This window comes from Eilatimonas milleporae (assembly GCF_003688555.1).
GTDB lineage: Bacteria > Pseudomonadota > Alphaproteobacteria > Sphingomonadales > Kordiimonadaceae > Eilatimonas > Eilatimonas milleporae.
Window position 1 is genome coordinate 115,344 of sequence record NZ_REFR01000011.1, and the last position, 230,686, is coordinate 346,029.

At 61.8% G+C, this 230,686-nt stretch carries 199 protein-coding genes, 1 other RNA gene and 3 pseudogenes (2 of these 203 only partly in view); 117 read left to right on the forward strand and 86 right to left on the reverse strand.

Features of this window, described 5'->3' with window-relative positions:
* Positions 1 to 360 carry the 3' end of a thiolase family protein gene (locus BXY39_RS08730; RefSeq protein ID WP_121938492.1) on the forward strand. It extends 897 nt beyond the left edge of the window, so the window shows 360 of its 1,257 coding nt (coding positions 898-1,257); the start codon falls outside the window, past its left edge; it ends in the stop codon at positions 358 to 360.
* A 108-nt stretch (positions 361 to 468) separates the two neighbouring features.
* On the opposite strand, the gene BXY39_RS08735 is transcribed toward BXY39_RS08730, so the two are convergent.
* Positions 469 to 2,076 carry a virginiamycin B lyase family protein gene (locus BXY39_RS08735; protein WP_170163722.1) on the reverse strand — a complete coding sequence of 536 codons (1,608 nt, stop codon included), beginning with the start codon at positions 2,074 to 2,076 and terminating at the stop codon, positions 469 to 471.
* Between the two features lie 13 nt (positions 2,077 to 2,089).
* A complete protein-coding gene (locus tag BXY39_RS08740) occupies positions 2,090 to 3,766 on the reverse strand; it encodes a virginiamycin B lyase family protein (protein WP_121938494.1) in 1,677 nt (558 codons plus the stop codon).
* Between the two features lie 289 nt (positions 3,767 to 4,055).
* On the opposite strand from BXY39_RS08740, the gene BXY39_RS08745 reads away from it, so the two are divergent.
* The 3 genes and pseudogenes from BXY39_RS08745 to BXY39_RS08755 all read left to right on the forward strand — a co-directional run bounded on the left by BXY39_RS08745 (position 4,056) and on the right by BXY39_RS08755 (position 6,292).
* The gene (locus BXY39_RS08745) at positions 4,056 to 4,724 is read left to right on the forward strand and encodes a TetR/AcrR family transcriptional regulator (RefSeq protein ID WP_211332153.1); all 669 of its coding nucleotides are present in this window, start codon (positions 4,056 to 4,058) and stop codon (positions 4,722 to 4,724) included.
* A gap of 106 nt (positions 4,725 to 4,830) precedes the next feature.
* A pseudogene (locus BXY39_RS08750) lies at positions 4,831 to 5,765 on the forward strand (aldo/keto reductase).
* The gene (locus BXY39_RS08755; protein WP_121938495.1) at positions 5,765 to 6,292 is read left to right on the forward strand and encodes a DUF6064 family protein; all 528 of its coding nucleotides are present in this window, start codon (positions 5,765 to 5,767) and stop codon (positions 6,290 to 6,292) included. The pseudogene BXY39_RS08750 and the gene BXY39_RS08755 overlap by 1 nt, the downstream one beginning before the upstream one ends.
* A 189-nt stretch (positions 6,293 to 6,481) precedes the next feature.
* Here the strand turns inward: BXY39_RS08755 and BXY39_RS08760 are convergent, their stop codons facing one another.
* Together BXY39_RS08760 and BXY39_RS08765 are read right to left on the reverse strand one after the other, a co-directional pair.
* Entirely contained in the window at positions 6,482 to 7,924 is a 1,443-nt protein-coding gene (locus BXY39_RS08760) for a dihydrolipoyl dehydrogenase (RefSeq protein WP_121938496.1), read from the reverse strand.
* A gap of 40 nt (positions 7,925 to 7,964) precedes the next feature.
* Positions 7,965 to 8,429 carry an Lrp/AsnC family transcriptional regulator gene (locus tag BXY39_RS08765; RefSeq protein ID WP_121938497.1) on the reverse strand — a complete coding sequence of 155 codons (465 nt, stop codon included), beginning with the start codon at positions 8,427 to 8,429 and terminating at the stop codon, positions 7,965 to 7,967.
* 144 nt (positions 8,430 to 8,573) lie between these two features.
* On the opposite strand from BXY39_RS08765, the gene BXY39_RS08770 reads away from it, so the two are divergent.
* The 4 genes from BXY39_RS08770 to BXY39_RS08785 all read left to right on the forward strand — a co-directional run bounded on the left by BXY39_RS08770 (position 8,574) and on the right by BXY39_RS08785 (position 16,087).
* Positions 8,574 to 9,809 (forward strand): methionine gamma-lyase, encoded by a 1,236-nt coding sequence (locus BXY39_RS08770; protein WP_211332156.1) that lies wholly within the window; start codon positions 8,574 to 8,576, stop codon positions 9,807 to 9,809.
* A 141-nt stretch (positions 9,810 to 9,950) separates the two neighbouring features.
* Positions 9,951 to 12,338 (forward strand): transketolase, encoded by a 2,388-nt coding sequence (locus tag BXY39_RS08775; RefSeq protein WP_121938498.1) that lies wholly within the window; start codon positions 9,951 to 9,953, stop codon positions 12,336 to 12,338.
* Positions 12,339 to 12,411: 73 nt separating this feature from the next.
* Entirely contained in the window at positions 12,412 to 14,349 is a 1,938-nt protein-coding gene (locus tag BXY39_RS08780) for a TonB-dependent receptor (protein ID WP_170163723.1), read from the forward strand.
* A 193-nt stretch (positions 14,350 to 14,542) separates the two neighbouring features.
* The gene (locus BXY39_RS08785; RefSeq protein WP_170163724.1) at positions 14,543 to 16,087 is read left to right on the forward strand and encodes a methyl-accepting chemotaxis protein; all 1,545 of its coding nucleotides are present in this window, start codon (positions 14,543 to 14,545) and stop codon (positions 16,085 to 16,087) included.
* Between the two features lie 27 nt (positions 16,088 to 16,114).
* On the opposite strand, the pseudogene BXY39_RS08790 reads toward BXY39_RS08785, so the two are convergent.
* From BXY39_RS08790 to BXY39_RS08815, 6 genes and pseudogenes are all read right to left on the reverse strand, one after another.
* A pseudogene (locus BXY39_RS08790) lies at positions 16,115 to 16,903 on the reverse strand (heme ABC transporter ATP-binding protein); the annotation flags it as partial.
* Between the two features lie 59 nt (positions 16,904 to 16,962).
* A complete protein-coding gene (locus BXY39_RS08795; RefSeq protein ID WP_121938502.1) occupies positions 16,963 to 18,108 on the reverse strand; it encodes a FecCD family ABC transporter permease in 1,146 nt (381 codons plus the stop codon).
* A gap of 4 nt (positions 18,109 to 18,112) precedes the next feature.
* Positions 18,113 to 18,997: a heme/hemin ABC transporter substrate-binding protein gene (locus BXY39_RS08800; RefSeq protein WP_170163725.1), complete on the reverse strand. Its 885-nt coding sequence runs from the start codon at positions 18,995 to 18,997 to the stop codon at positions 18,113 to 18,115.
* Between the two features lie 14 nt (positions 18,998 to 19,011).
* Complete coding sequence (locus BXY39_RS08805) at positions 19,012 to 20,079, reverse strand: hemin-degrading factor (protein WP_121938504.1); 1,068 nt, start codon at positions 20,077 to 20,079, stop codon at positions 19,012 to 19,014.
* Between the two features lie 28 nt (positions 20,080 to 20,107).
* A complete protein-coding gene (gene hemP / locus BXY39_RS08810) occupies positions 20,108 to 20,281 on the reverse strand; it encodes a hemin uptake protein HemP (RefSeq protein ID WP_121938950.1) in 174 nt (57 codons plus the stop codon).
* A gap of 74 nt (positions 20,282 to 20,355) precedes the next feature.
* Positions 20,356 to 22,482, reverse strand: coding sequence for a TonB-dependent hemoglobin/transferrin/lactoferrin family receptor (locus BXY39_RS08815; RefSeq protein ID WP_147453523.1), 2,127 nt, complete (start codon positions 22,480 to 22,482; stop codon positions 20,356 to 20,358).
* A 319-nt stretch (positions 22,483 to 22,801) separates the two neighbouring features.
* Here BXY39_RS08815 and BXY39_RS08825 point away from each other — a divergent pair, with 319 nt between their 5' ends.
* Positions 22,802 to 23,395 (forward strand): DUF2953 domain-containing protein, encoded by a 594-nt coding sequence (locus tag BXY39_RS08825; protein ID WP_121938507.1) that lies wholly within the window; start codon positions 22,802 to 22,804, stop codon positions 23,393 to 23,395.
* A 13-nt stretch (positions 23,396 to 23,408) separates the two neighbouring features.
* Here the strand turns inward: BXY39_RS08825 and pdeM are convergent, their stop codons facing one another.
* Both pdeM and BXY39_RS08835 read right to left on the reverse strand, forming a co-directional pair.
* Positions 23,409 to 24,116 (reverse strand): ligase-associated DNA damage response endonuclease PdeM, encoded by a 708-nt coding sequence (pdeM, locus tag BXY39_RS08830; RefSeq protein ID WP_170163726.1) that lies wholly within the window; start codon positions 24,114 to 24,116, stop codon positions 23,409 to 23,411.
* Entirely contained in the window at positions 24,100 to 26,481 is a 2,382-nt protein-coding gene (locus tag BXY39_RS08835; RefSeq protein WP_121938509.1) for a ligase-associated DNA damage response DEXH box helicase, read from the reverse strand. Before BXY39_RS08835 ends, pdeM begins: the two co-directional genes overlap by 17 nt.
* A 93-nt stretch (positions 26,482 to 26,574) precedes the next feature.
* On the opposite strand from BXY39_RS08835, the gene BXY39_RS08840 reads away from it, so the two are divergent.
* The 3 genes from BXY39_RS08840 to glpK are packed head-to-tail and all read left to right on the forward strand — an operon-like array spanning position 26,575 to position 30,758.
* A complete protein-coding gene (locus BXY39_RS08840; RefSeq protein WP_121938510.1) occupies positions 26,575 to 27,597 on the forward strand; it encodes a ligase-associated DNA damage response exonuclease in 1,023 nt (340 codons plus the stop codon).
* Positions 27,594 to 29,207 carry a cisplatin damage response ATP-dependent DNA ligase gene (locus BXY39_RS08845; RefSeq protein WP_121938511.1) on the forward strand — a complete coding sequence of 538 codons (1,614 nt, stop codon included), beginning with the start codon at positions 27,594 to 27,596 and terminating at the stop codon, positions 29,205 to 29,207. The genes BXY39_RS08840 and BXY39_RS08845 overlap by 4 nt, the downstream gene beginning before the upstream one ends.
* A 54-nt stretch (positions 29,208 to 29,261) precedes the next feature.
* Positions 29,262 to 30,758, forward strand: coding sequence for a glycerol kinase GlpK (gene glpK, locus BXY39_RS08850; RefSeq protein WP_121938512.1), 1,497 nt, complete (start codon positions 29,262 to 29,264; stop codon positions 30,756 to 30,758).
* 36 nt (positions 30,759 to 30,794) lie between these two features.
* Here the strand turns inward: glpK and BXY39_RS08855 are convergent, their stop codons facing one another.
* From BXY39_RS08855 to egtB, 6 genes are all read right to left on the reverse strand, one after another.
* Positions 30,795 to 31,403, reverse strand: coding sequence for a pyridoxamine 5'-phosphate oxidase family protein (locus tag BXY39_RS08855; RefSeq protein WP_121938513.1), 609 nt, complete (start codon positions 31,401 to 31,403; stop codon positions 30,795 to 30,797).
* Between the two features lie 13 nt (positions 31,404 to 31,416).
* Positions 31,417 to 31,878, reverse strand: coding sequence for a nuclear transport factor 2 family protein (locus tag BXY39_RS08860; protein ID WP_245999022.1), 462 nt, complete (start codon positions 31,876 to 31,878; stop codon positions 31,417 to 31,419).
* An 86-nt stretch (positions 31,879 to 31,964) separates the two neighbouring features.
* Positions 31,965 to 32,513, reverse strand: a complete 549-nt coding sequence (locus tag BXY39_RS08865; RefSeq protein WP_121938515.1) for a carboxymuconolactone decarboxylase family protein — start codon at positions 32,511 to 32,513, stop codon at positions 31,965 to 31,967.
* Between the two features lie 236 nt (positions 32,514 to 32,749).
* The gene (locus tag BXY39_RS08870) at positions 32,750 to 33,160 is read right to left on the reverse strand and encodes an energy transducer TonB (protein WP_170163727.1); all 411 of its coding nucleotides are present in this window, start codon (positions 33,158 to 33,160) and stop codon (positions 32,750 to 32,752) included.
* Positions 33,161 to 33,598: 438 nt separating this feature from the next.
* A complete protein-coding gene (gene egtD / locus BXY39_RS08875) occupies positions 33,599 to 34,525 on the reverse strand; it encodes an L-histidine N(alpha)-methyltransferase (RefSeq protein WP_121938517.1) in 927 nt (308 codons plus the stop codon).
* A 38-nt stretch (positions 34,526 to 34,563) separates the two neighbouring features.
* Positions 34,564 to 35,910: an ergothioneine biosynthesis protein EgtB gene (gene egtB, locus BXY39_RS08880; protein WP_211332157.1), complete on the reverse strand. Its 1,347-nt coding sequence runs from the start codon at positions 35,908 to 35,910 to the stop codon at positions 34,564 to 34,566.
* 277 nt (positions 35,911 to 36,187) lie between these two features.
* Here egtB and BXY39_RS08885 point away from each other — a divergent pair, with 277 nt between their 5' ends.
* Positions 36,188 to 37,126, forward strand: a complete 939-nt coding sequence (locus tag BXY39_RS08885; protein ID WP_170163728.1) for a LysR family transcriptional regulator — start codon at positions 36,188 to 36,190, stop codon at positions 37,124 to 37,126.
* On the opposite strand, the gene BXY39_RS08890 is transcribed toward BXY39_RS08885, so the two are convergent.
* Positions 37,109 to 37,783 (reverse strand): DNA-3-methyladenine glycosylase I, encoded by a 675-nt coding sequence (locus BXY39_RS08890; RefSeq protein WP_121938519.1) that lies wholly within the window; start codon positions 37,781 to 37,783, stop codon positions 37,109 to 37,111. The two genes, BXY39_RS08885 and BXY39_RS08890, sit on opposite strands and share 18 nt — an antisense overlap.
* A 157-nt stretch (positions 37,784 to 37,940) precedes the next feature.
* Between BXY39_RS08890 and BXY39_RS08895 the strand changes: the two genes are divergently transcribed.
* Positions 37,941 to 39,038 carry a M23 family metallopeptidase gene (locus BXY39_RS08895; RefSeq protein ID WP_211332158.1) on the forward strand — a complete coding sequence of 366 codons (1,098 nt, stop codon included), beginning with the start codon at positions 37,941 to 37,943 and terminating at the stop codon, positions 39,036 to 39,038.
* A 110-nt stretch (positions 39,039 to 39,148) separates the two neighbouring features.
* Here BXY39_RS08895 and BXY39_RS08900 read toward each other — a convergent pair whose 3' ends face one another.
* The 3 genes from BXY39_RS08900 to BXY39_RS08910 all read right to left on the reverse strand — a co-directional run bounded on the left by BXY39_RS08900 (position 39,149) and on the right by BXY39_RS08910 (position 42,914).
* A complete protein-coding gene (locus tag BXY39_RS08900; protein ID WP_170163729.1) occupies positions 39,149 to 41,470 on the reverse strand; it encodes an esterase-like activity of phytase family protein in 2,322 nt (773 codons plus the stop codon).
* A 187-nt stretch (positions 41,471 to 41,657) separates the two neighbouring features.
* Positions 41,658 to 42,170, reverse strand: coding sequence for a DUF3429 domain-containing protein (locus BXY39_RS08905; protein ID WP_121938521.1), 513 nt, complete (start codon positions 42,168 to 42,170; stop codon positions 41,658 to 41,660).
* Between the two features lie 15 nt (positions 42,171 to 42,185).
* Positions 42,186 to 42,914 (reverse strand): TetR/AcrR family transcriptional regulator, encoded by a 729-nt coding sequence (locus tag BXY39_RS08910; protein WP_121938522.1) that lies wholly within the window; start codon positions 42,912 to 42,914, stop codon positions 42,186 to 42,188.
* A gap of 267 nt (positions 42,915 to 43,181) precedes the next feature.
* Here BXY39_RS08910 and BXY39_RS08915 point away from each other — a divergent pair, with 267 nt between their 5' ends.
* From BXY39_RS08915 to BXY39_RS08940, 6 genes are all read left to right on the forward strand, one after another.
* The gene (locus BXY39_RS08915; protein ID WP_170163730.1) at positions 43,182 to 44,489 is read left to right on the forward strand and encodes an efflux RND transporter periplasmic adaptor subunit; all 1,308 of its coding nucleotides are present in this window, start codon (positions 43,182 to 43,184) and stop codon (positions 44,487 to 44,489) included.
* Between the two features lie 10 nt (positions 44,490 to 44,499).
* Entirely contained in the window at positions 44,500 to 47,682 is a 3,183-nt protein-coding gene (locus BXY39_RS08920) for an efflux RND transporter permease subunit (protein WP_121938524.1), read from the forward strand.
* Between the two features lie 241 nt (positions 47,683 to 47,923).
* The gene (gene zwf, locus BXY39_RS08925) at positions 47,924 to 49,396 is read left to right on the forward strand and encodes a glucose-6-phosphate dehydrogenase (RefSeq protein ID WP_121938525.1); all 1,473 of its coding nucleotides are present in this window, start codon (positions 47,924 to 47,926) and stop codon (positions 49,394 to 49,396) included.
* Positions 49,397 to 49,447: 51 nt separating this feature from the next.
* Entirely contained in the window at positions 49,448 to 50,158 is a 711-nt protein-coding gene (gene pgl, locus BXY39_RS08930; RefSeq protein WP_121938526.1) for a 6-phosphogluconolactonase, read from the forward strand.
* A 45-nt stretch (positions 50,159 to 50,203) separates the two neighbouring features.
* A complete protein-coding gene (gene edd / locus BXY39_RS08935; protein WP_121938527.1) occupies positions 50,204 to 52,039 on the forward strand; it encodes a phosphogluconate dehydratase in 1,836 nt (611 codons plus the stop codon).
* A gap of 117 nt (positions 52,040 to 52,156) precedes the next feature.
* Positions 52,157 to 52,780, forward strand: a complete 624-nt coding sequence (locus BXY39_RS08940) for a bifunctional 4-hydroxy-2-oxoglutarate aldolase/2-dehydro-3-deoxy-phosphogluconate aldolase (protein WP_121938953.1) — start codon at positions 52,157 to 52,159, stop codon at positions 52,778 to 52,780.
* Between the two features lie 127 nt (positions 52,781 to 52,907).
* On the opposite strand, the gene BXY39_RS08945 is transcribed toward BXY39_RS08940, so the two are convergent.
* Together BXY39_RS08945 and BXY39_RS08950 are read right to left on the reverse strand one after the other, a co-directional pair.
* Positions 52,908 to 53,120 (reverse strand): DUF1842 domain-containing protein, encoded by a 213-nt coding sequence (locus BXY39_RS08945; RefSeq protein ID WP_170163731.1) that lies wholly within the window; start codon positions 53,118 to 53,120, stop codon positions 52,908 to 52,910.
* A 7-nt stretch (positions 53,121 to 53,127) separates the two neighbouring features.
* Entirely contained in the window at positions 53,128 to 53,331 is a 204-nt protein-coding gene (locus BXY39_RS08950) for a DUF1842 domain-containing protein (RefSeq protein WP_121938529.1), read from the reverse strand.
* A gap of 491 nt (positions 53,332 to 53,822) precedes the next feature.
* On the opposite strand from BXY39_RS08950, the gene BXY39_RS08955 reads away from it, so the two are divergent.
* From BXY39_RS08955 to BXY39_RS08970, 4 genes are all read left to right on the forward strand, one after another.
* Positions 53,823 to 55,061 carry an MFS transporter gene (locus BXY39_RS08955; RefSeq protein ID WP_121938530.1) on the forward strand — a complete coding sequence of 413 codons (1,239 nt, stop codon included), beginning with the start codon at positions 53,823 to 53,825 and terminating at the stop codon, positions 55,059 to 55,061.
* Positions 55,062 to 55,220: 159 nt separating this feature from the next.
* On the forward strand, positions 55,221 to 55,799 hold the full coding sequence (locus BXY39_RS08960) for a hypothetical protein (protein WP_121938531.1): 579 nt from the start codon (positions 55,221 to 55,223) through the stop codon (positions 55,797 to 55,799).
* Positions 55,799 to 57,295: a sodium:solute symporter family transporter gene (locus BXY39_RS08965; RefSeq protein ID WP_121938532.1), complete on the forward strand. Its 1,497-nt coding sequence runs from the start codon at positions 55,799 to 55,801 to the stop codon at positions 57,293 to 57,295. The genes BXY39_RS08960 and BXY39_RS08965 overlap by 1 nt, the downstream gene beginning before the upstream one ends.
* Before the next feature lie 115 nt (positions 57,296 to 57,410).
* A complete protein-coding gene (locus BXY39_RS08970) occupies positions 57,411 to 58,865 on the forward strand; it encodes a cryptochrome/photolyase family protein (protein WP_121938533.1) in 1,455 nt (484 codons plus the stop codon).
* Between the two features lie 29 nt (positions 58,866 to 58,894).
* Here BXY39_RS08970 and BXY39_RS08975 read toward each other — a convergent pair whose 3' ends face one another.
* Both BXY39_RS08975 and BXY39_RS08980 read right to left on the reverse strand, forming a co-directional pair.
* A complete protein-coding gene (locus BXY39_RS08975; RefSeq protein WP_425458908.1) occupies positions 58,895 to 60,037 on the reverse strand; it encodes a CaiB/BaiF CoA transferase family protein in 1,143 nt (380 codons plus the stop codon).
* 9 nt (positions 60,038 to 60,046) lie between these two features.
* A complete protein-coding gene (locus BXY39_RS08980; RefSeq protein ID WP_121938535.1) occupies positions 60,047 to 60,820 on the reverse strand; it encodes an SDR family NAD(P)-dependent oxidoreductase in 774 nt (257 codons plus the stop codon).
* A 283-nt stretch (positions 60,821 to 61,103) separates the two neighbouring features.
* Here BXY39_RS08980 and gor point away from each other — a divergent pair, with 283 nt between their 5' ends.
* The 4 genes from gor (at position 61,104) to BXY39_RS09000 (ending at position 66,829) form a co-directional block, all read left to right on the forward strand.
* Positions 61,104 to 62,489 carry a glutathione-disulfide reductase gene (gene gor, locus BXY39_RS08985; RefSeq protein ID WP_121938536.1) on the forward strand — a complete coding sequence of 462 codons (1,386 nt, stop codon included), beginning with the start codon at positions 61,104 to 61,106 and terminating at the stop codon, positions 62,487 to 62,489.
* 214 nt (positions 62,490 to 62,703) lie between these two features.
* Positions 62,704 to 64,584, forward strand: a complete 1,881-nt coding sequence (locus BXY39_RS08990) for a 2-oxoacid:acceptor oxidoreductase subunit alpha (protein WP_121938537.1) — start codon at positions 62,704 to 62,706, stop codon at positions 64,582 to 64,584.
* A gap of 15 nt (positions 64,585 to 64,599) precedes the next feature.
* On the forward strand, positions 64,600 to 65,640 hold the full coding sequence (locus BXY39_RS08995; RefSeq protein ID WP_121938538.1) for a 2-oxoacid:ferredoxin oxidoreductase subunit beta: 1,041 nt from the start codon (positions 64,600 to 64,602) through the stop codon (positions 65,638 to 65,640).
* 295 nt (positions 65,641 to 65,935) lie between these two features.
* Entirely contained in the window at positions 65,936 to 66,829 is an 894-nt protein-coding gene (locus BXY39_RS09000) for a hypothetical protein (protein WP_121938539.1), read from the forward strand.
* Here the strand turns inward: BXY39_RS09000 and BXY39_RS09005 are convergent.
* Positions 66,819 to 67,883 (reverse strand): S66 peptidase family protein, encoded by a 1,065-nt coding sequence (locus tag BXY39_RS09005; RefSeq protein ID WP_170163732.1) that lies wholly within the window; start codon positions 67,881 to 67,883, stop codon positions 66,819 to 66,821. The two genes, BXY39_RS09000 and BXY39_RS09005, sit on opposite strands and share 11 nt — an antisense overlap.
* A 58-nt stretch (positions 67,884 to 67,941) precedes the next feature.
* On the opposite strand from BXY39_RS09005, the gene BXY39_RS09010 reads away from it, so the two are divergent.
* From BXY39_RS09010 to BXY39_RS09020, 3 genes are all read left to right on the forward strand, one after another.
* Entirely contained in the window at positions 67,942 to 69,615 is a 1,674-nt protein-coding gene (locus BXY39_RS09010; RefSeq protein WP_147453524.1) for an endonuclease/exonuclease/phosphatase family protein, read from the forward strand.
* Positions 69,616 to 69,636: 21 nt separating this feature from the next.
* Positions 69,637 to 72,111 carry an efflux RND transporter permease subunit gene (locus tag BXY39_RS09015; protein ID WP_147453525.1) on the forward strand — a complete coding sequence of 825 codons (2,475 nt, stop codon included), beginning with the start codon at positions 69,637 to 69,639 and terminating at the stop codon, positions 72,109 to 72,111.
* Between the two features lie 69 nt (positions 72,112 to 72,180).
* Positions 72,181 to 72,924, forward strand: a complete 744-nt coding sequence (locus BXY39_RS09020; RefSeq protein ID WP_121938543.1) for a phosphocholine cytidylyltransferase family protein — start codon at positions 72,181 to 72,183, stop codon at positions 72,922 to 72,924.
* 33 nt (positions 72,925 to 72,957) lie between these two features.
* On the opposite strand, the gene BXY39_RS09025 is transcribed toward BXY39_RS09020, so the two are convergent.
* From BXY39_RS09025 to BXY39_RS09035, 3 genes are all read right to left on the reverse strand, one after another.
* Positions 72,958 to 74,463, reverse strand: a complete 1,506-nt coding sequence (locus tag BXY39_RS09025; protein WP_121938544.1) for a lipopolysaccharide biosynthesis protein — start codon at positions 74,461 to 74,463, stop codon at positions 72,958 to 72,960.
* Positions 74,464 to 74,466: 3 nt separating this feature from the next.
* Complete coding sequence (locus BXY39_RS09030) at positions 74,467 to 75,501, reverse strand: CDP-alcohol phosphatidyltransferase family protein (protein ID WP_121938545.1); 1,035 nt, start codon at positions 75,499 to 75,501, stop codon at positions 74,467 to 74,469.
* Positions 75,502 to 75,641: 140 nt separating this feature from the next.
* Positions 75,642 to 76,859 carry an inositol-3-phosphate synthase gene (locus tag BXY39_RS09035; RefSeq protein WP_121938546.1) on the reverse strand — a complete coding sequence of 406 codons (1,218 nt, stop codon included), beginning with the start codon at positions 76,857 to 76,859 and terminating at the stop codon, positions 75,642 to 75,644.
* A gap of 169 nt (positions 76,860 to 77,028) precedes the next feature.
* Here BXY39_RS09035 and BXY39_RS09040 point away from each other — a divergent pair, with 169 nt between their 5' ends.
* The 3 genes from BXY39_RS09040 to BXY39_RS09050 all read left to right on the forward strand — a co-directional run bounded on the left by BXY39_RS09040 (position 77,029) and on the right by BXY39_RS09050 (position 81,451).
* Positions 77,029 to 77,562, forward strand: coding sequence for an RNA polymerase sigma factor (locus tag BXY39_RS09040; protein ID WP_211332159.1), 534 nt, complete (start codon positions 77,029 to 77,031; stop codon positions 77,560 to 77,562).
* A 106-nt stretch (positions 77,563 to 77,668) separates the two neighbouring features.
* Positions 77,669 to 78,883, forward strand: a complete 1,215-nt coding sequence (locus tag BXY39_RS09045; RefSeq protein ID WP_121938548.1) for a FecR family protein — start codon at positions 77,669 to 77,671, stop codon at positions 78,881 to 78,883.
* Between the two features lie 18 nt (positions 78,884 to 78,901).
* Positions 78,902 to 81,451: a TonB-dependent receptor gene (locus BXY39_RS09050; protein ID WP_121938549.1), complete on the forward strand. Its 2,550-nt coding sequence runs from the start codon at positions 78,902 to 78,904 to the stop codon at positions 81,449 to 81,451.
* A 12-nt stretch (positions 81,452 to 81,463) separates the two neighbouring features.
* Here the strand turns inward: BXY39_RS09050 and BXY39_RS09055 are convergent, their stop codons facing one another.
* Entirely contained in the window at positions 81,464 to 82,639 is a 1,176-nt protein-coding gene (locus BXY39_RS09055; protein WP_121938550.1) for a hypothetical protein, read from the reverse strand.
* A 295-nt stretch (positions 82,640 to 82,934) separates the two neighbouring features.
* Complete coding sequence (gene rimO / locus BXY39_RS09060) at positions 82,935 to 84,305, reverse strand: 30S ribosomal protein S12 methylthiotransferase RimO (RefSeq protein WP_121938551.1); 1,371 nt, start codon at positions 84,303 to 84,305, stop codon at positions 82,935 to 82,937.
* A 309-nt stretch (positions 84,306 to 84,614) separates the two neighbouring features.
* Between rimO and BXY39_RS09065 the strand changes: the two genes are divergently transcribed.
* The 9 genes and pseudogenes from BXY39_RS09065 to ccoS all read left to right on the forward strand — a co-directional run.
* Positions 84,615 to 86,042 (forward strand): pyridoxal phosphate-dependent decarboxylase family protein, encoded by a 1,428-nt coding sequence (locus BXY39_RS09065; RefSeq protein ID WP_121938552.1) that lies wholly within the window; start codon positions 84,615 to 84,617, stop codon positions 86,040 to 86,042.
* Positions 86,043 to 86,608: 566 nt separating this feature from the next.
* Entirely contained in the window at positions 86,609 to 88,264 is a 1,656-nt protein-coding gene (gene ccoN / locus BXY39_RS09070; RefSeq protein ID WP_121938553.1) for a cytochrome-c oxidase, cbb3-type subunit I, read from the forward strand.
* A 15-nt stretch (positions 88,265 to 88,279) separates the two neighbouring features.
* Positions 88,280 to 89,011, forward strand: coding sequence for a cytochrome-c oxidase, cbb3-type subunit II (gene ccoO, locus BXY39_RS09075; protein ID WP_121938554.1), 732 nt, complete (start codon positions 88,280 to 88,282; stop codon positions 89,009 to 89,011).
* A gap of 10 nt (positions 89,012 to 89,021) precedes the next feature.
* Positions 89,022 to 89,210 carry a cbb3-type cytochrome c oxidase subunit 3 gene (locus tag BXY39_RS09080; protein ID WP_211332160.1) on the forward strand — a complete coding sequence of 63 codons (189 nt, stop codon included), beginning with the start codon at positions 89,022 to 89,024 and terminating at the stop codon, positions 89,208 to 89,210.
* On the forward strand, positions 89,207 to 90,139 hold the full coding sequence (gene ccoP, locus BXY39_RS09085) for a cytochrome-c oxidase, cbb3-type subunit III (protein ID WP_121938555.1): 933 nt from the start codon (positions 89,207 to 89,209) through the stop codon (positions 90,137 to 90,139). Before BXY39_RS09080 ends, ccoP begins: the two co-directional genes overlap by 4 nt.
* A gap of 50 nt (positions 90,140 to 90,189) precedes the next feature.
* The gene (gene ccoG, locus BXY39_RS09090) at positions 90,190 to 91,839 is read left to right on the forward strand and encodes a cytochrome c oxidase accessory protein CcoG (RefSeq protein ID WP_211332161.1); all 1,650 of its coding nucleotides are present in this window, start codon (positions 90,190 to 90,192) and stop codon (positions 91,837 to 91,839) included.
* Positions 91,840 to 91,880: 41 nt separating this feature from the next.
* Positions 91,881 to 92,483: a FixH family protein gene (locus tag BXY39_RS09095; protein ID WP_170163733.1), complete on the forward strand. Its 603-nt coding sequence runs from the start codon at positions 91,881 to 91,883 to the stop codon at positions 92,481 to 92,483.
* Positions 92,484 to 92,606: 123 nt separating this feature from the next.
* Positions 92,607 to 94,892, forward strand: coding sequence for a heavy metal translocating P-type ATPase (locus BXY39_RS09100; RefSeq protein ID WP_211332162.1), 2,286 nt, complete (start codon positions 92,607 to 92,609; stop codon positions 94,890 to 94,892).
* Positions 94,889 to 95,035, forward strand: a pseudogene (gene ccoS, locus BXY39_RS20015) (cbb3-type cytochrome oxidase assembly protein CcoS); the annotation flags it as partial. The gene BXY39_RS09100 and the pseudogene ccoS, both read left to right, overlap by 4 nt.
* Before the next feature lie 123 nt (positions 95,036 to 95,158).
* Here the strand turns inward: ccoS and BXY39_RS09110 are convergent.
* The gene (locus BXY39_RS09110) at positions 95,159 to 96,307 is read right to left on the reverse strand and encodes a hypothetical protein (RefSeq protein WP_121938558.1); all 1,149 of its coding nucleotides are present in this window, start codon (positions 96,305 to 96,307) and stop codon (positions 95,159 to 95,161) included.
* A gap of 365 nt (positions 96,308 to 96,672) precedes the next feature.
* On the opposite strand from BXY39_RS09110, the gene BXY39_RS19155 reads away from it, so the two are divergent.
* Positions 96,673 to 96,933 (forward strand): hypothetical protein, encoded by a 261-nt coding sequence (locus tag BXY39_RS19155; RefSeq protein ID WP_211332163.1) that lies wholly within the window; start codon positions 96,673 to 96,675, stop codon positions 96,931 to 96,933.
* An 86-nt stretch (positions 96,934 to 97,019) separates the two neighbouring features.
* Here the strand turns inward: BXY39_RS19155 and BXY39_RS09120 are convergent, their stop codons facing one another.
* From BXY39_RS09120 to BXY39_RS09165, 11 genes are all read right to left on the reverse strand, one after another.
* The gene (locus BXY39_RS09120) at positions 97,020 to 97,541 is read right to left on the reverse strand and encodes a hypothetical protein (protein ID WP_147453527.1); all 522 of its coding nucleotides are present in this window, start codon (positions 97,539 to 97,541) and stop codon (positions 97,020 to 97,022) included.
* 8 nt (positions 97,542 to 97,549) lie between these two features.
* Positions 97,550 to 98,050: a hypothetical protein gene (locus BXY39_RS19160; RefSeq protein ID WP_147453528.1), complete on the reverse strand. Its 501-nt coding sequence runs from the start codon at positions 98,048 to 98,050 to the stop codon at positions 97,550 to 97,552.
* A gap of 600 nt (positions 98,051 to 98,650) precedes the next feature.
* Positions 98,651 to 99,088 carry a hypothetical protein gene (locus BXY39_RS19165; RefSeq protein ID WP_147453529.1) on the reverse strand — a complete coding sequence of 146 codons (438 nt, stop codon included), beginning with the start codon at positions 99,086 to 99,088 and terminating at the stop codon, positions 98,651 to 98,653.
* Positions 99,057 to 100,133, reverse strand: coding sequence for a peptidase domain-containing ABC transporter (locus BXY39_RS09130; protein ID WP_147453530.1), 1,077 nt, complete (start codon positions 100,131 to 100,133; stop codon positions 99,057 to 99,059). Before BXY39_RS09130 ends, BXY39_RS19165 begins: the two co-directional genes overlap by 32 nt.
* The gene (locus BXY39_RS09135) at positions 100,114 to 101,253 is read right to left on the reverse strand and encodes a peptidase domain-containing ABC transporter (RefSeq protein WP_121938563.1); all 1,140 of its coding nucleotides are present in this window, start codon (positions 101,251 to 101,253) and stop codon (positions 100,114 to 100,116) included. The genes BXY39_RS09130 and BXY39_RS09135 overlap by 20 nt, the downstream gene beginning before the upstream one ends.
* Positions 101,254 to 102,495 (reverse strand): HlyD family secretion protein, encoded by a 1,242-nt coding sequence (locus BXY39_RS09140; protein WP_147453531.1) that lies wholly within the window; start codon positions 102,493 to 102,495, stop codon positions 101,254 to 101,256. It lies immediately after the preceding gene.
* Between the two features lie 268 nt (positions 102,496 to 102,763).
* Positions 102,764 to 103,597, reverse strand: a complete 834-nt coding sequence (locus BXY39_RS09145; protein ID WP_121938565.1) for a DUF2189 domain-containing protein — start codon at positions 103,595 to 103,597, stop codon at positions 102,764 to 102,766.
* Between the two features lie 289 nt (positions 103,598 to 103,886).
* Positions 103,887 to 104,870, reverse strand: coding sequence for a signal recognition particle-docking protein FtsY (gene ftsY / locus BXY39_RS09150; protein WP_121938566.1), 984 nt, complete (start codon positions 104,868 to 104,870; stop codon positions 103,887 to 103,889).
* Entirely contained in the window at positions 104,867 to 106,273 is a 1,407-nt protein-coding gene (gene mtaB, locus BXY39_RS09155; RefSeq protein ID WP_425458909.1) for a tRNA (N(6)-L-threonylcarbamoyladenosine(37)-C(2))-methylthiotransferase MtaB, read from the reverse strand. The genes ftsY and mtaB overlap by 4 nt, the downstream gene beginning before the upstream one ends.
* Positions 106,274 to 106,353: 80 nt before the next feature.
* The gene (gene dapF / locus BXY39_RS09160; RefSeq protein WP_245999023.1) at positions 106,354 to 107,187 is read right to left on the reverse strand and encodes a diaminopimelate epimerase; all 834 of its coding nucleotides are present in this window, start codon (positions 107,185 to 107,187) and stop codon (positions 106,354 to 106,356) included.
* A 166-nt stretch (positions 107,188 to 107,353) separates the two neighbouring features.
* Positions 107,354 to 108,976 (reverse strand): SLC13 family permease, encoded by a 1,623-nt coding sequence (locus BXY39_RS09165; protein ID WP_121938567.1) that lies wholly within the window; start codon positions 108,974 to 108,976, stop codon positions 107,354 to 107,356.
* Positions 108,977 to 109,127: 151 nt separating this feature from the next.
* Here BXY39_RS09165 and BXY39_RS09170 point away from each other — a divergent pair, with 151 nt between their 5' ends.
* Entirely contained in the window at positions 109,128 to 111,437 is a 2,310-nt protein-coding gene (locus tag BXY39_RS09170; RefSeq protein ID WP_121938568.1) for a hybrid sensor histidine kinase/response regulator, read from the forward strand.
* Between the two features lie 66 nt (positions 111,438 to 111,503).
* Here the strand turns inward: BXY39_RS09170 and BXY39_RS09175 are convergent, their stop codons facing one another.
* Positions 111,504 to 113,138, reverse strand: coding sequence for an MFS transporter (locus BXY39_RS09175; RefSeq protein ID WP_121938569.1), 1,635 nt, complete (start codon positions 113,136 to 113,138; stop codon positions 111,504 to 111,506).
* 487 nt (positions 113,139 to 113,625) lie between these two features.
* On the opposite strand from BXY39_RS09175, the gene ffh reads away from it, so the two are divergent.
* The 9 genes from ffh (at position 113,626) to BXY39_RS09220 (ending at position 122,116) form a co-directional block, all read left to right on the forward strand.
* The gene (gene ffh / locus BXY39_RS09180) at positions 113,626 to 115,053 is read left to right on the forward strand and encodes a signal recognition particle protein (RefSeq protein ID WP_121938959.1); all 1,428 of its coding nucleotides are present in this window, start codon (positions 113,626 to 113,628) and stop codon (positions 115,051 to 115,053) included.
* A gap of 106 nt (positions 115,054 to 115,159) precedes the next feature.
* Positions 115,160 to 115,564: a 30S ribosomal protein S16 gene (gene rpsP, locus BXY39_RS20020; protein WP_121938570.1), complete on the forward strand. Its 405-nt coding sequence runs from the start codon at positions 115,160 to 115,162 to the stop codon at positions 115,562 to 115,564.
* Between the two features lie 134 nt (positions 115,565 to 115,698).
* Positions 115,699 to 116,301, forward strand: a complete 603-nt coding sequence (rimM, locus tag BXY39_RS09190) for a ribosome maturation factor RimM (RefSeq protein ID WP_121938571.1) — start codon at positions 115,699 to 115,701, stop codon at positions 116,299 to 116,301.
* Positions 116,302 to 116,442: 141 nt separating this feature from the next.
* A complete protein-coding gene (gene trmD / locus BXY39_RS09195) occupies positions 116,443 to 117,186 on the forward strand; it encodes a tRNA (guanosine(37)-N1)-methyltransferase TrmD (RefSeq protein ID WP_245999024.1) in 744 nt (247 codons plus the stop codon).
* A 5-nt stretch (positions 117,187 to 117,191) separates the two neighbouring features.
* A complete protein-coding gene (gene rplS / locus BXY39_RS09200; RefSeq protein WP_121938961.1) occupies positions 117,192 to 117,569 on the forward strand; it encodes a 50S ribosomal protein L19 in 378 nt (125 codons plus the stop codon).
* Positions 117,570 to 117,772: 203 nt separating this feature from the next.
* Positions 117,773 to 119,248, forward strand: a complete 1,476-nt coding sequence (gene leuC / locus BXY39_RS09205; RefSeq protein WP_121938572.1) for a 3-isopropylmalate dehydratase large subunit — start codon at positions 117,773 to 117,775, stop codon at positions 119,246 to 119,248.
* Between the two features lie 3 nt (positions 119,249 to 119,251).
* Positions 119,252 to 119,896 (forward strand): 3-isopropylmalate dehydratase small subunit, encoded by a 645-nt coding sequence (leuD, locus tag BXY39_RS09210; RefSeq protein ID WP_121938573.1) that lies wholly within the window; start codon positions 119,252 to 119,254, stop codon positions 119,894 to 119,896.
* A gap of 55 nt (positions 119,897 to 119,951) precedes the next feature.
* Positions 119,952 to 121,049: a 3-isopropylmalate dehydrogenase gene (gene leuB / locus BXY39_RS09215; protein WP_121938574.1), complete on the forward strand. Its 1,098-nt coding sequence runs from the start codon at positions 119,952 to 119,954 to the stop codon at positions 121,047 to 121,049.
* 44 nt (positions 121,050 to 121,093) lie between these two features.
* Positions 121,094 to 122,116, forward strand: coding sequence for an aspartate-semialdehyde dehydrogenase (locus tag BXY39_RS09220; protein ID WP_121938575.1), 1,023 nt, complete (start codon positions 121,094 to 121,096; stop codon positions 122,114 to 122,116).
* A gap of 129 nt (positions 122,117 to 122,245) precedes the next feature.
* On the opposite strand, the gene BXY39_RS09225 is transcribed toward BXY39_RS09220, so the two are convergent.
* Positions 122,246 to 123,157 (reverse strand): sensor histidine kinase, encoded by a 912-nt coding sequence (locus tag BXY39_RS09225; RefSeq protein WP_121938576.1) that lies wholly within the window; start codon positions 123,155 to 123,157, stop codon positions 122,246 to 122,248.
* A 262-nt stretch (positions 123,158 to 123,419) separates the two neighbouring features.
* On the opposite strand from BXY39_RS09225, the gene BXY39_RS09235 reads away from it, so the two are divergent.
* The 7 genes from BXY39_RS09235 to BXY39_RS09265 all read left to right on the forward strand — a co-directional run bounded on the left by BXY39_RS09235 (position 123,420) and on the right by BXY39_RS09265 (position 129,773).
* The gene (locus tag BXY39_RS09235) at positions 123,420 to 124,319 is read left to right on the forward strand and encodes an HpcH/HpaI aldolase/citrate lyase family protein (protein WP_121938578.1); all 900 of its coding nucleotides are present in this window, start codon (positions 123,420 to 123,422) and stop codon (positions 124,317 to 124,319) included.
* 187 nt (positions 124,320 to 124,506) lie between these two features.
* Positions 124,507 to 124,917: a succinate dehydrogenase, cytochrome b556 subunit gene (gene sdhC / locus BXY39_RS09240; RefSeq protein WP_121938579.1), complete on the forward strand. Its 411-nt coding sequence runs from the start codon at positions 124,507 to 124,509 to the stop codon at positions 124,915 to 124,917.
* 4 nt (positions 124,918 to 124,921) lie between these two features.
* The gene (gene sdhD / locus BXY39_RS09245; protein ID WP_121938580.1) at positions 124,922 to 125,305 is read left to right on the forward strand and encodes a succinate dehydrogenase, hydrophobic membrane anchor protein; all 384 of its coding nucleotides are present in this window, start codon (positions 124,922 to 124,924) and stop codon (positions 125,303 to 125,305) included.
* A gap of 4 nt (positions 125,306 to 125,309) precedes the next feature.
* Positions 125,310 to 127,109: a succinate dehydrogenase flavoprotein subunit gene (gene sdhA, locus BXY39_RS09250; RefSeq protein ID WP_170163734.1), complete on the forward strand. Its 1,800-nt coding sequence runs from the start codon at positions 125,310 to 125,312 to the stop codon at positions 127,107 to 127,109.
* A gap of 23 nt (positions 127,110 to 127,132) precedes the next feature.
* Positions 127,133 to 127,909, forward strand: a complete 777-nt coding sequence (locus BXY39_RS09255; protein WP_121938581.1) for a succinate dehydrogenase iron-sulfur subunit — start codon at positions 127,133 to 127,135, stop codon at positions 127,907 to 127,909.
* A gap of 81 nt (positions 127,910 to 127,990) precedes the next feature.
* Positions 127,991 to 128,815: an ABC transporter substrate-binding protein gene (locus BXY39_RS09260; protein ID WP_121938582.1), complete on the forward strand. Its 825-nt coding sequence runs from the start codon at positions 127,991 to 127,993 to the stop codon at positions 128,813 to 128,815.
* 151 nt (positions 128,816 to 128,966) lie between these two features.
* Entirely contained in the window at positions 128,967 to 129,773 is an 807-nt protein-coding gene (locus BXY39_RS09265) for a substrate-binding periplasmic protein (RefSeq protein WP_147453532.1), read from the forward strand.
* Between the two features lie 27 nt (positions 129,774 to 129,800).
* Here BXY39_RS09265 and BXY39_RS09270 read toward each other — a convergent pair whose 3' ends face one another.
* Positions 129,801 to 130,613: a tyrosine-protein phosphatase gene (locus tag BXY39_RS09270; RefSeq protein ID WP_170163735.1), complete on the reverse strand. Its 813-nt coding sequence runs from the start codon at positions 130,611 to 130,613 to the stop codon at positions 129,801 to 129,803.
* Positions 130,610 to 131,167 carry a hypothetical protein gene (locus tag BXY39_RS09275; protein ID WP_121938585.1) on the reverse strand — a complete coding sequence of 186 codons (558 nt, stop codon included), beginning with the start codon at positions 131,165 to 131,167 and terminating at the stop codon, positions 130,610 to 130,612. Before BXY39_RS09275 ends, BXY39_RS09270 begins: the two co-directional genes overlap by 4 nt.
* Before the next feature lie 329 nt (positions 131,168 to 131,496).
* On the opposite strand from BXY39_RS09275, the gene zapE reads away from it, so the two are divergent.
* The 10 genes from zapE (at position 131,497) to BXY39_RS09320 (ending at position 145,320) form a co-directional block, all read left to right on the forward strand.
* A complete protein-coding gene (gene zapE / locus BXY39_RS09280; protein ID WP_245999026.1) occupies positions 131,497 to 132,837 on the forward strand; it encodes a cell division protein ZapE in 1,341 nt (446 codons plus the stop codon).
* Positions 132,838 to 132,938: 101 nt separating this feature from the next.
* The gene (locus BXY39_RS19170) at positions 132,939 to 133,196 is read left to right on the forward strand and encodes a hypothetical protein (RefSeq protein ID WP_147453533.1); all 258 of its coding nucleotides are present in this window, start codon (positions 132,939 to 132,941) and stop codon (positions 133,194 to 133,196) included.
* A gap of 282 nt (positions 133,197 to 133,478) precedes the next feature.
* Positions 133,479 to 135,296 (forward strand): PAS domain S-box protein, encoded by a 1,818-nt coding sequence (locus BXY39_RS09285; RefSeq protein WP_170163789.1) that lies wholly within the window; start codon positions 133,479 to 133,481, stop codon positions 135,294 to 135,296.
* Positions 135,297 to 135,632: 336 nt separating this feature from the next.
* Positions 135,633 to 136,595 (forward strand): malate dehydrogenase, encoded by a 963-nt coding sequence (gene mdh, locus BXY39_RS09290; protein ID WP_121938586.1) that lies wholly within the window; start codon positions 135,633 to 135,635, stop codon positions 136,593 to 136,595.
* A 51-nt stretch (positions 136,596 to 136,646) separates the two neighbouring features.
* On the forward strand, positions 136,647 to 137,816 hold the full coding sequence (gene sucC, locus BXY39_RS09295) for an ADP-forming succinate--CoA ligase subunit beta (RefSeq protein WP_121938587.1): 1,170 nt from the start codon (positions 136,647 to 136,649) through the stop codon (positions 137,814 to 137,816).
* Positions 137,817 to 138,692 carry a succinate--CoA ligase subunit alpha gene (sucD, locus tag BXY39_RS09300; protein WP_121938588.1) on the forward strand — a complete coding sequence of 292 codons (876 nt, stop codon included), beginning with the start codon at positions 137,817 to 137,819 and terminating at the stop codon, positions 138,690 to 138,692.
* Between the two features lie 104 nt (positions 138,693 to 138,796).
* Positions 138,797 to 141,691: a 2-oxoglutarate dehydrogenase E1 component gene (locus BXY39_RS09305; RefSeq protein WP_245999028.1), complete on the forward strand. Its 2,895-nt coding sequence runs from the start codon at positions 138,797 to 138,799 to the stop codon at positions 141,689 to 141,691.
* Between the two features lie 99 nt (positions 141,692 to 141,790).
* Entirely contained in the window at positions 141,791 to 143,080 is a 1,290-nt protein-coding gene (gene odhB, locus BXY39_RS09310) for a 2-oxoglutarate dehydrogenase complex dihydrolipoyllysine-residue succinyltransferase (RefSeq protein ID WP_121938590.1), read from the forward strand.
* 42 nt (positions 143,081 to 143,122) lie between these two features.
* The gene (gene lpdA, locus BXY39_RS09315) at positions 143,123 to 144,529 is read left to right on the forward strand and encodes a dihydrolipoyl dehydrogenase (protein WP_121938591.1); all 1,407 of its coding nucleotides are present in this window, start codon (positions 143,123 to 143,125) and stop codon (positions 144,527 to 144,529) included.
* Between the two features lie 251 nt (positions 144,530 to 144,780).
* Positions 144,781 to 145,320: a response regulator gene (locus BXY39_RS09320; RefSeq protein ID WP_121938592.1), complete on the forward strand. Its 540-nt coding sequence runs from the start codon at positions 144,781 to 144,783 to the stop codon at positions 145,318 to 145,320.
* Between the two features lie 351 nt (positions 145,321 to 145,671).
* Here BXY39_RS09320 and BXY39_RS09325 read toward each other — a convergent pair whose 3' ends face one another.
* The 3 genes from BXY39_RS09325 to BXY39_RS09335 form a co-directional block, all read right to left on the reverse strand.
* Positions 145,672 to 145,995, reverse strand: coding sequence for a hypothetical protein (locus BXY39_RS09325; protein WP_121938593.1), 324 nt, complete (start codon positions 145,993 to 145,995; stop codon positions 145,672 to 145,674).
* Between the two features lie 164 nt (positions 145,996 to 146,159).
* Positions 146,160 to 147,230 carry a tyrosine recombinase XerC gene (locus BXY39_RS09330; protein WP_281270009.1) on the reverse strand — a complete coding sequence of 357 codons (1,071 nt, stop codon included), beginning with the start codon at positions 147,228 to 147,230 and terminating at the stop codon, positions 146,160 to 146,162.
* Positions 147,231 to 147,265: 35 nt separating this feature from the next.
* Positions 147,266 to 147,955 (reverse strand): COQ9 family protein, encoded by a 690-nt coding sequence (locus BXY39_RS09335; protein ID WP_121938594.1) that lies wholly within the window; start codon positions 147,953 to 147,955, stop codon positions 147,266 to 147,268.
* A gap of 398 nt (positions 147,956 to 148,353) precedes the next feature.
* On the opposite strand from BXY39_RS09335, the gene rpsU reads away from it, so the two are divergent.
* Positions 148,354 to 148,569, forward strand: a complete 216-nt coding sequence (gene rpsU / locus BXY39_RS09340) for a 30S ribosomal protein S21 (protein ID WP_121938595.1) — start codon at positions 148,354 to 148,356, stop codon at positions 148,567 to 148,569.
* Positions 148,570 to 148,730: 161 nt separating this feature from the next.
* Here the strand turns inward: rpsU and BXY39_RS09345 are convergent, their stop codons facing one another.
* From BXY39_RS09345 to BXY39_RS09360, 4 genes are all read right to left on the reverse strand, one after another.
* Entirely contained in the window at positions 148,731 to 149,564 is an 834-nt protein-coding gene (locus tag BXY39_RS09345; protein WP_147453534.1) for a class I SAM-dependent methyltransferase, read from the reverse strand.
* 96 nt (positions 149,565 to 149,660) lie between these two features.
* Positions 149,661 to 150,371, reverse strand: coding sequence for an FkbM family methyltransferase (locus BXY39_RS09350; protein WP_121938597.1), 711 nt, complete (start codon positions 150,369 to 150,371; stop codon positions 149,661 to 149,663).
* A 75-nt stretch (positions 150,372 to 150,446) separates the two neighbouring features.
* The gene (amaB, locus tag BXY39_RS09355) at positions 150,447 to 151,961 is read right to left on the reverse strand and encodes an L-piperidine-6-carboxylate dehydrogenase (protein WP_121938598.1); all 1,515 of its coding nucleotides are present in this window, start codon (positions 151,959 to 151,961) and stop codon (positions 150,447 to 150,449) included.
* A 191-nt stretch (positions 151,962 to 152,152) separates the two neighbouring features.
* Positions 152,153 to 153,358, reverse strand: coding sequence for a saccharopine dehydrogenase family protein (locus tag BXY39_RS09360; protein WP_121938966.1), 1,206 nt, complete (start codon positions 153,356 to 153,358; stop codon positions 152,153 to 152,155).
* A 179-nt stretch (positions 153,359 to 153,537) separates the two neighbouring features.
* On the opposite strand from BXY39_RS09360, the gene BXY39_RS09365 reads away from it, so the two are divergent.
* From BXY39_RS09365 to BXY39_RS09375, 3 genes are all read left to right on the forward strand, one after another.
* Positions 153,538 to 153,969 carry an Lrp/AsnC family transcriptional regulator gene (locus BXY39_RS09365; RefSeq protein WP_121938599.1) on the forward strand — a complete coding sequence of 144 codons (432 nt, stop codon included), beginning with the start codon at positions 153,538 to 153,540 and terminating at the stop codon, positions 153,967 to 153,969.
* Between the two features lie 130 nt (positions 153,970 to 154,099).
* On the forward strand, positions 154,100 to 155,026 hold the full coding sequence (locus BXY39_RS09370) for an MBL fold metallo-hydrolase (RefSeq protein WP_121938600.1): 927 nt from the start codon (positions 154,100 to 154,102) through the stop codon (positions 155,024 to 155,026).
* A gap of 257 nt (positions 155,027 to 155,283) precedes the next feature.
* Entirely contained in the window at positions 155,284 to 156,249 is a 966-nt protein-coding gene (locus BXY39_RS09375; protein ID WP_170163736.1) for a DUF2336 domain-containing protein, read from the forward strand.
* Positions 156,250 to 156,376: 127 nt separating this feature from the next.
* Here BXY39_RS09375 and BXY39_RS09380 read toward each other — a convergent pair whose 3' ends face one another.
* The 3 genes from BXY39_RS09380 to BXY39_RS09390 form a co-directional block, all read right to left on the reverse strand.
* Complete coding sequence (locus BXY39_RS09380) at positions 156,377 to 156,844, reverse strand: hypothetical protein (RefSeq protein ID WP_147453535.1); 468 nt, start codon at positions 156,842 to 156,844, stop codon at positions 156,377 to 156,379.
* A 172-nt stretch (positions 156,845 to 157,016) separates the two neighbouring features.
* Positions 157,017 to 158,207, reverse strand: coding sequence for a D-alanine--D-alanine ligase (locus tag BXY39_RS09385; protein ID WP_121938603.1), 1,191 nt, complete (start codon positions 158,205 to 158,207; stop codon positions 157,017 to 157,019).
* Positions 158,197 to 158,814: a DedA family protein gene (locus tag BXY39_RS09390; protein WP_121938604.1), complete on the reverse strand. Its 618-nt coding sequence runs from the start codon at positions 158,812 to 158,814 to the stop codon at positions 158,197 to 158,199. The genes BXY39_RS09385 and BXY39_RS09390 overlap by 11 nt, the downstream gene beginning before the upstream one ends.
* A gap of 253 nt (positions 158,815 to 159,067) precedes the next feature.
* On the opposite strand from BXY39_RS09390, the gene BXY39_RS09400 reads away from it, so the two are divergent.
* On the forward strand, positions 159,068 to 159,595 hold the full coding sequence (locus BXY39_RS09400) for an arsenate reductase ArsC (RefSeq protein WP_121938606.1): 528 nt from the start codon (positions 159,068 to 159,070) through the stop codon (positions 159,593 to 159,595).
* A 71-nt stretch (positions 159,596 to 159,666) separates the two neighbouring features.
* On the opposite strand, the gene BXY39_RS09405 is transcribed toward BXY39_RS09400, so the two are convergent.
* Complete coding sequence (locus tag BXY39_RS09405) at positions 159,667 to 160,791, reverse strand: M14 family metallopeptidase (RefSeq protein WP_121938967.1); 1,125 nt, start codon at positions 160,789 to 160,791, stop codon at positions 159,667 to 159,669.
* A 611-nt stretch (positions 160,792 to 161,402) separates the two neighbouring features.
* Here BXY39_RS09405 and ykgO point away from each other — a divergent pair.
* Together ykgO and BXY39_RS09415 are read left to right on the forward strand one after the other, a co-directional pair.
* Positions 161,403 to 161,528 (forward strand): type B 50S ribosomal protein L36, encoded by a 126-nt coding sequence (ykgO, locus tag BXY39_RS09410; RefSeq protein ID WP_121938607.1) that lies wholly within the window; start codon positions 161,403 to 161,405, stop codon positions 161,526 to 161,528.
* A 231-nt stretch (positions 161,529 to 161,759) separates the two neighbouring features.
* Positions 161,760 to 162,371, forward strand: a complete 612-nt coding sequence (locus BXY39_RS09415; protein ID WP_121938968.1) for an HAD family hydrolase — start codon at positions 161,760 to 161,762, stop codon at positions 162,369 to 162,371.
* Between the two features lie 86 nt (positions 162,372 to 162,457).
* Here BXY39_RS09415 and pyk read toward each other — a convergent pair whose 3' ends face one another.
* Positions 162,458 to 163,918: a pyruvate kinase gene (gene pyk, locus BXY39_RS09420; RefSeq protein WP_121938608.1), complete on the reverse strand. Its 1,461-nt coding sequence runs from the start codon at positions 163,916 to 163,918 to the stop codon at positions 162,458 to 162,460.
* A 376-nt stretch (positions 163,919 to 164,294) separates the two neighbouring features.
* On the opposite strand from pyk, the gene BXY39_RS09425 reads away from it, so the two are divergent.
* From BXY39_RS09425 to BXY39_RS09435, 3 genes are all read left to right on the forward strand, one after another.
* Positions 164,295 to 165,032, forward strand: a complete 738-nt coding sequence (locus BXY39_RS09425; RefSeq protein WP_211332166.1) for an N-formylglutamate amidohydrolase — start codon at positions 164,295 to 164,297, stop codon at positions 165,030 to 165,032.
* 104 nt (positions 165,033 to 165,136) lie between these two features.
* Entirely contained in the window at positions 165,137 to 165,451 is a 315-nt protein-coding gene (locus BXY39_RS09430; protein ID WP_211332167.1) for a DUF1244 domain-containing protein, read from the forward strand.
* A 115-nt stretch (positions 165,452 to 165,566) separates the two neighbouring features.
* Positions 165,567 to 165,884: a DUF2312 domain-containing protein gene (locus tag BXY39_RS09435; protein ID WP_121938609.1), complete on the forward strand. Its 318-nt coding sequence runs from the start codon at positions 165,567 to 165,569 to the stop codon at positions 165,882 to 165,884.
* Positions 165,885 to 166,131: 247 nt separating this feature from the next.
* Here the strand turns inward: BXY39_RS09435 and BXY39_RS09440 are convergent, their stop codons facing one another.
* The 5 genes from BXY39_RS09440 to BXY39_RS09460 all read right to left on the reverse strand — a co-directional run bounded on the left by BXY39_RS09440 (position 166,132) and on the right by BXY39_RS09460 (position 175,488).
* Positions 166,132 to 171,294 (reverse strand): DUF3320 domain-containing protein, encoded by a 5,163-nt coding sequence (locus BXY39_RS09440; RefSeq protein WP_121938610.1) that lies wholly within the window; start codon positions 171,292 to 171,294, stop codon positions 166,132 to 166,134.
* A complete protein-coding gene (locus BXY39_RS09445; protein WP_121938611.1) occupies positions 171,270 to 172,082 on the reverse strand; it encodes a hypothetical protein in 813 nt (270 codons plus the stop codon). The genes BXY39_RS09440 and BXY39_RS09445 overlap by 25 nt, the downstream gene beginning before the upstream one ends.
* Positions 172,083 to 172,426: 344 nt before the next feature.
* Entirely contained in the window at positions 172,427 to 173,050 is a 624-nt protein-coding gene (locus BXY39_RS09450; RefSeq protein WP_121938612.1) for an SRPBCC family protein, read from the reverse strand.
* 96 nt (positions 173,051 to 173,146) lie between these two features.
* Positions 173,147 to 174,001, reverse strand: coding sequence for a glutamate racemase (locus BXY39_RS09455; protein WP_121938613.1), 855 nt, complete (start codon positions 173,999 to 174,001; stop codon positions 173,147 to 173,149).
* Positions 173,998 to 175,488: a sigma-54-dependent transcriptional regulator gene (locus BXY39_RS09460; RefSeq protein WP_245999029.1), complete on the reverse strand. Its 1,491-nt coding sequence runs from the start codon at positions 175,486 to 175,488 to the stop codon at positions 173,998 to 174,000. The genes BXY39_RS09455 and BXY39_RS09460 overlap by 4 nt, the downstream gene beginning before the upstream one ends.
* A gap of 416 nt (positions 175,489 to 175,904) precedes the next feature.
* On the opposite strand from BXY39_RS09460, the gene BXY39_RS09465 reads away from it, so the two are divergent.
* From BXY39_RS09465 to BXY39_RS09480, 4 genes are all read left to right on the forward strand, one after another.
* Positions 175,905 to 177,056, forward strand: a complete 1,152-nt coding sequence (locus BXY39_RS09465) for a Re/Si-specific NAD(P)(+) transhydrogenase subunit alpha (RefSeq protein ID WP_211332168.1) — start codon at positions 175,905 to 175,907, stop codon at positions 177,054 to 177,056.
* Positions 177,049 to 177,345: an NAD(P) transhydrogenase subunit alpha part 2 gene (locus BXY39_RS09470; protein WP_211332169.1), complete on the forward strand. Its 297-nt coding sequence runs from the start codon at positions 177,049 to 177,051 to the stop codon at positions 177,343 to 177,345. Before BXY39_RS09465 ends, BXY39_RS09470 begins: the two co-directional genes overlap by 8 nt.
* Positions 177,346 to 177,355: 10 nt before the next feature.
* Positions 177,356 to 178,771, forward strand: a complete 1,416-nt coding sequence (locus tag BXY39_RS09475) for an NAD(P)(+) transhydrogenase (Re/Si-specific) subunit beta (protein WP_121938616.1) — start codon at positions 177,356 to 177,358, stop codon at positions 178,769 to 178,771.
* 130 nt (positions 178,772 to 178,901) lie between these two features.
* Entirely contained in the window at positions 178,902 to 179,192 is a 291-nt protein-coding gene (locus BXY39_RS09480; RefSeq protein ID WP_121938617.1) for a hypothetical protein, read from the forward strand.
* A 66-nt stretch (positions 179,193 to 179,258) separates the two neighbouring features.
* On the opposite strand, the gene BXY39_RS09485 is transcribed toward BXY39_RS09480, so the two are convergent.
* Both BXY39_RS09485 and BXY39_RS09490 read right to left on the reverse strand, forming a co-directional pair.
* On the reverse strand, positions 179,259 to 180,350 hold the full coding sequence (locus BXY39_RS09485; protein ID WP_121938618.1) for a glycosyltransferase family protein: 1,092 nt from the start codon (positions 180,348 to 180,350) through the stop codon (positions 179,259 to 179,261).
* A gap of 44 nt (positions 180,351 to 180,394) precedes the next feature.
* Complete coding sequence (locus BXY39_RS09490; protein ID WP_121938619.1) at positions 180,395 to 181,192, reverse strand: DUF1295 domain-containing protein; 798 nt, start codon at positions 181,190 to 181,192, stop codon at positions 180,395 to 180,397.
* Positions 181,193 to 181,481: 289 nt separating this feature from the next.
* Here BXY39_RS09490 and BXY39_RS09495 point away from each other — a divergent pair, with 289 nt between their 5' ends.
* The 6 genes from BXY39_RS09495 to BXY39_RS09520 all read left to right on the forward strand — a co-directional run bounded on the left by BXY39_RS09495 (position 181,482) and on the right by BXY39_RS09520 (position 190,032).
* Positions 181,482 to 182,018, forward strand: a complete 537-nt coding sequence (locus BXY39_RS09495) for a hypothetical protein (protein WP_121938620.1) — start codon at positions 181,482 to 181,484, stop codon at positions 182,016 to 182,018.
* A 310-nt stretch (positions 182,019 to 182,328) separates the two neighbouring features.
* Positions 182,329 to 182,943, forward strand: a complete 615-nt coding sequence (locus BXY39_RS09500; protein WP_121938621.1) for a hypothetical protein — start codon at positions 182,329 to 182,331, stop codon at positions 182,941 to 182,943.
* A 302-nt stretch (positions 182,944 to 183,245) separates the two neighbouring features.
* Positions 183,246 to 186,359, forward strand: coding sequence for an efflux RND transporter permease subunit (locus BXY39_RS09505; RefSeq protein ID WP_121938622.1), 3,114 nt, complete (start codon positions 183,246 to 183,248; stop codon positions 186,357 to 186,359).
* Positions 186,360 to 186,423: 64 nt separating this feature from the next.
* Entirely contained in the window at positions 186,424 to 187,560 is a 1,137-nt protein-coding gene (locus tag BXY39_RS09510) for an efflux RND transporter periplasmic adaptor subunit (protein WP_121938623.1), read from the forward strand.
* A gap of 82 nt (positions 187,561 to 187,642) precedes the next feature.
* Positions 187,643 to 189,106, forward strand: a complete 1,464-nt coding sequence (locus BXY39_RS09515) for a sensor histidine kinase (RefSeq protein WP_121938624.1) — start codon at positions 187,643 to 187,645, stop codon at positions 189,104 to 189,106.
* 101 nt (positions 189,107 to 189,207) lie between these two features.
* Positions 189,208 to 190,032: a LytR/AlgR family response regulator transcription factor gene (locus BXY39_RS09520; RefSeq protein ID WP_121938972.1), complete on the forward strand. Its 825-nt coding sequence runs from the start codon at positions 189,208 to 189,210 to the stop codon at positions 190,030 to 190,032.
* Positions 190,033 to 190,108: 76 nt separating this feature from the next.
* On the opposite strand, the gene BXY39_RS09525 is transcribed toward BXY39_RS09520, so the two are convergent.
* The 5 genes from BXY39_RS09525 to BXY39_RS09545 all read right to left on the reverse strand — a co-directional run bounded on the left by BXY39_RS09525 (position 190,109) and on the right by BXY39_RS09545 (position 192,563).
* Positions 190,109 to 190,924 carry a TIGR00282 family metallophosphoesterase gene (locus BXY39_RS09525; RefSeq protein WP_121938625.1) on the reverse strand — a complete coding sequence of 272 codons (816 nt, stop codon included), beginning with the start codon at positions 190,922 to 190,924 and terminating at the stop codon, positions 190,109 to 190,111.
* Positions 190,925 to 190,956: 32 nt separating this feature from the next.
* Positions 190,957 to 191,574 (reverse strand): 5-formyltetrahydrofolate cyclo-ligase, encoded by a 618-nt coding sequence (locus BXY39_RS09530; RefSeq protein ID WP_211332170.1) that lies wholly within the window; start codon positions 191,572 to 191,574, stop codon positions 190,957 to 190,959.
* Between the two features lie 58 nt (positions 191,575 to 191,632).
* Positions 191,633 to 191,792, reverse strand: a non-coding RNA gene (ssrS, locus tag BXY39_RS09535) — 6S RNA.
* Between the two features lie 10 nt (positions 191,793 to 191,802).
* Entirely contained in the window at positions 191,803 to 192,120 is a 318-nt protein-coding gene (locus BXY39_RS09540; protein ID WP_121938626.1) for a cell division protein ZapA, read from the reverse strand.
* Positions 192,121 to 192,122: 2 nt separating this feature from the next.
* Positions 192,123 to 192,563, reverse strand: a complete 441-nt coding sequence (locus tag BXY39_RS09545) for a hypothetical protein (protein ID WP_121938627.1) — start codon at positions 192,561 to 192,563, stop codon at positions 192,123 to 192,125.
* A 311-nt stretch (positions 192,564 to 192,874) separates the two neighbouring features.
* Between BXY39_RS09545 and tkt the strand changes: the two genes are divergently transcribed.
* The 5 genes from tkt (at position 192,875) to thiE (ending at position 198,977) form a co-directional block, all read left to right on the forward strand.
* Positions 192,875 to 194,899 carry a transketolase gene (gene tkt / locus BXY39_RS09555; protein WP_121938629.1) on the forward strand — a complete coding sequence of 675 codons (2,025 nt, stop codon included), beginning with the start codon at positions 192,875 to 192,877 and terminating at the stop codon, positions 194,897 to 194,899.
* A 109-nt stretch (positions 194,900 to 195,008) separates the two neighbouring features.
* Positions 195,009 to 196,016, forward strand: a complete 1,008-nt coding sequence (gene gap, locus BXY39_RS09560) for a type I glyceraldehyde-3-phosphate dehydrogenase (RefSeq protein ID WP_121938630.1) — start codon at positions 195,009 to 195,011, stop codon at positions 196,014 to 196,016.
* Positions 196,017 to 196,102: 86 nt separating this feature from the next.
* On the forward strand, positions 196,103 to 197,293 hold the full coding sequence (locus BXY39_RS09565; protein ID WP_121938631.1) for a phosphoglycerate kinase: 1,191 nt from the start codon (positions 196,103 to 196,105) through the stop codon (positions 197,291 to 197,293).
* A gap of 86 nt (positions 197,294 to 197,379) precedes the next feature.
* On the forward strand, positions 197,380 to 198,300 hold the full coding sequence (locus BXY39_RS09570) for a class I fructose-bisphosphate aldolase (protein WP_121938632.1): 921 nt from the start codon (positions 197,380 to 197,382) through the stop codon (positions 198,298 to 198,300).
* A gap of 5 nt (positions 198,301 to 198,305) precedes the next feature.
* On the forward strand, positions 198,306 to 198,977 hold the full coding sequence (thiE, locus tag BXY39_RS09575; RefSeq protein ID WP_245999030.1) for a thiamine phosphate synthase: 672 nt from the start codon (positions 198,306 to 198,308) through the stop codon (positions 198,975 to 198,977).
* 11 nt (positions 198,978 to 198,988) lie between these two features.
* Here thiE and ada read toward each other — a convergent pair whose 3' ends face one another.
* Positions 198,989 to 200,068, reverse strand: a complete 1,080-nt coding sequence (gene ada, locus BXY39_RS09580) for a bifunctional DNA-binding transcriptional regulator/O6-methylguanine-DNA methyltransferase Ada (protein WP_121938633.1) — start codon at positions 200,066 to 200,068, stop codon at positions 198,989 to 198,991.
* 184 nt (positions 200,069 to 200,252) lie between these two features.
* Here ada and BXY39_RS09585 point away from each other — a divergent pair, with 184 nt between their 5' ends.
* The 6 genes from BXY39_RS09585 (at position 200,253) to BXY39_RS09610 (ending at position 206,332) form a co-directional block, all read left to right on the forward strand.
* On the forward strand, positions 200,253 to 200,900 hold the full coding sequence (locus BXY39_RS09585; protein ID WP_121938634.1) for a hypothetical protein: 648 nt from the start codon (positions 200,253 to 200,255) through the stop codon (positions 200,898 to 200,900).
* A 145-nt stretch (positions 200,901 to 201,045) separates the two neighbouring features.
* Positions 201,046 to 201,609 (forward strand): elongation factor P, encoded by a 564-nt coding sequence (gene efp / locus BXY39_RS09590; protein ID WP_121938635.1) that lies wholly within the window; start codon positions 201,046 to 201,048, stop codon positions 201,607 to 201,609.
* A gap of 87 nt (positions 201,610 to 201,696) precedes the next feature.
* Entirely contained in the window at positions 201,697 to 202,509 is an 813-nt protein-coding gene (locus BXY39_RS09595) for an inositol monophosphatase family protein (protein ID WP_121938636.1), read from the forward strand.
* A 359-nt stretch (positions 202,510 to 202,868) separates the two neighbouring features.
* Positions 202,869 to 204,176 (forward strand): flagellar motor protein MotA, encoded by a 1,308-nt coding sequence (locus tag BXY39_RS09600; protein WP_121938637.1) that lies wholly within the window; start codon positions 202,869 to 202,871, stop codon positions 204,174 to 204,176.
* Entirely contained in the window at positions 204,173 to 205,267 is a 1,095-nt protein-coding gene (locus BXY39_RS09605) for a peptidoglycan -binding protein (RefSeq protein WP_121938638.1), read from the forward strand. The genes BXY39_RS09600 and BXY39_RS09605 overlap by 4 nt, the downstream gene beginning before the upstream one ends.
* A 9-nt stretch (positions 205,268 to 205,276) precedes the next feature.
* The gene (locus BXY39_RS09610) at positions 205,277 to 206,332 is read left to right on the forward strand and encodes a serine hydrolase domain-containing protein (protein WP_121938639.1); all 1,056 of its coding nucleotides are present in this window, start codon (positions 205,277 to 205,279) and stop codon (positions 206,330 to 206,332) included.
* Here BXY39_RS09610 and BXY39_RS09615 read toward each other — a convergent pair.
* Positions 206,329 to 208,110, reverse strand: coding sequence for an ABC transporter transmembrane domain-containing protein (locus tag BXY39_RS09615; protein WP_121938640.1), 1,782 nt, complete (start codon positions 208,108 to 208,110; stop codon positions 206,329 to 206,331). The genes BXY39_RS09610 and BXY39_RS09615 overlap by 4 nt on opposite strands.
* 290 nt (positions 208,111 to 208,400) lie before the next feature.
* Here BXY39_RS09615 and rpmE point away from each other — a divergent pair, with 290 nt between their 5' ends.
* Positions 208,401 to 208,625 carry a 50S ribosomal protein L31 gene (gene rpmE / locus BXY39_RS09620; protein ID WP_121938641.1) on the forward strand — a complete coding sequence of 75 codons (225 nt, stop codon included), beginning with the start codon at positions 208,401 to 208,403 and terminating at the stop codon, positions 208,623 to 208,625.
* Positions 208,626 to 208,845: 220 nt separating this feature from the next.
* A complete protein-coding gene (locus BXY39_RS09625; protein WP_121938642.1) occupies positions 208,846 to 209,307 on the forward strand; it encodes an Hsp20 family protein in 462 nt (153 codons plus the stop codon).
* A gap of 256 nt (positions 209,308 to 209,563) precedes the next feature.
* On the opposite strand, the gene BXY39_RS09630 is transcribed toward BXY39_RS09625, so the two are convergent.
* On the reverse strand, positions 209,564 to 209,767 hold the full coding sequence (locus tag BXY39_RS09630; RefSeq protein ID WP_121938643.1) for a DUF1192 domain-containing protein: 204 nt from the start codon (positions 209,765 to 209,767) through the stop codon (positions 209,564 to 209,566).
* 130 nt (positions 209,768 to 209,897) lie between these two features.
* Here BXY39_RS09630 and BXY39_RS09635 point away from each other — a divergent pair, with 130 nt between their 5' ends.
* Both BXY39_RS09635 and BXY39_RS09640 read left to right on the forward strand, forming a co-directional pair.
* On the forward strand, positions 209,898 to 210,878 hold the full coding sequence (locus BXY39_RS09635) for an NAD(P)H-quinone oxidoreductase (protein ID WP_121938644.1): 981 nt from the start codon (positions 209,898 to 209,900) through the stop codon (positions 210,876 to 210,878).
* Between the two features lie 268 nt (positions 210,879 to 211,146).
* Positions 211,147 to 211,830 carry a DUF1013 domain-containing protein gene (locus BXY39_RS09640; RefSeq protein WP_121938645.1) on the forward strand — a complete coding sequence of 228 codons (684 nt, stop codon included), beginning with the start codon at positions 211,147 to 211,149 and terminating at the stop codon, positions 211,828 to 211,830.
* A 140-nt stretch (positions 211,831 to 211,970) separates the two neighbouring features.
* On the opposite strand, the gene BXY39_RS09645 is transcribed toward BXY39_RS09640, so the two are convergent.
* On the reverse strand, positions 211,971 to 212,141 hold the full coding sequence (locus tag BXY39_RS09645; RefSeq protein WP_121938646.1) for a YdcH family protein: 171 nt from the start codon (positions 212,139 to 212,141) through the stop codon (positions 211,971 to 211,973).
* A gap of 184 nt (positions 212,142 to 212,325) precedes the next feature.
* Here BXY39_RS09645 and BXY39_RS09650 point away from each other — a divergent pair, with 184 nt between their 5' ends.
* Complete coding sequence (locus BXY39_RS09650) at positions 212,326 to 212,901, forward strand: UbiX family flavin prenyltransferase (RefSeq protein WP_121938647.1); 576 nt, start codon at positions 212,326 to 212,328, stop codon at positions 212,899 to 212,901.
* A 54-nt stretch (positions 212,902 to 212,955) separates the two neighbouring features.
* Here BXY39_RS09650 and BXY39_RS09655 read toward each other — a convergent pair whose 3' ends face one another.
* Positions 212,956 to 213,465 (reverse strand): TIGR02444 family protein, encoded by a 510-nt coding sequence (locus tag BXY39_RS09655; RefSeq protein WP_121938648.1) that lies wholly within the window; start codon positions 213,463 to 213,465, stop codon positions 212,956 to 212,958.
* A gap of 71 nt (positions 213,466 to 213,536) precedes the next feature.
* Here BXY39_RS09655 and BXY39_RS09660 point away from each other — a divergent pair, with 71 nt between their 5' ends.
* Positions 213,537 to 213,734, forward strand: coding sequence for a DUF465 domain-containing protein (locus BXY39_RS09660; RefSeq protein ID WP_121938975.1), 198 nt, complete (start codon positions 213,537 to 213,539; stop codon positions 213,732 to 213,734).
* A gap of 166 nt (positions 213,735 to 213,900) precedes the next feature.
* On the opposite strand, the gene BXY39_RS19925 is transcribed toward BXY39_RS09660, so the two are convergent.
* The gene (locus BXY39_RS19925) at positions 213,901 to 214,647 is read right to left on the reverse strand and encodes a GGDEF domain-containing protein (protein ID WP_121938649.1); all 747 of its coding nucleotides are present in this window, start codon (positions 214,645 to 214,647) and stop codon (positions 213,901 to 213,903) included.
* A gap of 197 nt (positions 214,648 to 214,844) precedes the next feature.
* Between BXY39_RS19925 and purE the strand changes: the two genes are divergently transcribed.
* Positions 214,845 to 215,354, forward strand: a complete 510-nt coding sequence (gene purE / locus BXY39_RS09670; protein ID WP_121938650.1) for a 5-(carboxyamino)imidazole ribonucleotide mutase — start codon at positions 214,845 to 214,847, stop codon at positions 215,352 to 215,354.
* A 4-nt stretch (positions 215,355 to 215,358) separates the two neighbouring features.
* Positions 215,359 to 216,471 carry a 5-(carboxyamino)imidazole ribonucleotide synthase gene (locus tag BXY39_RS09675; protein WP_245999032.1) on the forward strand — a complete coding sequence of 371 codons (1,113 nt, stop codon included), beginning with the start codon at positions 215,359 to 215,361 and terminating at the stop codon, positions 216,469 to 216,471.
* Between the two features lie 58 nt (positions 216,472 to 216,529).
* Here BXY39_RS09675 and BXY39_RS09680 read toward each other — a convergent pair whose 3' ends face one another.
* Both BXY39_RS09680 and fsa read right to left on the reverse strand, forming a co-directional pair.
* A complete protein-coding gene (locus tag BXY39_RS09680; RefSeq protein WP_121938652.1) occupies positions 216,530 to 217,195 on the reverse strand; it encodes a class I SAM-dependent methyltransferase in 666 nt (221 codons plus the stop codon).
* Between the two features lie 45 nt (positions 217,196 to 217,240).
* Positions 217,241 to 217,894 carry a fructose-6-phosphate aldolase gene (gene fsa, locus BXY39_RS09685; RefSeq protein ID WP_121938653.1) on the reverse strand — a complete coding sequence of 218 codons (654 nt, stop codon included), beginning with the start codon at positions 217,892 to 217,894 and terminating at the stop codon, positions 217,241 to 217,243.
* A gap of 259 nt (positions 217,895 to 218,153) precedes the next feature.
* On the opposite strand from fsa, the gene BXY39_RS09690 reads away from it, so the two are divergent.
* The 7 genes from BXY39_RS09690 to BXY39_RS09720 all read left to right on the forward strand — a co-directional run bounded on the left by BXY39_RS09690 (position 218,154) and on the right by BXY39_RS09720 (position 226,530).
* Positions 218,154 to 218,939, forward strand: coding sequence for a TSUP family transporter (locus tag BXY39_RS09690; RefSeq protein ID WP_121938654.1), 786 nt, complete (start codon positions 218,154 to 218,156; stop codon positions 218,937 to 218,939).
* A gap of 45 nt (positions 218,940 to 218,984) precedes the next feature.
* Complete coding sequence (locus BXY39_RS09695; protein WP_245999033.1) at positions 218,985 to 221,237, forward strand: primosomal protein N'; 2,253 nt, start codon at positions 218,985 to 218,987, stop codon at positions 221,235 to 221,237.
* A gap of 355 nt (positions 221,238 to 221,592) precedes the next feature.
* On the forward strand, positions 221,593 to 222,153 hold the full coding sequence (locus tag BXY39_RS09700; protein WP_121938977.1) for a F0F1 ATP synthase subunit delta: 561 nt from the start codon (positions 221,593 to 221,595) through the stop codon (positions 222,151 to 222,153).
* Positions 222,153 to 223,685: a F0F1 ATP synthase subunit alpha gene (gene atpA, locus BXY39_RS09705; protein ID WP_121938655.1), complete on the forward strand. Its 1,533-nt coding sequence runs from the start codon at positions 222,153 to 222,155 to the stop codon at positions 223,683 to 223,685. Before BXY39_RS09700 ends, atpA begins: the two co-directional genes overlap by 1 nt.
* A gap of 52 nt (positions 223,686 to 223,737) precedes the next feature.
* Positions 223,738 to 224,634 (forward strand): F0F1 ATP synthase subunit gamma, encoded by an 897-nt coding sequence (locus tag BXY39_RS09710; RefSeq protein WP_121938656.1) that lies wholly within the window; start codon positions 223,738 to 223,740, stop codon positions 224,632 to 224,634.
* 21 nt (positions 224,635 to 224,655) lie between these two features.
* On the forward strand, positions 224,656 to 226,080 hold the full coding sequence (atpD, locus tag BXY39_RS09715; RefSeq protein WP_121938657.1) for a F0F1 ATP synthase subunit beta: 1,425 nt from the start codon (positions 224,656 to 224,658) through the stop codon (positions 226,078 to 226,080).
* Between the two features lie 45 nt (positions 226,081 to 226,125).
* Positions 226,126 to 226,530, forward strand: coding sequence for a F0F1 ATP synthase subunit epsilon (locus tag BXY39_RS09720; RefSeq protein ID WP_121938658.1), 405 nt, complete (start codon positions 226,126 to 226,128; stop codon positions 226,528 to 226,530).
* Between the two features lie 56 nt (positions 226,531 to 226,586).
* On the opposite strand, the gene BXY39_RS09725 is transcribed toward BXY39_RS09720, so the two are convergent.
* The 6 genes from BXY39_RS09725 to BXY39_RS09750 all read right to left on the reverse strand — a co-directional run.
* A complete protein-coding gene (locus tag BXY39_RS09725) occupies positions 226,587 to 227,180 on the reverse strand; it encodes a phage tail protein (protein WP_121938659.1) in 594 nt (197 codons plus the stop codon).
* A 23-nt stretch (positions 227,181 to 227,203) separates the two neighbouring features.
* Positions 227,204 to 227,821 carry a phage tail protein gene (locus BXY39_RS09730; RefSeq protein ID WP_121938660.1) on the reverse strand — a complete coding sequence of 206 codons (618 nt, stop codon included), beginning with the start codon at positions 227,819 to 227,821 and terminating at the stop codon, positions 227,204 to 227,206.
* 19 nt (positions 227,822 to 227,840) lie between these two features.
* Positions 227,841 to 228,455, reverse strand: coding sequence for a phage tail protein (locus tag BXY39_RS09735; protein ID WP_121938661.1), 615 nt, complete (start codon positions 228,453 to 228,455; stop codon positions 227,841 to 227,843).
* A gap of 215 nt (positions 228,456 to 228,670) precedes the next feature.
* Entirely contained in the window at positions 228,671 to 229,279 is a 609-nt protein-coding gene (locus BXY39_RS09740; protein ID WP_170163737.1) for a PAS domain-containing protein, read from the reverse strand.
* Positions 229,280 to 229,343: 64 nt separating this feature from the next.
* Positions 229,344 to 229,877 carry an RNA pyrophosphohydrolase gene (locus tag BXY39_RS09745; RefSeq protein WP_121938663.1) on the reverse strand — a complete coding sequence of 178 codons (534 nt, stop codon included), beginning with the start codon at positions 229,875 to 229,877 and terminating at the stop codon, positions 229,344 to 229,346.
* 5 nt (positions 229,878 to 229,882) lie between these two features.
* Positions 229,883 to 230,686, reverse strand: the 3' portion of a protein-coding gene (locus BXY39_RS09750) for a divergent polysaccharide deacetylase family protein (RefSeq protein WP_121938664.1). It continues 468 nt past the right edge of the window; only the last 804 of its 1,272 coding nucleotides appear in the window; its start codon lies beyond the right edge, outside the window — the gene reads right to left on this strand; the stop codon is at positions 229,883 to 229,885.

A 230,686-nucleotide genomic window follows, 5' to 3' on the forward strand; every position in this document is an offset into this window, starting at 1 on the left:
ACCCCCGGTCATATCGATGTTGCCGAGGTCCATGACGCCACCGCTTTCTGCGAACTCTATCAGGCGGAAATGCTGCGATTCTGCGGTGAGGGGGAGGGTGGCCCCTTTGTCGAAAGCGGTGCCGCCAGTGTCGGCGGAACGTTGCCGATCAACACGTCCGGCGGCTTGGTGTCCAAGGGGCATCCTGTCGGTGCCACTGGCCTGTCCATGATCTATGAACTGGTCAGCCAGCTTCGCGGCGAGACGGAAGAAGGCCGCCGTGTCCCCGGCGCCGAATGGGCGCTTGCCGAAAACGGCGGCGGTGTCATGGGCTTCGATGAAGCCGCCTGCGCCGTCACCATCCTGCACCGGGATCGATAGCCGCGATTCCCCGGCTGTGGGCTCTGAGTGTTGTGTCAGCGGATGCCGGTACAGGCATCGCCTGGCTTCATGCCCGCGTTATTCATGATCGCTTAGGCGGCCTGCCTCTTAAGGGACGCGCAGCCTGACCAATTTCGGGGTCACCGCCGGCAGAGAGGAATAAGCCGTCCATACATCCCCGTTTCCGGGATCGATTGCGATATGGCGGGTATAGGCGGGCTCCGTGGGAAAGGGATAGTCCACCGCCTGCCCGGTATCGGAGTCGACCGCGATCAGGCTGGATGAAAGCGATCCGGTGACCCACACGCGCCCGGTGCGCTGGTCGATTTCTATGTCGTACGGTCCGCTGGTTGCCAGTCCCAGATCGAAACGCGTGATCTCCAGTGTCTCGGGGTCGGTGCGGGCAATGAAGCCGGTGTTGAATTCCGGCGTCCACAGTGCGCCATCGGGTGCGATGGCCGGGCGGCGGGGGCCGCTGTTGGCCACCGGCAGGGTGATCAGGCGGCTTTCGCCACTGGCGATATCGTGGGCCACCAGTGTGTTGGCGGCCAGTTGCGTGCTCCAGACCCGCCCCTGCGGATCGATTTGCAGACCGTATGGCAGGGGCAGCCCTTCTTCCACGGGCAGATTGGCGCTGGCCACATTGAAAATATCCACCTTACCCGTTGTGGTCCGTAATCGGCCGATCCGTTCCGGCTTTGAGAAATAGTCGTTGACCCATATGTCGCCGTGCGCGTCGATATCCAGACTGTGCGGGTACATGCCGACTGGATAGGTTTCCGTCGTGCCGGTCGCGGGATCCAGCTTGACAAGGCTCTGCGTTCCGCCAAGGACGATCCACAGCATGCCGGCGGTATCGAATTCAAGGGCGCGGACCTGTCCCCATGTCTCGCTGCTGTCATTGACATCGAAACTGTCATACGCACCGGTTTCCGGATCGAACGCCCAGATTTTGTCATAGAAGAATGCGGTGATCCAGATTCGCCCATCCGGGCCGACGACAAGGTCGTGCGGCAGGGAGCCCTCCATCGGCAGGTCGTATTCGGTGATGACGGCGCCGGTCACTGCCGCCGCGTCCACGGGGCGCTCCTGCGGCAGTGTGGCGATGGTCTCCGCCGTCAGATGGCCGGCCAGCCAGCCGGCATAATCCTCATCGATAAAATCGGGCGGGATCAGGGAATATTCGTCGATCCCCCGCATCAGTGCCAGCGCGTCCATCCACCGTGCCTTGTCACGCACAACACCGTCCTGGATGACTCGCGCGGCGGAGATTTCATGGCAGGATGCGCAGTTGACGATGAATTCCTTGCGGCGGTCGCTGTCCGGTAACAGGGCCAGCCACCAGGCACTTGGCAGGTGTGCCAGAGGATCCTGCTTCGGCTGCACGGTCAGCCTGTACGGTCCGCCTTCTTTCACCGGCGCGGCGGTGCTTGTTCGGCCTGTTGTATGCGCCAACAGCGTGACCGCACCGTCCGCCGATATGGGCAGTGTGAAAGCGCCCGCACCGTCTGAAAAGACCGTGTGGCGAACGCCGGAACTTTCCGTCGCCGTGACCCAGGCGCCGGCGACACCGGCGCCATCGGTATCCGTCACCTGACCTGTGATAATGCTCGTTCCGCTATCGTCGGTATCCGGCCGTTGGCCCTGATCCCTTTCCTGGCTGCACGCGGCCAGCAGCAGAATGGCGGTAAACCCGAATAAGAAGGCACGGTTCATGCGGTTTGCTTCCTCATTCCTGATGCCATGCCGGCCGGGCGATCCGGACCATGACGCCGAAATCCCGTTTCGCGTGCGGCGTCGGGTAGCTTGACAGCGCTGTCCATACGGCGCCGCGTCCATGGTCCACCGATATCATCCGGGCATAGGACAGGGGTGACGGCAGGCGTATGATATCAAACCGCTCCGTTTCGGGATCGAAAAGATACAGGGAATTGGCGCCGTTTCCTGCGACCCATACCTTGTCATGGCCGGCATCATACCGCACGGCATAGGGAAAGGTATCACTGTCCGGCAGGGTATAATCCTTGGTATCTCCCGTCCGTGTATCATAGCGCATCAGGGTGCCGGTGCCCGACAGGGGAATCCACAGCCGGTCGTCATCGTCTATATGCATGCGGTGAGGGCCGCTGTCGGAAACGGGCAGCGCCCATTCCTTGAAGTCTCCGGTGTCCGGCTGCAGATAGCCCATCAGGTTTTCGGAATATTTCGTGAACCAGATACGCCCCGTGCTGTCCAGTGCGATACCGTATGGCCGACCTTCGGCGCCGCCCAGCTTGTATTCCTGGACCGCGCCTGTGACGGGGTTCAGGCTGGCCACCGTGTTGTTGCCGAACTGGCTGAGCCACAGCCGCCCGGCCGCATCGGTTTTGATCAGGCCCCGGCTGTCATAGGCGAAGGAATGCGTTAATGCCCCTTCGGCGAAGCCGCCGAAGACCTGGAATTCACCTGTGCGCGGGTCGAAGCGCGCCACTTCCGCCGTCAGTTGAAAGGTCAGCCACAAATAGCCGTCCGTGTCGAAATGCAGTGTGTGCGTGCCCGCGCCCGTGCGCGGGATATCCCAGGTGGTCAGATCGCCGCTTTCCGGATCGACGCGGATCAGCTGGTCATTGATATAATCGCCCACCCATGCGGCGCCGGTTGCCGGTTCGACCGCCATGTCATGGGCCCAGCTTGCACTGTCGCCGACGGCATATTCCGTTATGACCACATCGCTCAGCAGACCGTCCCGCGCGGCCAGCAGGTCGGTATCCTCCGCCGTGCGGCCAAAGCCGTGATCGGCCAGCCAGTCGGCCATCTCGGCATCGTCGAAGTCAACGATGACGCTGTATATATCGTTCTGCTCGCGCATCTGCGCCATGATCGCCCGCCAGTCCTCTGCCGTTTCGGGGCTGCGTGCCCGTTCTGAACCCATATCGTGGCAGATTGTGCACCCGCTGATGAATTGGCGCTTCAGCCGTCCGTCCGGCAACCGGCCCAGCCATGCCGTGCCGGCGATGCGGATCGGGTCTGTCGCCCCCGGGGTCATCAGCAGTGAGCCGAGCGACACCGCACCGGATACATCGACAATTTGGCTTATTGTCGCGGCGCCGTACCGCCAAGCGTGCAATTCGTACCGGCCATCGGCCAGTGTGGGGACACGAAACCGTCCGGCGGTATCGCTGATGACCGTTTTACTGAGGTTTCTGTCCAGGGATTTGAGTGTGACGAAACTGTGGCCGACGGGCCGCCCGTCTGCAAAGGCCAATTGCCCCTGCAAGGCAGGTTGGTCGTCCGCCTCTGTTTGTGAGACGCCGCCAGTCTTGTCTTGAATGCTCTCAGGGTCGGGTGCTGTCTCCGTCCGGTCGCCGCAGGCTGCCATAAGCCCAGCGGCCACGATGACGGACAGCCATGACGCTGTCTGTCGCATGGTTCGGTCCCCTGCTTGCCCGGCTGGCGGTGGTCGGTACGTTCGATAACTGTACCATGGCCGCTGGCTTGCCTTTCGGCGCACAGTGCCAGCCTTGTTCCCATCTCCTCGGACATGCTATCGGCGTCATGTTAAAAAAACAAGTGTTTGTTATTTATGTCTGCGATGCACCCTGATATGTATCGGATAAACCTTTTCGCGCAAAAGAGACCGCGATCCGGGCACCGGTCGTATGGTTCCATTTGGCCGGAATATGCTCTAGACAGGAATGACAGTACAGAGACACGAAATGGTTAAAGATAACGCCCACAATGACAAAAAGCGGCAAAAGGACAGCCGCATGGACGCCGCCGGCGACGGGACACGCGTGCAGGCCCCGTCGGGAACCGGGCGGGGTGGCCCCAGCCGTCGTCAGGATTTGCTGTTGGCGGCGGCCAAGCTTTTTACCCGCAAGGGATATGCGGGAACGTCTGTGCGTGATATCGCGCGCGCTGCCGGCATGCTTCCAGGGTCCATTTATTATCATTTCCCGTCCAAGGAGGCGCTGCTGGTCGCCGTCCACCATCAGGGAGTGGAGCTCTTTCGCTCGGCGGTGGAAGAGGCCCTGGCCAAAGCCCCGGCGGACCCGTGGCTCCGCTTCGAGGGTGCATGCGAAGCCCATATGCAGGCGCTCCTTGAAGGCAGCGAATATACCCAGGTCGTCACACCGGAATTTTCCAATAAGCTGAGCGCGAAGGTCCGCACCAAAATGATTGCCGACCGGGATGAGTATGAGGCGATCTTCATCGAGTTGATCGGGGCGCTGCCGGTGACGGGAACGGTTGACCGGACACTTTTCCGCCTGATGTTGTTCGGCAGTCTGAACTGGTCGATACACTGGTACCGACCCGGTGGTCACAGTCCCCGCCAGATCGCCCGCTATTTCGTGCATTTCCTGCGCAAGGGGATTGACGGGTAAGGGCGGTGATGCCGCTTTCGGCGATGCCCTAATCCTTTGATCTGTTGGCTCTCTCGCGCCCATTCGCTAGTCTGGTACCAGTGCCAACCCGGTGGGAGACGCCGCAATGTCGCTCCTGAAACCGTCCACGCGACGCAGGGTGCTGGCGGGCCTTGCCGCCGGTGCCGGCCTGTTTTTGCCCGGCATGGCGTTCCGCATCGCTGCCGATGACGTCGCCCCGGTTTCCAAACGCATTCCTGCGTCGGGCGAGGGGCTGCCCCCTGTCGGGCTCGGCAGCTGGACACCTTCAATGTCGGCAATGACGCTGCCGCGCTTCGGGCCAGCAGTGATGTGATGCGTGCATTTTTTGTGGCCGGCGGGCGCCTCATCGATTCTTCGCCCATGTATGGATCGTCCCAGAAAACCATCGGCCATGGTCTGGCGGCTCTGAACGGGTCAGTGGATATCTTTTCCGCCGACAAGGTCTGGACCTCGTCCGGGCGCGGCGGCCCCGAACAGATTGACCGGTCGCGCGTCAATTGGGGCGTGCCGCAGTTCGATCTCCTGCAGGTCCATAATCTTCTGTCATGGCAGGCGCATCTGCCGGCCCTGTTCGCCATGAAGGCCGAAGGACGCCTGCGTTATGTCGGGATCAACACGTCACATGGACGCCGGCATGATGAGGTGGCGCGCATTCTGGAAAGTCAGCCGGTCGATTTCCTGCAACTGACATACAATGCCGTTGGCCGGTCAGCCGAACGGCGGCTTTTGCCCCTGGCCGGTGAACGCGGTGTGGCGGTGATCGTCAACCGTCCCTATCGGGGCGGGTCGCTTATCCGCAGGGCAAAGCGGGCGGCCCTGCCGCCTTTCGCCGCTGAGGCCGAGTGCGCGACCTGGGCCGATTTTTTGCTGAAATTCATCATATCCCATCCGGCGGTCACCTGTGCCATTCCGGCAACGACCAGCGTCGCCCATGTGCGGGAAAACATGGGCGCCTGCCGTGGGTCTTTACCGGATGCGGCCACACGCCGCCGTATGGCAGCATATATCGAGGCACTTTGATGTCGGACTGGTGGACGTACAGCCTGTCTGATTTTTTACTGTTTTCTCCGTCCACATATTTCAGGCTTTTCGCATTGTACAATGCCGCCATATGGCCGGCCCATCTGCTGGCCGTGGCCCTGGGCGCGGGGATGCTGGCCGTTCTGGCCCGGCCTGCGGCACGTTGGCAGGTCCGGTTGGTCTGCGTCCTGCTGGCGCTGGTGTGGCTTTGGGTTGCCTGGGGGTATTTGCTGACGCGCTATGCCACGATCAATTGGGCCGCATCCTACTTGGCCGTGACCTTCGTCGTGCAGGCCGGGCTTTTTCTGGTCATGGGCATGATGGTGCGCCAGGGCGGTTTTGTACACTCCGCCACAGGACGCCGGCGTCTTGGCCTGGGGCTCGTCGGCTTCGCGCTGTTTGTGTACCCCTTCATCCCTCTTATGACGGGACGGTCGATTTCCCAGGCAGAGGTCTTCGCCATCGCCCCCGACCCCACTGTTTTGGCGACACTCGGAATGGTGTTGATGGAGCCGCGCACGCATTGAGGGCTTTTCGTCATTCCCTGCCTGTGGTGCGGTCTCAGCGGTTTGACCCTGTGGGTCATGGCGGCACCCGGTTTCTGGATCATGCCGGTGGCCGCCTGTCTGGCTTGTGGTGCCGCCACTCTGTATACGCGGCAGCGTCCCGCCGGCAATACGCTGGCGGGCGGGCAACGGTCTTGAAACCGGTTTTGTTCAGGCCCCGGGGCCGCAATCGATGCAGCGCGGTATCGGCACCGGTCCGATCTTGAGCTGCCGGTTCAGGATGCGCAGCGCGGTCCGCAGTCCCTCCTCTATCACGGGATGATAATAGGGCATCTCCAGCATGTCGGGCACCCGCAGGTCCTGTTGCACTGACCAGGCCAGCAGATGCGCCAGATGTTCGGCCCGTGGCGCGATCATTTCCGCGCCGAGAAAACGGCCCGTTCCATGCTCGCCGTAAACCTTCAAAAGTCCTTTGTGCTTGTTGATGACCCGGCTGCGTCCCTGATCCTCAAAGCAAACCTCTCCGACCGCGAAATCAATGCCCGATTTCTCAATATCCCTGTAGGACTGCCCGACCGTGGCGATTTGTGGATCCGAGAACATCACACCGATGGGCGCCCGACGCCTTTCGCAGCGGACATCGGGGTGGCGCCCGGCATTCTCACCGGCGATGCGCCCTTCATCCGCCGCTTCATGCAGCAGGGGGATATGGTTCGAGGCGTCGCCGGCCAGGAAGATATGGCTGTCGCCGCACTGTGCCGAATAGGGATCGTGCAGCGGAATGCCCCGCGCATCCAGGCTCAGACCGGATTTTTCAATGTCCAGCCTGTCCACATTGGGGCGGCGTCCGGTCGCGGCCAGCAGATAGTCGAACTCTTCGCTCACTGTTTTGCCGCCGGCATCCTCATAGTGGACCGTGACGGTGTCACCGGTGTTGGCAATATCCGTCACCGTTGCATCGGGTAGGAAATCCAGCTCGTCCATGAAGGTCTTCGCCGCATAGTCGCGGACTTCCGGGTCCGTCAGCGGGCCGATGGACCCGCTTCTTCCGAACAGCCGAACCCTGACGCCCAGTCGGTGCAGGGCCTGGCCCAGTTCCAGGCCGATGATGCCGCCGCCGAACACGGCCACCGATCCCGGTAAATCCTCCCAGTCGAAGACGTCGTCATTGATGATCAGCCGATCACCGGCCTTTTCGAAAATGGCGGGATATGCCGGCCGCGACCCAGCCGCGATGACGATACGCTCCGCATGGACAATCAAATCATCCCCCACCTGCAGACGGTGGCTGTCCAGGAAACGGGCCTGTCCGCGCAGGCGATGACGGGCATCGAAACCGTCCACCGTTTCAATGACGAAGCCGACGAACCGGTCCTGTTCCGAGCGGACGCGCGCCATCACCTGTCGACCGTCCACATGCACTGGGCCTCCGGCGTGAACACCGAAGGCAGGGGCATCGCCGACAGCGTGCGCGGCTTCGGCCGCCGCAATCAGCAGTTTGGACGGCATGCAGCCGACGCGGGCGCAGGTGGTGCCGTATGCACCGCCTTCGATCAGGGCGATGCTGTCCGTATACTCGCGTGCTCTGCGGTATGCAGCCATACCGGCAGTCCCGGTGCCGATGATGGCGATGTCGACGTGGCGGGTGTCCATGATTGTGTGTCCTTTTGCTGTGCCCGGAACATGACGGGATTTATGACGCCGGGTGGATGGGCAGGCGCCGGCTGTCCTTGATCACACCGAAGGCGAAACTGGTCTCGATTGCACCGATGCCGGGAATGGCATGCAGTTTGTCCCGCATGAAGCGCTCGTAGCTTTGCAGGTTTTCAGTGACGATATTGAGAAGATAGTCGCTGTCCCCCGTCATCAGGTGGCAGCTTAGCACCTCGTCCATGCCGAGAATACGGTCCTCGAACGCCCGCACCGTATCGCCGTCATGACGCGCCAGCCTGATCTGGACGAACACGGTCAGCGGCAGGCCGACCTTTTCCGGCGATACGATCGCCGTATAGCGTGCGATCACGCCGTCTTTCTCCAGGGCGCGCACCCGGCGCAGACATGGTGACGGGCTGAGCCCCACCCGATCTGCCAGGTCCTGATTGCTCAGACGGCCATCTTCTTGCAGTGCTGATAGAATACGCAGGTCAATGCTATCCATTAATGCCTCTTGATTGGCAGATTCTGCTAATTTTATGTCCGTATCAGGTGGTAATGGCAAGCACCTTGCGGCTGTTCCGGCGTATAATGAAGGCCGCAGACCATCCGTATGTTTCCCAAAAATGTTTTACGGAGTTGACAGGATATGCCCCATAAACACAGCCGCACCCACGGGACCCAGGATATGGGCTTTGCCACCAATGCCATTCATTTCGGCTATAACCCGGCCGAAGAACACGGCGCGCTGACGCCTCCGGTGCATATGACGTCAACCTTCGCCTTTGAAACGGCGGAACAGGGCGGAGCACTGTTTGCCGGCGAGGGTGAAGGCCACGTCTATACGCGGATTTCAAACCCCACGCTGGACCTTCTGGAACGGCGTGTCGCGGCACTGGAAGGCGCCGGGGCCGCCGTTGCCACCGCGTCCGGCATGGGGGCGATCACCAGTGTATTGTGGACATTTCTCTCCGCGGGCGACGAGATCATCGTCGATAAGACGCTCTATGGGTGTACCTTTGCCTTTATGCGTCACGGGCTTAGCCGTTTCGATGTCACCGTGCGCCATGTGGACCTCAGCGACCCGGCCAATCTGTCAGCGGCCATGACCGATAGAACTCGTATTGTCTATTTTGAAACGCCCGCAAATCCGAATATGCGGCTTGTCGATATTGCCGCAGTGGCCCGGATCGCCCATGAGGGCGGGGCCAAAGTCGTCATCGACAACACATATGCCACACCCTATGCCACCCGGCCGGTCACGCTTGGGGCCGACATTGTCGTGCACTCGGCCACGAAATATCTGGGCGGTCACGGCGACCTGGTGGCGGGTCTTGCCGTCGGCAGCGCCGAGGATATGCAGGCCGTGCGTCTGGTCGGTCTGAAGGATATGACGGGTGCGGTCATGGCGCCGTTGACGGCGATGCTGATCCTGCGCGGCCTGAAAACACTGGGTCTGAGGATGCAGCGTCATTCCGACAGCGCCGCGACGGTGGCCAGGGCGCTGGAGGCGCACCCTGGCGTGACCCATGTCCATTACCCGGGTTTGAAAAGCAGCCCCCAGCATATCTTGGCCTGCCGGCAGATGCGCGTATTCGGGGGAATGGTCGCCTTTGAAGTGACCGGCGGCATGGATGCCGGCATTGCTCTGATGAACCGTCTGCGCCTGATAAAGCGGGCCGTCAGCCTTGGCGATGCCGAAACGCTGGTTCAACATCCCGCCAGTATGACGCACTCCACCTATACGGCCGAGGAACGTCATGCCCACGGCATCCAAGACGGCCTCATCCGTCTGTCCGTTGGTCTGGAGGAGCCCGAAGATATTCGGGCCGATCTGCTTTCCGCTCTTGACGCAGGCGCCAGCACCGTTACCAAAGCGGCTTGAGGGTCTGGTGCCGGACCTCGCGGCGGCTGTCTTTCTGCCCTAGGATAGGCGATTGTTCCCGCATTGGGAGGCAGTTGCCTAGCCGCCGCGCCGGTGCGGTACGCCGTGTGGTACGTCTGCCGGGACGGGAGTGGAAAACGCATGCCTATGACGAATGAGGACATTCTGCGCGATATTGAGCGGAAGATTTTGTGGCTCAGTTGCTGGACGGTTCACAATGCCAACCATCTGCGCGACAATCCGGACGGATTGAAGGTCGGCGGGCACCAGGCGTCCTGTGCCTCCATGGTTTCTCTTATGACGGCGCTTTATTTTTCCGTGTTGAAACCGGAAGATCGCATTGCCGTCAAACCGCATGCCTCGCCCGTTTTCCACGCCATACAATATCTCTTCGGTCATCAGATCCGCGAAAAGCTTGAAGCGTTTCGCGGTTTCGGCGGCGCCCAGTCCTATCCCAGTCGTACCAAGGATGTGGACGATGTGGATTTTTCCACAGGCTCCGTCGGACTTGGTGTCGCGATCACGGCGTTTTCCAGCCTCATCCAGGATTATATCCGGGCCAAACCTTGGGCCGATAGTACGCGGCGCGAAGGGCGTATGATCGCTCTCGTGGGCGATGCCGAACTTGACGAAGGCAATGTGTTCGAATGCCTTCAAGAAGGGTGGAAGCAGGGTCTGCGTAACACATGGTGGATAATCGACTATAACCGGCAAAGTCTTGACGGTGTGGTGCGCGAAGGTCTCTATGATCGGCTGGAAGGGGTGTTCAAGGCGTTCGGCTGGGATGTGGTGACCCTGAAATATGGCGCCCTGCAACGGGCCGCATTCGCCGAGCCGGGTGGCGACCGTCTGAAAAACTGGATCGATACCTGTCCCAATTCCCTCTATTCCGCGCTCACCTATCAGGGCGGTGCGGCATGGCGTAAAAGGCTGATGGACGATATCGGCGATCAGGGTGCGGTCAGCGCCTTGATCGACAGCCGTTCGGACAGTCAGTTGGCCGAGCTGATGGTCAATCTGGGCGGCCACTGTCTGGAAACCCTTTCCGATGCTTTCAGCGGGATTGACCATGACCGCCCGGTCGCGTTTATCGCCTATACCATCAAGGGGTGGGGCACGCCGCTTGCGGGACACAAGGACAATCATTCCGGCCTGATGACGGTGAAGCAGATGGCAGCTTTCCGGTCCGATATGGGTGTGCGCGAGGGGCATGAATGGGACCGGTTTGAAGGACTGGCGGCCGACAGGAACAGAGTTGAGGATTTTCTTGCCCGTGTGCCCTTCAATGCCCGTGGCCGCCGGCGTCTGTCGGCGGATGCTTTGCCGGTGCCCGAATTGACACCCCTATCCGACAAATCGATCTCCACACAGGCCGCGTTCGGCAAATATCTCGACCAACTGGCCAAGGGCACAAGCCCGCTGGCCGAACGGGTCGTGACAACCTCCCCGGATGTGACCGTGTCCACCAATCTGGGACCATGGGTCAACCGCCGCCACCTCTTCTCGCGGGAAGAGATTGCGGATACATTCCGTGAGGAAAGGGTGCCGTCCGCCCAGAAATGGCAGTTCCGGCCCGATGGTCAGCATATCGAACTGGGCATCGCGGAAATGAATCTCTTTCTGCTGTTGGGGGCTGCCGGCCTGTCCCACCAGATATTCGGCGAACGGCTGTTGCCTGTCGGCACGCTCTATGACCCGTTCATATCGCGTGGTCTGGATGCCCTGAATTATGCCTGCTATCAGGACGCCCGGTTTCTTCTGGCGGCCACGCCGGCCGGTGTGACGCTGGCGCCCGAGGGTGGCGCCCACCAGTCGGTCGCCACGCCGCTGATCGGGATGAGCCAGGACGGCCTCGCCTCCTTCGAGCCCGCTTTTACCGATGAACTGGCAGCTATCATGGAGTGGTCCTTCGATTTCATGCAGCGGGACGGCGCCGCCGACCCGCATCCGCGTACCTGGTTGCCGGACGGCAAGGGCGGGGCGGTTTATCTGCGGCTGACGACCCGCGCGCTGGAGCAGCCCGCCCGGGTCATGACCTCGGCGCTGCGGCAGGATATTCTCGACGGGGCCTATTGGATGCGGCCTCCGGGTGCCAATGCGGATCTGGTCATCGTTTATCAGGGGACCGTTGCGACCGAGGCCATTGAAGCGGCCGGACGGATCGGCGGCGACCGCCGCGATATCGGCGTTCTCGCCGTGACCTCCGCCGACAGGCTGGCGGCCGGATTTCAGGCCGTGCGCCGGGCACGGATGACGGGGGTGGACGGCGGCGCCTGTCATATTGACCGCCTGTTGCAGCGCGTGCCGCCGCACGCCACGCTGATCACCGTCATCGACGGCCATCCCGCCAGCCTGTCCTGGCTCGGCGGTGTGCGCGGTCACCGCGTGGTGCCGCTCGGCGTTGAACATTTCGGCCAGACCGGTCGCATCGACGACCTTTACCGGCATCACGGGATTGACGCGGACGCCATCGTCCGTGCGGCGGAAATGCTGACCCCCGGACGCCCGATCCGTCTCGCGGCCGTATAAGATCATGGCCTGTGTAAAGCGTTTTGCCGCGTTTTGCGGCCTTCATGCTGTCGTGTGGACCTTGCTGTTGCCCATGGCTATGGCGGCGACGGATGGTGCACAGGACGATGACATCGTGACCGTTGCCGTCCGTGGAACACCGGCTGAGGGACTGTCGCCCCTCGGCACCCGTGCTCCCATTGACAGCGCAGCGGTCGAGGCCCGCGCGCCCGTCAGCGTGGCCGATCTTGCCATACTGGCGCCGTCCGCTCATGTCCGGACCAATTCGCGCGGCGAAACCCTGCTTTTCCTGCGCGGGTCGGGGGAGCGGGAAACCGCTGTTTTTCTCGACGGCGCTCCACTCAACGTCCCTTGGGACAATCGTGTCGATCTGTCGGCGCTGCCGGCGTCCATTGTGGCCGGTGGGGCCGTTGTCGGCGGTCCGGTCTCCACGCGGTTCGGGGCGCGGGCAACCGGTGGGGCACTGGTTCTGTCCACCGGCGCCAGTGCCGAGCGTACCGGCGGACAGGCCAGCCTGATCGGCGGCAGCGAGGATCTGGTGCAGCTTGACGGTCTGGCTGGTTTCAATATCGGTCGCGGTCATCTGCTGCTGGCGGCCGGCTATGTGGACCATGACGGTCAGCCGCTGGCTGATGATATGCGTCTGCCGTTTTCCCAAAGTGCCGACGGTCCACGCACCAATACGGACCTGTCCATGATGCATGGATTTATCCGGTATGAAATGGATATGGGTGCCATGACCGTGCGCGCCAGCCTCCTGCATGTGGATAGCGAGCAGGGCGTTGCCCCTGAAAGCGACCGCGATCCGGAAATCGCCAATGTCCGTTTCTGGCGCTACCCGGACAACCGGTACACCATGGGCATCGTCCTCGTGGAAGGGCCCGTGGTCGACAGTGTCCGGTTCAGCGCCACGGCCTGGCATCAGGTTTTCGATCAGACCATAGACAGTTTTGAAAGTGCGGATTTCCTGACGGTTGAGGACAGACAGGAAGACGACAACAGCACCTGGGGCCTGCGTTCCATGCTGGATGTGGACATCGGGCGCAGCATCCTGCGCATGACCGTGACCGGCCATGTCTCGACCCATCGCCAGCGCGAAGGAACCCTGGATGAGATCGCGTCCTTGGACCGGGAGGTGTTCCGCGAGCGCCTTGTCAGCGGTGCCGTGGACTGGCAGCGGCCGCTCAGTGAAAAGCTGGATGTCTCATTGTCGGCCGGGTTTGACTGGTTTGCCGCCCTTGAGACCGCGGGCCGGACGGACACGGGTGATTTTTTTGACTATTCGCTCGGCGCCGGGTTGAATTACGACCTGGGCGATGGCTGGACGTTGGGACTGGCCGCCGGCCGCAAGGCCCGTCAGCCGACGCTGAGGGAACTGTTCGGCACCGCGCTCAACCGGTTTCTGGAAAACCCCATGCTGACCCCCGAGCGGACCTGGTTGGCCGAAACGACCCTCGAATGGACGGATGGCCCCTCTGCGGTCAGGGTGACGCCCTATGCCAGGATAACGGACAACGCGCTTGACCAGCGCACTGTGCGGCAGTTGGACGGGCCGTCCCTGCGTCAACGCATCAACACGCCGGGGTTCCGTCTCTACGGTCTGGAAATGGAAGGCCGCAGCCGTGTCGCCCCCGGTCTGGACCTCAGCGTGCGTCTGACGGTTCAACATGCCCGGCCGCGGGGCGAAACGCCGGTAAATCGCATTGCCGAACGGCCCTCTGTGATCGGTGCCTTCAATGCCGATTACCGGCACCCGAGCGGCTTCGGCGCCCGGGCTGAGGTAGAACATATCGGCCGGGCCTGGTCGGAAGATGCCGACGGTTTGCTTCAGCCTCTCGGACGGCTCACACGTGTCAATCTGACGGTGGATTATCGCTTTGCGTTGACCCCGGGCACTCAGGGGGAATTGTATCTGCGTGCCGACAATCTGGGCGATGCCTTTTTCGAGCCCCAGCGCGGACTGCCGGCGCCGGGACGCTGGTTGCGGGCCGGTGCCAGAATACGATTTTAAGAAGTGCGACGGCGGTTCTGAGAAAACGTCAAGTTTATATTTCGCATGTTGCGACACTTCTGAATTGATATTCAGTAACGGACTCCAGGGTCTGTATTTCCACAAGTTAATGCATGGTATTATTTCCTCGGGAAGTTATAAAACGGGGAAAATAATGTTTGAAAGACTTCAGTCCCGCACAGACAGGGCAAAGATGTCCGTGAAAGAAGATGGGGGCTCAATGGACCGGCTTGTCGAAGCACTGGCCGGCCCGGCTTTTCTGTGTCGCCCTGAAACCGGAATGATCATTCATCTCAACGGGGCGTGCCGCGCCCTCCTTATGGACAAGGCATCCCTGTCCTTTGGCGGAGACGGCAGCCTTTCCATCGATATTTTCGACAATGGCAAGGGCAATGCCGCCACCCTGGTCGAAAAGGCGGCTGGCGGCACTCCGGGCAGTGCGACCATGGAAGGGGCGCTGGGCGTGGTCCAGCTGACCGCACGGCAGGTCAGGGATACAGGCACCCGTGACAGCATGGTCCTTCTTGAATGTTGGCCAGCCAGCCTGTCCAGGCGCGCCGGAGAACGCCCGCGCAGCGGCATCAGCGCCGGCGCATTGCAGACCATGGTCGATAAAATGCCCATCAACGCCATGATGTGCGATCCGAAATCGCTCGAACTGATCTACATGAACGAGATGAGCAAAAAGACACTGAAGGAGTTGGAGGCGCATCTGCCGGTCTCGGCCGATAATCTCATCGGCCAGTGCATTGACGTGTTTCACAAAAATCCGTCCCATCAGCGCCGTATCCTGGGGGACCCTTCAAACCTGCCTTTTACCGCCAAGATCAAGCTGGGTCCGGAAATTCTGAAATTGGACATCACCGCGATTTTGGATGATGAAGACGCATATGTCGGGGCCTTGGCCACATGGGCGGTTGTGACCAAGACCGAGCAGGCTGCAGCGATGGTGACTGAAAAATCCCAATTGCTTGAGGGGGAGGCATCGTCCGCGGCAGCCGCGGCCGAGCAGATGTCGTCGGCGGCCGATGAAACCCTGCATCTGGCCAGCATGGTGGCCGCGGCGGCGGAAGAGGCCATGGCCAATGTACAGACGGTCGCGGCAGCGACCGAGGAACTGTCGGTCACCGGCAGTGATATTGCCAGTCAGGCTACCCAGGCCTCCGACGTGGCGTCCTCGGCGGCTGACCGGGCCGACCGGGCGGCTGAGGAAGTCTCGGCCCTGCAAAGCGCGTCCGACCGGATCGGCCGGGTTCTGTCCCTGATTTCGGAAATCTCTCACCGGACTCGCCTTTTGGCCCTGAACGCCACCATCGAGGCAACGCGTGCCGGTGAATCCGGAAAAGGCTTTGCCGTCGTCGCCCATGAGATCAAGGCATTGGCCAATCAGACAGGATCTGCGGTTGACGATATCAGTCACGAAATCGAAACCGTGCAGGGTGAAGTCGGCAACACGGTCACTGCCATCGGCGATATTCGTCAGCGGATTGCCGAGGTTGACACGATTGCCTCCGCCATCGCATCACATGTGGGCGACCAAACCACGGCCACGTCCGAAATCGCCGCTAACAGTCAGGAAGCTGCGACCGGCACCATGGAGGTTTCTAAACATATCCAGTCGGTCCGCACCTCAGTGGAACGGGCCAATGAAAGCGTATCATCCTTGAAAGGAACGACGGAAACGCTGAACGATCTATCTTCCATATTGCGCAGTGAAATCGCCGTTTTATTGAACTAGGGCGCAAGTCTATTCCGCCGCGGATGGTCACGGTGCCGGCGGGCCGTCCATCCGCGGGGCGATGACAGGATACCCCTCCGGCCCGCGCAGGATGACCGCGTCAAGACCCCAGACGGCCTGCAAGGCATCAGGTGTCAGAACCTGTACCGGTGTCCCCCGACTGAAGATGCGGCCCCCGCGCATCAGCACGATTTCATCGGCCATGGCCGCCGCCAGGTTCAGGTCATGCAGAATGACCAGCACGCCTGTGCCGTTTGCGGCAAGCCTGTGCAGGATTGCCCGTAGGGCAATCTGATACGCGGGATCAAGCGCGCTTGTCGGTTCATCGAGAAGAAGGCAGCGTGTCTCGCTTGCCGTGCCGTTTTCCGCGTCGTTCCCCGCATCGAAGCGGGGGGCGCCCTGGTCTGTGTCGGCCCAGATTTGTGCCAGCACCCGTGCCAGATGAACCCGCTGCCTTTCACCCCCCGACAGCCGGGAGATGCTTGCGCTTGCCAGATGCAGCGTGCCCGTGCGGTGTAGCGCTTGGGCGGCGATGTCGCGGGCTTTCGGTGCCGTCGGGCTTTCCCCGTGGGGCAAGCGACCCAGCAGAACGATATCCATCGCTGAAAAGTCGAACGGTATATGGGTTTCCTGCATCAGAACGGCGCGCCGGCGCGCCAGGCTTTCGCGATGCCATTCCGACAGGGACCGGCCATGGAAGGCCACGGTGCCGCTATCGGGCCGGATATCGCCGCTCAGGACTTTCATCAGGGTCGACTTTCCCGCGCCATTGGGGCCGAGCAGTGCGGTGACGCGTCCCGGCGTGACCGTCAGCGAGGCCGTGTCGACCAAGTGTCGCCGGCCGCGGGTGATGCAGATATCCGTTGCCGTCAGGGTCATCGGGAGCCCCCGCCATTTGTCGACCTGCGGCGCAGGATCAGCCACAGGAAGAAGGGGCCGCCCAGCGCGCTGGTGACCAGACCGATGGGCAGTTCAGCGGGCGCCACCGACAGGCGCGCGGCCAGGTCGGCGCCCAGAACCAGGGCCGATCCGAGCAGGGCCGAGGCCGGCAGCACAAAGCGGTGATCGGCGCTGCCGATCTGCCGCACAAGATGCGGCACCATAAGGCCGACAAAGCTGATAATCCCGGTCACCGCGACCGATGCGCCGACGGCCAGTGCCGACGCGATCACCCCGAACGCCGTCAGCCGTCCGGTGTCGATCCCGATGTGGGCAGCGCCGTCCCGCCCCAATTGGTAGGCATTCAGGCCCGGAGCCAGCCGGACAAGCCACAGCACGCTGGGGACGACCAGAAAAATGGCGGGAAGCGCACGTTCCCATGTAATGCTGCCCAGCCCGCCCATCATCCAGAATGTCAGCAGTCTCAGTTCCGCCTCGTCGCTGACATACTGCATCGCCCCTATGGCAGCCACGGTAATGGCATTCAGGGCGATGCCGACCAGAAGCATGGTGGCAACGGGGTCTCCGTTTGAAAAACGGCTGACGGTGAAGAGGAAAAGCGTCGCCGCGAGACCGCCGCTGAAGGCGGCGACCGGCAGGGCATAGGATGTGATATTGATATCGCCCAGCAGGATCGTGCTGCCGCCAAAAACGATGACACTGACGGCCGCCAGGGCCGCCCCACCCGATACGCCTACAAGGCCTGGTTCTGCAAGCGGATTGCGGAACAGGCCTTGTAGAACCGCGCCGGCTACGCCCAGGCCAGCCCCGACCACCAGCCCGATGGCCACGCGCGGCAGGCGGATTTGAGACAGAATCATGATGTCCGCATCCGTCACGGAACCGCCCGCGTTAACACCCACCATCCGGGCCACGGCGCCCAGTATCTGCCACAGGCTCAGCGCATAGGCCCCCGCCGCGATATTGGCCAGCGCCATGACGGCGGTAAGAGCGCCCAGTGTCCACAGAATGGCCGTTCCGGATGGTTGTTTGGGCAGGGCGATGCGCACATCCCGTTGATCGGGGCGGCCTTGTGCCGTCACACCGTGCGCCGCGACCGGAGATGTCAGGGGGGCGGTCATGCGATCAGCGGCCCTTTTTACCGCTGCCGTGAATGTCCCGGGCCAGTTGCTTCAGGGCCGCCGGTGTGCGCGGGCCGAAGCCAAGGGTGGATAGGCCGTCGATGGCCACAAGACGCCCGTTCGCCCCTGCCGGTGTCAGGGCGATCTGCGGCAGCGCAAGCACGGCCTGCGGTCCACCGGCTTGCGGTATGACATGATCCATCATCAGGATCACGTCAGGCCTTGCCGCAATGGCGGCCTCGGTCGAAAGGGGTTTGTAGCCGGTGACATTCTCAATGGCGTTTTTACCCCCGATCAGATCGATCACGGCGGCGGCATCGGTATCATCGCCGGCGGCAACCGGCGTACCGCCCGAAACGCTCAACAGGAACAGGATTTTGGGCCGGTCCGTCTCTGGCGGAATCATCTGTGACAGGGCCGTCATATCCGCTTTGATCCCGGCGGCCAGTCCTGCGCCGCTGTCACCGAGACCAAGCGCGGAGGCCACAGCCAGCAGACGCTGTGCGATGGCATCCGCCGAACCGCCTCGCGGCATGCGTATCACGCACACGCCGGCAGCCGATACCTGTTCCAGCACCACATCGGGCCCGGCATCGGGTTCCGCCAGAATAAGGTCGGGCTTGAGAGACAAAACCCCCTCGCTCGCCAGACGTCTGTAATAGCCGACATCGGGCAGGCCGGCGGCATCCGGATGGGTCGATGTGGTATCGCGACCGACCATCCGGTTGCCCGCACCCAGCGCCAGTATGCTTTCCGTCACTGCGCCGCCGAGGGCGACGACCCGTCTGCCGGCGGATTGACAGTTGACCGTATCGTCGGCAAGGGCAGGCAAAAAGGCTGTCTGGGTATAAGCCCAGACAGCCAGCAGTATCGCACTCAAACGGATCATGCGCCGTTTTCCTTTCAGCCGTCCAGCCTGTCCAGGCCGGCAACCAGGTCGCGCCATCCCTCCAGTTCCGGCACACCGGGCTTGCGTTCGCCGAACATGTAGAGGATCTCGCGGCCCTGCGTGTCGAACAGTTCGATCGAGGTCACGATGCCGTCCCGCGTCGGTTTGCGGACAACCCAGGCCTCTACCGCTGCGCTATCTTCCAGGTGCAGGTTGAAGCCGCGGTCGAGAATATTCAGCCAGCCGTTGGCGCGCACCACCCGCTCTATCGGGTCCGTATGGATCTGAATGCAGCCCCGGTTGCCGACAAAGATCATGATCGGCAGTTTTGCGGTCGCCGCTTCCGTCAATGCGGTTTCAAACGCTGCCACCGGGATACGGTATGCCATGTCCTCGCCCACCAGGCGGAAGGCCTGCTGGCGCCCGACTTCGAAATCCCGAAGCAGTTCGATAAAGTCATGGGTGTCCTTCAGGGCTGCCCAGTGCGCGTGCAGGCCCTCCCGGTCGATGTCGCCGTCTGGACGATCGGCCTTTTTCGGGGGATGCGGAATAGCCGAAAAGTCGGGTGACTGATCGGAACTTGTGAAACGGTCTACAAGGGCGTCATATGCTTCCACATCGCTGCCGTCGCGCATATAGACCTTGTGAACCGCGGTTCCGTCGATATCGAAAAACTGGATGCTGCGGCGGGCGCCCTGTTTCGTCTCTTCGCTTACCGCGAAACAATGGTGCCAGTGGCTTAGAAAAAGCCGCAGGTCGATATCGCGGTTGACCACAAGACCATGTCCCGGACCGATGGAGATATTGGCGAATTTACCGACTTTTTCGTGCACGGCATGATCGCCGCGCGTGATACACAGAATTTCACCCAGTTTCGGGAACTGCTTTATGATATCGCCCCAGTCCGCATCCAGACGAGTCGCGGTGTGTCCGATGCCTGTCGCGACAAGAGCCGCTTCGCTGACGCCCATATCGGCGGCCGCGTTTCGGATCCGCACGGTCGGGTTGTCCGCCCTGTACGTATCATAGCGTGCCTTCAGCTTTGCGGCATCGCCGGTTTTAATGTTTTCTTGCACACCCATCTCTCTCTCCTTATCCGGTTGCGCGTGATTATTTGGTCAGGATCAGTTTGCCCTGGCTGGTCAGGCGCAGGCGGTACTCACCGCCCGCGTGCTCAATGATGATTTCACGGTTGCCCTTTAGCAGGTCGCTGCTTGTCAAACGCCGCATCGGGGTCACGGCGTGCCGGGTGCCCCCGCTTGGGGACAATGTCTGTGTGGTCATGGCGCCATCCTTTTTCGTCATCTCTTGGCCGTGTGAATTCGTGTTTCGTCTCTGTCTCGCTACAGTCCGGCCCCCTACAATCCGAAACGGTGACTGAGCATTACGCGCAGGCTACGTCCGGGCTGGCGAATGACTGTCGGGTGAAAGGAAAAAGTCTCATCGAACAGATTGTCGATTCCGAGACTGATGTTCAGTCCCTTTAAGGCCCCTTCAAGCGGACTCCAGTTCGCGAAAATGTCCACTGTCTCGAAACCGGCGGTCGTCGTGCTGCCTTCAGGCACATCATTCTGGTCGGCGGCAACCGTCAGCCTGCCGCCCGCCTGCAGGCCGAGTTCCGGCCATTTGCCGATCAACTGGGTCGTGAGGCTGTCCTGCGGCATGGACCCCAGCCCTTCGCCGGTGTCCCGGTTTTCACCGTCGACGGTAAAGCCCGCCACCGAGAAGAAAACATAGTCGCTTTCGTAACGCAGTTCGGCCTCGATCCCTTCGATGCGGGCCATTGCACTGTCATTCCGGGTCGTGCCGAAGAATGTGGTCGGCCCGAACGGCGGGGTGAAGACGGGCGGGATCGCCGGATCGACAAAGGTGACGACCTGATCGACGAAATCATCCACGTCGGAGCGGAAAACGGTTGCGCTGAAATCAAAGGCATCGCCTGCGATAATCAAATCCGATTGCCGGAAACGGGCCCCCAGTTCCCAGCTTTCCGCCCGTTCAGGCGCCAGATTTGGCGAGGGTACGAAATTATTCACCACCAGTGTGCCCGGCCCGAGACCGTTCGGCACGGCGAAATGGGTGCCGTCATTGAACAGTTCGGTCAGCGATGGCGTACGGAAGGCTTCCGAATAGCTGCCCCACAGATAAATCCATTCGGCAGGCGCAAATCCGACAGCGACGCGCGGCGTGATTTCATCCTCGTCGCGGGATTGGCTGTCGTCGCCGGCCTGTACGTCGAAACTGTCCCAGCGCAGTCCGGGGATGATGGACAGCATGTCGCCGATTTCGATCTCCGCCTGCGCATAACCGGCCAGAAAATCCAGCTCGGCATCGGGGAATGTGGTCCGCACGCCCCCGTTTCGCGTTCCGCTTTGGCTGTCGCGGAAATATTCCACCCCGTATGTCAGGGCGACCGAGGCCTTTTCACCGGCATTGAAACGGGATGTGTTGTGAACATCGAACCCGTAGCTTTCAAAATCGGATTCGTCGTTGCGACCATCGATAAAACGGTCTTCGCTCACGTCGATCGATGTGTAAAAGGCCACCGCCTCCAGATTGACGGCGCGGTTGTTCGGGTCCGAATATGTGTATTTGCCCCGCAGATTCCGCTCACTGGTTTCGCGGTCCACCACGGTTGTCGGTGTGGAAACGGCGTTGGCGTTGGTCGGGTTTTCCCCTTCATTGTCGAAGAGGCTGGCGATGAGCTCGAACCGGTGATGCTCGCCCGGCTCGAAACCCAGCTTGACCAGACCGTTCAACAGCTGGTCTTCCGTGTCGAGAATGGTCTCACCCGACCCGTCTTCCAGATCATTGAACACTTCGCGGTAGATCAGGGTGCCGGCGGCGTCGAAAGCACCGCTTCGACCGAACAGGCTGGCGGATGTCAGCAGTTCGTCTCCGTTGGACTGATAGGCCGTTTTTACGCGGCCGCCCAGGGTTTCCCCATCCTGCAAAAGATCTTTCGCACCCTTTGTCTCCAGCGAAATGACACCGCCCAAGGCCCCGCTGCCATACAGCGCCGATGCGCTGCCGCGCACGACTTCGATGCGTTTCACCAGATCCTGATCGACGAAAAAGCGGCCTCTGTGCGCCAGGTCGAAATTCTGTCTGGCGCCGTCCAGGCGGATCACCACCTGTGTGTCGGAAAAGCCCCGGATGTTCGGCTCTTCGGCAATCCGGCGTGCACCGCCCTGGATGGCCACGCCGGGCAGCCCTTCGAAAACGTCCGCGTAGGTCAGGGGCTGAAAGCGGGTCACACTTGCCGTATCGATCACTGAAACGGCGGATGGCGTCGTAAACACCGGGCGTTCCGTCCGTGTGGCGGAAATCGTGACTTCCTCGACGATGTCGCCGTCATACCCGCCATCGGCGGCTTCTTCAAAGGCATGGACCTGCGATCCGGCGGCAACGGGTGAAAGAAGTGTCGTTCCAAGCGTCATGGCCCGGATCGCGGAAATTGGTAACAGTTTGATCGGTATCGTCACAAGTCACTCCAACAAAACGCACGCATCCCCACGCGGGAGAAGGAATACTGCGCCTGGCTGGCAGCACCTGGAGGCACAAGCGGCTGGCTGGGCACGGCCCCTGGGGAGAGAGTTTGAGAACCAGGGGGTTATGCTCTGATAATGATAACGACTCTTAAAAGCAAGATAAAAAGACACCCCGACCGGATTGGCACCCTGACAAAGCCGATTGTCATAGCTTGATCCGTATCAACATCCCGGTGCTTTGAACGTGTTCCTCTAGGACCGGACAGCATGGCGGCCCAGGGCGACAGGGGGAAGCGACGGGAAGGAACGGTATGTGTCTGCCATTATAATTCTTTTGGGCTTGGCGGGATTGCTTTCTGCGGCGCTCGCGGTGCCCCTGCGTTTAAAGGCGACCGGTCATCTGGGACAGGACAGCGAGTTCCATGTGCACTGGCTGGGGCTCCGGCGGACGTTTAAAAGGCAGTTTGATCTTCGCGATGATTCTGGACCGTCCTGCGAATCCTGCCGGATGCGGCGCCAGATCAGACGTGAACAGATCATGACGCGCATCGCCCGTATTGCTCAGACGAAGGGGTTTGTCCGGCGGACCAGCGCCTGGGTGCGCGATTTGCTGTCCAATTGCGATGCTGCCAGCGCCGAGGGTCGCCTTATCGTCGGGTTCTCCGATCCGGCCCTGACCAGCATTCTGGTGGCTGTCGTCGCGACCCTGCCGTCTTTTACCCGCCATAAAATGGACCTTGAGATCGAACCGGACTTTTCCGGGGCGCGTTTCACCGGTTGGTACGATGTGGCGGTCACCGTGCGTCCCATCAACGCTATGATGCCGACATTTCGATATGTTTTTTCCGAACCGACGCGCAAGGCGATCCGGCGCGGTTTTGTAAAGCGTGCCAGTCCGGCCGAATAAAGGCCGGTTTTTGTCAGGGCGCGGATGCCGGCATGGCCGGTTTGACCAGTTTGTGGCCCGGCACGCTGACAAGGCGGTCCCGGGTGACGATATGGGCCCGCCATTCCCCTTGCATCAAGATTTCTATTGCGGGATCCCGCACATCGAGACCGCCTGTATATGTGCCGAAAGCCGGCAGAATCAGGCGATTGCCATCCTCGACAAAGCATTTGCGTCTGACCGTTGTGCCCCGGTGGGTCAGTCTGGCGACCGGATGGTGGTGCCCGGCGATCTGTTCATGTCCTTCAGGGTCCAGTTCGTGCAGAAATGTCAGGCCGTTTTTTTGCCATTGGTGGCATGCGGTGACACTGGGCAGTGTGGTGGGACCGTCATGGTTGCCGCGCACCCATATGATCTCGGCCAGATCCGTCAACTGTTCCCACAGGGCAGTTGCCGCCGTGCTCAGCCTGGATGGTCCCCGGCTGTCATGCAGTGTGTCGCCCAAAAGCAGAATACGCCGGTATCCAAGTGCACCGGCAAGGGTGACGAGGCGTTCCAGTGTATCCTCACTGTCATATGGGGGCAGCAATTGTCCTGTCGGGGCAAAGCTCGAGCCTTTTTCCAGGTGCAGGTCGGCAACGGCCAGAAGGCTTTCTTCAGGCCACAGAAGGGCGCCTGCGGGATGCAGCTCCAGGTCAGTGCCGGCAAACGGCAGACACAGGGTTTCAGCCGACGGTGTCAAGCGCGGCCTCCTCCAGCAGGGATCGCTCGAAATCTGCCAGCACGGTTTCGCCCATCTCGTCACGCGGTATGGTCTCGCGGTTGATTTCCAGCAGAAGCGGTACGGCAAGCGGTGATACCCTGTCCAGACGACGATGGTCGATCCGGCCCTGAATGCGTACCAGCATGTCCTGCAAGCGTTCAAGGTCGATCAACCCGCCGCCGGCATCGGCCCGCGCGGCCTTGAGCAGAATGTGGTCGGGTTCATAACGGCGCAGAACGTCGTAAATCAGGTCCGCGTTGAAGGTGACCTGCTTGCCGGTTTTGCGCGCCCCCGGCATCTGGCGGTCGATCAGTCCGGCAATCACGGCCACCTCCCGGAACAGGCGTTTGAGCAGCGGGGTCTCCTCCAGCCAGTCCTGAAGGTCGTCAACCATAAGATCTGCGGCAAACAGCTGGTCGGCATCGTCCACCGGTTCCAGCGACCAGACGGCAACGGCGTAATCCGTGGCGACGAAGCCGAGCGGTTTCAGGGCGAAACGCTGCATGCGCCGCAACAGCAGAAATCCCAGTGTGTGGTGGGCGTTGCGCCCTTCAAAACCATATGCCACCAGATGATGACGACCTGCGCGCGGAAAGGTTTCCACCAGCAGGCCGTCACGGCTGGGCAGGGCGGACCGTTCCCCCTGCAGGTGCAGCCACTCGGCCACCGGGGCCGGAAAACGCCGCCAGTCCCCGGGGCGGTTCAGCATGTGTCTGACCAGGGTGGACAAATGCGTGGTCAGCGGCAGTTTGCCGCCGGCATAGGAGGGAATCTTTGCCTCCCCGTCGGTGCTGCGCCTGGCCTGTACGGCCCCGTCCCGCAGTCCCTCAAAGCGCAGCACCTGTCCGCCGAACAGAAATGTGTCGCCCGCCGACAGGCCCTGGATGAAATAGTCCTCAATCTGTCCAAGGGTGCGTTTGCCGATTTTCACCTTCAGCATCGGCGCTTCGACAATGGTGCCGATATTCATGGCGTAGCGCTGCCGGTGACGGTTGTCGCGCACCCGGTAGCGTCCATCGTCCAGCGTCTCCAATCGCCCATATCGGTCATAGGTTTTCAGGGCATACCCGCCATTCACCATGAAATGCAGTGCCCCGTCGAAATCTTCGCGTCTCAGGTCCCGATAAGGCCAGGCCCGCCGGACTTCATCAAACAGGTCGTCCGCCTCGAACGGCCCCATGCAGCCACGTCCGAGAATGTGTTGTGCCAGAACATCGAGCCCGCCGGCCCTGGGTGCGGGGCCGTCCAGTGTTTGCCCGTCGATGGCCTGGCAGGCGGCCATGCATTCCAGATACTCAAAGCGGTTGGCGGGCACCAGGATGGCCCGGCTGGGTGTGTCCAGCCTGTGATTGGAGCGCCCGATACGTTGCAGCAGGCGGCTTGCCCCTTTGGGAGCGCCGATTTGTACCACCAGATCCACGGCTGCCCAGTCCAGTCCCAGATCCAGCGATGATGTGGCAATCACGCAGTCCAGTCCGCCTGAAGCCATGGCCTCTTCGACCCGACGGCGCTGGTCCCGTTCCAGCGACCCGTGATGCAGCGCGATGCGCAGGCGGTCGTCATTGAGGTCCCACAATTCCCGGAAAACCAGTTCAGCCTGCGCCCGTGTATTGACGAAAACGATGGCAAGACGGGCTTCCTTCAGTTCCGCATACACATCGCCCAGGGCATAACGGGCCATGTGACCCGACCAGGGCATGCGGTCCCGGCCGATCAGGATACGGACCTTGGGGCGCAGTGCCGCAGGCGCGGTGACGATGGTTGCATCCTCCCGGCAGGCATAGGCCGCGGCGGTTTCCGGGCCGTCCAGTGTGGCTGATAGGGCAATCCGTCGCGCCTGTGGTGCCAGACGTGTCAGCCGCGCCAGTCCCAGTGACAGAAGGTCGCCGCGTTTGCTGTGCATCACCGCATGAAGCTCGTCAATCACCACATGGCGCAGGCCTGCGAAGGTGCGCGGTGCTTCCTCATGCGACAGCAATAGGGCCAGGGACTCCGGCGTGGTCAGCAATATATGCGGCGGTTTTCGCTTCTGTCTTTGTTTTTTGGACTGAGGCGTGTCGCCCGTACGGGTCTCATGGGTGATCGGCAGGCCCATGGCGTCAACCGGTCGCGACAGGTTCCGGTGCACATCCACCGCCAGTGCCTTCAGAGGGGACACATACAGCGTGTGCAGTGTGCTGCCGTCAGTGGGCGGCATTTCGTACATGTCCACCAGGCTAGGCAGAAATCCGGCCAGCGTCTTGCCGGCCCCTGTGGGTGCGGTCAGAAGAACGTCCCGTCCGGCGCGGGCTGCCACCAATGTGTCGATCTGATGTATATGCCAGGCCCAGCCGTTTCCGGCCATCCATGCGGTCAGGGGGTGGTCGGCCAGACAGCCGGGGAGAGACGACGGGGACGGGACTGGAAGCGGCGGTGTTTTTGCCCTATTTGCCGATCTATGCCGATTGTTGACCATACGCTTTTTCTTGCCTCCGTCGGAGTTTATATCGACCCCGACCGGCCTGTCGGCAAGGCGATAATCACACATGGCCATGCCGACCATGCCAGGGCCGGACATGGAAGTGTACTGGCAACCCCCGAAACCATTGCCATTATGCAGGCGCGCTACGGTGCCGATTGCGCGCGCAGTTTCCAGCCGCTGCCTTACGGGGAGTATCTGGCCCTTGGAGACATGACCCTCAGTCTTCATCCCGCCGGTCATATTCTGGGCAGCGCACAGGTGCTCCTGGAGCATAAAGGCCGGCGAATTGTTGTCACCGGGGATTACAAAACCGTACCGGATGCGACTTGCGCGGCTTTTGAATGCGTGCCGTGCGACCTGTTGATCACCGAGGCCACGTTTGCCCTGCCGGTCTTCCGGCATCCGCCGCCCGCCCGTGAAATAGATCGCCTGATTGATTCCCTGAAAACCGAGGCGGGGCGGACGCATCTTGTCGGCGCCTACGCCCTCGGTAAGGCGCAGCGCGTCATCGCCCTGCTGCGGGCGCAAGGGTATGACAGGCCGATCTATTTGCACGGCGCTATGGACCGTCTGTGCGGTCTCTATCAGGCGCACGGGGTCGCCCTTGGCAGTCTGCGGCCTGTCGCGGACACGCCAGCGCGCGATCTTGCAGGTGAAATCGTCATCGCCCCGCCGTCGTCTTTGGCTGATCGCTGGTCACGCCGCTTTGGCGATCCGCTCAGGGTCATGGCATCCGGCTGGATGCAGGTGAAACAGCGTGCCAAACAGCGCGGCGTGGAATTGCCGCTTGTTCTGTCGGACCATGCGGACTGGGATGAACTGACCGCGACGATTGAGGCAACCGGTGCGAACGAGGTCTGGGTGACGCATGGGCGTGAGGACGCGCTCATTCATTACTGTGGCACCAGGGGCTTGAAGGCAGCCGCGCTGGCTCTGGCCGGCCGGGACGAGGACGGTGGTGACGGCCACTCGCCGACAGGAGCGGCCGCAGGGACATGATGGCCTTTGCATCATTGCTGGAACGGCTGTTGCTGACACCGTCGCGCAACCGCAAGATTGTGCTTATGATGCGTTATTTCCGCCATACGCCGGACCCGGATCGCGGCATTGCCTTGGCGGCGCTGACCGGTGCCCTGCGGCTGCGTCACGTCAAACCCGCTTTCATCCGTGACGTGGTCATGGACCGCATTGATCCGGTTTTGTGGGCGCCGTCCTATGATTATGTGGGCGATATGGCGGAAACGGTGTCTTTGATCTGGCCCGGCAGCGGCGGTGAGGACTTACCAGGGCTGGCGGATCTGGTTGAGACCCTGGATGCCATGCCGAAAGACCGTCTGGCCGGCTATCTGTCCGGCCTTCTGGACAGGGCTGAGCCGAAGGCGCGCTGGGCTCTGATCAAGCTGGCGACGGGGGGCTTGCGTGTCGGGGTGTCCGCACGGTTGGCGAAAACCGCGCTCGCGGAGGCCGGCGGCCTCAACCTTCAGGATGTCGAGGAAGTCTGGCACGGGGTGGACCCGCCCTATACGAACCTCTTCGCATGGATGGATGGGCGCGCACCAAGGCCGCGGGTGGCATTTTCACGGATATTTCACCCCATGATGCTTGCCAACCCGCTGGATGACGATAGGGACTTCTCGTCCCTGGACCCGGATGATTATGTGGCGGAATGGAAATGGGACGGTGTGCGGGTGCAGATTGTCGGTGATGGGGCCGAGACCCGCCTGTTTTCACGCACCGGTGAGGATATCTCCCATACCTTTCCCGATCTTGTCTCGGCCGTCAGTGGGGTTGGTGTTCTCGACGGCGAATTGTTGGTGGGGGTGCCTGGCGATCCGTTGCCGTTCAACCGCTTGCAGCAAAGGTTGAACCGTAAGACCGTCATCCGCAAGCACCTGACCACGCTTCCGGCTTTTGTCATGCTGTACGACATGCTGTTCGACGGCGACCTGGATATACGGGACCGCCCGCTGGACATCCGCCGGAAGATGCTGGAACACTGGCTGGACCGTCATGGCGACGACAGGCTCTGCCTGTCGGTCCGTATTCCCTTTACCTCATGGACGGAACTGGAAGATATACGTCGGCACGGTGCTGATGAACGCGGCCATGAGGGGGTGATGATCAAACATCGGTCCTCCCTTTATGTGCCGGGCCGCCCCAGAGGGCCCTGGTTCAAATGGAAGCGCGACCCCAAACTGGTGGATGCGGTGCTGATGTATGCCCAGCGCGGGCACGGGAAACGGTCTTCCTTTTATTCCGATTTCACCTTTGGTTTGTGGCGTGAGGGGTCGGTCGTCCCCATTGGTAAAGCGTATTTCGGCTTCACCGACGCCGAGCTGCGCCAGCTGGATGCCTGGGTACGCAAACATACGATCAACCGGTTCGGCCCCGTGCGCGAGGTGGCAAAGGGTCTGGTGCTGGAAGTGGCATTTGACAGTGTGCATACCAGTCCGCGCCATAAATCCGGGGTTGCCCTGCGGTTTCCGCGCATCAGCCGCATCCGCTGGGACAAGCCCGTCGCCGAGGCCGACAGCCTGAACGCGCTGGACCCCTTTCTTGACGACGCGGGCTCGCCGCGTACCGTGCCGGCAAAATCGGGGCTTGCATAAACATCCTCCCCCTTGCCAGTTTTACGGACTGTATCGCTATGGGGAGGCGTGATCATGGACACCGGTTATCTGCTGTCACTGGACCAGGGCACCACCAGCACACGGGCGCTCGCGGTTTCACCGGATCAGACGGTTCTCGCCAGTGCACAGAAACCCCTGGAACAGCATTATCCACACAGCGGTTGGGTTGAGCACGACGCGGAAGACATCTGGCAAGCGGTCGTTCATGTCCTGTCCGATGTGGTCTCCTGCATGGCGGACAGGGGCTTGAAGCCGTTGGCCCTGGGCATTACCAATCAGCGCGAGACCACCATATTGTGGGAACGCGGGACGGGGACGCCGCTGGCCCGCGCCATTGTCTGGCAAGACCGGCGCACCGCACCCATATGTGTACGGCTGGGCCGTGACAAAGGGGTGGAAGCCACCGTTACCCGTAAAACCGGATTGGTGTTGGATCCTTATTTCAGCGCGACGAAACTGGCCTGGCTGCTCGATGATGAAGCCGGTCCGGGCCTGCGCGCCTCGGCAGAGCGGGGCGATCTTTGCTTCGGCACGGTGGAAAGCTATCTCGCCTATCGTCTGACCGGTGGCGGGGCTCATGTCTCCGATGCGGCCAATGCATCCCGGACCATGTTGCTCGACATTCGCGATGTCGACTGGTCGGATGATTTGCTGCGTCTGTTCGGGATCCCGTGTTCCATTCTGCCGGATGTGGTCGATAACACGGAAACGGTGGGCGTCATCGCGGACGGCCTGCCGGCTGCCGGTACGCCGATTGCCGGGCTTATCGGGGATCAGCAGGCAGCCGCCATCGGGCAGGGCTGCATTCATCCCGGTATGATCAAAAGTACATACGGCACCGGCTGTTTTGTCCTGCAGAATACGGGCGATGATCTGCTGTACAGCCAGCATAAACTGCTGTCGACCATTGCCTATAAAACGCCCGGTGGCGTTGCCTATGCCATGGAAGGCAGTATCTTCAATGCCGGCACGGTGGTGCAGTGGTTCCGCGATCAGATAGGTCTGATCGCGAGCGCGCAGGACAGCGAGGACATGGTCGCAGCCCTTGACGGGACCGGTGGTGTTTATATGGTGCCGGCCTTCACAGGGCTGGGCGCACCACACTGGGATCCGGATGCACGCGGTCTGATCACCGGTCTCAGCCGTGCGACCACGGCAGCGGAAATCGTGCGTGCCGGCCTTGAATCCGTTGTATATCAGACCGCTGACTTGTTCGACCTTCTACAGCGCGACGGCACACCCAGGCCCGAAACCGTGCGCATTGACGGTGGCATGGCCGCCAACGGCTGGTTCGCCCGGTTTCTGGCGGATATATGCGATGTCCCGGTTGAACGCCCGGCCTCGATCGAGACCACGGCGCTGGGGGCTGCACTGGCCGCCGGTGTCGGTATCGGCCTGTGGCCCGATCTGGCGGCGGCGACGGCCGGCTGGCGCCAGGAGGCCGCCTTCAGCCCGGCCATGTCGTCCGAAAAACGCGGCCATCTTCTGGCGGGGTGGCAGGCGGCACTGAGGCAATGCCTTGCCAGATAGAACTGTGGGGCGGTCAGATACCTATATGCCTGTTATTCAGTCCCTGCCCCGCCGTTTTGCGAGCCTGGCTTCCAGATCCGCGATACGAGCGTCTCGTTCTGCCAGGGCATGAACCACGTCTTCGGCCTCGAAGCGTTGCGGGATGTGCTGTGGGCAGTTGGCATCCCAGGCGGCGATATGAAACAGCATCGCCTGCTCCGGCCGTGCCCTGTAGTTTTCCGGCATCAGCCGGCCAACAAGCGCCGGGTCGTTTTCCACCACGCGCGCTTCCCCCCAGATCTTAACCCGCTTCCGCTTGGTATAATCGATCAGAAACAGATGTGCTTTCGGATTGTCCGACAGATTGCCCTGTGAAATGAACTGGCGGTTGCCGGTGAAATCGGCGAAGGCCAGCGTCCGTGGGTCGAGAACCTTAAGGAACCCCGGCGGGCCGCCGCGATGCTGGATATAGGGGGACCCGCTGCTTGAGACCGTTGCCATGAAGATGCTGCGCTGTTCGTTGATAAACGCGGCAAGATCCGGTGTGATCTCCGTCCGCCAGCCGCCTTTGTCCTCCATGCGCTGGTAGGCATCGCGTGACCCTTTGCGTGTCTGGATGGCTTTGACCGTGAGGGTAAAAGCGATATCCGATGATATATCAGCCATAACGGTACGCCCCTTATAGACCAAGCTTGCTCAGACCGGGGTGATCGTCAGGGCGGCGGCCCTGCGGCCAGTGGAACAAACGCTCATCATCGCGGATTGGCAGATCGTTGATGCTGGCGATCCGCCGCCGCATCAGGCCGCTGCGGTCAAACTCCCAGTTCTCGTTGCCATAGGCCCGGAACCAGTCCCCGGCATCGTTGCGGAATTCATAGGCAAACCGGACGGCGATACGGTTGTCCGTATGGGCCCACAGTTCCTTGATCAGGCGGTATTCATGCTCGCGTGTCCATTTGCGTGTGAGAAAGGCTTCGATTGCGGTCCGTCCCTTGAAAAACTCCGATCGGTTTCGCCAGATACTGTCCTCGGTATAGGCCAGCGCCACCCGGGCGGGATCGCGGCTGTTCCAGCCATCCTCTGCGGCGCGGACCTTCTGGCTGGCGGTCTCGGTCGTGAACGGGGGCAGGGGCGGACGCATGGGGCTTTCCTTCATCTGGTGTGTGACGAATTCTGATAGGGTTCCGCAGGCCCCGGCAGGGAGTGACCGGGGCCTGCACCCAGGGGTCAGGCGGCCAGTGTTGCCGCTGCCGGGAAGTCGATGTCGGTGTCCAGAATCTCATTCACGTAATTGGTCAGCGTATTGAGGGCCACATGGACGATGATTTCGACAATTTCGGCATCGCTGTAACCGGCTGTCCGGACCCGGTCCACGGCATGATTGTCAAGCCGACCCCGCTTACGGGCAATCTCGGCTGCAAAACGGACGGCCGCATCGGCTTTGGCATCGGTCGATCCGCCCTTGCGGTTGGCGGCGATCTCCGCGCTTGTCAGTTTGGCGACGTTTGTGCCCAGATAGGTATGCGCGGCAAGGCAGTATTCGCAGCCGTTGATCTCGGCAACCGCCAGCGCGATCCGCTCGCGTGTTGCAGGGGCCAGCCGGCCTTTGCCGAGGGCTCCGTTCAGGCCAAGATAACCTTCAAGCGCCGATGGGCTGTTGGCAATAATGCGAAACAGGTTCGGCACGCTGCCAAGGGATTTCTGAACGCCGTCCAGCAGGGCTTGGGATGCCGCCGGTGCGTCGCTGGTCGTGGCAGGGGTAGGGATGCGTGACATATCGATCTTCCTTTCCAGATATGGCCGGCAGGGGTGCCGGCTGTGTTGATGAGGAAGATAAAGCGTTCCTTAAAAAGAAAGAATGTCTTATGTATAAAATATATAATTCCATTATATAGAATAGCAATTTTATGTCGGGCATGCCGGTAGCGGCCAATATAAAAGGCCGCCCCGGTTAAGAGGCGGCCTTGACGTTAGATATGCGGAAATGTTGCCGGGTCATCAGGCCAAACTTATCAGGCCAGCGTCCAGTTGATTTCAGCGATAAAGGTGAAGTGGGACATGTCGAAACCGGACGGCATGGCCGGCAGGTTTTGCAGTTTTTTCTCATAGGCCTGGATAGCCCGGTCCAGGGCCTTGTGCGCAGGCGCGTCCAGGACCGCCACATGGACGACCCTGCCACCTTTTTCCATGGTCACCTGGATCCGCCCTGTGCCTTCCACATTCTCCATCTTGGCGCTGCGGGGATAGACATGCAGCTTGGTGAGGGCGGCGCGGGCCTTCTGTTGCCATGCGCTTAGCGCAGCCTGATCGATTCCGGAAACCTCGGCGGCAGCCATCAATTCGCCGACGGTATCGGCTTTGACGGCAGCGGGGGCCGCGATCAGCAAAACGGCCGTAAATAGAAAAACGAAAATTTTGTTCATGACAGTCTCTCCTGCGCGGTTCCGGATATCGGTAACCCTGTCAGAATTCCTCGAATACACATGTCCGCCCACAGGTATTTCAGGCAGGCTTGCAGGCAGGACGCGCGAACGCATATCCGTGGATTGTTAAGGAAATTTGAAAATCTGCCATGCATTTGCTGCGGCGCAGTATTGCCTGAAATGCAGGAATTGCCGGGCATTGCCGCGCCGCACATGACACGGGCCGCAGAAAGTTGACTTTTCGGTCAGAAATCAGATGGTTAAGAAGTATCTCAAAGGTTTGCGTACTCGTCTGCGCCGGAGCCTGCCTCTTCGAACAGGCCCCGGAATTTATTTTTTCGTACCTGTATGTGAGCTTACCACTGGACGCTCCGCGACCATGAAAGAGGGGGGTGCAGGTTCTGTCCGTGGGGTGATTCCCGCTCCTGCCGAACCGATCTATTCAGCCTCGAACAATTGCACGGAAAACAGCTTTCCATCGTCCATCCACATACCTGTCCGCCGCCAACCGGCACGCCCGGCCAGCGTGGCAAATCCTTCAGGGGTGTATTTGTGGCTGTCCTCGGTGTGAACCATCTCACCCGCGGCGAACTGGATGAGGGTGCCGCCGATGCGCACTGTCTGGTTGGTTTGGCTGACCAGGTACATCTCGATACAGGCACGGTCTTCATTATAAACGGCGCGGTGACGGAAGGCTTCCGGTTTGAAGTCCCCGCACAGTTCACGGTTGATCCGCACCAGCAGGTTCAGGTTGAAAGCCGCGGTCACCCCTTTGGCATCATCATAGGCGGCTTCCAGTATATGTGTGTCCTTGACCAGGTCGACGCCAATCAGCAGTCGGGCATTCGGTCCCAGATTGCTGCGGATATGCCGCAGGAAAGTCTCGGCCTCCGGCTTGTCGAAATTGCCGATGGTCGATCCGGGGAAAAAGCACAAAACCGGTGGCAGGCACTGTGGCGGCAGCGTCCACACATCGTTGAAATCGGCATGAAGGGGCACAACCGGCAGGTGGGGAAAGGCCTGCCGCAGGCGTCCGGCGGCGTCTTCCAGGGTGGCTTCGTCAATATCCAGGGGGACGTAGCAGCGTGGGTCTTCCAATGCTGCCAGCAGGGCTCCCGTTTTTTCACTGGTGCCGCTACCAAGCTCCAGCACGCTTGCGCCCGGGCCAATCCGGACCGCCATATCAGGCAACGCAGTCTTGAGGATGCTGCGTTCCGTGCGTGTGGGGTAATACTCATCCAGGCGGGTTATGTCATCGAAATAACCCGACCCGGTCTCATCATACAGGAAGCGGCATGGAATGGCTTTGCGGCTTTGGCCTAGGCCGTCAAGCACGGCTTGGCGAAAATCATCTGTCAGGGTCATAAATCCGGATTTTTCTGGGGATTTGGAGCAGGCGGGGTTCAAAGATCTTTTGCCAGACGCAGGCCCGAAAATTGCCAGCGCTGGTGGGGGTAGAAAAAATTGCGGTAGGACGCGCGGATATGGCTGCGGGGTGTTGCGCATGACCCGCCTTTCAGGACGAACTGGCCGCACATGAATTTGCCATTATATTCTTCCGCCGCACCCTGCAGCGGTTTGAAACCGGGATAGGCGCAATAAGAACTTTGCGTCCATTCCCAGACATCGCCGAACATCTGACGCGGCCCCTGATGCTGCCTGTCCGCTGCCGCCCGTAGGGCGTCGGGGCGCATGGTTCCGCTTTCCAGAAAATTGGCCGTCTTCACGGCATTGCCGGACAGACGCATGGCTGCCATTTCCCATTCCGCCTCGCGGGGTAGGCGGGCGCCGGCCCATTGGGCATAGGCTGCGGCCTCGAAATAACTGATGTGGCTGACAGGGGCGGACCGGTCGACAGGCAGCAGACCGCCAAGCGTCATGGCCTTCCACACACCCTCGCATTGCCGCCAATAGATAGGATGACGCCAGTTTTCCTGCTGGACCAGGGCCCAGCCATCGGCCAGCCACAGAAGCGGATTGTCATAGCCGCCATCCTCGATGAACCGTATCCAGTCGCCGCCAGTGACGGGACGGTCCGCCAGCGAAAAGGGGGCCAGATGCACACTGTGGCGCGGGCGTTCATTGTCATAGGTAAAGCCGTCGGACGCGGCTCCGATCTCGCACAAACCGCCTTCATACTCATGCCAAACGACGGCAGACTGGTCTGTCCGGGCCGGTTCGTGACTGTGCCCAGGCTTAATCATGCGATAGACCGGGGACAGCGGATTTTGCGCAAACAGATGCAAAAGATCGGTCAGCAGCAATTCCTGATGCTGTTGTTCGTGATGCATCCCCAACTCGATCAGGTCGACAGTCTCACTGTTTGGGAGTCGGGTCGAAAACAGCTTGCCGAGCGCGGCGTCCACATGCGCGCGGTAGGCACGAATTTCGTCTAGGCTGGGCCGCGTCAGCATGCCGCGCCTGTCGCGTGGGTGGCGATCGCCGATCCGCTCATAATAGGAATTGAACAGATATCCGTATGTATCGTCGAACGGCCGGTACCCCTTTAAAAAAGGAACCAGGATCAGCGTTTCGAAAAACCATGTCGTATGTGCCAGATGCCATTTTGCCGGGCTGGCATCCGTCATGGACTGCACCGTGGCGTCGGCGTCGGACAGTCCTTTTACCAGCGACAATGTGCGGTCGCGCACCGCGAACAGACTTTCTTCCAGGTAATACGGGTCATCCTGCGGCAGAATGTCGGGGGGAACCTGACGTGCCGTCTGGGGGCTGGCGGTGGCGCGTGACAACGGGACCTCCCTTTTGTCCTTGCTATTCCTGTCCAGCGTCGATCCTGCCTGGGAACATGGGTGTCGGATCGTACGTAAACCGGAGCGATACTGGGTTTTCGTTCCGGTTTACTCGCATCGGTCGGCGGTTTGGTTTCACAAACCTGCAATTGCTTTGGTCAAAGCCTAGGCGGTGCCTCCGTGAATATAAACAGTGCAAAAATGTATTAGCCTGGTGCAGAATTGCACCAACACTGCTGACATATACTGGCGCTGATCCATGGCAGGGAGCGTTTGCATGAACTGGAACGATATCCGCATTTTTCTCGCACTCGCCCGCACGGGGGCCGTGCGGGCGGCAGGGCACCGCCTGGGCATCAGCCATTCCACCGTGCTCCGGCGCCTCGAAGCGCTCGAAGCGGATTTGGGCGTGCGCCTGTTTGACCGGACACCGGAAGGGTATGTTCTGACCGCGGCCGGCCGCGATGTTTTAAGTGAGGCAAAGACGGTTGCCGATCATATGGGTGCGATCGAGCGCCAACTCGTCGGCCGGGATGACCGTCTGGAAGGGGATATCAAGGTCACCATGCCGGACGGTTTGGCGCTTCATCTGCTGATGGAACCACTGACCCGCTTCATGGAAGACCATCCGGCCATCAACATTGAAATCGATCTGACGTATGATGCGCTGGATCTGTCACGGCGTGAGGCGGATGTGGCCCTTAGATTCCTGCGTGCGGGCAAATTGCCTCCGCCGCATCTCGTTGGCCGCAAGGCGGCGGAGGTCCACAGCTGTATATATGCCTGTTCCGGCTACCAAGATCGTGCAGGGCGGGACGGCATGCGCTGGATCGGCTGGCAGGATGATGAGCCCTATCCCCCATGGGTACAGGAAAGCGCCTTTCCCGATATACCGGTGCGCGGGCGGCTGAACAATCTCATGCTTCAGCGGGCGGCGGCCGAAGCTGGCCTTGGCCTTGCCTATTTGCCCTGCTTTGTCGGCGATCCCTCGCCTTTGCTGTGCAGGATGGTTCCTGACAGTACGCACAGTTTCGATTTGTGGGTCTTGTGTCACCCGGATTTGCGCGAAGCCCGTCGCCATCGTCTGTTTCGGGGTCATATTCACAAAAGTCTGCGCCCCCATATCGACCTTTTGGAAGGCCGCCTGCCATATGGATCGAAACCGGAGGCGGACGGTGTGCAGGGGCCCGGGCCTGTGTCAGCCGTCCGTGCTTAAAGCGAGAATGCGCGACAGTTCGGTCAGAGAACGGCCCGTTTCCGTCATCCAGATGTTGAAGGCATTCTGGACGGCAGCCATCGCCTTTTGCGACGATGGCGCCTTGTCCACAATGCCGGCCGCCACCAGCGCGGCGATGACATCGCGGAACAGGATATATCCGTCAACGCCGACGCGGCGTAGAAAATACTGTCCGCTTGTGCCGCCGAGGCGGCTGGCCTGTTTTTTCAGCAGTAAAAGCAGATTTGCGTAGTCTTCAGGCGGGCAGGCGGCAAAGAAGGCACCGGCGCTGCCATGTTTTTCAGCCAGACCTTCCAGGAAAATCGCGTTATCCCGCACACTGATGATCTTGGCGGCGTTTCTGACGATGCGCGTATCGCGCAAAAGTCCGTCCATATCCTCGTCCGACATAAAGGCCCAGCGTGTGGGGTTGAATTCTTCAAACGCCGCCTCAAAACCGTCCCATTTTCGCTCAATCACTTTCCAACTGAAACCGGCTTGAAAAACACTGCGCGTCATATCCGCCAGCCAGCGGTCGTCAGGAATGGCCGCTAGGCTTTTCGGCGATTTCGGTCTGGCAAGCAGGGTTTCCACTTCTTGCGGGCCACCCTTGCGCTTGCAAGCTGCGTCATAAATCGGTGCGAATGATGCGACCATACCGCTCTCCTTTCGATGCGGGCCTATAATATGCTTCATCGCCGGATCGCGCAGCCCCGCATATGGGTGAAAACTGCACACCGGTGGTGCGATTTTGTGCCGGGGTTCAGACGGCCAGGGATAGGGAAACGGACGGATGACAGGAAAATATTTACTGATGGGAAGTGCCTTGATTGCGGCTTTCGCTGGCTGGGCGGACAGTGTGGCACAGCAGGCGGATCCGCTTGCGGGGGCACCGGTTCTGGAACGGCCGATCGACTGTCTTGCCTCTCCCGGAGGGCGGTGCTGGATACAAACCTTCATGGATCACGATCTCGAAGACGGGGTTTCCGACAGTTATTGCGGCAGCCGTACCGACAATCGCTCCAACCGCTTCGGTCAGGCTCATCAGGGCCTTGATATCGGGCCGTTGGACTGGGCGGCGTGGGACACCGACATCCGGGTTCTGGCTGCTGCGGCCGGAACCGTGCGCGGGACCCGTGACGGACTGGCCGATGCCCAGGTGACGAAAGACGGCCGGGACGCGCTGGAGCCCCAGGCCTGCGGCAACGGCGTGCGTATTGATCATGGTGGCGGCTGGCAGACCATGTATTGCCACCTGAAACAGGGATCTGTCAGCGTCAGCCAGGGCCAGCGGGTCGAGGCGGGACAGCCGCTGGGTCTTGTGGGCTCCTCCGGACTGTCATCCTTCCCGCATCTGCATTTTCAGGTCATGCGGCAGGAAGGGACGGATGACCCCGCGACACGCCGGCTCATTCCCTACGACCCCTATACGGGGGCTGCCCTGACCGAGCCCTGTGTTGTGCGTCGCCGGCCTTTGTGGAGTGCGGCGGCACTGCGTGATCTGCCCTATACCCATTTGCATATCATAAAGTTCGGCTTTGCCGGTCAGGCCCCGAATTTTCAGAATCTGCTGAAGGACCTTCGGCCCATGGACAGCTTCACGCCTAAGGAGGGGCAGCCTCTTTATGCCTTTGCCTACACGGCGGGCACGGCACCGGGCGACACTATCAAACTACATGTCGAGGACGGGCGCGGCCGGACGCTTCTGTCTGGGACGCTGCCTCTCAAAAAACGCGCCGGGCGTCACTGGGCGGCGGCCGATGTGACACAGGGCCGGAGTTTCAAACGTCTGAAAACTGCTGAAGGAGCATGGCCGGACGGGCCCTACCGTTTGGTCGTGTCGGTCGTGGACAGCAGCCGTGACGGCGTTGAAGAAGCCTCAACACTGCTTGAACTGAACCCCGCGCCCTGATGGGGACGGTTTGGCAACAAACAAAAGGTCTCAGTCGGTAAAAGACCTTTGACTGCAAAGGCCGGGGCCTCAAGGCCCCGGCCGGGTAGTGCCGAGAAAATTTCCCGCGCTCAGTCGATGGGCGGGAAAAGATTCGGGAAAATGAAAAGCTGCGTCTCGCCGTTGGAATCGTCCACACCGTCATTGTCATTGACGACATAGGCGCTGCCGTCCGCCGATACAGCGAGACCTTCGATTTTTTCCAGGGGAACGCCGCCAATGGCCTCGAAATCCCCGGCATCGATCAAATCCCGCACGACGGTTTTCACCACCACATCGAAATCCGGTGTCTGCTCGGCAGTGAAGGTGTCGGCCTTGAATTCAATACCCGTGGTCGAGAAGCGCGTGATCAGCTTGATGCGTGCATCCTGATTGCCCTGATTGTCACGTTCCAGAACGGCAAAGTCGCCATTGCCCAGATACGCCAAACCGCTCAGGCCGACCCAGCCGCCATTTGGGCTTGTCGGTGTCTCGATCGGATAATAGGCAAAGGTCCAGCCTTCACCGTCGACCCAGCGGCCAATGCGGACATTGCCGTCCGGGTCGCCCGTCCATTCGCGCTGGAAAACGACATAAACGGCTTCAACCGTGCCCTGTCCCGGTATGGTTTCCTGGACGGCAGCAACGCCTTCAAATCCGTTGCCGATGGCCTTGGCACGCACGGCTTCCGGCAGTGTCACGCGCCGCATGATCTGACCCAGATTGTCGGCGAGGATAAGCTCGTTCTGGCGCGTATCGCCATTGCCCTCGGATGCGATCCAAAGTCCGGCGGAGCCGCCGATGAAGATTTCGCCGGTTTGAATGGCGATGCCCTCGGGGTCGATGCCAACCGGCTGACCGTTTTCCGTCAGCGGAATTTTCTGCTGAATGGCCATGCGGCCACCGATCATCCGCCATTTATAAATGCTGCTTTGGCTGAAAAAGCTGTCATCGACGCTGTAGCCGGTCACCAGATCGGTGCGCTCCGTATCGATGGTCAGCCCGGACAGTGCCGCCCAGGTAATGGGTACACCGCCTGCGCTTAAGGAAACGACGGCGGGGTACTGTTCCCGGGTCTGTGCCTGCAATTGATAGATGCTGAGGGTGGAGCGGAATTTGTCTTCCCGCACATCATCCTCACTGGCGGAGACAAACAGACCGCGCTCGGGAATGGCGATCATGCCTTCGGGTGCCAGACCCGTCGGCAGAACCTGACGATACCGGGCCTGACCCATGGCGGTGACGTCATAAACGCCGACCACGCTTGATCGCTCCGACCCAACGAACAGGATGGTCTCGCCATTGAAAACGCCAACATCGACATTTTCCGGCTCATTGCCCTTGTTTTCCGAGCGTCCTTCCGGATAGTGGCCGATCCGTGCGGTCAGGCGGTCCAGTCCGGCCTTGGATTCGCTGACAACGTTGCCCATGCGGTCAAAAATGGTGAAACCGCGGCTACCGCCGTCCAGATCACCCTCATCGGCCGTCACCATGAAATCGTTGCCGATCCAGGCGATGCCGTCGGGTTCGCGGGGGACATCATCCAGCGCGCCGGTCAGGGTGATCACATCCTCCTCGGCCACGTCGATGCGACGCAGGTTGGTCGTCCCGGCGCTGAAATCGCCGACAATGTTACCCGTCGCCAGGTCGACAAGAATGATGTGATTGTTTTCCTGCAGGGTGACAGCTGCCGTGTTGTCGGCTGAGATATCGACATATTCGGGCTCGGGGTCATCCGGAAACAGGTCGGCGATGCCGGCAAGGTCGATGGTGCGGATACTCCAGTCGGCCACGGCATCGGCGATGTCCACAATCACCAGACTGCCGCCCGGTGCCTGTGGCGGACGTCCGTCACCCAGATCCTCGTCGCGCTCGTTTTCAATGGCGATGGCGGCATACTGGCCGTCTGCCGATACCGCGACTGCGTCCGGCTGACCACCCAGGTCAATGGTGCGCACAACTGAACGGGCCGTGATATCGATGACTTCCAGGACACCGGACGGATTGACGAAATCCGGGCTGGTGTTAACGGCGGCCAGTGCGAAATTGCCGATCACGCCGACCGATGTGGGCTCTCCACTCAAGGCCACGATTCCGTCCGCCTGCGGCGAGGCGGGGTCGGTAATGTCGACAAAACCGATCGCTTCCTGTTCGCCATCCGTGTAAAGCAGCACGGTGCCGTTTTCGGCGGCGGTGACGATTTCTGAAACGGTTTCCTGATCGATGGATGCATTCAGATGCACCGGGAATGACGCAATCCGGTTGAAACTGAAACTGCCGCGGTCCGGGCTGACGGGCTGCGCGTAGGCCGCGGGCAGGGCCAGGCCCATTGTCAGCCCTAATGTCAACCCAAGGCCTGTGACGGCCGTGGCCGCGCGGGCTGCATGTCGCAGCCGCTGGAAAATAGTGTTCATGATGTCCCCCTCATCAACAATGAAGAATTTGTTAAAGTTGAAAGACCCTAGCGGCGGCATGTGGCAGCGAGATTGAACTATTGTTTCAGATTTTGGTCATCATGGTTGTATGCGGCTTGCCCCGACGGTTGGAGCGCCGCCCTGACCTGCGCCGACCGAATGCAGAGAGATTTCAGGCGCAGGCCGCTCAGTAGGCGGCCAACAGGGACACCAGCAGGCATAGGACAACGGCGGTTGTCAGGTGCAGGCGCATGGCGCCGAACCAGTCGGGCAGATGGCCGTCCCGTGTCAGGCTGCGGTCATGTACCAGGGCCATGACAAAACTGACCGCCAGGACGAGTGTGCCAACCGCCACAGGCAGCAGAACCGCGATCCAGCCCAGCAGGGACGGGATGATGCTGTAAAGATAAAGACTGTGTGCGCCTGCTTTCGGGCTGTCCGGCAGGCGCAAACCGATTCCCCATATGATCCCGCCGATAAAGGACAGGATCACGGCGCCATAGGCGATCAGTGCCGTCCTTAAGGGTGCCGTCGTCCCCTCCGGCATGGCGAAAAGGGCAAAGGTCAACGCGGCAAAGGGGATAATGCCGGCATATCCGAGAAGTCTGGCCGTTGCCGTCCCTTCCGGCTCGTCTTCGGGGTCAGTGTCCGCATCGCGGCCGGTCTGAGGGGGGGCAGTGTCTGGCGTGCCATTCGTCATCGGGGAAGATCTTCGTCAGTTGTTTGGTCCGGGACCGGTGTCGTCATCCCCATCATCACCTCTACCGTCCTGTGAGGCAAGATAGCCTGCCAGAAAATGACGGGTGCTGTCCCTGACCAGCCTGTCCGTGTCCGTATCGGGTGCCAGATGGTCGAAATTCTTGTCGATGACCAGACTGGCCGTGCCGTGCACGATGGTCCAAAGCGGCAGCGCAAGGGTCAGCGGGTCTTCTTCGGCGCGCCCGTTCACCTCCAGGAAATCGTCGACATTTTCAAGCAATATGCCGAAACAGGCCTCCCCCGCTTTTTGCGCCGGGCTTTTGTCATCCTCCGCGCCGGTGGTCTGTCGTGACGGGACGTGATGGCCTGTGGGACTGTCCTCGCGGTGGTCGAACATCAGGCGTGACAGGTTGGGGGTTCCGGCGACAAACTGCACATAGGCCTGACCCATGGCGACCCACGAAGCAACCGACCCTTTGGCATGGGACTGGCAGGCCGCGCGCAGTTTTTCCGACAGTGTCTGAAATCCTTTTTCCGCCACCGCATCCAAAAGGTCGGCCCGGTCCGTAAAATGGCGATAGGGCGCGGCAACACTGACCCCGGCAAGCTTGGATGCGTCTTTCAGGGTAAAGCCTTCGGGGCCGCGCTCCTCGATCAGACGTTCCGCCGCGGCGATAAGGGATTCCCGAAGGGCGCCATGATGATAGCCGGCTTTGCCGGTTCGTTTTTTTACTGTTGTGATCATGACTTATCACTAACACAAAACCGGATGATGATTCTATTGAAAAGTTAATCCGAATAACATATGTTATCGTAAATAACATAAGCCTGTGCGGTGAAACCGGGGACGGCCTGAAAGGGCAAAGGGCAGACAGGGTATGTTCGGGACAGATCAGACCAGACGATCCGGGCCAAAAAAGGCCGGCCTGGAAAGATGGACAACAATACGGACCAGAAGACCCACCCGGAAGGCGCAGGCGGACAGCCCGGGTCAAGGACAGCGAGACATCATATGACCGAGCCGACATTTCAGCAGACATCCGCTTCTGTTTCCCCGCCGCGTGCGGCGATACCGGGCGGCAAAGGTAGCCGGGGTGGCCAGGGTGGACAGAACGGCGGCTATCCGGGCGGACTGCGCGCCCGGATCCTGACCGTTCTGCCTATTCTCGCCATCGCCGGGGCTATTTTTCTGGCCAGTACGTTTTTGCACTGGCGGGCGGCGGCCACTGCGCCGTCGGGGGCCGAACCAATGCCCGTTCAGGCTGAAACAGTCGTCTGGCAGGATAGTTTCAGGGTGGCCGAACGCTTCGCCGGCCAGCTTGAGCCCCGTCAGCGCACCGCGCTCGCCTTCGAGCGGCCGGGCCTGATCACCCGTGTGACGGTGGAGGAAGGGGACCGCGTTGCCGCCGGTGATGTGATCGCCCGGCTGGACACCCAGCTTCTCGACGCCGCGCTGGAACGGACCGAGGCGCAAATCGCCCGCATCACGGCGGATCTTGAACTGGCGCGGCTGACAGCCGCGCGGCAGCGCGATCTGGCGGATCAGGGGCACAGTTCGCAGCAGCGCTATGACGAGGCCCGTCTGGCGGTCTCGTCCCTGCAGGCGCAATTGGCCGAACTGGAAGCCGCCGCTCGCTCTACCCGGATCGATCTGGACAAATCGGTTCTCACCGCCCCCTTTGACGGCATGGTCGCCGCGCGTTATCTTGACGACGGCGCGGTGCTGAATGCGGGAACGGCGGTGATCGACCTGCTGGAGACCGGGCTGGCCCATGTGCGGATCGGTTTGTCCAGCAGTGCGGCCCGCGCGCTTGCGGGCGGTGCCGAGCCGCGTCTCAGCGTCGGGGGCCGTCCGTTGGCGGCCAGGCTGATCAGCATCCGGCCCGACATCGATCCGGCGACCCGCACGCGCGACGCATTGTTCGAGGCGGTGTTGCCGTCCATGGAGACACCCGGAGAGGCATCGGGCACCGGTGGGTTTGATCGCGTTGCCTTTGGCGAGATCGCCGACCTGATCCTCATGCGTCGGGAAGAAAAGCGGGGAATCTGGCTGCCCGTTACCGCCCTGAAGGAAGGGGGCAAGGGGGTCTGGACGGTCTTCGTCGTGGATCCGCGCGCCGAGACGCCCGTCGTCGCGGTCGAGGCTGTCGAAATCCTCCACACCGATGGAAACCGCGTGTATGTGCGCGGCACCATTCCCGACAATATGGCGGTTATCCCTGAGGGCTTGCAGCGGGTGACGCCGGGCCAGCAGGTGCGCCTGTTGCCTGCGCAGCGGTCCGTGGCCACCCATACCGGCCAACCCGGCACCGACCGATAGGGAGACGGACATGACCACCCTGTTTTACCGTGAATGGCGGGTGTTCGCCCTGGCCGTCGGGATAATCGTCGTGACCGGCCTGACCGCCATCAGCACCATCGGGCGTCAGGAAGATCCGACCATCACCAATCTGTACGCCACCGTCCTCACACCCTATCCGGGGGCAAGCCCCGCCCGTGTCGAATCTCTCGTCACGGAAAAGATCGAGGAAGAGCTGAAAGAGATCAAGGAGATCGAGGAGATCACCTCCACCTCGCGCGAGGGGATTTCCGTCGTCGGGGTGGAACTGTCGAAATTCCTCACCGACAGCGAGATCGAGACCGCCTGGTCGGAAATCCGCGATGCCCTGTCCGACGCGGCCGTCCAGTTTCCCCCCGGTGTGCCGGAGCCGGAATTCGACAATGACCGCGCGGGTGCCTTCACGGTCATCAGTGCCCTGGTACCGGCCGAGGGCGCGCCATACAATCCGGCGATCCTGCGCCGGTACGGCGAGCAGTTGCAGGACCGCATGCGGCAATTGCCCGGCGCCGATCAGGTGCGCGACTTCGGCTTCCGCGAGGAAGAGGTCGGCGTGATCATCGACCCCCGCCGTCTGAGCCAGCTCGGCCTGATGCCGGAACAGGTATCCGCCGCCATTCTGGCCGCCGACGCCAAGGTCAGGGCCGGGCAACTGCGCGGCGGCGACACCAACCTCCTGATCGAGGTTGCTGGCGAGATTGAAACCGTCGGTCGGGTCGCTGAAATTCCCGTCGGCGCCGGGCCGGACGGCGCCATCGTGCGCGTCGGTGACGTGGCCTCGATCGAACGGGGTGTCCGCGAACCGGCGGAAAGTCTGGCATTCACCAATGGCGTACCCGCGGTGCTCATCGGCACCGAAATGAGCGAGGGCCGGCAGGTCGACAGTTGGATGACCATGGTCCGCGAGGAATTGGCCGATTTTGAGCGGATTTTGCCCTCCGGCATCGAACACCGGCTTCTGTTCGATCAAAGCGAATACACCATCGACCGGCTTAGCACCCTGATCAGCAATCTTCTGATCGGGTCGGGGCTGGTCATTCTGGTTCTGTTTTTCACCCTTGGCTGGCGCGGCGCGGTGATCGTCGCCTGCATCCTGCCGTTGACCACGCTTTTCTCGCTGACGGTGTTGCAATATCTCGGCTTGCCGATCCACCAGATGTCCGTTGCCGGCCTGATCGTGGCGCTGGGCCTGCTGGTCGATGCCGCCATCGTCATGACGGACGATATCCGCCGCCGCCTTCTGCACGGCGAGCCGCGTCTGAAATCGGTCGAGCACGGGGTCCGCCGCCTCGCCGCGCCCTTGCTCGCCTCGACCGTCACCACCATTCTGGCCTTTGTCCCGATGGCGGTCCTGCCGGGCCCGGCGGGCGACTTCGTCGGTTCCATCGCCCTTGCGGTGATTGTGATGCTGACTGCCTCTTTCCTGCTGGCGCTGACGGTGACGCCGGCGCTGGCCGGCTGGATGCTGCCCGGAACCGAAGCTCATGAAAGCGATATCTGGCTGAACCGCGGTGTGCGCGCCGGCCGGCTCGGCGATCTGTTCGCCAAAAGCCTGGACTGGGCGCTGACCCACCGCAAGACGGCGCTGTTCGCCGCCGTCGCCCTGCCGTTGACCGGTTTTCTGTCCTTCGGTAGCCTGACGGCGCAGTTTTTCCCCGGTATCGACCGCGACCAGTTTTACGTTCAGGTCCGCTTGGACGGCACCGCCAGCATCGAGCGCACGCGCGCCGCCGCCATGAAAGCCGGTGATATTATTGCCGGCGATCCCAATGTCACCGCCGTGCACTGGGTGATCGGCGAAAGCGCGCCGTCCTTCTACTACAACATGCAGATGAACCAGGACGGCGTTTCCGCTTTCGCCGAGGCGCTGGTGACCACCGACGACAAATGGATCACACGCGATGTCATCCCGCGCCTTCAGGCCCGTCTTGACGCCGCCCTGCCGGGTGCCCAGGTTCTGGTGCGCGGTCTGGTCCAGGGGCCGCCCGTCGACGCGCCGGTCGAAGTGCGGGTGTCCGGCCCCAACCTGGAACAGCTGCGTGTCATCGGCGACGAACTGCGCGCCCGGATGGCCAACACCGCCTTCATCACTCACACCAAGGCGGATCTGTCCGGCGGCGATCCCAAGGTGGTTTTTGATCTGGACGAGGACAAGGTGCGCCAGGCCGGGCTCAGCCTGACCGATGTGGCGGCGTTTCTCGAGGCTTCGCTCGAAGGGGCGACCGGCGGCAGCCTGATCGAGGCGACCGAGGAACTGCCCGTGCGCGTGCGTGTGGGCAGCGACTGGCGCGGTGCGCTCGACGCCATTCGCGCCCTCGACATGCCCGTGCCCTCAGGGGCCGGCACCGCCGCCACTGGGGTTGCCGTGCGCAGCGCCTACCGCTCCATCCCGCTTGCCGGCCTCGGCACCCTGCGGATGGAACCGTCGGAAAGCCCCATCAGCCGCCGCGACGGCGAGCGGGAAAATAACATCCAGGGCTATATCCCTTACGATGTCCTGCCTGAGGAGGCGCTGACCGTTTTCCAGGAAAATCTCACGGCCGCGCCCATCGCCCTGCCGGCTGGCTACCGCATTTCCTATGGCGGTGACAGCGATGCCCGCTCTGAAACCGTGGGCAATCTGGTGGCCTCCCTCGGTCTCATTGCCGTGCTGACGGTCGCCACCATCGTGCTGACCTTCAACAGCTTTTCGCTCTCGCTCATCACCGGGCTCGTCGCCATACTGTCCATGGGCATGAGCCTTCTGGCGCTGGAGATTTTCAATTATCCCTTCGGCATTCAGGCCCTGATCGGCGTTATCGGGTCGATCGGCGTGTCCATCAATGCCGCCATCATCATCATGACCGGTCTGCAGAAAAATGCCGGCGCCATGGCGGGCGACCCGGCCAGTGTGCGCGACGTCGTGGTGGAAAGCAGCCGCCACATTGTCTCCACCACCACCACCACATTCGGCGGGTTCCTGCCGTTGATCATCGAGGGCGGTGGTTTTTGGCCCCCCTTCGCCATGTCCATTGCCGGCGGGGTGCTGTTGTCGACCATCGTCTCCTTCTATTTCACGCCGCCCGCCTTTCTCGCCATGCTGGGCAGGAAAAAAGCCAGCCTTGCCATGGTCTCCGGCGGTATGGCCGGCGGTCACGGGTCCCGCGATATCATCCGACCGGCGGCCGCGGAATAGGCGGTGGCCGGCGCCGCCGGTCTCCGGCTTGTCTCCCCTGTCATGGTATATTCTCCGTCATGCCACGCTCTCTGTCATGCCACGCTTTCCGTCATGTCAGGGGAGGCACCTCTGCCACGACAGGGTACGTTATGTCAGGTGGATGTCACGGGACTGAAACTTGACTATCCGGTCAGCGGCCCCCAGCTTTTCCTTGTCATTCCTCACCGTGATCCGGGTATGATGAAAAGCGGGGCCGGTTATGAAGATATCGTTCGATCTGGTGATTTTCGGCGGCACGGGCGATTTGTCCCGCCGCAAGCTGCTGCCTGCCCTGTTCGCCGGGGTTCAGGCCGGCCATATCGCCCCTAATACCCGGTTTTTTCTGACATCGCGCCAGGCCAGGCCGCTGGCGGCGGATGACGATGCCGCCGGCTGGCTGGCCGGTGTTTTCCGCGACAACCCGCCGGCGTGCGACTATTCGCCCGCGTGTCTCGCCCGTTTCGCCGCCATGGTGCGCTTTGTCCCGCTGGAGCCGAGCGGCACGGGCGAGGACTGGGCCGCATTGGCCGGGACCCTGGACACGGACGGGGAGCGGACCCTTGTGCATTTTCTTGCCGTGCCCCCGGCGCTTTTCACCGATGTCTGCGCCGGACTTGGCCGTCACGGCCTGAACGGGAGCCGCGCCCGTCTGGTTCTGGAAAAGCCGCTCGGCCACGATCTTGCTTCGGCCCGTGCCATCAACGACGATGTGGCGCGTGTCTTCGACGAGGGACAGGTTTTCCGCATCGACCATTATCTCGGCAAGGAGGCGGTGCAGAACCTTCTTGCCCTGCGGTTTTCCAACCTTCTGTTCGAAGAGGTGTGGAACAATCACAGCATCGACCATATCCAGATCACCATCGCCGAGGATCACGGCGTCAGGGGCCGGGGCGGCTTTTACGAGGGCACCGGTGCCCTGCGCGACATGGTGCAGAACCATCTGTTGCAGCTGCTCTGCCTTGTCGCCATGGAACCGCCCGCCCAAATGGACGCCGCCGGCATCCGCGAGGAAAAGCTGAAGGTGCTGAAATCCCTTCAGCCGCTGGACGGGACCCTGATCGACACCCAGGTGGTGCGCGGCCAGTACGGCGCCGGCGCCAGCGGCGGCGAGGCCGTGCCCGCTTACGCCGCCGATCTGGGGCTGGACGGTGAAAGCCCGACGGAAACCTTCGTTGCCCTGAAAACCCATATTGAAAACTGGCGCTGGGCCGGCGTGCCTTTTTATCTGCGCACCGGCAAACGTCTGCCGGCCCGTTTCGCCGAAATCGCTATCCAGTTCAAATGCGTGCCCCATGCCGCACTGCCCAGCTGGAAGTGCAGGGTCAATCCCAACCGGTTCATCATCCGCCTGCAGCCCGAGGACCATCTGGCCCTGCGCATGATGATCAAGGATCATGCTTCCACCGATGAGGGCCTGCGCGAAGTTGAATTGAATTTGGACGTGGCCTCGCGCGATGATGTGCCGCGTCTGGGTCCCTATCTGCGCCTGATCATGGATGCGGCAAAAGGGGACCAGCGCCTGTTTGTTCACCGGGCCGAGGTTGAACATGCCTGGGCCTGGATCGATCGGATCATTGCCCACTGGCAGTCGGGCGGCAACGCACTGAAGCCTTATGCCGCCGGCACCTGGGGCCCGTATGAGGCGCATGATCTGTTGAAACGGGACGGCCGCGACTGGTTCGCGGATATCTAACCGGGGCCGCCGGCAAGGGTGGCCGACCGGCGACGGAGAGAGGGAAGCGGTATGGCAAAAGCGGTCTGGCACGGGTTTGACACCCGCGCGGACATGGTCCGGGCGCTGGCGGACAAAACCGGCACCGCGCTTGAGGCGGCTGTCGCCGCGCGCGGCGTGGCAAGCTGGGCGGTGTCCGGCGGGTCGACGCCGAAGCCGCTGTTCGCCGCCCTTGCCGCCGCGCCCCTGCCGTGGCCGCACATCCAGGTTGCCCTGGTGGATGAGCGCTGGGTACCGCGCAGCCACCCCAGCAGCAACGAGGCCCTCGTCTGGTCCGACCTGTTGCGCGGCGCGGCGTCCGGTGCGCCCTTCCAGGCGATGAAGACCGCGCACGGCGACCCCTTCACCGCCGCGCCCGCCGTCAACGCCCATTACAGCGCGCTGCCGCTGCCGTTCGACATGGTGCTTCTGGGGCTGGGGCCGGACGGGCACACCGCCTCGCTTTTCCCGGCCGCCGCCGGGCTGGAAGCCGCGCTCGACCCCGCGGGCGTGGCCCTGTGCGCGCCCATCCGTGCCGTCCAGAGCAACGTCACCGGCCAGGAAACCCTGCGGATGACACTGACACTGACGGCACTGAAAACCGCGCGTGCCGTCACACTGATGATCACCGGTCCGGACAAGAAGGCCGTGTTGCAACGGGCGCTGGACACCGACACACATCTGCCGGTCGCCCGCGTCGTCAGGGGGCTGGATACCGATGTACAGATTTACTGGGCGCCCTGAGCCGACCGGCCGGCGCCGCCCTGTTGAGAGCCAAGGAGCCCTGTCATGCCCCATCCCCGCTTGTTAGAGGTGACCGCCCGCATCGCCGGACGCTCGGCCGCCAGCCGCCGGGCCTATCTCGATAAAATCAACCGCATGCGGGACGCCGGCCCGTCCCGCCCGACTGTTTCCTGCGGCAATCTTGCCCACGCCGTCGCCGCCTGCCCCGACGATGAAAAGAAAAAACTGACCGAAGGCGCGGTTGCCAATATCGCCATTGTCAGCGCCTATAACGATATGCTCAGCGCGCATCAGCCCTATCACGCCATGCTCGACCATGTGAAAGGCGCTGTGGTCGACGCCGGCGGTGTCGCCCAGATGGCGGGCGGTGTGCCCGCCATGTGCGACGGCGTCACCCAGGGGCAGCCGGGGATGGAGCTGTCCCTGTTTTCCCGTGATGTCATCGCCATGGCGACCGCCGTCGCCCTCAGCCACAATGTTTTTGACGGCGGTCTTCTGTTCGGTGTGTGCGACAAGATTGTGCCCGGCCTTTTCATCGGGGCGCTCAGCTTCGGCCATCTGCCCTTTGTCTTCGTGCCCGCCGGTCCCATGCCCACCGGCATTTCCAACAGTGAAAAGCAGCGCGTGCGCCAGGACTTCGCCGCCGGCAGGGTCGGCCGCAAGGAACTGTTGGAAAGCGAGTCCCGCGCCTATCACAGCCCCGGCACCTGCACATTCTACGGCACCGCCAACTCCAACCAGATGATGCTGGAAATGATGGGGCTGCAAATGCCGGGCGGCAGCTTCGTCAATCCGGGCGACGGCCTGCGTCCGCCCCTCAACGTGGCGGCGGCTGAGGCCGTCGTCGCACTGTCGGCGAAACAGGGCCGGGACAAGATCGGCCTTGGCCACATGGTCGATGAGAAGGCCGTGGTCAACGGCATTGTCGGTCTTCTCGCCACCGGCGGGTCCACCAATCATACCATTCATATTGTTGCCATCGCGGCCGCCGCCGGTATCCGGGTAACATGGGACGATTTTGCCGACCTGTCCGATCTGGTTCCCTTGATCGCCCGCGTCTATCCCAATGGTGTCGCCGATGTGAACGCCTTCCACGCGGCCGGCGGCATTCCCTTTGTCATGCGGGAACTGCTGGCGGCCGGCTTTCTCCACGACGATGTCCGCACCGTCACCGGCCATGACCGGCTTGGCGCCTTCAACGCCATGCCCGCCGGCGGGGACGACGGTATGGTCTGGCAGGCCCCCCCGAAAGCGGCGTCGGATGACACCATTCTCCGTCCCGTATCCAACCCCTTCCAGCCCCTTGGCGGTCTGAAAATGCTCAAGGGCAATCTGGGCGAAGGCGTCATCAAGATTTCCGCCGTCAAACCTGATCACCGCGTCATCGAGGCCCCGGCCATCGTCTTTGAGGATCAGCAGGACATGCTCGATGCCTATAAGGCGGGGGATTTGGAAAAGGACTTTGTCGCCGTGATCCGCTTTCAGGGACCGAAGGCGAACGGGATGCCGGAACTGCACAAACTGACGCCGACACTGGGCGTGCTGTTGGACAAGGGGTTCCGGGTCGCGCTGGTCACCGACGGGCGCATGTCGGGCGCCAGCGGCAAGGTGCCCGCCGCCATTCACATGACGCCCGAGGCGGCCGAGGGCGGCCCGCTGGCGAAAGTCCGCACCGGCGACACCGTCCGTCTGGATGCGCTGACGGGCGACCTGACGCTGCTGGTGGATGACGCCGAACTGGCGGCCCGTACACCTGCTGCGCGTCCGGACGCGGATGTCACCATCGGACGCGATCTTTTCGCCACCTTCCGCACCATTGTCAGCGGGGCGTCCGCCGGCGGGACCGTTTTTTCCTTCCCACATATGGAAGACACACAGTAAAAAACCATGCGCGGACGGTCGTCAGCCGTGCGGTCCCCGGCTGGGGTTGCGGCCGGGTCCGTGGCCGGGCGTCCGGATCGCATTTCGCTTTCGGGTCGGATTTTTCAGGGGCTGGCAATGAAAATCGACGATATTCTGAAGGTGTCACCGGTCATTCCGGTGCTGTCCTTTCGTGCTGTGGACGAAGCGGTGTCGGTCTGCCGCTGCCTGTATGAGGAAGGGCTGAAAGTCCTTGAAATCACCCTCCGCCATCCGGCGGCGGTGGACTGCATTCGTGCCGTCAGGGCCGACCTGCCTGACGATACCATTGTCGGGGCCGGCACCATTCTTGACTCCGACCGCGCGTGGGAGGCTCACAATGCCGGCGCCACCTTCGGCGTCAGCCCGGGCTTGACCAAAACCCTCGGCGATACGGTCAAGGCCATGGACTGGCCCTTTCTGCCCGGTATCGCCACCCTGTCGGAAGCCATGATGGCCAAGGAACACGGCTTTACCGCGCTGAAATTTTTCCCGGCCGAAATCTCGGGCGGCATCGGCTTTCTCAAGGCCGTCGGCTCGGTCCTGCCGGAGTTGACCTTTTGCCCCACGGGCGGGGTTACGGGCGCCACCGCCGCCAGTTATCTGGCCTTGAAAAATGTCGCCGCCGTCGGCGGCTCCTGGCTGACCGAGCGCAACAAGGCCGGTGAGATTGACCCCGCCATCGTTCGCACCAAGGCCGCCGCCGCTGTCGCCCATTTCTGATGCTGTCCTGGCCCACCCCTGGCCCCACAGTCCCGGCGATTGAAAAAGGGCGAAGCCTGACACCTCGCCCTTTCCATTTCCCCGCAAGTTTCCGGGGAAGATGACATGTCCTGGGGACAGCCGCGTTTTAACCGATGGCTTTGATGGACTGTTGCACGTGCTGCCAGACGCCGTTGGGGTCGATATATTCATAGCGGGCCGTGCCTTCGGACCAATCGGTCTTCAGAACGATGATCGCGGTGAAATTATGAAACGGGATCTGCCCGTCTTCATCCTGCGGGTTGAGGATAATCGGATACCCGGTCAGGTCGATGCGGATCGCGGACTCTGAAGGCGGCATGACCGCCTCATAAAAACACCCCTGAAACATGCGACACGGCCACCACGGGGTCCTGCAGGGCCTGTGAAACCGTGGCACGCCCGGTCACCTCTCTGGTCGGGGTGTAAACCGTCAAATTCAGGTCGAGGGTCGATGCCCCCGGCATGTCCGGGTCAGTACGCAGATCAAGCGGGAAAAGGCCCGCGCGTGTTGCTGTGGCTGGAGCGCCCATTGGTTCATCCTTTCTCTTGCAGGTTTAATTGGAATCATAAAATATCTTATAGGATGTATTTTGAAATACGCTATAAGTCGCTATTGGGGCATTTATACCCATTTAAAAGCGTAATTTGATAATTATTAAACTTAATAATTGTATTTAGATTTATAAAAACACCATCCTCGCGGGTGCAGGATGCTGGAAACCGTGCTGACCTGTGCGACTGCTTGAAGAATCGCCGGGAGATTCGCTCAAGGAATTGCCGGGGAAATTGTGCGGGAAAGCGTCGGGGCGGCTCTGGACTGTCCGGTACGGTCCGGAGATTGCGCCTTGGTTGTGGCCAGTCGGTTGTGGCCAGGCGCTTGTGGTCAGGCGGGTATGATCTGGCGCCTGCGTCCTTGTCTGGCAAAACCGGTTCGGTTGCGCTATGTGCCGGGGGTATGCCCGTCCGGCGTGCGCGACTCGCGGCTCAAAGCGCCGATTTGCAAGAATAAGGACGTTCCATCATGTCAGTGGGGTCATCCGCCACGCCTTCCCGTTTCGGCGCCATTCTGGCCTGTGCCCTTGTCGGCGCGGGCACGGTGCTTGGCCTGTCGGGGATCGACCTTGTGCTGCCGGCCATTCCGCAATTGCCGGAAATTCTCGGCGGGGAGGCGGCGGCGGCACAGCTTGTCATCGCGGCCTTTGTCGCCGGAACGGCGGGCGGTCTGCTGCTGTTCGGTGCATTGGGTGGGCGTTATGGCCGCCGCTATGCCCTCGTGGCGGCGCTGGCGGCCTATGCCGCCCTGTCCTTTCTGGCCGCCCGGGCCGAGACGATGCCGTCCCTTATCATTCTGCGCTTTTTTCAGGGGGTGGCCGCCTCCGCGCCTGCGGTGTTCGCGCCTGGTATCATCCGCACCCTGTTCGACGAGATCGGCGCCACAAAGGCGCTCGGCGTCCTTGCCAGTGTGGAATCCCTGGTGCCCGCCGGCGCGCCCGTTGTCGGCGTGTGGCTGCTGACCCTTGGCGACTGGACACTGTCCTTCACCATCACGGCGGTTCTGGCCGCGTTGTTGGCTGTGTCCTTTATCTTCGCCGGTCGGGTTTTGCCGCCGGACACCGGCAGCGGTGCCGGCGGCAGCTATGCGCGATTACTCGGCTCGTCGGTCTATATGCGTTATGCTCTCACACAGGCGCTGGTGTTGGGCGGTCTTCTCGTGTTCGTCTTCGGGGCGCCCGCCGTCATTGTGCGCACCATGGGCGGCAGTCTGCAGGACTTCATCGTCATGCAGGTGTCCGGTGTCACCTGTTTCATTGTCGCTTCCAACGTGACCGGCTGGCTGGTGGGCCGTTTCGGCGCGGAGCGGCTGATCCTTACCGGAACGACGATGGCGCTGCTTTCGGCGCTGGCCCTCCTGTCTTATGCCGTCGCCGGCGGCAAGGATCCGGGCTGGCTGCCGTATTTATTCGTGCCGATGAATGTGGGGCTGGGCTTGCGCGGGCCCCCAGGCTTTCTGCGGGCCATCATTGCCGGTGGCGGCGATGACCACCGCGCCGCTTCCCTCATGATTCTGGCCATCACCGGGGTGTCGGCAGGAGGAACCGCCCTGTTCGCTCCCTTTATCGAAAGCGGGCTTCTCGCCCTCAGCCTTGCGGCGACGGCAATCCAGGGTCTGGCCGTTCTTTTGCTGCTGGTCCTGCCGCCTTTGCAGGCCGTGCCGAAGACAGGACCAGGAAATGGTCCAAAGGATGCTGTGGGCGATTAGCCCCAACCCGGCCCCGCACCGCGTCATGGGACAAGCAGTACGCCGCCCAAAGTGCCATGCGGGCAGGCAGGACGGCTCTTGCCTTGGCGCCGCAACCTGCCTATCGTAAAAATCAACACCTGTTGAATTTCGTCGTGCGCGAAGGGGAGGGGGAGCCCCATGTCCGAAACCGGTGCCGCGCGCCCTGGGTGGCGTGAGGATTTGCCCATATATGCCATTCTGTTGCTGTTGCTGGTCATCGCGGCCAGTGTGCTTTATGCCGTCAGCCTGTCGCGGCCGGACAATGCCGCCGGCATGCCCCACCCCGATTTGCCGGGCATGATGGTCGGCGGCGACGGCGCGGCGCGCTGGGCGCCCATCGCCGGGGCTGTTTATGTCTTTCACACCGCCTTCATGATCCTGGGCGGTCTGCTTTTTTATCTGGGGGTGCCGGTCCACCGGCGCGGCTGGCGCATCACACTTGTGCTCGCTGCCGTCACCGCCGTCATGTTGCTTGTCACCCACGCCCTGCATCAGAGTTATACGCTCTTTCTCGAAACCGGACTGACGGTTTTCATGGGCGGCTTTCCGGCCCCGGCCTTTCTGGCGCTGTTCGCCACATGGGGGGCCTATGTGTTGTACGACATTCTGTTCGTTGTCGCCTTCCGGCATGTTTTTTTGAACGCGGAGGATGAAGCCGCCTTCAACGCCCTGGCGGCGGAGATGAAAGCCCTGCGCGAAAATGGGGCGGCCGGCTGATGGAAGACTATCGCCAGGCCGTCATTCTCGGCTCCGTCGCCTTTTATATGATACTGTGTATCGGTGTCGGCCTGTGGGCCATGCGGCGCACGCATTCGGCCGGGGACTTTTTTGTCGCCGGGCGCGGTCTGGGTCCGCTGGTGGTCAGTCTGGCGGTGTTTTCCAGCACGCTGTCCGGCTTTGGTTTTGTCGGCGGGCCCGGTCTTGTCTATGCCGGCGGTCTGTCGTCCCTGTGGATGGCGGTGGTCTCGGCCCTCGGTTTCGGTCTTGGCTTTTACCTGATCTCAAAGCGCATCCGCATGATCGCCGAGGTGCGGGACACCTTTTCCCTGCCTGATGTGATCGCCGCGCGCTTCGGCGGCCGGGCGGCGCGCGGCCTGACGGCGCTGACCATCCTGCTCGGCGTGCTCGGCTACATGGCGACGCAGATCCTGGCCATGGCGACGGTGCTCAACATCATCCTGTCCGAGACCGAAACCCTCGCCTGGGTCGGCATCACCGGCAGCGTCGTCATTTCCACCGCCGTGCTGCTGTTTTACAGTGTCACGGGCGGCATCATCGCCAGCGTCTACACCGATCTGGTGCAGGGATTGATCATGTCCTTTGCCGGGGTGCTGGTCGTCATCACGGCGGCGGGTATTTTCGACAGCGGTTTTTCCGGGGTCAGCCATACCCTGCTTGTCACCGATGCCGAGGCGATCATGCCCTTCGGCACGCTGGGGGCGTTCGCCTCGCTCGGCTGGGCGTTTCTCTTCGGTCTCGGTCTCGCCGGTCAGCCCCACGTGGTGACCAAGATGATGATGAACCGGAACCTCGGTGATAACCGGCTGACCCTGCCGATGACCATTGTCGGCTATGCCTTTGCCGCCATGCTGTGGATTTCCATCGGCATGGTCATGCGTGCCCTTGTCATCGGCGACGTTGCCCTACCGCTGGCCTTCGCGGATGAGGCCGCGCCCCGTTTTCTCCAGGACTATGCCCACCCGCTTCTGGCCGGTGTGGTGTTTGCCGGGTTGTTCGCCGCCATCATGTCCACCGCCGACAGCTTCCTCAATATCGGCGCTGCGGCGATCACCCATGATCTGCCGCGCGCACTCAAGGGCCGTTCGCTGGACCGGGAGCTCTACTGGGCGCGGGTCACCACGGTGGTCTTGTGTGTGTTCTCCGCCGCGTTCGCGCTGTTTTCCCATTACGTCAACGACACGCTGATCGGTATTCTCGGCGCCTTCGGCTGGGGCACCTTTGCCGCCGCGCTGGCACCGGTTCTGATATTCGGCCTCAACTGGAAGGGGGCCAGCCCGCGCGCGGCTGTCTTCTCGATCCTGTTCAGCCTTGTCTTCAACCTGGTCTTTCAGGTCTTCCAGATCAAATTGCCCTATGCCATGAGCCCCGGTTTCATCGTCCTTCTGGCATCGATGATCCTGTTTATCGTCATTTCGCTTGCCGACGGGCGGCGCCCCCTGCCACGGGACATTGACCGCATTCTGGAACTGTAGCCGGTCATCCGCCATCGGCCCGTCTGCGTAGGCTAAAGGGACACGCACCGCCGAAATATGTATGCATCATACATATTTCGGCTCTCTCTATTATGCTCCCGTGAAAAGGCCCTTTATGTCCTCCTGCCTGTTACTGATCACCGATACCACGCTGCGTCTCGCCGACCATCCCGCCCTTGTCCGCGCCGGCGAAAGCGGCGCGCCGGTTATTCCGCTTTATGTTCACGACGATGACGGCGGCGATGATTGGACCCTGGGCGGCGCGGCGCGCTGGTGGCTGGGCCGGTCGCTGGCCGTCTTTCAGGATGCCCTTGAAGGGATCGGCAGCCGTCTGATCATCCGCAAAGGCGATGCGGCAGCCGAAGTGGCGGCCCTGGCGGCGGAAACGGGGGCGGAAACCCTGTTTCTCACCCGGTCCTACGACAGGCACGGCCGTGCCCGCGAGGCCGCGCTGAAACGGATGGCGGCGGCAGAGGGGCTGACGCTGAAACGCTATGGCGGTCATCTGCTGTTTGAACCGGACACCATTGCCACGCAAAAGGGCGATCCCTACACCGTCTTTTCCCCCTTCTGGCGCGCCTGCCTGAAGGAAAAGCCGCCGAAGCCGCCGCTCGACGCACCGAAAGCGCTTGCTGGCCCCGTGACGTGGCCCGACAGCCTCACGGTCGCGGACTTGGACCTCGCGCCGAAGCCGGTGGACTGGGCCGCCGGCCTGCGCGGGACATGGACGCCGGGCGAGGGCGGGGCGCTCGCCAGGGCCGATGCCTTCATCGTGGACAGTCTCGCCAGCTATAAAAAGCACCGCGATCGGCCCGATCTGGCGCACACTTCCGCCCTGTCACCCCATATCCGCTTTGGCGAGATCAGCACCCGCACCCTGTGGCACCGCGCCCAGGAAGCCATGCTGCGTAATGAAAGTCTGGAAGCCAGCGCCGAGCATTTCACCCGCGAGCTCGGCTGGCGCGAATTCAGCTATCATCTGCTGTATCATTTTCCCGATCTGGCGGACGCCCCGCTCAGGACGAATTTTACCGCCTTCCCGTGGCGGCAGGGCCAAAGTGCCGAACTGACGGCATGGCAGAAGGGCCGCACCGGTTTCCCCATTATCGACGCGGGCATGCGCCAGCTTTGGCGGACCGGCTGGATGCACAACCGCGTGCGTATGATCGTCGCGTCCTTTCTGGTCAAGGAACTGCTGTGGCACTGGCGCGACGGTGAGGCATGGTTCTGGGACACGCTGGTGGATGCGGACCCGGCCTCCAACGCCGCAAGCTGGCAGTGGGCGGCTGGCTGCGGCGCCGACGCCGCGCCCTATTTCCGCATCTTCAACCCCATTCTTCAGGGGGAAAAGTTTGACCCCGAAGGGGCATATGTCCGTACCTACGTACCGGAACTGGCGCACATGCCGCCTGAATTCATTCACAAACCGTGGGAGGCGCCGGCACTGGTGCTCAGTGCGGCAGGCGTTACACTGGGTGACACCTACCCCGCGCCCATGGTGGACAGGAAGCAGGCGCGCGACCGCGCCCTCAAGGCCTTTGAAGAGGTGAAAACCGCCCAGACGGCCTGAAAGATACGCGGATTAGACTCATAATATGTTTAGGCGACCGTGCCGCTTTCGCGCAGGGACGCGATCTCGGCCTCCGATCGGCCCAGGTCCGTCAATATGGCGTCGGTATCGCCGCCCGGCTTTACCGGACCGCGGGAAATAACCCCCGGCGTTTCGGAGAATTTCGGCGCCGGTGCCGGCTGGGTCACGCCGTCCACCTCCGTGAAACTGCCGCGTGCCGCATTGTGCGGATGGTCGGCGGCCTCCCAGAAGGGCAGCACGGGCGCGAAGCAGGCGTCCGTTCCCTCCAGCAGGGTGCACCAGTCGGCCTGTGTTTTCGTTTTGAACACGCCGGCAAGCTCCGTGCGCAGTTCCGGCCAGCGCGCTGTGTCCATATGGGCGGACAGCCAGTCGGGGTTCAGGCCCGCCTTGTCGATGAACAGCTGCATGAAGGGTGGCTCGATCGCACCAAGGCTGACATGATGTCCGTCCGCCGTCTCGAAGGTGCCGTAGAAATGCGCACCGCCGTCCAGCATGTTGACCCCACGTGCCTCCGCCCACAGGCCGCTGGCTTTCAGCGAATGGAACAGCGTCATCAGAAGGCTCGCCCCCTCTACCATGGACACGTCCACCACCTGGCCCTTGCCGGTGGTGCGGGCATTCAGGATACCGGCCATCAGGCCGAACGCCATCATCAGGCTGCCGCCCGCATAATCGCCGACAAGGTTCAGGGGCGGCACCGGCGGCGCGTCCTTCGGTCCCATGGCGTGCAGCGCACCGGACAGGGCGATATAGTTGATGTCGTGGCCTGCCGCCTGGGCCAGCGGGCCGTCCTGTCCCCAGCCGGTCAGACGTCCGTAGACCAGACGCGGGTTGATCGCCAGCAGATCGTCGGGACCGACGCCCAGCTTTTCCGTCACACCGGGCCGGTAGCCTTCGAAAAAGCCGTCACTGTTGCGGATCAGGTCCTGCACGATGGCCCGGCCTTGCGGCTGTTTCAGATCGACGGCGATGGCCCGCTTGCCCCGCCGCGCCAGATCCACCGGCAGGGTGGGCGAGGCACTGCCCCGCCCCATACGGTCCACCGCGATAACCTCCGCGCCCATATCGGCCAGCAGCATGCCGGCAAACGGGCCGGGCCCGATGCCGACAAGCTCAATGATTTTAACGCCCGCAAGCGGCCCGCTCATCAGGCCCAACCCTTATTTCGGCGCCATGCGCGCTGCGGCATCCATGCGGATGGTTTCCCCGTTGATATAGGCATTGTCGACGATATGGCCGACCAGCTTGGCATATTCCGCCGGCTTGCCCAGACGTTTGGGAAATTGCACCTGTGTTTTCAGGCTTTCGACGGCGGGCTCGGGCAGCCCGTCGAACAGCGGCGTGTGGATAAAGCCCGGCGCGATGGTGGCCACCCGGATGCCCTGACGCGCCAGCTCGCGCGCCGCCGGCAGAGTCAGCCCGACAATACCGCCCTTGGACGCGGAATAGGCGGCCTGTCCGATCTGCCCTTCATAGGCCGCGACCGAGGCGGTGTTGACGATGACGCCGCGCTCGCCGTCCTCGCCCACCGGATCGTTCTTCGCCATTGCTTCGGCGGCGTGCGCCAGCACGGTGAAACTGCCGATCAGGTTGATGGTGACGATTTTGTGAAAATGGTCGAGCGGCATGACATTGCTGTCCCGGTCGAGGATTTTCTGCGGCGGGCCGATGCCGGCGCAGTTCACCGCCACATCCAGGCCGCCATAATGGTCGACCGCCGTTTTCACCGCCGCCTTGACGGAGGCTTCGTCCGTCACGTCGGTTTTGATGTAAAGGGCGGTGTCGCCCAGTTCGCTGGCCAGCGCTTCACCCTTTTCGTCATTGAGATCGACGATGACGACCTTTCCGCCATGACCGGCGAAAAAGCGGATGGTGGCTTCGCCAAGACCGGAGGCTCCACCCGTCACAAGCACCCGGCGACCGTGAATATCCATCGAAAACTCTCCTGAAAAGACAAATGAAAATGTGGGATGACACTAGGAAAGCCTGCCGGGGCTGGCAAGACGGGAAACGGGACTTTCCGCCGCGCCGAACACAAAAAATCAAGCCAAAGTGATAGGGGCTTCCTGCCGCGCACCCTTGCGCACCGCCCGCACCGCCCCCTATATCCCCCTCATCTACCGGATGTGGCGCGGTGTCCGACGACACCGCCTGCATGGGCGCCTGGGGTATCCTTGGCGCTGTGTCACCGACCATTAAGGGCATGGAGTACAGAAAATGACGAATGCGACCGTAACGCCGTCCAACGCGGGAGATGAGACCGGTGCGGACTATGATTATGATCTGTTCGTCATCGGCGCGGGTTCCGGCGGTGTGCGCGCCAGCCGCATCGCCGCCGGTTTCGGTGCCCGCGTTGCCGTGGCCGAGGAATACCGCGTCGGCGGCACCTGCGTGATCCGTGGCTGCGTACCGAAAAAACTGTTCGTCTATGCCTCCCATTTTTCCGAGGATTTTGAAAGCGCCGCCGGCTTCGGCTGGACGGCGGACAAACCGCGCTTCGACTGGCCGACGCTGATCGCCAACAAGGACCGCGAGATTGATCGCCTGAACGGCCTGTTTATCCAGACCCTGCAAAATGCCGGGGTCGACATTATCGACGGGCGCGCCACCGTTGCCGGCCCGCACGCGGTCGAGGTCGCCGGGCGGCGCATCACCGCGCGCTACATCCTTCTGGCCACCGGCGGCTGGCCGTCCATGCCCGATATCCCCGGCATCGAACATGCCATCACCTCGAACGAGGCCTTTCATCTGGAAAACTTGCCGCAACGAATCGTCGTGGTTGGCGGCGGTTATATCGCGGTCGAGTTTGCCGGAATTTTCAACGGTCTCGGCGTCGAGGTCACGCAGCTGTATAGGGGCGAGCAGATTTTGCGCGGTTTCGACCGTGACCTGCGCGACCGTCTGGCCCATGAGATGCGCGGCAAGGGCATTGACCTGCGCACCGAAACATGTGTGACGACGATTGAGAAAACCGACACCGGCGTCCGCCTGCACCTGACGGACGACGGCACCCTGGATGCGGGCGCTGTCATGTATGCCACCGGGCGCACGCCCAAGATTGACGGCCTCGGTCTGGAGACGGCCGGCGTGGACCTGGATGCCAATGGCGGCGTCAAGGTGGATGCCTACGGCAAAACCAGCGCCGACAGCATCTATGCCGTTGGCGACATCACCAATCGCATGCACCTGACCCCCGTCGCCATCAAGGAAGGGCATGCCTTTGCGCTGACCGTCTTTGGCGGACGGCCCACATCGCCCGAATATGATGCCGTGCCTACAGCCGTGTTCAGCCAGCCCGCCATCGGCACCGTCGGCCTGACCGAGGAAGAGGCGCGTGCGCAGTATGGTGACATCGCCGTCTTTACCTCCGACTTCCGGCCGATGGTACACACGCTGGGCGGCCTGTCCGAGCGCAGCTTCATCAAACTGGTCGTGGACAGGGCAACCGACCGCGTGCTGGGTGCGCATATGGTGGGCATGGACGCCGCCGAGATCATTCAGGGCGTGGCCATTGCCGTCAAGGCGGGCCTGACAAAGGCCGATTTTGACGCCGCCGTGGCCGTGCATCCGTCGAGCGCTGAGGAATTTGTTCTTCTTAGATAGTTTTTGGTAGAATTATTTATCATTTTATACGTCTCTATCTTCTCTGATTAGAAAAAATATATCGTATGCTGACCATGTATACGGTAAGCATGGCACATCGTGGCCTCTCCACTATATTATGGGGCAGGGTTGAAAACGCATGGCCGGGCTGACCACGCGCAAGGATGCGGCGGTACGGTAAAATGAAGCAGCGGACTTTAGGGAACGTCGAGGAATGTCAGTAGTCATACAAGCTCCCGCTGACGGCGGAGGGGATGTTCAAATTCTGGAATCCGCGGTGGTCCGCTTCGCCGGGGACAGCGGCGACGGCATGCAGTTGACGGGCAGCCAGTTCACCACATCGACCGCGCTGGCGGGCAGCGATCTCGCGACCTTCCCCGACTTTCCGGCGGAAATCCGCGCCCCCGCCGGCACCACATTCGGCGTGTCGGCCTTTCAGATCAATTTCGGTGCGAAGAATATCCGGACGGTGGGCGACCGCCCCGATGTGCTGGTCGCCATGAACCCGGCGGCGCTCAAGGTCAATCTGGACACGCTGCGCCCCGGCGGTCTTCTCGTCGTGGACAGCGGCAGTTTCACCAAACGCAACCTGCAAAAAGCCGGGTATGAGGCAAACCCGCTTGAAGACGACAGTCTGCACGACTATCAGCTCATTGATCTGGATATTTCCAAGCTGACGCTCGAATCGGTCAAGCCGTTCGGTCTTGGCAACAAGGATGCCCTGCGCTGCAAGAACATGTGGACGCTTGGGCTGGTGCTGTGGATGTTCAGCCGCAAGCGTCAGCCGGTCGTTGACTGGCTCAACAAAAAGTTCGCCAAACTGCCCGATGTGGCCGGCGCCAATGTGGCCGCGCTCAACGCGGGCCATGCCTTCGGCGAGACGGCGGAACTGTCCGCCACCGTCAAACGCTATCAGATCGGCGCCGCCCATGCCGCGCCCGGTCTCTACCGCACGGTGACGGGCAGTCAGGCCCTGTCCTGGGGTATTGTCGCGGGCGGCGAGCTGGCGGGCCTGGACATCGTGCTTGGCTCCTACCCTATTACGCCGGCGTCGCCCATTCTGCATACGCTGTCGGGCCTCAAGGATCTCGGCGTTGTCACCTTTCAGGCCGAGGATGAAATCGCCGCCATCGGTGCTGCCATCGGCGCCTCTTACGGCGGCGCGCTCGGCGTCACCAGTTCCTCCGGCCCCGGTATCGCTTTGAAGACCGAGGCTCTCGGCCTTGCCATTTCCACCGAACTGCCGGTGGTGGTGATCAACAGTCAGCGCGGCGGCCCGTCCACCGGCCTGCCCACCAAGACCGAACAGTCCGATCTGTATCAGGCCGTCTATGGCCGCAATGGCGACGCGCCCATCCCGGTGATCGCCACCCGCAGTCCGGGCGACTGCTTCGACGTGGCGATCGAGGCCTGTCGCCTCGCCGTCAAATATATGACGCCGGTGATGCTGCTGACCGACGGTTTCATTGCCAATGCGGCCGAACCCTGGGCCATTCCGGACGTGGATGCGCTGGAACCCTTCAAGGTCGCCTTTGCCGAAGCCCCGGCGGACGGCGCGGATTTCAATCCTTTCCTGCGCGATGCCGACACGCTGGCCCGCAACTGGGCCGTACCCGGCACCCCCGGCACGGAACACCGCATCGGCGGTCTGGAGAAAAGCTTCGACACCGGGCATATTTCCTATGACCCGGAAAACCACCAGAAAATGACCGACACCCGCATGGACAAGATCGCCGGCATCGCCCGCGATATTCCGGCGCAGACGCTGGAGCAGGGCACGCAGGACGACACGCTGGTCGTTGTCGGCTGGGGCTCCACCTTCGGCCCGATCGCCGAGGCCGTGCGCATCGCCCGCGAGGACGGGTTGAAGGTGGCGCATCTGCATCTGCGTTATCTCAACCCTTTCCCGGCCAATCTCGGGGACCTGCTTCGGCGGTTCCCGAAGGTTCTGGTGCCGGAAATGAACGCCGGCCAGTTAAAGACGGTGTTGCGGGATACGTTCCTGATCGACGCGCGGCCCTTGAACAAGGTTTCGGGCCAGCCTTTCAGGATCGAAGAATTATTGACGGCCATCCGCGCCGAAGTCAGCGCCTAAGGGAAGGCACACACGATGAATGAAATGACAGCCCCGCCGACTGCCGCAGACGCCGTCAAACTGACGGCCAAGGATTTCGCCACCGACCAGGAGGTGCGCTGGTGCCCCGGTTGCGGCGACTATGCCATTCTGAAATGCATGCAGCGCACCCTGCCGGATCTGGGTGTGACCCGTGAAAACACCGTTTTCGTCTCCGGCATCGGCTGCTCCAGCCGCTTCCCCTATTATATGAATACATACGGCTTCCACACCATCCATGGCCGCGCCCCCGCCGTTGCCACGGGGCTGAAGCTGGCCAATCCGGACTTGGATGTGTGGGTGGTCACCGGCGACGGCGACGGCCTGTCCATTGGCGGCAACCATCTGCTGCACGCGCTGCGCCGCGATGTGGATTTGAATATCCTGTTGTTCAACAACAAGATTTACGGCCTGACCAAGGGGCAGTATTCACCCACCTCCGACATCGGCACCCGCTCGCCGTCGACCCCGCAGGGCTCCATCGACCCGACGGTCAACCCGATTTCTTTTGCGCTTGGCGCCAATGCGCGCTTTGCCGCCCGCACGGTGGACACGGCGCAAAAACACATGCCCGAGGTTTTCACCCGTGCCCACGGGTTCAAGGGGGCGTCTTTTGTCGAAATCCTGCAAAACTGCATCGTCTATAACGATGCCGCGTGGAAATCGGTGACGGAGAAAAACGTCGTCGCCGACCGGCAGCTTCTGCTGAAGCATGGCGAGAAAATGCTGTTCGGCGCCAATGGCGACAAGGGTATCCGCTTCAACACCGCCACCTTCGCGCTTGAGGTCGTCACCATCGGCACGGACGACATCACGGCCGACGATGTGCTGACCCATGACGAAACCAATCTGCAACTGGCGCGGATGCTGGCCGAACTGGGCTCAAACCCGGATGAGCCCATGGCCATGGGCGTGCTCTACGCCGCGCCTGCGGACACCACCTATGAAGCCGCCGTTCTGGCCGATGCCCGCGCCCAGCGCGGCAAGCGTACGCTGAAGGATGTTCTTTTCAGCGGCCAGACGTGGGAAGTCGCCTGATCTTTCCCAGCGGCTGCCCGGTTCGTGGACATGGTTCGTGGACACTCGAACTCGTTGACGGTTTGACATCGTTGATGCCCTGACACGTTGCGGCATCGGTGCCGGGCTGCTTGCCCGGCGCCATCCGCCCTTTGTGCCATAGACTGCCCATACAGACCCCGAACAAGGCTCGATACAGGCCTGTATACGGCCAATCAGTGTCATCAATCCTTCATCGCCCGGTATAAGGCGATGCGCTATACTCTCCCTGATTGTATCCGGAAGTCGCCATCATCACAAAAGGGGAGTCGCCATCATGTCCAGACCAGCCCGCGCCGTCTATGCCGAGGGGTGCATGTATCCGCACGCCGCCAACCCGCAACCGGTGCCCACCACCATATCCCAGGTGCAGCAATCCGGTTTTCAGTCACTGATCCTGGGCCTGTTTCACATTGGCCGCGATTACGACATCCAGCCCGCCCAGATCATGGGCGACCTTTATTACAATGACACGCTTGTCTTTTCCAAAGGGCAGTATGTGGGCGATGCGTCCTGGCCCGGTCAGATCGGCACCGTTATCGGTGGCACGGTCGACCGGGTGTGCGCGTCCATCGGCGGCGGCTATCCGGTCATGGATTTCCAGACCATCCGGAAAATCTACGCCGACAATAACAACTCCTTCGACGGCACCAATCTGATGGCCAATTTCAAAGCCTTGCGCCAGACACTGCCCGCCATCAGCGTCATCGATATGGACTGCGAGGACACCTATGACCGGCCGTCCTTCGTCGCTTTCTGCCGCATGCTGATTGGCATGGGTTTCGACATCACCTTCTGCCCCTATACCAACCAGTCCTTCTGGGTCGATTGCCTGGCGGACCTGAACACCGGCAATCCCGGCGCGGTGGCATGGTGGAACCTGCAATGCTATGACGGCGGCGCCCAGAACCGCGACCCGCAAACCTTTCAGGGCTGGGCCACCGCCATCACCCAGGCCATTCCCGGCTTCGATACCGATGCCTTCATCATGGCCGGCGACTGGACCAATGACAGCCCGGACGCGGTCAAGGCCCTGATGCAAAAGCTGGAAGGCGAACCCGCCTTTGGCGGCGGTTTCCTGTGGACGCTGGATGCCATGCTGTCCGGCGGCGAAACGCTGATCGCGGCTTACGCCCAAGCCATACCGGAAGGGGTCGCCCTCACCGTTTGACGGCGGCTGCCGTCAGGCTCAGCGTGCGGGCGTCGGCGTCCAGCCGCGCCCGTGCGCCGATGGGCAGGGTCAACTGGTCCGTCCTGTGCCCCGCCATCAGGCCCAGATATGCGGGTTTGCCGGCGCGGCGCACATGGTCGCGCAGGATGTCGCTCAGCGCGAAGGCACCAAAACCGTCCCCGTCCGGTCCCACATCCGTGAACCCGCCGAACACGATGCCCGCCACCCGGTCCAGCACACCGGCCTGACCCAGCGTGGTCAGCATCCGGTCCACCCGGTAGATCGCCTCGCCGATATCCTCCAGAAACAGGATCGCCCCGGCCATGTCCGGCATGTAGGGCGTGCCGACAAGCGCCGTCAGCACCGTCAGATTGCCGCCCGCCAGCCATCCCTCCGCCGTGCCGCCGGCGATGGTTTGCAGTCGGCCCCGGTGGCGGGCCAGCGTCCCGCCCGTGTGCGGCGGATGGGCAAACGGCCCGGACCCGCCGGCGAACAGTAGCCGCCGTGCCGCGTTGACGCTGAACGATGTCCACTCGGACGTGGCGTTCGGCCCGTGAAAGGTGACAAGCCCGGTTTTGCCCGTCACTGCATTCAACAGCGCGGTCACGTCCGAAAACCCCATTAGGATTTTCGGGTTCTGCCGGATGATGTCGAAATCCAGATGGGGCAGGGTGCGCGCCGCGCCCCACCCGCCCGACAGGGCCACCACCGCCTTGACCGCCGGGTCGGTGAAGGCCGCCATGATGTCGGCGGCGCGGGCCGCGTCCGTGCCCGCGAAATAGCCGTGCCGGTCCAGCACATGGTCGCCGACGGACACATCCAGTCCCAGGCCGGCCATGTTCTCCCGCGCGATCTCGATGCGCACATCCTCGTAAATGACGCCGGCCGGCGCGATCAGCCGCACCCGGTCGCCGGGTTTCAGGCTCTGCGGCAACAGGGCCGGTCTATCCTGCCCTTGTTGTACCCCTTGTCCCTGCTGTGCCCATACAGCTGTCGGCAGCAGGGTGGCGGCCGATGTGGCCCCGATCAGGCTCAGAAACTGGCGTCTGTCCATGGCGGTCATCCCCTAAACGGCTCTGTCTTGCCACAGGTGGCACGGACCTCTCAAGCCCGTGTCGCTCAGGCTCCTGAATAAAGGGCGTCAAACACTGGAGGCAATGGCCGCGCGGGTCCGTTATCCGGGCGATACCGTCATGGGATTGAAGACGATGCGCTTTGCCTTTGCCATGGTCCTGATGCTGTTTTTCATGGGGTGCGATGCTCCTGTCCGGGCCGGGGACAGGGTCTTCACGCTCAGGGTTTTGACATTGAATCTCAATGCGCTGCCGGCCCCTCTCGGGGCGGGAACGGCCCCCCTGATGGACCGCATCGCCGCCATCCTGCGGGAACGCAGGGGCCGCGATGACCATCCTCATATCGTCCTGCTGCAGGAAGCCTTCAATGAATCGGCACTCACTGTTGTGGAGAACAGTGGCTATCCCTTCCGCCTGCGCGGCCCCGGTGCCGGGGACCGTGACCCGGCACCGGGCGACATGGCCCCCCCGCTGCCGTCCCTGTTCGGTTTTGCCGCGCTCGGTATTCCCAAACTGGTGGGCAGCGGCCTCTATATTCTGTCCGATTTTCCCGTCGAACGGTCGGCGGCCGCGCTCTTTGGCAACGGCGCCTGCGCCGGGTTCGACTGTCTCGCCAACAAAGCGGCGCTGTGGGCACGGGTCAGGCTGCCGGATATGGCGGTGCCGGTGGATATCGTCACCACGCATATGAACTCGGACAGAAGCGCCGGCGTGTCGCTGGCCGCGCGCACCAATGTCCATTTTCAGCAGGCGCGCATTCTCGCGCGGTTCCTGCGGCGTATCTCCGGCGACGGCGCCCCGCTGATCATCGCGGGCGACGTCAACACGAAATTCGCCCCCCGCCGCGCCTTCTTCCGCCATTCGGTCATGGCCATCGACAGCAGCGAGGCCTGTCTGATGCGGTCCGGAGACTGTCACATCGGACAGCGGACAGCGATGCCGGACATTCTCGACCAGACCAATGACAAACACTATTTCCTGCCGGGTGTCGGCATACCCGTGCGCCCGGTTTTCGTGACCCGCAATTTTACCGAAACGGTGCGTGGCCGGCCGTTGAGCGACCATGCCGGTTTTGAAGTCCATTACCGTATCGGTGGGCGCCCCGAGAATGGACCCGAGAGCGCACTTGAGAACGAACCCGAGAGCCTTCCGGATGCGTCCTCCGACAGTCTCTCTGATGCTCTGGCCGCCCATGGTGCTCATGGGGCTGTGGACGCCGATGATGCGCAGGTAGCCGCTGCGCCAGCCCACGGCATGTCGCGCCGTTGTCACGGCGAGACCGGTCCCCAGGCGTTTTTCACCCTGCAGGGCCTGAAACGGCATGGCGGCCGGCTCAAGGTTTCACTCTATGGTGGCCGCAGGCAGGATTTCCTGTTGGAAGCCCCGGCGGCCACAATGATGCGGGATATGCCGTCCCCGCCGCTGGCCTGCATATCCCTGCCCGGATCAGGGCCGTTTGCCCTGTCCGTGCATCACGACCGCGATGCGGACGGGGATTTTGACACGCCTGGCGACGGCTTCGGGTTTGTCAACGTACCGGTGGCGCCGTGGCATCCGCGTGACCCGGTGCATGTCGCCTCGCATGTCCGGTCCGGTCCTCTTGGCGTGGCCGTGACCATGGCATATGGCGATTTTGGTGGCGCGGTACCCGGTGACGGCGCGCATTTTGATGATCCTTTCGGCGGTGCGACCCCCGCCGCCGGATATCGCTGACGCGAAGGACCTGTGTTGATCGTGACGGACGCTGTAAAAAAAGCCGCGCGCCTGACGGTCACACGCAAATGGGCTATCCTCGGCCTTGCCATGCTGCTTGTGGTCGCGGCGGTCCTGGCCGCCCGGGGCTTAAGCATCTCGACGAAACTGGAAGCCCTGATGCCCGAAGACGCCGTCAGCGTCCGGACCCTCGGCGCCGTGATGGAAAAGGCCGGCAGTTTCGCCTCCATCCAGGTGGTGATGGAAGGGGACGACACCCGCCGGATCGAAGAGGCCCTGTTCATACTGGAGGCGGTGACAAGGCGCCTGCCGTGGAGCGAAAGTGTCCAGTATTTCGAGGATATCGCGGTGCTGGAACGGCACAAGCTGTTGCAGCTCAGCGTGCCGCAACTGGAAAAACTGGAAACCCGGCTGGAACGTGAAATGCTGGCCGCAACCGCGCGCGAGTTTCAGCATAAGACCGGCATTCCCCTCAACATCCATCTCTCCGGCGCCGGTATCAGCGTATCCAGTGCCGCCTCCGGCGATGACAATACCGGCGATACTGGCGACACCGTCGATGCCAACTGGCGTGACAGCCTGTTGCAGCCCGTCCGGACGGAAAAACGTTTCACATCCGACGACGGCCGCTCCCACGCCCTCGTGATCTGGCCCAAACCCGGATATGAAGGCCTGGCCGAGGCGAAAAAAATGGTCGCCGACATCGCCGCCATCATCGCCGCCCTGGAACTGAACGACCCCGGCATCGGCCTGCGCGTCGGCATCGCCGGGCGTATCCGCAACAAGGTGGCCCAGTTTGACGCCGTCATCCGCGATGTGACGGTCGGACTGGGCAGCTCGGTGACATTGATCATTCTGCTGCTGATCGTCGGGTTCCGTAGCCTGATCGCCGTGCCGGTCATTCTGCTGCCGCTTGTCATCGGCATCACATGGACCATCGGCCTCACGGCGCTTGTCGTCGGCGGGCTGAACCTCGTGACGATTTTTCTGGCTCTGATCCTGTTCGGGTTGGGGGTCGATTTCGGGATTCACAATTTCAGCCGCTATGCCGAGGCCCGTGCAGCCGGCCTGCCGCACATGCGCGCCATTGAACTGATCGTCACCCAGACGGGCGCCGCCTCGCTGGTCGCGGGGATGACCACGGCCGCCGGTTTTTTCGCCCTGCTATTGACCGAGTTCCGCGCCTTCCGCGAATTCGGTTTCATTGCCGGCAGCGGCATCCTGTTGACTTTTCTGGCCATGTACACGGTTTTCCCGGCCCTGTTGTCGGTGGTGGAAAAACGGGTGACTTGGGCGCGCACCACCGGTCAGACTGTAGTGTCCAGCCCCGTTTCCAACCCCAGGCGTCCGCCGTTTTTCTTCCACCGTCCCTATGCCACCCTTGCCGCCTTCCTGCCCATGATACTGGTGGCCGTTTTCTCGGCGCCGCAGCTTTCCTTTGAAAAGGATTTCAAGAATATCCAGGCCCCGCGCTCGCCGGACCATCAATGGGCGACCGCGCGTTCCAAATCCATTTTCAAGGGCGGTCATGATCGGGCGGTGCTGGTTGTCGATACCCTGGACGAGGTCGAGGCGATCGAGGCCTATTTCGAGGCCTACGCCAAGCAGGACACGGCAAGCCCGACAATCGCCGGGGTGACAAGCATCCGCAACTTCGTCCCCGACAAGGCGGAACAGGCCGACCGTCTGGCGGTCATCAACAGGATGTGGGACACACTGGACAAGGGCACGCCCATCCCCGAAGCCCTGGCCGACAAAACCGACTATCTCAGGATCGGCATGCTGGAAACCGCTGACCTGCCCCAGGGCCTGCAACGCGTGTTCCTCGGCGGTGGCGACGATCCGGGCTATCTGATGTATATCTTCAATGCGGTCTCCATGGACGATGCCGATCTCGCCCGGCAGTTTTATGACGATGCCGCCGCCTTCACCGTTGGCGGCAGAACCTATTATCCCGCCTCCGAGGCCTTTGTCTTTGTTGAAATGCTGGCATTGATGAAGGCGGACGCGGCCCGGGCCGTCGGTCTGGTCGGCGGCGTGACCGCGCTGATCATCCTGTGTTTCGCGCGGTCCGTCGTCGCGGCGGCCGTCATCCTGCTGCCCACCGCTGCCGGGCTGCTGTTCACCCTGGCACTGATGGCGGCCACCGGCCTGCCGCTGTCCATCATCAATATGGTGATCCTGCCGTCGCTGGTCGGGATCGCCGTTGACAACGGCATCCATATTTTCAGGCGCTTTCAGGAAAGCGGCGGGGCCGTCATGGATGTGATGGCGACAACGGGCCGCGCCGCCACGGTCACCACATTGACGACCCTGATCGGTTTCGGCGGTCTGGTGACGGCCTCCATGGGCGGTCTGCGCTCCATGGGGGTGCTGGCGCTGATCGGGTTCAGCGTCTGCCTGCTGTTGACATGGACGCTTCTGCCTGCCCTGCTGCTGCTTTTCCGGCGGCGGCTGACGGGTGCGCCCCACCGGGAAGGCACGGTCCCGTCGTGAGCGCTTTGGCCCAAAATTGCAGACTTACAGAAACCATAGGCTGATGAAATTTAAGGGGATGATCCGGGAATGAAGGACATATTGATCGTGGCGGCCGGCATGGGGACCCGGTTGCGGGGGCAGGGCGCGCTGAAGCCGCTGGTGGATCTCTGCGGACGGCCGCTGATCGAACATGCGCTCAGTGCCGCCTTCGCCGCCGGGATTGACCGCGCGACGGTGGTTGTCGGCTACCGCGCCGACAGTCTGCGCGCCTATCTCCGCGACTTGTCGGCGCGGCGGGGCTGGGCCATCGCGACGGTCGACAATCCCGATTACCGTCAGCCCAACGGCCTGTCGGTGCTCAAGGCGAAAGGCCGGCTTGCCGGGCCGTTCTGCCTTGCCATGTGCGACCATCTGGTCGAGCCCCGGCTCTATACCCGCCTGATCGCCGCCGCACGCAAGGACGACGAAGTGGCGCTGGCGCTCGACCGCCGCCTCGACAATCCGTTTGTCGATCTGGACGATGTCACCCGCGTGTGCACGGGCGGCCGACACATTGTCGATATCGGCAAGGGCATCGCCACGTTCAACGCCTTCGACACCGGGGTGTTCGCCGCCGGCCCGGCACTGTTCGAGGCCCTGGAAAAAAGCGCCCGCGACACCGGCGATATGTCCATTTCCGGCGGGATGAAGGTTCTGGCGGCACAGCACAGGGCCATCGGCGTCGATGTGGGCGACAGTTTCTGGATCGATGTGGACAGCCCCGACATGCATGCCCGTGCCGCCGCGTGGCTGGCGGACCGGCCGGCGGCCATGGACGCGCACCCGGCCTGACCGCCGCCTGCCTTCCCCATTACCCCGGTCCGGTTACGGCCGCCCGGACGCGGGGGCTTTCAAACGCCGCAGGATGTGCCTGTCCTCAGGGGTCAGGGCCAGCAGCCGCGCCAGTCCCAGAAACAGGACGATGGCCAGCAGGATCACGGCGCCGGATACATCGCCCCGCTCCAGCACCGGCAGTTGCCGGCTCGCTACAAGGGCCAGGCCGACCGCCGCCGCCAGCGCGGCGGGGACCGCGAAGGCACCGTTGATAATGCGGATATTCAGACAGCGCCGGATCATGACCAGACGGCAGGCGGCCAGTCCCGCCATAGCGATCAGGAACCCGGCGGCCGCGCCGGCGGCCCCGGCGAGCGGCGCCAGCAGGGATATGGCGGCAAATTCGACCGCCAGCGTCAACAGGACCAGACGTAACGGAATGCCCGGCCGGGCGAAGACCAGCGGCGTTTCCGTCAGGGCGAAACTGCCGTCCAGCAGTTCGGCCGCCAGCAGCAGCGCCAGCACCGTCATACCGATGCTGAAATGGTCGCCGAACAGGCTCAGCAATGTGTCGCCGAACACAGCGAACGGTACCGTCAGCGCCAGTTGCAGGGTGAAGACCCAGCGGCAGATCCCGGCCAGCTGCGCCCCGATCGCGGCGCGCTTGCGCTGGTGGTGCAGTTTCGCCAGCACCGGCGCGGCCATGGGCTCGAAAAGCTGGTGGACCTTGTGCGGCACCGTGACGATCTGCTGTGCCATGTAATAGACGCCGGTCGCCTGATGGCCCGCGAACAGCGACAGCAGCAGGATATCCGCCCGCCGGAACATCATCACGCCGATATCGGTGATGCCGACCGGCAGGCTCTTGCGCAAACTGTTATAGAGTGCGGCCGGACGTACCCGTGCCGCCGCCAGCGACCGCACGCCGTAGGCCCGCGCGAGCCCGGCGGCGATGCCGGCGGCGGCGGCCAGCGCCGACAGGGCATAGGCCGTCAGAAGACCGGTTTCGCTGAACCCCGCGCCGTAAAGGACGGCGGCGGCGATCAGGAAGGTCCACGGCTCCATGACGCAGCGGGCGGCGACCTCCCATTTGATGATGCGGCGGAAGCGGATGGCGGTGCCGGCTACATCGGCGAACACGATACCGGGTACCGCCAGATACAGCAGCGGCGGCATGGCCTGCTCGGGAAACAGCAGCGGCCATATCAGGCCCAGCACCAGCGACAGCAGCGCCGACAGCATCAGCGATGCCGCCAGGGCCGCCTTCACCGTGCCGCGCACGGCCGCTGCCGTCTCCGCGTCCCGGTCCGTATGGTCGCGGCCGCCGGTCACCGCGCTCAACTGGTCCAGGAGGCTGCGTTTCAGGCCCAGCACCGCGATGGCGGCCAGAATTTCGGTCAGCGCCGCCACCTGGCCCAGAAGGCCCAGTGCAGTGGCGCCGTACAGCTGACCGGCGATCAGCATCAGGATCAGACGGGCCAGCATGCGCCCCCCGAATCCGCCGAGCGAGGCCAGCACCCCGCGGGCGATGTCGCGGATATCGCTCAATGTTCCCATGGCTCAGAACGGCTGGTACAGACGCAGGCTCTGCGTCACCAGCGCCTTTTCCTGACGCCGTTCCGCCAGCAGCAGACCGGCCATCACAAGGTTCAGGACAACCAGTTCAAAGACGAAATACAGCAGCGGCTGTCCGGCAAGCGCGGTCACAAAGATCATCAGGGTGCGGTTGTTGGCGTTCAGCAGGCTCCACACCCGGACCATGCCGGCGGTGCTGCGCAGGGCCAGCGCCCGCAACCGCTGTCCGCGCTCCGTCCCGTCCAGATCGGCCAGGCGTGCGTCCAGACCGTTGTCGCTGCCCGTCACCAGTTTCTGCGCCCCTTCATACAGCCGCACCGGCAGAACGCGGATGTCGAAGCCAGTGCCTGTATCGGTGACCGCACCGGTATCTGCCCGGCGTGCCGACATACCGGCGGCCCGGCGCTGGTATCTTTGCCGGCGTTCCTCGTATCCCGCCGCCTGCACGGCGTGGGACACCCCGGCGCCGACCACAAGCCACCATATGGCCGGGGACTGCCCGCTTTCCACAAGATGCAGGGCCAGCGCCACATAGACGGCGGTAAAGACCACATGGTCGCAAACGCCGTCGATGACACGCCCGAGCGCGCTGGTCTGTCCGGTGGCGCGCGCCACCCGGCCGTCCGCCCCGTCCAGAATGTGCCAGCATACCATGGCCGCGAACCCCCCGATGGCGGACCCCGCCTGCGGCAGGTGGTAATACAGCCAGCCCGCCAGCAGCCCGAAGCCAAGCCCCAGGATGGATATGGCATTGGGACTGATGCTAAGCGCGATGGCCGCTTTTGCCGCAAGCGCTGACAGCGGATGGATGAAATACCGGTTGGAGGCATCCTCGATCACCGCCGGCCGGCCATATTCATGCAGGGGCCTGTCCCCGCTGCCCTCCGGGATTGGTGTGCCCCCCGCATCGGTAACTGGTCGGGCCTGCTGCCTGCCAGCCTGCCCGTCAGTCTGGACATCAGCCTTGTCATCAGGCTGCAAGGACCCGTGCGGCGGGGGGGCGGTGTCCGGTGCCGGCATGTGCGTCAAAACCTGTTTGAGGCCCTGTGGCGCCGGACGCCGCGGATGCGGCGCCCGGCATGAGAGAGGGTTGCGGAACCGCCGGATCGGTCTGTTCTGCCTGGACGATCCCGGCGGCCTGTACGGTTCCGGCGGGCCGGTCAGCCGGCGACCGCGCGCACCGGCGCGGTCTTGCCGTCATCGCGGTCTTTGCCCTGGGGTTCAGTGCCTTGGATCCCGGCCGTGTCCTCGTCCGGTACGGCCCTGAGCGGCGCGCCGCTGATGAAGGTCTCGGTCATCAGCCGGGCCTCGTCATCCGTATGCTGGACCGGCGGATGCTTGCAGAAAAAGGCGGACGGCCCCTCGACCATGCCGGCATGGCCGCGGTCCAGCGCCAGTTTCGCGCAGCGGATGGTGTCGATCGCCACGCCTGCGGAATTGGGTGAATCCTCCACCGACAGCCGCATCTCCAGGTTCATCGGCACATCGCCGAACAGCCGGCCCTCCATACGCAGGAAGCAGACCTTGTTGTCATTCTGCCAGGCGATATAGTCGCTCGGCCCCACATGGATGTTTTCGTCCGCGATGCGCCGTGCCGCCACCGATTGCACCGCTTCCGTCTTCGACGCCTTTTTCGAGGCCAGCCGGTCCTGGTTCTTCATGTTGAGGAAATCGGTGTTGCCGCCGGTGTTGAGCTGATAGGTCCGGTCCATCGCCACGCCGCGCTTGGCGAACAGGTCGGTCAGCACCCGGTGGACGATGGTCGCGCCCAGTTGCGCCTTGATGTCGTCGCCGATGATCGGCAGGCCCGCTTTCTCGAACCGTTCGGCCCACACCGGATTGCTGGCGATAAAGACGGGGATGTTGTTGACGAAGGCGACGCCCGCCTCAAGCGCGCAGTCGGCGTAAAATTCCGTCGCTTTCTGGCTGCCCACCGGCAGATAGTTCATCAGGATGTCCACACCGGCCGTCCGCAGTTCGCGGACGATGTCGTCCTTGTTCGGTTCCGGTGCGTTCAGCGGCATGAAGGTGCGCTCGTCGGCGTAATCCTTCATATGGTCGGAATGGCCGTCGAGAATGCGGCCCATTTTCACCGTCACACCCGTCTGCGGTATGCTGTCGTGGAAAACCGTGGTGCAGTTGGGCTTGGCGAAAATCGCCTCGGCCACGTCCTTGCCCACCTTGCGCTGGTCGATGTCGAAGGCCGCGGCGATGCGGATGTCCGACGGACGGTATCCGCCGATCTCCTCGTGCAGCAGCCCGGCAGCGTCGGTTTGCGCCGCGCCCCCGTAATAGTGAATCCCCTGCACAAGCGAGCTGGCGCAGTTGCCCATGCCGACAATGGCCACATTGATGGGTCGGTCGGTCGATACGGTCATCCAAATTCCTCCGAAAGTGATCGTACGCTTTCACCGGCTAACGGAGCCCCCGCCGCACCGCCTCCACAAAACTGTAAAAAAACCTGCAAACCAGCGAAACCTTTCCTCCGATAGTGGTATCGGCTAGGCTCGCGCCATGTGTGACAGAGTAAAAACCGCGAGGCAGATCGTGGCCGACAAAAGCCAGGCCGGGCGCACCCTGGAGGACCTGTTCCGTCTGCAAAGGCGGCCGCTTTTGCGTTTTGTCACCGCCCGCGTCGGCAATGAGACCGAGGCGGAGGAAATCGTCCAGGAGGCCTTTATCCGCTTTCAGTCCAGATACGATCCGGCGGCCATGGCATCGCCGGCAGCCCTGCTCGCCCGCATCGCCGCCAATCTGGTGATCGACCGCGCGCGCGAGAAAAACGCCCGCGCCCAGCGCGAGGATGCCTGGGGCAAGGCGCACACCGCCGGCGCCGGCGACGGCCTCGCCCCGTTCGCCACGCTGGACCCGGCGCGCGAGCTGGACGCGAAACAGCAGGTCGCCGCCGCCATGGCCGTTCTCGACGCCCTGCCGGACAAAACCCGCACGGTCTTTTTGCTGCACCGGTTCGAGGGCCTGTCCCATGCCGAGGTGTCCGAGCGGACCGGCATTCCCAAAAGCACCATTGAAAAACACATGATCCGTGCCATCAGGGCGCTGGCGCATCTGCGCGGTACATAATGATCAGGGAGGTTTCCGGGATAAGGAATTTTCTGGAGGTCGTGCCGTCCCCGCGCCGTTATCAGGACAGCAAAACCAGGTTCACCATGTCCAGATTCACCATGTTATGACCGATGACACCGCCGATATCCCGCCGTCCGTCCTGGACGAGGCCGCGCGCTGGCACGCCCGTCTGACATCGGGCGCCGAGAGCGACGACGATATCGCGCGCCATATGGACTGGCTGCTCGCGGACCCGGCGCATCTGGCGGCCTATGAGCGTATCGCCGCCGCCGTCCACGCCGCCGGCGGGGCCGAGGCCGCCGTCCGTGCCGCCTATCCCGATGCCTTTGCTGCCCCCAGGTCTGCCCGACAGGCCGTCCCGCAATCTGGGGCTTCTGTCTCCGGTGTTCCCGTCTCTGGTGTCTCTGTGTCCGGTATTCCCGGCGCCGGTGCCGAAGCGGACTCCGATTCCGAAATCCGCTCTGAAGCCCCATCCGCGACCGGTCGGGCCCCTGGTCGAAACTCCGGTCACGTCACCCGGCACGGCTGGCGCGCCGCATGGCGCTGGCCGCGCGTTGTCGCCGTGGCGGTGGCGATCGCGGCCCTTCTGTTCGTCGCCGTGATGCCCATGACCGGACTGTTCGAGGGGGCGCCCGCGCCCACTGTCTACACCGCCGGGGACGACCGTGTCCGCACCGTGCGGCTGGCGGACGGCAGCGAGGTGTCACTGTTTCTCGGCAGTGCCGTGTCGGTTGCCGTGACGGACCGTGCGCGCACCGCCAGTCTTGTGCGCGGCCGCGCCGTCTTCACCGTCACCCCCGACCGGGACCGGCCCTTCCATGTCGACACCGATCGCGGCCGGGTCAGCGTGGTCGGCACCCGGTTCGAGGTGGTGCGCGGCGAGCGCTTCGACCGCGTCGCGGTCAGCGAGGGGCGCGTTGCCGTCGCCCCGATACGGCCGGACACCGCCCAGCCGCCGCCTGGGCGGTCGGATACGTCCGGATCCGGCACCGTTCTCCTCGATCCCGGTTTTGCCGTGCGCTATGACGGCCATGGCGGCACGCCCTTGCGCATGAAGGCTGACATCGCCGCCATCGGCGCCTGGTCCGCCGGCGTTCTGGTTTTCGAGGGCACACCCCTGCCCGAGGTCGTCGCCCGCATCAACGATCTTTTTTCCGACCGATCCCTCGTCCTCGGCGATCCCGCGCTGACGGCCGGTGTGTTTTCCGGCACCCTGGCCGTGTCCACCGCCGGCGAGATGGCGCGGCAGCTGGCGGCGTTCCTGTCCCTCGGCGTCAGCGACGACGTGACGGAGATTGTTCTTACACCCGGACGCTAATCCGTGCCATCAAGGGGTATGACGGCAAAGGGTATGGTGTATGGGGGCGCGCTGCTGGGCTGCCTGCTTTGGGGCAGTGCGCGCGCGTCCGCCGTTCTGGTCGAATTCTACGATGTCGCCGCCCAGCCCTTGCGCGCCGCCCTGATCGAGTTTGCCAGGGAGGCCGGCATGTCCATCGACTTTTCCGGTCTGGATTTCGGCGGTGTCCGCTCGCGCGGGACGCGTGGCAATATTTCCCGCACATCGTCCCTGCGCGCGCTTTTGGCCGGCACCGGTTTCGACTTCAGGGTCATTGACGCCAGAACCGTGCAGATCTTCAGGGTGCCGCCGCCCGCCGCCCCGGACCGGCAACCGACGCCCGCCCCCGCCCCGGACGGCAAGGACGCCGTCGTCATCGAGGATGTGGTGGTCACCGCGCTGAAGCGGCCGACCGCCGGCTTCCGCCTGCCGGTCAGCGTGTCGGCGGTCTCCTCGCTGGTGCTGGACGATCTCGGCACATTCGACATCCAGTCGCTGGCACCCCATCTGGCCGGCGTTTCCACCACCAATCTCGGGCCGGGCCGCAACAAGCTGTTCGTGCGCGGTCTGTCCGACGGGGCCTTTTCCGACCGGACCCAGGCCTTGGTCGGTGTCTATATCGACGAAACCCCGATCAATTTCAGCGACACCAATCCCGATATCCGCCTGTTTGACGTGGACCGCGTCGAACTGGTGCGCGGGCCCCAGGGCACCCTGTACGGCGCCGGCACCCTTGGCGGTCTGTACCGCATCGTCACCACCAAGCCGGTTCTGGACGAGGCCAGCGCCAAGACACGGCTGACCCTGTCCCACACCCGCCAGGGCGGCCCCAACGGCCTTCTGGATGTGGCTGTCAACGTGCCGCTGGTCGAGGACAAGCTGGCCTTCCGCCTGACCGGGTCGGTCGAGGGCCGCGCGGGCTATATCGATGACATCGCCCTCGGCCTCGACGGTGTCAACGACCTGTCGATTTACGGCGCCCGTCCCGCCCTGCGCTGGCAGGTGGACGACAACTGGACGCTGGATGCCTCGGTCAATGTCCAGGCCATCCACTATGACGATTCCCAGTATTTTTTCGAGGATCTCGGCCGCAACAGGCGGGAAAACGCCCTGCGTGAGCCCTATGACGACCGTTTCCTGCACGCCAGCCTGACCCTGACGGGACGCATCGGCGACGTGATCCTCACCAGCGCCAGCGCCTTTGTCGACCGCAATGTCAAGGAAACCGCCGACGCCACCGCCGGTCCCTTCGATGTCGACAGCCTGACCGGCGGCGACCTGGCCGGCACCGACCTGTCCCGCTTCAACGGCATTGACGAGGCCTACGCCCTGGCGACACCCGGCGCCATCGGCTTTTTCAGCCGCGACGACATCACCACCATCAGCCATGAAACCAGGCTGCGCTCCCGCCCCGATGACCGTTTCGAATGGCTGCTCGGCCTGTTTTATCTGGGGCATCGGCGGACCATGAACAGCGCCCTGGCCTTCGGGTTCGACGGGTCTGCCCAAAACGCCAACAGTCTGGGTGCCAACAGTCGGAACGCCAGCGTCGCCTTTACCGAGAACCGGCGCGAGACCAATGATGACCTCGCCGTGTTCGGCGAAATCATCTACCGCCCTTGGGACCGGCTCAGCATCACCGGGGGCCTGCGCTATTCCTACAGTTTTCTCGATCTGGACTATACCGCCGTCTCCGCCCTCGACGGCGAGGTCGAGCGTGTCGACGGTGCCCGTGAAGTCGACAATCTCATCCCCAAGCTGGCCCTGCGTTATGAATGGTCGGACAGTATCCAGACCCACATGCAGGTCGCCGTCGGCTACCGGGTCGGCGGCCTCAACATCAACACGCCGCTGGCCGCCTTCATCGCCTCCGATCCCGACAGTGAATTTCCCGACGGCATCGCCGACACCTTCCAGTCCGACACCCTGGTCAATTACGAGGTCGGGCTGAAATCCTACTGGTTCGACCGCCGCCTGTCTCTGGATGTGTCCGCCTTTTACGTCCGCTGGTTCGACATCCAGTCCGAACAGATCGGTGTCGCCGGTCTGCCTTTCGTGACCAATGTGGGCACCGCCAACAGCCACGGCTATGAGGTCGAGTTTTCCGCCAACCCTCTGCCCGGCCTTGAAATCATGGGCTCTTTCTTCTGGAATGATTCCGAACTGGCCGAGGACAACACCTTTCTCGGCGCCGAGGAGGGCGACCGCCTGCCCACCATCCCCGAATACACCGCCAGCGCCGCCCTGTTTTACCGCTTCGACATCACCCCCGGCTGGTCGGGCGCCCTGTCCGGCAGTTTCGTCTATACGGGCGCATCCTCTCTCACCTTCGACGAGGACGACTCTCCGCGCATGGGCGATCTCGGCCTGCTCAACGTTCAGGTCCAGGCCACCGGTCCTGTGTGGAAACTCGGTATCTTCGCTGAAAATCTGGCCGATACCAGGGCCAACACATTCGCCTTCGGCAACAGTTTCTCGGTGTTCGACCGCACCCAGATCACGCCGCCCCGTCCCCGCACCATCGGCCTGTTTATCCAACGTGCCTTCTGATCGGACCGCTCCTCATCGTCTTACGCGCCGCTTGCCCCGCCTGCCGGCGGCACGGCCGCTGCCGATGACGATATCCTCGGCCAGCGCCGTGCCGCCCACATGGATGTCAAGGCCGTCCGCCGCCAGCGTCAGGGAATAGGTCGCCTTGTGCCGGTGCCGCACAATGTCGGCCAGCGGTCCGGCCAGCGCCTTTTCCACCCCGTTCAGAAGGTCCTTCAGGATGAAATCCTCAAGCGTGCCGGTCAGGGTGATCGTGCCTTTCACCGTCATATCCCCGGCCCGTGCGGTGATATAGCGGCTGCCGCTGGTCTCATCCTCCAGCACCTCCACCGACCGGAAGGTCAGCGCCGGCCCGCGCGGCGGCAGCATCAGCAGCACGGTGTGGCGGTCGCCGTCCGGCGTGATGAAGTCGTGCAGAACCGGCCGGTGGTCCGCCGTCCGCGCCACCGATGTCACGCGCCGCCAGCGCCGCAGCGTGTGGTTCAGGCTGTGTTTCTGTACCACATGCAGTCCGTAGCCTGCGCCGCCGCCCAGGTCTTGCCACGCCCCGTCCGGTCCCGCCCCGCCGATTTCCGGGCCGGGCCGCCACCGCGCGGATGCGGCCGCCGTCGGGGCATACAGCGTCACCTCCGGCAGGTCGTGCCCGTCGCCGGGCCGCGTCACGGCAAGGCCCCGGCCGCCGGCGGTGTAGGACACATCCAGTTCCGCCGCCGTATTGTGCAGGCGCATCAGATAATCGGGATGGCGCCCGGATATGCGGTGCTGGAAAACCGTCAGGCCGGGCAGGCCGCCGTCAAACCGCCAGCCCGACCGCTGGCGTCCATTCTTGATCACGATGGCCGCGCCGCCGGGCGGTTTCAGCGTGGCGATCATCAGCCCGTGATGCTTGCTCAGCGGCAGGTTGGTGATGAGAAACTGCCCGGTGACAAGGCTGCCGCCGTCGAACAGGAATTGCTGCTCCCAGTATTCCGTGTAATCGCCGTCGTCCATCAGGCGGGGCCGCCAGCTGTCGCCCTGATGCGCGTTGCCTTGATCCCCGCCATCCGTATGGCCGCCCTGCACGTCGGCGCCGTCCGTCATCACGGCGGCATGGGCGCGGGCCGCTGCACCCGGACCCGCCGGGCTCAGGGCAAGCCCGGCAAGCAGACACAGGAAAACCGGCCGCCACCGGCTGTGTGTAAGGGTCATTGAACGGCGCTCCCCCCTGTCGTGGCGATGTCGTGGCAGCCCCTTGGGCTGCGGCAATCACGCCTTTAACGGAGCGCGTCGTCAGGCCCCTCCGAATTTTTGGACCCCGGTTTTTGGCTCTCAGCTTTTTGGGGGATCTTGCGGGGGCCGGGCGTTTTTGCCGTCGCGCGGTCCGGGGCAACTCGGAAGCCCCAGCGTATGCGGATGAAGGGCGGGCGCGGGTTATCGGCCGCACTGGAAAGGCAACACTGGAAAGATCGGTACGGAACATGGCGACACCGGCGGCAAAACGCGCCTACCAGTCCCAGCCGTCGTCTCCATCCCCGTTATCGCCTGCGTCCGTCTCTTCCGGCACGACGGTGCCCGTCAGGTCATAGGCGTCTGCATCCGTGATATGGGCCATCACCATGTCGCCGGGGTTGAGGAAATCGGCGCCCGGCAGATTCACCCTGCCGTCAATCTCCGGCGCGTCGGCATAGGTGCGGCCGACCGCGCCGCCGTCCGTCACCTCGTCCACCAGCACGGCCATCTCCAGGCCCACGCGCGCGCGCAGTTTTTCGGCGCTGATCTCCTGCGACACCGCCATGAACCGCTCCCACCGTTCCTGCTTGACCGCTTCCGGCACCGGGTCGGGCAGGGCGTTGGCGGCGGCCCCTGCGACCGCCTCATACTTGAAGCAGCCGACCCGGTCCAGCCGCGCTTCACGCAGCCAGTCCAGCAGATAGGTGAAATCCTCCTCCGTCTCGCCGGGAAAGCCGACGATAAAGGTCGAGCGCACCACCATTTCCGGCACGATCTCGCGCCATTTGGCCAGCCGTTCCAGCACCCTGGCTTCGTTCGCCGGCCGGCGCATCGCCTTCAGCACCCTCGGGCTTGCATGCTGGAAGGGAATGTCCAGATAGGGCAGCACCCGCCCTTCGGCCATCAGCGGGATCACCTCGTCCACATGGGGGTAGGGGTAGACATAATGCAGCCGTACCCACACATCCAGATCGCCCAGCGCATTGCACAGGTCGGTCATGTGGGCGCGCACCGGCCGGCCCTTCCAGTCTTCCGCCGCGAACTTCCGGTCCAGCCCGTAGGCCGACGTGTCCTGGCTGATGACCAGCAGTTCCCGCGTTCCCGCCTCGACCAGTTTTTCCGCCTCCCGCAGCACCGCGCGCACCGGCCGGCTCGCCAGTTTGCCTCGCATCGACGGGATGATGCAGAAACGGCAGCTGTGATTGCACCCTTCCGAAATTTTCAGGTAACTGTAATGGCGCGGCGTCAGCTTCAGCCCCGCCAGCGGCACCAGATGGGTGAAGGGGTCGTGCGGCTGAGGTGCGGCCTCGTGCACCGCGCCCACCACCGCCTCATACTGCTGCGGGCCGGTGATCGCCAGCACATCCGGCGCCACATCCAGGATTTCCCCTTCATTGGCGCCCAGACAGCCGGTCACGATCACCTTGCCGTTTTCCGTCATCGCCTCCTTGATCGCCGACAGGCTTTCCTCCTTGGCGCTGTCCAGAAATCCGCAGGTGTTGACAACAACCACATCGGCACCGTCATACTCGGCGGCGATTTCATACCCTTCTGAGCGCAACTGGGTCAGAATGCGCTCGCTGTCCACCAGGGCCTTCGGACAGCCGAGGGAGACAAAACCCACTTTTGGCGTGTAATGCGACATGGCCCCGGCTTATACAGTCAGCGCGCCGGAAACACCACCGACAAGATCGGACTGGTGACACGGCCAGGTATCACCGATCCTGATCCACCATCGGATGTCTGTTCCGCGGCACAGGGTTGCAATCGCGGGCGAAATATGGAACGTGAACCGCGCGTCGTAAACAGAGCCGTAAACAGGACCGGGACGTCATAACAGGGACGGATACACTGAGGGGCGTCATCGGGGATCGCCCAAACAGGCCAAACTCCAACAGGCCAGATTCCAGCACAGAATACCCCGACAGCAGACAAAGGGGGGCAAAGGGACACCATGCAAAGGCAAGATTTCGTCAGCGCCACCGAACACATCGCCGACTGGATCGCCGATTATTGGCACACCCTGCGTGACCGCCCCGTGCGCCCGTCCACCGTGCCCGGCAGCGTCAGCGCCGCGCTGCCCGATCTGCCGCCCGCCGATACCGACACCATCCGCGCCGTTCTGGACGATTTCGACCGTATCGTCGCGCCCAATCTGACCCATTGGCAACATCCACGCTTCTTCGCCTATTTCCCCGCCAATGTCTCGCCCGCCAGCGTCCTGGCCGACATGTTGATCGCCGCCACCGGCGTCAACGCCATGCTGTGGGAAACCAGCCCGGCCGCGACCGAGCTGGAAGAAACCATGATGGACTGGCTGAAAACCCTGATGGACCTGCCGCCCCTGTGGCACGGCGTCATCCAGGACACGGCCTCGTCCGCCACGCTGGCCGCCGTCCTCATGGCACGGGAAAAGGTCACGGACGGCCGCGCGGCCACAAAAGGGCTCGCCGGCCTGCCGCCGCTGTCCGTCTACACCACGGCCGAGGCCCATTCGTCCGTGGAAAAGGCCGTGCGTATCGCCGGCCTCGGGTCCGATGGCTTGCGGATCGTCCCCCACGACGATGATTTCGCCATGCGCGCCGACGCCCTCGCCGCCATGATCGCCGATGACCGCGCCGCCGGTCGTCTGCCCGCCCTGGTGGTCGCTACCGTCGGCACCACCGGCGTCGGCGCCTGCGACCCCGTGGCCGATATCGCCGATGTCGCCGGCACGGAAGGACTGCTGCTGCATGTGGACGCCGCCTGGGCGGGCACCGCCGCGCTCTGTCCGGAATTCCGCGCGCCCTTCGCCGGGCTGGACCGCGCCGACAGCTATGTTTTCAACCCGCACAAATGGATGGGCGTCGGCTTTGACTGTAGCGCCCATTTCGTCGCCGACCGTGCCCTGTTGACCCGCACCTTTTCCGTCAATCCGGCTTATCTGCAAACCACGGACGGCGTCACCAATTACCGCGACTGGGGCGTGCCGCTCGGCCGCCGCATGCGCGCCCTCAAACTGTGGTTCGTCCTGCGTCTTGAGGGCGCCGACCGTCTGCGCGCCATGATCCGCGACCATGTGGCCTGGGCCGACTGGCTCGCCCGCTTGGTGGCCGAGGCGCCCGATTTCGATCTGGTCACCGGGCCGGCCCTGTCCCTGCTGTCCTTCCGCTTTGCCCCAGGGGGCACCGATGCCGCCACCGCCGACCGCCTGACCGGCGCCCTGCTGGATGCCGTCAACCGTGACGGCTTCACCTATCTCACCCGCACGCTGGTGGCGGGCCGTCCGGTCATCCGGTTCCAGATCGGCCCGATGACCACGGACTGGTCCGATGTCGAGGCGGCGTGGACCCGCGTCCGCACCCTCGCCGCCGATCTGCACCCCGGCGTCGCCGCCGAATAACATGGTTGGAGGCCTGTCCCCCATGCAACCATTCGCCTGCACCGCCCCGTGCACGCCACCGGCATGGCCCGTATTGCAGGCGGTATCCTCCGCAACTGACTGACTGGTCAGTCAACCGGTTTCCTTTATGGGGGGGTGGAACACCGATCCGCAGGCTTGCGTTATGCCCGTGCCGGTCTGTGTGCCTCCCATATCCATACCCATGCGCCGGGCGGGCACCTGACTGATCAGTCAGTCAGTCGGGTTTTCTTTGGGCGCCGTGTTGCGGGGGCAGGGCGGCCGCATGCGGATTTTATGGTCCCCGCCCGACTGCACCGCTGCTCTCGGCAAACGTGCGGATATCCCGCCTTTTCCCGTCTGGGTACCCATCACTGCGACGGCCTGCCGCACGCAGGACCTGTCCGCCTTTGACCTATGTCAAGTCCCCGTCCGTGAAAAACTCCCACAAAAGGGGCAGCATATGCCCCGGCTATGCGGTGCCTGCATGGCTGTCCGGACCCTGTCCGGGTACCGGAATCGAGGCCGGCACGGGCACACGAGGGGCGAAATTGTCAAGGGGTTTGACTATGGGATGCGACGCTGCGGTGGAGGAAACCACCAAAAACGGGATGGGGCCTGGCGGCCTTTTTGCCTTGCTGGTTTTTGTCGTAGGAGCGCTTGGCGGCATCGTGGTGTCCGCCAATGCCTATGACGGAATCATGGAATTTCACGCTCTGCTAATCTCGGCCTTCTGTATTGCCGCCATTCTGTGGATCGGCAATGACAGCATGGGCAAGCGCGAACAGGGCTATATGACGAAAATCGTGCGCTACGGCGTCGTGGCGTCGATGGCCTGGGGCATTGTCGGTTTTCTGGTCGGTCTGGTGATCGCCCTGCAACTGGCCTTCCCGGTGCTCAATTTCGATACGGCCTTCACCAATTTCGGCCGGCTCAGACCCCTGCACACCAGCGCCGTCATCTTCGCCTTCGGCGGCACCGTGCTGCTGACCACCAGTTTCTACGTGGTGCAGAAAACCTGTCAGGCGCGGCTGTGGGGCGGCAATCTCGCCTGGTTCGTCTTCTGGGGCTATCAGTTCTTCATCCTGCTGGCCGCCACCGGCTATCTCATGGGCGCGACCCAGTCGCGGGAATACGCCGAACCCGAATGGTATGTCGATTTGTGGCTGACCATTGTCTGGGTGGCCTACCTGCTGGTTTTCCTCGGCACGTTGACGAAACGGCGCGAACCGCACATCTATGTGGCCAACTGGTTCTATCTCGCCTTCATCGTCACCATCGCCATGCTGCATCTGGGCAACAATATGGCGATCCCGCTCAGCGTTTTCTCCAGCAAGTCGGTGCCGCTGTTCGCCGGGGTGCAGGACGCGCTGATCCAGTGGTGGTACGGCCACAATGCGGTGGGTTTTTTCCTCACCGCCGGCTTCCTTGCCATCATGTATTATTTCGTGCCGAAACAGGCGGACCGGCCGGTCTACAGCTACCGCCTGTCCATCGTGCACTTCTGGTCGCTGATCTTCCTCTATATCTGGGCCGGTCCGCACCACCTGCACTACACCGCGCTGCCCGACTGGTCGCAGACACTGGGCATGGTGTTTTCCGTCATGCTGTGGATGCCCTCCTGGGGCGGCATGATCAACGGCCTGATGACCCTGTCCGGCGCCTGGGACAAGCTGCGCACCGATCCGGTGCTGCGTATGATGGTGGTCTCGGTGGCCTTTTACGGCATGTCCACCTTTGAAGGGCCGCTGATGTCGATCAAGGCGGTCAATTCCCTCAGCCACTATACGGACTGGACCATCGGCCACGTGCATTCCGGTGCGCTCGGCTGGGTCGCCTTTGTGTCCTTCGGCGCGCTCTACTGCCTCGTCGTCTGGGCCTTCGGCCGCAAGCAGCTGTATTCCAACCGTCTGGTGGAATGGCACTTCTGGATCTCGACCATCGGCATCGTGCTGTACATCAGCGCCATGTGGGTGTCGGGCATCATGCAGGGCCTGATGTGGCGCGCCTATGACCAGTTCGGCTTCCTGACCTACAGCTTCGCCGAAACGGTCGAGCAGATGCACATCTATTATGTCATCCGCGCCGGCGGCGGGTTCCTGTTCACCCTCGGGGCGCTGATCATGGCCTTCAATATCTACAAAACCATCCGCGGTGACGTGCGCGAAGGCGAGGAGATCCCCGATCTTCAGACCGCCGGCGGCGCCACGCAACCGGCCGAGTAAAGGGGGAGACGCATCATGGCATTGAATCACGGGACCATTGAGCGCAACTCGATCCTGCTCCTGGTGTTGATCCTGGTGGTGGTCGCCATCGGCGGCATCATCGAAATCGTGCCCCTGTTCTTTATCAAGAGCACGATCGAAAAGGTCGAAGGCATGCGGCCCTACACGCCGCTGGAACTGTCCGGCCGCGACATCTACATCCGCGAGGGCTGCTATAACTGCCACAGCCAGATGGTCCGCCCGTTGCGGGCCGAGGTCGAGCGTTACGGCCATTACAGCCTGGCGGCCGAAAGTATGTACGACCACCCCTTCCAGTGGGGTTCCAAGCGCACCGGGCCCGACCTGGCGCGCGTCGGCGGCAAATATTCCGATGAATGGCACCGCCTGCATATGGCAAAGCCGACAAGCGTCGTGCCCGAAAGCGTGATGCCCGGCTATCCCTTCCTGGCGGAACGGCCGCTGGACCTGCGCCATATCGACAAGCTGTTGTGGGCGCATTCCGTCGCCGGGGTGCCCTACACCGATGAGATGATCGAAAACGCCGAGGCCGACGCCCGCGCGCAGCTCGATCCCTTCTCCGACGGATATGACGGCCTCGTCGCCCGCTACGGCGAAAAGGTCAATATCCGCGATTTCGACGGCAACACGGCCGAACTGACCGAACTCGACGCCCTGATTGCCTATCTTCAGATGATGGGCACCCTGGTCGATTTCTCGGTCTATGACGCCGCTGCCAACAGCCGCTAGGGGACAGGCCATGCTGCTTTATGAAGACGTTGCTTATTTTGCCCAGACCTGGGGGCTTGTTTTCCTGGTCGCCCTGTTCGCGGCGGCGCTGACATACGCCATGTGGCCGCGCAACGCCGACAAATTCGAGCGCGCCGCCCATGTGCCGCTCGACCGCGATGATGAAGACGAACTCGAACTGTGGGGAGAGCGGCAATGAGCGCAAACGCCCATGATAAAGAACGTGACGAAATCACCGGCACCGAGACCACCGGCCACGTCTGGGATGGCATCCGGGAGCTGAACACCCCCCTGCCGAAATGGTGGCTCTATACCTTCTATGTCACCGTCGCCTTTTCCGTCGTCTGGATGGTGCTCTATCCCGCCATTCCTTATTATGACGGCGAATGGAAGGCCTCCGAAGGTACCGCCGGTTACAGCCAGCGCACAGTGGTGGCAGGCGAAATCGCCGATGCCCGCGCTGCCCAGAAACAGTATCTGGACCGGATCGAGGCCGCCGATTTTCAGGACATCATGGCCGATGAGGCCCTGCTGAATTTCGCTTCGCAAGGGGGCCGCGCCGCTTTCGGTGACAATTGCGCGCCCTGTCACGGTGCCGGCGCCCAGGGGTTCACCGGCTTTCCCAACCTGAATGACGATGCCTGGATCTGGGGTGGCACGCTCAGCGACATCTACACCACCATCCAGCACGGCATCCGCTGGGAGGACGATCCCGAAACCCGCCTGTCGGACATGCCGGCCTTCCTTGATGACGAAATTCTCGACCGCGATCAGATTCACGCTGTTGTCGAATTTGTCCTCTCGCTCAGCGGCAATGCGGAAAACACCGCTTTGCTCGCCGACGGTGCGGCCGTCTTTGAACAGGAATGCGCGCTCTGCCACGGGGCGGCGGGCATGGGCGACAAGACGCTCGGCGCGCCCAACCTGACGGACGCCATCTGGCTCTATGGCGGCAGCCGCGACACCCTGTTCGCCACGGTGGCGCACAGCAGGCGCGGCGTTATGCCCTCTTGGGTCGGCCGGCTGGATGAGGCCACAATCAAACAGTTGACGCTTTACGTGCACGGCCTCGGTGGTGGAGAGACCACCGTCGCCGACCAGGCGGAGGACATGATCCAAAGCCGGTAGAGCCCCGCGCGACAAAGCCCGTTGCTGTATGGATGTAAAGGAGGCAGCCGATGGCGAACGCTCAAAATCAGTCCGTCACCCACAGTGAAACCGATGGAGGCCGGCAAACCGGCCTCCACGATCTTGAGCCGCCCGCCATCGGCGCTGCCGCCTTGGCTTCGAAAGAAGCGACCTCTGAAAAAGGTGCGTCCAAAAAAAGTGCCCGTATGAAAGCCGGCGCCGAGGTCCCGCTGGGCACCCCGGACGCCGAAGCCCACAACACCGAAGCCAAACGCGTCGAGCTCTACGCCAGCCGGAAAAAAGTCTACCCCCGGCGGGTCTACGGCACCTTCCGCATGGTCAAATGGGTGGTTATGGCGCTGTCTCTCGGCATTTACTATCTGACCCCCTGGCTGCGGATCGACCGGGGTGCCGGCGCGCCCGATCAGGCGGTGCTGATCGACATGCCGGCGCGCAAGGCCTATTTTTTCTGGATCGAAATCTGGGCGCAGGAAGTCTATTACGCCACCGGCCTTCTGGTACTCGCGGCGATGATCCTGTTCCTTGTTACCGCGCTGGCCGGACGGGTCTGGTGCGGCTATGCCTGCCCGCAGACCGTCTGGACCGATCTCTTCGTCCATATTGAACGCTGGATCCAGGGCGACCGCGCCGCCCGTATCCGTCTGGACAAGGCGCCGTGGGGCCCGGTGAAAATCTTCAAAAAGGTCTCGACCCATGCCGCCTGGCTCGCCGTCGCCATATTGACCGGCGGCGCCATGGTCTTCTATTTCGCCGATGCGCCGACTTTGGCGGTCCAGCTTGTCACCGGTCAGGCACCGGCCACATCCTATTTCTTTATCGGCCTGCTCACTTTCACCACCTATCTGCTCGGCGGTATCGCGCGCGAACAGGTGTGCATCTATATGTGCCCGTGGCCGCGTATCCAGTCGGCGCTGATCGACGATCACAGCCTGCTCGTCACCTACAACCGCGAGCGCGGCGAACAACGCGGCAAATACCGCAAGGGTGACAGCTGGGACGATCGCGGAGACTGTATCGACTGCAATCAGTGCGTGGCGGTCTGCCCCACCGGCATCGACATCCGCGACGGCTTCCAGCTGGAATGCATCCAGTGCGGCCTGTGCGCCGATGCCTGCAACGGCATAATGAAAAAGGTCGGCCGGCCGCGGAACCTGATCGGCTATGCCCCCACCCATGTGGACCGCGCCGGCGGCAAGGTGACGCAGGAAACCGGCCTGCTCAGCCAGCTGTTACGGCCGCGCGTCCTGATCTATATGGGGGTGATCCTCGTTGTCTCGGCCCTGATGCTGACCTCGCTCGTCACCCGGTCCGACACCACACTCAATGTCCTGAAAGACCGCAACCCGCTGTTCGTCACCCTGTCCGACGGCACCATCCGCGACGGCTACACCGTCAACATCGCCAACAAACAGCATGTTGTCCGCCCCGTCACCGTGACCGTCACCGGCCTGCCGGGCCTGCGCCTGAAAACCGCGACCGGTCTGCCGACCGAGGCGGTCACCATCGATCTGCCGCCCGACGCGCTGGCCAGCGTGCGCCTGTTCGCCCTGCTGCCGGGCGATGCGGTGCGCGGCGGCGCGCTGACAAGCGGGCAGGGCACCATCACGTTCGAGGTCCACGATGACACCGGCGCTCTCATCGCCACCAAGGACACCAGCTTCAGCGGTCCCAGACGGTGACGCGGCCGGATAAAGGGACCTTTCAGGGAAAGATGAAAACCATGTTTGCTGCATCCGCCCCCGGCCGCCGGCCCGACGGCACCCCGACCCGCCCCTTTACCGGACGCCACATGCTGATGGCCTTTCTGGGGTTTTTCGGGGTGATTGTCGCCGTCAACATGGTCATGGCCTGGCTGGCCGTCACCACCTTTTCCGGCACGGTGACGGACGACGCCTATATCAAGGGCCGCGCCTATAACCGCACGCTTGAGGCGGCGCGGGCGCAGAACGCCCTTGGCTGGACCGTCGCCCTCGATGCGCGCCCGGCCGGTGTCGAGGGCACAATGAACGCGGGTGCAATGGACTTGGCGGCGGACGGTGGGCGCCAAACCCTGCTCACCGCCCGCTTCGTCGACCGCTCCGGCCAGCCCGTCAATCTTCTCGACGTCACCGCCACGCTGAAACGTCCGGCCCGCAAGGATCTGGACCACAGCATTACCCTTAAGGCCATCGGCGGCGGCCTCTACCGTGCCGGGGTTGTTCTGCCGCTGGCCGGACGCTGGCAGGTGGATCTGACGGCAATGGGTGACGGCGACACCGTTTTTCTCGAACGCCATGAAATCTGGCGCGACGATCCCGCCGCGCCCGCAAGGACAACGCCCTGACCGGGCGTCCCTCGGGGCCCGGCCCTGTCCATGGCCGGCCGCCCCACATCATCCTTGGGGCCTGGCGGGCCAGCCTGTAGGATAGGCTGCGGGGCAACAGGATAGTCAGTAGGAACACCAGCCATGAGCGACGCCGTCCTGCCATCGCCGGATCATCAGCCCCAAACCGGCCATCACCCCTATCTCAAGCTCCGCAAGGGCGGCCTGGCCGAGGCCGAGCTGCTGGTGCCCACCATGCACTGTGCCGGCTGCATGGCCAAAATCGAACGCGGCCTTGCCGCCGACAGCGACATCGAGGGCGCGCGCGTCAACCTGTCCACCAAACGTGTCAGCATCGTCTTCGATCCGCGCCGGCTCAGCCTTGATGACCTGCTCGCCCGCATGAAGGGCATCGGCTTCGAGGCCTCGCCCTTCAACATCACCGTTGCCGACGCGGCGCGGGACCGCACCAGCCGCCGCCTTCTCATTGCCATGGCCGTGGCCGGTTTTGCCTCGGCCAACATCATGCTGTTTTCCGTTTCCGTCTGGGACGGCAGTGAAATGGACGCCGCCACGCGCGGCCTGTTCCACTGGATCAGCGCGGTCATCGCCGTCGCCGGTGTCGCCATTGCCGGCCAGCCCTTTTTCACCAGCGCGCTCGCCGCCCTGCGCGCGCGGGCGTTGAACATGGATGTGCCCATTTCGCTGGCCGTCCTCTTGTCGCTGGGCCTATCCCTGTATGAAACCGTGCGTGGCGGCGACCAGGTCTATTTCGAGGCCGGCGTCATGCTGCTGTTTTTCCTGCTTATCGGCCGGTTTCTCAGCGAACGCATGCGCGCCCGCGCCAGTGACGCGGCGCAGAACCTGCTGGCACTGAAGGCGGTGCCGGCGACCATCGTCGGCGACGGCGGCGACACCCGTACCGTGCCCGCCGAAAGTCTGGCCCCCGGCCAGCAGGTGCTGGTGGCCACCGGTATGCGTATTCCCGTCGACGGCACCGTTACCGACGGGACCAGCGAGGTCGACGCCTCCCTCGTCACCGGGGAAACCCTGCCGGAAGCCGTCGCCCCCGGCGCCCGTGTCTTTGCCGGCACCCTCAATGTGTCCGCGCCGCTGACCGTGCGTGTCACCGGGCGCGGTGACGACACCTTGCTCGCCGAAATCGTCCGCCTGATGGAGGCCGCCGAACAGGCACGCGGTTCCTTTGTCCGCCTGGCTGATCGGCTGGCGCGGGCCTATGCGCCGGGGGTGCATCTGCTGGCGCTGGCCACCTTTCTCGGCTGGTGGTGGGCGGCGGACCTGCATCTCGGTCTGGTGCGCGCCATTGCCGTGCTGATCATCACCTGTCCCTGTGCCCTCGGCCTTGCGGTGCCGGTGGTCCATGTGGTCGCCGCCGGACGCCTGATGAAAGCCGGCATTCTGATGAAATCCGACGACGGTCTGGAAAAACTGGCCGATGTGGACACGGTGGTCTTCGACAAGACCGGCACGCTCACCCTCGGCGAACTGACGCTGATGAACCGCGCCGCCTGTACGGATGATGACCTGCTGCTGGCTGCCGGTCTCGGCATGACCAGCCGCCACCCGCTGGCCCAGGCGGTCGCCCGGGCCGCCGGGGGCCGCCGCCTGCCCATGTTCGACACGGTCGAGGAAGTCACCGGCGCCGGCCTCATCGGCCGGCTGGACGGCAGCACCGTCCGCCTCGGCAGCCGCGTCCATGTCGGCCTTGACGCGGCTCCCGACACCGTCCCGTCTGAAAATACCGTCCCCCGGCCCGAATTGTGGCTGCGCATCGACGATGGCGATCCCGTGCGGTTCGACTTCGCCGACGAAATCCGCCCCGACGCCGCCGCCACCGTCGCTGCCCTCAAGGACGCCGGCAAGCGGGTCATGCTGCTCTCGGGCGACCGTGAAGCGGTCGTCCGCGATGTCGCCGCCGCCGTTGGCATTGACGACTGGCAGGCCGCCTGCCGACCCGGTGACAAGATCATCGCGCTTGATGCGCTCAAGGCCGCTGGTGCCCGCGTGCTGATGGTGGGCGACGGTCTCAATGACGCGCCGGCCCTGCGTGCTGCCCATGTCTCTCTGTCGCCGGCCAGTGCCTCCGACATCACCCAGACGGCGGCGGATTTCATCTTTCAGGGGCGCTCGCTGGCGGCGGTCACGGCGCTTCTCGCCATTGCCCGGCGCACCCGGGCCCGTGTGCTGGAAAACTTCGCCTTGGCGCTCGGCTACAATCTGCTCGCCGTGCCGCTGGCGGTGGCCGGGTATGTCACTCCGCTGGTGGCGGCTGTCGCCATGTCCTCCTCCTCGCTGCTCGTCACCGGCAACGCCCTGCGTCTGCGTCTCGCCGCCACGCCCGATACATCGGATAAAGGCACATCCGGCAAAGATACATTGGCCGGCGATCACGGGACGGCCGGGTCATGAGCGCCCTGCTTCTCCTCATCCCGGTTGCGCTGTTTCTCGGCCTTGCCGGGCTCGCCGCTTTTATCTGGTCGCTGAAATCCGGCCAGTTCGACGATCTCGACGGCGCCGCCGCCCGCATCCTCATCGACGACGACGCCCCCCCGGAAGAGATCGAGCGTATGGAGCGCGAGCGGACCGCCCGCGAAAAACAGCGCACCGCCTTCAAACAACCCCATCCCGGCACACAGACCAATCGCGATGAGTGACAGGGCGCTGCAGGGCGCGTCTCAACGGGGCACACCCCGCCCGGCCAGAAAGTGCGCCACCATATCACGGCCGTCCTCCACCGCGCGCCGGCGCAGCGTCCGCCCCGCCTGATCCCGTACCGCCAGGCCAAAACCGAAATCGTCCGCCAGAAGCCCGTACATCCTGATCAGCCCGGCATCGGGTGTTTCCAACGTTGCCGCATGCTCATAAAGCTGGACGATCAGCGGTGTGGCCGTGCGGTACGCATCCAGAACTCCGTCCTCCAGCAGATGGGCCGGTGTGCCGTCCACGCTGCGCAGAAACACGAAGGCCTCCGTCGGTGTGTCCTCGCTCACCCCATAGGTCCGCAGCATCAGCGCGAGCATGTCCAGCGCCAGCCCGCGGCTCCTGTCGGGCGACGCGTAGACCAGAGGGCCAGCCAGAGGGTCAGCCAGTGGGGCGGCCAGCGCGGCGGTCAGCGCGCTGCTGATCATGTTGCTCGGCGCCGACACATCGTCATTCCGCGTCCCATTCACCGCGAACCCGTCCGAGACCGCGATCAGCCGCTCCAGAATGGCGCGCAGCCGCTCGGGTGGCATGGCGTCATACATGATGCGGCCGCGCGACGCGGTTATGGACTGTAGAATGCCGAAGCAATCCTCATAGTCCCGCACATATGTCCTGTTGCCGCGCGGCGCGTCATCGAAAAGCGTTTGCGGCAGCGTCTCGGATTTGCACAGGGCGGACACCGCCGTCAGGCCGGTGACGCTGATATGGTGGTCCAGGATCGCGGGGTCCCGCGCCAGCGCCAGAAACAGCTCGATCGCCGCGCCGCGCTCAGGGCTGACAAACCCGCCCTCCAGAAGGTTCTGCCAGATCTGGCGCAGCACCCGCGGCCGCCGGTCGACGAGGTTCGCGCTCCACAAATCCTTGGCAATCGACAGCTGTCCGCCAAGCAGCGCGTCCCGAAACGTGGCCGTGTCATCGTCCAGAGCCACCCGGTCGTCAGGGCGGATATAGGTAATGGGAGAATAGACCGCCCCATGTCCGCTCTCAGCCTCTGTCCCGTCTGCGTTCCCGTCTCCACTCTCAGACCGTGACGCCGGCGCCTCACAGGCCGCGAGCACACTGCCCAGTGCCAGCGCCGCACAAACCCCGATCATCACCGGTCCGTTTCGCATATTCGCCATATCAGACCTTTCCGCCCGCCTGCTTTCAGGCATAAAGTCAATCAACGGACTATGCCCGCTAGCTGGCCCGACCGCCACTCATACAAAGGTTTGTGGTGAAGGCCGCGTCATGTCCTATGAGGGCGTCTGTTTTTCATTCAGGATATGCGGTGCAGTACATGCGGGCGCAGGGCATCGCGATCTCCTGCGCTGACATTTCGATAGTCGTCGGCGGTAGGCCGGGGCGCGGTATATCCTTTCTGCTTTTCAGAAAAGCGGACATTCATGGCCCGTCTCCCATATCGGTCGGCGGGCCGGCTGCTGCGACAGGCCAGGTGCATTTCGTTTCAATTTGCCACGGTCCCCACCGCCGGGCCGGGCGCGGCGTGGCGCCGGGATTGGCATCGCGCTATCCTGTTTCCATGGGCAGACAGCGCGGCGCGGAATTACGACATTTGCGGCAGCACGCCGTGGCGGTGGACATCACCTGCCGCGCCTGCGGGCACGGCAAAACCATCCCCTTGGAAGACCTGATCGCCGCCCACGGCGAAACCACCCACCTGCGTGAACTGCGCATCTATTGCTCACAGTGCGGCAGCCGCGAATACCGCGCCGTCAGCACCGCCGAAATGCCCCCTGCGGACTGATCTCCGTTTGATAATATCGTTGGTGTCGTCTCTGCCGCTGGAAACGTCCTGCTGTATACGGGACTGCAAGCATGAGGTGCATTGCCTCAGATCTGTTTGATTGCTTTTTTGCTGACGTAATAATAGGCGGCTTCCATGAAAGGCAGCGCTGCCATCACCGCGCATAAAATGAAAGCGATCCGTATGGGGTAAAACTCCATAAAGTGTGGAAGAGAGGCAAGAACCAAGGCAGGGCTGAGCATCAACAGGAGCCATTCGATATACACCCGTGCCGGTGCCAGGCCGATCAGCTTAGCCTCTTCCTCGGTATCGATAATTATTTTCTTGGGCACCAGGGTATTGATAATCGATATAACCATTACCAATGATGCAACAATGATATTGGATCCTTCCTGGATCACTCTGAATAAAATATTCAAAACAAGGAAAACTGCCATGAAAAGAGATAAAGGTATTGTAAATTTTTGAATCTTTATTCGAAAGGCGTCATCAATATCGAAATAATAAAAATCTCCGCCATCTTTTGTATTTGAAAATCGTGCAACCACACTTCTGTAGCCAATCTTATTTCCAATTTTATATAAGAGCATAATGTTTCTTTCTTTCAATAATATCTCTATTCCTCTTGCTGCGCATAGTTGCGCGTTTCTCTCAAAAGAGAAAAAAGTGGAAAGAAAGCACATATAAGAAGAAATATACCAATGATGAAGCCTAATGCATCTGGCAATATAGGAGATATTGAAAAACCTCGATAAAATATAAAAGAACCTAAGGTAAAATATAAAAAAACGAATATATTTAAAAAGGGTAATTTTTCTATTTTACATATTTTTTTAGAATTTATATTTTCTTTTTCTATATTTTTCAGATTATATAATAGTATGGCTGTATTTAAAATCATAAACCATGCGGGAATCATAGCATCGCTTACCTGTACAGGCGCACCGAATTTTCTTAAGACATAAACTAAAAAAAATGCTGCCAATATTGTAAAAGACATTATGATCAATAATGTGTTAAATCTACTTTTTTCATTTTTGTTAATTTTAAAATATTTAATATTTTCATTGGGAATAATGCCTAAAAGGTAGTGGGTGTATAAAAACTGTTCTTGCATCTTAGATATTTTTAATTATTAAAATAAGAAATAAGTACATGCCAACATATTTCATTTTATATCTGAATTAGGTGTTCTTATTTTTTATATAGAGAAATATCTCGAATATTGGAAATAAAGATATAAATAAAAGTATTAGTAATACGATTGTTCCTAGAGGTATTTCATTAAAAAATATTTTATTTAAGGAATTGTATAATATAATTCCCCCAGTGAGATACATAAGGAACCATTCTATTATGTATACCGGCGGTGCAATTCCAATAATTTTCTCATCCCCTATTTTTCCTAAGATGGTTTTTTTGGGTAAAATAAAATTTAATATTGTAGCCATAAAAAACAAAAAAGAAACGTATAATATTACGTCTTTATAAAAAACAATGGTCATGGAAAATAAAGCACAAAGAATGCAGTAAATATTTTGAAAAAAATTCCTTCTTTTGTCTTGATGCGAGAAATAAAATCTTGATTTTTTATCTTTTGTTGGGAAGAAGAAAATTGAGGAAGATATTCCTATTTCGTTCCCTATTCTATATTTTAGCACAATGACTCTCCTATAGAGCGGTTTGAAAGATAAGTCCTTCAAGCCGCAAGTGGTTATTATAGGCCCATCCAGCCAGTAACAAGCGCTGCACCGCCTAGTACGGCCGTGATCCCGCCTGCAATGGGGGTATGCGGTCCAGGAACAAGCATAAATGTGCCGGTTAGTACGGCGCCTGCACCTAAAACACCGGAAATTCCTACATTTACATTACCTAAACCGCCGCTGCGGCCGCCACCGCCGCCGCCATTTTCTTCCTCCTTGATGTCAGAGGCTCTCTGTGCACCGCGAACCCGTGACCCCCCTAACACATATTGCATTTCTTCACCTGTAAGGTCTCTTACATCATTGGGCATGTAATTCTCCAATCGGTTAAAGTTAAGAAATGGAACATTTTGTCCCGCTTCAATGCGCTTGGCGCATATCCATATGCGGCTTGGGTCGCATATGAATCTCTCAAATCCTTCACCCTGTTTTGGCGGTGAACTCTTCGTCATCCTTTTGTTCGATTATGGTGCCTTGTGCCATGACAAACAGTCTGTCCGCCGCCTCGATGACAGCATCTTTGTGGGCGACCGTGATGCGTGTGGCCGGTAATGATTTTATGTTGACGAGAATGGCGCGTTCATTGTCCGCATCCAGATTGGCGGTTCCTTCGTCCATCACCAGAAAGGTCGGCTGCCGGTAGAGGGCTCTTGCAAGCAACAGCCGCTGTTGTTGACCGCCTGAAAGCGATGATCCCATATGCCCGATGAGGGTGTCGTATTTCATGGGCATTCGGTCGATTTCCTCTTGAATGGAGGCTGCGCGGGCACAGGCGGCAATCCGGTCGATGTCGGCATTGTCATCAAAGAAACTGACGTTTTCCGCCACTGTGCCGGACATCAGGGCGTCCTGCTGCATCACGGTACCGAAGCACTGGCGATAAGCGCGGATATCAAACGATGATAATGGCATGTCATCGACGAGAATTTCCCCTTTGTTCGGGATATCCAGACCCAGGATCAGTTTAAGCAATGTCGTTTTCCCACCGCCCGATGGACCGGTTATGACCACCAGTTCCTTCGGGCGAACGGTGAAAGAGACCCCCTTTAGGATCCAGGGGTCTTCGTCGCCATACTTGAACCAGACATCCCTGAATTCGATTTTGCCGGTCAGTTGTTCCGGGGGCCGGGACCGACGGCCAAATCGGTTTCTGATGATGTTGTCGGCTTCGAGGGGGTCGTCCAAATCCACTTCCGGCCGCTCGAATGAGATATCCGCCACTCTCTCCAGATGAAGGGACAGCATTCTGAATTCAAACAGACGCTCGATGAGGGCAATGATGTTTTCACTGAACTGGCGTTTGTATGCCATAAAGGCAAATAGCATACCGATGCTCATGGAATTGGAAAGTATCAGTCCGGCGCCAAAATAAATGACCAATATGTTCTCGGCTCCAAATAAAACTCCCTGAAAAGATTGAAGAAATATTTGGATTCTGGCTACACTGATAGTGTTGTTTATTTTATTGATAAGGCTATTAACCCAGGCGTGTCTCACGCTCGCGTTCTCGACCGAAAATTTTAATTGTCTGGATCGCTGAGACACTTTCAATAAAAGCTGTTTCTTCCTTTGCTTCCGATATCAGCGCTGATTGCTCTCTGGCTTTGATCACTCCGTAAAGGGCAAATCTGATTGCGGAAAAAATCAGGATTGTGGCGATGACCAGAAACGCGAGCTTCGGACTGTACAGGAGCATGATCAGGCCGGTGGTAATCGCCATGGCGCCGTCGATCACACTGGCCGCAATGCCTTCCGAAAAAAGCTTGCCAATCGGTTTTGTCGATCCAAAGCGGCTGAGAATATCGCCCATATGGCGCTTCTCAAACCACTGCATGGGAAGGTACATCAGATGATGAAACAGATTTCGTGTCATCTGAATGCTTAGGGAACTCCCTACATACATCAGGAGCATCGACCGCATGAAACTGACAATAACGTTGATTAATACGAGAATGCCGAAACCGACAGCGACCACAAAAAGAAGGTCCTGATCATATTTCGGGACGACTTCATCTATGACGATCTGCATGTAAAAGGGCATCGCCAGAGCAAGCAGCTGAATGATCGCCGACAATAGAATGGTGTAGAAGACAGATTTCGACAGCCCGGATACGCTTGACCAAAGATCGGTCAGTTTCATTTTCCGGGGCGGTTTTTTTGTTTTAAAAAACTCGCTTGGATACAATTCAAGCGCTACGCCCGTGAAAAGCGGTGACGCCTGTTCCAGGGTCAGTTTTTGGACCCCCCTGTCAGGGTCGTGGATGATAATCCTGTTGTTTTTGACGGCTTTCAGAACCACGAAATGGTTCATCTCCCAGTGCAGGATGCACGGCTTCGCCAGTTTATGGAGTGCCGAGAGCTCGGCCCGAACCGGTCTGCTCAGCAGGTTCATTTTTTCTGCTGTGACTACCAGGCCTTTCAAGCTCGACCCGTTCAGCGAAACAGGGTACGCCTTCCGCAATTCGTTGATATCGGTTTCCCAGCCATGGTACCCGGCGATCATGGCAAGGCAGGCTAGGCCGCATTCCGATACCTCGGTCTGATAAATAAGGGGCAGCTTTCTCCCCATGCCAAATTTGACCCGTGCCATGAGTTCTTTTGCGTCTTCAAGGCTCATTTACGCGGCCCTTCTGAAGCGGGTAAATGGGTCGAGAAGCCACTCATATAAACGACGGGAAGCCAGCACGATGTCGGCTTTCAGGCGCATATTCGGTCTCAATGTTACCTGTTCGCCATAAGCATCGACGGTCTGACGTGCCAGCTTTATGGTGACACGATAGCATGGTTCCTTGATCGTTATCGAAGGTCCAACCTCCCTTGGTGTGAAAAGGGTGTCGGTAATGGAGGTCACAACGCCGTCATAGGCGCCAAATTTTCTATAATCATAAGCGTCAAACATCAGTTTGACGCGCTGGTCTCTTTTCACAAACCCGATGGAATTGGCGGGCACATAGAGATGTGCGTATAATTCTTGGTCGACTGGAACAATCGACAGCATGGGGATACTGCCGGTAACACTATTGCCTGCGATTGCCTGGAGCCCCGATACTTGGCCGCTTACCGGTGCGGGGATGTAGGTTAGCCGGTCATTTTCCAGTGAAAGCAACCGCTCGCGGAGGGATAATATCTCTCTTTCAAAATCAAGTTCTTTCTTCTGGAAATTTAATTCCAGATCGGATTTTTTGCTTTCATATCCGTCAATTTTATTCTCTAGGTCGATCTGCTGGCGCCTGAGCGCCGCCAATTCCTGAGTATGATTTAAAAATCGTTCTTTTCTCGAATTATATTCAATTTTCGCGATATGACCACTTTGCAGAAGTTGTTCTGTTTCCGACAGTATGGTTTGGAAGCTTTTAATGATCTGAAATTGCGTGTCTATCTGTTCCTGGATTTGAGCAAGCAGCTTCTCATTACGCTTGGTCTCGTCTGACAACTGCATCAGAGCATTGCGGTGACGACGCCTCTCATTTGTGGAAGCTTTCGAGAGTATATCAATTTTGTCTTTAATGGATTGTACCAGTCGATGGTCAACTTCTATGCCATCTTCGTTTTTCCGGTTGGATTTAATGGAAAATAGATTCTGTCCTTCTTTGACGTGGTCGCCGTCTTTTATAAAAACAGTGGATACAATGCCTTTCTTGTTTGAGTAAATTTTTGCAATTCCACTTTTGGGAATCAGTTCTCCTGTGCCATTTACTTTTAGAGAGTAGTGGCCGAAGTACAGATATAAGCCTATGGCGACGATAATCATGCAAATAATGGCGGCGACGAAGCCTGTGGAGTGTGGGCGGACGATCAGGATATCCCCCCACATTCGTTGCCTGACATGATCGACAGCTTCTTCCCGAAACAACTTCAAGGCATATCTCACTCACCGAAAAGAATTAAATCATTGGTTTATTGATGTAAGATAAATTTGCAAGCAAAAATTGCTAACAATTTTAAAGTGCAATTTTGTGGTTTAATCGCTTTTTGATATTTTCTGTTTAAGCGTAGCTGTCTGCTCCGCAAAGATGATGTATCTGTTCCCTTTGCGCAGTGTGGTTTCGGATTTGACATAAAAAACGCCGGGCAGGGGCCCGGCGCATCATTCTACCGTTTTTACGAATGGATGATATGCGGCCGTCCTATTCGCCCACCATCTGCCGGTAGGCATGCCAGCTGGCGTGACCGATCAATGGAAACACCACCACCAGGCCGACAAACAGCGTGGCGATGCCGAACGCCGTGAACAGCGCGATCAGCCAGCCCCACAGCATCATCGGCCAGAAATTTTCCCGGATCGTGCGGATCGAGGTGATCGTCGCCGTCAGGAAATCCACATCCCGGTCCATCAGCATGGGCACGGCAACGACACTGACGGCATAGGCACCGAAAGCGGTCACCCCGCCGATGATGCTGCCGATCACCAGCATCCAGGCCCCCTCGGCACTGAACAGCAGGGTCGGCAGGAAATTTTCCAGCGGCGGAAACGGCTCCAGCCCGAAAAACATGGCATAGACCAGCGTCGCCATGCGCACCCAGGCCAGATAGATCAGCATCAGCGTCAGCCCCATATAGGCCATCTGGATGGGTGCCGGCAGCTTGACCTTGAACATGGTGTCCAGCGTGGGTTTTTCCCCCGCCGCCAGGCGCCGGCTGGCGTCATACAGTCCGATGGCGAAAACCGGTCCCACCAGCATGAAGCCCGCGCTCAGCACCAGCACTGTCGCCGTCAGCTCCAACTGGAACAGCATCAGCAGCAGCACGAAGGAAATTCCGGTAAAGGCCGCGCCGTACACCAGACTGTTGGCGGCGTTCGCGGTCAGGTCCTTCCAGCCGGCGGACAGCCAGCGCCAAGGATCTTCCGCCGTGACGGGGTTGATGGTCGGCCCAGTCACATGTTTTTGGCCCGGCACATGTTTCTTAGGTCCGCTGGCGGGCTGCGGCGTGGCGGTCTCGGTGGTCTCTGCGGTGGTCATGGCTCTCTCCCCAATCCGTCAGGCGCGGTCAGGCCATAATACCCCGATCAAACCAAACCATACGCACGAAGGGGCCGGACCAATGCCGTGGAATATCCCATGGTCCACTATGACGGGCAAAAAGAAAAGCCTGTTTGATCTGTCGCAAAATCGCGCAAGACCAGTGCCGCCGCGAAACCGGGCGCCGGATACAGGGCCAGGGCAGGACCAGAAGCAGAGCCGGAAGCAACGGATAGGAAGCGTGGACAGGACGCGCGCAAGGCAGGGCGTATGCGGCATGCGTGGGCGTTCAGGCGGCGGGCCGGTCCCGCGTGTCCAGACCGACCAGGGCCTCGGCGAACTCATCCGGGTCGAACGCGGCCAGGTCCTCGACCGCCTCACCGACGCCGATGGCATGCACCGGCAGGCCGAATTTGTCGGCGATCGCCACCAGCACCCCGCCTTTCGCCGATCCGTCCAGCTTGGTCATCACCAGCCCGGAAATGCTGGCCATGTCCTGAAATACCTCCACCTGATGGACGGCGTTCTGGCCCGTGGTGGCGTCCAGCACCAGCAGTGTGTCGTGCGGCGCGCCCTCCACCTTCTTGCCGATCACCCGCACCACCTTGGCCAGTTCGGCCATCAGTTCGGCGCGGTTTTGCAGGCGCCCGGCGGTGTCGATCAGCAGCACGTCCACCCCTTGGGCAACGGCGCTGTCCACCGCCTCATACGCCAGTGCGGCGGCGTCCGATCCGGTCGGCTTGGCCACCACCGGCACACCGACGCGCTGCCCCCAGATCTGCAATTGCTCGATCGCGGCGGCGCGGAAGGTGTCGCCGGCGGCCAGCATGACCGATTTGCCCTCCTGCTTGAACCGTTTGGCCAGCTTGCCGATGGTGGTGGTCTTGCCCGCGCCGTTGACGCCCGCCATCAGGATCACATGCGGCTTGTGTCCGCTGTTCACGGTCAGGGGTTTGGCTACCGGGGACAGAATGGCGCCGACCTCACGCGCCAGAAACCGGCGCACTTCCTCATCCGTGATGTCCTTGTCATAACGGTCCTGGGCCAGCGCTTCTGTCAGCCGGGTGGCGGTCGTCACCCCCAGGTCGGCGCTGATCAGCAGCTCTTCCAGCGCTTCCAGCGTGTCGTCGTCCAGCTTCGACCGGGTGAAAATACCCGTGATCCCGTCCGAAATCTTGCCGGTGGACCGCCGCAGGCCGTCTTTCAGCCGGGTGAACCAGCCTTTTTTACCCGCGCCTTTTTTCCCGGTATCAGCTTTGCCCGTCTCCGTCATGCCGTGCCGTCTTTCGCCCCAGGCTCACACCCGTGCCCGTGCGCATATCCATGCCCGTACCCGTGTGTATGGCCGTTTGTGTATCCGGTGCCCTGCGCACGGTCCGGCCCATCCTCCAGCCCGCGCATGGTGCGTCCGTCATGATGCACCAGCGTCACGGGCACGCGCGCGCCCGGCCGGTGGTCGCCCGTCAGCGTCACGGGGATGAAATCTTCCGTATGACCGGTCGCCATGCCGCCGCCACCGCGTTCCACCAGCACCTCGGCGCGGGTGCCGGCACGCCGCGCGAACAGGGCCTTGACCCTGGCCTCGCCGTGGGCGCGCAGGCGGGCGGCGCGCTCTTTACGCACCGCTTTCGCCACCTTGTTGGGGATGCGCGCGGCCGGCGTGCCCTCACGCTCGCTGTAGGGAAACACATGCAGCCAGGTCAGGTCGCACTCCTCCACCAGACGCAGGCTGTTCGCGAACATCTCGTCCGTTTCCGTCGGGAAGCCGGCAATGATGTCGGCGCCGAAAACCACCTCGGGACGGCGCGCGCGCACCGCCGTACAGAAATGGATGGCATCCTCCCGCAGATGGCGGCGCTTCATCCGTTTCAGGATCATATTGTCGCCCGCCTGCAGCGACAGGTGCAAATGCGGCATCACCCGTGTCTCGCCGGTGATGGCGTCCATCAGCGGTCCGTCCACCTCGATACTGTCGATCGACGAAATGCGCAGGCGCGGCAGGTCCGGCACATGGGTCAGGATTTTCTGCACCAGCACGCCCAGCGACGGCGTGCCCGGCAGGTCCTCGCCGAAACTGGTGATGTCCACACCGGTCAGCACCACTTCGCCATATCCCGTGTCCACCAGCCGCTTGATCTGATCGACCACGCCGCCCATGGGCACCGACCGGCTGTTGCCGCGCCCGTACGGGATGATGCAGAAGGTACAGCGGTGGTTGCAGCCGTTCTGGATTTGCACGAAGGCCCGCGCCCGGTCGCCGAACCCGTCGATCAGATGGCCGGCGGTTTCCGTCACCGCGAAAATATCGTTGACCGCCACGCGCGGCGTCGCCGCGTCGAGAAATCCGCGTGGGTCCGCATCTTTTTCCGCTACGCCGGTGATGGGGGACTCTTTGGCCCCTGTATTCTTGATCCGGGCATCCTTGGCCAGCGTGTCCCACATGGCGCCGTCCAGCTTTTCGCCATTGCCGATGACGGCGTTCACCCCATCCAGGCGTGCGAAACTGTCCGGGTCCACCTGGGCGGCGCAGCCCGTCACCACCAGCCGTGCGTCCGGCCGTTCGCGGGCGATGCGGCGGATCGTCTGGCGTGCCTGCCGGGCGGCTTCCGCCGTCACCGCGCAGGTGTTGACGATGACCGCATCGTCAAGGCCCGCGCGCGCCGCGTGGGTGCGCATCACCTCGCTCTCATAGGCGTTCAACCGGCAGCCGAAGGTGATCACCTCGGTACTCCCGTGTTTGCTGTCACGCGTCTCGCTCACAGCCGCACCTCGCCGGTAAAGGCGTATGTGGCCGGGCCGGTCATCTCCACCGTGCCGTCGGCCAGCCAGTCAATCTCCAGCCGTCCGCCGTCCAGCAGTACGCCGCCTCTGCGCCCTGTCAGGCCCTTTCGGTGGGCGGCCACCAGCGCCGCGCAGGCCGCCGTGCCGCAGGCTTGCGTCAGCCCGACGCCGCGCTCCCACACCCGCAGGCGGATATTCTGTCCGTTTACCGTCGCCACCGACACATTGACCTTTTCCGGAAACAGCGGGTCTGTCTCGATTTCAGGGCCCAGGGTCGCCAGGTCCACCGCATCCGCATCGTCGACAAAGAACACCGCGTGCGGATTGCCCATATTGACCGCGCCGGGCGCCGACAGCGGCCCCCTGGCATAGTTCAGTGTCACCGTATCCATGGCCCGGACCAGCGGCACGGCCTGCCAGTCGGTTCGCGCCGGGCCCATATTGACGCAGACGGTATCATCGCCGCCCGCGCGCGCCGTCAGCAGGCCGGCGCGGGTGCGGATGCTGGCGCTGTCGCGGCCGCTTTCCGCCATCAGCATGCGGCCGATACAGCGCGTGGCATTGCCGCAGGCCGCCACTTCCGACCCGTTGGCATTGCGGATTTCCATCAAACCGTCGGCGTCCCCGCCGTCGCGCAGCACGATCAGTTGGTCGCATCCGATGCCGCGCCGCCGGTCGGCCAGTGCGCGTACGGCCTCATCGCTCAGGGAAGTCTTCGTCCCCCGCGCATCGATGATGACAAAATCATTGCCCAGCCCGTGCATCTTGGTAAAGGGCACCGGGCGGCCATATGCCGGCATGCTGTCCATGGCGCGCCTTATATGGTGCCGGACCCACAAGAGTCCAAAGATTTTCGCCGGCACCCGGCACCCCGTGTCAGCGGGGGTCGACCCATATCGACACGGGGCGGTCCACGCATAACGGCCCGTCGCGTCTCCCGCTCCGCCATCGGCCTGAAAAAGCTGCCTGAAAAGTCTATAGCCCGAAAATCACCGGCAGCAGGCTGTACAGCAGCGCGGCAACGGCGAAACTGCCGATCACGTTCAGCCACAGGCCGGCGCGCATCATGTCCGGCACCCGGATATGCCCGGTGGAAAACACCACTGCGTTCGGGCCCGTCGCCACCGGCAGCATGAAGGCGCACGACGCCGCCATCGCCACCGGCGCCGCCAGGATCACCGGGTCCAGATTGGCACTCGCCGCCAGTGCCGACAGCACCGGCACCAGCGCGGCGGTGGTGGCGGTGTTGCTGGTCAGCTCCGTCAGGAAAATCACCAGGGCGACAATGGCTAGGATCAGCAGGAACAGCGGCGCCGCCGCCAGCCCGACCAGCGCCGTACCCAGCCATGCCGCCAGCCCGGTGGACTGAATGGCGCCGGCCAGGCTCAACCCGCCGCCGAACAGCAGCAGCACACCCCAGGGCAGGCGCACAGCCTCCTCCCAGGTGATCAGGGCGCCGCCACTATTGTTCTGACTCCCACTATTGTTCTGGCCCTTAATACCGCTTTGGCTCCCGCCGCTGTTCTGACTGTCCGTGTCGTTTTCGGAGGACGTTCCTGCCTGTTCCGCCGCTTTCAGCCCTGTCTCACCGCCTGCCGCTACCGTCCGCCCCGCCGGGATCAAAAACATCGACAGCCCGCCGGCCACGGCGATGTGGGTGTCGCTCAGCCGCGCCATGAACGGCAGCAGCCCGGTCAGCCAGTCCCACTCCACCAGAAGCTGGCGCGTGCTCCACAGCAGCGCCATGGTCAGCAGCACCAGCGTCACCCGTTTTTCCGCCACCGTCATCGGACCCAGCTTCGCCAGTTCCCGCTGCACCACCGCGCCGCCGCCCGTCACCTCGCCGGGGCGAAAGCGGAAACACACCCGCGTCAGCACCACCCAGGCCAGCGGCACCATCACCGCCACCACCGGCACGGCAAAGGCCATCCATTCAATGAATAATATGTCCCGCCCCGTGCTCTCCAGGATGAAGCCCTTGACGAACAGGTTGGGCGGCGTGCCGATATAGGTGCCGAGCCCGCCGATGGACGCCGACCACGCACAGCCGATCAGCAACGCCAGGGTAAAGCGGTGGCCGCGGGCCTGTTGCCCCAACACCGTTTCGGCCACCGTCAGGGCGATGGGCACGATCATCAGCGTCGTTGCCGTGTTGGAAATCCACATGGACAGAAAGGCCGCCGCCCCCATGAACCCGGCGATCAGCGCGCCGGGATGGTCGCCGACACGCGCCAGAATACTCAGGGCGATCCGCCGGTGCAGGTTCCACCGCTGCATCGCCAGCGCCGCGATGAACCCGCCCAGCAACAGGAAAATCACCGGCCGGCCATAGGGCAGCGAGGCTTCCGCCGTCGTGGTCACACCCAGAAGCGGCAGCATGATCAGCGGCAGCAGGCTGGTCGCCGGCACCGGAATGGCCTCGGTCGCCCACCATGCCGCCATCAGGCCGGCCAGCGCCACGGTGGCCCAGGCCGCCTCGCCGATCCCGGCCGGCGCCGGCAGGACGGTCAGGGTTGCGAACAGCACCAGTCCGCACCAGAAACCGATTTTTTGATACAGCGCCCGCTCCCGCCGCTCCGGCGTCCCGTCCGCGTCCATGATGGCCGTCGTCCTCCCCTTAAAAGTGTCGCGACCCTAAGGGCCCGGCGGGGTGTAGGCAAGGGCAAAGAGGGTTTTGCCAAAACGCACTAAACCATGGGTCGAGCGGTAAAAATCCTTGCCTTTGGCGCGTCGCCCGGCCAGTGAGAATATGGGGATCTTATTTTTTGGACTGACCGGTGCGGACATGAAGGCGGGTCAAGACACACGCGACATCAGCGGTGAATGGCAGGACGCAGGCAGTGCGACGGCGGTGCCGGCGCGCTGGGTCGCGGCCGCCGTGCGTCTGGTGCATTTCCGCCAGCTCCCCGTGATCCTCGGCGTTTTCGGCGCCTATTACGCCTTTATCACCCTGTCGCACGCCTTCGCGCTTGAGGGCGAACTGCGTCTCCTCATGATGGCGCTCAGCCTGACGGCGGCGGGCGCTGCGGCCGGGACCTATGCCCTCATGCGGGCGCGCATCCTCACCGCCCGGCACGCGCACGCCATTTTTCTGCCCGCCGGCGTGGTCGCCCTTGTCAATGTCTATCTGCACATCTGTCTCACCGCCGACCAGATCCAGATGACCAACGGCATTCTGGCGCTGCTGGCCTATGGCTTCGTCATGCTGTCGCCGCGCAGCTACTGGCTGCTCACCGGCCTCAGCATGGCCATGTATGTCTTCAGCCTGTTTCATGTGTCGGGGCCGTATGGCGGGCATTTCGCCTTCATGCTGGTGCCGGGCGTCATCATGGGCACGCTTGCCTTCTACATGCGCCTGCGCGCGACCGAGGCGCAGATCCGGTTGCTTCTGGTCAACCGGGCGCGGTCGCGCGCGCTCGCCGCCGCTCGCCACGCGCTTGAACACAAGGTGGTCGAGGCCGAGAGCGCCGCCGACGCGGCGGAAAAAGCCAATCGCGCCAAATCCGTCTTTCTCGCCAATGCCAGCCATGAGCTGCGCACGCCGCTCACCGGCATCATCGGCATGCTCGACCTGTTGCGCGAAACCGGGCTTGAACGCGATCAGGCCGATCTGGCCGACACCGCCCACGGCAGCGCACGCGGGCTGCTGGTCGCCATCAACGATCTGCTCGATCTCTCCCAGCTCGAAGCCGGGCGCGCCACCCTCACGACCGAACCCTTCATACCCTGCAACATGGCGCGCACCGTGATGCGGCTGTTGCAGCTCCGGGCCGAGGGCAAGGGGGTCGCGCTCGTGCGCGGTGCCATGCCGGACGAGGACGACCGCCTGTTCGGCGACCCGGTGCGCATCGGTCAGATCCTCTACAATCTCGTCGACAATGCCGTCAAATTCACCGACGCCGGCGAGGTCCGCGTCTCCCTCCACATCATGCCGGGCGGCGGCGATGAACGTCTCCTCGTGCTCGAGGTGGCCGATACCGGCATCGGTGTCACGCCCGAGGACATGGCGCGTCTGTTCCGCCATTTCGACCAGCTCAGTGAGGACGCGGCACAGCGCGGCGGTGCCGGCCTCGGCCTCGCCCTTTGCCAGGAACTGGTGCAGCTCATGAACGGGCGCATCCGCGTCGAAAGCCGGCCTGAAGGCGGCACCCGCTTCACCGTCGAGATTCCGCTTTGCCTCGCCGCTCCCCTTGATCCCGATGAGCCCGAGGCTGCCACCGCACCGGGCGATGCCCTGCGGTCGGATGCACCGGACACCGGCGCCTTACAGCGACACCGGGGCGCCGGGCCGGAAACATCCGGCCACGAAGCCCGCATGCAGGCCCGGCTGCAAATTTATTCGGAAGCCGGCCCACGAACCCCGGTGCAGGCCCAGATACAGTCCCAGGTGCAAACCCGCACCGGGATTTCGACGGACCTCCCGACCAATCCACCGGCCGACCGTCACGCCGACACGCGGACGGGCGATCAGGTGCGCTCTCAGATGGGCTCTCGGGCGGGTGCAAAGGGGCAAATTCCGGCTGATCCGGCTCCGGTGCCGCCCGCCATGATCGCCGGCGGGGTGTATGGTGTGTTCTCCGGGACCGCGGCCCATCTCTCCGGCGGCGGTCCGGTCCCGGGTCCGGCCGACATTCTGGATGGCGGTCCGCATGACCCAGCGGATGACAATGGTGACCGGCTGCGCATCCTCGTGGCCGAGGACAATCCCGTTAACAAGTCCGTCATTGAACGCCTGCTTGCCAGACGGGGCTGGCCCGCCGCCTTTGTCGTCAACGGCCGCGAGGCGGTCGACACCGCCCTGGCACCCGGTGCCGATTTCGATGCCATCCTCATGGACATCCGCATGCCGGTGATGGACGGCGTCTCGGCGGCGAAGTCGATCCTGGCCGCGCGGCCCGACGGCCCGCCGGTGATCGCACTCACCGCCAACACCCTGCCCGAGGAGGTTGCCGCCTACGCCGCCGCCGGCATGGTCGATGTGGTGCCAAAACCCATCGACCCGAAAAAACTCTACGCTGCCGTCCGCGCCGCTGTCGCCGCCCGCGCCACTCCCTCCTGATCCGACCTCGCAGGCCGCTCTTTAACCGTCCTGGTATCCGTTAAATGCCTGGGCAGCCTATATCACTCATTCCTTTAGCGCTTTGTCACCGCGCAGAAAAAACAGCGCCGTCAACGCCGCCAAGCCGCCCCAGACCGCCGTCACCCGCATCGCGGTGCCGTATGCCTCCAGGAATGCGGCTTCCAGCGCCGCTCTGCCAGCCGTGCCCGGCGGCGGCAGCTGCCCGAACCGTATCTGCGTCGTTGCCGTCGCGGCGTCTCCGGCCGTGACGGCGTCTGCGGCAGCGGTGGTGAAGACGGCGGCGGCGACCGCGCCGACAATGGCCACCGCGAACAATCCCGCCAGACGGCTGGCCGCGTTGTTGACGCCCGAGGCCGTGCCCGACTGCATGTCCGGGGCGGCGTTCATCACTGCCGTGGTCAGCGGGGCGACCACAAGCGCCATCCCTGCGGACAGCGCCACCAGCGGCGCCATCACCCCGATCCAGATATCACTGAGGCCGGCGGCGAGACCGGCGGCCGCGCCGGCGACCAGTAGGGACCCGGCGGTGAGCGGCAGACGCGGGCCTGTGCGGTCCGCGAGGCTGCCGGCCGCGCGCGACAGGGTGCCGATGATAAGGCCGACGGGCAGCAGGGCGAGGCCGACCTCGGACGCGCTCATCCCACGCCGGGCGATCAGGTCGAAGGGCAGCAGGAACAGCATGCCGCTGAGCGCGCCGTAGAGAAACAGCGTCATCAGGTTGGCGCCGGAAAAGGCGGCGCTGCGGAACAGGGACAGCGGCATCAGCGGATTGGCGGCGCGGGCCTCGGCGAGGACGAAAACCGCGGTGCCCGCCAGCCCGGCGCACACCAGAAGCGGCGCGGTCAGGGACGACCCGCCGGTCTCGGCCAGCCGCGTCAGTCCGACTGTCAGCACACCGAAGGCGAGAACGGCGAGGCCGGCGCCGGTCCAGTCCAGCCCGCCCGTATTGCCCGCAGCGCTGTCATCCCGGCTTTCCGGAATGTAGCGCAGTGCCAGCCAGATCGAGACCGCCGACAGCGGCAGGTTGATCCAGAACACCGACCGCCAGTCGAGCGCGTCGATAAGAAACCCGCCGAGCGGCGGCCCCAGGGCGGTGGTGAGGGCCGACGCCCCGGCCCAGATGCCGATGGCGTGCCCGCGCGCGTCGCGCGGAAAAGCGGCGGCGATGATCGCCAGGCTTTGCGGGACCAGGAGGGCGGCGCCGACCCCTTGCGCGCCGCGCGCCGCGATCAGCGCCGTGGTCGAAGGCGCCAGCGCACAGGCCAGCGAGGCGAGCGCGAAGACGGCGACGAAGACGCGTCGCCGGCCGAACCGGTCCCCCATGCCGCCGCCGACCAGAATGAGACTGCCGAGCAGCAGGGCATAGGCGTTGACCACCCACTGCATGTCGTCAAAGCCGGCCGCGAGATCGGTCTGCATGGCCGGCAGGGCGATGGTGACGATGGAGCCGTCGATAAAGGCCATGGCCGAGGCGAGAATGGTCGCCGCCAGCACGAAGGGACGCGCCCGTTCCGGGCAGGGCTGGGCGCATGGCGGCGTGAGCGCGGCATGCCCGTCCGGACACAAGGGACGGTGCAAGGCGGTCGCCGGACTGATACGGCCCCCGGGTGCCCCTGACGGTCCGGCGGCGCCTGATCCGGTCTGATTTGGCCCGGTCTGCTCTGAGGCGCTCTGATCCATGCGGGTCTGATCCTTTGGGGGCTGATTCGCCGGGTCCGGAAACTGTTCCCGTCTGACGGTGACTGTACGGTCCTGTCGGTCGAGACGGGTCGCGGACGGGTGCCGGCGAGGAGTTTACAGCCAAACGGCCACGGGCGAAACAGCGCCCGGCCGGCAGAGTGGCTTGACACAGTGGCGATATTTCCCTAAAAGCGCCGCTGCTTCCCAGAAGCCACATATGTGACCTGTGTCCAAGGCCGCGCGAGCAGAGCGCCGCGTGCCGGGATACCCACCCGTCAGCGAGTGTCGCCCACGGGTGTGTTTGTGCTGTGTACCGTCCCGGATGCCTGGGCCCTTGGCTTTGAGTTTTGGGAGCCCTTGGTTCCGGGGGGTGGCGGCACCATCTTATGAGGTGTCGGGGCCGTGTGCCGGAGGCGGGCCTGTCAGCCCGGTCCGGATGTGGGCGCGGGAATGGGATGCGCCGGTTTGAAGAAGGATGGATGGCACCATGTTCGACAGCTTGTCAGATCGCCTGAACGGCATTCTGGACGGCCTGAAACGGCGCGGCGCGCTGAAGGAGGCGGATGTTTCCGCCGCCATGCGCGAGGTGCGTGTGGCCCTTCTGGAGGCGGACGTTGCGCTGCCGGTGGTCAAGTCTTTCATTGCCAAGGTGAAGGAAAAGGCCGTTGGCCAGACGGTGCTGAAATCGGTGACGCCGGGCCAGCAGGTGATCAAGATCGTCCATGACGAACTGGTTGCCATGCTGGGGACGGAAAGCGCCCCGGTCAACACCGCCGGTCTGCCGCCAGTGGCGATCATGATGGTGGGCTTGCAGGGGTCTGGTAAGACGACGTCGACGGCCAAGATCGCCAAGCGGCTGACCGAGAAGGACAGTAAGAAGGTGCTGATGGCCTCGCTCGACACGCGGCGGCCTGCGGCGCAGGAGCAGTTGAAGGTTCTGGGCGAACAGATTGGCGTAAAGACGCTGCCGATCATCAAGGGCCAGTTGCCGGCGGACATCGCCCGCCGCGCCATGGAAGCCGGACGGCTTCAGGGTTTCGACGTGGTGATGCTGGACACCGCCGGGCGCCTGCATGTGGATGCCGCGCTGATGGCCGAGGTGCAGGCGGTACGGGACGGCGTGCAGCCGCTGGAAACCCTGCTGGTGGCCGACAGCCTGACCGGCCAGGACGCCGTCAATGTGGCGCAGGAATTCGACGGACAGGTCGGTATCACCGGTGTGGTACTGACGCGGATGGACGGCGACGGGCGCGGCGGTGCGGCCCTGTCCATGCGGGCGGTCACCGGTAAGCCGATCAAGCTGATCGGCACCGGCGAAAAAGCCGACGCGCTGGAGGATTTCCACCCCGAACGGGTGGCGAGCCGTATCCTCGGCATGGGGGATGTGGTCAGCCTGGTGGAAAAGGCTGCCGAGACGATCGAGAAGGAAGATGCCGAAAAAATGGCCGCCAAGATGGCCAAGGGCACCTTCGATCTGGACGATCTGCGTACCCAGTTGCGTCAGATGAAGAAGCTGGGCGGCATGAAAAGCGTCCTCGGCCTGTTGCCGGGGATGGGGCAGATGAAAAAGGCGCTGTCCGGCGCGACGCTGGACGACGGCATGTTCAAGCGGCAGGAAGCGATCATCGATTCCATGACGCCGAAGGAACGCGCCAAACCGCAACTCCTGAACGCCAGCCGCAAGAAGCGCATCGCCGCCGGTTCTGGCACCACCGTTCCGGAGGTGAACAAGCTGCTGAAGATGCACATGCAGATGGCGAAGATGATGAAGAAAATGTCGAAGATGGGCAAATCGGGCCGCATGCCGATGGTGCCCGGAGGGCCGGGCAGTGGTTTGGGTGGTCCCGGTGGTTTGGGCGGTCCGGGCGGACTGCCCGGCGGATTGCCCCCCGGTTTCGACAAGCTTTTGAGCTGAGTGCGGCGCGCACTGAGCGACTGTTACCCTGGGCGGGTTTTTCAAACGGGATCCTGTCCGGACCTTGAAAAACGTTTGAGATTGAAGACTGAAAGGAAACTGAACAATGGCAATTGCAATTCGTCTGGCCCGTGGCGGCGCCAAGAAACGCCCCTACTACCGCATCGTCGTGGCCGACAGCCGCGCCCCGCGTGACGGACGCTATATCGAAAAGATCGGCATCTATAACCCGATGCTGGCGAAAGACGACGAAAACCGCGTCAAGTTCGACGAGGAGCGCATCAAGCACTGGCTGGGCCAGGGCGCCAAGCCGTCCGACCGGATCGCCCGTTTTCTCGAGGCGGCGGGCCTGATCGAAAAGAAAACTCGCAGCAACCCCAACAAGGGCAAGCCGGGCCAGAAGGCGGTTGAGCGCGCCGAGGAAAAGCGCCAGAAGGCTGAGGAAGTTGCGAGCGCAGCCGCTGAGGCCGACGCGCCGGCGGAAGAAGCCACGGACTCAGCCGAGGCATAATCCGGGTTCCGGCCGGACCGGACCGGTCCGGCCTGTCCACCGGGCGCCAGTCATGAAACCGTACTCATGAACCCTTGGCGCAAGAGGGCGTCACTGATCGCTTGGGAGCGGGTGCCGATGGCCGGCATGCAGTCATGACCGCTGAAACGGATGAGCGCCGGCGCCGGGGGGTTCTGGCGGCGGATGACGGCGACTGGTTGCAGGTGGCCCGTTTCGCCGGCCCGCACGGTGTGCGCGGGGATGTGCGATTGGTGTCCTTCACCGAGGACCCGAAGGCGGTGTTTTCCTACGGCGATCTGCGTGACGGGCCGGGCGGCGCGCCGGTTGCCCTGCGGCGTCTGCGCGCGGTCAAGGACGGTTTTATCGTCCATATTGACGGCGTGGACAGCCGCGAAGCCGCCACGGCCCTGAAAGGCCGGGGCCTTTATGTGGCCCGCGCGGCTCTTGGAGCGGCGGCGGACGAGGATGAATTTTACCTGGCCGACCTGATCGGCCTCGCGGCGGTGGACCCCGAGGGCGCGCGCGTCGGCCATGTGCGCGCGGTCGACAATTTCGGCGCCGGGGACTTGATCGAACTGGTTCTGGACACGCCGGTCAAGGGTCTTGGCCGCTATGCCTTTATCCCCTTTACCAAGGTGCTGGTGCCCGATGTGGATATCGCCGGTGGCCGGATCACAGTGGACATGGCGGCCTGGCTTGCGGGTCTTCAGGGCACGGACACCCGGGAGCAAGGGTGAGCCCTGATGGTTAAGCATTGGAGGCAAGCCCCGACAGCAAAATGCTGAGTGCCGAGTTTGGGCGCCAAATATTGACTGCAAATACTTGGCCGATACTGGTCTGACTATTGGGCGCTGTGCCTAGGTATAATGGGAAGAAGCATGGCGGAAATGGCGGAGCAGCAGGTACAGACACCCTTTGCCGCGCAGGTGCTGACCCTGTTCCCGGAGATGTTTCCGGGCCCCCTTGGACAAAGCCTTGCAGGCCGGGGGTTGGAGCAGGGGCTCTGGGCCTTAAAAACGCTGGACATCCGCGATTTTTCGAGCGATAAGCACCGCTCCGTGGATGACACCCCCGCCGGTGGCGGCCCCGGCATGGTTATGCGGGCCGATATTGTCGCCGGGGCGATCGATGCGGCCCTTGCCCGGGCCGGGCAGGACTGGCCGCTGATTTATCTGAGCCCGCGGGGTCGGCGCTTTGACCAGGCGGAGGCGATACGGTGGCTGAACGCTGGCGGCGTTACCCTGTTGTGTGGCCGGTTTGAAGGGGTGGATGAACGGGTGCTGGAAGCGCGCGGGGTTGAGGAAATCAGCCTCGGCGATTTTGTATTGTCCGGTGGTGAGCCGGCTGCGCTGGCCATGCTGGATGCGGTTATCCGCATGATCCCCGGTGTGATGGGGGCGGCGGCAACACTGTGGGAAGAAAGTTTTACGGGCGGGCTCCTTGAGTATCCGCACTATACCCGGCCCCAGATGTGGGAGGGCCGGGAAATCCCCGAGGTGCTTGTGAGCGGGCACCACGGCCGGATCGCCGACTGGCGCCGGGAAAAAGCAGAAGAAATCACCCGCATACGCCGGCCGGATCTGTGGTCGACCTATGTGCGGGACAAGAAAGATGAAGGATGAAAGCCGTGAATATTATCGAGAAGCTTGAACAGGAGCAGATCGGCAAACTGACCGAGGGCAAGGAAATCCCAGATTTCCAGGCTGGCGACACGCTGCGGATCGACGTGAAGGTACGCGAGGGCGAACGCGAGCGGATTCAGGCGTTTGAAGGGGTGTGCATCGCCCGTGCCAACAAGGGGGTGAACTCCAATTTCACCGTCCGCAAGATTTCCTACGGCGAGGGCGTTGAGCGGGTGTTCCCGCTGTATGGTCCGAGCGTGGACAAGATTACCGTTATCCGCCGGGGCAAGGTGCGCCGCGCCAAGCTGTATTATCTGCGGGGCCGTACGGGTAAGGCCGCGCGGATCGCCGAGAAGAAGGACTTCCGCAAGGTCGGAAAATAACGCGACACAATCTTTCAAAATTCGGGCGTGTCGTTGGTTTTTATTGCGGCGTGCGTCCTGTTTGATCATAAAGCGGCGGGCGCACGGGCGTCCGCCGCTTTTGTCATAAGGCCCTGAGGTCTATTATAATGGGTGCGGCACAGCCCTGATGATGAGCCTGGGACCGCGATGATAGGTCTGGCCGGACGGTGTGCCGTGCGGATATGTGTGTGCGTGTCGGTGTGTTTGTAACTGCGATTGGGAGACAGGGTGTGGGCAAGACCCTTTATGACAAGATCTGGGATTTGCATACGGTTGAGGCACGTCAGGATGGCGTCGCCCTGATTTATATCGACCGCCATCTTGTCCATGAGGTGACGTCGCCGCAGGCTTTTGAGGGCCTGCGCATGGCGGATCGGCCCGTGCGCCGTCCGGAAGCGGTGCTGGCGGTACCCGACCACAATGTCCCCACCAAGGACCGGGACAAGCCGAACCCCGACGAGATGTCCGCCGCCCAACTGGCGGCGCTGGAGGAAAATGTCGCGGCCTTCGGACTGGATTACATCCCCATGTCGGACGTGCGGCAGGGCATCGTCCATGTGATTGGGCCCGAGCTTGGCTTTACCCAGCCGGGGCTGACCATTGTCTGCGGTGACAGCCACACATCGACCCACGGTGCCTTCGGTGCCTTTGCCATCGGTATCGGCACGAGCGAGGTTGAACATGTGCTGGCCACGCAGACGCTGGTTCTGAAAAAAGCGAAAAACTTGCGTGTGCACATTTCCGGGGAGCTGCATCCCGGCTGCACCGCCAAGGATGTGGCGCTGGCCGTGATCGGCAAGATCGGCGCGGCCGGCGGCACCGGCTATGTGATTGAATATTGCGGCCCGCTTGTCGAAGCCCTGTCGATGGAAGGGCGCATGACACTGTGCAATATGTCGATCGAGGCCGGTGCGCGCGCCGGTCTGATCGCTCCGGATGAAAAGACTGTCGCCTATCTGAAGGGGCGGCCCATGGTGCCGAAGGGCGCCGAATGGGAGCAGGCGGTTTCTTTCTGGCAGTCGCTGAAAACTGACGCGGACGCGGTATTCGACCGCACGGTGTCGATTGCCGGTGATGAAATCGCGCCGCTGGTCACGTGGGGCACCAGCCCGGAGGATGTGATCCCCGTGACGGCGCAGGTGCCGGCGCCCGACAGTTTCGCCGAGCCGACAAAGCGCGAAGCGGCGGCAAAGGCGCTCGACTATATGGGACTGACGCCGGGCACGCCCATGCAGGACGTGTCTATTGACCGGGTGTTCATCGGCAGCTGCACCAACAGCCGGATCGAGGATCTGCGCGCCGCCGCCAGCGTGGTGAGCGGACGGCATGTGGCGCCGCATGTGCTGGAGGCCATCGTTGTGCCGGGCTCGGGTCTTGTGAAGGAAATGGCGGAAGCCGAAGGCCTGGACCGCATTTTCACCGAGGCCGGGTTCGACTGGCGCGAGCCGGGCTGTTCCATGTGCCTCGGTATGAATGCGGACAAGGCCGGCGCGGGTGAACGCGTGGCTTCGACCAGCAACCGGAATTTTGTCGGACGGCAGGGGCCGGGGGCGCGCACGCACCTGATGAGTCCGGCCATGGCGGCGGCGGCGGCCGTCGCGGGCCGTTTTACCGATGTGCGGACCATGACGGATACAACGACAAACGGGGAGGGCTGAGACATGCAGGCATTCACCACACTGACATCCATTGCCACCCCCTTTCCCAATGTGAATGTGGATACGGACATCATCGTGCCCGCGCGGCATCTGAAGACCATCAAGCGCACCGGGCTGGGTCGCTTTGCCTTTGAAAGCCTGCGCTACGGTGCGGACGGCGCGCTGCACGGAGAGGCGGTGTTCGACCGGGCGCCTTACAACACGGCGGAAATTCTGCTGACCGGTGCCAATTTCGGCTGCGGGTCCAGCCGCGAACATGCGCCCTGGGCCATTCGCGACATGGGATATCGGGCCATCATCGGGCCGAGTTTTGCCGACATTTTTGCCGGAAACTGTGTGAAGAACGGGATTCTGACCGTTGTTCTGCCGCAGGACCAGGTGGATGCGCTGATGGCCGAGGGCGATGCCGCGCGGCCCGTCACCATTGACCTGCCGGCGCAGGAAGTGCGCACGCAAGGGGGGGTGGTGTATCCCTTCGACTATACGGCCGAGCACAAGCGCATGCTGGTGGAGGGCCTGGACGAGATTGGCCAGACGCTGACCCGTGAAGAGGCGATTTCGGCCTTTGAGGAAAAGCAGAAGCATATGCTGCCCTGGCTGTACCGCCATCACGGCACCAGCCGTCCGGCATCCGGTGGCACCGCCTAGGGACACCGGGGCCCAAATGCACCCTCCGGGCGCACCAGAATAAAGGCTTACTTTCATGACACAGCATCGCTTGCTGCTCCTGCCCGGGGATGGGATCGGAGTGGAAATCATGGCCGCCGTCCGCAAGGTCATCGCCGCCCTGGAAACCCATCACGGCCTGTCCTTCGATCTTGGCGAGGATCAGGTGGGCGGGGCCGCCATCGATGCATATGGCGTACCGTTGGCCGATGACACGCTGGCGCTGGCGCGGGCCAGCGATGCCGTCCTGCTCGGTGCTGTCGGCGGCCCCAAATGGGCGGACCAGCCTTACGGCAACCGTCCGGAGGCCGGATTGCTGCGTCTGCGCAAAGAGCTGGACCTGTTCGCCAATCTGCGGCCGGCGCTGTGTTTCGATGCCCTGGCGGATGCGTCCAGCCTGAAGCGCGACCTGGTGGCGGGACTGGACATTCTGTTCGTGCGCGAACTGGCGGGCGGCGTTTATTTCGGCGAGCCGCGCGGGATTGAAACCCAGGACGACGGCAGCCGCGTCGGCATCAACACGCAGCGCTACACGGACGCGGAAATCCGCCGTATCGCCGTTGTCGCCTTTGACATGGCGGCCAAACGGCGGGGCCGTGTGACCAGCGCGGAAAAATCCAATGTCATGGAATCCGGCCTGTTGTGGCGCGAGGAGGTCACCAGCCTGCACGCGGCCTCGTACAGTCATATCACCCTGGATCATATGCTGGCCGACAATTGCGCCATGCAGCTTGTCAAACAGCCGAAGCAGTTTGACGTGATCCTGACGGACAATCTGTTCGGCGATCTGTTGTCGGACGAGGCGGCGATGCTGACCGGATCGCTCGGCATGCTGCCGTCGGCCTCGCTGGGGTCGTCCGGACCGGGGCTGTATGAACCGGTGCACGGGTCCGCCCCCGATATCGCGGGGCAGGGCGTGGCCAACCCCATCGCCGCCATTTTAAGTCTGGCGATGGCGCTGCGCTATTCGCTGGATGAGGGCGCGGCGGCGGATGCGGTTGAGCGGGCGGTGGACCGTGTGCTGGCCGATGGATACCGTACCGCCGATCTCGCGGCGGGCGGCGCGGTGGATAGCGCAAAGGTGATTGGCACCGACGGCATGGCGGATGCGATTGTCGCACGGGTTTCAGCCTGAGGGCCAAAGACATATTTAACGTGATTTGAACAGGGAGTAGACCCATGGGGTTTCGGGTTGCCGTAGTGGGCGCGACCGGCAATGTCGGGCGCGAAATGCTGAACATACTGGCGGAGCGTGATTTCGGCGCCGATGAGGTGATCGCCATTGCCTCGCGCAAGTCCATCGGCCAGACGGTCGGTTACGGCGAGCGCGAACTGGACATCGTCGCGCTTGACAGTTTCGACTTCACGGGCGTGGACATCGCCTTTTTCTCGGCCGGGTCGGGTGTGTCGAAGGAGTATGCGCCGAAGGCCGCCGCCGCGGGCGCGGTGGTGATCGACAACAGTTCGCTGTACCGCATGGACCCGGACGTGCCCCTGGTGGTGCCCGAGGTCAATGCCCATGCCCTGAAGGATTTCAAAAAGAAAAACATCATCGCCAATCCAAACTGTTCGACCGCGCAGATGGTGGTGGCGCTGAAACCCCTGCATGACGAGGCGACGATCAAACGTGTGGTGGTGTCCACCTACCAGTCGGTCTCGGGCGCGGGCAATGCGGCCATGGACGAACTGTTCAGCCAGACGCGCGCGGTGTTCGTGAACGACCCGATCCAGCCGGAAAACTTCACCAAGCAGATCGCCTTCAACGTCATCCCCCATATCGACGTGTTCATGGATGACGGATCCACCAAGGAAGAATGGAAGATGGTGGCCGAGACGCAGAAGATGCTGGATCCGGACATCAAGCTGACGGCCACGGCCGTGCGGGTGCCGGTTTTCGTCGGCCACTCGGAGGCGATCAACATCGAGTTTGAAAAGCCGATCGCCAGCGGCGAGGCGCGCGCCCTTCTGCGGGAGGCCCCCGGTTGTCTGGTCGTCGACAAGCGCGAAGACGGCGGGTATGTGACGCCGGTGGAGTGCGTGGGCGATTTCGCCACCTATATCTCGCGTATCCGCAAGGACCCGACGGTGGAAAACGGCCTGAATATCTGGGTGGTGTCCGACAATCTGCGTAAGGGGGCGGCGCTGAACGCCGTACAGATCGCCGAATCCCTGGTCAATCAGGGCCTGCTGACGGCATCCTGAGCCCCGGGCTTCGTTCCTGTTCCTGCCTGCCCTTTGGCCGATCTTGGCCCGAATATCCGGATCGGGCGGGGATGGCGGATTGCCGGTGTGCCGGGCAGGGGTGTCAGGCAGGGGCCTCAGACAGGGGCCTCAGATAAAGGAATCATCCGGGCTGGTGCGACCGGTCGGTAAGGCCATGACCACCGTGGTGCCACCGCCGGGGGTGCTGCGGATATCCAGATGTCCCTGATGGCGTGCCATGATGATGCCCGCCAGCGGCAGGCCCAGCCCCTGCCCCGTGGTGTGAAGCCGCTGAAGCGCGGGGACATCGGCGGGGACCCGGCGAAGCCTGTCCAGTTTGTCGGCGGCAATGCCCGGACCGCTGTCTTCAATCCTGAGGGTGGCCCCGTCATCGCGGCCGTCGCCGCGCCCGACCGTGATGCAGATAGCCCCGCTGGTGCAGTATGCGACGGCATTGGCGAGGATGTTCAGGAGGGCGCGTTTGGCCAGCTGCGGGTCGCCCCTGACGCAGACGGCATCCTCGGCGGCAATGGGCGGCAGGCGCAGACCCTTGGCGCGGGCCTGACGCAGGATGTCGCGCCGGCAGTCCTGTCCCAGCTTGACGAGGCTGAAAGTCCTTTCATCCGCCGGGTCGGGTGCTTTGTCGATGATGGTCATGCACAGCAGTTCGTCGATTAGACGGTGCAGATCGCTGGCCATGCCGCCGATTTCGCGGGCGTAGCCGCGCAGCGTTTCCCGGTCCAGATCGGGCGCCTGGATCATGTCGGAATATCCGATGATGGCGTCCAGCGGGCTTCTGACCTCATCGGAGATATAGGACAGATAATCCGTCTGTGTTTCCGCTCGGGGTTCAGATGGCGTTCCAGACCGTGTTTCAGGCCGTGCTTCAGGCCGTGTTTCCGGTGCACCCGCAGATGGCGCCGTGTCCGTGGTGACGAGGGTGAAGGGAACGGCAGGCCGGGTGCCGCCGGCCGCGCGGGACCCACGGCCGGTTTTTCCGCGATCCGGCGGCGTGCCCGATATATCCTTTTTGGTATTCATGCCCTTAACATTCGTCCCGCACTGCCTTTAACGGCACCCCTCGTGTGCAGACACCGGCGTGTAGACACCGATGCGGACATGGACAGAGGCCACACCCCGTCCGATGTCGTGCTGATCCTGCCTTGCGAAAGCCCCTTGACCCTCCACCGTCATACGGGCACCTACAGGACGTGTCGCCGGGTGCCGGTATACCGGGTATTCCATTACAGAATAACATGCCTTGCCGTCGAAGGCGCCCGAAATCACGCAGGAGGAAACGATCATGCCTCGAAGTGCCGTTTTGCAGGCCCCCTTTTCCAATCCGTGCCGGCCCCGCCGCAGTGTTCTTTTCATGCCGGCTTCCAATGCGCGGGCCCTGGAAAAGGCGCGTACGCTGGCGGCCGATACGCTGGTGCTGGACCTGGAGGATGCGGTGGCACCCGATGCCAAGGATGTGGCCCGGCGGCAGGCGGCCGAAGCGATTGCCGCCGGGGCGTTCGGCCGCCGCGAAGTGGCGGTGCGCATCAACGGCACCGACACCGACTGGTGGGCCTATGACCTGCGGGCGGTGGTGAAGGCCGGCCCGGACGCCATTCTCATTCCCAAGGTTGAGGATGCCGGCAGTGTCTGTCTGGTCGCCGACCGCATGCTGCGCCGGGGCGCGCCCCGGTCCATGGCGCTGTGGGCGATGCTGGAGACGCCGCGTGCCTTTTTGAACGCGGACCCGATTGCCGCGTCACATCCCCGGCTGGCCTGTCTGGTGGTCGGCACCAACGACCTGTCGAAAGGGCTTCAGGCCCGGCAGACGGTGACACGTGAACCGGTGATCACGGCGCTGGGTCTGGCGATGCTGGCGGCGCGCGCCCACGGCCATGCCATACTGGACGGTGTGTACGGTGCCATTGGGGACACGGACGGCCTGCGGGTGCAGTGCGAGCAGGCGCGCGATATGGGCTTTGACGGCAAAACCCTGATCCATCCGAGCCAGATCGATACCGCCAATGCGGTGTTTGCCCCCAGCCGTGCCGATGTGGAGGATGCCGGCGCGCTGATCGCGGCCTATGAGGCCGCGGCGGAAGAAGGGGCCGGGGTCGCCACCTACCGGGGCCGGATGATCGAGGCCCTGCATGTGGACGATGCGCGCCGTCTGATCGCCCTGTCCGAGGCCATCGCCGCCCTTTGAGCGCCGATACCGTTTGAGGGAGGGCGGACCGGCTGTATGACGGCCCATCCGGCGTGCATTGCCGCCCCGGTGTGACAAATCACACCTTGCCGCAACCGGGTGTGCTCTGTACAAAGTGATCCGAACGAGCGGGCTATCCGTAATTTAGGACAACCCATTTGACGTATTTTGTTGGGGGAAACGCACTATGGCACAGGCAAAACCGGTACAGGTCAAACGCCCCCTATCGCCGCATCTCGATGTCTATCGCTGGCGGCCGCACATGCTGGTCTCCATCCTGCACCGGATGACCGGGGTCGCGCTGGCTGTCGGTGCCGTTTTGCTGACATGGTGGCTGACGGCGATGGCGACGGGCCATGACAGTTTCAACATGGTGCAGTCCCTGTTCGGCACATGGGCCGGGCGGGTGGTTCTGTTCGGCATCACCTTCAGCCTGATGCAGCACATGGCATCCGGTGTGCGCCACCTGATCACCGATGCGGGCAATATGTACGACCTGAAGATCAACCGGCTGTCCGCCCGGCTGACCCTGGTGTTTTCCAGTCTGGCCACGGTGGGCGTGTGGGTTGCCGCCTATATGGTGATGGGGGAGATTTAAGGCGATGGGCGATTTCAAAACACCCCTGTCGAAGGTGCGCGGCCTGGGCTCGGCCAAGGACGGTACGCATCACTGGTGGGTTCAGCGTGTCACGGCGGTTGCCAACATCCCCCTTGTGCTGTTCATGCTTGTGTCCGCCGTCGGCAATGCCGGCAAGGGCCATGCCGACTGGGTCGCCTGGATGGCGCAGCCGGTCGTCGCCGTGGTGGTGATCCTCTTTGTGGCCAATCTGATGTACCATCTGCGTCTTGGCCTTCAGGTGACGATTGAGGATTACGTCCATACCGCATCGACCAAGGTGGCGCTGATGCTGCTTTTGACCTTTGCCACCATTCTGATGGCGGCCCTGTCGATTTTTTCAGTTCTGCGTATTGCTTTCGGGGGATAAAGGCATGTCTGAGGCCCTGACCGAGACCTATCCTGTCACTGTTCATACATATGATGCCGTTGTTGTCGGCGCCGGCGGGTCGGGTCTGCGCGCGACCATGGGGTTGGCTGAAAGCGGCCTGAAGACGGCCTGTATCACCAAGGTGTTTCCCACCCGCAGCCATACGGTGGCGGCACAGGGCGGCATTGCCGCCAGCCTGGGCAATATGGGCGAGGACCATTGGACCTGGCATATGTACGATACCGTCAAGGGGTCGGACTGGCTGGGTGATCAGGATGCCATTGAATATCTGGTGCGCGAGGCGCCGGCGGCCGTGTATGAACTGGAACATTACGGCGTGCCGTTCAGCCGCACGGAAGAGGGCAGGATTTACCAGCGGGCCTTTGGCGGCATGACGACCCATTTCGGCGAAGGCGCCGCCGCGCAGCGTACATGCGCGGCCGCTGACCGCACCGGCCATGCCATGCTGCACGCGCTGTATCAGCAGTCGCTGAAGCATGACAGCGATTTCTTTATCGAATATTTCGCCATTGATCTGATCATGGAGGACGGCGAGTGCCGCGGTGTCATCGCCATGAATATGGAAGACGGCACCCTGCATGCCTTCCGCGCGCATGCCACCGTTCTGGCGACCGGCGGATATGGTCGGGCCTATTTCTCGGCCACATCGGCCCACACCTGCACCGGTGACGGCGGCGGCATGGTGCTGCGCGCGGGTCTGGCGGTTCAGGATATGGAATTTGTCCAGTTTCACCCCACGGGCATTTACGGTGCCGGGGTGCTGATCACCGAGGGTGCGCGCGGCGAAGGCGGGTATCTGGTGAACGGCGAGGGCGAGCGGTTCATGGAACGCTATGCCCCCTCGGCCAAGGACCTTGCCAGCCGCGATGTGGTGTCGCGCTCCATGTCCAATGAAATCCGCGAGGGGCGCGGCGTCGGCGCCAACAAGGATCACATCCATCTGCATCTGGATCATCTGGACCCGGCCATTCTGGCCGAACGCCTGCCGGGCATTTCGGAATCGGCGAAAATTTTCGCCGGCGTGGATGTGACCCGCGAGCCGATCCCTGTGCTGCCGACCGTGCATTACAATATGGGCGGCATTCCCACCAATTACTGGGGCGAGGTGATCAATCCGACGCCCGAGGATCAGGACAGGATCGTGCCCGGCCTGTTCGCCGTCGGCGAAGCGGCCTGTGTATCCGTCCACGGGGCCAACCGTCTGGGATCGAATTCGCTGATCGACCTTGTGGTGTTCGGCCGCGCCGTGGGCAAGCGGGTGCCCGAACTGGTGAAAACGGGCGCGACGCACAAACCCCTGCCCAAGGGGTATGAGGACATGGCACTGGGCCGTCTGGACGCGGCACGCTATGCCCACGGGTCCACATCGACGGCCGAGCTGCGTCTGAGCATGCAGCGCACCATGCAGAACAACTGCGCCGTTTTCCGCACCAACGAAGTGCTGGAAGAGGGCAAGACCCTGATCGACAAGGTGGTCGGCGGTCTTGACGACCTGAAGACAAGTGACCGCTCCCTTGTATGGAACAGTGACCTGATCGAGACGCTGGAATTGCAGAATATGGTGCCGCAGGCGGTGCTGACCATGTATTCCGCGGCCAACCGCAAGGAATCCCGTGGCGCGCACATGCATGAGGATTACCCGGACCGCGATGACGAAACCTGGATGAAGCACACGGCGGCCTGGTTTGACGGTACATCCGCCAGGATCGGCTACCGTGAGGTTCACAATTACACGCTGACGGATGAAGTCGAGTATATCAAGCCCAAGGCGCGGGTGTACTGAGGTGCCGGAAAGGGAGACACGCAATGGCTGAGTTCACGCTGCCGAAACATTCCAAGATCGGCAAGGGCAAGACGGTCAAGGCGGACGAGGCGGAGACGACCAAGTCCTTTTCGGTGTACCGCTGGAACCCGGATGATGGCGAAAATCCGCGCATGGACACCTTTGAGGTGGACATGGACAGTTGCGGGCCGATGGTTCTGGACGCCCTGATCAAGATCAAGAACGAGATGGACGCCACCCTGACCTTCCGCCGGTCCTGCCGCGAGGGGGTCTGCGGGTCCTGCGCCATGAATATCGACGGTGAAAACACCCTGGCCTGTACCAAGGCGATCGACGACATCAAGGGCGACGTCAAGATCACGCCGCTGCCGCACCAGGAGGTGATCAAGGATCTGGTGCCCGACCTGTCCAATTTTTACGCCCAGTATGCCTCCATCAAGCCGTGGATGCAGACCCAGTCCACCACGCCCGAGAAGGAGCGTCTGCAATCCCGCGAGGACAGGGAGCATCTGGACGGCCTGTATGAGTGCATCCTGTGCGCCTGCTGTTCGACGAGCTGCCCCAGCTACTGGTGGAATTCGGACAAATATCTGGGACCGGCGGTTCTGTTGCAGGCCTATCGCTGGCTGGTGGACAGCCGGGATGAGGCGACCGGCGAACGTCTGGACGATCTGGAAGATCCTTTCCGGCTGTATCGCTGCCATACCATTATGAACTGCGCCAATGCCTGCCCGAAGGGATTGAACCCGGCCAAGGCGATTGCGGAGATCAAGAAGATGATGCTGGAGCGCAAGGGCTGATACCCGCCTTCAGTATGAGCGAGGCCGAAGCCCGCCGGATGAGTGCCCGGCGGGTTTCGCGGTTTTTTGGGGAAAAGGGTCGTGTGCCGTATCCGCAGCCTGTTTGCGGTGACGTTTTGCCTTGCCGCCGCCGTACCGGCGGCGGTCACCGATACTCTTGCCCATAAGATTGATACCCATGAAATTGATGCCCGTGCGCTTGCCGACCGCGAGACGTTCACCCGGGTGGACCTGCCGATCCGGGTCAGCGGGTCGCCGACCGGGCCGCTTAATCTGGCCTTTCGGGCCATTCTGGCGGATGCGGACTTGTCGGTGACGATGGTTGACCTGCCTGGTGCGCGGCGCCGCCGCGACTTCATCGATGGCCGGATCGGAATTGACTGCTGCCTCAACCCGCGTTGGCTCAGACCGGGAGAAGACCCGGCGGACATGCATTTCAGCACGGCCTTTTACAGCCTTGTGGAGCACTATATCTTCACGCCGGTGCTGGCGGGGACTCCGGCGACGCGTGAGGTGCTTCTGGAAAAGCGCTATGCCACCATCGCCGGATATTATTTCGAGGGGGATGAAATCCTGACCAATCGCGTCACTGTGCGCGACTGGGGGGATGTGGTCCGTGTGCTGACCGCCGGGCGCGCGGATTTTGCGTTCATCAACGATCTCGAATACCACTGGCGACGCAGCCACGGCACGATCCCGAAGACGCTGAAACTGGGCCCCGTGCATGACCGCTACAGTGTGCATGTCCGCCTGCATGACCGGTACCGGGACCTGTTGCCGGCGGTGAACGCGGCCATCGACCGGCTAACCGAAAGCGGCCGTATCGCCGCCCTGATCGAGGAGGGCGTTCACCATGTGCCCGTGCCCGAGCACGCGGTAGGACATGGGCCGAGTCTTCTGAATTAAAGGCAATTTTAATCAAATTAATCTTAAATATAGATATATTGTAACTTTTACGCGCGGAATAGTTTCGTTAAGCGAGACAAGGTGTCTGAAAATGTGTCGGGGCCGTCCCGGACCGCACCGGCGGTCCCTGGCACCAGCGACGGAGTTGACCGTGAAGGTGGTACCCGCGCGCGTGTTCCGGTCCGGCGGTCTTATGGCGGCCTGGGTGGTATGCTGTGTGTTTTACAGTCTGTTCACCGCGCCCGCGGCGGTTGGTGTGCCGGAGGGTATCGCCACCGTGCCGGTGGTGACGGGCATGTCATCGTCCCACCCGTTTCAGATGATCTGGGAGGAGATTCTGCGCGAAGCGGACATTGCCGCCGTGATGATGCGTATCCCCGAGCGCCGCAAACGCCGGATGTTCACCGAAGGCCGGATTCTGCTGGACTGCTGCGCGGACCCGGCCTGGCATATGACGGCGGCTGAAAAAAGCGGTCAGATGTTCACTGACATCCTTATCGAGACCGGCGAGTATTACATCCTGGCGGCCGGCAGCGATCTTGTCGTCTCCGTGCCCGAGGACTTGAAGGCGCTGCGTATCGCGGCCATTCGCGGCTTTACCTATGAAGGCGAACCTTTTTTCGGCAGACGGGTCGATGTGACGGGATGGGGGGACATGATGCAGGTCATGGCCGTGGGCCGGGCCGACGTGGGCATTATCAATATCGAGGAATTCCGCTGGCAGATGCGGCGTCGGCCCTTGCCTGTGAAGCTGGGCGGCCTGTACCGGCAGTCCCGCCTGAGTGCCCGCGTGCATGGCAGCCGGCAGGATTTGCTGGTCCGGCTGAATACGGCGATTGCGCGGTTGCGGTCCCGTGGCCGGATCGTGGAGATCCTGGAGGCAGTGACGGGAACGGATGGGGCGGCGATGCCCCTAAGCGCTCCAAAGAGCATATCCTCGACCGTCCCGGAGACCTGAATACGGCCCGCCGCACCGGCCGGCCGTTCAGCCGGCCAGATATATGTCTTTCAGTCTGTCCCGCCGGTCCGGCGTCAACCCGAGGGCGGTTCGCATATAGGCCGACAGACTGCCGAAGCTGTCGGCGATGGCGGTGTCGGCGGCGCGCAGAAAGTCCGCCTCGACCCCGACCAGCGGGCGCACGGCTTCCGGCGTGACCTGTTTTCCCGCCCTGGCGCCGATGCGTTCGGCCAGGGCTGCGGACGCAGTGTCCAGGTCGACCACCTGATTGGTCATCAGAAAATCTTCCAGCACCTGTTCCTCGTCAATGTCCAGGGCCCGCAAAACGAGGGCGGCGGCTATGCCGGTGCGGTCCTTGCCCGCCGTGCAGTGAAACAGGGCGGCGTTTCCCTGGTGATCGTCCAGCAGGATGTCGAACAGGGTTTTCAGCCCCGGCGCATTTTGGATGGGGATGGTTTTGAACGCCGTCAGAAACTGGGCGCGAGCTTCATCCGCCGGGAAATCCGCCTCGGCGATGCTGGCGATCATGGCGCGGACCCATGCGGCGGCATTGCCGCCGATGGGAACGGCATGATAGCGGGGGCGCCATGTGCACGGCCACTGGACGGGGCGATGTTCCTTTTCGGCGTCCGAGCGGAAATCGATGACGGTTTCTATGTCGCGTGCCAGCATTTCGGTGCCGCAGGCTTCGCTCATATTGCCGAGGTGACCGGAGCGGAACAGCCGGCCCCAGCGCACGGTGCGGCCGTCCCGGGCCCTGTATCCGCCCATGTCGCGAAAATTGTCGACACTTTCAAGGGCGATGTGCCGGCCCTGCGCCGGTGTGGTTGTGTCTGTCATGGTGTCGTTTGCCGCCGGTATTCCGCGTTGAACATGGTTTGCCATGTTTTACCGTCATCAAGAGAAATTTCGATGACCTGACGCACGGTACCGTCCGGCACCGGGGTCAGGGTCGTCCGGTCCAGATAGTGGCTGCCGTCGGCCTTCTCGACCGTGGTCTGAAAGCGCACGCTGCCGTCGTCATGTGGGCCCTGATGGCGTTTCAGTTTGATGCTGCCGGGCCAACTGGTGTTGTCGGTGACCCAAAGCTGTGTCCAGACGCCCGTTGCCGCGCTGAAAGCGAACAGACTTTTGCCTTCAGCGCCGGCGGCATTGACCCAGTGTTCAAATACCGCGCAGCCGTCCAGGGCGGATTCGATATGATTGGCTCCGACGGGCTGGCCGTTGTCGTAAACGTCCCAGGTGCCGAGCCAGAAATCGAGGGCGTCGCCCCCCGGCGCCTCGCGGCAGGGTGCCCCGGCCCCTTGCGCGCCGGCGGGCAGTGTGCCCCCCGCGACCGCCATAAGAACGACCGACAGCAGAGCTGTCGCAACAAAAACCGGTTTGACAAACATACGCTTCTCCCTTGCGGCACGATAGCGATACGAAACGGCTTTTCCCAGAGTAATTGCTGTGTACTTACCGTGTAATGGCCGAGTGGTTACCGCTGTGGTGCCGTGGGTTATAAGCCGGAGACGAACCGCCCCTCGTCACGGGTGGGCGGGGCACTCCGGTTTCAGTCCGGCCCGGTTCCTGCCGAGGGCGTTCAGCGTTGTCCAAGATGCCGGCTTGAGTGTTGTTTGCGTGATGCTTTGCGCCCTGTATGTGTCCATGCTACCAAAACGCCCCGTTGTTCACAGTCGCTGCCGGAGGTCCCGGCGCGCGTTTGTACAGGAGACAGGGCATGTCCCGGCCGGATGATCAGAGCGATAGCGCCATTTCCGGTCGTGGATCCGGTCCGGAGACCGATTCCGACACCCGTCCCGATATGCATTCCGATAGCCGTTCCGGCAATCATTCGGGCAATCGTCTGGGGGGCGTGCCGGGCACAAATCCGAGAGAGACCTATGACAGGATGCGCGCGGACGGGGAATTGCGCGAAGACGCGGCCCAGGCCGGTCTTGTCGACCGGTTGCAGCGCCTGCACGATGACCTGGAGGGATATCCGGACATCGGCGGGCGGGCGCGCGGCCTGACCATCAAAAGCTGGCGCCTGTTCAACCGGTTCCGCTGGAGCGGCGGCGACAGGACGCCGCCGAGAAGCCTGTATATTCATGGCGGCGTCGGGCGCGGCAAATCCCTGTTGATGGACCTGTTTTTCGCCACCGCGCCGGTCGGGGCGAAACGCCGCGTGCATTTTCATGATTTCATGCTGGATGTTCATGCCCGGCTGAAGGAATGGCGTGCCCTCGGCCCGCGGGAACGGGTCGACAGGGGCGGCCGCGCCTCCAGCGACGATCCGGTGCCCCCGGTTGCCCGTCAGATCGCCTGCGAGGCGACGCTGCTGTGTTTTGACGAACTTCAGGTCACGGACATTGCCGATGCCATGGTGCTGGGGCGTCTGTTCCGGGAACTGATGGAACTGGGCGTCGTGGTGGTAGCCACATCAAACCGGCCGCCGGAGGATCTGTACAAGAACGGCCTGAACCGCCAGCTTTTCCTGCCGTTCATCCATATGATCAAGGCCCGCTTCGATGTGGTCGGTCTGAACGGGCCCACCGATTACCGGCTGGACCGGATGAAAGGGGTTAAAACCTATTACACCCCGGTCGACGCTGAGACCACGGCAGCCCTGCGCGAGGTCTTTTTCCGGCTGACGGACTGCCATGACGACGATCCTGCCCGTGTGCCGTCGGACACATTGACCGTGCAGGGGCGAACCCTGTTCGTGCCCAAGGCGGCCAAGGGCGTGGCCGTGTTTTCCTTCAAGCGTCTGTGCGCCCGGCCGCTGGGCGCGGCCGATTATCTGGCGGTGGCACGGCGGTTTCATACGGTGATCGTGGTGGCGATCCCGCAAATGGGCCCGGAAAAACGCAATGAGGCCAAGCGGTTCGTCACCCTGATCGATGCCCTGTATGAGCATGGGGTCAAGCTGCTGTGCTCGGCGGCGGTGCCGCCGGACGACCTGTATGTCTCCGGTGACGGGGTTTTTGAGTTTGAGCGCACGGCCAGTCGCCTGCACGAGATGCAGTCCGAAACTTATCTGGCCCGTCCGCACGGTGTGCCTGAATCTGCTCCCGCATGATATCTTGAGGCCGTTTGTCCGAATTTTGTTCGGCCAAATCGACCGCGCAATTTGACTATGCAATTTGCATAGTCAAATTGCCGGCCGGGCGGGGGGCGTCTATGACCAACGGCATTGGTAGTGGGCATGAGGTGCGTTGGGTAAAGGGTGTATCCGCCGCCTGTCCGAGAGCTTTGGCTGTACCGGAATCAGTGCCGGAATCGGCCGGGATGCCTGGCCTTTTGTTCCCTGTTGCAGGCTCCGAAGTCGTATTTCTTGAATTACGGAGTTCTTATTCAACGGGAAATCCTCTTTTTACGTGCATTGCCTCGACCTTTACTGCGGACGTTTTGCAAAGTTTTGGCAGATTGCGTATTTGACAAAAAAGTGTGGTCCCCCTTATTCACCGCGTGTGTTCATAATGCTTGCGGAATTAGGGGGCTTTCGGTGCGCCGGCGCCGGGGAAACGCGCGGATTTTTCAAATCCGCCTCCTGAACAGGACGACATGCTGCCGACGACAGGCGCCGCGTGACAGACATGGCGTCCATGAATGCCCCACTTGGCGTTGGGGTGGCATGGCGTCGGGCTGTGCATGAAAGGAAAAACAGTGTTCGATAAATTCCTTCGCAACATATCCGGGACGGTCCGGGACCAAGAGGCCATGTTGCAGGCGGTCCATGCATCGCAGGCGGTGATCGAGTTCGATCTGGACGGCACCATCCGCACGGCCAACGACAATTTCCTCAAGGCCATGGGCTATGGCCTGGCCGAGGTGCGGGGCCGTCCGCACAGCATTTTTGTCGAGCCCGAGTATAAGACGAGCAGCGAATATGCCGCCTTCTGGAAGGCGCTGCGGCGGGGGGAATTCCACAGCGGAGAATACAGGCGTTTGGGCAAGGGCGGGCGCGAGGTGTGGATCCAGGCCACCTACACGCCGATCCTGGATGCCGGCGGCAAACCGTTCAAGATCGTTAAATTCGCCGTCGACATCACCGCGCAGAAGCAACGCGACGCCGACTATCAGGGGCAGATCGAAGCGATCCACAAATCGCAGGCGGTGATCGAGTTCGATCTGGACGGCACCATCCGCACGGCCAACGACAATTTCCTCAAGGCCATGGGCTACACTTTGACGGAAGTGCAGGGCCGCCCGCACAGCATTTTTGTCGAGCCCGAGTATAAGACGAGCAGCGAATATGCCCGCTTCTGGGAGGCCCTGGGGCGGGGCGAGCACCAGGCCGGCGAGTACAGGCGGGTCGCCAAGGACGGCAGCGAAGTGTGGATCCAGGCCACCTACACGCCGATCCTGGATGCCGGCGGCAAACCGTTCAAGGTCGTCAAATTCGCCGTCGACATCACCGCGCAGAAGCAGCGCGACGCCGACTATCGCGGACAGATCGAAGCGATCCACAAAGCCCAGGCGGTGATCGAGTTCGATCTGGACGGCACCATCCGCACGGCCAACGCCAATTTTTTGCAGGCCATGGGGTATACCTTAGGCGAAGTGCAAGGCCGTCATCACAGTATTTTTGTCGAACCCGAGTATAAGGCGAGCAGCGAATATGCCGCCTTCTGGGAGGCCCTGCGGCGGGGCGAACATCAGGGCGGGGAGTGCAAGCGCATCGCCAAGGGCGGGCGCGCGGTCTGGATCCAGGCGACCTATAATCTGATTCTGGACCCCAGCGGCCGGCCGCTGAAAGTGGTCAAATTCGCCAGCGATGTGACCGAGCGGGTGACGGCCCGGATGGAACGCGAGCGGATCGGCGGTGAAGTGGCCGATAGTCTCAACAAAATTCTCAGCAGTGTGACGACGGTCACCGACAAGTCGGCATCGGCCACATCGGCGTCCTCGCAGACCGAGGCCACGGTTCAGGCGGTGGCATCGGCGGCGGAACAATCGGATGCGTCCCTTAGGGAAATCTCGGAAAGCATGATCGTGTCGCAGAAAGCCGTGGCCGAGATGATGACCCAGACGGAGGCGGCGGACCAGTCGACACAGGCCCTGAACAGCGCGGCAGAGGCAATGAACACCATTGTCGAGCTGATTCAGGACATTGCCGGACAGATCAATCTTCTGGCCCTGAACGCGACGATTGAATCCGCCCGTGCCGGCGAGGCCGGCAAGGGCTTTGCCGTGGTCGCCAACGAGGTGAAAAACCTGGCGAGCGAGGTGGCCAAGGCCACGGATCAGATCGCCGGTGAAATCAGCGGCATGCAATCGATTGCCGGTGATGTGGTCGACAAGCTGCAAACCATCAACACGGCGGTGGGTCAGGTGCAGTCCAGTGTGACCAGCGTGGCCGGTTCCATCGATGAGCAGAGCGCGGCGACCAAGGAAATCTCCTCCAACATGCAGACGGCGGCCATCGCGGTCAGCGAAATCAATCAGGGCCTGTCGGATATTTCCGCCTCGGTCGGGACGGTCAACGACTATGCCGCCGGCGGGGTCGAACTCTGCCGTGTCCTTCAGTCGGTGTGACGCCGGAGGCTATAACGCCAAGATATACCCCTGAGGAATGCTTCGATCCGTGTGACGGACCGATATGGTGCGAATAGCGCCAACTTTTCTTGCGGGGCGGTCGCAAACGCGCTAGGAAGCGGTCGGACTTTTCTGTCCCGGCAATCAGGGCATCGCACTCAGCGGTGCCCGTCGCTCTGTATAAGGGGTCCGGGTAAGGGTGTTCCGGCGGATATTCCGGCCGATGTTTTCCCGGCCGCGCCGCATCCATACCGGTCCCGGGCGTGATCCCTGCCGGGGCGTTTTGAAGAGTATTTTTAGAGTTCACTCGCGCGTTCCCTGGAGGAGTCTTTAATCATGTCACGAAAAAAGATTGCACTGATCGGCGGCGGCCAAATCGGCGGCACGCTGGCTCATCTCGCCGCCCTCAAGGAAATGGGCGATATCGTTCTCTTCGACATTGTCGAGGGGCTGCCCCAGGGCAAGGCGCTTGACCTGGCGCAAAGCGGCCCGGTCGACGGGTTTGACGCCGCGCTGAAGGGCGCGAATGCTTATAAGGACATCGAGGGTGCCGATGTGGTCATCGTGACCGCCGGTGTGCCGCGCAAGCCGGGCATGAGCCGGGACGACCTGCTCGGCATCAATCTGAAAGTGATGAAAGCCGTCGGCGAGGGCATCAGGCAGTATGCGCCGAACGCTTTTGTCATCTGCATCACCAACCCGCTGGACGCGATGGTGTGGGCGTTGCAGAAATTCTCCGGCCTGCCGACGGAAAAGGTCTGCGGCATGGCGGGCGTTCTGGACTCCGCGCGGTTCCGTCATTTTCTGGCGGAAGAATTCGACGTCTCGGTCGAGGATGTCACGGCCTTTGTCCTGGGCGGTCACGGCGACACCATGGTGCCGCTGACCCGCTATTCCGCTGTGGCCGGTATTCCGGTGCCGGATCTGGTGAAAATGGGCTGGTCCACGCAGGAAAAGATCGACGCCATTGTCCAGCGCACGCGCGACGGCGGCGCCGAGATTGTCGGCCTGCTGAAAACCGGGTCGGCCTTTTACGCGCCGGCCGCCTCCGCGATCCAGATGGCGGAAAGCTATCTGAAGGACAAAAAGCGTCTGCTGCCCTGTGCCGCCCATCTGAACGGTGAATACGGCCTGAGCGATATGTATGTGGGCGTGCCGGCGATCATCGGCGCGGGCGGTATTGAAAAAATTGTCGAGATCGACCTGATCGGCGAGGAGAAAAGCGGCTTCGATCATTCGGTCGGTGCCGTCAAAGGCCTTGTCGAGGCGTGCCTGACCATCGATTCGACCCTCGCCTAAGACGGGCTTGGTCGTCACTCTTCTTCATCGTGCACTGAAAGAGGCCAGCAGATGAATATCCATGAATATCAGGCCAAGGGCCTGTTGAAGACCTTCGGCGTCCCCGTACTGGACGGCGGCGTTGCCTATACCGCGGACGAGGCGGTCGAGGCGGCGGAAAAGCTGGGCGGTCCCGTCTGGGTCGTCAAGGCGCAGATCCATGCGGGCGGCCGCGGCAAGGCCGGCGGCGTGAAAGTGGTGAAATCCCTTGACGATGTGCGCGCCACCGCGACCGAGCTGATCGGCAAGACGCTGGTGACGCACCAGACCGGCCCCGAGGGCAAGGAAGTCAAGCGCGTCTATGTCGAAGACGGCTGCGCCATCAAGAAGGAATATTATCTGTCCCTGCTGGTGGATCGTGCCAGCGGCCGCATCGCCGTCATGGCGTCGACCGAAGGCGGCATGGACATTGAGGAAGTGGCCGAAAACACGCCGGAAAAGATCGTGACCATCACCATCGATCCGGCCACCGGCCTGCAACCCTTTCACTGCCGGGAAGTGGCGTTCGGCCTGAAGCTGGAAGGGGCGGCCAACAAGGCGTGCCAGAAGGTCGTCGCCAGCCTCTATAAGGCCTTTACCGAACTGGATGCCTCGCTGCTGGAGATCAACCCGCTGGTGCTGACCGAAGCGGACGAGATGATCCTGCTGGATGCCAAGATGTCGTTCGACGGCAACGCGCTGTTCCGCCACGCGGATGTGCGCGAGCTGCGCGACGAATCGGAAGAGGACGCGAAGGAGATCGAGGCCAGCAAATACGATCTCAACTATATCAGCCTGGACGGCAATATCGGCTGCATGGTCAACGGCGCGGGCCTGGCCATGGCGACCATGGATATCATCAAGCTGAAGGGCGGCGCGCCCGCCAACTTCCTCGATGTGGGCGGCGGTGCCACCAAGGAGCGGGTGACCGAGGCCTTCAAGATCATTCTGTCCGACGACAATGTGGAAGGCATTCTGGTTAATATCTTCGGCGGCATCATGCGCTGTGACGTGATCGCCGACGGCGTCGTCGCGGCGGCCCGCGAGGTGGCGCTGAGCGTGCCGCTCGTCGTCCGTCTGGAAGGAACCAATGTGGAGTTGGGCAAGAAAATCATGGCCGACAGCGGCCTGCCGATCATCGCGGCCGACGATCTGAACGACGCCGCAGAAAAAGTGGTCAAGGCCGTGAAGGAGGCCGCGTAAATGTCGATCCTGATCAACAAAGACACCAAGGTCATCTGCCAGGGCTTCACCGGGGCGCAAGGGACCTTCCACTCCGAGCAGGCGATCGCCTACGGCACGCAAATGGTCGGCGGTGTGACGCCGGGCAAGGGCGGCGCCACGCATCTGGACCTGCCGGTGTTCGACACCGTGGCCGATGCCCGGGCGAAAACGGACGCCAATGCCTCGGTCATTTACGTGCCGCCCCCCTTTGCCGCCGACGCCATTCTGGAGGCCATCGACGCCGAGCTGGATCTGGTGGTGTGCATCACCGAGGGTATTCCGGTGCTCGACATGGTGCGGGTGAAGCGGGCTTTGCAAAAGTCCAAGACCCGTCTGGTCGGGCCCAACTGTCCTGGCGTCATCACGCCGGATGAATGCAAGATCGGCATCATGCCCGGTCACATCCACAAGAAGGGCCATGTGGGTATTGTTTCGCGCTCCGGCACGCTTACTTATGAAGCTGTTGCCCAGACGACGGCGGCGGGTCTCGGCCAGAGCACCTGCGTCGGCATCGGCGGCGACCCGGTCAACGGCACCAATTTCATCGATGTGCTGGACATGTTCCTTGCCGACGATGAGACGCACGCCATTATCATGATCGGTGAAATCGGCGGCTCGGCCGAAGAGGAGGCCGCCGAATTCCTGAAGGCGTCGCCGGTGAAGAAGCCGGTGGCCGGTTTCATCGCCGGACGCACGGCGCCTCCGGGCCGCACCATGGGCCATGCCGGTGCCATTGTTTCCGGCGGCAAGGGCGGTGCCGAAGACAAGATCGACGCCATGCGCTCCGCCGGTATCCGCGTGTCGGACAGTCCGGCGGCACTGGGCGAAACCTTGCTGGAGGCCATGAAGGGCTAACGCCCCGGCCTTCGGCTGAACGGCGGCGGTTTGCCCGCATACCCCGCCACGTATAAGGGAGGGCACGGGAGTAAGTCCCGTGCCTGAAGACTATGGGCGCAGATATGGACCGCATCGCGGCGCTTGAGGGCGTCAGCCCCGCTTTCGTCGAATCCCTCTATGACCGCTATCAGGCCGATCCGCTGTCGGTGGATCAGGGTTGGCGTGCGTATTTCGAGAGCTTGGAGGCCGGCATTGCGCGCACGGGCCCAAGCTGGCAGCGCAGCGACTGGCCGCTGCGCCCCGATGATGACCTGACCACCGCGCTCGACGCCACCGACATGATGATCGACGGCGGTGGCGCGAAGCCCGGTGCCGGTGCACAGGCGAGCCAGGCGGACATCCGCGCCGCCACCATCGACTCCATCCGGGCGCTGATGATGGTGCGCATCTACCGGGTGCGCGGTCACCTGCTTGCCAATCTCGACCCGCTGGGTCTGGAGGAACGCCCCCTTCATCCCGAGCTTGAGCCCGAGACGCACGGCTTCACAGACGCCGACATGGACCGCCCCATTTACATGGACAATGTGCTGGGGCTGGAGGTGGCGAGCCTGCGCGAGATCATCGCCATTCTGCGCCGGACCTATTGTTCCAACATCGGCGTTGAGTTCATGCACATCAACGACCCGGACGAAAAGGCGTGGATCCAGCAGAAGATCGAGGGCCGGGACAAGGAAATCCATTTCACCGACAAGGGCAAGCTGGCGATCCTGTCCAAGCTGATCGAGGCGGAATCCTTCGAAAAGTTTCTCGGCCGCAAATATACGGGCACCAAGCGGTTCGGTCTGGACGGTGGCGAGGCCATGGTGCCGGCGCTGGAAGCCGTGATGAAAACCGGCGGCCAGCACGGCCTCAAGGAAATCGTCCTCGGCATGCCGCACCGCGGGCGGCTCAACGTGCTTGCCAATGTCATGGCCAAACCGTACCGCGCGATTTTTCATGAGTTCCACGGCGGTTCGTTCAAGCCGGACGATGTACAGGGCTCGGGCGATGTGAAATACCATCTGGGCACCAGCGCCGACCGCGAGTTCGACGGCAATGCCATCCACCTGTCGCTGACGGCCAACCCGTCCCACCTGGAGGCGGTCAATCCGGTCGTTCTCGGCAAGGTGCGGGCCAAGCAGGAACAGCGCGACGATACGGCGCGCGACCAGGTGCTGTCGCTGCTGTTGCACGGGGATGCGGCCTTTGCCGGTCAGGGCGTGGTGGCGGAATGTTTCGCCATGTCGGGCCTGCGCGGCTACAACACCGGCGGCACCATCCACTTTATCGTCAACAACCAGATCGGTTTTACCACCAGCCCGCAGTTCGCCCGGTCGTCGCCCTATCCGAGCGATGTGGCGAAAATGGTTCAGGCGCCGATCTTCCATGTCAATGGCGACGATCCGGAATCGGTTGTCTTCGCCACGAAACTGGCCACCGAATTCCGCCAGACCTTCAAGCGCGACGTGGTCATCGACATGATCTGCTATCGCCGCTTCGGCCATAACGAATCGGACGAGCCCGCCTTTACCCAGCCGTTGATGTATGCGGCGATCAAATCGCATCCGTCCGTTCTCAAGGTCTATGCCGAACGGCTGAAGGCCGAGGGGCTGCTGACCGACGCCCAGCTCAAGACCATGGAAAGCACCTTCATCAACCAGCTTGAGGATGAGTTTTCCACGGCCGAGGATTTCCGCGTCAATGAGGCCGACTGGCTCGGCGGCGAATGGTCCGGCCTCGGCCTGTCGCCCGAGGATCAGGAACTGCGCCGGGCGGAAACCGGGGTGGCGGAAACCACCCTGCGCGAGGTCGGCGCGCAACTGACCGAGGTGCCGGAAAACTTCAACCTGCACCGGACGCTGCGCCGGGTTCTCGACAATAAGGAAAAAATGTTCGAGGGCGATGTGGGCTTCGACTGGGCGACGGCGGAGGCGCTGGCCTTCGGCACCCTCCTGCGCGAGGGCTTCGGCGTGCGCCTGTCGGGCCAGGACTGCGGGCGCGGCACCTTCAGCCAGCGTCACTCGATCTTTGTCGACCAGAAGACGGAAGCGCGCTACCGGCCGCTCGACCGGATGAACCCCGAGGCCCATTTCGAGGTACTGGACAGCCCGCTGTCCGAGTTCGGCGTGCTCGGCTTCGAATACGGTTATTCCATGGCCGAGCCGAACACGCTGACCCTGTGGGAGGCGCAGTTCGGCGATTTCGCCAATGGCGCGCAGATCATCATCGACCAGTTCATCTCGTCGGCCGAGGCCAAATGGCTGCGCATGTCCGGCCTTGTCCTGCTGCTGCCGCACGGCTATGAGGGCCAGGGGCCTGAGCATTCCTCCGCCCGGCTGGAGCGGTTCCTGCAAATGTCGGCGGAAGACAACTGGCAGGTGGCCAACTGCACCACGCCGGCCAACTATTTTCACGTGCTGCGCCGGCAGATGCACCGCAAATTCCGCAAGCCCCTTGTCATTATGACGCCGAAGTCCCTCCTCCGGCACAAGAAATGCACGTCGACGCTGGCCGATTTCGGCCCCGGCTCGCAGTTTCACCGCGTGCTGTGGGACGATGCCGAGACCGGCGGCGCCTCCGACATGACGCTGGCGGCGGACGGTAAGATCAGCCGTGTCGTTCTGTGCTCCGGCAAGGTCTATTTCGACCTTTTGGACGAGCGCGACAAGCGTGGCCTGGATGACACTTATCTGTTGCGGGTGGAGCAACTGTTCCCCTTCCCCCATCAGGCGATTTTGAAGGAGCTGAAGCGCTTCAAGAACGCCAAGGCCGTTGTCTGGTGTCAGGAAGAGCCGAAAAATATGGGCGCGTGGCACTATATCCGCGAGCCGCTGGAACATGTGCTGGCCGACGCCAAACTGGCCAAGGCGGCCTTGTCCTATGCCGGCCGTGCGCCCGGCGCGGCCACGGCGACCGGACAGGCTGAAATCCATCTGCGCCAGCAGGCGGCGCTGATCGACGCGGCGCTAAGCGCCTGAGGCGGGCGGCGGTCACAAACCGCCGCCCGCGCGTGGGTTAAGCAAAAAACCTGCGCGTATTGAGTGAAGACGAGTAAGGACAGGGTAGGAGCCCCCGCAATGGCAGTCGAAGATATCCGCATCCCGCAATTGGGTGAATCCGTCAGTGAAGGCACCATCGGCAACTGGCTGAAACAGGTGGGTGACGCGGTGGCCGCGGACGAACCGGTGGTCGAGATCGAGACCGACAAGGTCGCCGTGGAAGTGCCGAGCCCCGTGGCCGGCGTGATCGTCGAACATGTGGTGCCCGAAGGCGACACGGTGGAAATCGGCGCACTGATCGCCAAGGTGGATACCGACGGCAAGGCGACCGCCGCCCCGGCAACGCCCGCAGCCAGCCCGGCTTCAACGCCCGCCCCTGCCGCGCCGCAACAGGCCGCCGCCCCGGCCCCTCAGCCCGCGGCCGCCACCGCCTTCGGCGGCGCCCCGAGCCCAACTTCGACCCCGGTTTCGGCCCCGGTTTCTAACAGGCCGCTGTCCCCGGCCGTGCGCCGGCTGGTCGAAGACTATAATCTCGACCCCGCCTCCATCGCCGGTACCGGCAAGGATGGACGTCTGACCAAGGGCGATGTCCTGAAAGCGGTCGAGCAGGGCACGGCCCGCACGCTCGCCGCGCCCGTGGCCGCCCCGGTGCCTGCTGCGGATGCGGGACCGCGCGAGGAACGGGTCAAGATGACCCGTCTGCGCAAGCGCATCGCCGAACGCCTGAAGGAGGCGCAGAACACTGCCGCCATGCTGACCACCTATAACGAGGTGGACATGACCGCGGTGATGGATGCGCGTACCCGTTACAAGGACCTGTTCGCCAAAAAGCACAGCATCAAGCTGGGCTTCATGAGCTTCTTCACCAAGGCATGCTGCCTGGCGCTGAAGGAAGTGCCGACCGTCAACGCGCAGATCGACGGTGACGAAATCGTCTATCACAATTATGCCAATATCGGCGTGGCGGTGTCGGCGCCGAACGGTCTTGTCGTGCCGGTTCTGCGCGACGCGCAGGACATGTCCTTCGCCGAAACCGAACTGGCCATCGCCAATTTTGGCAAGAAGGCCCGTGACGGCAAGCTGGCGATCGAGGACATGCAGGGCGGTACCTTCACCATCTCGAACGGCGGCATTTTCGGCTCGCTGATGTCGAGCCCGATCCTCAACCCGCCGCAGTCCGGCATCCTCGGCATGCACAAGATTCAGGAACGCCCGATGGTGGTGGGCGGCCAGGTCGTCGTCCGGCCGATGATGTATCTGGCGCTGTCCTACGACCACCGCATCATCGACGGGCGCGAGGCGGTGACCTTCCTCGTCCGCGTGAAGGAAGCGCTTGAGGATCCGACCCGTCTTCTTCTCGATATGTAAGTGCTCCGTATCAATACGCAGTGATGTAAGGGAATGTCATCCATGTCCGACAGTTTCGACGTCGTCGTTATCGGTTCCGGTCCGGGCGGCTATGTGGCCGCCATCCGCGCCGCGCAACTGGGCCTCAAGACCGCCTGCATCGAGAAGCGTGACACGCTCGGCGGGACCTGCCTGAATATCGGCTGTATTCCGTCCAAGGCCCTGCTGCACGCCTCGCACCTGTATGAGGAGGCGGCGCATGACTTCGGCAAATACGGCATCAAGGTCAAGGGCGTCGAGGTGGATCTGAAGGCAATGATGACGTCCAAGGACGGCATCGTCGACGGTCTGACCGGCGGTGTCGAATTCCTGTTCAAGAAGAACAAGGTCGAATGGATCAAGGGCGCCGGGACCTTTACCGGCAAGGATACCATCGCGGTGGTGCTGAACGACGGCGGCACGCGCACCGTCACGGCGAAAAACACCATCATCGCCACCGGCAGCGACGTCGCCTCCCTGCCGGGGGTGGAGATCGACGAAAAGAAAATCCTGTCGTCCACCGGCGCACTGTCGCTGCCCAAGGTGCCCAAGCACATGGTGGTGATCGGCGGCGGTGTCATCGGGCTGGAAATGGGCTCGGTCTGGCGCCGTCTGGGTGCCGAGGTCACGGTTGTCGAGTTCATGGACCAGGTGCTGCCGGGCATGGACATGGAGGTCCGCAAGACCTTCGGTCGCATCCTGAAAAAACAGGGCATGACCCTGCATCTGTCGTCCAAGGTGACGAATGTGAAGAAAACCCGCGGCGGTGTCACCGTCACCTTCGAGCCGGTCAAGGGCGGCGAAGCGACGGAACTCAAGGCCGATGTGGTGCTGGTCTCGGTCGGCCGCCGTCCCTACACCGAAGGGCTGGGGCTTGAGGCCGCCGGCGTTGCGGTGGATGAGCGCGGCCGGATCGAAGTGGCCGACGATTTTTCCACCAATGTGCCGGGGGTCTGGGCGATCGGCGATGTGGTCAAGGGGCCGATGCTGGCCCACAAGGCCGAGGATGAAGGCGTCGCCTGCGCCGAGAATATCGCCGGGCTGAACGGCTACTGCAATCATGAGACCGTGCCCAACGTGGTCTATACATGGCCGGAAGTGGCCAGCGTCGGCAAATCGGAAGACGATCTGAAGACGGCCGGCGTTGCCTTTACCGCCGGCAAGTTCCCTTTCACCGCCAACAGCCGCGCCAAGGCCAATCTTGCAACCGACGGCTTTGTGAAAATCCTGGCGGACAAGGACAGCGACCGGATTCTCGGCGTCCATATCATAGGTACCAAGGCCGGTGACATGATCGCACAGGCCGCGACCGCCATGGAACTGGGTGCCAGCGCCGAGGATATCGCCCTGATCAGCCATGCCCACCCCACCGAAACCGAAGCGGTGAAGGAAGCGGCCCTGGCGGTTCACGGACGGCCCATCCATATGTAAATCCCGTCACCGGGGACAGGACCGTCCCCGAGCCTGATTCGCCTCCTGACCGGGTGCATAGCGCAACCGGTCAGGAGGCATTATTGTGCACGTTTTAGGTGTATCAATAAACCTTTTCTAGAAAATTTGATTTAATTTTAGACAATATTTGTGTCTTTTTCAAAATATGGTAGCTTAAATACATACAATTAAGCGTAAGCTACATAATAACAAATCCAAGTCAGGCGTGCTCTCGGGCGGAGACATTGGGAATGTCGGCCGAACTGATACCTTTTGGCAAATTGAATGTGCTGATCGCCATGCAGAACCGGCAGCTTGGGGAGTTTATCCGCAAGGTGCTGCGCGATGGCGGCGCAGAGAATATCCAGCGCGCGATCGAGGTCCCGCACGCCCTGAAGCTGATGCGGTCGAAAAACGTCAATCTGTTTTTCGTCGATTATGACTTTTCCGAGCATGGCGGCCCCGATTTCGTGAAATTCATCCGCCTGACCGATGGGGACATGTCGGAAGCACCGGTGGTGATGATCCTGCCGCAGCCCAGCAAGAAGACCGTGATGGAATGCCGCGATGCCGGCGTGAACGAGATTCTGGCTCTGCCGGTCACCGGCAATCTGGTCGAATCCCGCTTAAAGCATATCTATGCCCAGCCCAAGCCGTTTATCCGGTCGGCATCCTATATCGGTCCGTGCCGCCGGCGCGAACAGATGAAGGCCTATCACGGTGTGGAACGGCGCACCAATCAGGACAGCAAGATCCAATACGAGCCCGCTTTCGTCAAATTGATGACCTGACCCGCCGGCGGGTATCGCCCGCCTGCGCCGTAGCGGTGAGTTTGGCCTTCGCCTGCTTCCGAGCGTGTCTGATGCAGATCATATCTGATTCCGTCTATATCTGATGCTGGCGGCTCTGTCACGGGCCTCTGTAACGGGCGGTGTGCATGCAGGCTGCTCGGCCGCCGTCAACCTGTGTGGTGATGCACCGCTGCATCACCGGAAGCGGCTCGCTTGGGTCCAGTTTTCTGAACCCGATCACGTAATTGGCCGCAAGAGGGAAGAGGCCATGCGGGGACAGCCCGGAGGCGCCAATCAAGACGTCACAGGCTGTCCGGAGGCGACACGACTCGGCACAGTTTCGGCCAGCGGCTAAAGTCCCCTGAAAACCCAGCTGGCGATCAGCAGGGTGACGGCAATACTGGCAAAGGGGGCAAGCGGCACATGATGATCATGCAGATATTCGCGTCGTTTCAGGTGGGTATACAGCCGGTAGCTGCTCTGCCCCGCGATGAGGGTGGAGACAGCACCGCTGAGCGCGATGAGAGGAACCTTGAAGCCCTCGCCGATGGCCGGCCACAATCTGAAGGCGGCGAAGATCAACAGGATGGAAAACACGGACAGGGCCCCGTACAGCGCGATCAGCCCCATCATGCGCAAACGATCAAGGGCGTGGCCGCCCGGCCCGTCATCCATGGATTTCCCGTCCTTGTCTGTCAGTGAATGTGCCCAGTGGACCGTGTCGGACGATCCGGGGTGCTGTCAGGCGAGCGACGCCGCCCTTCGCGATACCGCCTTTTGGAAACGGAACCGTCCGCGCCGCCATACCCTCGTGTACCCGCGCTTACATTAGCGGCCCGTCAGGCCCGCCGGAAGGCTTTTTCATAAATGGATTTCAGATGGGCGGTGTTCACATCCGTGTAAATCTGCGTACTGGACAGATCGGCATGGCCCAGCAGTTCCTGAATGGTTCTGAGATCGCCGCCGCGCGCCAGCAGATGGGTCGCGAAACTGTGCCGCAGTGCGTGCGGTGTGGCGCTTTGCGGCAGGCCAAGGGCCGCCCGGACCTGTTGCACCGCCTTTTGCACCGGGCGGGGGCCGAGCGGCCCGCCGCGCACCCCGACAAAAAGCGGCCCGTCCTGCGGCAGCGCATGCGGACAGCTTTGCAGATAGGCGGCAATGGCCTCGCGCACTGCGGGCAGGACCGGTACGATACGTTCCTTGCCGCGTTTGCCGATGACCTTCATGGTGTCGCTACTGGGCACATCCCGCCGTTTGAGGCCAAGGGCCTCGCCGATTCGCAGGCCGCACCCGTACAGCAGGGTGACCACGGCGACATTCCGGTCCGCCACCCAGGGGACATCGGCCATACTGCCCACGGTGTCGAGAAGGGCGCCGGCCCCCTGCTCGTCCAGCGGGCGGGGGACACGATGCGGCAGCTTGGGGCCCTGCACGGCGGAAATCGCATCATTTTCAAGGCCGGCCGCCTTGTCGAGGAACCGGTAGAAGGCGCGCAGACTTGACAGAAGGCGGGCCGCGCTGCGCGGGCTCAGGCCCTTGGCCGATTGCGCCCGGCCTGTCCCCTTTTGCCGGCAGTGGGCCAGAAAGGCGCGGAAGGTGCGAATATCGGCCCCGACAAGAGCCTCGGGCGTGACCTCGGACCCTTCATAGTCCGCCAGGAAAGACAGAAAGCGGCCGACATCGCGGCCATAGGCCGTCACGGTGTGGGTCGAGGCGCGTTTTTCGCTGACAAGAAAACGGTGCCAGCGGGTGACAAGATCGCAGGTGGCCGGGCTGAGGGCCGGCAGGCCGGCGCCGAGAAACAGGTCTGCGCTCTTTTCAGAGGAGGGAGCATTGTGGACATGTTCCGGCCCCTGCTTTGGCCCCGGGTCCGGAGTGTCCGGTACGATGTGCGCGGGCGGTGTCTTCAAACGGCGGGTCCTTTTAGCGCTCCCTTCATCCGGCCTTACAGGCCGGGATACCGCAACCGTCCCAGAAAACGGCTTACGGAGGGCAGTCTGTCCTGTGTCTGGCGCAGGCGGAATTTTGCCTTTTCGATCTGCATCACGTTTTCGATACGCCGGTCGAGAAAGGCCCAGCTGTCGCTGAAGTCTTCGCTGTCGTCGTTCAGCCAGAACAGGAGCACGCTGCTGTAAACGGCGCTGAGCGTCATGCGCTTGGTGTACCAGTTGTGATCCGTGCTGGTGTCGCCGGCGGCGCGCCACATGGTGTCCGCCGTTGCCCACAAGGAGCGCATGGCAAGACCGGCATGTTGCGGCAGAGACAGGGTCGCCAGTCCCCGGCGCACGGATTCGCGGTGGTCAGCGTGCATCTCAAGACGGGTACGGATCGCTACCGTGATCCGTTCGCGAATCTTCATGGCCGGCAAATTCATCGCGGCCAGGGTGTCGGCCAGATCCGCGTCGGCTTTCTTGAGATGCATTTCAAGCACCTCGACCGCCCCGTCGGGAAATGCCAGATCCGCCATTTCGGCGGGCAGGCCCAAATCCGACGCGGCCGCGTGGAGCGCCCCTTTGCTCCAGCCGTCAAAGGGCACATGCGCCAGCATGGCGTCCAGAAGGGGTATGCGCCATTCTTCCGGTGTCGGATCCCCGGCGGGTAAAGAGGCGGTCTGGTATGCTGCGGTTTGGCTCATGGCGCACATCCTTGGTGTTTGGGCCACCGATCCATGACGGCAGGCAACAGCATGACGGAAACCGGCCGGTTAGAAAAGAGGGGGACTGCGCTGTGATATGAGGCTTTCTGTCGCGGCCCGGCAGATTACCGATACAGACCCGACACAGAGATGCGGTACCGTTCCCTGCCGGGGGCCCGGTTTGCACCCTATTGTACGCCCTGTTTTGCACCCTGGCGCTTTTTCTGGTATAAGAAATTCCAGAAAAACAGGCGATGCTCCCTGTTTTTCACAGTAACACTTGTGCGCTTTGTGGCCCTCTGCTATAGGCCGGGCCTAAGGCGGCTGGTTTGTTTGCGCTTTTTGAAAAGTGCGGACATACCGGCAAATCCAGCCATTAGAAGGGAGTGAGCAACCACATGCAGGTTGTCGTACGTGACAATAATGTTGATCAGGCGCTGCGTGCCCTGAAAAAGAAACTGCAGCGCGAAGGCGTTTATCGCGAGATGAAGCTGCGCCGCTTCTACGAAAAGCCGTCTGAAAAGAAGGCACGGGAGCAGGCTGCGGCGGTCCGCCGCGCTCGCAAGCTTGAGCGTAAGCGCCAGGAACGCGACGGTCTGAGCAGCAACCGTTAAGGTTCTGTTCCAACCGGATCGGACTTGAAACCCCCACGGGACCATACCGTGGGGGTTTTACTTTATGTATCCGGTTTTCCGTTTGTTTGTCAGGCGGCCTTTTGGGCCGTACAGGGACAAAGCCTCATGTCAGATGAAGCTTTGTCCTTGGGAGAACCGTCTCAGGACGGTTTGCGGAATTTCAGGGTCATCCGGTCCGACTCGCCGATGGCCTGATAGGCCGCACGGTCGGTTTCGCCTTTGGCAAGGCTGGGAGGCAGGCGCCAGACGAAATCGCCCTCGCCAGGCTGGTCTTTCGGATTGGCGTTGATGTCCGAACTGGCTTCCAGCACGAAGCCGGCGCCGGTGAAGGCCGCGACCACGCGGGACTGTTTCAGATACCCTTTGGAGCCGATGGCCCAGTCATCGCCGGCGCCTTCCGGGGCACGGTGCTGGACAATCCCGACAATGCCGCCGGGCTTCACCAGTTTGAACGCCTCGGCCGCCGCCGCGTCCATGTCGGCTGGCCCATATCTGTTCATATGGTGCAGGGCCCGTATGATCAGATAGGCATCGACGGTGCCGTGCATATCTTCCGGTGCGTTCCATGTGCGAAAGGTGGCGGTGGCCGGCGGGGTATCCGCGTAGCCGGCAACACTGTCCGGAAAGCGGGTTTCGAACGACTCGATCCGTTCACGGCGGCTTTCGTAGCGCTCTGCCCCGAAGATGCGCTTGTACCGTTCATTCGGATAGGCGGAGCCGATATAGGTCCCGTCCGCTCCCAGATAGGGGGCGAGAATGCGGCCATACCAGTCACCCGGCAGCACGTCGATGACGGTCATGCCCGGTGTAATGCCGAAAAAGGTCAGCGTTTCTTTGGGGTGGCGGTATTGATCCCGGGCTTTGTCCGCATCCGGGCGCGCGGCCAGAACGGTATCGAGCGTGTCAGCCATGGCTGCCGGTGCGGCGATCAGCACCAGAAGCGCGGTCACGGTTTTCAAAAGTCCTCGCATCATATGCCTCATATTAAGGGTGACGGGATAAAGACAGTGTTCGTCCCTTATGGCAGCGACCATCAGGGACTGTCATCCAACATTTCCGCGAGCACGGCTCTATGCCAGCGATACAGCTCTGAACGATTCGAGCCGGTCTTCGCGTATGTAGAGCGCGTCAAGCTCGCGTAGAATGCCGACCGAGTCATAAAGATGCCGCGACATCCCGACCAGCCGGTATTCATGAGGTAGCAAAGTCTGTTCAACCGTATGGAAGCTGGACCGGCGTTCGTAAAGATTGTCGAAAATAATTTCGGTTTCGATGGCGGTAATTCGTCCGGCAGCGAGCATATCGCGTGCACCTGCAAGGCATTCAGGTTCGAGCCCCTGTGTATCGATCTTAAGAAAATCGATATGCTTTACCCCATGGTCGCTGCAATAGTTATCGATTGTCGTCAGAGGAAGGTCCGCGTTTGTTTCCTCGAAAAAATCGTCTCCTTGCCAACGCCAGTCCCGACTGTTTTTGAGTTTCAGGAAGCTGTTAGTGTAGGATTTGTTGTTCCGGTGAAAAGCCGCAGTTCCTTTCCGATCCGACAGCCCAACGTTATTCAGATGAAGTCCGGGCGTGCCTTTGAACCTGTCTTCCAGTTCGGCAAAAGACCGGGGGTCGGGCTCAAAGCTATGGATTTCCGCGTTTGGGGAGAGAGTCCTGATTTCCTGAATGGTTTGGCCGATGTGTGCGCCGACATCGAAGACAAGTGGCTTGGCGTCCGGCATGCTTAGAAGGCGTTGCCGGCATACGTTCTTGTCCATCGGAGGCGGTTTCTGCATTGGTGTCTCATCCTGTTGCGGGCTTTGGTGCTGTCGCACCGGACTTCATGCACGGGAAGTCGGTGCCATCTTTCTTCAGCCCAGATCGAATTTGATTCCCTGCGCCAGCGGCAGGTCATGGCTGTAGTTCACCGTCGAGGTCTGGCGGCGCATATAGGCCCTCCACGAATCCGATCCTGATTCGCGGCCGCCGCCGGTTTCTTTCTCACCGCCGAAGGCCCCGCCGATCTCGGCGCCGGAGGTGCCGATATTGACATTGGCAATCCCGCAGTCAGACCCGGTGGCGGAGACAAAACGTTCCGCTTCCCGCATGTCGGTGGTGAAAATGGCCGATGACAACCCCTGCGGCACGCCATTGTGCAGGGCGATGGCCTCGTCCAGATCGGTATAGCCGATCACATAGAGAAGGGGGGCAAAGGTTTCCTCAAGCATGGAGGGGGTCTGTTCCGGCATTTCCGCGATGGCCGGTGTGACATAATAGGCGCCCGGATGGGTATCGGTGCGCACACGTTCGCCGCCGGTCACATGACCGCCTTCGCCGCGTGCGGCTTCAATGGCGCGGGCCATGCCTTCAAAGGCGGCGCCGTCGATCAGCGGGCCGACAAGCGTATCGCCGTCGAGCGGGTCACCGATGCGGATTTGTGCATATGCCTTTTTTAGCCGGGCGACCAGGGTTTCCTTCAGGCTTTCATGGACAATGATGCGCCGGGTCGATGTACAGCGCTGGCCCGCCGTGCCGACGGCCCCGAACACGATGGCCGGGACCGCCAGGTCCAGGTCGGCGCTGTCCGTGACGATAATGGCGTTGTTGCCGCCCAGTTCCAGAAGGCAGCGGCCGAACCGCTCGGCCACTTTCGGGCCGACCTGGCGGCCCATGCGGCAGGAGCCGGTCGCTGAAATCAGCGGCACGCGGGAATCGCCTGTCAGCTGTTCGCCGGTGTCACGCTCGCCGACAAGCACACAGGACAGGCCGGCGGGCGCGTCCGCGCCGAAATCGGCGATGGCCCGTTGCAACAGGGCATCGCAGACAAGGGCGGTGATGGGGGTTTTCTCACTGGGTTTCCAGATCACCGGGTCGCCGCAGACAAGGGCGATGGCGGTGTTCCACGCCCAGACCGCGACGGGAAAGTTGAAGGCGGAAATCACGCCGACAGGTCCCAGCGGCTGCCAGGTTTCGCGCATGTGATGACCGGGCCGCTCGGACTGAATGGTCAGTCCGTAAAGCTGGCGGGACAGGCCCACGGCGAAATCGCAGATGTCGATCATTTCCTGCACTTCACCCTTGCCCTCTTCGAGGATTTTTCCGCATTCAAGGGTGACAAGCGCGCCGAGTGGTTCCTTGTACCGCCGCAAAAGATCCCCGTACCGCCGCACAAGCTCGCCGCGTCTGGGGGCGGGGACCTGGCGCCAGTGCTCGAACGCCTTGACCGCCGCCGCGATTTTCGCGTCGGTGCCGGCGGCACTGTCACGTTGCACGGTACCGATGTCCGTGCCGTCAATCGGGCTGATCACGCTGAGATCGCCGCCGGTGACAAGGGCGGGGTCCAGCTCTAGTGTTTTGAAAATTTCAGCCAGGCGCGGTGATGTCATCGTGTTTCTCCAAATGATTCCGGGTCAAATAGCTCCGGGCCAAATGGCTCCGGGCGGGTCTTGCGGTTCCTTATGCGGCCTCAGGCGGGTACCCGCGCCCGGTGGTTATCGCTCTGTTGAGAAATGGGGTGTGTCCGCAGCTTTGCCATGGGCGGGATTCGCGGGGGCGGCACTGCCGTGGGTGCATGCAGTCACCCCGTTTGCCGCTGCGGTGCCTTCCGCCATGGAAACCCTTCCTGTGTGTCCCGTCCGTGCGGCTGTCCGCCGTGCGCATCCGATGGGGCACCACCGGTTGCCGTGCCGTCCGCCGCGACACCATAAGCGGCGCCGAAGCGGTTCTCCAGAAATGCTTTCAGTCCCGCGTCCTCCTGACGGACAAAGCCGCCGGCGGGCAATTGTCCCTCGTGCAGCATGTCCAGCATGGCGCAGATGCCGCTGGCGGTGGTGATCTGGATCGCGCTGTAACGGCGCCCGACCACTTCGCGGGCATAGACCTTGTGGGCGAAGGTTTCCTGCATGAAACGTCCCTCGCGGTATCCTGAAACAGTGACGAAAATCAGCACCACGTCCTGAAGCGTCATCGGCAGGGCGTGCTCGAAAATATCCTTCAGCACGTCGCGGCGTTCGGCAAGGCGCAAATCCTGCAAAAGCAGTTTGACGATGTCCCTATGCCCCGGATAGCGCACGGTCCTGTAATTCAGATTCTGCACCCGGCCGTCCAGTGTTTCACACAGTGTGCCGAGCCCGCCGGAGGTGTTGAAGGCTTCATATTCCATGCCGTCCAGGCTGAAATGCTCGATCTCTTCCAGGGGCGGCACCTCGCGCAGCGATCCGTCCACGATGGCCTCGCACGGGTTGCAGTATTCGTTGATCAGCCCGTCCGTCGACCATGTCAGATTATATTTCAGGGCGTTGGAGGGGTAGACCGGCAGGGCTCCGACCCGCATGTGTACATTGTGCAGGGTGTCGAAATGTTTGGTCAGATCATGGGCGACGATGGAAATGAAACCGGGGGCAAGGCCGCATTGCGGGATGAAGGCGGTGCCGCCGTCCGCGGCCAGGTCCTTGACCAGACGGGTGGAGCGGACATCTTCCGTCAGATCCAGATAATGCACGCCGGCTTTCTTCGCCGCCGGGGCGATCGACCGGTTCAGGTGGTACGGGGTGGCTGACAGGACGGCATACTGACCGCTCAGTGCGCCGGACAGGGCCGCGTCATTTTCCACATCCAGCGTGCGGGGCACCACGGGCATATCCGCCGGCAGATGATTCATCAAACGACCGAGCGCGTCTTCATCCCTGTCGGCGACCGTGACCTGATAGTCGCCGCTTTCGGCCAGCATCGTGGCGATCATCTCGCCGATCTTGCCGGCACCGATCAGCAGAACAGGTGTCATGTTTTCTTGTCCCTCCCCGGAAATGCTGTTGGCGACACTCCTGTCGGCCAACGGGCTATCCGTGAATTTTATGACCACGATCCGTTGAAATGAATGATATGTTTTGTCAATATGCTATAAATTATCGACCAATTTGACCAAGCAATAAGACATATTGCCTAACTCAGGCGGGAAGATACATGCTGGATGAAACGGATCGCCGTCTTCTGGACCTGCTGCGTGAGAATGCGCGGCTTGGCATCAGCGATCTGGCGCGGCGGACGGGCCTGGCCCGGTCCACCGTTCAGACGCGGCTGGACCGTCTGGAAAGGGGTGGGGCCATTCAGGGCTATACGGTTCGTCTGGGCCAGGCCGCGACCGGCGCGTTGGTGCGCGCGCAAGTGATGATGAAGGTTGCGCCGAAAGCCCAGGACGCTGTGGTCGCCCGATGCCGGGGGTTGAGTGCGGTCACCGTGCTGCACACCATTTCCGGCGGGTATGATCTTGTCGCCGAGGTGGCGGCCCCGGATACGGAAGCCCTGGACGCCGCACTGGACAGCATCGGCCGTATGGAGGGGGTGGAGCGGACCCAGTCCTCTGTCCTGCTGTCGACCAAGATCAACCGGGGATAGGGTTCTTGCCGGCTCGCGCTGATTTTATCATATGTGACGGGGCGCATATTGCATCCGGTGCGCAGACTGCGCACTATCACGGTCACAAGACAGCCCTTTTTCAGCCACGAAACAGATTTATCCGGTATTCATGACAGTATCCAGACCAAGTCCCAATCCCGTTCCAAGCCACATCGTCGCGCAATCGCTGAGAAAGGCGGCCTGCTATGGAAAGGCCGAGCGGATCGCGCCCGGTCTGGTGCGCGTTCTGGCCGAGAACGCCAAGGATTATACGGGACCCGGCACCAACACCTATCTGCTGGGCGAGGACCGGTTGTGGATTATCGACCCCGGCCCGGCGATGGACTGCCATGTGGCGGCGGTACTGGATGCCATCAATGGCCGGCCGGTGGACGGGATCTGCGTGACCCATACCCATATGGATCACAGTCCCGCGGCCGTGGCGCTTCAGGCGGCGACAGGGGCGGCCACATACGGGTTCGGGGGATTGCCCCCTGCGGCCGTGGCCGTGACGGAAGAGGATGTCGATGCCGATTTCCGGCCCGATGTCCGTCTTGGCGACGGCGAGCGTATCGGCAGCGGGCGCTGGACCGTCGAGGCGTTGCACACGCCCGGCCATTTCCCCAATCATCTGTGCTTTCATCTGGTGGAGCGGGGACTGCTTTTTTCCGGCGATCACGTGATGGGGTGGTCCACGACCGCCGTGGTGCCGCCGCTGGGCCATCTGGGGGCGTATATGGACAGCCTGGACAAGCTGGCGGCTGTCTCCGCCCGCCTGATGGCGCCAAGTCACGGCCCCCTGGTTGACAGACCGGCGGAGCGGATCGCTGAAATCCGCGCCCACCGCATGGCCCGTCACGACCAGATCCTGGACTGTGCCGGGCGCGGCATTGTCGCCGTGGCGGATATTGTCGCCGCAATCTATCCGGATTTGCCGGACCGGCTTGTGCAGGCGGCGCAGGGACAGGTCCGGGCGCATCTGGACTGGGCGGCGGAGACAGGCGACGATGCGCCCCTTCCCCTTGTGCCGACGCGCCCTGCCGGCGCACACCCCTGAGCCGTGCCATTCGCCTGATCAGAATATCGTATCCGTCCCTTGTGAACCGGCACACCGGCGTTGACCGCCGGGGCGTCAATATGGGGTCCTGTCCCCCGCGAAACGATGTTTTTCCCGCGCCAATTGCATGGGGACGATTTTGTGTAAATATGATTCAATTTTAATGATTATTTATGCGTCTATTGATTCAAAGACAGCCTTACCGCCATGTGACACGCGGGTAGACGACTGACTGCCCCAAAATAATGGACGGGAAAATGTTTTTGGGCGTGGACACCGTAAGGCTGGTAAACGCACAGCGGCTTGAAAAGGTCATTCTGGCGAAAAAGGTGGGGCAGTTTCTCAACGGTCGCCACCCAGACGATGACCGTGCCGTTGTGGCGGACGTTGCCCGCATGCTTGCCAAGGATGTAAGCGATCAGGTGCGCGAGGCCTTGGCCTTTGAACTGCGCAACTGCGACGATTTGCCGAAAGACATCGGCGAGAGTATCGCCCGCGATGTCGAATCCGTCTCCGGCCCGTTCCTGGCCACCTCGACCCTGTTCACCGACGAGGAGACGGCCGCCCTGATCCCCGAACTCGCCGAACATGCCCGCCTGGTCATCGCCCGGCGCAACGACCTGGGCGAGCAGACCGTCGAGGCGATTGTCGAGACGGCCGCCAAGCCCACCGTGGGCTATGTCGTGCGCAATCACCGGCTGAGCCTGAGCGAAAGGGCCTGTGACGGTGTGGTGCGGCGGTTCGGCGGCGACAGACCCATGATGGATGATCTGAGCATGCGCTCCGATCTGCCCATGTCCATCGTCAGACGGATTGTCGACAGGATATCGGCCCGGCACCGCGAGGCGCTGGTGGATCATTACGGGCTGGAGGTGCCAGTGGCCGACCGGATCGCCGCGTCCAGCCGTGCGCGGGCACTGAAGCGCAGTCTGGGCAAGGCGAGCCCCGCCCAGGTGCACGCATTTGTCGTCGATCTGCGCAAGAACGGTCAGCTCAATCCCGAATTGACGGCGGAAATGGCGGAAGCCGATTGCCCCGAGTTCATGGTCAGTGCCCTTGCACTGGAGTCAGGCCTGCCGCTTGGCGAGGTCCGGGCGCGCCTGCGGCTGCACTACCGCAAGGATTTTGTAAAGCTGCTGAAACGCGCCAGTGTGCCCCGCGATCTGGCGCCGCGCTACCTGGCTGCCGCGAAAAAACATTTCGCCGCACCGGACATGGACTGACCCGCGACTGTCGGCCCGCTGCTGGCCCAGTGCCTGGATGAGCCGGATGATACGCCCGGCTAGGATGATATTATGACGGCGTCACCCTATGGTTCCGCCGTTTTTGTTGATGACGGCCGGATGTTGCTCAGACTGTCCCGCCGTCGTCCCCGGCGCTGTCCTGTATGCCCGGGACAGGCAGCCGGTCGCGGTGGCTGTATGTCAGATAGGCTGCGGATAGGAACGCGATCACCGCCATGATGAACAGGTCCGGCAGGGCTTCCATCCGGCCGTCGCCCATGGGGACTTCGACCACGATGCCGAGCGGCGAAAAGAGATGGAAGAAAATGGCGCCGGCCATCAGTCCCATGGCCATGACCGCCCCGTAAGGACGCGTCACGGGGATCAGCAGCAGGATCACCGCGATCAGTTCGAGCACGCCGGTAATGACCGCGCCGTGTTCGGCATAAAAACCCAGCCCCAGATAGGTGCCGACCGTCATGAAGATATGCGGTGTGATCGGGTCTTCGATCAGGCCGAATTTGGCCGGGAATGTCATGCCCAGGATTGCCACGATCAGCAAAACCGGCAGATATTTCTTTATCGGATCAAGCATATGCCCCCTCGATGTGTTTGTTTTTTTCGCGCATACTTTATCCGGTGGCGGGTTTGCGTGCACATCAAAGCCCATGACGCCCGCGTGATAGCGCCGGATGTGTGTGGCGGGCATGCACGGCGAAGATATGTCCGCAGTCGAGTGAGGCAGGGATAGGGCGGTATGCCGGGGATCAGTGCGTGACCGGATAGTTCGCGGTCAGTTTGCGTTCTTTCGTCCAGGCCTTGAGGAAGTCTTTCAGCCGTGGCGGTGCGAAACCCCGCGCGCGGTTTTGCGCGCCGATTTCGTAAAGGTGACGGAACTGGGTCATCAACGTGGCGTAGGCTTCGTGCAGGCGGGTGCGCGAATCCCAGATATGCGTTGCCTCGCCGCCGGCGCCGTTGATCTCGATGATGCGATATCCCCGGCCGGCCTGCAGGGCGGAAAAGTCCCCGAAACGCACATCGAAACGACCGACGAAAAACTCCCCGATGGAATGGGCGATGCGGTCGAAACTGGCCGTCATCGCATCGGTGATATAATCGTTGCCGTTGCGGAAAATGGTGCCGCGACAGTGATTGCCGGCAAAGGCGAGGCGGACGCTTTGACCTTTTGGGATGACCGTGTCCAAACGGTTCCGGTGCCGGTCCAGATACAGGTGGGCGAGCTGACCGGCGCGGGGGTCGGTGTCTATCAACTGCCGCAGCGTCATCTTGCCGTTGCCGGTGACCCTTGGGAAATATTTCAGTGTCAGGCTGAGAATACGGCCCTTTTCCTCCCCCGGCTGGCGGACATAGAAAACGCCGGCCTCGCCTTCGGCATCGATCAGCTCTTGCAGCAGGAAATCCCCGCCGTGTGGGAAATCGCGGATATACGCCTGTAAGTCCTCTTGGTTTTTCAGCAGTTGCACGCCCGCACCGCGCATGCCCAGATCGGGTTTGGCAACAATGGGAAAGCCGAGATCGAGAGAGGTCATCGCCGTCCGCGCGGCGTCGAGCGTTGCCGCGTCCGTATCCATGCGGCGGATACGCCGGTAGGGGGCGATCAGTTGGCGCGCCGGTCCCTGGACCTGATTGAGAACCTCGAACTTGCTTTCCCCGACAAAGCCGGAATAGGGCAGGGCCGGATTGGCGTTGGTTGGCAGAATAGCCCCCCTGTGGCGCAGTGCCAGCCATGCGCAATAAGCCACCACCGGCAGATAGAACAGACGCGCGGGCGCGAATTCGAACCAGCTGATGTGGGCCGCGCTGTCGTCCAGTGCGGGCATGCCCGCATGGGGACTGCCGCTGTGTGGCAGGGCGGATGCCGCGCCGTGTCCGCCCTGTGGCCCGGATGGTGCGGCGGCGGAGGGCGGCACGGTCAGGCCGGCGGCATCATTCTGCACTGTTCAGCTCGTCTTCGATGGTCTGGCCCCAGCGTCTGCGGCTGAGACGGCGGGCGAAATGGGGCATGCCGACAATCAGGATCAGGGCCGTGGCCGCACCCCCGGCCATGCCCCAGGTGCCGCCGATCTCGGTCAGAAAGCGCTGTGTCTGGCTAACGAACAGCACCATGGCGCTGACCCACACAATCGCCGCCGACAGCATCACCAGGGAAAAATGGGTCAGGGAAAACCGCAGATAGCCAAAACCGACATAGGTTGGCATGCGGGTGCCGGGCAGAAACCGCGACAGGAACAGCACGGGGGTCTGCCGGCCGCGCAGCCACCGCTTCAGTTTCTGAATCCTGCGAAGCGGCAGGCGGCGGCGCAGGGCGCGGCTGGTCCGTGCCAGACTGCCGAGACCGTAAAGGCCGACATCGCCGCCTGCGATGCCGATCACAAGGGCCGTAACGGCGATAAAGGGGTCCAGGCTGCCATTGCCCACCAGAAGGCTGCCGGCAATGAGCGCACCGTCCTCGGTGATCAGTGTGGCCAGCGCCAGCGCCGCCGCCAGCAGAAGCGGGCGGTCCGTCAGGGCCGTTATATGGGCGATGATTTGGTCAGCCGTCACCGGTCTATCCTCACTTACACCAGACCTTGTTCCGTGTTCGGCGGCGGCCTGTCAAGGCACCATGCAGCCCGCTGTCGACGGCGGGCCCCATACAGCCGCACCGGGACCGCCGGTCGTCAGCGGCCTGCCCGTGTTTTTAAAATGTGTGTGTAAGGCGGTAGAATAAAGCCAAAAATGTTCACAAATCCGATGTATGGCCGTGAGGATATGCAGAAAATACCGGCCTGCCGGCGGATCCAAAGGGGCAATGATCATGGGCGATGTCATCAATATTCTTGTTCTGTGCACGGGTAATTCCGCGCGGTCCATCCTGGCAGAGGCGATCCTGAACCGTCTTGGCGCGGGGCGGGTACGGGCGTTCAGTGCCGGCAGCAGGCCGGCGGGCGCGGTCAATCCCCATGCCGCCGATCTGTTGCTGGCAAAGGGATACGATATGGCGGCATTCTCCTCGAAAAGCTGGGATGTGTTCGCCGGGGCGGATGCCCCGCAGATGGACATGGTCATCACCGTGTGCGACAGCGCCGCCGGCGAGACCTGCCCCCTATGGCCGGGTGCTCCCTTGCGGGTACATTGGGGGTTTCCCGACCCTGCTGGGGCGACGGGTACGCCAGACGAGATTGCCCGGACGTTTGAAGAGGTATATGGGGCCATCCATGCCCGCATGGAAAAGCTGATCCGAGCGCTGGACAGTACGATTGACCGGGTGGGGGCGGACGGTGACGGCGCGGCGGCCGATCTGATTTCTGCTGATCTGGCCTCTGCCGTCCGGGCGATTGGCTGAGCGAATCGTCCGACCCTGAAGGGGCTCGGTTTCTGGGCGCGGTTTCGGGGCCCGGGTCTGCGGTCGGTTCCTTACAGATCGTCCAGCAGCGGCAGCAGGCTTTCCAGACAGGCGCGGGCCAGATGGCGGCTGCGTTCGGGTGACCATCCGAATGTATCGTCGGGAAGGTCGGCATTGTCCTTGAAGGGCATTTCCAGCGTCATCGCCAGACAGCCGAAGGTCTCCGCCACGTAATCGGTGCATTTTTTCAGGTCCGACGAGCCGGCAGCGTCCACCGGATAGCCGTGCGTGCGCTGAAAATCCGGGCTGCGACCGCACAAGTCCGACACATACCGCTCAAACAGGGCCGTCTGTCCCGGTTTCAGGGAGGGAATACCCTCGAACCCGGCAATGAAACAATAGGGCAGGGCCTCGTCGCCGTGGACGTCCAGATGGAAGTCGACGCCGGTCTCCAGCATGGCGGCCCGGACCAGGGATACTTCCGGGCTGGTGTCCATGTCCGGTGCGTTCCAGACCCGGTTGAGATTGACGCCGGCCGCATTGGTGCGCAGATGGCCGCGGCGGCTGCCATCCGGGTTCATATTGGGGACGATGTAAAAATGCGCCTTTTCCAGCAGGGCTCGGGCAATCGGGTTGTCTGGATCAAGGAGGGTGTCAAAGGCGCCTTCCATCCACCATTCGGCCATGGTTTCGCCTGGGTGTTGCCGGGCGATCAGCCAGACTGCCTTGCGGCCGTCGCGTCCATGGCCCACCTCGACCAGGTCCATGTCCTGTCCGTCCAGCGTATGGCCCAGAACCCGCGTGACGGCAAGCGGCGAGCCGGCAACCTCGGCAATCAGATCGGCGTGGCGTTCCATGGAATAGGGGGCGAAATAGGCGATGTACAGACTGTCCTGTTCCGGTTCGACCTCGAAACGCAGGATGCCGTTTTCATAGACCGTGGGCAGACGGAACCAGGTTTCCCGGTCATAGGACGCGCATGTCCGGTATCCGGGCCAGCCGTCCGCATAGGCCGCGCCGTCCGCGTTGACAATGCTGATCCGGCAGGGCGTGTCCGTTACCCCTGACAGGCGGAAGGAAAACCACTGGTAAAAATCCGATCGGTGATCCTTGCGGATTGCGAGTCGGATGTCGGATGGGTCGTCCGCCGCGACGATATCGATGTTTCCGCCGTCAAATGCCTGGGAAATATGCATGTCCGATCCCTTTGCCAGAAACTGGGTCACCCATGGTGACATATCGGCGGCAAGTCTCTGACACAAGGTGTCAATTGGCGACCGCCCCCGGCTCCGTCGCCGTTCATGTCGTGCGCCATGGCTGTGAGAGAACGGATTTTACAGGGTATGGGTGCGGCTTTTCATGACAGAAAGGCGCGGATTTGCTAGGCTCTTTTCACTGACGCGAAAGCGTGAGCGGATACCCCCGCAAACCTACGGGGGACTGGGGCGTCTCCCGCGCCGTATAACCGGTCTTGCCGCCGGTTATGAACGGCCAACAGGAGGCGCCTCTATTTTTGCGGCCCCTTGTCTTTTTCGCTTTGCCGCCATTTCCCGCCGGCCGGAACCGCTGTTTGCGCGCCGGCGCGTATTCATAGGGATGTCCTTTTCCACAGTTCGCTTGCGGCTTAATTGGTTGACAGACGGTGGATGCAGCGATAGTGTCCGCCGCCGAAACGCACCCTTTGACCGGGTGCATATTTTTTTGGACCGCTGACGGCCTGACGCATGGCACGGTGTTTCCGTGAAACCCTGGTCAGACCATGACGGCACGCACAGCGGCCGGTTGACGAAAAGACAAGAGACGGACAATGAAAATACGCAACAGCCTGAAGTCGCTGAAAGGCCGCCACCGCGACAATCGTGTGATCCGTCGCAAGGGTCGAATCTACGTCATCAATAAAACGCAGCGCCGTTTCAAGGCACGCCAAGGGTAAGAAACCTGGGTAAAGCGCGTTTTTGGCACGGCGGGACGATAATGTCCCCTATGCCACCCAATCCCCTTGAATAATGCTGTTTATTATTTCTTGGCCGCCGGGAAGGAAATTTCCCGTCGGCTTTTTGCTATTGGTTAATGTCTATCGTGTACAATTGTAATTATTTCCCTCAAACGGTTGTTTTGTTTGTATGTTTTTCATACATTCAATCCGCAGAGACGTGAGGGCAGCATGATTGACCGTTTATCTGCGGTGGTGTTCGACATAGGAAATGTCCTGGTCGAATGGAATCCGCGCTTTCTATACGAACAGCTTATTCCGGACCCGGATGAGCTGACATATTTTCTTGAGAATGTGGTGACACTGTCCTGGCACACGGAGCACGACCGTGGCCGGCCCTTTGCCGAGGGGGTGCGCATCCTGACCGAGAAGTTCCCGCACTATGCCGATCTGATCGCGGCCTTCGACACCCGCTGGAACGAAACGATTCGCGGTCCTGTCCGCGACACCGTGCTGCTTCTGGAACGGTTGGCGGAGCATGGAACCCGGGTTTACGGGCTGACGAATTTTTCCACCGAGAAATGGCCGTCTTTCTGCCGTGCCTTTCTATTCACCGATATTTTCGACGGGGTGGTGGTTTCGGGTCAGGAAGGGCTGGTCAAGCCCGATCCGCGTATCTATCAGGTGGCGATCCAGCGTTTCGGACTGGACCCGGAGCGGACCTTTTATGTGGATGACCGCCAGGAAAATGTCGATGCGGCCAATGCGCTTGGTTTGCGCGGGCATCTTTTCACCGGTGCCGGGGCGCTGGAGCGGGACCTGAAGGCGGAAGGGTTCCTGTAAGGGACTGTTTCTATCTGTTCCCCCGCCTATCTGTTCCTCTCTCTATCTCTTCCTCTGGCCATCTCTTTCTATGGCTGGGGGTGCGGTCAGGACCCGACGGCCTCCAGTTCATTGCCCTGTACCCAGGCGATATGCAGGACATTCGTCGCCCCCGGCGTGCCGAAGGGAACGCCGGCGGTGACGACGATCCTGTCGCCGCCGCGTGCCATGGCATGCCGCAGCGCCATGCGCTTGGCCTTGCCGACCATATCCTCGAAACTGACCACATCGCGTGTTTTGACCGTGTGCAGGCCCCAGACGATGGACAGCCGCCGTGCCACCTTCAGCCGGGGCGTCAGGGTCAGGATGGGGGCCGCGGGCCGTTCCCGCGCGGCCCTGAGGGCCGTTGTGCCCGATGTGGTGAAGGTGACGATCGCCTGCGCGCCGACGGTGGCGGCCACCTGCCGCGCGGCGGCGGTGATGGCGTCTTCCGCCGTGGCGTTGGGGTTGATCCGCGTCTGGCCGGCGCCGAGATATCCGGGTTCCCGTTCGACCCGCTCGGCGACCCGGTCCATCACCCGCACAGCCTCGACAGGAAACTCGCCCACTGCTGATTCGGCCGACAGCATCACGGCGTCCGCCCCGTCCATCACCGCGGTCGCCACGTCCGAGACTTCCGCCCGGGTCGGGCTGGGCGCCTGGATCATGGATTCCAGCATCTGTGTCGCCACCACCACCGGCTTTCCGGCGGCGCGGGCGGCGCCGATGATATGTTTCTGGATGACGGGCACGTTTTCCAGCGGTTCTTCGACCCCCAGATCGCCGCGCGCGACCATCACCCCGTCCGCCAGTTCGAGAATGGCGTCCAGCTCCCCGACCGCCGCGGGCTTTTCGATCTTGGCCATGACGGCGGCCTTGCCGGCCACCAGTTTTCTGGCTTCGGCCACATCGTCCGGGCGTTGGACGAATGACAGGGCGATCCAGTCCGCTCCCGCCTTCAGGGCGAAGGCCAGATCGCGCTTGTCCTTCTCCGTCAGTGCGGCCAGCGGCAGCACGGCGTTCGGGACATTGACACCCTTGCGGTCGGAGAGGATGCCGCCGACCTCGACCCGGCATCCGGCGGCATCCGCGGACACGGTTTCGACGGCCAGACGGATTTTGCCGTCATCCAGAAGGATATGTGTGCCGGGTGTCAGCGCATCGAAGATTTCCCGGTGCGGCAGGCCGACCCGCGTGTCGTCGCCGGGGGCTTCGGACAGGTCCAGACGGAAGGCGGTGCCCTGGCGCAAGGATGCCCGGCCGCCGGCAAAGGTACCGACCCGCAGCTTCGGACCCTGAAGGTCCACCAGAATGGCGATGGGCCGCATTTCTTCGGCCTCCACCTTGCGGATGGCGGCGATCATGCTTTCCTTGTCGCTGTGTCCGCCGTGGCTCATATTCAGGCGGAAGACGTCCACGCCTGCGTGGAACAGGTCGCGGATCATGCGTTCGCTGGATGTGGCCGGCCCCAATGTGGCGACGATCCGTGTTTTTCTCTGCCGCCGTCTGCCCGTTGCCTGTGCTGCCATACCGTGCTCCAAAATATACCGCACCGGACAATGGAAGCATGTCCGCCGTTGCGGGGTGTCAGGCGAAACGGGACCGGATCGCCGTCGTCTCAAACAGCCGTGTTCCGAAAAGCCCGCCATGTAAGCCGCAAATGCAAAGCCGATTGACTTTGCGGGGGCAATAGTCAGGGTGTGTGACCGCATTGTCCAGTGCCCGCCCGGGGCGGACAGCGTGATTTTTTGCCCGCCGCCCCTCTGACTGGAAGATGCCATGCCGCCGCAAGACCCTACTTCTGTTCCATCCGCCCCCGCGGCCTCGGCCGGATCTCCTGCGCCGGCGGCTTCCGACGGTCACCGCTTAGACATTCCGCACCCCGATACTACGGACCCCGACATATTGTGCGCGGAAGGGCGCGGCGGCGTCATCATCCTGTGCGACCATGCCAGCAATGCCGTGCCTCGGGGCCTGAATGCCCTGGGGCTGGACGATGCGGCGCTTCAGGACCATATCGCCTGGGATATCGGCGCCGCCAGCGTGGCGGCCATGATCAGCGAGATGATGCAGGTGCCCGCCGTGCTGGCGCCGGTTTCGCGGCTGGTGATCGACTGCAACCGCGACGCGGATGACCCGACACTGGTGCCGGCTGTCAGTGACGGCGTCGTCATTCCCGGCAATCAGGGCCTGGACAAAGCGCGGATCGCGGCTCGCAAGACGGCCTATTATGACCCGTTCCACCGCACCGCCGGCGATCTGGTGGCCGCGCATCTGGCCGAGGGGCTGGTGCCGATGGTGATCGGCATGCACAGTTTTACCCCGGCCATGAACGGCACGCCGCGGCCGTGGCAGATCGGTTTCCTGTGGAATCGCGACCCGCGTCTGGCACAGGCACTGATCGGACTGGTGGAACGGGAAACCGACCTGACCGTCGGCAATAATCAGCCCTATTCGGGGCGGGACCTCTATACCAGCATGCAGCGCCACGGCGCCGACCACGGATTGCCGCAGACCACGGTGGAAATCCGCCAGGACCTGCTGGCGGACCGGCGCATGTGCGCCGAATGGGCCGAGTTGCTGGCCAACCTGCTTGACGAATGCCTGTCACGGCCCGATATCCTGTCCATCCGGCACTATTGAGGCCGGACCACGTGCCGACCGTGACACCGTAAACGCCGCATGCGCGCCACCCGAATACCCCCTGACTGCCATTGTGGCGCCGCAACAAAGGGGATTTGCCGCCGATGAGCAAGACCACCGATATCGAAGCCGCCGTTTTCCGCCGTCTGCTGAGCCATCTGCGGCAGCGCACCGACGTGCAGAATGTGGACCTGATGGGCTGGGGCGGCTTCTGCCGCAACTGTCTGGCCGACTGGTACCGTGAGGCCGCCGAGGAACAGGGTGAAAGCCTGGACAGGGACAGCGCCCGCGAAATCGTCTACGGCATGCCCTACGGTGATTACAAGGACAGATACCAGGGCCCCGCCAGCGAGGAACAACTGGCCCTGATGGAGGAAAGCGTCGCCATGAACCGCAAGGTGCGCGGCAAACCCGACTAAGGCCGCACACGAAAATCAGCCCGGACGGCAGGCGGGCGTTGCATCGCCCGCCCGCCGTCGATAGAGTGCGCGGCTCTTGAACCGATTGGCGGAAATCACTGCGGGAGACATCAGCATGGTCCAGGCGGGCGGCATTGCCGGCGAACAGTTGCGCGGCTTTATCGAGCGCATCGAGCGTTTGGAAGAAGAAAAGAAGGGCATCGCCGAGGATATCAAGGAAGTCTACGCCCAGGCCAAGGCCATAGGCTTCGACACCAAGGTCATGCGCAAGGTGATTTCCATCCGCAAGATGGACCGGGACGAACGTCAGGAGCAGGAAGCCTTGCTGGACGTTTACCTGCACGCCATCGAGGGCGGCCAGCAACCGGCGGAAGGCCCCGCCGGCACCCCGGACGGCACAGCCCCGGACGGCAGCGCCACGGCGGCCCAGTAACACTCCGCAGGACTGCCGCCTCTGTCCGGAGGCTGGTCTTTTCAGAGCGCGCTGCTGTTAAAAGATTGCCATGCCGGGCGCCGAAAGCGGCCGCTCTAGCCATGAGTGCCGCTTTATACGGCCTTAAGAAAGAGCCAACATATGTATGCATCATACATATGTTGGCTTCTTTATTTAAGTCCGGGTGGTTCACTCAGCGCTATTGTTGATACTTGGTCGCCTTTTGTGCTCAATGATTGAATTAAATTCAATCTCGAATTGCATTTTCGATTGCCGCATCCAGTCTTTGTGCGATCTTCTTCGTGATCCGATTATAGCCCAGCCGACGTCCCATGCCACGGCGTAGGGCATCTGTGTCGAACGGAAGATCTTCGTCTTTTACAGCGTGCACGAGATTGAGGAGTTCAATCATCGGAATGAATTCCGCTTTGCGCGGTTCGCGCGAGCTTGGGTTGACGATCCGAAACGCGGTATAGCCATTTGGGTCCTGATCGTGCCGCCACAAGACTTCAAGTCCGTCTTGTTCGCGTAAGATATTGCCAAGTCTGGAAGCTGTCATCTGAATATATCGGGCGATCTTGGCACCCGTGCGTGCAAATCCATACATACGGGCAATGCGTGTCGCCACCATTTCGATGGCGATTGGTGCCTCATTTTCAAGGATCAACGTGATCATTCGGGCGATCTTGGCCTTTTCGCTCGGTTCGAAAAAATCATCCGGCTTTAAGTCTAAACCGAGAGCGTTTAAGTCTGTTTCCACGAATATATTTTCGGGAAGATTCTCTTCGGTGGAAAATGTACTATCGTTGGAAACCATGGGCGTCTGCTCACGCTGATTTGCCACCGATGCATGATGCTGTTGGTTCGTGTCGTCCTCTTCCACAGTGGTTGCTGTGTGACATTCTTTTTCACGTCGGTCCGTATCAAGAAGCGCTTCAAGTTTGGCGTGGATTTTCTCAAGACTGTCGGCCGGATTGACCCACCAATCGGTTGACCAGACGCGCACAATCTTCCAGCCTAGGCCATTGAGAACCATTTCGCGCAACCGGTCGCGTTCGCGGGCGCTGGCGCTTGAATGATAGGTCGCGCCGTCGCATTCGACCCCGGCCAGATAGCGGCCCGGCGTATCCGGATGGATAATGCCGAGATCGATACGGTAGCTGGATACGCCGATCTGCGGGATGACATCCCACCCTTTCGCAGCCAGACGTTCGGCGACAGCCTTTTCGAACGGACTCTCATACTCGCCGCCTGAGGCATCGGCGGCAGACTCCAAGGCGCGGGGACCTTTCTCGGCAAATTCAAGAAAATGTTTGAAATCCCGGACGCCTTTGGTCTTGCTGCGATTCAGGTCAATGTCTTCGGCTTTCAGTGTCCCATAGACATGCAACATGTGACGTGCCCTTGTGATCGCCACATTCAACCGCCGCTCGCCGCCTTCCTTATTCATCGGACCGAAATTCATAGAAATCCGCCCTGTCGCACGTGGACCATAGGTCAGCGAAAACAGGATCACATCGCGTTCATCGCCCTGGACATTTTCGATATTTTTCACGAAGACCGGTTCAATGCGGTCGGTCGAGAAATGATGGTCTATATCCGGATCTTTGGCGCAGGCTTGGTCAAGCAGGTCCTGAATTAAGGTCTGCTGCTGACTATTGAAGGTGACGACACCAATTGACCAAGGGTCTTTTGCCCGGGTGAATTGCGGTTTTTTCAACCAAATGACGACCGCTTCGGCAACCTTTTGCGCTTCAGTGCGATTGATGCGGGTTCCCTGTTCATAGATGCCTTTGGGGACATGATGATAGGTGACCGCCACATCCGATGTAACCGGTGATGGAAAGGTCACCAGCTTGCTTCCATAATAACGGTGGTTCGAGAAAGCGATCAGACTCTCGTGCCGGCTGCGATAATGGCGGTCAAGATAGCGTACCGGCAGGTTAGCGCCGGTACATTCGTCCAAAATGCTTTCCAAGTCTTCGACTTGTAGATCTTCGTTTATAGCTTCATCGTCGTTACGTCCGAAGAAATTGGTGGGGGGCAATTGTTTCGGGTCTCCGACTACGATTGCCTGACGGCCGCGTGCCAGCGCTCCTATCGCATCCCATGTCGGAATTTGTGACGCTTCGTCAAATACCACCAAGTCGAAAAGTTTTGCCTCGGTGCTTAGATACTGAGAAATCGATAATGGACTCATCAACAGGCACGGGGTGAGCTTGGTAAGCGCACTAGGAAGTTCGCCGATCAGTTTCCGGAGCGGCATGTGACGCCGTTTTTTATTGATCTCCCGGTTTAGAAGGCCCCATTCCGTTTGACGGCTGTTTGACATGCTATTTCTGGACGGTGTCTTGCCCGCCAGTCTGGCTCTAACCTGCGCCGATGTAAGTTTCATGAGTTTCTGGTCGAGAGAACGGAATTCTTCGATCAGACGTTCGTGCTGGGCGCTTGCGAATGTACGTAACGTGTCGTCGTTGTCGATGGCTCTATTGCCCCATGCGCATCGGTAACTCACCTCGAAAATATGTGGAATATCCCGGGCCGTAATAGTCTTATCTTCAAGTTTCTCCACCACTGGCCGCAACCCTGCGTGCAAGGCCTTGGCCTTTTCATGCTGCCAGGCACACCATTCTTTAAGGCGCGGCAATCGAGTCAGCCATTGATTGAGTTGCGTGTCCAGCCCCTGAAAGGTGTCGACTGTCAATATGTCCGCCTTGATATGCGTCTGAAGGGCCGAAAGGGCGATATTGAATTTTTTCAGAGATGCTCTGTATGTGATCACTTTGCTGCCGACGGTACTTTCCGCACTCAGAAGGTCGTTACCCTCATTTAGCAAACGCTTCGTATCTGTCCGAAGACCCATAAGGTGATCAATGTCATCACCAGCGAGGCGAGTGAATGCAAGACGAAGGCTGTCAGCGAAGCTTACGGCAGCGTCCACCTCTGACCAGTCAGTGTCGGCACCGCGCCATATCCTGCCGAGGACTTGGCCCGACGCGGCAAGCTTTTCAATCTCAATATTGTGAGACCGCAAATCCTTAAGGGTCTCAAGATCTGTGAGAAGCGTCTCGCTGGCCGGTTTGGTCCGCGATTTGATGTGGCTGGCGATTTCCTTGCGTACTTTACCGCCGACGATGAGATTGCGTGGCCACCATGTAGCCTGCGCGTCCATCCAGCGTTCAAGCCAATCTTCAAGATCGGCATTGAGGACATTTCTCTCATAATGTGTTTTGAGGCCCGTTTCGACTTTAAGGAAAGTCCTGCCATTTTCAGCGGCTTTTCTTAAGTCTGAGGCGATTTCGGCAGCGAAAGCATATGGTTTACCATATGCGGAAGTCAGAAGTTCGCCGATGTTATCAAGCGCTTCAAGGGTTACGGTATTGTCTCTGACAAAGTTGAGAGAAAGAGTGCTCCGCAAGGCTTCAAATCTTGGTTTAAGATTTTCCAAGGCGGTGAGCAGGTCACGCGTCTTGGCTTCAAAGCTTTCTTGCCAGGCATTAGACCACTCGGTTTTGGCGATAGCTCCGAAAGGATGATCGCCTGGATCCCCAATCGTTTCGGCTGCGATACTGAGGCGTTTGACACATTCCCGAAGATTATCCAGGGCGTTCTCCGATAGGCACCTTTCTGCAAGTACTGCGAGATCGACTTTTGGAGTGTCCTCATAAGCCACTTTGAAGCTGATGGCGTCAAATACCGTAAGGCCATTGTCATGGCGTCTGTGAAGGGCACGTGGCAGAGCATTCATCTGTTGGCGCATACCCTCCAGGCGTGCGGCCTCGCGCTCCCATTCTTCCGGGCCATGCTGTGAAGCGGTGTCCCAGGCATTTTTGAGTTGTGCGAGAATGTCGAGCTTGCGTGCCTTGGAGGAATGAAGTTCCAGGCAGAAGTCTCCCATGCCGACATCGCGGAGACGGCGATAGACCACATCAAGCGCCGCCATCTTTTCAGAGACGAAAAGAACCGTTTTCCCCTCAGCCAGGCATTGGACGATGATATTGGTAATGGTCTGAGACTTGCCGGTTCCAGGTGGTCCGATCAGGACGAAATTCTTGCCGGATGCCGCAGCAACCACGGCGGCAAGTTGGGATGCGTCCGCAAGGATTGGGCAATAAGTATCCTTGGGGGCCAGATAATCGTCGATGTCCCGGCTCTCTACAAACGCTCCTTGCGGGGTGAAGGCTTCGCGCGGTGTATCGATCAAGTGTTTGACAACCGCACTTTCCTTTAGTTGTTCGGTACGGTCTTCAAGGTCACGCCACATCAGATATTTGGTGAAGGAAAAGGTGGCAATGATCACATTCTCGGTCAATTCCCAGCCCTTGATATCGCGGATTTTGTTTCTGACGATTTGCCAGATGCGGGATACGTCCAACCCGGCGTGGTCGGTTGGCAATTCGTCTTCAAATTCGGGAAAATAAAGCTCGAAATCAGTTTTAAGTTTTTGAAGAAGGGTCGGATTGATCTGTGGATCATCGTCCATCAGCGACAGCCGATATCCTGATGCAATACTCTTACGCTCTAAAGCAACGGGCAAAAGTAGAAGCGGAGCATGCAAGGTGCGTTCGGATGTTTCCGTTTCTTTCCATTTCAATGAACCGAGAGCGAGGAAAAGGGTGTTTGTACCGCCTTCTTCAAGGTCATTGCGGGCTTTGCGGTATAGTTCCGTCAAGCGTAACCTGACATCGTTTTCAGGAAGTGCGACGAGTATTTCGCCCCGGTTCAGATATTCCCTTGCGGGCGCTTCTTTGGCATCTGAAGAAAACCGTTCGTGGTGTAACCGGGCGCTTCTGGGGTCGTGTTCGTTCATCACAGTCGGCATGGCAACGAACTTGATCGATTGGCCGCTGGCCATCAGGTCTTCAAGCTTGGAAGGGTCCGTGCAGTATAAGGGGACAGACTTTTTTCCTGCCTTGAAATTCAAGAGATTGTTGCGGAGCGTCATGTCAAGCAGGCGCCGCTTCCAAAGGTCGATGCGGCCTTCGGGCGTTGTTGGTTTTTCTTCTCGTGTCGATATCACCTCGATATCGGGCAGATCGGGCGCCTCCTCGAAAGGGGGAACGGTCGGGGTGAGGTCGTCTTCCACATTTGTTTGAGGGGTGCTGTCACTCGTGTCTTCCAGCATGACGGGACGGATATTGCCCATCCGTGCGCGCCTAATATCGACCGCTAGATGAAACGCTTCTTCCTGCTCTAGATGGGCAAGAGCGGCCTTGGCCGACGTTTTCAGAGAAGGTGCGGGGCGTTTAGTGACCAGAGTGGTTTCGATCAGAACCATCTCGCCAAGCTGTACGCGTTTGCGGATGGCCTGAGGGTCATCCTGCACAGCGGATGAAAAGTCTTCGTCGACGAGCCAGCAGCCGGTAAAGGCATGGTTTCGCGTGATCAATACCAACGCATTAAGACCCATCTGCTCCAAGCATGCTGCAAACAGAAAGGCGAGATCAAGGCAGGTTCCGAGCTGTTCACTGGCAATGCGGCTTGGATAACGTACCTTTTGTCCCTGTGACTCGAAACTTGCCGGGGGGGGGGTGCATAGACGACGCCGCGCGCCGCGATTGCACCATAAAGCGCACTGATAAGATGCCAGACTCGCTTGCGGTCTTTGGATTGGTAGCCTTCAAGGCTGTTGTCATGACCGGCTTTGCCCAGAAGTGATGCTGCATCCCTCAGAATGGCTGTGACCGCAGGATCGTTGGGTAACACATAGGCTGCCATGATTTCTGGCAAATAACTGATGCCTCCCCATTCATTATGAGCGAGCACAGCAGTTTCAAGAATCGTTTCCCCAAGAACATCTTCTCCTTGGGTCACAGTGGCTTTCAATGAGCCCTTAATGGCTTCCTTCGTGCCTGCTAAAAAGGAGCGTGAAAGTGTGACATCCGGGTCGAATTGATTGAAAGTTCCGCCTGCACGGATACGGTCGACTTTCCAGATTTTGGGTTCAATGAAAGCCGGGTCGGATGTGAGATGGATTTCAATATTATTGAGGTCTTCTTCAAAAGGATTTTCAACTGTCAGTGCACTCACCAAAGGAATGGAGTTTTGTTGTTGCGCCAGATTGATTTTGGGGGTGGCCGTCAGAAAAATCTGAATCGTGGGCACCGATTTTTCATGATGTGCCTCAGCCTTTGTAATTTCTTGTGAGTCGTCGAAAGCGGTTTCATCCAGCCTGCCACAGTCTTCTTCGATTGCCATGGTCCCAGTCCCCCCAATTTACCAGTTAAACAACAGGGACAGGATAAAACGTGTTCAAGTGCAATCAATGATTTAGTTTTGGAAGGTCGCAGAGATGTGGAATTTCAATTCAAACAAGACAGTGGGAACTGTCCTCAAGCCTGCCGTTGAGTATATTCGTGTGACAATTTGCAGTGCTGCGAGGCGTTTGATCCTTAACAGGTATGGAAGCCCTCCGTCATAACGGCCAACATATGTATGCAACATACATATGTTGGTTATTTTATTCGGCGTGGCTGTTTACCCATATTCGTCCTATCCGTCTGGTATGAGGGCTTCCCATGTGTGGAAGTAGACGGCAGGGATCAGTTTTCCTCCGGCGGGGCGAAGGCGGTACAGGGGGCGGTTTTGTGGCAGCCGGCTTCGATATAGGGGGTGAAGCGGGTGAGGATGAAATGTTCCCACACACTGGCGAGCGCGGCGCGCCAGCCGTCTTCCTCCTGTCCGGCATAGGCCGCCGTGACCTTGAGAAGCGTGCCCTTTTCGCTGGGCGCCAGATCGTAGGTGATGGTCAGGCCGGCGCCGGTGCCGAGAAAGCCGAGCTGTCCCTGATAGACCAGTTTCTTATTTCTCCAGACGGCGGTGACGACACCGTGGCGCACGCCCTCGGTGCCGGCGTCGTCAAAATATTCCCAGAAGCCGCCGCCGGGTTTCGCCTCGATGAAGAAACGGGCGGGCCGGTCCATGAAGCTGTGGTCCCACCAGCCGGAAATATCGCCGGTGAGGGCATCGAACACCTCCGCCGGCGGGGCGGGCAGGTCGGTTTCGACCGCGACGGTGAAGGCGCCGTAAACCGCGTCCGTTACAGTGGCTTTCATACTGTCCTGCGCCGGGTCTTGGGCGCCGGCAAAAGGGGCCGTCATCACCGCCGTGAACACCGCCACGATCATCGCGGTCCCCGTCAGGCCGGACCTTGTGTTGCGTGTCATCGCCCTTGCCCCCTTCCTGTCCCCCACGGTGCTTTTCACGGGCAAGCCTAGCACGGGCCGCGCCGGCGGCAACAGGCAGCCTTGGTTTACCGGCTTTTACAGTGCGATCTTTTCAAAAGGCGGAAGGTCGGCCCTTAGGTGCAGGGCACCGACCGGCATGCGGCCGGTATCGCCCGTGCTCAACAGGCGGACGCCGGGAGCGCCCGTGCGTGCGGGGGCGGCGAAACGGGGATGGCGGGTCATATAGTCCGCCAGCGACCGGGCGACGATGTTGGGTTGGGACAGAATGGCGGTGCCGTCTGGCAGGGCCTCGGCGAACAGATGCCGCACCAGGGGAAAATGGGTACAGCCGAGAACGGCGGCATCCGGCGGTGTGGTCCCGGCATCCAGCAGGTCCTGTACATAGCCGTGGACAAGCCCGCGCAGGGGGCGTTCGCCGGCGCCGCCTTCAATCGCGTCGACAAGCCCCGGACAGGCCTGTTGAACCAGGCGGATGCCGGGACCGCGCTTGGCCACCTCGTCCCGGTAGGCGCCGCTGTCGATGGTCTTGCGCGTGGCGAACAGGGCGATATGCCGGCCGTTTTGCGGAGCGGCGGCCTTTGCCGGCGGGCCGCTGTGGTGCCAGGGGACACCGGTCATGGCCTCGACCATGGGCACCAGAACGCCGAGGATCCGCTTGCCGGGATGGGCGTCCTCCAACCAGGTCTGCTGCAGTGTGCGCAGGGCGACCGCCGCCGCCGTATTGCAGCCCAGAATGACAAGGCGGCAGCCCTGTTTCATCAGGAAGTCCACGCCGGCGCGCGTCATATCGACGATATGGGCATTGCCGCGATGGCCATACGGGGCATTGGCATGATCGCCCAGATACAGGAAATCCTGTTCCGGCAGCCGCTCCATCAGGCCGTCCAGGACGGTCAGGCCGCCCGTGCCGGAATCAAAAACCCCGATCATCGCCGTCCGTCCCGCACGTCCGTTTCCAGGCCGTAGTCGGCGACCTTGCGGTACAGGGTGGAGCGGCCGATTTTCAGCCGGCGCGCCACCTCGGCCAGACGGCCCTGATATTTCTCGATCGCCGCGGCCAGAATGCGCGCTTCCAGTTCCGCCAGGGGCAGGAAATCGCCGTTCGGGTCCACAAGACTGAGGTGGGCGTCCGCAGGCCGTGACGCCGGCGCGCCGTCCTGGCCTGCCCGTCCGGGCCATGTCCCCGCAAGGGGCCGGCTTGCCGGCGATAAGGCGCCGGGCGCCTGAGTCTGTGTGGTCCTGTCGCCCATATGGGGGAAATCATCCGGACCCAACCGGGTACCGTCCGACAGGATGACGGCCCGGAACAGGGCATTCTGAAGCTGGCGGATATTGCCCGGCCAGTCATAGTGCTGCAGTAGGGCGATGACATCGCGGCCGGCGCTTTTCAGGCCGACATCCTCCATGTCGGCGATGCGGGCCAGAAAATGACGCACCAGCGCGGGAATATCCTCGCGTCGCTCGCGCAGCGGCGGCAGGGTGATGGGAAAGACATTCAGGCGGTAATACAGATCCTCGCGGAAGGCGCCGGTGGCCACCAGATCGTAAAGATGCCGGTTGGTGGCCGAAATCACCCGGATGTCCACTTTCACGCTGTCGCGGCTGCCGACCGGGTCGATCTCCTGCTCCTGAAGGGCGCGCAGCAGTTTGACCTGAATTTCCAGCGGCAGCTCGCCGACCTCGTCCAGAAACAGGGTGCCGCCGGAGGCTTCGACGAATTTGCCGCGCCGTTTTTCGGTGGCGCCGGTAAAAGCCCCTTTTTCATGGCCGAACAGAATGCTTTCCACCAGATTTTCCGGGATGGCACCGCAATTGACGGCGACGAAGGGTCCGCCCGCCCGGTCGCCGGCTGCGTGGATGGCGCGGGCGAAGACTTCCTTGCCGACACCGGATTCCCCCTCGATCAGAACCGGAATGGCGGTGCCCGCCGCTTTTTCGGCCAGGGTCTTGGCGGCGGTCATGGCGGGGCTGTCGCCGATCAGTCCGGCTAGGCCCGGTCGGGTGCCGCCGTCTTCCATGGCGGCGATTTCGCCGACCAGGCTGGCGGTGTTCAGGGCGGCGGCCAGGCTGGCGCGGATTCGCTCGGCGCTGGCGGGCTTGACGAGAAAATCGGTCGCCCCGGTGCGCATGGCGTCGACCACGGTGGTGATCGAGGATTTCGCCGTCAGCATCACTACCGGCAGATCCGGGTGCGCGGGCCGCACGGTTTTCAGCACGTCGATACCGGTCATGTCGGGCAGCATTAGGTCCAGAAGCACCACATCGGGCGGGCTGTCCGCGTCGACCTTAGCCAGCGCGTCCGCGCCGCGCATGGCTGTGCATACCCGGTAGCCGGCGCGGGACACCACGCTTTCCAGAATCCGCAATTGCGTTGCCTCATCCTCGACGATAAGCACCAGGGGCGCTGTCATAGCCATGTCTTTCTCAATGACTGGTCCAAATATCTGGCCTTTTGGTTCACTCTCCGCACCGTAACAGCCTGTTTGCCGGTTTGTGCTTTGCACTGCCACCCGGTCCGTGTTCACCCGGTCCGCCTTTGCGGGGCATGGGCGACGGTCCAGGGCCGTTCTCGGTCATGCTGTATCATTTCAGGACAAAACAGGCCATATGGCAAGCCTGCCGATCACTGCAATCGAAAGAAGCGGGTTGCACGTCCGTCAGCCTCGGTTACTCTCAGGCCCGTCCGACATGACGGGCTTCGGGGCGGTATGTTCTTCGGGGGCCGGCCGGCGATCCGGCAACGCGCGGATTGGGGGATGTCCGACACGGCTGCGGGGCTGTTGCCCGCACCGTGGCTTCGGGCTGATGTGATCACGAGCTTAAGGGAATAGGCATGAAGCTTGTCATTGTGCGTGAGGGCAGGGAAGCGGAGCACCGCGTCGCCGCCGTGCCCGAAACGGTGAAGAAATACTGCGCCGCCGGCCTTGCCGTCGCGGTGGAAGCCGGCGCCGGCGCCGGCGCCGATCTGCCCGACAGCCTTTACAGTGACGCGGGCGCCGACATCGTTGCCGACCGCAAGGCGCTTCTGGGCGATGCGGACATTGTTCTGAGCGTGCAGGGGCTCGAGGCGGTGGATGCGCCGGCGGTCAAAAAAGGCGCTGCCGTTCTGGGCGTTTTCAACCCGTTTCAGGAAGGGGACCGCCTGAAGGCCCTGGCGGGCGCCGGGCTCAGCGTGTTCGCCATGGAGTTTATCCCGCGCATCACCCGCGCCCAGTCGATGGATGTGCTGTCCAGCCAGTCGAACCTGGCCGGTTACAAGGCGGTGATCGATGCCGCCGCCACCTTCGGCCGGGCCTTCCCGATGATGATGACGGCAGCCGGCACCGTGGCCCCCGCCAAGGTGATGGTGATGGGGGCGGGCGTCGCCGGTCTTCAGGCCATTGCCACGGCCAAGCGCCTGGGCGCCGTGGTCAGCGCGACGGACGTGCGGCCCGCCGCCAAGGAACAGGTGGAAAGCCTGGGCGGCAACTTTGTCATGGTCGAGGACGAGGAAACGCAGGCCGCCGAGACCAGCGGCGGCTATGCCCGCGAGATGAGCGATGAGTACAAGCGCAAGCAGGCGGCGCTGATCGCCGAAACGCTGGCCAAGCAGGACATCGCCATCACCACGGCGCTGATTCCGGGCCGCCCCGCGCCGCTTCTGATCACGCAGGAGATGGTCGCCTCGATGAAGCCGGGCAGCGTGATCGTCGATCTGGCGGTGGAGCAGGGCGGCAACTGCGCCCTGTCGAAGGCGGGCGAAATGGTGGTCACCGACAACGGGGTCACCATTGTCGGCCACCGCAATGTGCCGAGCCGGCTGGCGGCCGATGCCTCGGCGCTCTATGCCCGCAACCTGTTGAATTTCCTGTCGCCCCATCTGGCCGACGGCGCCTTCACCCCGGATTACGACGATGAGATCATCGCCGGGACGCTGGCCGCCAGGGATGGGGCCATTGTTCATGAGCGGCTGTTGCCGCAGCCGAAGGAGACCGACAATGCATGATATTCTGGTCAACCCCTTCGTCCAGCAGCTGACGGTGTTCGTGCTGGCGATTTTCGTCGGCTATTATGTGGTGTGGTCGGTGACACCGGCCCTGCACACCCCGCTGATGAGCGTCACCAACGCCATTTCCAGCGTCATTATCGTCGGCGCCCTGATCGCCGCCGGGCCCGCAGGCGCCAGCCTGTCGAAAATCCTCGGTGCCATTGCCGTTGGACTTGCCGCCGTGAATATTTTCGGCGGGTTCGCCGTCACGGCCCGCATGCTCGCCATGTACAAGAAAAAGAAATAGGGGGCGGACGATGAGCCAGTTTCAAACCGACGTGACGGCTGTGGCCTATCTGGTCGCCGCTGTCCTGTTCATCCTGTCCCTGCGTGGACTGTCCAGCCCCGAGACCAGCCGCCGCGGCAATGTTTTCGGCATTCTCGGCATGACGATCGCCATCGTCACCACGGTGCTGAACCCGGAAATCGTCTCCTATGACTGGATCATCGGGGCGCTTGTCGTTGGCGGGGCGGTCGGCTTTGTCATCGCACGGCGTATCGCCATGACGGCCATGCCGCAGCTGGTCGCGGCTTTCCACAGTCTTGTGGGGCTTGCCGCCGTGCTGGTGGCGGCCAGTGCGTTCCTCAACCCGGAAGCGTTCGGCATCGCCGACGCCGTGGGACGGATTTTCACCGCCAGCAAGGTGGAAATGAGCCTGGGTGCCGCCATCGGGGCGATCACCTTTTCCGGGTCCGTCATCGCCTTTGCCAAGCTGAACGGCAACATGTCGGGGGCACCGATCCTTCTGCCGGGGCGGCATCTGGTTAACGGGCTGATCGGTCTGGCGATTGTCGCCATGATCGTTCTGTTTTCCGGCGATGATGCCGGTGCCATCGCCGGTGTGTCGGTCTTCTGGTGGCTGATCGCTCTCAGCTTCGTCATCGGGTTCCTGCTGATCATCCCGATCGGCGGCGCGGACATGCCGGTGGTGGTGTCCATGCTGAACAGCTATTCCGGCTGGGCGGCGGCGGGGATCGGCTTCACGCTGGCCAATACGGCGCTGATCGTCACGGGCGCGCTTGTGGGCTCGTCCGGGGCCATCCTGTCCTACATCATGTGCAAGGGCATGAACCGCAGCTTTATCTCCGTCATCCTCGGCGGGTTCGGCGGCGACGATGCCGCCGCCGGCGGGGCCGAGCGGGAACAGCGGCCGGTCAAGCAGGGCTCGGCCGACGATGCGGCTTTCATCATGAAGAACGCCTCCAAGGTAATCATCGTGCCCGGATACGGCATGGCGGTGGCGCAGGCCCAGCACGCGCTGAAGGAAATGGCCGACATGCTGAAAAAGGAAGGGGTCAAGGTGTCCTACGCCATCCACCCGGTGGCGGGCCGCATGCCGGGTCATATGAATGTCCTGCTGGCCGAAGCCAATGTGCCCTATGACGAGGTGTTCGAGCTGGAGGATATCAACAGCGAGTTTGCCCAAGCCGATGTCGCTTTCGTCATCGGTGCCAATGACGTGACCAATCCGGCGGCCAAGACCGACCCGCAAAGCCCCATTTTCGGCATGCCGATCCTGGAGGTGGAAAAGGCGCAGACGGTCCTGTTCGTCAAACGCTCGCTCGGGTCCGGATATGCCGGCGTGGAAAACGAGCTGTTCTTCCGCGACAACACCATGATGCTGTTCGCCGACGCCAAGAAAATGGTCGAGGGCATTGTCAAGGCGCTTTAGGCGGGATGCCGACATTTGCAAAACACCCAAAGGGGCCGGCATGCCGGCCCTTTTCTTTTATACCGCTCTTTTCTTTATGTCACAAAACTGTCATATACTACTCCCCGTACCATATTTCAGGGAGACATGAATGTTGACGAAAGCCGATTTGCCCAAGCTGGTCCGACGGACGCTGAAAAGCCTGGGCGGTGAAGCCACACCGGTTGAAGTGGCGCGGGTCCTGTGGCGGGACCACCGCAGGGATCTGAAGAAATCCGGCGATATTTTCTACACATGGCAGGTGGACATCCGCCAGGCGGCAACCGCCCTGCGCCGTCAGGGCAAAATGGTGCCTGCGGCCGACAGCCCCGGCATCTGGCGCCTGATCCGCAAGAAGGACCGTATGGTGGCTGAAAAGCCGGCGATCAAGATCGTCGCCTGAAAAGTCGCAGCTTTTAAATGTACGAAACGTGCGGCGGAGAATTGTCAGAGCCTTCTCGCAAGGAGGTCAGGGCATCCGCCGCGCTGATTGCCGAGCCCCCAACCGCGCCACGCGCGGCTCCCGCGCTTCCAGCGCGGCGTGCAGGTCGGCGCGGTTGTCCCACACCTGGCGATACCATGCCAGCCGCTTGCCGATATGCTGCATCAGCATGCGCTCGCGCGCGACATAGGTTCTCGCCGCCATGCCCATGGTTCGGCGATAGGCGGGGGTGCTGATCAGTGCCTCCAGATGGCGGCACCAGTCCTCCGTCGTTCCGGCGATCAATCCGGTCCGGCCGTCCTTGACCGAGGCGTCATAGACGGTCGGGCTGGCGATCACCGCATTACCGGCCGCTGCCGCCTCAATGAATTTCAGGTCGCTTTTGCACCGGTTGCCGCGATTGTCGCTGAGCGGCAGCAGGGAAATGTCGCATGTCGCCAGCAGCGTCATATAGTCTTCATGGGTCATGGCCGGGTGGAATTGTTTGCCGGGACTGTCCAGTGCCTGGAAAAAGTCGCGGTCGTGAACCACGACAGGCACGACATGGCTGTGACGGCGCAGCGTGTCGTTGATCGTGTCGATCAGGGGCCGCCAGCAGGCCTCGCGGTTGATGGCGCCGAAAAAGAGACGCACATGATCGTCCGGGCGGGTTTCCAGTGGCGGCAGTTCGTAAACCTGATTTTCAAAAGCCGTCACATACGGGGTGTTGCGGCGGTGCCACGCCGCGAGCGCTTGCGTCGCCGTTTGCATGGCATGGGCGGTGCGCGCGCTGAAGGCCGTCACCACATGGGCATTTTTGCCGAGAGACCGCGCATACAGATCCGGGTGATCGTCGTCCTCGACAATCGTCACCCAGCCCTTGCGCCAGGCGCTGCACAGGGCGGCGATCCAGTTTCGCGGCTCGGGAACCAGCCGCTGCAGGATGAGGATGCGCGGCTCCGACGGGTCCGTCAGGCGCGGCAGAGGGCGGGTTTCCTCGGCATAAAAGACATTGGCGCCCATCTGGCGCATGGCCTTGACCGGCTGGATGGTCCGCACATCCAGCATGGTCTTCGCAAAGGCATGGAAACAGATATTCATCAGGAACGCGCCGGCCAGACTTTCAAGGGGTCTTGTCAACTGCTAGCCATACGGGCAGGGCCCTGTCCAGCGCTTTTCGGGCTTCACGGTCCGGCGTGCCCGTTCCCTCGGGCCGGTGGCCGGGGGAAGAAGCCGCTGGTCCGCTCGATATAGGCGGCATAGGCCGGCTTGCGCTTGCGCAGGCCCGCTTCCAGCATCGGCTTGCCCGACCATTTCATCAGCAGGAAGGTCATCAGTGCCGGGGCGAACACCGCCCACCACTGCCCGCTGGCCAGCCACAGCCCCCACCACAGGCAGGCATCGCCGAAATAATTGGGGTGGCGTGTCCAGGCCCAGAGCCCGGTGTTCAGAACCTTGCCCTCATTGTCCGGTACGGCGCGGAAACGCACCAGCTGCCAGTCGCCGATCCATTCGAAAAAGACCCCGACGCCCCAAAGCGCCGCACCCGCCAGACCGGCGGCGCCGATTTCTCGCGGCGCATCGCCCATGACACCGATCAGCGGTGCCGCGATGATCAGGATCAGCAGGCCCTGTAGGCCGAACACCATGGTCAGTGACCAGAGATGCCGGCGCAGTCCGGTGCGCTCGCCGGCCAGCCGCACATAACGCCTGTCCTCGCCCTCGCGCAGGAAACGCAGGAGCAAATAGCCGCCCAACCGCAGACCCCACAGGGTGACCAGAACCAGGACCAGCCGCGCGCTGTTGCCGATGGTGCTCCAGCCGCCTGCCGAATCTGCCGACGCCCAGGCGACAATCACAAAGCCGACCCCCCAGAAGGCGTCGATAAAACTGACCCTGCCGGTGGCGATACTGATCAGCCACAGCACAAAAAGCATCCCCGCCAGCGGCATCACCGCTGCCGGTATCAGATTCCAGATCATAGGACCCTCCGCGATATTTCCTTGTAGCTTACGCAGTTCAGCAAGTCGCGGTTCTGTTTGCCACTGTAATTTTCAGGTGCGACCCCTTGGGCATCATGTGCGCGGGCCGTACACGCGGACGGTTTTCGGGGATGCTTTCCGACCGGTCCGCTTTTCCCGTCTTTGCCGCATCCCGGTTTGCGGGTGTCCCCGGTTTATGGCGTCAGGGCCCAAGATATTTGCCTAGACGGGTCCGCAGGCGGTATATGAAAACTATGGTGAATGTCTTGACCACGGAGACGGGACACCGATGGATGAAATCGAGCTGACGGGCAGCCGCATTCCGGCGGCGGACACATTGGCGGATTTTCTGAGCGAAAGCCTGTCCCGCCACGATCCGCGTCAGAAATCCCTGGGGCCGGCCCAACAGGCGGTCGCCGACCGGTTGGCTGCAGCCCTGGACGGCGAGCTTGGCGACATGGTGCGCGAACTTGAACGCGTGGCCACATGCCGCCAGCCTGCGCCCGCCTTTGCCGTCAATGATCATCTGCCGCCGTTTGAGGCTTTCTGCGCCGGTCTCAGACAGATCGGCGAAACCCTGCTGCCGCACATGGCGCGGGAATACGCCGCTCTGTGCCGGGCCGAGGGTGTCGATACCGTGCCCCTACGCTGGATACTGGACGCCCGGTCGGAGGCGTTTATCGCCTATCTTCTGCAACTGGCGGAGGTGCACGGTCTGGCCTTTGACAACGGGCCCCGGCAGATGGGGGTGGCCGAACGGCTGACCCTGCACCGGCTGACGGCGGACCTGCACCGCGTCGCCTCTGAAAATGCCGGTGCGGACTAAGGCATGCCCCCGCACCCGCGCCGGATTTCATGGCAAAACAGCACAACCGCCCTGTTCCTGCAGGGGGTGTTCTGAATGGCGCCCCCGTCGCCGCCATGTTCCGGGTCTTTTCCGAAGAAGCCCTGGCATTTTCCGAAGAAAACCGTTCCGAACGGCTTGACAGAGACCGTGAGAGGTATTCACGCACTGTTCAGATGTATTGCATTAAATATGCTTATAGGATGCACGGAAAAGCAGCTTGTAAAAGAAGATCGAATATCCGGAAGATTTTGACATGAAGGGGCTTTTTTCATCAGCAAGCGTACGGACCATGATGGTGTCCGCGACCCTCGGCCTCGCCCTGGTCGCCGTCGCTGGCGTCCGTGCTGCTGCCCCGCTTCATGACACACCGGCATATGATGCGCCCCCCCGTACTGGTCTCACCGCTGCGATGCCGGACGGTGATACCGCTCGCAGTCATCAAGACGGTGACGACACAACCGGTCAGGATGAACAGGCGGAGCCGGACGATGGCGCCCCAGATGCAGAAAAGGGTGAAGACAAGGATGATAAGGAAAGCCGGGCCGAGCGTCTGACGCGCGAGCGGACCGCAGCCTTTCTGAAGCGGTATGAGCCGACGGGCAAGACCATGCGCTGTGTTCCCATGCGCCCCTTGCGCGGTTCACAGGCACTGGATGACCAGACCATTGTCTTTGAAACGCTGGGCCGCAGCAAAGCCTACCGCAACCGTCTGCTCAGCCCGTGCATCCGTCTGTTGCAGGAAGACCGCTTTATCTTCGATACCTTCGGTACCCAGCTGTGTCAGGGGGAAATCCTGACGGTGATCGACGTTTTCGGTATCCCGTGGGGCAGTTGCGCCCTTGGCCCCTTCGAGGTCTACAAGCGCCGCCCCAAAGAGAAGAAGAAAGACAAGGACGGCAAATAACGCTAACGCCGTCTCTGTTGTCCTCCCGTCTTTTTCCGCCTTTATCCGATCTTTTACCGTCTGTGGTCGGCCCCGACCGGGCCGTGCCGAGTCGGTCCGCCATCCGGCTCCGTTCCCGCAGACGACTGTCATGGCACCCATAAACCGCCACCGGATGGTTTCTCACGTCCGTCTGCATCTTGTCGCAGGGTCCCAACCGCTTATCGCATCCTGATTTATCGGACCCGAAATTGGGCGCATACCCCAGGGTGTCAAGATTACAAGGCCGCGGATACAGCAGGCCGGGGACATGCGAGGGACCCATGACACTGACCGAAAAAAGCCTGAAAAATCCGGCTGCCCTGATTGTTATCGTACTGATAACGCTGGTGCTTGGCGTGATGATGCTGACCCGCCTGCCCGTGCAGCTTTTTCCCGACATCGAACGGCCGCAGCTTGCGGTGCAGACCTTCTGGCGGGCGGCCAGCCCGAACGAGATTGAATCCGAAATCGTCGAACCGATCGAGGATGTCATGCGCGGTATTCCGGGTCTGAGCGAGACCAGAAGCTGGTCCAATCCTGCCTTTGCCTGGGTCAATATGGAATTCGACCTCGGTACCGACATGGACCGTACCCTGATCGAGGTGATCAGCCGCCTCAACCGTCTGCCGCCCCTGCCGGCCGATGCCGACCAGCCGCAGATCGTCATGAATGCGGGTGGCGGCTCCGGCGATACGCTGATCTATCTGTTTACCCAGTTCCGGGCCGACAGCATCCTGCCGCGTGCTGACTATGTATCCTTTATCGAGGAAAATGTCGTGCCCCGGCTGGAAGCGCTGAGCGGCGTCGCGGATGTGGAAATTCAGGCAGGCGCCGGGCTCGGCGATCAGCTTCAGATTGAATTCGACCCGGTGCGCGCTGCCGAACTGGGCATCGATCTGACCCATATCGCCCAGCGTGTCGGGCGCACCACCGACAGCTCCGGCGGGTATCTGGAGGTGGGCCGCCGGCGGTATCTTCTCAGTTTTCAGGGGCGTTACGATCCGCAGGAACTGGGCGAGTTGATTCTGGACTGGCGTGACGGCAGGCCGGTCAAGCTGGGCGATGTGGCCGACGTCCGCGTCGGGCCGCCGCCGGTCAATCAGGTGGTCTATCAGAACGGCAATCCGGCCATCGGCATGCGCGTGATGAAGTCGACCGGCGCCAATGTTCTGGCCACCATCGATCTGCTGACGGAAGAATTGAATCTGCTGAACGCCACCATCCTGGCCGAGCAAGGCATCACCATCGAAAAATCCTTCGATCCGTCCGTCTTCATCAAGCGGGCGATCCGGCTTCTGACCGGCAATCTGTTTATCGGCATGGTGCTGGCGGTGGCCGTTCTGTGGTGGTTCCTGCGCCAGATCCGGGCGACCCTTCTGATCGCCATGACCATCCCGATCTGCCTGTTGACGACCATCGTGGTGCTGGGTCTGTTCGGCCGAACGGTGAATGTGATTTCGCTGGCCGGTCTGGCCTTTGCCACCGGCATGGTGCTGGATGCTGCCATTGTGGTTCTGGAAAACATCGTGCGCCTGCGCGAACGCGGCGAGAAACCGGATATGGCCTCTCTGATCGGGGCGAAACAGGTGTGGGGGGCGCTGCTGGCCTCTACCGCGACAACGGTGGCTATTTTCGTCCCCATCCTGTTCCTGCGCGATGTGGAAGGCCAGCTGTTTGCCGATCTGGCCCTGACCATCGCCATCGGTGTGGCGATTTCCCTTGTCGTGGCGGTCACGGTTCTGCCGGTGGCGGCGCACGGCTGGCTGAAACGTCTGCCGGAAAGCGACGGTGCGGGTGAACGCGCGGCGCGTGCCGCTGCCCGGCTGATGCGCCTGTCGGCCACGCCCATGCGCCGTGCCGCGATCATTGTCGGCCTGGTTGGCGGGGCCGTGGGCCTGTCATGGGCGCTGTTGCCCAATCTCAACTATCTGCCGCCGGTCAAACGCGATGCGGTCGATGCCTTCATGATGTTCCCGTCCGGGGCCAATATGGAAACCGTCGACCGCGAGCTTGCCCAGGTCGTGGTCGAACGCTTGGCGCCCTACATGGCGGGTGAAAAGGAACCGGCGCTCAGGAACTATTACTTCATTTCCTTCCCCAACGGTCAGGGCGGCTCGGTCGGTGTGCGCGCCAAGGACCAGAACAAGGTCAAGGAACTGGAGCGTCTGGTGCGCGATGAAATCCTGGCCGGGTTTCCCGATGTCTTCGTCTTTGCCCAGCAGGGCAATCTGTTCGGCGGTTTCGGCGGGGACGGCTCCGTGCAGTTGAACCTGCATTCCCGTGATATGGAAAGCCTGCGTCAGGTCACTCAGCAGGCCATGGGTTTCATCCGCGAGGCCCTGCCGGGTGCCCAGGCCCGTCCCAACCCCGACCCCAACGTCATCGCACCCGAGTTGAAGATCGCTCCCAATGACCGCCGGCTGGCCGAGGTCGGCTATACGCGGGACGATGTGGCACGCATCATCCGCGCCCTCGGCGACGGCCTGTGGCTGGGCGAGCATTTTGATGGGGAACGCCGTGTCGACATCATTCTTCAGGCCGAGGAATGGTCCGATCCGGAGCTTCTGGCCTCCATTCCGCTGGCCACGCCGCTTGGCGGCACCGTTCCGCTTGGCGATCTGGTGACGATTGAACGCGGTGTGGGCCCGACGCAGATCCAGCGCGTCAATCGGCGGCGTACGGTGACCTTCGACATCAACCAGCCCGAAGGCATGGCGCTCGAAGACATGGTGACCATTCTGAAGACCGAGGTGGAGCCGAAGCTGCAGGCCCTGCTGCCGGCGGATGCCACCATTTCCTACGGCGGCAGCGCCGACGCGCTGGAGCGGGCCGTCGGCTCGCTGGCGATGAATTTCATCCTGGCGCTCGGCCTGTTGTTTCTTATTCTGGCCGCACTGTTCAAGTCGCCGTCGGATGCAGCCCTGGTGGTGCTGAGCATTCCGCTGGCCACTGTCGGCGGTGTGCTGGCGCTGAAGCTGCTCAATCAGATCAGTTTCACCCCGCTTGATCTTCTGACCATGATCGGTTTCATCATTCTGCTGGGGCTGGTGGTGAACAATGCCATCCTTCTCGTGGCGCAGACCCGTGCCGGCCAGGCGGATGGGCTGAGCCGCGATCAGGCGGTCGAGCGCGCCATTGCGCTCCGCCTGCGGCCCATTTTCATGAGCACGCTGACCTCCATCATGGGTATGTTGCCGCTGGTGCTGTTTCCGGGCGCCGGCAGTGCGATCTATCGCGGCATGGCAACCACCATTGTCGGCGGTATGAGCCTGTCCACACTGTTCACATTGCTGCTGTTGCCCTGTCTGTTGAGGCTGAGCGGCACGATCAATCCGGCTGCCATTCTGCGGCTTGTCCGCCCTGCGGCGAACAAGCCCATGCATCCGGCGGAATGACCGTTTGAAAGCGCCCCTATAACCATAAAACCGGCGCGGCGACCCTATAAAGCGAGGATAAAACATGACCAGCGATTTCACATTCAGAGGCACGGTCGTGCGTGCGGCGGCGGCTGCCATCGGTGGCCTGGTGGCCCTTGTCTGGCTGGGCTTTACCGCCCAGGCCGGGGCTCAGGATCAGGATCCGCAGGGGCCGCCCCCGGCCATTGTCGAAGTCGCGGAGGCGTCCGACGAAATGATGGCCCCGCAGGTTTTCATGCCCGGCACCGTTGTCAGCCGGAACGACAGCCGCATTGCCTCTGAAATCAGTGGCCGCGTCATCTGGGTGGCGGATGAAGGCGCGCGTGTTGCCGAGGGCGATGTCATCGCCGAAATCGACGATCGCAACCTGCGTCTCGCGGTGGCGCGCGGTGCTGCCCAGATCAAACGGCTGGAGGCCCGCATCACCTATCTGCGCTCGGACCTGAAGCGCGTGCAGGAACTGGCCGAGACCAATCACACCCCCATCAGCCGCGCGGAAGAGGCTGAAAGCACGCTGGCCATGACCGAACAGGAACTGGCAGAGGCCCGTATCTCGCTCGAGCAGGCCGAGATTGACATGAAGCGGACCAGGGTGCGCGCGCCTTTTCCCGGACGCGTGGTTGCCCGGCTGGCCCAGATTGGCGAGTATTCGACCCCTGGCCGTGAAATCGTGCGTCTTGTCGATACCGAGCATCTGGAAGTGCGCGCGCAGGCACCCGTCGCGCTGTCCGCGGTCCTGACCGACGGTCTGGGTGTGACCCTGCGGCGCGGCAACAACAGTGTCGACAGCCGTATCCGCGCGCTGATCCCGGTCGGCGATGAACAGTCCCGCAGTATGGAAATCCGTGTCGATGTGCCTGCTGCCGGTGATGCGATGCGCCCGGGCGGCATTTATGTGGTCGGGGCGGCCGTGCAGGTCGGGCTGCCGTCCAGTGTGCCGGAGAAGGTCGTGGCCGTTCCGCGCGATGCCCTTGTGCTGCGCTCCGAAGGCACTTACGTTTACCGCATTAATGAAGACAATATGGCGGAACGCCTGCTGGTGCGCCCGGGTGCCGCCAAGGGCGGGCGCGTTGCCGTCGCCGGGGGCGTGGAAAGCGGTGACCGTGTGGTCATTCGCGGTGGCGAGCGGCTGCGTCCCGGTCAGCCGGTAACGCTGAGGGAGATTGCCAATGGCCGTTAGGCAAATACCCGTCATGATAACCGGCTGTTGAGGAAACGCGAAAACAGGTCGTCAATGAGAACACGGCCCCGATTGTTCAAATATGCAGAAAGACCAATCCGATAACAGCCCCGGCGATGATGACGGCGCTGCCCGTGCCGATACGTCCGGCGGGGATGGCGGCGCCGTCAACAAGACCGGCAATACGGATGAGAGCGGTCAGGCGTTGTCCGCGTGGGACAGGCTGTCGCGGCTGTCCGCCAATCTGCCGGCTGAACCTTTGTCTGAGCCGCCTTTGGGTGCGCAACCCGTCGATAGCCCCCTGTCCGAGGACCCTTCGTCCGCCGACGTCCGGCGTAATACGCGCACAAGGCCGTTACCGCCGCCCGCGCGGCGCCGCCGTACCGTGCGTGCGTCCGCCGCCGGGGATGAAGCCGTGCAGATTGACAGGCGCAAGACGGGCCTGTCTTCCGGTATAATGGCGGGCGTTCTTTTCGCGGAACGGGACCGTATTTTCTGGACATTTCAAGCCGTTGGCTGGCTGGGATACGGTTTCGTCCGGGCGTTCCATGGTATGACCATCGGTATTCCCGTCAGCGAATATTACCCCATTATCATCGCGGCAACCTTTATCGGCGTCGTCATGTCCACCGGTATGCGTTATGTCTACCGTCTGGCGCGCGGCTTCCCGCCGCAACTGACCTTTGTCGTGGCCGTTCTGGTCTCCGGCGGGCTTGGACTGATGTTTTCTTCGATCGAGACGGCGCTGGCGCCCTATATATTGTCAAACACGCCGCGACCGGTCGGTCTGGCGCGGTTCGGCAATGCCATGTTCGAAGCGACGGTGCTGTTTGCCTGGACCGCGATTTATTTCGGATATCATTATTATCAGTCTTTCCGGGAACAACAGGAACAGGCACTTAAAGCCACGGCCATGGCGCATCAGGCACAGCTTAAAATGCTGCGCTATCAGCTCAATCCGCATTTTCTGTTCAATACGCTGAATGCCATTTCGACGCTGGTCCTGGAAAAGGCCGAGGACGAGGCCAACAAGATGCTGACGAAACTGTCCAGCTTTTTGCGGTATACCCTCGTCAACCAGCCAACGCAGAAAGTCACGCTTGAACAGGAACTCTACGCTCTTGGCCTGTATCTCGATATCGAGAAGGTCCGGTTCGCCGACCGGCTGCAAATTGTCTATGACGTGGACGAGGATGCAAGCGGTGCCATGATCCCCAGCCTGATTCTCCAGCCCCTGATCGAAAACGCCATCAAATATGCCATTGCCCCGTCGGTGGATGGCGGGACGCTGACGATCTGCGCGAAAATCAGCGAAGGCCGTCTATGCATGGCGCTTAAGGATGATGGTCCCGGTCTGGACGATCCCGAAAATATAAAAAGTAAATCCGGGTCGGGCGTGGGACTTGCCAACACCAAGGACCGGCTGGCACAAATTTACGGTGCCGACCATTCGCTCAGGCTGGAAAATCTGGAACCGAGCGGACTGGGCGTCTTTATGGAAATCCCGTGCGAGCGGGAGCGGCTGATCCGGCGGGCCACATCGTAAGGCTCAGATCCGGTGACGCGGGACGGGTTCGCGGCCCTGTAAAATGATCGACCTGTGAAATGATCGATCTGGCAAGCCCATTTGAAAGAGGCGGGGACAAAATGAACAACAGCCGGACAATCCGCACCCTTCTGGTGGATGATGAACCCTTGGCCATCCGGGGCCTGAAAATCCGGCTGGAGGCATTTGACGATATCGAGATCGTTGGAAGCAGTGCCAACGGACGCGACGCTGTCAAGGCGATCAAGGATCTGCGGCCCGATCTGGTTTTTCTCGATATTCAGATGCCCGGATTCGACGGTTTTGCCGTCATCCGGTCCCTGATCGGAGAAACTGACATTCCGCTTGTTATCTTTGTCACGGCCTATGACCAGTATGCGCTGGAAGCGTTCGAAGCGCACGCCCTTGATTATCTGCTGAAACCTGTGGAACCGGAACGCCTGGCCGAGGCCGTGCACCGTGTGCGCGAGCGTCTGGCGACACGTGTGGCCGTGGAACAGAATGCCAAACTGGTCCGGATGATCGAGGGCATGGAAGGCACAGAGAAAGACGTACTGACGGCCATTCTGGACCAGAAGTCAGCCCCGGCGGACGATACCCGGTTCGATCCGCAACTGCGGATCAAGGACCGCGGCCATATCACCATCGTCAATGTGGCCGATATAGATTATATCGATGCGGCGGGTGACTATATGTGCATCCATGTTGATGACAAGACCCACATCCTGCGCGAGACCATGAAAACGATGGAGCGCCGTCTGGACCCAAGGGTGTTCCAGCGCATCCACCGGTCCACCATTGTCAATCTGGACAAGGTGCAGGAGGTCCGCCCCCATGCCAATGGTGAATGTTTCCTGCGGCTCAGTTCTGGCAAGGAACTGAAAGTCAGCCGGTCGCACAAGGATGTGGTCGGGCGTTTCCTGTAAACCGGCGGCCCTTGCCGTCGCATGAGCCGTTCTGCCGGTTCAATCTCCTGAACCCGTTTAAGCCTGTGGCGGCGGTTCAAAGCGAGGGTATGTTTTCCTGTAACCGTCCGCCGATGCGCACGGGGGCGATCCGCTTCGCCAGGCCGGTTTTATCGTCCGTTTCGACAAAGACGCCGCAGACGGTGGCCGGTCCCATGGCCGGCGTGTAGCGTTCCTTGTTCATACGGGTCAGAAAACGGTTGATGGGTTCTTCCTTTTCCATGCCGATGACCGAATTATAATCCCCGCACATGCCGGCATCCGTCTGATAGGCCGTGCCGCCGGGCAGAATTTGTGCGTCCGCTGTCGGGACATGGCTGTGGGTGCCGACCACCATGCTGACCCGTCCGTCCAGATAATGCCCCATCGCCATTTTTTCCGATGTGGCCTCCCCGTGAAAATCCACCATGATGGCATCGACGGTGGCGGCCAGTTTCAGCCGGTCCAGAACGTTGTCAATGGCCCGGAACGGACATTCCAGCGGATTCATGAACACCCGGCCCATCGCGTTGATGACACCGATTTTTTTACCCCGCACCGTTGTAAAGACCGTAAAGCCGCGCCCCGGTGTGCCGTCCGGATAGTTCACGGGCCTGAGCAGGCGCTCGTCCCGGTCCATGGCCGCCATGACGTCCCGCTGATCGAAGCTGTGATTGCCGCCGGTAATCGCATCGGCGCCCGCCTGGATAAGCTGGCCGGCGATTTTATCTGTCATGCCGAAGCCGGCGGCGGAGTTTTCCGCATTCACGGCAATGAAATCCGGTTTCAGACGGTCTCTGAGGTCGGGCATATGTTCCGATATGGCCGTCCGGCCGCTGCGGCCCAGAACATCTCCGAGAAAAAGCAAGCGCATCGTCGCTCCTTACCTGTTTGCCGTCCGAAGCCTTAAATGTCCGGGTGCCGATGACCCGGCAACACCAGTCCCTCTTCCGTCAAGACGCCGTGCAGTGGAATGTCGTGCGGCTCCCGCGGCATGATATCCACCAACTGGGCGGAAAAGGCCAATCCAAAAGCCCGGACGCTGGTAAAACCGGCCAGTGTCCGGTCGTAATAGCCGCCGCCATAGCCCAGCCGGTAACAGCCCGCGTCGAACGCCAGCAGCGGTACAAACAGCATATCCGGTTCCACGGACGGTGCCTCGGCACCCGGTTGCCGGGTCCCGAAGGGACCGTCTTTCAGCGGATCGCCCAGCGCGAATACGCGAAAGATTAATGGCCCGTCCCTGTCCGTTACCACGGGCAGGGCCGCCGTCAGGCCGAGACGGTCAATCAGCGGCAGCAGAAAGCGGCTGTCCAGTTCCCCGTCAAGTGGCCAGTAGAGGCCGACGGTGCCGCCCTGTGTCAGGCTGTCCAGCAATGGGCGGGCATGACCCGAAAGCCGTTCGGCCGCATCCAGGCGGTAGCGTTCCGGCAGGGCGGCACGCAGCGCCTTTGCCTGCTTGCGCAGCGCGACCTTGGCGGTTTTCGGTGTGGCGGCCATGGTGTGCTGCGATTGTGTTGCCATGATATGCGGACGGGCCCTTTGGGCATTTGAGTGCAGTGGTTCTATCGTGCCGGACGGGTGCGGGACCGCCTCTGCCGTGACGCTGTTGTACCCTCCGGAACCTGACAAGTCAGGTGGGTGCCGTATATCCGGGACCACGATCCCGGTCAGGGACAGCTCCCTGGAGGTTGGTATAGCCCCGGGGGTTACAGATATGGACACGTACAGCGCAGTGCCCGCGAGCCTTATTTAGGACGCTTGCAGCCGTGCAGCAATCCCTTCCACGTCTGCAGCCACTTCGGTCATCAGATGGGCAAGGTCGGTTTCGCTGAAACCGCCCGGCAGACCGCCTTGTCCTTTGCCCTCCAGCGCTTCGCGCATTTCGTCGGCGATCAGGATCGCCACCATCAGCAAAAGGCGGCTTTCCGAGACTTGTCCCAGTTTGGTCGACAGCTTCGCCGCTTTGCCGTCCACATAGGCCGCAAGCTCCGACAAACGCTGTTCTTCGCCGTCCGCGCAAGCCAGGGTATAATTGCGCCCGCCCACGGTGACCGTGATCTGTGCCATGCCTAAAGCCTTTCTTCCACCAGCGGGCCGAGACGCGCGATCGCTTCATCCAGCCGGGCCTTGATTCTGTCACGCTCCGCCGTCAGGCCGGCAACGGCTGTCTCCAGTTGTTCATTTGCCGCTTTCAGGGCGGTGTTGTCATCGGCAAGGGCACTGTTGGCCGCCGACTCGGCCGCCGCCGCGCTGTCGCTATCGGCGGCATCGCGCGCTTCAAGTTCGGCTTCCAGCGCCTGATATTGCCGCCTTAACAGATCGTGGCTGTGGCTGAGTGCCTGTTTTTCCGCTTCCACGGCATCCAGCCGTTCTTTCAGACTGGCGCGTTCCTCTTTCAGCCGCGTCCGATCCTGTGCCAGTTTTTCAGCATTCTGGGCGGCCTGTTGCAGCGCGCTTCCCAGCCGGTGTCTCGCTGTTTCCAGATCGGGCGCTTCAGATGTTTGCGACATAGCCGTATCGATCCTGTTTCCGCCGGTTCTCCGTACCCGGCGTGTCCTCATGCGAACCATAGGGCCGGGGGGCGGACAGCGTCAATGCGGCTTCACGCTTTCCCGCCGCACCGGCCGTGGCGATGCCTTTCATGACACAGTTGTTGACTGTGGGGAGCAAGCTCGCCATTTTGTCCGCACTTTTTCTAGGGGGTGCGAGTCTCCCCGTACCATATCCGGGGTCCTGACCATAATGGATACAGGCCGGTTTTCCGGCCGGCGGCATATCTGCCGGTTCCGTATACGGATATGGGTCCATGTAGAGGATTGCCATGGCCGATATTGCTGAACCCGTCTCGCCTGCTCAACAGGATGACGAGCAACACGCCCGAATGGCCGGCGCGATCCGCGCCCTGTCGATGGATGCGGTGCAAAAGGCCAATTCCGGCCACCCCGGCATGCCCATGGGGATGGCCGATGTGGCGACGGTTCTGTTTCGTCGTTTTTTACGGTTCGATCCGAAAACGCCGGACTGGCCCAACCGGGACCGCTTCGTGCTGTCCGCCGGGCATGGTTCCATGCTGCTCTACAGCCTGTTGTATCTGACCGGCTATGAGCGGCCCACCCTGGACGACATCCGCAATTTCCGCCAGTTGCACAGCCCGACGGCGGGACACCCCGAGTTCGGGGAAGCGCCGGGTATCGAGACAACGACCGGGCCCCTGGGCCAGGGCTTGGCCATGGCCGTCGGCATGGCGATTGCCGAAAAGAAGGCACGCAGCGAGTTCGGCGCCGATGTGATCGACCATGACATTTATGTACTGGCGGGGGACGGTTGCCTGATGGAAGGCGTCAGCCACGAGGCGATCACGCTGGCCGGTCATCTGAAGCTGAACAAACTGATCGTGCTGTGGGACGACAACAGCATTTCCATTGACGGGGCGACCGACCTTGCCACGTCCGACGATGTGCGCGGCCGTTTCGAGGCCGCCGGATGGGATGTCATGGCCGTCGACGGCCATGACGGTGAGGCGGTCGAAGCCGCCATCGCCGAGGCGCGGGCAAGCGACCGTCCGGCCATGGTGGCCTGCCGCACGACCATCGGATACGGTGCGCCCAACAAGGGCGGTACGGCCGCCGCCCATGGGTCTCCGCTTGGTGACGATGAAATCGCACTGGCGCGCAAGGCAATCGACTGGCCGCACCCGCCTTTTGAGGTGCCGGACGGAATTATGGAGTTGTGGCATGCCACAGGTGCGAAAGGCGCGGCCTTAAGCGCTGAGTGGCGCACCCGCTTCGACGGGCTGAACGGTGCTGTGAAAGCGGACTTTTCACGCCGCCTGACCGGTGCATTGCCGGACACAATGGGCGCGGCCATGGCCGCGCACTGCGCCAAGCTGGCGGCCGAACCGCAAAAGGTCGCCACCCGCAAGGCCAGCCAACTGGCGCTGGAGGTCATCAACGCCCATGTGCCGGAGACCATCGGCGGTTCCGCCGACCTGACCGGCTCCAACAACACCAGGACTGGCGACATGGGTGTCATCACCCCGGACGACTTTGCGGGCCGCTATCTGCATTACGGTGTGCGCGAGTTTGGCATGGCGGCGGCCATGAACGGGATGGCGCTGAACGGTTTGTACATTCCGTACGGCGGCACTTTTCTGGTCTTTACCGATTATGCGCGGCCCGCCATCCGCCTGTCCGCGCTGATGAAACAGCGTGCCGTTTATGTCATGACCCATGACAGCATCGGACTGGGTGAGGACGGGCCGACCCACCAGCCGGTGGAGCATCTGGCCAGTCTGCGGGCCATGCCCAATGTCCTGGTCATGCGGCCGGCCGATCCGGTGGAAACCGCCGAGTGCTGGCAGATCGCGCTTGAGCGGACGGACGGCCCCAGCATTCTGGCGTTGAGCCGCCAGGCCGTTGCGCAGCAACGGCTTGTCGAGGCGGACGGCAACCTGAGCGCCAGGGGCGGCTACATTCTGGCCGAGGCAACCGGCGGCACGCCGAAGGCGGTGTTGGTCGCCACCGGTACCGAGGTTGAGATCGCGGCCGAGGCCCGCCGCACACTGGAAGAGGCGGGTGTGCCCACACGTGTTGTTTCCATGCCGTGCTGGGAACTGTTCGACGTGCAGGACGGCGCATACCGCGCCCATGTGTTGCCGGCGGGCGTTCTGAAAGCCTCGATTGAGGCGGCGACCACTTTCGGTTGGGAGCGCTATGTGGGTCCGGATGGTATCAGCCTTGGCGTTGACAGTTTCGGTGCCTCGGCTCCGGCGGCGGATCTGTATGACCATTTCGGCCTGACGGCGGAAGCGCTGAGCCTCGCGGTGCGCAGCGCCCTGAATGCGTGATGGCGAAGTGCCTGAATATGGCCTTGAACGTCTGATTTGAATTGACTGTCCGAACCGGGGCCGGCCCGTGCCGCCATCCGGTTCACAAGACCCAGGGAAGGAACGGCGGATGACTGTACGGGTAGCGATTAACGGATTTGGCCGCATCGGGCGCAATGTTTTGCGCGCCATTTATGAAAGTGGGCGCAGCGATGTCTCGGTCGCCGCGATCAACGATCTCGGTGATGCGGAGATGAATGCCTATCTCCTGAAGCGTGACAGCGTGCACGGTCCCTTCCCCGGCGAGGTCAGTGTTGAGGATGGTGCCATTGTGGTCAATGGCGACCGTATTCACGTAACGGCCGAGCGGGATCCCGCCGCGCTGCCGTGGGGCGAAAACGGTGTTGATGTGGCAATGGAGTGCACCGGCATTTTCACCGCCCGCGACAAGGCGTCCGCCCATCTGGAAGCTGGCGCGAAAAAAGTGCTGATTTCCGCACCCGGCGCGAATGCGGACAAAACCATCGTCTACGGCGTTAACCATGACACGTTGACGGCAGACGATACCGTCGTTTCCAATGCGTCCTGCACCACCAACTGCCTCGCCCCGGTGGCGAAGGTCCTGCATGACACGGTGGGTATTGAAAGCGGGTATATGACGACCGTTCATGCTTATACGGGCGATCAGCCGGTGCTCGACACGTTGCATAAGGACCCGCGTCGGGCCCGTGCGGCGGCACTGTCCATGATCCCGACATCGACCGGGGCGGCCAAGGCCGTCGGCCTCGTACTGCCGGATCTGGCCGGCAAGCTGGACGGTTCGGCCATCCGTGTGCCGACGCCGAATGTATCCATGGTGGATCTGAAATTCATCGCCGCACGCGAGACCACGGCGGATGAGATCAATGCCGCGATCCGGGCGGCGGCGGACGGCCCGATGAAGGGTGTCCTCGGTTACGAGGATATGCCGGCTGTTTCCATCGACTTTAATCACAACCCGAACAGCTCCACCTTCGACATGAGCCAGACCAAGGTGATCGACGGACGCCTTGTGCGGATTTTGAGTTGGTATGACAATGAATGGGGTTTCTCCAACCGCATGTCGGATACGGCGGTGGTGCTGGCAAACGCCGGATAGGAAAAACCGGACGATAGTGTGATGAGGCGGCCCCCGGCCGCCTCATTTGTACATTTGTACCTTACAGCGGTGGAAAGACTTCGATCATGGCCTTTCAGACACTTGCAGACCTTGGGGATTTGACCGGCAGGCGCGCGGTGATCCGCGTGGATTTGAACGTGCCGATGGCGGATGGCCGTGTGACGGACGATACCCGCCTGCGCGCCGTCAGGCCCACGGTGGATGCGGTCCTGGCCGCAGGCGGCCGGGCCGTGCTGCTCGCCCATTTCGGTCGCCCGAAGGGCAAGGTGGTGCCTGAGATGTCGCTTGCCCCCGTGGTGCCCGCGCTTGCTGCTGTTTTGGACCGCGATGTGGCCTTCGCCACCTTTGATGATGCCCTGCCGGATCTGGATGTGGTGGTGATGGAAAACACCCGCTTCTTTCCGGGCGAGGAGACGAATGACACCGATCTTGCCAAACGCTTCGCTGCGCTCGGCGATGTATATGTGAACGACGCTTTTTCCTGCGCCCACAGGGCGCATGCGTCCACCGAGGGCATCGCCCGGCTTCTGCCCGCGGCGGCCGGTGTGACAATGGCCGCCGAGCTTGCCGCGCTGGAAGCCGCCCTGGGCACACCGGAACGGCCCGTGGGCGCGGTGGTCGGCGGGGCGAAGGTATCCACCAAGCTGGCGGTGCTCGAACATCTGGTGGAAAAGGTTGATCACCTGATTATCGGCGGTGGTATGGCCAATACTTTCCTGTATGCCCAGGGCCGTGATGTGGGGGCGTCCCTGTGTGAAAAGGATATGGCGGATACGGCGCGCACCATTCTGACAAAGGCGCAGGCGACCGGGTGTACGGTACATTTGCCGCAGGATGTGGTGGCCGCCAGTGCCTTTGCCGAGGGCGCACCGCATCGTGTCACCGGTCTCGGGGATGTGGGGGCGGAGGAACTGATCCTCGATGCCGGGCCGGAGACGGCAGAACATCTGAAGCGGGTGATTGCCGCCTGCCGTACGCTGGTGTGGAACGGGCCGCTCGGCGCTTTTGAATTGAAGCCCTTTGATGCCGCCACGGTGGCACTGGCACGCGAGGCCGCCGCGCTGACCATATCAGGCGCGCTTGTCAGTGTGGCTGGCGGTGGCGATACGGTGGCGGCGCTGGCCGCCGCCGGTGTACGCGACGCCTTCAGCCATATTTCAACGGCGGGTGGGGCGTTTCTGGAATGGATGGAAGGCCGGACCCTGCCGGGTGTGGCGGCGCTGGAACACCAAGCGGATGAAAGCAGCGTGGCATAATATTGCGCATGTTGCCTGACGGATCAGATTGTGTATATGGGGCGCAGTGACCTTCACGGCGCGGAAGACAAGAACGGGGATATGCCATGCGTGTAACGAAAACGGTTAAGAAAATTCTGGATAATTACGGTGCCGACACGCCGGGCACGAAGGCCAATCTGGCGCGCATCCTGTGCACCGGTAAACTGGCGGGTACGGGCAAGATGGTCATCCTGCCGGTGGACCAGGGCTTTGAACATGGACCTGCGCGTTCCTTCGCGCCCAATCCGGATGCCTACGACCCGCACTATCACATCCAACTTGCCATAGACGCCGGTCTGAATGCCTATGCCACAACGCTCGGCATGCTGGAAGCGGTGGCCGATGACTATCCGGGCGAGATCCCGCTCATCCTGAAAATCAACAGTTCCAACAGCTGGGCGACGTCGAAAGATCAGTCGATCAATGCCAGTGTGGATGATGCCGTGCGTCTCGGCTGTGCCGCCGTGGGCTTCACCATTTACCCCTGTGCCGACCATGCGTTCGAGATGTATGAAGAATTTCAGATGATCGCCGAGGAAGCCAAGGCCAAGGGGCTGGCCGTGGTGCTGTGGTCCTACGCGCGTGGCGGCAAGCTGACGAAAGAGGGCGAGACCGCCATCGACGTCAGCGCCTATGCGGCGCATACGGCGGCCAGTCTCGGCGCGCACATCATCAAGGTAAAGCTGGCAAGTGACCATCTGGAGCAGCCGGAAGCCAAAAAGGTCTACGAGGCCGAGGGCATCGATATTTCCACGCAGGCCGCGCGGGTGCGCCATGTGATGCAGTCGTCTTATAACGGTCGTCGGCTGGTCGTTTTCTCCGGTGGGGCGAAGAAGGGGGCCGACAGTGTCTATGACGACGCCCGCGCCATCCGTGACGGTGGCGGCAACGGCTCGATCATCGGGCGCAATACCTTCCAGCGCCCGCGCGAAGACGCCATCGCCATGCTGAACCAGATTGTCGACATTTATAAAGGCAAGGCCTGAGGCCGATGGCGGCCGGCGGCGATATGGAGGATGGGAATGGTGGCACTGAACAGCGCTGCCGCCTGTATCTGATCACACCGGCCCGCATCGACGATCTGGATGCTTTTGCCCGCGACCTGGACAGTGCCCTTGCCGCGGGTGACGTGGCCTGTCTGCAATTGCGCCTGAAGGATGTGGGCGATGACGTTATCCGTACAGCGGCACGGCGGCTGATGCCTGTCGCCCATGCTCACGGCGTTGCGTTTCTGATCAATGACCGGGCCGACCTCGCTGTCGAGCTGGATGCGGACGGTGTACATCTGGGCCAGGGTGACGGCAGTGTGGCCGAAGCACGGTCCCTGCTTGGGCATGGCAAGGATATCGGCGTGACCTGTCATGACAGCCTGCACCTGGCCTATGAAGCGGGTGAGGGCGGTGCCGATTATGTCGCCTTTGGCGCGTTTTTCCCGACGCAGACGAAAGAAACGCAGCATACCCCGGATGCGGATATCCTGACCGTCTGGGATGAGGTGACGGAACTTCCCTCGGTCGCCATTGGGGGCATCACCCCTGAAAACTGCAAAACCCTTGCAGCGGCCGGGGCACATTTCGTTGCGGTGTCCGGCGCTGTCTGGTCCGATCCCCGAGGGCCGGCAATGGCGGTGAAAGCCTTTAACGCGGCGCTGGCGGCGGACTGAGGGTAATCCTGTCAGCCGGTTTTACTTTTCTCCGCCTTTTCCGTCTTTTCCCGGGCCAGCAGGACCTTCTTGCGCTGGCGGCCCCAGCGATAGCCGCTGATGCTGCCGTCCGACCGGACAATACGGTGGCACGGAATGGCGACGGCATGGGCATTGGCCGCGCAGGCACCGGCCACCGCGCGCACCGCTTTTGGCCTGCCCACCGCCTTGGCAAGCTGGCTGTAGGTTCGGGTTTCGCCTGCCGGTATGTCCTGCAGGGCCTGCCACACCCTGCGCTGAAAAACCGTACCCTGAATATCCAGGGGCAGGCTATGGCCGCGTTCGGGTGTTTCAATCAGGCCGGCGACATCATGCAGAAGGTCGCCGAAACCGGTGTCGTCGCCGACAATTTCGGCATGGGGGAAACGGTCATGCAGGGCTTTGACAACGGCCTCGGTGCTGTCGCCCAGTTCAATGGCCGCAACACCCTGCCGGGAGCGTGCTACAAGCACTACGCCAAGCGCACAGGGGGCCACCGCATATGCCAGGCGCACACCGGCACCGCCGCGCCTGACCGCCGAGGGTGCCATGCCGATACGGTTGACAACGCGGTCATAGGCGCGGCCCGTGGAGCCAAAACCGGCATCATAGACCGCATCCGTCACCCGCTCCGTCTGTTGCAGCGTTTCGGCAAAGCGACGGTCTCTGCGCGCCTGCAGATAGGTTTTCGGGGTGATGCCGGTCACGGCACGGAAGGTGCGCTGAAAATGGCCGATGCTCATGCCGGCCTGCTCCGCCAGATCGGCCACACTGGGAAGCGGATCGCTGCGGTCGATATGGGTACAGATGTCGGCGATCAGGTCGGACTGAAGCGCTTTCGGCGTCAGCGAGGCGGGGTGACAGCGTTTGCAAGGCCTGAAGCCTGCGGCTTCCGCCGCGTCAGCCGTCCTGAAATATACTACATTTTCACGTTTCGGTGTCCGTGCCGGGCAGCCGGGGCGACAATAGATGCCCGTACTGGTCACGGCGAAAACGAACTGGCCGTCGGCGCTGTGATCCCGGCGGGTGACGGCCTGCCAGCGTGCCTCGTCGGTTTTGAAAGTTTGCATCATGATGTCGTCCGCTGCTTGAAGTATAGCGGTGCGGAGGCTGGTCCGGCAACGCTTTGTGCCTGTAGAAAAGCGCATCAGACCGTATCGGACACTCCGTTTTATGATTTTGAATTTTAGTGACCGTCCCGCGTGCGCCAGCCAGCCAAATATTGTGCTTTGAGTGCCTGTTGGTTAGACAGTCGGTGTGCTGGTCTCAACGCAACATAAATTCGTTCTGCTGTCGAACACCAAATGTGGTTCGACCTCGCTGGTGCATTCACTGGCGGATCATGTACAGGGTGTTTTTCATACGGACCACCGGCTGCGCCACACCAATTTCCGGGTTTACCGGTCAAAGTTCCTGCCGTTCCTGAGAGAGCAGATCGGGGACGAGGCCGATGATCTGGAAGTCCTGTGCCTGATGCGCGAACCCCTGGATTGGCTGACAAGCTGGTACCGGTTCCGCGCGCGCGCGGAACTGGCCGATCCCGGGCACCCCCGGCACGGTGAATATACCGGCGGGATGCGCTGGGCCGATTTTCTTGAAGGCTATATCGGCATACCGTTTGAACAAAGGCCGCCCTGGGCCAAAGTCGGCACGCAGGCCGATTTCATCGTCGGTGAACATGACCGTGCCGAAGGGATCACCCTGTTCCGGTATGAGGATTTCGCGGCACTGGTCGACTATCTGCAACACAAGGTCGGTGCCAAACTGGATATCCTGGAATGGAATGTTTCACCCAAAATGGATGTGGAACCCACCGGCAAGGACCATTTGGACCTGCTGTCCATCATCTTCCACAAGGATTATGACATTTACCGCCGTATCAAGCCGGGCGGTACGCGGTTCTGAATATATGAGGTGCCGCGAGAACGGCGTTGCCCGCGTGCGGCAAATCCGTTATAGCACCGCTGCCGGTGGGCTGGGCCCGCCGCTTTGATCTTTGATCCGTGTATCCGCCCCGCAGAATGCTTGCAAAGAGAATGAGGTCGTTGCGATGAAGATTGATGGAAACGCTGTGCGTCCCGGCAATGTGATCGAGCATAAGGGCGGCCTGTGGCGCGCCGTGAAAATCCAGCACACCCAGCCCGGCAAGGGCGGCGCCTACCTGCAGGTGGAACTGAAAAACCTGAAGGACGGCACCAAGATGAACGAACGTTTCCGGTCATCGGAAAAGGTCGAGCGCGTGCGTCTGGAACAGAAGGATTATCAGTATCTTTTTGCCGATGGCGGCATGTTCACTTTCATGGACACGGCTACCTATGAACAGATCCTCATTTCCGAGGACGATATCGGTGATGATGCCGTTTTTCTGCAGGACGGCATGGATGTGGTGATTGAATTTCACGAGGAAACGCCTCTCGGCATTTCCCTGCCGGAAAAGGTAACGTTGACCGTTACCGGGACCGAGCCGGTGGTCAAAGGCCAGACAGCAGCCAGTTCCTACAAGCCCGCGCTGCTGGACAACGGCCTACGCATCATGGTGCCGCCTTTCGTCAATCAGGGCGACAAGGTGATTGTCGCCACTGCTGAACGGGAATATACCGGCCGCGCCGACTGAGACCCGTTTGCTCAATTGAAGCCGCTTGAGTGCCCTCATTGACGAGGGCGATCTTCGTCATAACCGTTCTGTTTCAGGAGAAGTCCGATGGCGCATCGCAGCGCTCTGATCAACGTCATGGTGTCGGCCGCCATGAAGGCCAGCCGGGGCCTGCGCCGGGACTTTGGCGAGGTGGAGCATTTGCAGGTCTCGAAAAAAGGACCGTCGGACTTTGTTTCGGTCGCGGACCGGCGGGCTGAAAAAGTCCTGTTTGAAGAGCTGCACCGCGCGCGTCCCGATTTCGGTTTCCTGATGGAAGAAAGCGGCGAGGTGAAAGGCAAGCGCGCGGATGTTCGTTTTCTGATCGACCCGCTCGACGGTACGACCAACTTCCTGCACTCCGTTCCTCATTTCGCGACCACGGTCGCGGTGGAGGAAAGGGGCGAGATTATCGCCGGCGTCATCTATGCGCCGCTGACGGATGAACTGTTCTGGGCCGAACGGGGTGTCGGCGCCTATCTGAACGATACCCGTCTGCGTGTCTCCGGGCGCGGCAAAATGGACGATGCGCTTCTGGCCACCGGCATTCCGTTCCGTGGCCGGGACGGGCATGATGCCTTCCGGGCGGAGCTGTCGGAAATGATGACCTCTGTCGCCGGTGTGCGGCGTTTCGGTGCGGCCACTCTGGATCTCGCCTATGTCGCGGCCGGCCGGTTTGACGGTTTTTGGGAAAGCGGGCTTCAGCCCTGGGACATGGCGGCCGGCATCCTTCTGGTGCGTGAGGCAGGCGGTTATGTGACGGATATGACCGGCGGCCAGAAAATGCTGGAACGGGGCGACATCATTGCCGCTAATGACCGCCTGCATGCCCCCATTGAGCGGGTGATCAAGCGCGCCCGCCGCAAGCTGGCGGATGCCTGAGCGGTTATACGCGCCGTCGGCAGGTGTTGTTCGGCGCTGAACGGGGCGGTATCGCGGTGCCTATCTCGGCACCGGGCTCCGTTTCCCGCGCATGAGCATACAGCCACTGGCAGGGTCGGTTATGAAAACGATCCATGCCACGCGCTTCCATGTCTGTCAGACCATTATGATCGCGCAGGGCCTGTCTCCGGGGTGGTCCGGCGTATTCGGTTCGCCGGAAGAAACCGATTTTTGCACCGGGATTGCCGGCTTTGTCTGTGGATATCCGGTGACTCCGCAAAAAGACGGTAAGCAACCCCCTTGTTTGCCTCACTTTTGCCCTTAAAGTGGGGTGGCTTAGGCGGCAGGAGGGCTGATTTGTGCAGAAACCGCGTACATTCCTGATCCGGATGACCCTGTTTGTCGGGGTTGTTGTCCTGCTGGCTGTCGCCCTGCGGCAGGCGCTGATGGGGGCATTTCTCGCGAATGTCGTGCTTAACGGTGTGATCCTCGGCGTGCTTGTCATCGGCATTGCGTATGCTTACCGCCGGGTTGTCGACCTGAACACGGAACTGGACTGGATCGCCGCCTTCAAGCGGATTGACGGGGCCGGCACATCGGTCACGCCGCGTCTGATGGCGCCTGCCGCCGCGTTGCTTGCCGCCTCGCAGGAAGGGGGCATGCGGCTGACGGCGCAGTCCATGCGGTCCGTACTGGACGGTATCGCCTCCCGGCTGGAGGAAAGCCGCGAGATCAGCAAATATCTGACCGGTCTTTTGGTCTTTCTTGGTCTTCTTGGGACCTTTTGGGGGCTGCTTGGCACCATTGGCGCCATCGGTGGCACCATCAAGGGGCTGACGGTGGACGGCAGTGACATGGCGCTGATGTTCGATGAGCTGAAAGCCGGTCTGGAAGCGCCGCTCGGCGGCATGGGGACGGCATTTTCCTCCTCGCTCTTCGGGCTGGCCGGGTCGCTTGTGCTTGGTTTCATGGACTTGCAGGCCAGTCAGGCGCAGACCCGTTTTTATAATGAGGTCGAGGACTGGCTGGCCGGCGCGACCAAGCTGTCCCGTGCCGATGAGGAAGAAGGCCCGAACGCCTATATGGCGGCGTTGATGGAACAGACGGCGGACGGTATCGACCGTCTGAACCGTACCCTGCAACGCTCGCAGGAGGGCAGCGGCGAGATGGAGGCAGGCTTGCGCGCTATCGCTGAGTCCGTTGCCGCCCTTGCCGACAGGCTCCAGGGGCAGGATGAGGCACTGGCCCGGGCAGAGGAAACCAATCGCAAGCTGCTGCTGGCCATGGAACGGATGACCCGTATAGAGGACCGCCCGCCACCGGCCCCTGTGCCCGCCCTGGACGCGGCCAGCAAGGAACATATCCGCAATCTGGATGTGGGCCTGAAACGCCTGACCGAGGCACAAGCGCGCCAGTCCGAGCGGATGCTGGAGGATTTGCGCGACGACATTAAACTGCTGGCGCGCACGCTGGCTGCCGGTATGGACAGCGCGCGGCTGACCGCCCGCCGCCCGGGGCCAAAAGACCAGCCGAAACCGGGGCCGCATCAGCCCGTCGTTGATGCAACCGCCGAGGCCGCCGCCCATCCGGGGTTAAGTGCCGTCGGCGGTACGCCCGCAACCGGGGACAGGATCGCGAGTAAACCCAAAAAGGGTGAAAGCGCATGATCACCGCCCGGCGGCGCGGCGGCCTAGGCGGGCAGGACACCAGTTGGCCCGGATTTGTCGACGCGCTGTCCACGTTGCTGATGGTGATCATTTTCCTGCTCAGCATTTTCGTGCTGGGGCAGTTTTTCCTGGGACAGGCCCTGACGGGACGCGAGCAACTTCTCGCGGAGTTGCGCGGACAGGTGTTGCAGCTCGGCAATCTTCTGCGCATGGAACAGCAGGCCAATATGGCCCTGCGGGACAGCATGGCGGAATTGTCCGCCTCTCTCACCGCCGCCAATACGGAGCGGGACCGCCTGACCGGCAGTCTCTCCGACGCGGAAGCCGCGCTTGCCGCCACACGGGCCCAGCTTGAGGAATTGACCCTCAGCCGCGACACGTTGACGGCCCTGTCGGACCGGTTGCAACGCGACTATGACGAAGCCAGCACCGCATTGGAAGAAGAACGCCGCCTGTCGCAAAGCGCCCGGTCGGAAGTGGCGCGCCTGCGCAACAGCCTGCAGGCCCTGCAGGAACAGCTTGCCCGGCTTGAAGCCGCGCTTGAGGCCAGTGAGGAGCGGGATCGCCGTAACCGCGCCGTCATCGTCGATATGGGCCGCCGTCTGAACCGTGCACTCGCCAGCAAGGTCGAGGAATTGGCGGGCTACCGGTCGGAATTTTTCGGGCGCCTGAAAGATGTGCTGTCCTCACGGCCTGAAATCCGCATCGAAGGGGATCGTTTCGTTTTTGCATCCGAACTACTGTTTGAAAGCGGTCGTGCGGAACTGGGTCCCGAAGGGCGGGCGGAGCTGCGCAAATTCGCCGAAACCCTGCTGACCATTGCGGCTGACATTCCGGTCGACCTTAACTGGGTCCTGCGGGTGGACGGCCATACCGACCGGCGGCCGATCGCGACGGCACGCTTTCGCAGCAACTGGGACCTGAGTGCGGCGCGCGCCATTTCGGTCGTGGAATTTCTGACGAGCGTCGGCGTACCGGCGGAGCGTCTGGCGGCGACCGGTTTTGGCGAGCATCAGCCCCTTGATGCCGGCGATAATGATGTGGCCTATGCCCGCAACCGGCGTATCGAAATGCGTCTGACCCAACGATAACGTCCAAGCATGATTGGAAGCCGTACCATGCGCGTGCGCCATCTTGTTCTGGCTGCTTTGTCTTTATGCGCCTGCCTGGCGGTCAATGCCGATGATGCCCCGTTGCAAACGCTGGCAGGGCAGATCGCTGACGGCGATCATAAAGGTGTCACCGGCATGATGGTCTCCATGCACGGCAGGGTCGCCGCCGAGGTGTACGCCCCCGGCAAGGGACCGGATACGCGTCATGACATCCGCTCCGCCACCAAAAGCATTACGGCGCTTCTGATCGGTATTCTCAGGGATGGGGGCAGGCTGAAGGGGATCAAGACACGTTTTGACGACATTTTACCGGACAGTTTTGCTCACATGTCGCCGGATGATGCACGGCGGGATCTCCACCTTGTCGACGCGCTCACCATGCGCACGGGCCTTGCCTGCGACGACTGGTCTCCGGCGTCTCTCGGTCATGAAGACAAGATGTACAAGACGAAGGATTGGGGCCGCTTTTTGCTGAGCCAGCCGCTTGCATATGAAATCGGCAGACATTTCAGTTATTGCACCGGCGGCGTCGTGCTATTGGGCCGGGTGATCGAAACGCTGTCCGGTGAACCGGTGCCCGAGTTTGCCGAGGCGCGGCTGTTTGCCCCCCTCGGCATCGACGGCGCACGGTGGGAAAAGACCCCGGCAGGTCACACCGATACCGGCGGGCACCTGCGCCTCAGTTTGGGGGCTCTTCACCGTATCGGGCAACTGGTGCTGGCGGAAGGGCGCTGGCAGGACCGCACCATCGTCTCCGCCGACTGGGTTGAGACCATGCTGAAAGAGCGGACCAGGGTACCGGGACGTGGCTCCACTTACGGCTATCTCTGGTGGCGCAATACCATCCCTCACAACGGCAGGACCTATGAGACGGTCTATGCCCACGGCAATGGCGGTACCTTCATTTTCGTTTTGCCGGAAGCCGGTATCGTTGCGGCTTTTACCGGTACGAATTTCAACAATGCCAAACGCCAGTTTCAGCCGGCTGAATGGCTGTATTCCACCATCGTGCCCGCCCTTGTGGGCAAACAGGATCAGCCCTAGACATCCCCGAACTGCAGGTCGGCAAGGCGTTTGTAAAGCCCGCCCTGTCTGACCAGCTCGTCGTGGCGGCCTTCGGCGACGATGCGTCCCTGATCCATCACGACGATCCTGTCGACGGATTTTACCGTCGCTAGCCGGTGCGCGATGACAAGCGTGGTGCGTCCCTTCATCAGACGGGTGAGGGCCTGTTGCACCTTTTGTTCGCTTTCGGCGTCAAGCGCGCTGGTGGCTTCGTCCAGCAGCAGGATGGGCGCGTCGCGCAGCAGTGCCCTGGCAATGGCGATGCGCTGCCGCTGCCCGCCGGACAGGCGTGTCCCCCGCTCGCCGAGGAATGTGTCGAAGCCATCCGGCGACGCCTCGATAAAGTCGTGGGCGGCGGCGGCCTTGGCTGCATCGACAACTTCGTCACGGGTTGCTTCCAGCCGTCCGTAGCGGATATTTTCCGCCACACTGTCGGCGAAAATAATGGTGTCCTGCGGTACGAAGCTGAGAGTCCGGCGGAACTGCGTCGGGTCGGTGTCGGCGATGTTCGTGCCGTCAATGGTCACGTGCCCGTTGTCCGGGTCGTAAAACCGCAGCAGAAGCTGCAGCACGGTTGATTTTCCCGCGCCCGATGGACCGACAAGGGCGACGGTCTCGCCTGGGCGAACATGCAGGGTGAAGTCCGTAAGGGCGGCCTGTCCCGGCTTGGACGGATAGGCAAAGGTGACATCGTCGAAACGGATGTTGCCCGTGACCGGCTGCGGCAGGGCTTTCGGCTTGGCAGGTGCCTTGATTCGGCTTTCCGCCGACAACAGCTCGGCCAGCCTTCCGGCAGCCCCGGCGGCACGCTGGAGATCGCTGTAAATTTCCGACAGGGCACCGAAGGCGCCGGCGACGAAAACGGCGCGCATGATGAAGGCCAGAATTTCGCCCGGTGTCATCTTCCCGGCGATCACATCCTGTGCCCCCTGATACATGACCAGTGCGATGGCGCCGAAAATCATGAAGATCAGCAGACCGGTCAGTGCCGCGCGCACCATAATGCGCAGGCGCGCCACGGAAAAGGCGGCGTCCACCTGTGCGCCGAAACGCTCGGCCTCGGCACTTTCCCGCGTGAAGGCCTGTACGATGGACAGGGCGGCAAGCGATTCGTTGGCCTTGGCGCCCACGTCGGCCACACGGTCCTGACTGCGCCGCGAAAGGGTGCGCACCCGCCGCCCGACGATGATGGCCGTGGCGATCACCAGTGGAATCACGATGGCGATCAGCCCCATCAATTTGGGGTTCATCACGAAAAGCCAGACGGTGCCGCCGATGGCGATCAGGAAATTGCGTGCCCAGACCGACATGGACGATCCCACGATGGTTTGTACCAGTGTTGTGTCCGCCGTGAGACGGGAGACGATTTCCCCCGGACTGTTGGTTTCGAAAAACTCCGGGCTGAGGCTGATCAGGCGTTCATAAACCGCCTTGCGGATATCCGCGACGACCCGCTCGCCCAGCCACGTCACAAAGAAAAAGCGCAGCGCGGTCGCGGCCGCCAGTACCGTGACGATGATTACGAACAGGAAGAAGTGATCCTCGATCGCCCCGGCCTCGGCACGGGTAAACCCTTTGTCGACAATGCTCTGGATGGCCGTCGGGACGATCAGGACCGTCACGGCGCTGATGATGAGGAAGAACCCGGCCAGCGAAAGTTCAAGCGGATAGCGGCGAATGTAGAGCCACAATGTCCTCAGGTTTGTAAGTCGCCCCTTTGGCGGCTCATGCTCCTGACGGATGGCCGTATCGCTCATACGAATCCCCTGTTATTATTGGCCGGCTATTATTGATCAGCCCGTTTTGACGCAGCGCCATATGTAGGCAGTCTGTCGCCATCCGGCAATGTCTTCGGTGACGGTGGAATATATTTGTTCCGCTGGGCGCAGGAGCGTGGTTCCCGCGATTGGAAAGCCGGACTGGGATCGCTGCGTGTACGCGACCGGCAAACCCGGCCCGTAAACTTCCGGATCAGCCTGTTTTGGTCTTGCAATCGGGGCCTGCCTCGCTTATATAGCCGCCTCGTTTCAAAACGAAGGACGAACCGATGAAACAGGATATTCATCCCGAGTACCACACCATCAAGGTTGTGATGACCGACGGGACGACTTTTGAGACCCGCTCGACCTGGGGCTCGGAAGGCGACACGCTGACGCTTGAGATCGATCCGAAATCCCATCCGGCTTGGACCGGTGGCGGTCGCACCGTTGTTGAGGGCGGTCAGGTCGCGCGCTTCAAGAAGCGCTTCGGCTCTTTCTCACTTAAAAAGTAATCTTTTAGCGATTGTTGTCCGGGGGCGCCGTGGTTTTGCCACGGCGCCCCCGGGCATTTACGGACGCTCCGTTCAGGCCTGTTTCGCCAGGGCTTGAAACCGCGTTTCGTCCTCCCCACATCTGTCATGTCCGGTTGCCGCAAAGCGGGATCGGAACGTTATTCGCCCGGCCGTATGGCGGGCTGTTTTTAAACGTTGCTCATGATTTAGGAGGACGACAATGACTCGTTTTGACCTTTCCCCCCTGATGCGCAGTTCGGTCGGCTTTGACCATTTGAACCGTCTGATCGATACGGCGTTAAGCGGCGATACGACGCCGTCCTATCCGCCCTACAATATCGAAAAGTTGGGCGAGGACGACTATCGTATCACCATGGCTGTTGCCGGCTTTAGCCCCGATGAGTTGACCGTCACCGTGCAGGAAAGCACGCTGATCGTTTCCGGTCGGGCCAAGGACGGCGATGACACCACGCGGTACCTGCACCGTGGTATTGCCAAGCGCGCGTTCGAGCGCCGGTTCGAATTGGCCGACACGGTTCAGGTTGGTGCCGCCAAGCTTGAAAACGGCCTGCTTGAAGTGGCCCTGCAACGCGTGATCCCCGACCATAAGAAGCCCCGCACGATCGAGATCCGCGCGGAGCGGCCGGCAGAGCCCAAAACCATTGAAGCCGACGCCGCCTAAGGCTGCCATTTGCTGATAGGGTGCATGTCCGCAGCATGACCGGTCGTTTAGGTGAAGATCGGAAAGCATGTGGCCCGGAGATGCCCCCTGTCAGACTGATGGACACTGTTTCCTCGCTGTGTGCGGCCAGAGGCGCTCGGGCCTCTGCCCCCTGTGGTCCGGATCAGGCCGCACAGTCCTGGACGGGTTCGCCTTTACGCGACCCGTCCCTTTTTGCATCTGCTGTCCACCGGTTCGGCTGTGTAAACGGATATCCCTAGGCTTTGCCTGAAAACAAGGCGTCCGCAGCCTTGCGGGTATCGGCCCTGGCGGCCAGAGCGGCCTCTGTCCGGACGATTTCGCTCTTCAGACGTCTGATACGGGTTTCCAGTTCCGCGACCCCCAAGGCGTCAAGCGCTTCGTTTTCCACCGTACTCAAACTGTCTCCGGCCGGGGTCGGCCGATCGTCTTCCAGGTCCATTCCGTATCTCCCGTCGTGTCATCATCGTGCATATCTCTGTGAAAGTTTGCCAAGGACCGGGGGACTTGTCACTGTGTCCGTTGGTGTTGATCTGCCCTTCCGCCGGCAGAAAGCAGGGAGACGGAATCATATGAAAGCCATTATTGCCAGCGAGCCCGGCGGCGCCGATATGCTCCAGCTCGTGGACAGGCCGAAGCCGGTGCCCGGCCCGGGTGAGGTGTTGATCCGTGTGGCCGCGGCCGGGGTTAACCGCCCTGACATCGTGCAGCGTCAGGGGCTTTACCCCCCGCCGCCCGGCGCATCCGATATTCTGGGACTGGAAGTGTCGGGCACGGTGGATGCCCTAGGCGAAGGGGTGGACGGCGTGGCCGTCGGGGCCGATGTTTGCGCGCTGGTGACAGGCGGCGGATACGCCGAATATTGCACGGCGCCGACCGAAACGGTCCTGCCCGTCCCGCATGGTATGGATATTGTGGATGCGGCCGGTCTGCCGGAGACGTATTTTACCGTTTGGTCCAATGTATTTGACCGCGGGCGTCTGCAATCCGGTGAGCGGCTTCTTGTTCATGGCGGTTCATCGGGGATCGGCACGGCGGCTGTTCAGTTGGCCAAGGCTTTCGGCGCCTGGGTGGCGACAACCGTGGGGTCGGAGGAAAAAGCCGATTTCGTCCGTGCGCTCGGCGCCGATCTGGTCATCAATTACAAAAGGGACGATTTTGTCAGCGTGCTGGCGGATGCGACGGGCGGTAAGGGGGTTGATGTGGTTCTGGATATGGTCGGCGGCGATTATGTGCCGCGCAATATCGCGGCCATGGCACCGGACGGTCGGCATGTGTCCATCGCCTTTCTGCGGGGACCGCAGGTGGCGTTCAACATGCTGCCGGTGATGCTGAAACGCCTGACCCTGACGGGCAGCACGCTGCGTCCGCGCGACAGTGCATTCAAGGGGGCGATCGCAGGGGCATTGCAGACGCATGTGTGGCCGTTGTTTGAAGGTGGCGGGTTGCGCAGCGTGACGGATACGGTTTTACCGCTTGCTGAAGCTAGTGCCGCCCACGGCCGCATGGAAGACGGCAGTCATATGGGTAAGATTCTTCTCAGCACGGCTTGAAACCGTGAGCCGGATCAGCTTGTCTTTTCCCAGAGCCGGCGGCCTCTGAAACGGACGTGCTTTGCCGGTGACAGTCCGGCAAGGACCTGTTACATAGAAATCTAGGGAATTGTTCTTCCCCCTTTTCCTGATGCTTTTGCCATGCGAGAAAAGGCAGACGGCGCTGCCGTCTGAATGGCATGCGTTTATCCTGCGTCTCGGGGTAAGGCAGGCTATGGGCATCCGGAACCGGTGGAAGACAGCCAACAGATTTTAAGTGGATACAGTTATGACCCAAATCCTGATGCCGATGGCAACAGCCGTGTGGCTGGTCGACAATACGGCCCTGACATTCCGGCAGATTGCCGAGTTCTGCGGTGTGCATGAACTGGAAATACAGGGTGTTGCCGATGGAACCATTGCCGCTCATATCGTGGGTCAGGACCCGACGGTGAACGGCCAGCTTACCCGGGCGGAGATCGACCGCTGCCAGGCGGATCCCAATGCCCGTTTGACGCTGACCCGACACGATGTGGAAACCAAACCCCGGACCAAGGGCCCCCGCTATACACCGGTGTCCAAGCGGCAGGACAAACCCGACGCGATTGCCTGGCTGATCCGTCACCACCCCGAATTGTCCGATCTGCAGATCAGCCGTCTTGTCGGTACGACCAAACCGACCATTCAGGCCATTCGTGACCGCAGCCACTGGAATATGTCCAATATTCGTCCGCAGGACCCCGTTGGCCTCGGCCTGTGCCGTCAGACGGAGCTGGACGAGGCTGTGCGCCATGCCGCCGCCCGGCGTGAAAAGATGGGCGGTGCGCCCGCCGGTTCCGATGATGTTTCCGATGACGATGCCGCCGGCACCACCATTCTGCCCGTAGCAGGTGATGAGACCGACGATGCCCCTTCAGCGGCGGACGGTCCGCAGGACACTTCAGCCGGCCCGGACGAGACGACGACGGTCTGATAGCAGCCCTGCGGTCTGTTTCGTTACATTGAAGACAACAATTGCCAGGCGTGACCTCTGTCGGTCACGCCTGCGGCGTTTCAGGGCAGGGGGACTGCATCCTGTTCAGTTTGAGGGGTGCGTGTGAAACAGGGCTCTGACTAATGCTGTGTTTCCAGCCGTGAGAGCTCTTCCTTTAATCGGAGTTTTCTGCGCTTTAGCTGTGTTATTCGCAATGTGTCCGGATGGGGACGCAGTTCTTCCCGGGCGATGGTGCTTTCAATCTCAGCATGTTTGGCATTCAGGCGTTCGACATGCGCATTCAGGCTCATGTTTTATACTCCTTTGCTTGATTGATGTTCCCGGACTCTCCATTCAGCACCATGGCTGCCCCGTTGTCACGAAAAACATTTGCCTTGCGGAAAACACCCCTTACCTTCCGGTACTTAAAGCCAGCCATCGGCATGGGTAAGACTTCATCCTGTAAAGGGAAAGCCATGCCTGAAGGAGACTCGTGTGGCCGATAACGGGAAACGGTTGATTATTGCCATAACAGGGGCCAGCGGCGCGGTTTACGGCCTGCGGGCTCTTGAGTTGCTGCGGGACCAGCCGGTGGAAACCCATCTGGTTTTATCCAGGGCGGGCGAGCGGACACTGGTTGAGGAAACCGGCCGGTCTGTCAGCAGTGTGCGGGATCTGGCGGACAGGCAGTATCCGGCGGCCGATATCGGCGCCGCGATTGCCAGCGGTTCCTACATAACCGCAGGCATGCTGGTGGCGCCCTGTTCGATACGAACCATGGGGGAAATTGCCACCGGTGTGACGGCCAGCCTGGTCAGCCGGGCTGCCGATGTCGTTCTCAAGGAACGCCGCAGGCTGGTACTGATGGTGCGGGAAACGCCCCTGCACACCGGTCATTTGCGCACAATGACGGCTTTGAGCGAAATGGGGGCCGTCATCGCCCCGCCGGTTCCGGCATTTTACACCCGGCCGAAGGATGTGGATGACCTTGTCACCCAGACGGTGGCGCGGATGCTTGATCTTTTCGACGTTGCGGTGCCGGATCTGCGGCGCTGGCGGGCGGAAGACTGAAACCGGGGTCGCCCGTGTGAGGGTCGGCAGGCGATGCCTTTCCCGCCCATTTTGTCACTGTGGCAGCAACAGTGCGATGGTCCTGTCCCACTGGGCGCGGCCACCGGGCAGTCCATCCGGGTCCAGATGGCGGCGATACGGGTCAAAGGGATCGGCGCTTAAAGGTACCGTCACGCCAAGTGCCGAGACCAGTGCGGCCTGGCAGGTCTTTTCCGTTTCCAGCTCTTTGTCCTTGATGGCCTCATATCCCGGGTGACCTTTCAGGGCGCGCCGTCTGGCTCTCAGCGGGCCAAGTATGTGCCGTTGCCAGCGGGATGATACGGCTATCAGTTGTGTCCATGACTGTGTGTCCGGCATTCGGCCCTGTGCGGCCAACCATGCGGTAAGCAGCAGCAGATTGACATCGGCGCCCAGCCTGTCCTGGGCGTCAAGGCAGGCATCTGCGACATCCGGACGAGCATAGAGGGCAAGGGAAAACGCCCAGAAATCGTCCGCCCTCGTGGGAGCGTCCCGCACGGTCTTTTTGATACCGGGCGGCTTTTCTTCTATGGGTCCTGTCTTCATGCTATAGTGGCAATATTATCAGGTCGGTGTTGACAGGGAAGGGTGTTGCTATGTTTGAGGGGGTTGTCGGCATGGACGAAACAGCGATCCGGGGGCGTTTGTCCGCCGTGATGCAGGAACACCGCGATCTGGATGATGCAATCACGGCCCTTGAGCGGGCCGGCACCTTCAACCAGTTGCAGGTGCAGCGCATGAAAAAGCGTAAATTGCTGCTGAAAGACCAGATCAACACCCTGCAGACCATGCTGGTCCCCGATATTATCGCCTGAAAGCCACACCGTCTGAAAGCCACACCGCCTGAGAGCCACGGTATCGGCCATTTTTACCATCTGCAATTTGTGACATCCGATACCCACCCTCATTCAGGGCGCTTGGACTTTTCCGACACCGGTATTTTAAAGAGGCCCGGCCTGCCGCGGGCGGCGCGGTTTTCCGTCAACGGACGGCATTTTCCCCTTTGATGGCTTTTTTGTTGGCATACATGGCTTCGTCCGCGCGTGCCAGCGCTGTTTCAGGCGCATCGTCGCTTCGGAAGGTGTAGGTGCCGTAAGCCAGATTGACCGCATGCTGTGTGCCATTGATGGTCAGCGGTGTTTGCCGGACAAGGGCCGCCAGGTCTTCCGCTTTGCGCCGGCCGGTTTCCTCGTCCGCCTGGGCCAGAATCACGCCAAATTCATCCCCGCCCAGACGCGCGACGGTATCCGTGCCGCGAATGTTGTCGGACAATGTGCGGGCGACATGGAGCAAAGCCTTGTCCCCGGCTTCATGACCATATGTGTCATTGATCACCTTCATGTCGTTCAGGTCTATGAACATCACCGTTGAGGGCGCTCCGTACCGTTCCGCGAAGGATATCATCCGGTTCAATTCGCGTACGAATGCACGTCTGTTGGGTACGGGCAACAGGGTGTCCATGTCGGCCAGGTCTTCCAGTTCGCGCAGGCGTCTGTTGGCCGCATCAAGATCCCTGCGCAATGTATCCACCTCGCCGATCAGTGTGACGATGGCCTTGTGGACACTTGGTGTCAGCTCGCCTGACGGGATGCCAAGGGTTTCAACCGTGTCGGTGATCGACCGCGGGGCTGAGGCCGCGCGCGCCTCGCCACGCGACAAGGGACGGCTTTCCGCCGTGCGCCTGATGCCGGCAGTTGCTGCGCCTTCTATCGGATTGGCGATTTTCATGCGTTCTTACAGGCCTTTGCCCTAAGCCCCGTGTCTGCGCACCAGTATGCCCGCTTTCCGATTCCCATGACAAGGCCGGGACATTACGGGGGCTATGATCCTGTGCAGTATCGGCAACTGTGCTTGCATCGCTGCAAGCGATTTCTATAATCGCGCTTCCGCTTATCACTTGGGATATGCCAGTCAAGCCCACGCTTATGCAAGAGTCAGCGCCCCTAGTTGGAATCATCATGGGCAGTCAGTCCGACTGGCCGACCATGAAACATGCCGCCGAAGTGCTGGATGCGCTGGGCGTTGCTTACGAAGCCCGGATCGTCTCGGCGCACCGCACGCCTGACAGATTGTATGATTATGCCGGCAGTGCCCGTTCGCGGGGGCTGAAATGCCTGATCGCCGGTGCAGGCGGTGCGGCGCATTTGCCGGGTATGGCGGCGGCCATGACACCGCTGCCTGTTTTCGGTGTGCCTGTGGAAAGCCACAGCCTTAAGGGACAGGACAGTCTTTTGTCCATCGTTCAAATGCCGGGCGGGGTCCCTGTCGGAACCCTTGCCATCGGCAAGGCCGGGGCCATCAATGCCGGCCTGCTTGCGGCCGGCGTTCTGGCTCTGATGGATGACGCGCTGGCCGGGCGTCTCGACGACTGGCGGGCCGCTCAAACGGCCGGTGTGGCCGAAATTCCCGTGACCGCAACCTCGGATGAAGGGTGAGGCGGTGCCCCGGACCGCAAGAAAATCGTCTGAATATGTTCCGCCGGGCAGCATGATCGGCATTCTCGGCGGCGGGCAGCTTGGGCGTATGATGGCCATGGCGGCCGCGCAGCTGGGATACCGCTGCCATGTTTTCACGGATAAGGACAACAGCCCGGCGGCGGATGTCAGCGCACAGACAACCGTTGCCCCCTTCGATGATATGGAGGCCCTGGACCGGTTCGCCCGGTCGGTCGCCGTGGCGACGTATGAATTTGAACACATTCCCCTGGCCAGTGTCGAGCGCGTTGCCGCCAGGGTGCCGGTGCGGCCCGGTATCAATGCCCTTGCCGTCGCCCAGGACCGCCTGTCCGAGAAGACATTTCTGCGGGATACCGGTATCGACATCGCCCCGTTTGAGCCCGTCGACGATGCGGACGCCCTGAAACGCGCGGTTGACCGGCTGGGCCTGCCGTGTGTCGCGAAAAGGCGCCTGTGGGGATATGACGGTAAAGGGCAAACCATGATCCGGCGTGCCTCCGATATCAAAAAAGCGGCGGCCATGCTGGAGGGTACGGCCGGTGTGGTGGAAGGCTTTGTCGATTTTGAACGTGAGGTCAGTGTTATCATTGCCCGGACAGGGGCGGGCGATATTTCCGCATATCCCCTGTGCCACAATATCCATGCCGAGCATGTTCTGCGCGAAACCCATGTGCCGTCAGGCCTGCCGGAGCCGCAAATGGCACAGGCGAAGGTCATGGCGACCCGCATCGCCAATGCGCTGGACTATGTTGGTCTGTTGACGGTGGAAATGTTTTCCCTGAGCAGTGGCGGACTGGTGGTCAATGAATTAGCGCCCAGGGTGCATAACAGTGGCCACTGGACCATAGAAGGCGCCGTCACAAGTCAGTTTGAACAGCATATCCGCGCTATCTGCGGCCTGCCGCTGGGCTGTGTGCGGGTGCGTGGGCCGGTGCGTATGCGTAATCTGCTTGGGACCGAGATTGACAGGGTGCCGACATTTCTGTCCGACCCGGGCGCCCATGTGCACGATTATGGCAAGGGCAAACCCGTGCCCGGCCGCAAGATGGGCCATGTGACATGGGTTGACGCTCAGGTGCCGGAGGTAACGGCCTGACACGTGTTTCCGATTTTGTCAGTTCTTGCGCACGGAATGCCTGCGAACGCCATGTTTTTCATTGCGGCGTCAGCCACCAGGTGCTGCCGTCCGCCTCTACACTGTACCCTTTCCGCGCGGCGAAACGTTCAACGGTTTTCCGCATCGGGTATCCTTTTGTACGGTTCCAGGTCCAATCGTCCCCGGTGATCCGGGCATTTGGCCATAGACGGTGCGCAATCATCAGATCGGCCGCTTTTTTATCCGCATCGATGTAGATCAGGTCGGGCATGATGTCCCAGCGTTTCAGAGCCGGCAGGATACCGGGTGAGGCGCCGACCACAGGCACGAACCTGTCCCTGAAATCCGATATATTGGCGAGGGCGCAAGCCAGCGGGCCATATGCCGCGACAGAGTCGGCAAAGGCTTTCTGGTCGGCGGGGTCCGGATATGCGGCGGTCAGGCGCGGGCGCCCCACATAGCGGCGGCATTGATCAATCAGGGCTTCGCCCCATGGGTCCACGCCGACAAGGCGCAGGTTTTGATCCGTTTCCAGCCAGCGGCGGCTGGACCCGCATAGGAAACAGCCGATCTCCAGCATGACGGCGGGACGGTGCTCGGTGATGATCGCCTCGATCCGTTCGCGTCCGCCGCCATCCAGTGTAAAGGGCCAGCGCGGCACACCGGCAATGGACGGCCACGGATACCGTTTGGCAAGTGCCCGAAAGGCGTCTTCCGTCCCCATCACATCCCGCCTGCCCGCTGCGTTATTCCCCGCCCTGTTCCATGCCTAGAGTATGGAGAAACCCGTTGCGGCCCAATCCTTCAGAAACGCGTCCAGACCTTTGTCGGTGAGCGGATGGTTGAACAGTTTCTTCATCACATCCCACGGCATGGTGGCGACATCGCCACCGATTCGTGCGGCTTCCAGCACATGGACCGGGTGGCGGATGGAGGCCACCAGAATTTCCGTGTCGAAACCGTAATTGTCGTAAATGGTGCGGATGTCCTCGATCAGCTCCATGCCGTTGAAGCCCACATCGTCATGCCGTCCGACAAAGGGCGAAATGAATGTGGCGCCGGCCTTGGCCGCCAGCAGGGCCTGATTGGCGGAAAAGCAAAGCGTGACATTGACCATGATGCCCTCGGCCCTGAGGGCCTTGCAGGTTTTGAGGCCATCCACCGTCAACGGCACTTTAACGGCGATATTGTCGGCGATTTTGGCGCATTTCAGACCTTCCTGAAGCATCGTCTCATGGTCTGTCGCGACCGTTTCCGCCGAAACCGGGCCGTCGACGACCGATGCGATTTCGCTGAGCGTCTCGAAGAAATCGCCACCGGCCTTTTTGACCAGTGACGGGTTTGTCGTCACCCCGTCCAGCAGACCGGTGTCATGGGCTTCCTTGATTTCGTCGATTTTTGCGGTGTCCAGAAAGAATTTCATCGCGTTTGGTCCCGTCTCATGGGTTGATGGCTGGTATGGAATCCGTCAGGGCCGGTCCCATATGGAGCATGCACTTTCCCGCCTGCCTACTGAAAGCGTGGACGTATTGCAAGAAAAGCCCCCGCCGCGCACCGCCAGGCGGCCTGAGTAAGATGCCTTTGGCAGCGTGGCTACGGACACATCGGCCTTGCACCTTTGGCTCTGGTCCGCAAGATGACGCGGATGGTTGCAGAACGATACAGTATAAGGGAAAGGCGCCATGGAAACGGCCATCATCGCATTTGCGGCCCTTGCCGCGTCCCTGCTGACGCTGTTTTCCGGTTTTGGCCTGGGGACGCTGCTGATGCCGGCCTTTGCCCTGTTCTTTCCCGTGCCGGTGGCCGTCGCGGCAACGGCGGTCGTACATTTGGCCAACAATCTGTTCAAATTTATCCTTCTGGGCCGCCTGGCGGATTGGCCTGTCGTGCTGCGCTTCGGTCTTCCCGCCGCGCTGAGCGCGGTGGCGGGTGCCCTGCTGTTGGCGGAGCTTGCCGCGCAGCCGCCGGTTCTGGATTACATCCTGTTCGGACAGGCAGTGAATGTCACGATGATCAATTTGGTTATCGGTCTGCTCATTCTGGCTTTCGCCATACTTGAACTGAGCCCCGCTTTCGCCGTCATACAGGTGCCGCGACGCTATCTGGCGGCGGGTGGGGTGTTATCCGGTTTTTTCGGCGGACTATCGGGTAATCAGGGGGCCTTGCGCTCGGCTTTCCTGATCAAGGCGGGTCTGGACAAACAGGGGTTTGTCGCCACAGGCGTTGTCTGTTCGGTCATTGTCGATACGGTGCGTATTGTCGTCTATGGCCTTGCTCTGCATTCGGGCGGTTTTGGCGGATTTGACAGTGCACTGACGGGAACGGTGGCGCTGGCCATGCTGATGGCTTTTGCCGGTGCCTATCTGGGTGTGCGTCTTCTTGGCAAGGTGACGCTGCGTTTCGTGCAGCTTGCTGTTGCTGTGATGATGATGATCGTCGGTCTTGGGCTTGTCAGTGGTTTGCTGTAAGGCCCATTCTTCTTGGCCGGGACAGGCAGTGTTACGGAAACAGCAGTGACGGACGCAGGCAAAAATCTGACGGCGGATAGCGTTGAGGGCATGGTGCGTCTGTCCGTTCTGCTGCCCATGCCGTTTGCCGGGCCGTTGGATTATCTTTATGCCGCGCCAGTGTCTGAGGGCAGCATTCTACGCGTGCCGCTTGGGCCGCGCGAAGTCACGGGTGTCGTCTGGCCCGCGGCCGATACTAAACGCCCCAGTGCCCCGGACAAGTCCGACAGGACGGTTTCCGTCGAAAAGTTGAAACCTGTTGCCGGACGTGTCGATATGCCGCCCCTGACGCCCGATTTGTGCCGCTTTGTCGATTGGGTCGCCGCTTATACGCTGACATCGCGCGGCCGCGTTTTGCGCATGATCCTGTCCGTGCCCGCGGCCCTGGAGCCGCCACCGGTCCAACGTATTTTCGCGCCTGGCCGTGAACGGCCTGCGCGTTTGACGCCCGCCCGCGCGCGCGTGCTGGATGCCATCGCCGCACAGGGCCCCTTGAGTGCCCGCGCGGCGGCAGAGGCTGCCGGTGTCAGCGAAAGCGTGGTGCGCGGTCTGGCCAAGGCCGGCGCGTTGACCATGCGGGAGGTCAGTGCCGATGCGCCCTACCCGCTACCCGACCCGACCCGGCCCGGCCCGGCCCTGTCCGATGAGCAGGCTGCCGCTGCCGCCGCCGTTTGTGGTGCCGTCACGGCCGGCGAATATGCCGTTTTTCTGTTGGACGGAGTTACGGGGTCCGGCAAGACCGAGGTGTATTTCGAAGCTGTCGCAGCGGCGCTTTCCCGTGATGACGAGACGCAGATCCTGGTTCTGGTGCCCGAAATCGCGTTGACCAGCCAGTGGCTGGACAGATTTGAGGCCCGTTTTGGCGCAAGGCCTGTCGTCTGGCATTCCGATGTGGGACAGGCCGCGCGCAGACGCGCCTGGGCGGCGACCGCCAGGGGAAGCGCCCGCGTGATTGTCGGCGCGCGCTCGGCCCTTTTCCTGCCGTTCCGGAAACTTGGTCTCATCGTGGTGGACGAGGAACACGATCCATCCTTCAAACAGGAAGACGGTGTTCTTTACCATGCCCGCGATATGGCCGTACTGCGGGCCTCGCTTGGTGGCTGCCCCATCGTACTGGCGTCCGCCACGCCCAGTTTGGAGACGGCCGTCAATGCCGATGCGGGCCGGTACCGGCGCCTGCGGCTGACCGCACGCCATGGCGGCGCGGCCTTGCCGGACATCCGCGCTGTCGACATGCGGCGGGACCCACCGCCGCCGGGCCGCTGGATTGCACCGCCGTTGGAGGCGGACATGCGGGACACGCTGGCGCGCGGCGAGCAGGTGATGCTGTTCCTCAACCGGCGCGGTTACGCCCCGCTGACACTGTGTCGGACATGCGGCCACCGGCTGGAATGTCCCCATTGCAGTGCCTGGATGGTGGAGCATCGTTTTCAGCGCCGGATGCAGTGCCATCATTGCGGTCACAGCGGTCCGGTGCCGCCGGCCTGTCCGTCCTGCGGCGCCGAGGACAGCCTGGTGGCGTGCGGTCCCGGTGTAGAACGCCTGTTCGAGGAGGTCGGCGCCCGTTTTCCGGAGGCCCGTATCGCGGTGATGACCAGCGACACGCTTGACCATCCGTCGGAGACCGCGCGTTTCGTTGCCGACATTGCCGCCGGGAATGTGGATATCGTCATCGGCACGCAGATCGTTACCAAAGGCTACCACTTCCCGCAGTTGACGCTGGTGGGTGTCATTGACGCCGACCTCGGCCTGCGCGGCGGGGATCTGCGCGCGGGTGAGCGGACCTATCAGCAGTTGACCCAGGTGGCGGGCCGGGCCGGCCGTGCGGCAAGACCGGGCCGGGTGTTTTTGCAAACCTACGATCCTGCGCACCCTGTGGTGGACGCTCTCGTCAAGGGGGACGGCGCGCGTTTCATGGCGCTGGAGGAAGACGGGCGCCGTCGTCATGCCATGCCGCCCTTTGGGCGGTTGGTGGCGCTCATCCTGTCCGGCCGGGACGAAAGTGCCGTAATCGAGACAGGTCGCCGCCTGGCCGCCACTGCACCGAGTGGACAAACCCCTGGCGGCGAGGCGGTGCAGGTGCTGGGCCCCGCGCCTGCGCCACTGGCCCGTCTGCGTGGGTATTACCGGGTGCGGCTGCTGTTGCATCAGCGCGGTCTTGGGCGTGTGCAGGCGTTGATGCGCGACTGGCTCAAGCGCAGCGAGCCGGTCAAGGGTGTGACTGTCAAAGTCGATATCGATCCATACAGTTTTCTCTAGTTCCGGTTCGCTTTCACGGCGTCTCGCGGGCCCTGTTTTCAGTGGCGCTATGGCGCGTCATCTCAGTGCTTGCCCCCCATAAAACCATGTGCTAGAGGGGTCCCGCATTCCAGCCGGTCTTTGCTCTTGGACGGGCGGGTTATGCCGGAAAAGGCAGTGGTTTTAAGATGCGCGGGCGTGTTCCCGCACAGTTGCCACCCGCAACCGGCATGGCCCATACGCCCCCGCAGGACAGACCGGCCCCGCCGATGCAGGCGAAGACGTCATTCTTTACGGTCAAAGGATGTTTTGCCTGCCGGTGCATGAAGGATCCGGCCCTGATAGGGGTCGCTAATAATTTAGGGGATTGCCGGTCGTGGCTTCGCTTACAGGGATTGTTTCAGGGATTGCCGGCCGTTATGCCGTGGCTCTCTTCGAGATGGCTGAGGCGGAAAAGGTGTTGGACACCGTCGCCGGCGATCTGGACGCGCTGGGCATGTTGCTAGGTGAAAGCGTTGAATTGCGCGAGCTTGTGTCATCGCCCCTGATCAGCCGGACCGAACAGTCTTCCGCGATTGTGAAAGTAGCCGCAGAGGCCGGCTTTCACACGCTGACCAAAAACACGCTGGGTGTCCTGGCGGCGAATCGTCGTCTTGGATATGTGAAGGCTGTGATCCGTGATTTCGGCAGACTGCTGGCGCATCATCGCGGCGAAATCGCCGCCGAGGTGACGACCGCGCGCCCACTGACCAAGACTCAGCTTGCGGATCTGACGAAAAAACTCAAACTCGCCATGGGTCGTGATGTGGCCGTCGAGGAGCAGGTGGACGAAAGCCTGATCGGCGGCATCGTGGTCCGGGTTGGTTCTCGCATGGTCGACGGCTCGCTCCGGACCAAGCTCGATAACCTCGCAATCGCCATGAAAGGGGTTCAGTAATGGAAATCCGTGCGGCGGAAATCTCCAAGGTCCTGAAGGACCAGATCGCATCCTTCGGTAATGAGGCCGAAGTCTCTGAAGTCGGCACCGTGCTGTCGGTGGGTGACGGGATTGCCCGCATCTATGGTCTTGACCAGGTGCAGGCCGGTGAAATGGTTGAATTTCCCGGCGGCATCAAGGGGATGGCGCTGAACCTTGAAACCGACAATGTCGGTGTCGTGATCTTCGGCGATGACCGCACCATCAAGGAAGGCGACACCGTCAAGCGGACGGGCGCCATTGTGGACGTGCCGGTGGGCAAGGGGCTGCTGGGCCGTGTTGTCGACGGGCTCGGCAATCCGATTGACGGCAAGGGACCGCTGACCGATGTGACCCGCCAGCGGGTTGAAGTGAAAGCTCCGGGCATCATTCCGCGTAAATCGGTGCATGAACCCATGCAGACCGGTTTGAAGGCGATTGACTCCCTGGTGCCGGTTGGGCGTGGCCAGCGGGAACTGATCATCGGTGACCGGCAGACCGGTAAGACGGCGGTTGCCATTGACGCCTTCATCAACCAGAAGACGGTGAACGACGCCGCCAAGGAAGACGGTGAGAAACTGTTCTGCGTGTATGTCGCCGTGGGGCAGAAACGGTCCACCGTCGCGCAGATCGTCAAGACGCTGGAGGAAAAGGGCGCGCTGGATTATTCCATCGTCGTTGCCGCCACCGCGTCTGAGCCCGCGCCGCTGCAGTTCCTCGCGCCTTACACCGGCTGCACCATGGGTGAATTTTTTCGCGACAACGGCATGCATGCCGTGATCGTGTATGATGACCTGTCCAAGCAGGCCGTGGCGTATCGTCAGATGTCCCTGCTGCTGCGCCGCCCGCCGGGCCGCGAAGCTTATCCGGGTGACGTCTTCTATCTGCACAGCCGTCTTCTTGAGCGTGCCGCCAAGCTGTCCGATGCCGAGGGGGCCGGATCGCTGACCGCGCTGCCGATTATCGAGACGCAGGCCGGTGACGTATCCGCCTATATTCCGACCAACGTGATCTCCATCACCGATGGTCAGATCTTCCTTGAGACGGATCTGTTCTATAAGGGTGTGCGTCCGGCCATTAACGTCGGCCTGTCGGTCAGCCGTGTCGGCTCCTCCGCGCAGGTGAAGGCGATGAAACAGGTGGCGGGCTCCATCAAGCTGGAGTTGGCGCAGTTCCGCGAAATGGAAGCGTTCGCCCAGTTCGGCTCCGATCTGGATGCCGCCACGCAGAAGCTTCTGAACCGGGGCGCCCGTCTTACGGAACTGCTGAAGCAGCCGCAATACTCGCCCCTGCCTGTGGAAGAACAGGTGGTGACCCTGTTTGCGGGTGTAAATGGTTATCTGGATGATGTGCCGACCGGCGATGTCACCCGTTTCGAGCAGCAGTTCCTTGGCGAAATGCGCGCCAAGCATGCGGATCTGCTTGCCGTGATCCGGTCCGAGAAGAAGCTGAGCGACGACACCAGCGACAAGCTGAAATCTATCCTGGGCACCTTTGCCAAGGCTTTCAGCTAAGTCTGGCGGCGTGCGGCACTGGCGCTTCGCTAAGTAAAGAAAGGTTTCTTTGATGCCAAGCCTCAAGGACCTGAAAGTCCGGATCAATTCGGTCAAGTCGACGCAGAAGATCACCAAAGCCATGAAAATGGTGGCGGCATCCAAACTGCGTCGCGCGCAGGAGGCGGCTGAGGCTGCCCGGCCGTATGCCGAACGTATGGAAAAGGTGCTGACCAGCCTGGGGACTGCCGTCCAGGACCAGCCGGGGGCGTCGCCGCTTCTTATCGGGACCGGACGGTCCGAGGTGGAGCTGGTGATCGTCGCAACATCCGAACGGGGCCTGTGCGGCGGTTTCAATGCCAACATCGTCAAGGCGGCGCGTGGACATATCCGCAGTCTGCTGACCGGCGGCAAAACGGTGAAGATTTTTTGTGTCGGCAAGAAGGGCCACGCCCTGCTGAGCCGGGAGTTCAAGGACCATATTGTCGGCCTGAAGGATATGGCGGGGATTAAAAAGCTCGGCTTTGCCGATGCGCAAGCCATTGCCTCCGATGTGCTGGCCGGTTTTGATCGCGGTGAGTTTGACGTTGCGACGCTGTTCTATTCCCGTTTTCAGTCGGCGCTCGCACAGATACCGACCCGTCAGCAGTTGATCCCGGCCCCCGTTGGCGCGGCCAATGATGACGAGCCTGCCGGTGAAGCTGGTACTGGCGATGCGGCCTATGAATATGAACCGGATGAGGAATCCATTCTGGACGATCTGCTGCCGCGCAATGTGGCCGTACAGATTTACCGGGGGCTTCTGGAAAATGCCGCATCCGAACAGGGCGCGCGCATGACCGCGATGGACAACGCCACCCGCAACGCCGGCGACATGATAGACGGTCTTACGCTGACCTATAACCGGACACGTCAGGCATATATCACCAAGGAACTGATCGAGATCATCTCGGGCGCGGAAGCGCTTTAAGATAGGAAGCAGGAGTAGCACATGGCTGCCACCAACATTACCGGTCGCATCACACAGGTTATCGGCGCTGTTGTCGATGTGCAGTTCGACGACCATTTGCCCGCCATTCTGAATGCGCTGGAAACCGACAACAACGGCCAGCGCCTGGTGCTGGAAGTTGCGCAGCATCTGGGCGAGAACACGGTACGGACCATCGCCATGGACAGCACCGAAGGTCTGGTGCGCGGCGGCGAAGTGTCGGACACGGGCGCGGCCATCTCTGTCCCCGTCGGGCCGGAAACGCTGGGCCGTATCATGAATGTGATCGGTGAGCCGATCGACGAGCGCGGTCCTGTCAACGCCAAACAGACCGCACCCATCCACGCCGACGCGCCCGCCTTTGAAGACCAGTCGACGGAACAGGAAATCCTCGTCACCGGTATCAAGGTCGTCGACCTTTTGGCCCCCTATGCCAAGGGCGGCAAGATCGGCCTGTTCGGCGGCGCGGGCGTGGGCAAGACCGTCCTTATCCAGGAACTGATCAACAATATCGCCAAGGGTCACGGCGGTTACTCCGTATTCGCGGGCGTGGGCGAGCGGACGCGTGAAGGCAATGACCTCTATCACGAGATGATCGATTCAGGCGTGATCGATCTCGAGGGTGAATCCAAAGCCGCGCTGGTTTACGGTCAGATGAACGAACCTCCTGGCGCCCGTGCCCGTGTGGCACTGACCGGTCTGACGCAGGCGGAATATTTCCGCGATCAGGAAGGCCAGGACGTTCTGTTCTTTGTCGACAATATCTTCCGCTTTACCCAGGCGGGCTCGGAAGTGTCGGCGCTGTTGGGTCGTATTCCCTCCGCCGTGGGCTATCAGCCGACGCTGGCCACAGACATGGGGGCGCTGCAGGAGCGCATCACCTCGACCAAAAAGGGCTCGATCACGTCCGTGCAGGCCGTTTACGTGCCTGCCGATGACCTGACCGACCCGGCGCCGGCCACATCCTTCGCCCACCTGGACGCAACCACGGTGTTGAACCGGGCGATTTCCGAGCTTGGCATTTATCCGGCCGTGGACCCACTTGACTCCACCAGCCGCATCCTTGACCCGCTGGTGGTCGGTGAAGAACATTATACCGTCGCCCGTCAGGTGCAGGAGGTGCTGCAGAAATACAAATCCCTGCAGGATATCATCGCCATTCTGGGCATGGACGAACTGTCCGAGGAAGACAAGCTGACCGTTGCCCGTGCACGGAAAATCCAGCGTTTCCTCAGCCAACCCTTCCATGTGGCTGAGGTGTTCACCGGCTTCCCCGGTGTCTTTGTGGCCCTAGAAGACACCATTGCCGGCTTCAAGGCGATCGTGGCGGGTGAATATGATCATCTGCCGGAAGCCGCCTTCTACATGGTCGGCTCTATCGATCAGGCGGTCGCCAAGGCCGAGAAAATGGCGAAAGAGGCAGCCTAAGCTGCCTTTGAAGAGTGAACGGCAAACGCAATAGGATTGTCCCGCATGGCTGACCAGTTTCGCCTTGAAATCGTTTCTCCCGAGCGGCTGCTGGCCGATCGGTCTGTCGCTTCGGTCGTAGTGCCGGGCACGGACGGTGATTTTGGTGTCCTGCCGGGGCACGCACCGATGCTGTCCACGCTGCGTCCTGGTATTGTCGAAATTTCCGAGCATGACGGCGCGGTGCCTGACCGTCTGTTCGTCAAGGGTGGGCTGGCCCAGGTGGACGATACGTCGCTGACCCTTCTGGCCGAGGAAACCATTGACCTGAACAATGTGGACGCCGCCATTCTGGAAAAACAGATGGCCGACACGCGCGAGGATATCGAGGACGCCAAGGACGATGTGGAGCGTGCCGCCCTGGAAAAGGAACTGGGATGGATGACAGCTCTCTCAGACGTGATTTTCTAGAAAACAGATCCTACGGGTATTGAAAAAGGCGGCCTTTCAGGGGCCGCCTTTTCCTTTTATGGCAGTTGCGGGTAAAGCCCGTCGATGCAGATGAAAAAACCCATCCCAGTATAGGGCTGCATGATGCTGAAGGGCACGCTTGCCCCCGCCGACGATACGGAGACCGACCCTGTTGCGCCGGTGACAGTGTTGAGGGCGGTGTCTAGTTGTGTGCCGCTGGGTGCGTAGGTCGATACCTGGACACCCTGCGGATGCACGCTTGTCGCCATGAAGCTGCCTTCGGCGGGGACTTGCAGGTCGGCATCTTCCGTCGTTGCGTTGACGGTCAGCGCGAATTGCGATGGCCGGCTGTGCGTGTGCTGGGGCAGGTTTGCCGCTACCAGCGTCACCTGTTCCTGCCCGGTGACCACGCCCACCTCCTGCTGGAAGGTGGTGCCTGTCAGGGGCAGGCCGGTCGGTGTAATCCCGCGGAAATCCGGCAGGGCGAAGTTGGTGGTTCCATTACCGCCATATTGGGTTCCGATCAGGGAAAACAGGGCGGTATTATCGTTAATGGGTAGGAGCTGCCCATTGCACGGGGCGAAATCCACCATAACGCGCGTCGATGGAAACAGGACGATGTCGCCATAATAATAATTGTTGGCAGTCATGATTGACCCTTTCTGTTCTGCGGTCAGCTGCGTTGTGGATATTCGCCGTCCCAGGCGATGTAAAAGGCCTGTGCCATATTGGGCTGACGGTTTTCCCGTGGGAGGGGCGCCGCCTGTCCCTGATCCTGAATGGTCAGGCTGGCATCGACGAACGCGCCGCCCACTTCCACAAGACTGGATGGACTGGGGTTGTTCTTGTAGCGCCTGACGGGCTTTCTTGGCTGCGGGCCGGATACGAATTCCGCACTGGCCTGATAGCCGTCCGACACCGGACCGGGGCTGGTTGCTGTGTCCGTCGCGGCCTTGACCGATACACCCTGAATGTCCTGGTGGACGATATTGTGGTGGTGTGACGGCATGTTAATGAATGATTGGGCGATCGATTGCACCCCGCCAAACTGACCGATGGAAAAGCTTGGCAGGCCGGGGCCGGTTCCCGGACCGAGAATGGCGCGTGCTTTCAGATTGGGAACGCCGAAGCTGGTGCGCCCATCGCCGCCATAGATATTGCCGATGATGGAGAACAGCGCTGTGTATTGTGCGATGGAATAAAGCGATCCGTCGCAAAGCAACCACTCATCGGGCATGGGCCGGGCATTGGCCCAAAAGCGGATTTCGCCGATCAGGGGAAATGCTGTCATGGTGAAATCTCCGGTTTTGTCAGTTGAAAGAGGGATACAGGCCGTTGGTGCAGATAATGGCGTGAATGGCGTAATAGGGCATCAGGTTGAACTGTTGGTCCCCCAACCCCGTGTCGCCGGTATTGTCCGACGTGCCCGACGGCGTTTCCACACCGCCCAGATTGACGGTGGTTGGCGTCGGTGTTGCGGTGGAGCTTATATATTGCGCCACGTCCACACCGTTGCTACCGATGCCCTTGGCAAGCACAGAGCCGGTGGCCGGGGTGCTTTGCGTGCCGTCCGCCGTGGTGGCGTACATATAGATATTCATATGGTTCAGTGTGGCACCATGGGTGTGCGCCGGCATGTTCGCTTCGCTTAGCGTGACATAGGTTTGCCCCGATTTTTCACCGAGCTGGTAGTTATGGACGGAGCCCGGCCGCTGGCCGGTGCCGACAGGCAGACGGCCGCGGAAATCCGGCAGGGCGAAGCTGGATCTGCCGTCACCGCCGAACTGGCTGCCGATAATGGAAAAAAGGGCCTGATACTGGGATACCGCCAACAACTGCCCGTCGCAAAAGGCCCAGTTGTGCGGTGCGAATGTTCCGCCGAAAAAGGTGATCTCACCCAGGATAGGGTCTCTGGAACTCGACATGTTTTTTCCCTCCAGTTTAATCCAAGTCCCTATAGACTACCGAAGGTCGAAAAAAATAAAAATGCAAATAATGCCATTAATATAATTTTCACAATTTTAAATGGCTAAAGGTCAGTATATATGACCTTTTGGGGGATGGATTCTATATTTAATAGAAAACTGACCGGACTAAAGGCTGTACAGTGGCCACGTCACAATACATCCCGTTTTATATATCATACTCTTTGAGGGAGAGGCCCAAGCTGGCGTTCCAGTGTGTTGGAGGGGCTCAGCCCTTCCGTGTGGGTCAGCAGATATGCGACACGGCCGCCGGATGCATGTGCCGTATCGGTATCATCGGCAGTGTCGACGTCTGAGCCGAAGGGCAGCAGAATTGTCTCAAATCGACCGCTGAGGCCCGTGATATCCGAGAAAGCCCCATGCACGATCACGGGCACGGCGATTTCCGTGACCAGGCAATAGATATAATACCAGCGCCGCAGTTCCTCATCCGTTCCATTTTTGACACTGGTCCTGTACCAGCTGCTGTTCTGCAACGCTTTTGAGATGTTCTGACCGGTCAGGCGGGTGCGAAAATCCTGCTCTGCGTGGATCACTTCCACGAGGACAATATTGTTCAGAACGGATTTCAGGTCGGCAGGGCGCATGCTTGTGCGCAGGGGCAGGCCACTGCCGTCGGGTCGGGGCAGCGCGGACCAGTAGTTCAGCAGAGCCTTCGATTTTTCCAGGGTTGGCTGTTCGACAAAGGTGACAGCGCGCAGGTGCCTTTCAGCATCCGGAGAGCGCAGGCTCTCCGTCCCCCAATAGTCTATGCACCCGATCATCCTCAACCCACATGATTTCCCTGCGCGCATGACTAAAAGAGCGGGATTAAGGAAGTGTAAAGTTTTAATTATTTTTTATCTTTTCACCACACAGTTCGTTCAGAACGCTTTCGTAAACAGCGCGTTTAAAGGGGACGATCGCCTTCAACAGGGCTTTTGGGCGCATCCATTGCCAGCGGGCGAATTCGGGGTGGGCCGTGTCAAGGCGGATATCGCTGTCCAGCCCCAGAAACCGCGCGCGGAACCACCGCTGTTTCTGGCCGCGATATCTGCCTTTCCACACCTTGCCCAGCAGGTCATCGGGCAGGTCATAGGTGACCCAGTCGGCGGTTGCCTCTTCCAGCCGGACAACAGTCGGTGGAACGCCGATTTCCTCTTCCAATTCGCGCAGAGCCGCATCTTCCGCGCTTTCCCCTGCATCAATGCCCCCTTGCGGCATTTGCCAGGCACCGGGGGTATCAATCCGTTCCCCGGCAAAGATATCCCCGCCGCCGCTGACCAGCATGATGCCGACACAGGGGCGGTAAGGCAGTTCGGCCCGCAGCCGCGCCGGGGCGCGGCGATGGTGGTGGTCCTGTGCGGAATCGTTGGATGGCATCGCGGTCACTGCAACGGTTGGCGGTTGGCAATGGCGGTCACGGGTACCAGAACAAATCCGCGTTCTGCCAGGCCGGCCGCCCACAGTTTGACGGCCTCCAGCGTCACCGGGTAGGGCCGTCCGATCCCCATGGCCGCACCTGCCGTGCGTGCCTGGTTTTCAAGCTGTTGCAGTTGTGCGGCGATGTCTTCGGACGAGATGGAATTGTCCACATAGCGATTGTTGACGGCAACCGCCATGGACAGGGCGTCGGCCATGCGCGCGGCCCGTGAATATTGCGATGCGCGGCTGTCGACGAACATCAGGCCGCGTTTTTTTATGTCTTCCAGTATGGGACGCAGACTGTCGCTGGCGGCGGTAAAACGCGAGCCCATATGGTTGACGACACCGGCATAGCCGGTCATCTGCGCCAGGCTTGACCGCAAAAGCGAGATATTCTGCTGCGCCGTCTGTTCCACCAGAAGCGCCAGCGGACCGGGGTCGTCCCGTGGATAGTTGACCGGTTCCATCGGCACCATGATGAAGATTTCATGGCCCATCTCCCGGGCGCGCCGGCCCCAGTCGTCCAGGTTGCTGCCATAGGGTGAAAAGGCAAGCGCAACCGGGGCCGGCAGGTCGGCAATGGCCCGCTGTGTGACGCGGCTGCGCAGTCCCAGTTCGCTGATCATTAGGGCAATGCGGGGGCGTCTATCCCCCACGGACGGTCCGCGCGCGGCGTAAACCTCCGCTGGCATGCGGCCATCGCGGGAAATACGCGGCAGAAGCCCTTCCGGCGCTTCTTCCAGGAGTTCCGGGTCGCTGCGATTCGG

Bases quoted from the DNA above. Each gene is read 5' to 3' on its own strand.
- BXY39_RS09175 (WP_121938569.1), bottom strand. From the start codon at position 113,138: ATGGATCAGAGCGCCTCAGAGCAGACCGGGCCAAATCAGACCGGATCA.
- BXY39_RS09690 (WP_121938654.1), top strand. From the start codon at position 218,154: ATGGAAACGGCCATCATCGCATTTGCGGCCCTTGCCGCGTCCCTGCTG.
- purE (WP_121938650.1), top strand. From the start codon at position 214,845: ATGCAAGAGTCAGCGCCCCTAGTTGGAATCATCATGGGCAGTCAGTCC.
- zapE (WP_245999026.1), top strand. From the start codon at position 131,497: ATGTCCCGGCCGGATGATCAGAGCGATAGCGCCATTTCCGGTCGTGGA.
- BXY39_RS08905 (WP_121938521.1), bottom strand. From the start codon at position 42,170: ATGACGAATGGCACGCCAGACACTGCCCCCCCTCAGACCGGCCGCGAT.
- BXY39_RS09100 (WP_211332162.1), top strand. From the start codon at position 92,607: ATGAGCGACGCCGTCCTGCCATCGCCGGATCATCAGCCCCAAACCGGC.
- BXY39_RS09465 (WP_211332168.1), top strand. From the start codon at position 175,905: ATGAAGCTTGTCATTGTGCGTGAGGGCAGGGAAGCGGAGCACCGCGTC.
- BXY39_RS09480 (WP_121938617.1), top strand. From the start codon at position 178,902: ATGTTGACGAAAGCCGATTTGCCCAAGCTGGTCCGACGGACGCTGAAA.
- atpA (WP_121938655.1), top strand. From the start codon at position 222,153: ATGGAAATCCGTGCGGCGGAAATCTCCAAGGTCCTGAAGGACCAGATC.
- BXY39_RS09720 (WP_121938658.1), top strand. From the start codon at position 226,126: ATGGCTGACCAGTTTCGCCTTGAAATCGTTTCTCCCGAGCGGCTGCTG.
- tkt (WP_121938629.1), top strand. From the start codon at position 192,875: ATGGCCGATATTGCTGAACCCGTCTCGCCTGCTCAACAGGATGACGAG.
- BXY39_RS08990 (WP_121938537.1), top strand. From the start codon at position 62,704: ATGTCAGTAGTCATACAAGCTCCCGCTGACGGCGGAGGGGATGTTCAA.
- BXY39_RS09285 (WP_170163789.1), top strand. From the start codon at position 133,479: ATGTTGCAGGCGGTCCATGCATCGCAGGCGGTGATCGAGTTCGATCTG.
- BXY39_RS09375 (WP_170163736.1), top strand. From the start codon at position 155,284: ATGTTTTTGGGCGTGGACACCGTAAGGCTGGTAAACGCACAGCGGCTT.
- BXY39_RS09415 (WP_121938968.1), top strand. From the start codon at position 161,760: ATGATTGACCGTTTATCTGCGGTGGTGTTCGACATAGGAAATGTCCTG.
- BXY39_RS09495 (WP_121938620.1), top strand. From the start codon at position 181,482: ATGGATGAAATCGAGCTGACGGGCAGCCGCATTCCGGCGGCGGACACA.
- BXY39_RS19160 (WP_147453528.1), bottom strand. From the start codon at position 98,050: ATGCAAGAACAGTTTTTATACACCCACTACCTTTTAGGCATTATTCCC.
- ccoN (WP_121938553.1), top strand. From the start codon at position 86,609: ATGGGATGCGACGCTGCGGTGGAGGAAACCACCAAAAACGGGATGGGG.
- BXY39_RS09030 (WP_121938545.1), bottom strand. From the start codon at position 75,501: ATGCCGGCACCGGACACCGCCCCCCCGCCGCACGGGTCCTTGCAGCCT.
- fsa (WP_121938653.1), bottom strand. From the start codon at position 217,894: ATGAAATTCTTTCTGGACACCGCAAAAATCGACGAAATCAAGGAAGCC.
- BXY39_RS08920 (WP_121938524.1), top strand. From the start codon at position 44,500: ATGACCACCCTGTTTTACCGTGAATGGCGGGTGTTCGCCCTGGCCGTC.
- BXY39_RS09450 (WP_121938612.1), bottom strand. From the start codon at position 173,050: ATGACACGCAACACAAGGTCCGGCCTGACGGGGACCGCGATGATCGTG.
- BXY39_RS08895 (WP_211332158.1), top strand. From the start codon at position 37,941: ATGGGAAGTGCCTTGATTGCGGCTTTCGCTGGCTGGGCGGACAGTGTG.
- efp (WP_121938635.1), top strand. From the start codon at position 201,046: ATGAAGATTGATGGAAACGCTGTGCGTCCCGGCAATGTGATCGAGCAT.
- lpdA (WP_121938591.1), top strand. From the start codon at position 143,123: ATGTCCGACAGTTTCGACGTCGTCGTTATCGGTTCCGGTCCGGGCGGC.
- BXY39_RS09370 (WP_121938600.1), top strand. From the start codon at position 154,100: ATGACAGTATCCAGACCAAGTCCCAATCCCGTTCCAAGCCACATCGTC.
- BXY39_RS09035 (WP_121938546.1), bottom strand. From the start codon at position 76,859: ATGACCGTATCGACCGACCGACCCATCAATGTGGCCATTGTCGGCATG.
- BXY39_RS09710 (WP_121938656.1), top strand. From the start codon at position 223,738: ATGCCAAGCCTCAAGGACCTGAAAGTCCGGATCAATTCGGTCAAGTCG.
- BXY39_RS09220 (WP_121938575.1), top strand. From the start codon at position 121,094: ATGGGGTTTCGGGTTGCCGTAGTGGGCGCGACCGGCAATGTCGGGCGC.
- zwf (WP_121938525.1), top strand. From the start codon at position 47,924: ATGAAGATATCGTTCGATCTGGTGATTTTCGGCGGCACGGGCGATTTG.
- BXY39_RS09540 (WP_121938626.1), bottom strand. From the start codon at position 192,120: ATGGCACAGATCACGGTCACCGTGGGCGGGCGCAATTATACCCTGGCT.
- BXY39_RS09735 (WP_121938661.1), bottom strand. From the start codon at position 228,455: ATGTCGAGTTCCAGAGACCCTATCCTGGGTGAGATCACCTTTTTCGGC.
- sdhA (WP_170163734.1), top strand. From the start codon at position 125,310: ATGTCTGAGGCCCTGACCGAGACCTATCCTGTCACTGTTCATACATAT.
- BXY39_RS09680 (WP_121938652.1), bottom strand. From the start codon at position 217,195: ATGGGGACGGAAGACGCCTTTCGGGCACTTGCCAAACGGTATCCGTGG.
- gap (WP_121938630.1), top strand. From the start codon at position 195,009: ATGACTGTACGGGTAGCGATTAACGGATTTGGCCGCATCGGGCGCAAT.
- rimO (WP_121938551.1), bottom strand. From the start codon at position 84,305: ATGTCGCATTACACGCCAAAAGTGGGTTTTGTCTCCCTCGGCTGTCCG.
- BXY39_RS08940 (WP_121938953.1), top strand. From the start codon at position 52,157: ATGAAAATCGACGATATTCTGAAGGTGTCACCGGTCATTCCGGTGCTG.
- BXY39_RS08840 (WP_121938510.1), top strand. From the start codon at position 26,575: ATGCCGATTGTTGACCATACGCTTTTTCTTGCCTCCGTCGGAGTTTAT.
- ccoO (WP_121938554.1), top strand. From the start codon at position 88,280: ATGGCATTGAATCACGGGACCATTGAGCGCAACTCGATCCTGCTCCTG.
- BXY39_RS09505 (WP_121938622.1), top strand. From the start codon at position 183,246: ATGACACTGACCGAAAAAAGCCTGAAAAATCCGGCTGCCCTGATTGTT.
- BXY39_RS09345 (WP_147453534.1), bottom strand. From the start codon at position 149,564: ATGATGCGAGGACTTTTGAAAACCGTGACCGCGCTTCTGGTGCTGATC.
- rimM (WP_121938571.1), top strand. From the start codon at position 115,699: ATGACCGCTGAAACGGATGAGCGCCGGCGCCGGGGGGTTCTGGCGGCG.
- pyk (WP_121938608.1), bottom strand. From the start codon at position 163,918: ATGGCAGCACAGGCAACGGGCAGACGGCGGCAGAGAAAAACACGGATC.
- odhB (WP_121938590.1), top strand. From the start codon at position 141,791: ATGGCAGTCGAAGATATCCGCATCCCGCAATTGGGTGAATCCGTCAGT.
- BXY39_RS09530 (WP_211332170.1), bottom strand. From the start codon at position 191,574: ATGGCAACACAATCGCAGCACACCATGGCCGCCACACCGAAAACCGCC.
- BXY39_RS09065 (WP_121938552.1), top strand. From the start codon at position 84,615: ATGCAAAGGCAAGATTTCGTCAGCGCCACCGAACACATCGCCGACTGG.
- BXY39_RS09660 (WP_121938975.1), top strand. From the start codon at position 213,537: ATGGACGAAACAGCGATCCGGGGGCGTTTGTCCGCCGTGATGCAGGAA.
- BXY39_RS09365 (WP_121938599.1), top strand. From the start codon at position 153,538: ATGCTGGATGAAACGGATCGCCGTCTTCTGGACCTGCTGCGTGAGAAT.
- BXY39_RS09335 (WP_121938594.1), bottom strand. From the start codon at position 147,955: ATGAGCCAAACCGCAGCATACCAGACCGCCTCTTTACCCGCCGGGGAT.
- BXY39_RS09270 (WP_170163735.1), bottom strand. From the start codon at position 130,613: ATGACAGACACAACCACACCGGCGCAGGGCCGGCACATCGCCCTTGAA.
- BXY39_RS08945 (WP_170163731.1), bottom strand. From the start codon at position 53,120: ATGCCGCCTTCAGAGTCCGCGATCCGCATCGACCTGACCGGGTATCCG.
- sucD (WP_121938588.1), top strand. From the start codon at position 137,817: ATGTCGATCCTGATCAACAAAGACACCAAGGTCATCTGCCAGGGCTTC.
- BXY39_RS08910 (WP_121938522.1), bottom strand. From the start codon at position 42,914: ATGATCACAACAGTAAAAAAACGAACCGGCAAAGCCGGCTATCATCAT.
- BXY39_RS08865 (WP_121938515.1), bottom strand. From the start codon at position 32,513: ATGTCACGCATCCCTACCCCTGCCACGACCAGCGACGCACCGGCGGCA.
- pgl (WP_121938526.1), top strand. From the start codon at position 49,448: ATGGCAAAAGCGGTCTGGCACGGGTTTGACACCCGCGCGGACATGGTC.
- BXY39_RS08980 (WP_121938535.1), bottom strand. From the start codon at position 60,820: ATGGATATTCACGGTCGCCGGGTGCTTGTGACGGGTGGAGCCTCCGGT.
- BXY39_RS09055 (WP_121938550.1), bottom strand. From the start codon at position 82,639: ATGACCCTTACACACAGCCGGTGGCGGCCGGTTTTCCTGTGTCTGCTT.
- BXY39_RS09525 (WP_121938625.1), bottom strand. From the start codon at position 190,924: ATGCGCTTGCTTTTTCTCGGAGATGTTCTGGGCCGCAGCGGCCGGACG.
- BXY39_RS08765 (WP_121938497.1), bottom strand. From the start codon at position 8,429: ATGGATAGCATTGACCTGCGTATTCTATCAGCACTGCAAGAAGATGGC.
- sdhC (WP_121938579.1), top strand. From the start codon at position 124,507: ATGGCACAGGCAAAACCGGTACAGGTCAAACGCCCCCTATCGCCGCAT.
- BXY39_RS09520 (WP_121938972.1), top strand. From the start codon at position 189,208: ATGAACAACAGCCGGACAATCCGCACCCTTCTGGTGGATGATGAACCC.
- egtD (WP_121938517.1), bottom strand. From the start codon at position 34,525: ATGACCCTGACAGATGATTTTCGCCAAGCCGTGCTTGACGGCCTAGGC.
- BXY39_RS09470 (WP_211332169.1), top strand. From the start codon at position 177,049: ATGCATGATATTCTGGTCAACCCCTTCGTCCAGCAGCTGACGGTGTTC.
- BXY39_RS09460 (WP_245999029.1), bottom strand. From the start codon at position 175,488: ATGGCTATGACAGCGCCCCTGGTGCTTATCGTCGAGGATGAGGCAACG.
- BXY39_RS08855 (WP_121938513.1), bottom strand. From the start codon at position 31,403: ATGGCTGATATATCATCGGATATCGCTTTTACCCTCACGGTCAAAGCC.
- BXY39_RS08785 (WP_170163724.1), top strand. From the start codon at position 14,543: ATGTCCGTGAAAGAAGATGGGGGCTCAATGGACCGGCTTGTCGAAGCA.
- BXY39_RS09635 (WP_121938644.1), top strand. From the start codon at position 209,898: ATGAAAGCCATTATTGCCAGCGAGCCCGGCGGCGCCGATATGCTCCAG.
- BXY39_RS09615 (WP_121938640.1), bottom strand. From the start codon at position 208,110: ATGAGCGATACGGCCATCCGTCAGGAGCATGAGCCGCCAAAGGGGCGA.
- BXY39_RS09135 (WP_121938563.1), bottom strand. From the start codon at position 101,253: ATGAGCCTTGAAGACGCAAAAGAACTCATGGCACGGGTCAAATTTGGC.
- BXY39_RS08795 (WP_121938502.1), bottom strand. From the start codon at position 18,108: ATGACCGCCCCCCTGACATCTCCGGTCGCGGCGCACGGTGTGACGGCA.
- BXY39_RS09350 (WP_121938597.1), bottom strand. From the start codon at position 150,371: ATGCAGAAACCGCCTCCGATGGACAAGAACGTATGCCGGCAACGCCTT.
- BXY39_RS09510 (WP_121938623.1), top strand. From the start codon at position 186,424: ATGACCAGCGATTTCACATTCAGAGGCACGGTCGTGCGTGCGGCGGCG.
- leuC (WP_121938572.1), top strand. From the start codon at position 117,773: ATGTGTGTGCGTGTCGGTGTGTTTGTAACTGCGATTGGGAGACAGGGT.
- gor (WP_121938536.1), top strand. From the start codon at position 61,104: ATGACGAATGCGACCGTAACGCCGTCCAACGCGGGAGATGAGACCGGT.
- BXY39_RS09655 (WP_121938648.1), bottom strand. From the start codon at position 213,465: ATGAAGACAGGACCCATAGAAGAAAAGCCGCCCGGTATCAAAAAGACC.
- BXY39_RS08800 (WP_170163725.1), bottom strand. From the start codon at position 18,997: ATGATCCGTTTGAGTGCGATACTGCTGGCTGTCTGGGCTTATACCCAG.
- BXY39_RS09325 (WP_121938593.1), bottom strand. From the start codon at position 145,995: ATGGATGACGGGCCGGGCGGCCACGCCCTTGATCGTTTGCGCATGATG.
- BXY39_RS09045 (WP_121938548.1), top strand. From the start codon at position 77,669: ATGACCGATGACACCGCCGATATCCCGCCGTCCGTCCTGGACGAGGCC.
- BXY39_RS09435 (WP_121938609.1), top strand. From the start codon at position 165,567: ATGGTCCAGGCGGGCGGCATTGCCGGCGAACAGTTGCGCGGCTTTATC.
- BXY39_RS09110 (WP_121938558.1), bottom strand. From the start codon at position 96,307: ATGGCGAATATGCGAAACGGACCGGTGATGATCGGGGTTTGTGCGGCG.
- BXY39_RS19925 (WP_121938649.1), bottom strand. From the start codon at position 214,647: ATGAAAATCGCCAATCCGATAGAAGGCGCAGCAACTGCCGGCATCAGG.
- BXY39_RS08965 (WP_121938532.1), top strand. From the start codon at position 55,799: ATGGAAGACTATCGCCAGGCCGTCATTCTCGGCTCCGTCGCCTTTTAT.
- BXY39_RS08960 (WP_121938531.1), top strand. From the start codon at position 55,221: ATGTCCGAAACCGGTGCCGCGCGCCCTGGGTGGCGTGAGGATTTGCCC.
- BXY39_RS08900 (WP_170163729.1), bottom strand. From the start codon at position 41,470: ATGAACACTATTTTCCAGCGGCTGCGACATGCAGCCCGCGCGGCCACG.
- BXY39_RS08950 (WP_121938529.1), bottom strand. From the start codon at position 53,331: ATGGGCGCTCCAGCCACAGCAACACGCGCGGGCCTTTTCCCGCTTGAT.
- rpsP (WP_121938570.1), top strand. From the start codon at position 115,160: ATGGCAATTGCAATTCGTCTGGCCCGTGGCGGCGCCAAGAAACGCCCC.
- BXY39_RS09725 (WP_121938659.1), bottom strand. From the start codon at position 227,180: ATGACTGCCAACAATTATTATTATGGCGACATCGTCCTGTTTCCATCG.
- BXY39_RS19170 (WP_147453533.1), top strand. From the start codon at position 132,939: ATGACCAACGGCATTGGTAGTGGGCATGAGGTGCGTTGGGTAAAGGGT.
- BXY39_RS08770 (WP_211332156.1), top strand. From the start codon at position 8,574: ATGCCCCATAAACACAGCCGCACCCACGGGACCCAGGATATGGGCTTT.
- BXY39_RS09565 (WP_121938631.1), top strand. From the start codon at position 196,103: ATGGCCTTTCAGACACTTGCAGACCTTGGGGATTTGACCGGCAGGCGC.
- BXY39_RS09305 (WP_245999028.1), top strand. From the start codon at position 138,797: ATGGACCGCATCGCGGCGCTTGAGGGCGTCAGCCCCGCTTTCGTCGAA.
- BXY39_RS09360 (WP_121938966.1), bottom strand. From the start codon at position 153,358: ATGACACCTGTTCTGCTGATCGGTGCCGGCAAGATCGGCGAGATGATC.
- BXY39_RS08775 (WP_121938498.1), top strand. From the start codon at position 9,951: ATGCCTATGACGAATGAGGACATTCTGCGCGATATTGAGCGGAAGATT.
- BXY39_RS09490 (WP_121938619.1), bottom strand. From the start codon at position 181,192: ATGATCTGGAATCTGATACCGGCAGCGGTGATGCCGCTGGCGGGGATG.
- amaB (WP_121938598.1), bottom strand. From the start codon at position 151,961: ATGACATCACCGCGCCTGGCTGAAATTTTCAAAACACTAGAGCTGGAC.
- atpD (WP_121938657.1), top strand. From the start codon at position 224,656: ATGGCTGCCACCAACATTACCGGTCGCATCACACAGGTTATCGGCGCT.
- BXY39_RS09605 (WP_121938638.1), top strand. From the start codon at position 204,173: ATGATCACCGCCCGGCGGCGCGGCGGCCTAGGCGGGCAGGACACCAGT.
- BXY39_RS08915 (WP_170163730.1), top strand. From the start codon at position 43,182: ATGACCGAGCCGACATTTCAGCAGACATCCGCTTCTGTTTCCCCGCCG.
- BXY39_RS08735 (WP_170163722.1), bottom strand. From the start codon at position 2,076: ATGAACCGTGCCTTCTTATTCGGGTTTACCGCCATTCTGCTGCTGGCC.
- BXY39_RS08995 (WP_121938538.1), top strand. From the start codon at position 64,600: ATGAATGAAATGACAGCCCCGCCGACTGCCGCAGACGCCGTCAAACTG.
- BXY39_RS08890 (WP_121938519.1), bottom strand. From the start codon at position 37,783: ATGGTCGCATCATTCGCACCGATTTATGACGCAGCTTGCAAGCGCAAG.
- BXY39_RS09145 (WP_121938565.1), bottom strand. From the start codon at position 103,597: ATGACCACCGCAGAGACCACCGAGACCGCCACGCCGCAGCCCGCCAGC.
- BXY39_RS09020 (WP_121938543.1), top strand. From the start codon at position 72,181: ATGAAGGACATATTGATCGTGGCGGCCGGCATGGGGACCCGGTTGCGG.
- ftsY (WP_121938566.1), bottom strand. From the start codon at position 104,870: ATGACGGAGACGGGCAAAGCTGATACCGGGAAAAAAGGCGCGGGTAAA.
- thiE (WP_245999030.1), top strand. From the start codon at position 198,306: ATGGCGGCCGGCGGCGATATGGAGGATGGGAATGGTGGCACTGAACAG.
- dapF (WP_245999023.1), bottom strand. From the start codon at position 107,187: ATGGACAGCATGCCGGCATATGGCCGCCCGGTGCCCTTTACCAAGATG.
- BXY39_RS08870 (WP_170163727.1), bottom strand. From the start codon at position 33,160: ATGAACAAAATTTTCGTTTTTCTATTTACGGCCGTTTTGCTGATCGCG.
- ccoG (WP_211332161.1), top strand. From the start codon at position 90,190: ATGGCGAACGCTCAAAATCAGTCCGTCACCCACAGTGAAACCGATGGA.
- sdhD (WP_121938580.1), top strand. From the start codon at position 124,922: ATGGGCGATTTCAAAACACCCCTGTCGAAGGTGCGCGGCCTGGGCTCG.
- BXY39_RS09050 (WP_121938549.1), top strand. From the start codon at position 78,902: ATGACGGCAAAGGGTATGGTGTATGGGGGCGCGCTGCTGGGCTGCCTG.
- BXY39_RS08835 (WP_121938509.1), bottom strand. From the start codon at position 26,481: ATGGCCGGAAACGGCTGGGCCTGGCATATACATCAGATCGACACATTG.
- BXY39_RS08760 (WP_121938496.1), bottom strand. From the start codon at position 7,924: ATGGACACCCGCCACGTCGACATCGCCATCATCGGCACCGGGACTGCC.
- BXY39_RS09430 (WP_211332167.1), top strand. From the start codon at position 165,137: ATGAGCAAGACCACCGATATCGAAGCCGCCGTTTTCCGCCGTCTGCTG.
- BXY39_RS09235 (WP_121938578.1), top strand. From the start codon at position 123,420: ATGCCTCGAAGTGCCGTTTTGCAGGCCCCCTTTTCCAATCCGTGCCGG.
- BXY39_RS08780 (WP_170163723.1), top strand. From the start codon at position 12,412: ATGGCTATGGCGGCGACGGATGGTGCACAGGACGATGACATCGTGACC.
- mdh (WP_121938586.1), top strand. From the start codon at position 135,633: ATGTCACGAAAAAAGATTGCACTGATCGGCGGCGGCCAAATCGGCGGC.
- BXY39_RS09025 (WP_121938544.1), bottom strand. From the start codon at position 74,463: ATGGGAACATTGAGCGATATCCGCGACATCGCCCGCGGGGTGCTGGCC.
- BXY39_RS09475 (WP_121938616.1), top strand. From the start codon at position 177,356: ATGAGCCAGTTTCAAACCGACGTGACGGCTGTGGCCTATCTGGTCGCC.
- BXY39_RS09445 (WP_121938611.1), bottom strand. From the start codon at position 172,082: ATGGCAATCGAAGAAGACTGTGGCAGGCTGGATGAAACCGCTTTCGAC.
- BXY39_RS09170 (WP_121938568.1), top strand. From the start codon at position 109,128: ATGGGGATCTTATTTTTTGGACTGACCGGTGCGGACATGAAGGCGGGT.
- BXY39_RS08845 (WP_121938511.1), top strand. From the start codon at position 27,594: ATGATGGCCTTTGCATCATTGCTGGAACGGCTGTTGCTGACACCGTCG.
- BXY39_RS08970 (WP_121938533.1), top strand. From the start codon at position 57,411: ATGTCCTCCTGCCTGTTACTGATCACCGATACCACGCTGCGTCTCGCC.
- BXY39_RS09225 (WP_121938576.1), bottom strand. From the start codon at position 123,157: ATGAATACCAAAAAGGATATATCGGGCACGCCGCCGGATCGCGGAAAA.
- BXY39_RS09275 (WP_121938585.1), bottom strand. From the start codon at position 131,167: ATGTTTGTCAAACCGGTTTTTGTTGCGACAGCTCTGCTGTCGGTCGTT.
- BXY39_RS09745 (WP_121938663.1), bottom strand. From the start codon at position 229,877: ATGCCATCCAACGATTCCGCACAGGACCACCACCATCGCCGCGCCCCG.
- sucC (WP_121938587.1), top strand. From the start codon at position 136,647: ATGAATATCCATGAATATCAGGCCAAGGGCCTGTTGAAGACCTTCGGC.
- leuD (WP_121938573.1), top strand. From the start codon at position 119,252: ATGCAGGCATTCACCACACTGACATCCATTGCCACCCCCTTTCCCAAT.
- hemP (WP_121938950.1), bottom strand. From the start codon at position 20,281: ATGACCACACAGACATTGTCCCCAAGCGGGGGCACCCGGCACGCCGTG.
- BXY39_RS09000 (WP_121938539.1), top strand. From the start codon at position 65,936: ATGTCCAGACCAGCCCGCGCCGTCTATGCCGAGGGGTGCATGTATCCG.
- BXY39_RS08860 (WP_245999022.1), bottom strand. From the start codon at position 31,878: ATGCGTCCGCCCCTGCCCCCGTTCACGACCGAGACCGCCAGCCAGAAG.
- ccoP (WP_121938555.1), top strand. From the start codon at position 89,207: ATGAGCGCAAACGCCCATGATAAAGAACGTGACGAAATCACCGGCACC.
- BXY39_RS09400 (WP_121938606.1), top strand. From the start codon at position 159,068: ATGGGCGATGTCATCAATATTCTTGTTCTGTGCACGGGTAATTCCGCG.
- BXY39_RS09630 (WP_121938643.1), bottom strand. From the start codon at position 209,767: ATGGACCTGGAAGACGATCGGCCGACCCCGGCCGGAGACAGTTTGAGT.
- BXY39_RS08745 (WP_211332153.1), top strand. From the start codon at position 4,056: ATGGTTAAAGATAACGCCCACAATGACAAAAAGCGGCAAAAGGACAGC.
- BXY39_RS08740 (WP_121938494.1), bottom strand. From the start codon at position 3,766: ATGCGACAGACAGCGTCATGGCTGTCCGTCATCGTGGCCGCTGGGCTT.
- BXY39_RS09595 (WP_121938636.1), top strand. From the start codon at position 201,697: ATGGCGCATCGCAGCGCTCTGATCAACGTCATGGTGTCGGCCGCCATG.
- BXY39_RS09515 (WP_121938624.1), top strand. From the start codon at position 187,643: ATGCAGAAAGACCAATCCGATAACAGCCCCGGCGATGATGACGGCGCT.
- rpsU (WP_121938595.1), top strand. From the start codon at position 148,354: ATGCAGGTTGTCGTACGTGACAATAATGTTGATCAGGCGCTGCGTGCC.
- ada (WP_121938633.1), bottom strand. From the start codon at position 200,068: ATGATGCAAACTTTCAAAACCGACGAGGCACGCTGGCAGGCCGTCACC.
- BXY39_RS09320 (WP_121938592.1), top strand. From the start codon at position 144,781: ATGTCGGCCGAACTGATACCTTTTGGCAAATTGAATGTGCTGATCGCC.
- edd (WP_121938527.1), top strand. From the start codon at position 50,204: ATGCCCCATCCCCGCTTGTTAGAGGTGACCGCCCGCATCGCCGGACGC.
- rpmE (WP_121938641.1), top strand. From the start codon at position 208,401: ATGAAACAGGATATTCATCCCGAGTACCACACCATCAAGGTTGTGATG.
- BXY39_RS08805 (WP_121938504.1), bottom strand. From the start codon at position 20,079: ATGGGTGTGCAAGAAAACATTAAAACCGGCGATGCCGCAAAGCTGAAG.
- BXY39_RS09645 (WP_121938646.1), bottom strand. From the start codon at position 212,141: ATGAGCCTGAATGCGCATGTCGAACGCCTGAATGCCAAACATGCTGAG.
- ykgO (WP_121938607.1), top strand. From the start codon at position 161,403: ATGAAAATACGCAACAGCCTGAAGTCGCTGAAAGGCCGCCACCGCGAC.
- BXY39_RS09080 (WP_211332160.1), top strand. From the start codon at position 89,022: ATGCTGCTTTATGAAGACGTTGCTTATTTTGCCCAGACCTGGGGGCTT.
- BXY39_RS09500 (WP_121938621.1), top strand. From the start codon at position 182,329: ATGATGGTGTCCGCGACCCTCGGCCTCGCCCTGGTCGCCGTCGCTGGC.
- BXY39_RS09380 (WP_147453535.1), bottom strand. From the start codon at position 156,844: ATGCTTGATCCGATAAAGAAATATCTGCCGGTTTTGCTGATCGTGGCA.
- BXY39_RS08885 (WP_170163728.1), top strand. From the start codon at position 36,188: ATGAACTGGAACGATATCCGCATTTTTCTCGCACTCGCCCGCACGGGG.
- BXY39_RS09405 (WP_121938967.1), bottom strand. From the start codon at position 160,791: ATGCATATTTCCCAGGCATTTGACGGCGGAAACATCGATATCGTCGCG.
- BXY39_RS09255 (WP_121938581.1), top strand. From the start codon at position 127,133: ATGGCTGAGTTCACGCTGCCGAAACATTCCAAGATCGGCAAGGGCAAG.
- BXY39_RS09455 (WP_121938613.1), bottom strand. From the start codon at position 174,001: ATGATCGGGGTTTTTGATTCCGGCACGGGCGGCCTGACCGTCCTGGAC.
- BXY39_RS09570 (WP_121938632.1), top strand. From the start codon at position 197,380: ATGCGTGTAACGAAAACGGTTAAGAAAATTCTGGATAATTACGGTGCC.
- trmD (WP_245999024.1), top strand. From the start codon at position 116,443: ATGGCGGAAATGGCGGAGCAGCAGGTACAGACACCCTTTGCCGCGCAG.
- BXY39_RS08755 (WP_121938495.1), top strand. From the start codon at position 5,765: ATGTCGGACTGGTGGACGTACAGCCTGTCTGATTTTTTACTGTTTTCT.
- BXY39_RS08955 (WP_121938530.1), top strand. From the start codon at position 53,823: ATGTCAGTGGGGTCATCCGCCACGCCTTCCCGTTTCGGCGCCATTCTG.
- BXY39_RS09165 (WP_121938567.1), bottom strand. From the start codon at position 108,976: ATGGACGCGGACGGGACGCCGGAGCGGCGGGAGCGGGCGCTGTATCAA.
- BXY39_RS19165 (WP_147453529.1), bottom strand. From the start codon at position 99,088: ATGACGAAGAGTTCACCGCCAAAACAGGGTGAAGGATTTGAGAGATTC.
- BXY39_RS09740 (WP_170163737.1), bottom strand. From the start codon at position 229,279: ATGATCGGGTGCATAGACTATTGGGGGACGGAGAGCCTGCGCTCTCCG.
- BXY39_RS09005 (WP_170163732.1), bottom strand. From the start codon at position 67,883: ATGGACAGACGCCAGTTTCTGAGCCTGATCGGGGCCACATCGGCCGCC.
- BXY39_RS09440 (WP_121938610.1), bottom strand. From the start codon at position 171,294: ATGGGTCTTAATGCGTTGGTATTGATCACGCGAAACCATGCCTTTACC.
- BXY39_RS09610 (WP_121938639.1), top strand. From the start codon at position 205,277: ATGATTGGAAGCCGTACCATGCGCGTGCGCCATCTTGTTCTGGCTGCT.
- BXY39_RS09545 (WP_121938627.1), bottom strand. From the start codon at position 192,563: ATGTCGCAAACATCTGAAGCGCCCGATCTGGAAACAGCGAGACACCGG.
- BXY39_RS09640 (WP_121938645.1), top strand. From the start codon at position 211,147: ATGACCCAAATCCTGATGCCGATGGCAACAGCCGTGTGGCTGGTCGAC.
- glpK (WP_121938512.1), top strand. From the start codon at position 29,262: ATGGACACCGGTTATCTGCTGTCACTGGACCAGGGCACCACCAGCACA.
- mtaB (WP_425458909.1), bottom strand. From the start codon at position 106,273: ATGCGCACCCACGCGGCGCGCGCGGGCCTTGACGATGCGGTCATCGTC.
- BXY39_RS09730 (WP_121938660.1), bottom strand. From the start codon at position 227,821: ATGACAGCATTTCCCCTGATCGGCGAAATCCGCTTTTGGGCCAATGCC.
- BXY39_RS09625 (WP_121938642.1), top strand. From the start codon at position 208,846: ATGACTCGTTTTGACCTTTCCCCCCTGATGCGCAGTTCGGTCGGCTTT.
- BXY39_RS09095 (WP_170163733.1), top strand. From the start codon at position 91,881: ATGTTTGCTGCATCCGCCCCCGGCCGCCGGCCCGACGGCACCCCGACC.
- ffh (WP_121938959.1), top strand. From the start codon at position 113,626: ATGTTCGACAGCTTGTCAGATCGCCTGAACGGCATTCTGGACGGCCTG.
- leuB (WP_121938574.1), top strand. From the start codon at position 119,952: ATGACACAGCATCGCTTGCTGCTCCTGCCCGGGGATGGGATCGGAGTG.